Origin of the sequence: Streptomyces sp. NBC_00669 (assembly GCF_036226785.1) — a bacterium.
Taxonomy (GTDB): Bacteria; Actinomycetota; Actinomycetes; order Streptomycetales; family Streptomycetaceae; genus Actinacidiphila.
In genome coordinates this window covers 6,669,864-6,900,549 of the sequence record NZ_CP109018.1, presented here as the reverse complement: position 1 = coordinate 6,900,549, position 230,686 = coordinate 6,669,864, and the positions used below count along the sequence as shown (strand labels likewise).

161 protein-coding genes, 1 other RNA gene and 5 pseudogenes (1 of these 167 running past the window's edge) are annotated in these 230,686 nt (G+C 73.0%); 76 read left to right on the top strand and 91 right to left on the bottom strand.

Features of this window, described 5'->3' with window-relative positions; genetic code table 11:
* From gmd to OG896_RS29015, 5 genes are all read left to right on the top strand, one after another.
* On the top strand, positions 1-727 hold the 3' portion of the coding sequence (gene gmd, locus OG896_RS29035) for a GDP-mannose 4,6-dehydratase (RefSeq protein WP_329374351.1). Its footprint begins 287 nt before the window's first position; only the last 727 of its 1,014 coding nucleotides appear in the window; its start codon lies off the left edge, out of view; it ends in the stop codon at positions 725-727.
* A gap of 68 nt (positions 728-795) precedes the next feature.
* Complete coding sequence (locus tag OG896_RS29030; RefSeq protein ID WP_329370072.1) at positions 796-3,021, top strand: LamG-like jellyroll fold domain-containing protein; 2,226 nt, start codon at positions 796-798, stop codon at positions 3,019-3,021.
* On the top strand, positions 3,018-3,797 hold the full coding sequence (locus tag OG896_RS29025; protein ID WP_329370071.1) for a hypothetical protein: 780 nt from the start codon (positions 3,018-3,020) through the stop codon (positions 3,795-3,797). The genes OG896_RS29030 and OG896_RS29025 overlap by 4 nt, the downstream gene beginning before the upstream one ends.
* Entirely contained in the window at positions 3,794-4,618 is an 825-nt protein-coding gene (locus OG896_RS29020; RefSeq protein ID WP_329370070.1) for a glycosyltransferase family 2 protein, read from the top strand. The genes OG896_RS29025 and OG896_RS29020 overlap by 4 nt, the downstream gene beginning before the upstream one ends.
* Positions 4,619-4,718: 100 nt before the next feature.
* Positions 4,719-5,600: an NmrA family NAD(P)-binding protein gene (locus OG896_RS29015; protein WP_329370068.1), complete on the top strand. Its 882-nt coding sequence runs from the start codon at positions 4,719-4,721 to the stop codon at positions 5,598-5,600.
* Between the two features lie 18 nt (positions 5,601-5,618).
* On the opposite strand, the gene OG896_RS29010 is transcribed toward OG896_RS29015, so the two are convergent.
* The 6 genes from OG896_RS29010 to OG896_RS28985 form a co-directional block, all read right to left on the bottom strand.
* Positions 5,619-6,392 carry a glycosyltransferase family 2 protein gene (locus OG896_RS29010; protein ID WP_329370066.1) on the bottom strand — a complete coding sequence of 258 codons (774 nt, stop codon included), beginning with the start codon at positions 6,390-6,392 and terminating at the stop codon, positions 5,619-5,621.
* A 277-nt stretch (positions 6,393-6,669) separates the two neighbouring features.
* On the bottom strand, positions 6,670-8,709 hold the full coding sequence (locus OG896_RS29005; protein ID WP_329370064.1) for a LamG-like jellyroll fold domain-containing protein: 2,040 nt from the start codon (positions 8,707-8,709) through the stop codon (positions 6,670-6,672).
* Positions 8,710-8,873: 164 nt separating this feature from the next.
* Positions 8,874-9,182 carry an alpha-L-rhamnosidase C-terminal domain-containing protein gene (locus OG896_RS29000; RefSeq protein ID WP_329370063.1) on the bottom strand — a complete coding sequence of 103 codons (309 nt, stop codon included), beginning with the start codon at positions 9,180-9,182 and terminating at the stop codon, positions 8,874-8,876.
* 25 nt (positions 9,183-9,207) lie between these two features.
* On the bottom strand, positions 9,208-9,756 hold the full coding sequence (locus tag OG896_RS28995; RefSeq protein WP_329374349.1) for a cysteine hydrolase family protein: 549 nt from the start codon (positions 9,754-9,756) through the stop codon (positions 9,208-9,210).
* A gap of 11 nt (positions 9,757-9,767) precedes the next feature.
* Entirely contained in the window at positions 9,768-11,183 is a 1,416-nt protein-coding gene (locus tag OG896_RS28990; protein ID WP_329370062.1) for an MFS transporter, read from the bottom strand.
* Positions 11,176-11,622 carry a MarR family winged helix-turn-helix transcriptional regulator gene (locus OG896_RS28985; RefSeq protein ID WP_329370060.1) on the bottom strand — a complete coding sequence of 149 codons (447 nt, stop codon included), beginning with the start codon at positions 11,620-11,622 and terminating at the stop codon, positions 11,176-11,178. The genes OG896_RS28990 and OG896_RS28985 overlap by 8 nt, the downstream gene beginning before the upstream one ends.
* A gap of 243 nt (positions 11,623-11,865) precedes the next feature.
* On the opposite strand from OG896_RS28985, the gene OG896_RS28980 reads away from it, so the two are divergent.
* Entirely contained in the window at positions 11,866-13,320 is a 1,455-nt protein-coding gene (locus OG896_RS28980; RefSeq protein WP_329370059.1) for a hypothetical protein, read from the top strand.
* Between the two features lie 14 nt (positions 13,321-13,334).
* On the opposite strand, the gene OG896_RS28975 is transcribed toward OG896_RS28980, so the two are convergent.
* Positions 13,335-13,859 carry an NUDIX domain-containing protein gene (locus OG896_RS28975; RefSeq protein ID WP_329370058.1) on the bottom strand — a complete coding sequence of 175 codons (525 nt, stop codon included), beginning with the start codon at positions 13,857-13,859 and terminating at the stop codon, positions 13,335-13,337.
* A gap of 203 nt (positions 13,860-14,062) precedes the next feature.
* Between OG896_RS28975 and amcB the strand changes: the two genes are divergently transcribed.
* The 4 genes from amcB to OG896_RS28955 all read left to right on the top strand — a co-directional run bounded on the left by amcB (position 14,063) and on the right by OG896_RS28955 (position 17,447).
* Positions 14,063-15,214 (top strand): cyclophane-forming radical SAM peptide maturase AmcB, encoded by a 1,152-nt coding sequence (gene amcB / locus OG896_RS28970; RefSeq protein ID WP_329370056.1) that lies wholly within the window; start codon positions 14,063-14,065, stop codon positions 15,212-15,214.
* Complete coding sequence (gene amcA, locus OG896_RS28965) at positions 15,211-15,402, top strand: multiple cyclophane-containing RiPP AmcA (RefSeq protein WP_329370054.1); 192 nt, start codon at positions 15,211-15,213, stop codon at positions 15,400-15,402. The genes amcB and amcA overlap by 4 nt, the downstream gene beginning before the upstream one ends.
* 80 nt (positions 15,403-15,482) lie before the next feature.
* Positions 15,483-16,169: a pentapeptide repeat-containing protein gene (locus OG896_RS28960; protein WP_329370053.1), complete on the top strand. Its 687-nt coding sequence runs from the start codon at positions 15,483-15,485 to the stop codon at positions 16,167-16,169.
* A gap of 138 nt (positions 16,170-16,307) precedes the next feature.
* Positions 16,308-17,447, top strand: coding sequence for a nucleic acid/nucleotide deaminase domain-containing protein (locus OG896_RS28955; RefSeq protein ID WP_329370051.1), 1,140 nt, complete (start codon positions 16,308-16,310; stop codon positions 17,445-17,447).
* Between the two features lie 165 nt (positions 17,448-17,612).
* On the opposite strand, the gene OG896_RS28950 is transcribed toward OG896_RS28955, so the two are convergent.
* On the bottom strand, positions 17,613-18,380 hold the full coding sequence (locus OG896_RS28950; RefSeq protein ID WP_329370049.1) for a DUF899 family protein: 768 nt from the start codon (positions 18,378-18,380) through the stop codon (positions 17,613-17,615).
* Positions 18,381-18,607: 227 nt separating this feature from the next.
* On the opposite strand from OG896_RS28950, the gene OG896_RS28945 reads away from it, so the two are divergent.
* On the top strand, positions 18,608-19,162 hold the full coding sequence (locus OG896_RS28945) for a GNAT family N-acetyltransferase (RefSeq protein WP_329370047.1): 555 nt from the start codon (positions 18,608-18,610) through the stop codon (positions 19,160-19,162).
* A 342-nt stretch (positions 19,163-19,504) separates the two neighbouring features.
* Here the strand turns inward: OG896_RS28945 and OG896_RS28935 are convergent, their stop codons facing one another.
* From OG896_RS28935 to OG896_RS28920, 4 genes are all read right to left on the bottom strand, one after another.
* The gene (locus OG896_RS28935; protein WP_329370045.1) at positions 19,505-19,849 is read right to left on the bottom strand and encodes a VOC family protein; all 345 of its coding nucleotides are present in this window, start codon (positions 19,847-19,849) and stop codon (positions 19,505-19,507) included.
* Position 19,850: 1 nt separating this feature from the next.
* A complete protein-coding gene (locus OG896_RS28930) occupies positions 19,851-20,030 on the bottom strand; it encodes a CopG family transcriptional regulator (protein ID WP_328463365.1) in 180 nt (59 codons plus the stop codon).
* A 91-nt stretch (positions 20,031-20,121) separates the two neighbouring features.
* Positions 20,122-21,267: a DUF4185 domain-containing protein gene (locus OG896_RS28925; RefSeq protein WP_329370043.1), complete on the bottom strand. Its 1,146-nt coding sequence runs from the start codon at positions 21,265-21,267 to the stop codon at positions 20,122-20,124.
* Between the two features lie 124 nt (positions 21,268-21,391).
* A complete protein-coding gene (locus tag OG896_RS28920) occupies positions 21,392-22,546 on the bottom strand; it encodes a glycosyltransferase (RefSeq protein WP_329370041.1) in 1,155 nt (384 codons plus the stop codon).
* Between the two features lie 243 nt (positions 22,547-22,789).
* Between OG896_RS28920 and OG896_RS28915 the strand changes: the two genes are divergently transcribed.
* The 6 genes from OG896_RS28915 to OG896_RS28890 all read left to right on the top strand — a co-directional run bounded on the left by OG896_RS28915 (position 22,790) and on the right by OG896_RS28890 (position 31,569).
* Positions 22,790-24,121, top strand: a complete 1,332-nt coding sequence (locus OG896_RS28915) for an alpha/beta hydrolase (protein WP_329370039.1) — start codon at positions 22,790-22,792, stop codon at positions 24,119-24,121.
* 118 nt (positions 24,122-24,239) lie between these two features.
* Positions 24,240-24,647: a YciI family protein gene (locus OG896_RS28910; RefSeq protein ID WP_328463373.1), complete on the top strand. Its 408-nt coding sequence runs from the start codon at positions 24,240-24,242 to the stop codon at positions 24,645-24,647.
* 8 nt (positions 24,648-24,655) lie between these two features.
* On the top strand, positions 24,656-25,798 hold the full coding sequence (locus OG896_RS28905; protein ID WP_329374347.1) for an RNA polymerase sigma factor: 1,143 nt from the start codon (positions 24,656-24,658) through the stop codon (positions 25,796-25,798).
* Positions 25,799-25,892: 94 nt separating this feature from the next.
* Positions 25,893-29,180, top strand: coding sequence for a glycosyltransferase family 2 protein (locus OG896_RS28900; protein WP_329370037.1), 3,288 nt, complete (start codon positions 25,893-25,895; stop codon positions 29,178-29,180).
* A gap of 236 nt (positions 29,181-29,416) precedes the next feature.
* Entirely contained in the window at positions 29,417-29,899 is a 483-nt protein-coding gene (locus tag OG896_RS28895; protein ID WP_329370035.1) for a VOC family protein, read from the top strand.
* Positions 29,900-30,075: 176 nt separating this feature from the next.
* On the top strand, positions 30,076-31,569 hold the full coding sequence (locus tag OG896_RS28890) for a hypothetical protein (RefSeq protein WP_329370033.1): 1,494 nt from the start codon (positions 30,076-30,078) through the stop codon (positions 31,567-31,569).
* An 18-nt stretch (positions 31,570-31,587) separates the two neighbouring features.
* Here OG896_RS28890 and OG896_RS28885 read toward each other — a convergent pair whose 3' ends face one another.
* On the bottom strand, positions 31,588-32,178 hold the full coding sequence (locus OG896_RS28885; protein ID WP_329370031.1) for a TetR/AcrR family transcriptional regulator: 591 nt from the start codon (positions 32,176-32,178) through the stop codon (positions 31,588-31,590).
* A gap of 127 nt (positions 32,179-32,305) precedes the next feature.
* On the opposite strand from OG896_RS28885, the gene OG896_RS28880 reads away from it, so the two are divergent.
* Complete coding sequence (locus OG896_RS28880; protein WP_329370029.1) at positions 32,306-34,492, top strand: MMPL family transporter; 2,187 nt, start codon at positions 32,306-32,308, stop codon at positions 34,490-34,492.
* Positions 34,493-34,508: 16 nt separating this feature from the next.
* On the opposite strand, the gene OG896_RS28875 is transcribed toward OG896_RS28880, so the two are convergent.
* The 3 genes and pseudogenes from OG896_RS28875 to OG896_RS28865 all read right to left on the bottom strand — a co-directional run.
* A complete protein-coding gene (locus tag OG896_RS28875) occupies positions 34,509-35,783 on the bottom strand; it encodes a hypothetical protein (RefSeq protein ID WP_329374345.1) in 1,275 nt (424 codons plus the stop codon).
* A gap of 311 nt (positions 35,784-36,094) precedes the next feature.
* Positions 36,095-37,780, bottom strand: coding sequence for a lipopolysaccharide biosynthesis protein (locus OG896_RS28870; protein ID WP_329370027.1), 1,686 nt, complete (start codon positions 37,778-37,780; stop codon positions 36,095-36,097).
* 796 nt (positions 37,781-38,576) lie between these two features.
* Positions 38,577-39,770: pseudogene (locus OG896_RS28865) on the bottom strand (glycosyltransferase family 4 protein); the annotation flags it as partial.
* A 225-nt stretch (positions 39,771-39,995) separates the two neighbouring features.
* Between OG896_RS28865 and OG896_RS28860 the strand changes: the two are divergent.
* Positions 39,996-40,502 carry an adenylyltransferase/cytidyltransferase family protein gene (locus OG896_RS28860; protein WP_329370026.1) on the top strand — a complete coding sequence of 169 codons (507 nt, stop codon included), beginning with the start codon at positions 39,996-39,998 and terminating at the stop codon, positions 40,500-40,502.
* On the opposite strand, the gene OG896_RS28855 is transcribed toward OG896_RS28860, so the two are convergent.
* Both OG896_RS28855 and OG896_RS28850 read right to left on the bottom strand, forming a co-directional pair.
* The gene (locus OG896_RS28855; protein ID WP_329370024.1) at positions 40,474-41,205 is read right to left on the bottom strand and encodes a CDP-alcohol phosphatidyltransferase family protein; all 732 of its coding nucleotides are present in this window, start codon (positions 41,203-41,205) and stop codon (positions 40,474-40,476) included. The two genes, OG896_RS28860 and OG896_RS28855, sit on opposite strands and share 29 nt — an antisense overlap.
* A gap of 152 nt (positions 41,206-41,357) precedes the next feature.
* Positions 41,358-42,305, bottom strand: a complete 948-nt coding sequence (locus OG896_RS28850) for an aldo/keto reductase (RefSeq protein ID WP_329370023.1) — start codon at positions 42,303-42,305, stop codon at positions 41,358-41,360.
* A 91-nt stretch (positions 42,306-42,396) separates the two neighbouring features.
* On the opposite strand from OG896_RS28850, the gene OG896_RS28845 reads away from it, so the two are divergent.
* Complete coding sequence (locus tag OG896_RS28845) at positions 42,397-43,068, top strand: TetR/AcrR family transcriptional regulator (protein ID WP_329370021.1); 672 nt, start codon at positions 42,397-42,399, stop codon at positions 43,066-43,068.
* A 49-nt stretch (positions 43,069-43,117) separates the two neighbouring features.
* Here OG896_RS28845 and OG896_RS28840 read toward each other — a convergent pair whose 3' ends face one another.
* Genes OG896_RS28840 through OG896_RS28830 form a run of 3 tightly spaced genes read right to left on the bottom strand, consistent with a single transcriptional unit; the run spans position 43,118 to position 45,895 of the window.
* Entirely contained in the window at positions 43,118-44,359 is a 1,242-nt protein-coding gene (locus OG896_RS28840; protein WP_329370019.1) for a serine hydrolase domain-containing protein, read from the bottom strand.
* Positions 44,325-44,519: a hypothetical protein gene (locus OG896_RS28835; protein WP_328463400.1), complete on the bottom strand. Its 195-nt coding sequence runs from the start codon at positions 44,517-44,519 to the stop codon at positions 44,325-44,327. Before OG896_RS28835 ends, OG896_RS28840 begins: the two co-directional genes overlap by 35 nt.
* Before the next feature lie 17 nt (positions 44,520-44,536).
* Positions 44,537-45,895, bottom strand: a complete 1,359-nt coding sequence (locus OG896_RS28830; protein WP_329370016.1) for a multidrug effflux MFS transporter — start codon at positions 45,893-45,895, stop codon at positions 44,537-44,539.
* 107 nt (positions 45,896-46,002) lie between these two features.
* On the opposite strand from OG896_RS28830, the gene OG896_RS28825 reads away from it, so the two are divergent.
* Positions 46,003-47,019 (top strand): Gfo/Idh/MocA family protein, encoded by a 1,017-nt coding sequence (locus OG896_RS28825; protein ID WP_329370014.1) that lies wholly within the window; start codon positions 46,003-46,005, stop codon positions 47,017-47,019.
* Positions 47,020-47,154: 135 nt separating this feature from the next.
* On the opposite strand, the gene OG896_RS28820 is transcribed toward OG896_RS28825, so the two are convergent.
* The 4 genes and pseudogenes from OG896_RS28820 to OG896_RS28805 form a co-directional block, all read right to left on the bottom strand.
* Positions 47,155-47,667, bottom strand: a complete 513-nt coding sequence (locus OG896_RS28820; RefSeq protein ID WP_329370012.1) for a GNAT family N-acetyltransferase — start codon at positions 47,665-47,667, stop codon at positions 47,155-47,157.
* A 75-nt stretch (positions 47,668-47,742) separates the two neighbouring features.
* Positions 47,743-49,014: pseudogene (locus OG896_RS28815) on the bottom strand (glycoside hydrolase family 71/99-like protein); the annotation flags it as partial.
* A gap of 404 nt (positions 49,015-49,418) precedes the next feature.
* Positions 49,419-50,081 carry a hypothetical protein gene (locus OG896_RS28810; protein WP_329370011.1) on the bottom strand — a complete coding sequence of 221 codons (663 nt, stop codon included), beginning with the start codon at positions 50,079-50,081 and terminating at the stop codon, positions 49,419-49,421.
* Complete coding sequence (locus OG896_RS28805; protein WP_329370009.1) at positions 50,078-51,595, bottom strand: pyridoxal phosphate-dependent decarboxylase family protein; 1,518 nt, start codon at positions 51,593-51,595, stop codon at positions 50,078-50,080. Before OG896_RS28805 ends, OG896_RS28810 begins: the two co-directional genes overlap by 4 nt.
* A 730-nt stretch (positions 51,596-52,325) precedes the next feature.
* Here OG896_RS28805 and OG896_RS28800 point away from each other — a divergent pair.
* The 5 genes from OG896_RS28800 to OG896_RS28780 all read left to right on the top strand — a co-directional run bounded on the left by OG896_RS28800 (position 52,326) and on the right by OG896_RS28780 (position 61,206).
* Positions 52,326-56,522, top strand: a complete 4,197-nt coding sequence (locus OG896_RS28800) for a type I polyketide synthase (RefSeq protein ID WP_329370007.1) — start codon at positions 52,326-52,328, stop codon at positions 56,520-56,522.
* An 83-nt stretch (positions 56,523-56,605) separates the two neighbouring features.
* Positions 56,606-58,039 carry a coproporphyrinogen-III oxidase family protein gene (locus OG896_RS28795; protein WP_329370006.1) on the top strand — a complete coding sequence of 478 codons (1,434 nt, stop codon included), beginning with the start codon at positions 56,606-56,608 and terminating at the stop codon, positions 58,037-58,039.
* Positions 58,029-58,793: a 3-oxoacyl-ACP reductase FabG gene (gene fabG / locus OG896_RS28790; RefSeq protein ID WP_329370004.1), complete on the top strand. Its 765-nt coding sequence runs from the start codon at positions 58,029-58,031 to the stop codon at positions 58,791-58,793. The genes OG896_RS28795 and fabG overlap by 11 nt, the downstream gene beginning before the upstream one ends.
* Positions 58,794-58,910: 117 nt before the next feature.
* Complete coding sequence (locus OG896_RS28785; RefSeq protein ID WP_329370003.1) at positions 58,911-59,507, top strand: hypothetical protein; 597 nt, start codon at positions 58,911-58,913, stop codon at positions 59,505-59,507.
* Positions 59,508-59,700: 193 nt separating this feature from the next.
* Positions 59,701-61,206 carry an ABC1 kinase family protein gene (locus OG896_RS28780; RefSeq protein ID WP_329370001.1) on the top strand — a complete coding sequence of 502 codons (1,506 nt, stop codon included), beginning with the start codon at positions 59,701-59,703 and terminating at the stop codon, positions 61,204-61,206.
* 67 nt (positions 61,207-61,273) lie between these two features.
* Here OG896_RS28780 and OG896_RS28775 read toward each other — a convergent pair whose 3' ends face one another.
* On the bottom strand, positions 61,274-64,393 hold the full coding sequence (locus OG896_RS28775) for an AfsR/SARP family transcriptional regulator (RefSeq protein ID WP_329369999.1): 3,120 nt from the start codon (positions 64,391-64,393) through the stop codon (positions 61,274-61,276).
* Between the two features lie 317 nt (positions 64,394-64,710).
* Here OG896_RS28775 and OG896_RS28770 point away from each other — a divergent pair, with 317 nt between their 5' ends.
* A complete protein-coding gene (locus OG896_RS28770; RefSeq protein ID WP_329369997.1) occupies positions 64,711-67,050 on the top strand; it encodes a tetratricopeptide repeat protein in 2,340 nt (779 codons plus the stop codon).
* 372 nt (positions 67,051-67,422) lie between these two features.
* On the opposite strand, the gene OG896_RS28765 is transcribed toward OG896_RS28770, so the two are convergent.
* Together OG896_RS28765 and OG896_RS28760 are read right to left on the bottom strand one after the other, a co-directional pair.
* Complete coding sequence (locus OG896_RS28765; protein ID WP_329369994.1) at positions 67,423-68,034, bottom strand: hypothetical protein; 612 nt, start codon at positions 68,032-68,034, stop codon at positions 67,423-67,425.
* Positions 68,031-69,125: a hypothetical protein gene (locus OG896_RS28760; RefSeq protein ID WP_329369992.1), complete on the bottom strand. Its 1,095-nt coding sequence runs from the start codon at positions 69,123-69,125 to the stop codon at positions 68,031-68,033. Before OG896_RS28760 ends, OG896_RS28765 begins: the two co-directional genes overlap by 4 nt.
* Before the next feature lie 680 nt (positions 69,126-69,805).
* Here OG896_RS28760 and OG896_RS28755 point away from each other — a divergent pair.
* The gene (locus OG896_RS28755) at positions 69,806-69,979 is read left to right on the top strand and encodes a hypothetical protein (RefSeq protein ID WP_329369990.1); all 174 of its coding nucleotides are present in this window, start codon (positions 69,806-69,808) and stop codon (positions 69,977-69,979) included.
* A gap of 47 nt (positions 69,980-70,026) precedes the next feature.
* Here OG896_RS28755 and OG896_RS28750 read toward each other — a convergent pair whose 3' ends face one another.
* From OG896_RS28750 to OG896_RS28730, 5 genes are all read right to left on the bottom strand, one after another.
* Positions 70,027-73,224: a family 78 glycoside hydrolase catalytic domain gene (locus OG896_RS28750; protein ID WP_329369988.1), complete on the bottom strand. Its 3,198-nt coding sequence runs from the start codon at positions 73,222-73,224 to the stop codon at positions 70,027-70,029.
* 525 nt (positions 73,225-73,749) lie between these two features.
* A complete protein-coding gene (locus OG896_RS28745; protein ID WP_329369986.1) occupies positions 73,750-74,181 on the bottom strand; it encodes a TIGR03668 family PPOX class F420-dependent oxidoreductase in 432 nt (143 codons plus the stop codon).
* Entirely contained in the window at positions 74,181-75,005 is an 825-nt protein-coding gene (locus OG896_RS28740; protein WP_329369985.1) for an LLM class F420-dependent oxidoreductase, read from the bottom strand. Before OG896_RS28740 ends, OG896_RS28745 begins: the two co-directional genes overlap by 1 nt.
* Before the next feature lie 525 nt (positions 75,006-75,530).
* A complete protein-coding gene (locus tag OG896_RS28735) occupies positions 75,531-76,571 on the bottom strand; it encodes a serine hydrolase domain-containing protein (RefSeq protein WP_329369983.1) in 1,041 nt (346 codons plus the stop codon).
* 290 nt (positions 76,572-76,861) lie between these two features.
* Positions 76,862-77,782, bottom strand: coding sequence for an NADP-dependent oxidoreductase (locus OG896_RS28730; protein ID WP_329369982.1), 921 nt, complete (start codon positions 77,780-77,782; stop codon positions 76,862-76,864).
* Positions 77,783-77,857: 75 nt separating this feature from the next.
* On the opposite strand from OG896_RS28730, the gene OG896_RS28725 reads away from it, so the two are divergent.
* A complete protein-coding gene (locus tag OG896_RS28725; RefSeq protein ID WP_329369980.1) occupies positions 77,858-78,283 on the top strand; it encodes a winged helix-turn-helix transcriptional regulator in 426 nt (141 codons plus the stop codon).
* A gap of 97 nt (positions 78,284-78,380) precedes the next feature.
* Here OG896_RS28725 and OG896_RS28720 read toward each other — a convergent pair whose 3' ends face one another.
* The 8 genes from OG896_RS28720 to OG896_RS28685 form a co-directional block, all read right to left on the bottom strand.
* Positions 78,381-79,040, bottom strand: a complete 660-nt coding sequence (locus tag OG896_RS28720) for an MSMEG_1061 family FMN-dependent PPOX-type flavoprotein (protein WP_329369979.1) — start codon at positions 79,038-79,040, stop codon at positions 78,381-78,383.
* 187 nt (positions 79,041-79,227) lie between these two features.
* On the bottom strand, positions 79,228-80,277 hold the full coding sequence (locus tag OG896_RS28715; RefSeq protein WP_329369978.1) for an HD domain-containing protein: 1,050 nt from the start codon (positions 80,275-80,277) through the stop codon (positions 79,228-79,230).
* A 99-nt stretch (positions 80,278-80,376) separates the two neighbouring features.
* The gene (locus tag OG896_RS28710; RefSeq protein ID WP_329374343.1) at positions 80,377-81,168 is read right to left on the bottom strand and encodes an ECF transporter S component; all 792 of its coding nucleotides are present in this window, start codon (positions 81,166-81,168) and stop codon (positions 80,377-80,379) included.
* 92 nt (positions 81,169-81,260) lie between these two features.
* A complete protein-coding gene (locus OG896_RS28705) occupies positions 81,261-83,012 on the bottom strand; it encodes an ABC transporter ATP-binding protein (protein WP_329369976.1) in 1,752 nt (583 codons plus the stop codon).
* A complete protein-coding gene (locus OG896_RS28700; protein ID WP_329374341.1) occupies positions 83,009-84,253 on the bottom strand; it encodes a CbiQ family ECF transporter T component in 1,245 nt (414 codons plus the stop codon). The genes OG896_RS28705 and OG896_RS28700 overlap by 4 nt, the downstream gene beginning before the upstream one ends.
* A 116-nt stretch (positions 84,254-84,369) precedes the next feature.
* The gene (locus OG896_RS28695; RefSeq protein WP_329369973.1) at positions 84,370-85,494 is read right to left on the bottom strand and encodes a hypothetical protein; all 1,125 of its coding nucleotides are present in this window, start codon (positions 85,492-85,494) and stop codon (positions 84,370-84,372) included.
* Positions 85,491-89,180 carry a prenyltransferase/squalene oxidase repeat-containing protein gene (locus tag OG896_RS28690; RefSeq protein ID WP_329369972.1) on the bottom strand — a complete coding sequence of 1,230 codons (3,690 nt, stop codon included), beginning with the start codon at positions 89,178-89,180 and terminating at the stop codon, positions 85,491-85,493. Before OG896_RS28690 ends, OG896_RS28695 begins: the two co-directional genes overlap by 4 nt.
* A gap of 244 nt (positions 89,181-89,424) precedes the next feature.
* On the bottom strand, positions 89,425-90,024 hold the full coding sequence (locus OG896_RS28685) for a GNAT family N-acetyltransferase (RefSeq protein WP_329369971.1): 600 nt from the start codon (positions 90,022-90,024) through the stop codon (positions 89,425-89,427).
* A gap of 332 nt (positions 90,025-90,356) precedes the next feature.
* Here OG896_RS28685 and OG896_RS28680 point away from each other — a divergent pair, with 332 nt between their 5' ends.
* The 16 genes from OG896_RS28680 (at position 90,357) to OG896_RS28605 (ending at position 109,042) form a co-directional block, all read left to right on the top strand.
* Positions 90,357-91,160 (top strand): ABC transporter ATP-binding protein, encoded by an 804-nt coding sequence (locus OG896_RS28680; RefSeq protein ID WP_329369969.1) that lies wholly within the window; start codon positions 90,357-90,359, stop codon positions 91,158-91,160.
* 9 nt (positions 91,161-91,169) lie between these two features.
* Complete coding sequence (locus OG896_RS28675; protein WP_329369967.1) at positions 91,170-91,937, top strand: SRPBCC domain-containing protein; 768 nt, start codon at positions 91,170-91,172, stop codon at positions 91,935-91,937.
* Complete coding sequence (locus OG896_RS28670; protein WP_329369965.1) at positions 91,915-92,775, top strand: HpcH/HpaI aldolase family protein; 861 nt, start codon at positions 91,915-91,917, stop codon at positions 92,773-92,775. The genes OG896_RS28675 and OG896_RS28670 overlap by 23 nt, the downstream gene beginning before the upstream one ends.
* Positions 92,776-92,986: 211 nt before the next feature.
* Positions 92,987-94,066, top strand: coding sequence for an amidohydrolase family protein (locus OG896_RS28665; protein ID WP_329369963.1), 1,080 nt, complete (start codon positions 92,987-92,989; stop codon positions 94,064-94,066).
* Complete coding sequence (locus OG896_RS28660) at positions 94,063-95,715, top strand: thiamine pyrophosphate-binding protein (protein ID WP_329369961.1); 1,653 nt, start codon at positions 94,063-94,065, stop codon at positions 95,713-95,715. The genes OG896_RS28665 and OG896_RS28660 overlap by 4 nt, the downstream gene beginning before the upstream one ends.
* Complete coding sequence (locus OG896_RS28655; RefSeq protein ID WP_329369959.1) at positions 95,715-96,713, top strand: hypothetical protein; 999 nt, start codon at positions 95,715-95,717, stop codon at positions 96,711-96,713. The genes OG896_RS28660 and OG896_RS28655 overlap by 1 nt, the downstream gene beginning before the upstream one ends.
* Entirely contained in the window at positions 96,710-97,882 is a 1,173-nt protein-coding gene (locus OG896_RS28650; protein WP_329369958.1) for a DUF3500 domain-containing protein, read from the top strand. The genes OG896_RS28655 and OG896_RS28650 overlap by 4 nt, the downstream gene beginning before the upstream one ends.
* A 17-nt stretch (positions 97,883-97,899) precedes the next feature.
* Complete coding sequence (locus OG896_RS28645) at positions 97,900-98,766, top strand: hypothetical protein (RefSeq protein ID WP_329369957.1); 867 nt, start codon at positions 97,900-97,902, stop codon at positions 98,764-98,766.
* A 78-nt stretch (positions 98,767-98,844) separates the two neighbouring features.
* Complete coding sequence (locus OG896_RS28640) at positions 98,845-99,864, top strand: ABC transporter substrate-binding protein (RefSeq protein ID WP_329369955.1); 1,020 nt, start codon at positions 98,845-98,847, stop codon at positions 99,862-99,864.
* Between the two features lie 114 nt (positions 99,865-99,978).
* The gene (locus OG896_RS28635) at positions 99,979-100,839 is read left to right on the top strand and encodes an amidohydrolase family protein (protein WP_329369952.1); all 861 of its coding nucleotides are present in this window, start codon (positions 99,979-99,981) and stop codon (positions 100,837-100,839) included.
* Between the two features lie 90 nt (positions 100,840-100,929).
* Positions 100,930-101,601: a GntR family transcriptional regulator gene (locus OG896_RS28630; RefSeq protein ID WP_329369950.1), complete on the top strand. Its 672-nt coding sequence runs from the start codon at positions 100,930-100,932 to the stop codon at positions 101,599-101,601.
* 143 nt (positions 101,602-101,744) lie between these two features.
* Positions 101,745-103,328 carry a carboxylesterase/lipase family protein gene (locus OG896_RS28625; protein ID WP_329369948.1) on the top strand — a complete coding sequence of 528 codons (1,584 nt, stop codon included), beginning with the start codon at positions 101,745-101,747 and terminating at the stop codon, positions 103,326-103,328.
* Between the two features lie 11 nt (positions 103,329-103,339).
* Positions 103,340-104,464, top strand: coding sequence for an ABC transporter substrate-binding protein (locus tag OG896_RS28620; protein WP_329369946.1), 1,125 nt, complete (start codon positions 103,340-103,342; stop codon positions 104,462-104,464).
* A gap of 41 nt (positions 104,465-104,505) precedes the next feature.
* On the top strand, positions 104,506-105,366 hold the full coding sequence (locus tag OG896_RS28615; protein ID WP_329369944.1) for an ABC transporter permease: 861 nt from the start codon (positions 104,506-104,508) through the stop codon (positions 105,364-105,366).
* A 277-nt stretch (positions 105,367-105,643) separates the two neighbouring features.
* Complete coding sequence (locus tag OG896_RS28610) at positions 105,644-106,921, top strand: lactonase family protein (RefSeq protein WP_329369942.1); 1,278 nt, start codon at positions 105,644-105,646, stop codon at positions 106,919-106,921.
* A gap of 171 nt (positions 106,922-107,092) precedes the next feature.
* Positions 107,093-109,042: a hypothetical protein gene (locus tag OG896_RS28605; RefSeq protein ID WP_329369939.1), complete on the top strand. Its 1,950-nt coding sequence runs from the start codon at positions 107,093-107,095 to the stop codon at positions 109,040-109,042.
* A 63-nt stretch (positions 109,043-109,105) separates the two neighbouring features.
* Here the strand turns inward: OG896_RS28605 and OG896_RS28600 are convergent, their stop codons facing one another.
* The 4 genes from OG896_RS28600 to OG896_RS28585 all read right to left on the bottom strand — a co-directional run bounded on the left by OG896_RS28600 (position 109,106) and on the right by OG896_RS28585 (position 113,180).
* A complete protein-coding gene (locus OG896_RS28600; RefSeq protein ID WP_329369938.1) occupies positions 109,106-110,503 on the bottom strand; it encodes an RICIN domain-containing protein in 1,398 nt (465 codons plus the stop codon).
* 124 nt (positions 110,504-110,627) lie between these two features.
* On the bottom strand, positions 110,628-111,257 hold the full coding sequence (locus OG896_RS28595; protein WP_329369937.1) for an AAA family ATPase: 630 nt from the start codon (positions 111,255-111,257) through the stop codon (positions 110,628-110,630).
* A gap of 175 nt (positions 111,258-111,432) precedes the next feature.
* The gene (locus tag OG896_RS28590) at positions 111,433-112,260 is read right to left on the bottom strand and encodes a collagen-like triple helix repeat-containing protein (RefSeq protein ID WP_329369935.1); all 828 of its coding nucleotides are present in this window, start codon (positions 112,258-112,260) and stop codon (positions 111,433-111,435) included.
* Positions 112,257-113,180 (bottom strand): hypothetical protein, encoded by a 924-nt coding sequence (locus tag OG896_RS28585; protein WP_329369933.1) that lies wholly within the window; start codon positions 113,178-113,180, stop codon positions 112,257-112,259. The genes OG896_RS28590 and OG896_RS28585 overlap by 4 nt, the downstream gene beginning before the upstream one ends.
* A 646-nt stretch (positions 113,181-113,826) precedes the next feature.
* Here OG896_RS28585 and OG896_RS28580 point away from each other — a divergent pair.
* The gene (locus tag OG896_RS28580; protein WP_329369931.1) at positions 113,827-115,185 is read left to right on the top strand and encodes a dicarboxylate/amino acid:cation symporter; all 1,359 of its coding nucleotides are present in this window, start codon (positions 113,827-113,829) and stop codon (positions 115,183-115,185) included.
* Between the two features lie 85 nt (positions 115,186-115,270).
* On the opposite strand, the gene OG896_RS28575 is transcribed toward OG896_RS28580, so the two are convergent.
* Together OG896_RS28575 and OG896_RS28570 are read right to left on the bottom strand one after the other, a co-directional pair.
* Positions 115,271-116,080 carry an ABC transporter ATP-binding protein gene (locus tag OG896_RS28575; RefSeq protein WP_328463468.1) on the bottom strand — a complete coding sequence of 270 codons (810 nt, stop codon included), beginning with the start codon at positions 116,078-116,080 and terminating at the stop codon, positions 115,271-115,273.
* On the bottom strand, positions 116,067-116,972 hold the full coding sequence (locus OG896_RS28570) for an ABC transporter permease (RefSeq protein WP_328463470.1): 906 nt from the start codon (positions 116,970-116,972) through the stop codon (positions 116,067-116,069). Before OG896_RS28570 ends, OG896_RS28575 begins: the two co-directional genes overlap by 14 nt.
* 199 nt (positions 116,973-117,171) lie before the next feature.
* On the opposite strand from OG896_RS28570, the gene OG896_RS28565 reads away from it, so the two are divergent.
* Positions 117,172-117,780: a TetR/AcrR family transcriptional regulator gene (locus tag OG896_RS28565; protein ID WP_329369928.1), complete on the top strand. Its 609-nt coding sequence runs from the start codon at positions 117,172-117,174 to the stop codon at positions 117,778-117,780.
* A 356-nt stretch (positions 117,781-118,136) separates the two neighbouring features.
* On the top strand, positions 118,137-118,733 hold the full coding sequence (locus OG896_RS28560) for a hypothetical protein (RefSeq protein ID WP_329369926.1): 597 nt from the start codon (positions 118,137-118,139) through the stop codon (positions 118,731-118,733).
* A 79-nt stretch (positions 118,734-118,812) separates the two neighbouring features.
* On the opposite strand, the gene OG896_RS28555 is transcribed toward OG896_RS28560, so the two are convergent.
* The 5 genes from OG896_RS28555 to OG896_RS28535 all read right to left on the bottom strand — a co-directional run bounded on the left by OG896_RS28555 (position 118,813) and on the right by OG896_RS28535 (position 123,063).
* The gene (locus tag OG896_RS28555; RefSeq protein ID WP_329369924.1) at positions 118,813-119,766 is read right to left on the bottom strand and encodes a carbohydrate kinase family protein; all 954 of its coding nucleotides are present in this window, start codon (positions 119,764-119,766) and stop codon (positions 118,813-118,815) included.
* On the bottom strand, positions 119,763-119,909 hold the full coding sequence (locus OG896_RS28550) for a hypothetical protein (protein ID WP_329369923.1): 147 nt from the start codon (positions 119,907-119,909) through the stop codon (positions 119,763-119,765). The genes OG896_RS28555 and OG896_RS28550 overlap by 4 nt, the downstream gene beginning before the upstream one ends.
* Positions 119,910-120,166: 257 nt before the next feature.
* Entirely contained in the window at positions 120,167-120,835 is a 669-nt protein-coding gene (locus OG896_RS28545; RefSeq protein WP_329369921.1) for a sugar O-acetyltransferase, read from the bottom strand.
* Between the two features lie 61 nt (positions 120,836-120,896).
* The gene (locus tag OG896_RS28540; RefSeq protein ID WP_443057273.1) at positions 120,897-121,271 is read right to left on the bottom strand and encodes a PaaI family thioesterase; all 375 of its coding nucleotides are present in this window, start codon (positions 121,269-121,271) and stop codon (positions 120,897-120,899) included.
* A gap of 175 nt (positions 121,272-121,446) precedes the next feature.
* Positions 121,447-123,063, bottom strand: coding sequence for a hypothetical protein (locus OG896_RS28535; protein ID WP_329369917.1), 1,617 nt, complete (start codon positions 123,061-123,063; stop codon positions 121,447-121,449).
* 330 nt (positions 123,064-123,393) lie between these two features.
* On the opposite strand from OG896_RS28535, the gene OG896_RS28530 reads away from it, so the two are divergent.
* From OG896_RS28530 to OG896_RS28520, 3 genes are all read left to right on the top strand, one after another.
* On the top strand, positions 123,394-126,312 hold the full coding sequence (locus OG896_RS28530) for an ATP-binding protein (RefSeq protein WP_329369915.1): 2,919 nt from the start codon (positions 123,394-123,396) through the stop codon (positions 126,310-126,312).
* Positions 126,313-126,865: 553 nt separating this feature from the next.
* Positions 126,866-128,851 carry a hypothetical protein gene (locus OG896_RS28525; protein ID WP_329369914.1) on the top strand — a complete coding sequence of 662 codons (1,986 nt, stop codon included), beginning with the start codon at positions 126,866-126,868 and terminating at the stop codon, positions 128,849-128,851.
* A gap of 32 nt (positions 128,852-128,883) precedes the next feature.
* A complete protein-coding gene (locus tag OG896_RS28520) occupies positions 128,884-130,215 on the top strand; it encodes a S53 family peptidase (protein ID WP_329369912.1) in 1,332 nt (443 codons plus the stop codon).
* 146 nt (positions 130,216-130,361) lie between these two features.
* On the opposite strand, the gene OG896_RS28515 is transcribed toward OG896_RS28520, so the two are convergent.
* The 9 genes and pseudogenes from OG896_RS28515 to OG896_RS28475 form a co-directional block, all read right to left on the bottom strand.
* Entirely contained in the window at positions 130,362-131,885 is a 1,524-nt protein-coding gene (locus tag OG896_RS28515; protein ID WP_329369910.1) for a long-chain-fatty-acid--CoA ligase, read from the bottom strand.
* Positions 131,886-132,096: 211 nt separating this feature from the next.
* The gene (locus OG896_RS28510; RefSeq protein WP_328463495.1) at positions 132,097-132,384 is read right to left on the bottom strand and encodes a hypothetical protein; all 288 of its coding nucleotides are present in this window, start codon (positions 132,382-132,384) and stop codon (positions 132,097-132,099) included.
* Between the two features lie 189 nt (positions 132,385-132,573).
* Positions 132,574-156,861, bottom strand: a pseudogene (locus OG896_RS28505) (SDR family NAD(P)-dependent oxidoreductase); the annotation flags it as partial.
* 57 nt (positions 156,862-156,918) lie between these two features.
* Positions 156,919-166,479, bottom strand: a complete 9,561-nt coding sequence (locus tag OG896_RS28500) for a type I polyketide synthase (RefSeq protein ID WP_329369906.1) — start codon at positions 166,477-166,479, stop codon at positions 156,919-156,921.
* 145 nt (positions 166,480-166,624) lie between these two features.
* Positions 166,625-167,842 (bottom strand): cytochrome P450, encoded by a 1,218-nt coding sequence (locus OG896_RS28495; protein ID WP_329369904.1) that lies wholly within the window; start codon positions 167,840-167,842, stop codon positions 166,625-166,627.
* Positions 167,843-167,941: 99 nt separating this feature from the next.
* Positions 167,942-168,493 (bottom strand): ferritin-like domain-containing protein, encoded by a 552-nt coding sequence (locus OG896_RS28490; RefSeq protein ID WP_328463503.1) that lies wholly within the window; start codon positions 168,491-168,493, stop codon positions 167,942-167,944.
* Positions 168,490-169,533, bottom strand: a complete 1,044-nt coding sequence (locus OG896_RS28485) for an SDR family oxidoreductase (protein WP_329369902.1) — start codon at positions 169,531-169,533, stop codon at positions 168,490-168,492. The genes OG896_RS28490 and OG896_RS28485 overlap by 4 nt, the downstream gene beginning before the upstream one ends.
* Before the next feature lie 106 nt (positions 169,534-169,639).
* A complete protein-coding gene (locus tag OG896_RS28480; protein ID WP_329369900.1) occupies positions 169,640-170,599 on the bottom strand; it encodes a 3-oxoacyl-[acyl-carrier-protein] synthase III C-terminal domain-containing protein in 960 nt (319 codons plus the stop codon).
* A gap of 490 nt (positions 170,600-171,089) precedes the next feature.
* Positions 171,090-172,718, bottom strand: coding sequence for an AMP-binding protein (locus OG896_RS28475; protein ID WP_329369897.1), 1,629 nt, complete (start codon positions 172,716-172,718; stop codon positions 171,090-171,092).
* Positions 172,719-172,996: 278 nt separating this feature from the next.
* On the opposite strand from OG896_RS28475, the gene OG896_RS28470 reads away from it, so the two are divergent.
* The 7 genes from OG896_RS28470 (at position 172,997) to OG896_RS28440 (ending at position 178,609) form a co-directional block, all read left to right on the top strand.
* A complete protein-coding gene (locus OG896_RS28470) occupies positions 172,997-173,869 on the top strand; it encodes a diiron oxygenase (protein WP_328463511.1) in 873 nt (290 codons plus the stop codon).
* The gene (locus OG896_RS28465; protein ID WP_329369895.1) at positions 173,859-174,098 is read left to right on the top strand and encodes a hypothetical protein; all 240 of its coding nucleotides are present in this window, start codon (positions 173,859-173,861) and stop codon (positions 174,096-174,098) included. Before OG896_RS28470 ends, OG896_RS28465 begins: the two co-directional genes overlap by 11 nt.
* Complete coding sequence (locus tag OG896_RS28460) at positions 174,098-174,940, top strand: aminoacyl--tRNA ligase-related protein (RefSeq protein ID WP_329374339.1); 843 nt, start codon at positions 174,098-174,100, stop codon at positions 174,938-174,940. Before OG896_RS28465 ends, OG896_RS28460 begins: the two co-directional genes overlap by 1 nt.
* A gap of 49 nt (positions 174,941-174,989) precedes the next feature.
* Complete coding sequence (locus OG896_RS28455; RefSeq protein WP_328463503.1) at positions 174,990-175,541, top strand: ferritin-like domain-containing protein; 552 nt, start codon at positions 174,990-174,992, stop codon at positions 175,539-175,541.
* Positions 175,538-176,218: a phosphopantetheine-binding protein gene (locus OG896_RS28450; protein WP_329369892.1), complete on the top strand. Its 681-nt coding sequence runs from the start codon at positions 175,538-175,540 to the stop codon at positions 176,216-176,218. The genes OG896_RS28455 and OG896_RS28450 overlap by 4 nt, the downstream gene beginning before the upstream one ends.
* A gap of 64 nt (positions 176,219-176,282) precedes the next feature.
* Positions 176,283-176,837 carry a methyltransferase family protein gene (locus OG896_RS28445; protein ID WP_329369890.1) on the top strand — a complete coding sequence of 185 codons (555 nt, stop codon included), beginning with the start codon at positions 176,283-176,285 and terminating at the stop codon, positions 176,835-176,837.
* A 299-nt stretch (positions 176,838-177,136) separates the two neighbouring features.
* Positions 177,137-178,609 carry an MFS transporter gene (locus OG896_RS28440; RefSeq protein WP_329369888.1) on the top strand — a complete coding sequence of 491 codons (1,473 nt, stop codon included), beginning with the start codon at positions 177,137-177,139 and terminating at the stop codon, positions 178,607-178,609.
* 19 nt (positions 178,610-178,628) lie between these two features.
* Here the strand turns inward: OG896_RS28440 and OG896_RS28435 are convergent, their stop codons facing one another.
* The 3 genes from OG896_RS28435 to OG896_RS28425 all read right to left on the bottom strand — a co-directional run bounded on the left by OG896_RS28435 (position 178,629) and on the right by OG896_RS28425 (position 182,007).
* Positions 178,629-179,279 (bottom strand): PAS domain S-box protein, encoded by a 651-nt coding sequence (locus OG896_RS28435; protein WP_329369886.1) that lies wholly within the window; start codon positions 179,277-179,279, stop codon positions 178,629-178,631.
* Between the two features lie 837 nt (positions 179,280-180,116).
* On the bottom strand, positions 180,117-180,800 hold the full coding sequence (locus tag OG896_RS28430; RefSeq protein ID WP_329369884.1) for a LuxR C-terminal-related transcriptional regulator: 684 nt from the start codon (positions 180,798-180,800) through the stop codon (positions 180,117-180,119).
* Between the two features lie 652 nt (positions 180,801-181,452).
* Complete coding sequence (locus OG896_RS28425; protein WP_328463525.1) at positions 181,453-182,007, bottom strand: TetR/AcrR family transcriptional regulator; 555 nt, start codon at positions 182,005-182,007, stop codon at positions 181,453-181,455.
* Between the two features lie 190 nt (positions 182,008-182,197).
* Between OG896_RS28425 and OG896_RS28420 the strand changes: the two genes are divergently transcribed.
* Complete coding sequence (locus OG896_RS28420; RefSeq protein WP_329369882.1) at positions 182,198-183,148, top strand: zinc-binding dehydrogenase; 951 nt, start codon at positions 182,198-182,200, stop codon at positions 183,146-183,148.
* A 202-nt stretch (positions 183,149-183,350) separates the two neighbouring features.
* Here OG896_RS28420 and rnpB read toward each other — a convergent pair.
* An RNA gene (gene rnpB / locus OG896_RS28415) (RNase P RNA component class A) lies at positions 183,351-183,753 on the bottom strand.
* Positions 183,754-183,870: 117 nt separating this feature from the next.
* On the opposite strand from rnpB, the gene yaaA reads away from it, so the two are divergent.
* Both yaaA and eda read left to right on the top strand, forming a co-directional pair.
* Positions 183,871-184,656, top strand: a complete 786-nt coding sequence (gene yaaA, locus OG896_RS28410; RefSeq protein ID WP_329369880.1) for a peroxide stress protein YaaA — start codon at positions 183,871-183,873, stop codon at positions 184,654-184,656.
* A 162-nt stretch (positions 184,657-184,818) separates the two neighbouring features.
* Positions 184,819-185,436 (top strand): bifunctional 4-hydroxy-2-oxoglutarate aldolase/2-dehydro-3-deoxy-phosphogluconate aldolase, encoded by a 618-nt coding sequence (gene eda / locus OG896_RS28405; protein ID WP_329369878.1) that lies wholly within the window; start codon positions 184,819-184,821, stop codon positions 185,434-185,436.
* A gap of 57 nt (positions 185,437-185,493) precedes the next feature.
* On the opposite strand, the pseudogene OG896_RS28400 reads toward eda, so the two are convergent.
* The 3 genes and pseudogenes from OG896_RS28400 to OG896_RS28390 all read right to left on the bottom strand — a co-directional run.
* A pseudogene (locus tag OG896_RS28400) lies at positions 185,494-186,339 on the bottom strand (histidine phosphatase family protein); the annotation flags it as partial.
* Positions 186,269-187,012: a zinc ribbon domain-containing protein gene (locus OG896_RS28395; RefSeq protein WP_328474038.1), complete on the bottom strand. Its 744-nt coding sequence runs from the start codon at positions 187,010-187,012 to the stop codon at positions 186,269-186,271. The gene OG896_RS28395 and the pseudogene OG896_RS28400, both read right to left, overlap by 71 nt.
* Positions 187,009-187,962 (bottom strand): Nif3-like dinuclear metal center hexameric protein, encoded by a 954-nt coding sequence (locus OG896_RS28390; protein WP_329369876.1) that lies wholly within the window; start codon positions 187,960-187,962, stop codon positions 187,009-187,011. The genes OG896_RS28395 and OG896_RS28390 overlap by 4 nt, the downstream gene beginning before the upstream one ends.
* Positions 187,963-188,142: 180 nt before the next feature.
* Here OG896_RS28390 and OG896_RS28385 point away from each other — a divergent pair, with 180 nt between their 5' ends.
* From OG896_RS28385 to OG896_RS28360, 6 genes are all read left to right on the top strand, one after another.
* Entirely contained in the window at positions 188,143-189,582 is a 1,440-nt protein-coding gene (locus OG896_RS28385; RefSeq protein WP_329369874.1) for a hypothetical protein, read from the top strand.
* A 57-nt stretch (positions 189,583-189,639) separates the two neighbouring features.
* Complete coding sequence (locus tag OG896_RS28380) at positions 189,640-189,819, top strand: hypothetical protein (protein WP_329369871.1); 180 nt, start codon at positions 189,640-189,642, stop codon at positions 189,817-189,819.
* Between the two features lie 158 nt (positions 189,820-189,977).
* Positions 189,978-190,388, top strand: coding sequence for a hypothetical protein (locus OG896_RS28375; protein ID WP_329369869.1), 411 nt, complete (start codon positions 189,978-189,980; stop codon positions 190,386-190,388).
* Between the two features lie 93 nt (positions 190,389-190,481).
* Positions 190,482-191,510 carry an ABC transporter ATP-binding protein gene (locus tag OG896_RS28370; RefSeq protein ID WP_329369867.1) on the top strand — a complete coding sequence of 343 codons (1,029 nt, stop codon included), beginning with the start codon at positions 190,482-190,484 and terminating at the stop codon, positions 191,508-191,510.
* 152 nt (positions 191,511-191,662) lie between these two features.
* Positions 191,663-192,394 carry an ABC transporter permease gene (locus tag OG896_RS28365; RefSeq protein ID WP_329374338.1) on the top strand — a complete coding sequence of 244 codons (732 nt, stop codon included), beginning with the start codon at positions 191,663-191,665 and terminating at the stop codon, positions 192,392-192,394.
* On the top strand, positions 192,391-193,785 hold the full coding sequence (locus tag OG896_RS28360) for a sensor histidine kinase (RefSeq protein ID WP_329369865.1): 1,395 nt from the start codon (positions 192,391-192,393) through the stop codon (positions 193,783-193,785). The genes OG896_RS28365 and OG896_RS28360 overlap by 4 nt, the downstream gene beginning before the upstream one ends.
* Positions 193,786-193,808: 23 nt before the next feature.
* Here OG896_RS28360 and OG896_RS28355 read toward each other — a convergent pair whose 3' ends face one another.
* Positions 193,809-194,096 carry a hypothetical protein gene (locus tag OG896_RS28355; RefSeq protein WP_329369864.1) on the bottom strand — a complete coding sequence of 96 codons (288 nt, stop codon included), beginning with the start codon at positions 194,094-194,096 and terminating at the stop codon, positions 193,809-193,811.
* 88 nt (positions 194,097-194,184) lie between these two features.
* A complete protein-coding gene (locus OG896_RS28350) occupies positions 194,185-195,633 on the bottom strand; it encodes a hypothetical protein (RefSeq protein ID WP_329369862.1) in 1,449 nt (482 codons plus the stop codon).
* A 288-nt stretch (positions 195,634-195,921) separates the two neighbouring features.
* On the opposite strand from OG896_RS28350, the gene OG896_RS28345 reads away from it, so the two are divergent.
* Complete coding sequence (locus OG896_RS28345; RefSeq protein ID WP_329369860.1) at positions 195,922-196,476, top strand: hypothetical protein; 555 nt, start codon at positions 195,922-195,924, stop codon at positions 196,474-196,476.
* A 188-nt stretch (positions 196,477-196,664) separates the two neighbouring features.
* On the opposite strand, the gene OG896_RS28340 is transcribed toward OG896_RS28345, so the two are convergent.
* From OG896_RS28340 to OG896_RS28330, 3 genes are all read right to left on the bottom strand, one after another.
* Positions 196,665-197,528, bottom strand: a complete 864-nt coding sequence (locus OG896_RS28340) for a hypothetical protein (RefSeq protein WP_328463549.1) — start codon at positions 197,526-197,528, stop codon at positions 196,665-196,667.
* 144 nt (positions 197,529-197,672) lie between these two features.
* Positions 197,673-198,353, bottom strand: a complete 681-nt coding sequence (locus OG896_RS28335; protein ID WP_443057166.1) for an N-acetylmuramoyl-L-alanine amidase — start codon at positions 198,351-198,353, stop codon at positions 197,673-197,675.
* A 310-nt stretch (positions 198,354-198,663) separates the two neighbouring features.
* A complete protein-coding gene (locus OG896_RS28330) occupies positions 198,664-199,332 on the bottom strand; it encodes a class I SAM-dependent methyltransferase (protein WP_329369858.1) in 669 nt (222 codons plus the stop codon).
* 160 nt (positions 199,333-199,492) lie between these two features.
* Between OG896_RS28330 and OG896_RS28325 the strand changes: the two genes are divergently transcribed.
* Complete coding sequence (locus OG896_RS28325) at positions 199,493-200,707, top strand: cytochrome P450 (RefSeq protein WP_329369856.1); 1,215 nt, start codon at positions 199,493-199,495, stop codon at positions 200,705-200,707.
* 111 nt (positions 200,708-200,818) lie between these two features.
* On the opposite strand, the gene OG896_RS28320 is transcribed toward OG896_RS28325, so the two are convergent.
* The 5 genes from OG896_RS28320 to OG896_RS28300 form a co-directional block, all read right to left on the bottom strand.
* Positions 200,819-202,087: a cytochrome P450 gene (locus tag OG896_RS28320; protein ID WP_329369855.1), complete on the bottom strand. Its 1,269-nt coding sequence runs from the start codon at positions 202,085-202,087 to the stop codon at positions 200,819-200,821.
* The gene (locus tag OG896_RS28315) at positions 202,084-202,692 is read right to left on the bottom strand and encodes a GTP-binding protein (RefSeq protein WP_328463554.1); all 609 of its coding nucleotides are present in this window, start codon (positions 202,690-202,692) and stop codon (positions 202,084-202,086) included. The genes OG896_RS28320 and OG896_RS28315 overlap by 4 nt, the downstream gene beginning before the upstream one ends.
* The gene (locus tag OG896_RS28310) at positions 202,673-203,029 is read right to left on the bottom strand and encodes a DUF742 domain-containing protein (protein ID WP_328463555.1); all 357 of its coding nucleotides are present in this window, start codon (positions 203,027-203,029) and stop codon (positions 202,673-202,675) included. The genes OG896_RS28315 and OG896_RS28310 overlap by 20 nt, the downstream gene beginning before the upstream one ends.
* On the bottom strand, positions 203,026-203,439 hold the full coding sequence (locus OG896_RS28305) for a roadblock/LC7 domain-containing protein (RefSeq protein ID WP_329369852.1): 414 nt from the start codon (positions 203,437-203,439) through the stop codon (positions 203,026-203,028). Before OG896_RS28305 ends, OG896_RS28310 begins: the two co-directional genes overlap by 4 nt.
* A 93-nt stretch (positions 203,440-203,532) precedes the next feature.
* Positions 203,533-205,485, bottom strand: a complete 1,953-nt coding sequence (locus OG896_RS28300; RefSeq protein ID WP_329369850.1) for an ATP-binding protein — start codon at positions 205,483-205,485, stop codon at positions 203,533-203,535.
* Between the two features lie 656 nt (positions 205,486-206,141).
* Here OG896_RS28300 and OG896_RS28295 point away from each other — a divergent pair.
* Positions 206,142-207,584 carry an MFS transporter gene (locus tag OG896_RS28295; protein WP_329369849.1) on the top strand — a complete coding sequence of 481 codons (1,443 nt, stop codon included), beginning with the start codon at positions 206,142-206,144 and terminating at the stop codon, positions 207,582-207,584.
* Between the two features lie 784 nt (positions 207,585-208,368).
* On the opposite strand, the gene OG896_RS28290 is transcribed toward OG896_RS28295, so the two are convergent.
* Genes OG896_RS28290 through OG896_RS28275 form a run of 4 tightly spaced genes read right to left on the bottom strand, consistent with a single transcriptional unit; the run spans position 208,369 to position 212,468 of the window.
* Complete coding sequence (locus tag OG896_RS28290) at positions 208,369-209,016, bottom strand: response regulator transcription factor (RefSeq protein WP_329369847.1); 648 nt, start codon at positions 209,014-209,016, stop codon at positions 208,369-208,371.
* A 34-nt stretch (positions 209,017-209,050) separates the two neighbouring features.
* Positions 209,051-210,136 carry a prenyltransferase gene (locus OG896_RS28285; RefSeq protein WP_443057165.1) on the bottom strand — a complete coding sequence of 362 codons (1,086 nt, stop codon included), beginning with the start codon at positions 210,134-210,136 and terminating at the stop codon, positions 209,051-209,053.
* Positions 210,133-210,999, bottom strand: a complete 867-nt coding sequence (locus OG896_RS28280; RefSeq protein WP_329369846.1) for a class I SAM-dependent methyltransferase — start codon at positions 210,997-210,999, stop codon at positions 210,133-210,135. The genes OG896_RS28285 and OG896_RS28280 overlap by 4 nt, the downstream gene beginning before the upstream one ends.
* The gene (locus OG896_RS28275; RefSeq protein WP_329369845.1) at positions 210,999-212,468 is read right to left on the bottom strand and encodes a glycosyltransferase family 4 protein; all 1,470 of its coding nucleotides are present in this window, start codon (positions 212,466-212,468) and stop codon (positions 210,999-211,001) included. Before OG896_RS28275 ends, OG896_RS28280 begins: the two co-directional genes overlap by 1 nt.
* Before the next feature lie 258 nt (positions 212,469-212,726).
* On the opposite strand from OG896_RS28275, the gene OG896_RS28270 reads away from it, so the two are divergent.
* Positions 212,727-213,434, top strand: coding sequence for a TetR family transcriptional regulator (locus tag OG896_RS28270; RefSeq protein WP_329369844.1), 708 nt, complete (start codon positions 212,727-212,729; stop codon positions 213,432-213,434).
* A 394-nt stretch (positions 213,435-213,828) separates the two neighbouring features.
* Positions 213,829-214,749 (top strand): helix-turn-helix transcriptional regulator, encoded by a 921-nt coding sequence (locus OG896_RS28265; RefSeq protein WP_329369842.1) that lies wholly within the window; start codon positions 213,829-213,831, stop codon positions 214,747-214,749.
* A 390-nt stretch (positions 214,750-215,139) separates the two neighbouring features.
* Here OG896_RS28265 and OG896_RS28260 read toward each other — a convergent pair.
* The 4 genes and pseudogenes from OG896_RS28260 to lanKC form a co-directional block, all read right to left on the bottom strand.
* Positions 215,140-216,555, bottom strand: a pseudogene (locus OG896_RS28260) (ATP-binding cassette domain-containing protein); the annotation flags it as partial.
* Between the two features lie 20 nt (positions 216,556-216,575).
* On the bottom strand, positions 216,576-218,315 hold the full coding sequence (locus tag OG896_RS28255) for an ABC transporter ATP-binding protein (protein ID WP_329369840.1): 1,740 nt from the start codon (positions 218,313-218,315) through the stop codon (positions 216,576-216,578).
* Positions 218,316-218,481: 166 nt separating this feature from the next.
* Positions 218,482-218,601: a SapB/AmfS family lanthipeptide gene (locus OG896_RS28250; protein WP_328463576.1), complete on the bottom strand. Its 120-nt coding sequence runs from the start codon at positions 218,599-218,601 to the stop codon at positions 218,482-218,484.
* A 94-nt stretch (positions 218,602-218,695) separates the two neighbouring features.
* Entirely contained in the window at positions 218,696-221,713 is a 3,018-nt protein-coding gene (gene lanKC, locus OG896_RS28245; protein ID WP_329369837.1) for a class III lanthionine synthetase LanKC, read from the bottom strand.
* A 429-nt stretch (positions 221,714-222,142) separates the two neighbouring features.
* Here lanKC and OG896_RS28240 point away from each other — a divergent pair, with 429 nt between their 5' ends.
* Both OG896_RS28240 and OG896_RS28235 read left to right on the top strand, forming a co-directional pair.
* Positions 222,143-222,997 (top strand): helix-turn-helix domain-containing protein, encoded by an 855-nt coding sequence (locus OG896_RS28240; protein WP_329369835.1) that lies wholly within the window; start codon positions 222,143-222,145, stop codon positions 222,995-222,997.
* Positions 222,998-223,020: 23 nt separating this feature from the next.
* Positions 223,021-223,251: a DUF397 domain-containing protein gene (locus tag OG896_RS28235; RefSeq protein WP_329369833.1), complete on the top strand. Its 231-nt coding sequence runs from the start codon at positions 223,021-223,023 to the stop codon at positions 223,249-223,251.
* A gap of 94 nt (positions 223,252-223,345) precedes the next feature.
* Here OG896_RS28235 and OG896_RS28230 read toward each other — a convergent pair whose 3' ends face one another.
* From OG896_RS28230 to OG896_RS28220, 3 genes are all read right to left on the bottom strand, one after another.
* Complete coding sequence (locus OG896_RS28230) at positions 223,346-223,975, bottom strand: hypothetical protein (protein ID WP_329369831.1); 630 nt, start codon at positions 223,973-223,975, stop codon at positions 223,346-223,348.
* Positions 223,976-224,027: 52 nt separating this feature from the next.
* Positions 224,028-224,819 (bottom strand): hypothetical protein, encoded by a 792-nt coding sequence (locus tag OG896_RS28225; protein WP_329369830.1) that lies wholly within the window; start codon positions 224,817-224,819, stop codon positions 224,028-224,030.
* Between the two features lie 125 nt (positions 224,820-224,944).
* Entirely contained in the window at positions 224,945-226,999 is a 2,055-nt protein-coding gene (locus OG896_RS28220) for an MFS transporter (protein WP_329369828.1), read from the bottom strand.
* Positions 227,000-227,201: 202 nt separating this feature from the next.
* Between OG896_RS28220 and OG896_RS28215 the strand changes: the two genes are divergently transcribed.
* Positions 227,202-228,413, top strand: a complete 1,212-nt coding sequence (locus OG896_RS28215) for a peptidoglycan-binding domain-containing protein (protein ID WP_329369827.1) — start codon at positions 227,202-227,204, stop codon at positions 228,411-228,413.
* Positions 228,414-228,486: 73 nt separating this feature from the next.
* Here OG896_RS28215 and OG896_RS28210 read toward each other — a convergent pair whose 3' ends face one another.
* Positions 228,487-229,089 (bottom strand): hypothetical protein, encoded by a 603-nt coding sequence (locus tag OG896_RS28210; protein ID WP_329369826.1) that lies wholly within the window; start codon positions 229,087-229,089, stop codon positions 228,487-228,489.
* Between the two features lie 200 nt (positions 229,090-229,289).
* Here OG896_RS28210 and OG896_RS28205 point away from each other — a divergent pair, with 200 nt between their 5' ends.
* On the top strand, positions 229,290-229,961 hold the full coding sequence (locus OG896_RS28205) for an HAD-IA family hydrolase (RefSeq protein ID WP_329369824.1): 672 nt from the start codon (positions 229,290-229,292) through the stop codon (positions 229,959-229,961).
* 56 nt (positions 229,962-230,017) lie between these two features.
* Here the strand turns inward: OG896_RS28205 and OG896_RS28200 are convergent, their stop codons facing one another.
* The gene (locus tag OG896_RS28200; protein WP_329369823.1) at positions 230,018-230,674 is read right to left on the bottom strand and encodes a DUF2306 domain-containing protein; all 657 of its coding nucleotides are present in this window, start codon (positions 230,672-230,674) and stop codon (positions 230,018-230,020) included.
* Positions 230,675-230,686 lie beyond the last annotated feature (12 nt).

Here is a 230,686-nt window from a genome sequence, read left to right as displayed (position 1 = left end):
CGACGCCCCGATGTACACCGGCGACGTCACCGGCCTGGGCGCGCTGCGGCTGCTGGAGGCAGTCCGGGCCAGCGGTATCGGCGCCCGCGTCTACCAGGCCTCCTCCTCCGAGATGTTCGGCGCCACCCCGCCCCCGCAGCACGAGGGCACCCCCTTCCACCCGCGCAGCCCCTACGCCTGCGCGAAGGTCTTCGGTTACTGGGCGACGGTCAACTACCGTGAGGCGTACGGGATGTACGCGGTGAACGGCATCCTGTTCAACCACGAGTCACCGCGCCGCGGCGAGACCTTCGTGACCCGCAAGATCACCCGCGCAGTGGCCCGGATCAAGGCCGGCCTGCAACAGCGGCTCTACCTCGGCAACCTGGACGCGGTCCGCGACTGGGGCTACGCACCGGAGTACGTGGACGCGATGTGGCGGATGCTGCAACGGGACGAGCCCGAGGACTACGTGGTGGCCACCGGACGGGCCGCCACCGTACGGCAGTTCCTCGACACGGCGTTCGCGCACGCCGACCTCGACCCGGCCGAGCATGTGCGCTACGACCCCAAGTACGAGCGGCCCAGCGAAGTGGACGCGCTCATCGGCGACGCCTCCAAGGCCGGCGACCTGCTCGGCTGGCGACCACAGGTCAGGGTCGAGGAGCTGGCCCGGCTGATGGTGGACGCCGACATGCGGCAGGTGGCGGATCAGCTCGCGGGCGCGAGCGTCCGCATCGACCGGTAGCGCCGAGGCGAGAGCTTCGGCACCTTCCCGCACCACCCCGGGCACCATTCCGTAGAGGAGAGCAACGCATGCGCAGATGGCCGGTGTTGACGGCTGCCCTCGCCTTGGCAGCCGCGGCTTTGGGGATCGTGGGGCCGCCCCCGGCGACCGCACTGCAACCACCCGTCGGCATCACCGCCGGGAACCTGCCCACCTACCAGACCAACGGCATCGTCTGGGCGATGGCACAGTCCGGCGGCGACGTCTTCGCCGGCGGCACCTTCTCCACGATCCGCCCGCCGGGGGCCGCCGCCGGCACCAGCGAGACCGCGGCCGGGAACTTCGCGTCGTTCAACGCGGCCACCGGCCAACCGGCAGGCTGCCAGCCCGCGTTCACCGTGGGTTCGAACAACGCCACGGTACGGGCGCTGGCGGTCTCCCCCGACGGCAAGACGCTGTACGCGGGCGGCTTCTTCGGCTCGGCCGGCGGCACCGGCGTGAGCAGCCTGGCCGCGATCGACCTGGCCACCTGCGCCGTCAGCACCACCTTCCGGCCGGCGGTGAGCGGCACGGTGCGCACCATCGTGGCCACCGACGACGCGGTGTACTTCGGCGGCGACGTCACCTCCGTCGACGGCGCCACCCGGCACCGCTACGCGGCGGTCAGCGCCGCCAACGGCGCGCTGCTGCCGTGGGCGCCCGACGTCGACAACCCCGGCCGGGCGCTCGCGCTGACCCCGAACGGCAAGGACGCCATCCTCGGCGGTGACTTCAACACCGTCGACGGCGCCGACTCGCACTCCCTCGCGGTCGTCGACGCCACCACCGGCGGCACGCTGGTGAAGGCGTACCCGACCGGCTTCTTCGACGCGGCCTCCGTCACCAAGACCATCTACGTCGACCCGGCGAGCAACAGCTTCTACACCGGCAACGAGGGCACCGGCGGCGGTGTCTTCGACGGCCGGGCCCGCTTCAGCCTCACCGACTTCAGCCAGGTCTGGCGGGACAACTGCCTGGGGGCCACCCAGACGGTCGCGGTCTACCAGAGCGTGCTGTACAGCGGCAGCCACGCCCACGACTGCTCCAGCATGGGCGAGTACCCGAACTCGGTGCGCAAGCACCTGCTCGCCGAGCCGGTCGGCGACCCGCACCTGGTGTCGTGGTTCCCCGACACCAACGACGGGATCGGCGAGCAGATCGGCCCGCGGGTGATGTCGTTCTCCTCGGTCGGCTCCACCGAATACCTGTGGGTCGGCGGGGAGTTCACCACCGTCAACGGCACCGCGCAGCAGGGCCTGACCCGCTTCCCCAGCTCCCCGGACACCACTGCCCCGAGCCTGCCGCAGACCTCGGTGACCAGCATCAACCCGAAGTCGGTGAAGGTCAGTTGGCAGTCGAGCCTCGACCTCGACGACAGCCTGCTGACCTACCGGGTGTACCGCAACGGCTCGACCACGCCGATCTACACCACCACCGGCAGCTCGCTTCCGTGGGTGCGCCCGCAGATCACCTTCACCGACACCGACGTCACCCCGGGCGTGAAGTACACCTACCGGGTCTCGGCGAGCGACGGCACCAACACCACCGCGCTGTCGCCGAACGCGTCCGCGACGGTGCCGACTTCGGCCGAGGCGTACCCGACGAAGGTGCTCGCCGACGGCGCGACGCTGTACTGGCGGTACGACGCGGCGTCCGGCTCCTACACGGCGGACTCCTCGGCGTCCGACGACAGCGGGGTCAGCGTCGGCGGCCCGGTGCACGGCGTGACACCGGGCGCGGTGCCGGGCTCCAAGGCGTACACGTTCAACGGCACCTCGCAGTGGACGTACAGCGACCGGCAGCATCCGCAGCCGAAGCAGTACAGCGTCGAGGCGTGGTTCAAGACCACGACCACCAAGGGCGGGAAGATCATCGGCTTCGGCAACGACCCCACCCAGACCAGCGTCCACTACGACAAGCACATCTACATGCTCAACAGCGGGCAGTTGGTCTTCGGCATCAACTCCCCCAAGGTCCAGACGATCACCACCTCGGCGAAGTACAACAACGGCGTCTGGCACCACGTGGTCGCCACCGAGGGCACCGGCGGCTCGAAGCTCTACGTCGACGGCGTGCTCAAGGGGTCGAACACGGCCATGACCGGCAGCGAGGCGTACGCCGGCTACTGGCGGGTCGGCGGTGACAACCTCAACGGCTGGCCGACCCGGCCCACCAGCGACGACCTGGCCGGCTCGATCGACGAGGCCGCGGTCTACCCGACCGTGCTGACGGCCGCGCAGGTCGCGAGCCACTACGCGCTCAGGACCGCCGGGTGACCGGCGTCCGACGCCGCACCGCCGTCGCCGCCGTCCTCGTGACGGCGGCGGTGGCGCTGCTCGGCGGCTGCGGAAGCGGCGGGCACGGGGGCGGGGCCGATCACCGCCCGTCCGTGGCGGCCGGCGCCCCCACCGGCCCGGCCGCGAGCGGCGGTTCGAGCACCAGCGACTCCTCGGAGGCGCCCGGCTCCGCCGCCGACGGCCCCAAGGTGCCCGACGACCAGCTCACCCCACCCGGCGGCGGCTCCTTCAGCACGAAGGACAAGAAGTACCTGTCCGGGCGGGTGCCCAAGGGCGACGACCCGGTCGCCGTGCTCGAAGGCGGCCAGGAGGTGTGCGAACGGCTGACCCGTACCTCCGCGATCGACCCGGCCGCCTCCGCCAGCGCCATCGTCACCGGCGACATCAGCAGGTCCGGTGCCACCGCGGCCGTACGCACCCTGTGCCCCGACCAGCGCTACGTCCTCGACGCGGCCGCGCGCGGCTTCGCCGACGGCAGCTTCGCCGTCGCCGCCGCACCGGTCGCCGGCAGGTCCGTCGCCCCCGGCCGTTACCAGGCGCCGGCCGTCTCCCCCAGTTGCACCTGGCGGGTGACCGGCGCCCACGGCAAGACCCTCGCCTCGGGTTCGACCGGCACCGCGGCGAAGGCCGTGCTGACGGTGCCGGCCACGGCGGAGACGGTCACCTCCAGCGGCTGCTACGCCTGGCTGCCCCCGCTCGCCGCACCGGCCCGCTCCGCCACCGCATCCCCCACCCCCTCCGGAGGGACCTCGTGAACAAGCTCCCGCTGGTCGTGGTCATCCCCACCAAGAACGAGGCGGAGAACATCGCCCGTACGGTCTCCTCGGTCATCGACCACGTCGAGGCGGTGGTCGTGGTCGACTCGCACAGCACCGACGACACCTGCAAGATCGCGGCGCGGCTGGGCGCGCAGGTGGTCGACTACACCTGGGACGGCCGGTATCCGAAGAAGAAGCAGTGGTGCCTGGACCGGGTGCGCACCGAGATCCCGTGGCTGCTCTTCCTCGACGGCGACGAGACGCCCAGCCCCGAGTTGCTGGGCGAGCTGCGGACCGTGTTCGCGGCCGGACCGCCCTCGGTCGCCGCGTTCGACATCCCGCTGGGCTACTGGTTCGCCGGGCGGCGGCTGCGGCACGGCCACACCATCGTCAAGCGGGTCCTGCTGGACCGCACCCGCTGCCACTTCCCGGAACTCGGCGACCTCGACGCCCCCGGGATGGGCGAGCAGGAGGGCCACTACCAGCCGGTCGCGCCGTCCGCGGCCCGGTTGCGCGCCCCGATCGAGCACGAGGACCTCGACCCGGTGCGCACCTGGTTCGACCGGCACAACCGCTACTCCGACTGGGAGGCGTGGCTCGAACTCAACCCCTCGGTGAAGGAGGCCATCCGCAAGGTCAAGTCCCGCCAGGGGCAGCTCTTCCACCAGGCGCCGTTCAAACCGCTGGTCTCCTTCGCCTACGCCTACGTCTACCGGCGCGGCTTCCTCGACGGCCGCGCCGGCCTGGACTACGCGCTGGCGATGAGCTTCTACCGCTGGCAGATCGGCCTCAAGGCGCGGGAGAACCAGCGGGGTTGAGCGGATCTCCCGACGCGGCGGCGAGCGGGCCGCCGATCTTGCCCGGCGTCGAAGTAAACGGTACGGTAGAGTTTACTTCGAGCGAGCAGGAGGCCGCATCATGATCGTTGTCACCGCACCGACGGGGCACATCGGCAGCCGGGTCCTGGCGGACCTGCTGGAGCACGGCGAGGACGTCCGGGTCGTGGTCCGCGACCCGGACCGGCTGCCGGCCGGGATTCGGGGCCGGGTGGAGGTGGTGACCGGGTCGCACCGGGAGCGGGACGTGGTGGACCGCGCGCTGGACGGGGCGGACACCGTGTTCTGGCTGGTCCCGGCGGACGTGCGCGCGCCGAGCGTCTACGACGCCTACGTCACCTTCAGCATCCCCTTCGCCGACGCGGTCGTGCGGCACGGCGTGCAGCGCGTCGTCACCGTCTCGGCGCTCGGCCGGGGCACGCAGCTCTACGCGGGCCACGTCTCCGGGTCGCTGGCCATGGAGGACCTGATCCGCAGCACCGGCGTGCACTTCCGGGCGCTGGCCATGCCGACCTTCATGGACAACCTGACCCGGCAGGTGGACCTGATCAGGCAGCGCGGGGTGATCGCCGGCACGATCCCCGGCGACCTCAAGCTGCCCTTCACCGCCACCCGCGACATCGCCGACCGCGCCGCCCGCCTGCTGCGGGACCGCGGCTGGACCGGGCAGGACACCCTCGACCTCCTCGGCCCCGACGACCTGACCTTCGACGAGGTCGCCGCCCTCGCCTCCGAGGTGCTCGGCACCCCGGTCCGCTACGAGCGGGGCGACCGCGACCAGGACCGGAAGCAGTTCGTCGGCTACGGCTTCTCCGAGGCGATGGCCCAGAGCCTGATCGACATGGACATCGCCAAGGAGCGCGGCCTGGACCACGCGGTCGCCCGCACCCCGGAGAACACCGCACCCACGACCTACCGCCAGTGGATGCGGGACGTCCTCAAGCCCGCGGTCGAGGCGAGCTAGCGCCCCGACCGGAAAGGATCAGATCCGCGAGTTGCGCAGCGACTGCCACACCGCGCCGGTCAGCGCCCGCGTCGCCCGCGGGACCGACAGTCCTTCGTGCTCGCGGTACAGCTCCCAGTTGTACGGGACGAGCGACAGCTTGTTGGACGACAGCGAACCCGCCTGGTGGGCCCGGTACACGGCAAGCGGCTCGGCCAGGCCCCGGGCGTCGGCGCCGTCGCGCATGATCGACAGCCACAGGGCGTAGTCCTGCCGCTTGCGCATCTCCGGCATCAGCCTCGTGCCCAGCACGTTGCGGTCGTACATGGCGGTGAGGGCACCGATGTGGTCCTGGATCAGCATCGCGCGGTAGTCCACGTGCTCCCGCGCGCGGACGACGCGTCCGTTCGGGACGAAGTCGACGCTCTCGCCGTCGTGGTCGGCGTCCATCTTGAAGTACGAGGTGAACGTCAGCGGCGCGCTACCGGCCGCCGCGAAGGCGAGCTGCCGCTCCGTCTTCTCCGGCAGCCACATGTCGTCGCTGTCGAGGAAGGCGATGTAGTCCCCCTGGGCCCGCTCCATGGCGAGGTTGCGGGCCCGGCCGGCGCCGCCCCGCTCGGGTGCCGTCTGCGGCCGCACGCGCTCGTCCTGCCGGGCGAACTCCCTCAGCAGGTCCATGGAGTCGTCGGACGACTGGTCGTCGGTGGCCAGTAGCTCCAGATCGGTGTGGGTCTGCGTGAGCACCGACCGGACGGCCGCGCCGAGCGTGGCAGCCGAGTTGTACACGGGCATCACGACAGACACCAGAGGCACAGCGTTTCTCCTTGCTCAGCCGGAACGACGGTCCATTCAAGCACTGCGATCGACCAGGAGCAGCCCTGCATGGCGTTGTCGCTGGTCAGAGACGTATGGGGCTGCCGCCGGGGGCAGGTGCGGGGGCTACAGCCGGGGGCAGGCGCCGCTCCGGCGGCGGGGCGGGTTCGTCCGCGCCGCCGCCGGAGCGGCCGTCCGCGGGGAGGGCCGGGCGTCGAGGCTCGGGCGCTGAGGCTCGGGCGTCGAAGCTCAGGCGTCGAAGCTCAGGCGTCGAGGCTCAGGCGTTCATGAAGCTGCTCGGCGGCAGCGCCCGGTCCACGATGCGCACATCGCCGATCGAGCCGTGGAAGACCTGGTTGATCGCGCCGTCCCACTCGTAACCGCCCAGCAGGAAGGGCAGGTCGAGGGAGGTGAGACCGATGTTGGTGCTGTTGGGGTTGCGGCCCTCCTCGCACCCGTTGACGTAGAGCTTGGTGATCCGCCCGTCGTTGACGACCGCGACGTGCCACCACTCCTCCTGCTGGAGCAGGTGGCTCCAGTTGGTGGCCGCACCGGTCTGGTTGAGCGGGTAGACGTTCCACTGGAGTTCGATCCCGCTGGAGAGGCTGAGCGTCAGCACCGGCTCCTCGGCGGTCGCCGCGGGGCCGTTCTTGCCCGCCTTCCCGGCGCTGCCGCTGCGGCTGAGCATCGACGACCAGCCGTTGCGGCCGCCGTCCCAGTCGGCGGGCACCTTGAAGAACATCTCGAAGGTGTAGCCGCGGGCGAAGGTCCGGGCGTTGATCGGCGCGCCGTCGACGGTCCGGAAGTACGCCCCGGTGACCGGGTTGCCCTGACCGGCGAAGACCAGGCTGCCGTGGCCGGGCTGGTCGGGGTGGTGGTCTTCGGTCCAGGTCAGCGCGTGTGCGGCGGTGCCCGGAACGCTCCGCAGCTCCAGGTCGTTGCCGTGGCCCGCCTGGTCCTTGACCACGGTCCCGGCGGCCACGTCCTTGCCGGCCTTGCCGCCCTCGTCGAAGCGCCAGTACGCCAGCGTGCCGGGCACCAGCATCCGCCGCGCCGGGCGGGCGGCGCGCGACGGCACCGGCGCGAAGCCCGCGAACCGCTGCTCGAAGTCGATCGCGACGGAGAAGTAGTCGACCGGCGAGGTCAGTTCGATCTCCTTCGCGGCCAGTTCGTTCAGCTCGCCCTTGGCCGCGAGCTCGCGAATCCACGGCGAGAAGGTCGCGACGTCGATCACCCCGCGGTTCAGGTCGAAGCGGTAGGAGCGGATCATGCCCGCGCCGCCGTAGTACCGGTCCTGGTAGTTGGTGATGTGCAGGTGCACGTCGTTGCCGGCGCTGTTCTTCAGCACGGTGCTGCCGGGCGGCCAGAAGTGGCCGTTGAGGGTCAGGAAGATCTGGTCGTTGTCCTTGATCAGGCCGTCCCACAGCTGCTGCCCGTACTCGGACAGCGACGCCTCGCTGCTGTCGTCGGCGTTGACGATCTCGTGGGTGGTCACGATCACCGGGATCTTCGGGTTCGCCTTGATGACCGAGTTCGCCCAGGCGAAGCCCTGCTCCGACAGCCGCCAGTCCAGCGAGAGCAGCATCCAGGACCGGCCGCCGGCCTTGAAGATGTGGCAGGTGTTGTAGCCGTCGGGGCTGGAGGAGTGGTAGCTGGGCGACCGCTTGGCCCGCGCCGGGCTGAAGGTCTTCAGGTACGGGGTGGAGCCGCGCTGGTCGGTGTCGGAGACGTCGTGGTTGCCGGCGAGCACGCCGTACGACGCCCCGGCCCGGTCCAGCAGGTCGAAGACCTTGGTGGCCGCGGCGTACTCCTCGGTCAGGCCGTTCTGGGTGACGTCGCCGAGGTGCGCCAGGAAGACGATGTTCTCGTCGTTGCCGCCCGCGCGGCCGGCCGGGTCCAGGACGTAGCGGAACGACGCCTCGACCGGCACCGGGTGGATGCGGTCCTGGTCGAACATGTACTGGGTGTCGGGCATCACCACGACGGTGAACCGCGGGTCGTCCGGGTCCGGGCTCCACTTGCCGCGCGGCGCGGGCGTCATCGACGTCCGGCCGTAGGGGTCGTCGTCCTTGCCGCCGCCCTTCGCGGCGCCCTTCGCCTCGCCGGCGGCGTACGCGGGCGCCGCGCCGAGCAGTCCCGCCGCGGCCGCGCCCGCGCTGATCACACCGGCGCCGCGCAGGAAGGTGCGGCGGCTCGACGCGGCGAGACCGGTGCCGTCCAGGTCCGCGGTGCGCGGGCAGGAACACCCCTCGCCGTGGCCGTCCTGGCCGTCGTTCGTCTCGTGCGCCCCGGGCGCGTCGTCGGGTGAGCCGTGCATCTCTACTCCAAAGGTGAGGATTCGAACGGCGTCACGCTAGAGATCGTTCCCGCACCGCAGGACGGCCCTGCGGAGGCCACCGGCCGAACACTCCCCCAACAGCGGGCCCGCCCGGGGCGGCCTGGTCACGCGGTGCCACGGCCCGGTCGCGGACCCGCTACCGCTCAGCCGCGGACCCGGAAGGTGTAGTGGCCTGCTGCCACCGTGCAAGCGGCGTGGCCGTCGGCCCACTGGGCGGGACGGGCCCCCGCCGAGGCCGTGACCTGGTGCGCCGAGGTGGCGGGGACGTAGATCGTCGCGGTGCTGCTGCGGGGCACCGTGACCTGCATGACCAGGCCCTTCCCGGCGTCGCGCCAGCTGCTGCCGATCGTGCCGTGCGGCGAGCGCGGGGTCGCCTCGGCGTGGGTCGGCCCGCCGCCGGGCTGCGGCCGGATGCAGAAGCGCGCGTAGCCGGGGTGCGCCGGGTCGGGCATTCCGCGGCCGGCGCGCCCTCGGGCGTCACGCCAGGGTGGCTGCCCACTCCTCCGTGGTGAGGACGTCGCCGCGGCGGTTGAGGAGCTTGGTGAGCAGAACGTCGTGGAGCTCGGGGTCGGAGTCGGCGCAGGCGTCGGAGAGGACGGTGACCTGGTAGTCCAGGTCGATCGCCTGGAGGGCGGTGGACAGCACGATGCCGCTGGTGGCGATGCCGATCAGAACGAGGTGGTCGACGTCCTGCGCGTCGAGGATCTGCCGGAGGTCGTTGCCGGCGAAAGCGCTGATGCGGTTCTTGTGGACCACGATCTCGTCGCCGCGCGGGGCGATGTCCGGGTGGATGGCGACAGCGGGGTCGTCGGGGGTGAACCGGTCGGCCGGCAGGGCGCCGAAGAGCTTGTTGCGGGGGTGCACGTCCACGTGGCCGGGCCGCAGTCGCAGGGCGACGTGGACGACGAGCACCCCGGCGGCGCGGGCCGTCTCCAACGTCCTGACGACGCGCGGCAGATAGCCGTCGGGAGCGATACGGGCGGTGGCGACCTGGAGGTCCATGGCGAGCAGGGCGGTACGGGACACGGTGGTGCCTTTCATGACGGGTCGGAAGGGTCGACCGAGAGGCGTCGCAGGCTTCGGTCGAAGACGGTGATGAGCAGGTACAGCACCCCGGCGCCGAGCATGAGCCACGCCAGGTGGTGCATCCCGCCGGTGCTCGCGCGCTGCCCGAAGGACGCCGCGGTCGCGGACGACGCGACCATCGAGCCCAGGTACCCGAAGGTCCGCAGCAGGCCCGCCGAGGACCCGGTGCGCTGCGGATCGGCCTGGAAGTACACGGAGTTCTGCAGTGCCAGGCTGTTGGAGCCCTGCGGCACCCCGAAGACCACCGCGATCAGCAGCAGCATCCACACCGGGCTCGCCGCGGTCAGGCCCAGCATCAGCGCGCACGCGGCGATCTGCCCGGCGGCACCGAGCATCAGCTTGGCGAACACCCCGTTGCGCCGCCCGACGGTGACGGACACGGCTATCCCCACCAGGAACATCGGTATCTGCACCAGCCCGGCGTGGAAGGGCGACAGGCCGTAGCTCTCCTCCGTCCACTGCGTGAACCCGTAGAGGAAGGCGTACGACACGACGTAGGCGACCAGCGCCCTGCCGTAGGTGCCCAGCAGCGGCGCGTTGCCGCCGAGCACCCGCAGGTCGATGAAGGGTGTCGGCGCGCGCAACTCCCTTGACGCGAAGGCGGCTCCGGCGGCGACGGTGATCACCGGCAGGTACCAGTTGGCGGCGTGCAGGTTCATCAGGAACATCAGCAGCGAGAAGAGCATGGCCGCGAACAGGCCCATGCCCGGCAGGTCGATCATCGCGGCCAGCTCGCCGCGGTCCACCGTGCGGGTGCTCGGCTCCTTGGGCAGCCGCAGCGCGCCGAGGGCGACCGCGACCACGGCCAGCGGGATGTTGAGCGCGAAGGTCGCGCGCCAGCCGCCCAGACCGATCAGCGCGCCGCCCAGCAGCGGGCCGATCACGGCGATGGTCTGGTTGGCGACCGCCAGCATGGTCAGCACGCCCGCGGGGCTGTCGTGCCCGGTCCGCTTGGCCTCGCTGCGCAGCAGCGCCATGGCGGCGGGGTAGCCCGCGCAGGTGCCGAACCCGAGCACGACCCGCGCGCCGATCAGCACCCCGAGGTCGGGGGCGAGCGTGCCGACGACACCGGCGACGCCGACCAGGCTGGTGCTCAGCAGGAACAGCCGGCGCGGGCCGAACAGGTCGATCAGCCGCCCGACGATCGGCTGCCCCAGGGCGGTGGCCAGGTAGAGCGCCGAGACCAGCCAGGCGGTCTGCGACGGCGGCGCCCCGAACGCCTTGCCGATGGGCACGAGGGCGACCGCGACGATGGTCGAGTTGATCGGGTTCAGCACCGACCCCAGCATCATCGGGGGGATGAGCCGTCGGTCGAAGCCCTCCTTCGCGGTGTCGCCGGGAGCGGCGGCGGTGGTCTGGTCAGTCATGGACGAGCCGCTCCAGTACGGACATCGCCGCGATCACGGTCTGCCGCTCCTCCTCGGTGCACTTCTCCTCCAGTTCGGCGGCGAGCCACTCGCCGCGCGCCTGCCGGTCCCCCTCCGCCTGCCGGCGCCCCTCCGCGGTGAGCGCGATCAGCAGCCGGCGACCGTCGCCGGGGTCGCGGCGGCGCTCCACCATGCCCTGGTCGGCCAGCCCGGCGACGACGGTCGCCATCGACTGGTGCCGCATGCCCTCGATCGCGGCGAGGTCACTCGTGGTGAGCCCGTCGTTGTCGATGAGCCGGGCGAGCACCGACAGCTGGGTGAAGCTGACGCCGTCGGCACCCGAGGCCGCCCGGATACGGCGCCGCAGCCGCCCGATGACCGCCCGCACCTCCTGCGAGGCGCGAACGGCCGAGGACGAGGGTGCGTGATCTCCGTTCATGGGTTCCACCGTAGGATCATCAGCCCAGGTTGTCCAGTTTACCTGCGCAGGTAAACTGGATATGTGAATGCCCGCGACGAAACGGGGCGCCCGGCGGGAATCCGTTCGGGCCGGACGGACAGGACGACGCCCCCTCGTGCCCACCGGTCACAACTCAGCCACTCCTGTGCGAAGCGGCTTCTGTGGAAAGGGAGTTGGGTACGTCATGTCCGGAAGATCCGTGTGCGGCAGCGGAGGTCGGTCGTGAAGAAGGCGCGCGAGGGCTTCGGATCGTTCGACACGAAAGCCGGGCAAGCCGCGCGGACCCTGCTGCACAGCCAGGGCTACGACGGAGGGTGGGGGCTGACGCTCACATCCGTGTCCTCGATCGTCAACACCAGCGAGGTGTTGCAGGTACTCCGAGCCGTCGGGGTGGCCGGCCAACCGGTCCGTCAAGCACTCGGATTCCTGACCACCGCGGTCCCGGAACACTGTCGGCCTCGTCAGAAGGGCGGCCGGGGTGAGCACACCCGCTTCGTCGCCTTCGGCCTGACCGGTCTGTTGGCTCATCCACGGTTCTTTCACCATGACGGCGTGGCCGAGGCGGTGTCCTGGTGCGCGGACTGGCTTGAGGATCACCGGGTCGATCACGGCTGGCCGGAAGTGCTCGGCCTCGACGACACCTCACTGCACCAGACCGCACTCGCCCTTCGTGCCCTCGCCCGTCTTCGGGACACCCTTCACGAGTTCGGCCCCGGCCTCCCGGTCGCTCCCGGAGTGGACACCACCTCGTTGCTGAAGCGGACCGAGTCGATGATCTCGCACGGCGTACACGGCCTGCTCTACCACCGCCGCCCGAGCGGCGCATGGGGCTGGCGCACCTACGTGGACACCGAACCGAGCCCGAGCAAGACCGCGCTGTGCCTACTGGCGCTCTCCTCGGTCTGCTCCGGCACCGGTGCGGACAACACGCCCACCTACCCGGACGAGCCGCAGGAGTCCGGCGGGGTGCACGGGGAGGTCCGACTCAGGCGACTGCCGGAGGTGGTCACCGAGGCCCGGCAGTGGCTCCTGCGCAATCACCACCGCTGGGAGACCTTCGTCGAGGACGACAAGGACGTCCAGGGCACCGCGTGGGAACACATGGCATACGCGTTGGGGGCGGAGGCCGTCGTCCGAGCCGGCTCGAATCCGCGTGATCCCCGGTTGTCCAGGGCGTGGCGGTTGATGGACGAGTTGTGGGACGCCGAGGCCGGGATGTGGAACGAACCAGGGGCTTCCGGCAGGCGTGCCACCGTCCGCGCCGTGTACAGCACGGTCTGTGCCTACCGGGCCGCCATCGACCGTCTGGCGCGTATCGGACTGGACGCCCCCGGCGGCAGCGACAAGGTCATCACCGCGGAGATTCGGATCACGAGTGTCGTGCTGGGCGCCGGAGGCACGATCGTCCTCGGCGTACCCGACCGCGAGTCACCGGTGCGGTGCGAGCTCTCCCAGCGTCTCTTCGACCTGGTGAAGGTCCTGCACGACGGGCCCGCCGGAGGTCTTCCGACCCACCGGATCGCCGAGGCCCTGTTCGTCGCCCCGTCCTCGGTGCCCAAGTACGTCCAGCGCCTCAATCAGGCGGTGTCCACAGCGTTCGGCGACACCCCGATACGTTTGTGCGCGGCAACGTCCGCGGACGGGATCGGGAAGGGATACCGGCTCGCCGGACGGTAGCCACGCCCCTACGGTCACGTGCGTCCGGCGGCGTCCGGGTGGTTCAGCAGCGCGAAACGAGCCAGAGAGCGCACCTGATCGAACGTCCGCAACATGTCGATGTCGTCCAGGCCGAACCAGGCCGCACTGTGCACTTCGTCGAGTTGCGCCTCCACGACCTGCTCATCCGATCCGGCTTGACGGCGCACGAAGAAGAACTGGACAAGGGCGGGAGCGGCGAAGCCCTCGCGCTCGATGTCCGCGTAGAACGGCACCGGCTCTGGAGTGGCGTTGGCGTCGGCGGCATGGATCGCCGGCTGGCTGGAGATGGCCTCCACGAGAAGACCGGTCTCCTCTTTGAACTCGCGTACCGCCGTTCCGGCGAATGACTCGCCGGGCTCGATGTGGCCACCGGGCGGAACCCACTTGTCGAATCGGTTGTGGTGGACGAGCAGCACCTTGCCGTGCTCGACGAGATAGCCCGAGCAGATGTAGACGAATCCGGTGTCGCGGATCGTCTGGCCGTCCTGGATCAGAATCGAGCGAGGCACGTTCGCCACGATAGCCCACCCCATCCGGCCGAACTCATCTGTCAGGCAACCGGCTTGGGCACGCTGTCAGCGATGGCCGATGACACGTCATGGTCGGTGACATCGCGATGTCACCGGGTCGACGTCATGGACCGCCGGATGCTTGACCCCTGCCCGTCCCGATGCGCCTCGGGACAGGGCGAGGTCTCCGTCACCGCAGGGGAAGGACCGCGATGCGTACCGACACATCCGTCTGGCGTTCCCGCTACAACCAGTGGTTCGCAGCCCCGCAGACCGTGGTGGTTCAGCCCACCACCTGGTGCAACCTCGACTGCGCGTACTGCTACCTGCCCTTCCGCAAGCTCCACCGCACGATGACCCCGGAGGTCGCCCGGACCCTGGCGGAGTCGGTCGCACCGCTGGCCTCCGGCGGCCCGCCCCTGGGGATCGTCTGGCATGGCGGCGAACCGCTGGCCGTGGGGCCGAAGACGTTCACCACGCTGCTCAGTCCCTTCGAGGACATGCGCCGTGCCGGCCGTGTCCGCCACTACGTGCAGACCAACGCCACCCTGGTCACCGACACATGGTGTGATCTGATCAGTGCCCACGACATTCGGGTGGGGGTGAGCATCGACGGCCCGGCCGCGGCGAACGCCGGGCGTGTCGACCTCCGCGGACGGCCGGCTTTCGACCGCATCCTTCGAGGCATCAACCGGCTGCGCGAGCGATGCGTCCCGTTCTCCGTGATCTCGGTGGTCGGCGCCGAGAACACAGCGACGCCGGAGGAACTACTGGAGTTCCTGGCGGGCCTGGGGTGTGAATCGGCGGGCGTCAACTTCGAGGAGATCGAGGGCGTCAACGCCGAGCGACGTTCACCCACCCCGCAACAGGCCGAAGAGTTCTGGCGTCGCACCCTCATCTGGACGCGGCATCACGGCGGCCGGCTGAAAGTACGGGAGCTCGAAAGGCTCTCCGAATACCTCCGGTTGATACGCGCCGGACAGCACGCCGAGTGGGACCGTCGCCGGCTCGACCCCATCCCGACCGTATCCGCCGCGGGAGACGTGGTGCTGCTCTCTCCGGAACTCGGAGACACTCCCGACCCCGCTTACGGCGGCTTCCTGGCCGGCAGCATCCTGGAACAGCCGCTGACCGAGATCCTCCGCGGCGCGCACCGGCTGCACTACGTCCAGGAGTTCCTCACCGGCCTGGACCGCTGCCGATCCGGCTGCGAATTCTTCGACTTCTGCCGAGGCGCTCAAGCTGCCAACCGGTATTTCGAGAACGGCAGCCTCGCAACCACCGCGACCAACTACTGCCGGGTCTCCCGGCAGGCGCTGGTCACGGCCCTGTCCGTCCTCGCAGCGGAGGAAGATGCAGCATGACCCTCCTGGAACGACTGGCCGCGTCCGACACGTCCGCCGTGATGGACCTGATCTCCGCTCATGAGGTCTCCGCACCCGCGATCGTGGAGGCATCGTGGGACAACCGACCCACCTGGGACAACTGGGCGAAGAGCCCAGCGCCCTTCGACAACAGGCCCACCTGGGACAACTGGAGCAAGAGGAGCTGACCTGCCGTTGCCGGCGGATTCGCTGCCGGGTGGGCCGCCGTCGACGGCACGAGTACGGCTTCTCAGGGGAAGGCAGCGTGATGGACACCCGTACGATCCGCCGCACGAAGGTCGCTCTCCCGTCGCTGGACGAGCCCGGACTCGCCCTGTCCGACGTGACGTCGCTGGAAGACATGCACGGGCGGGTCACCGGGTTCCGCTACGCCGACGCGAAGGTGCGCGAACTCGATCTGGCCGGTGCGCAGTTGGTGGAGGGGCGAGTGAGCGGGTGCACTGCCGAGCGCACGCGACTGGACGCGGTGAGGGCGGACTCGGTCGAGTTCAGCTGCTGCGAACTGCCGGCCCTGAGCTGGACCGGCAGCAAGCTCTCCCGGATCGTCTTCCGAGAGTGCCGGCTGATGGGCGCAGCCCTGGAGGGGCTGGCCCTCGACAACGTCCTCTTCGAGAAGTGCAAGCTCGACTACGCCACCTTCGCCCGCGTACGTGCCCTGGGTCCCGTGATCTTCTCCGGGTGCTCGCTCCGCGAGGCCGCGTTCATCGGGAGCGATCTGCGCGCCGCCCTGTTCGACGACTGCGATCTGCGGCTGACCGAGTTCGGCGACGGAACCTACCGCGGCCTGGACCTACGGGGCAACGACCTCTCCGCGGTGCGCGGCGTCTCGGCGCTCAAACGGGTGATCATCGACCGCGTGCAGATGCCTCAGCTGGCCGACGCGCTCGCCGGTGAGTTGGACGTCACCTTCGGAGCGGACCTGGACGACGTGTAGCAGGCGCGGCTCCCCGTACGGCGGGGTCGCGCCGGGAAGGCCTGCCCGTACAGCCATCGGCTTCTGCCCCTGCATACCTGGACGGCGTGGCGTCGTACGCCTAGTAAGGAGGGGAGGTGCTTCACGAGGGGATCACGCATGCGCGACCACGCCGACATGGCGACCGAAGAACGCCGGGGCGTCAGCCGCTCACCCGCGGGCGGGACGCGGCGGCCGCGGCATGCGCTGCTCGCCCTGCAACCCGCCGCCGGCAACGCCGCCGTCGTGCAGATGCTGCGCGAGGCCGGGCACCCCTGGGCGGAAGACGCGGACCAGAAGGACCGGCAGGACCGGTACGGCGGGCGGGCGGACGGGGCCGCGGTGCAGCGGGCTGCCGGGCCGGCCACCGGGGAACGGCAGAAGCGGCCGAGCCCGGGACAGGTGACGGCGCCGGACCTCGACCTGGCGGCCGGGCAGGAGGTCCACTCGGAGCTGGACGTCCCCACCCGCATGCTCAACCGGGTGGCCCGGGTCATGATGGGGGCGCACTACGCGGACGACGGGGGCCTGCCCCTGGGCCGGGCCGGAACCCCCCACCTGGCGCTGACCGTCATCGACGGGAAGGTGCACATCGCGGGCAACACCGGCATGTCCCAAGGGAAACGGGATGCCGCGCTGGGCCGCCTGACGGAGGCGCTGGCAGGCCCGGGCGGTCACGACGAGAAGAAGCTCGCGGCCCTGCTCAGCGGCGGATACGGCAAGCGGCACACCGAAACCGGCGACACGACGGCGCACGCGCATCTCGACGCCATCAAGAAGGCCGTGGCGGACCCCGAGAGCCTGACGTGGCACAACACCGTGAAGGCCCCCGGACCCAAGCAAGCGAAGGTCCACGGCGAGATGGCGCTGCTGGACGCGGTCGCCAGGTCCATGCGGGAACGGCCGAACCCGCGCCCCGGGGAGCTTCAGGACTGGCCCATCGGCGGCCGGAAGCGGGACTGCATCGCCTGCCACTGGGCGCACGCCGTCTTCAACACCCACATCGCCAACGCGCTCGGGTACCGGATCGTGACGTCGGGCAGCCACGGCGGCTTCTTCCCGAACTGGAGGATGCCGGCGTGGATGGTCGACAACGCGGAGGCGAAGGCCGCGATGAAGCAGAAGGTGGAGAGCAGCGGTCACCAGGTCGAGGACGACGTCCTCCTCGGCATCACCGAGAAGGGCAGCACCCACCGGCTGAACCCTCCGCACCGCGGCGACGAGCCCTACCTGTCCGACTCCTCGGAGGACGAAGCGTGAACGCCTGACGGCACGTCACGACCCGGCACGGCCCGGCACGGCCCGGCAACACGCGGCACAGCAACACGCGGCACGGCACGTCACGGCCCCGGTGCGGATACGAGCGTCGTCCTGGGAGCGGTGAGCCGGACCGGCCGCACCGCTCCCTCCCGGACAGCGCGCGCGTCAGTGGTGCTGCCCCTCGCGGCCGAGGCTCTCCTCGGGGGTCGCGCCGGGCCGGGTCCACTGCGGGGTGGGGCGGCCGGTCGGGCCCCAGGTGGCGTTCCCGTCGACATCCGTGCGCCAGTACCAGCAGGGCCCGTGGCCTTCGGGCCGGCCCTCCGGGTTGTCCTGCCACGCCTCGCCGCGGCCGTAGGGGGTCATGTCGAGCAGGTCGAAGGACCCGCTCGCGGCCTCGGTGCCGCGGCCGGTCGTGGAGTAGGTGAGGAACGTGCGGTCGCCGTCGCGCAGATAGGCGGTGAGGTGGCCCATCGCCCCGCCGATCGGTTCGGCCACGTCGCGCACCGAGTACCAGGGCTGGGTGTAGCCCATGAACTCGACGAAGGGGGCCACCTCGTCCCACCGGCCCGGCGTCAGGATGGCGAACGAGACACCGCGGGCGTTCAGATAGACGGCGTCCTTCAGGTGCCAGGCGGAGACGGTGCAGCCCTCGCACTGGCCCTGGTGCGGCGCGCCGTCCCACCACATGTGCTTGTAGACCAGCAGCTCGTCGCGGCCCTGGAACAGGTCGAGGAAGGGGACCGGGCCGTCGGGGCCGACGACCTTGACGGTCCCGTCGAACTCCACCATCGGCAGCCGGCGGCGGGCCGCGGCGATCGCGTCGCCCTCGCGGGTGTGGGCCTTCTCGCGGACCAGCAGCGCGTCGCGGGCGGTCTGCCAGGTGTCCATGTCCACGATGGGCGGGCGGGTCGGGTCGTCGGGCGAGGTCGTCATGGTGTCCTCCAGGGGTGTCCGGTGCCGGGCGGCGCCGTACGGCATGCGTCGGCGTGCGCCGGCGGTCACCAGAAGGGACTCGCGCGCCGGGCGAAACTCATCGCGGTGACGGCAGAAGGGGCACCGGGAGCGGCACCAGGAACGGCTTTACCGCGGCCGCGGCCACGGGAGGGGCCCGCCCGCCCGGTCCGTTGCGGCGGGCCGTCCCACGAACGATCATGGTCGGCATGGCACGACCGAGGCAGATCATCGAGTGCGGGGACTTCGTCCTGCGACGCTGGCAGGGGCAGAGCGACTACGCCTCGGCGTTCACCTTGATCGAGGAATCCGTGGAGCACCTGCTGCCCTGGGAGCCGTGGGTCGCCCGCCACGGCGAGGCCGCCACCCGGGACTTCCTCGCGAAGGCCGGGACGAACTGGGCGAGCGGCGACGTGTACAACTACGCGATCGAGGCGGACGGCGGCGCGCTCCTCGGCATGTGCCAGTCCTACCGGTACGCCGACCCTCGGGGCCGGCGCCTGGGGTACTGGCTGCACCCCGCCGCCACCGGCCGCGGCATCGCGACGAGGGCGACGGCGGCCCTGGTCGCCGAGATGTTCACGCTGCCGGAGGTGGAGTACCTGGAGATCGAGCACGACGTCGCCAACACCGCGAGCGCCGCGGTGCCGCGCCGGCTGGGCTTCACCGAACTCCGCCACGAGCAGGGCACGCCGCCCACGGCCGCCGCCGGCAGCGGGACCTTCGCGATCTGGCGCCTGGACCGCCCGAGCGGCGTGAGCTGACCCCGACCCTGGCCCCGGCCCCGGCCCGAAGAACGGACCCGCCCCCGAAAGGCGGACCCGGCCCGTGCCCTCGACGCCGGGCGGTGACCACCAGCAGGTCCTCGCCGCTCGACGGGCGGAGTCCGCCGGTCCGACCGCTGAATGAACGTCATCGCGAACATCGAGCCGGGGGCGAGCCCGGCGAGCCGGCGCGGGGTGGCCGCCAGCCGCAGGCCGATCCCGTCCTCGGTCCCGTGGGGCGGCGCGTCGACCCGCACGTGCGACGCCCGCCAGAGGGCGGTCCGCACCCCGGAGCTGTCCGGCGCCCCGATACGGCCCGGCGCCCCGGGCTTCTCGTCGCCGTCAGCCCTTGGCGGGAGCCTGGAGGCTCCACAGCCGGCCGTCGGGGTCCCGGACGGTCATCTCCCTGGTCCCGAAGTGGGTCTCCTCGAACGGCGAGACCACCTCGACGGCGGGATCGGCCCGGAAGGCGTCCGCGTCCGGCACCTTCAGCACGATCCGCGTCTCGGGCTCACGGTCCTCGGGGACCTCGGCGACGAAGACGTAGGGACCGTCGCCGTTGCGGAGCTGACCGGAGTCGTGGTCGGTCGAGAACTCCAGCTCATAGCCCAGCGCCTGGAAGAACTTCGCCGTCCTGCCCCAGTTGTGGGTCGTCAGGAACACGGCCTCGATGCCCTCGGTCGTCATGTCAGCTCTCCTTCTCGGACGTCTTCCGCTGCTGCCCGTCGGTGTCGTCGAGGTAGGCACGCAGCGCGTCCGCGACCAGCGCGGAGAGGGACGAGCCCGACTCGATGGCGTGGTACTTGACCTGCTTGATCAGCCCGACCGGCAGGTACACGTTGAACTGCTTGACCTCTTCGCCACTCACAGGGCGATGCTAGCACTCTAGCCCACTAGCAAGCTAGCATCGCTCCATCACGCCATCACGCCAAGAGGCGCAGAACGGCCCCGCGCTCCCCCTACGCGTTGATGCCGTCGAACTGGCGTACCCAGTAAGGCGCCTGGCCCACCGTGCCGTTCCACTGCGACACGACGAGGGTGAGGGACGTCGCGGCGGGGCTGCCCGGGTGGATGTAGCCGCCGTACAGGTTGGGGACGGTCAGCGCGGTGATCTGGGGGACGGGGGTGCTCCACACCGCGTCCGGGCGGGGCGCGGTCCGGGTGCAGATCGCCCCCAGCACCACGTCGAAGTAGCTCATGCAGTAAGTGCCGTTGATGAGCTTCACGGAGAACTCGCCGGTGTTGTTGCCGGACAGGATGACCGACGGCGGCGCGGAGGTGGTCCACTGCCAGGAGCCGTCGAGGTAGGCCCAGTTCTGCTGGGCGCCGAAGTCGCCGTTGTGGAAGTCGCCCGGCTGGATGCGGAAGAGCTGGATCGCCCCGCCGTCGGCGGTGTTGTTGTGGGTGCCGTTCCAGCGCTTGGAGAAGATGTAGAGCCAGCCGTCGGGGTCGATGCCCGCGAACGACCACATGCCGTACATCGACTGGTTGACGCCCCGCACGTCACCGTCCCAGTGGTAGGGGAAGTCGGTCCAGGTCGCGCCGTAGTCGTCGGAGTAGGCGACACCGGACATCAGCGAGCCGTCGTACCCGGCGGGCGGGCCCCAGGTGGCCACGGAGGTGTACTGGATGTACGTGCGGCCGCCGAACTCGATGCAGTCGTTGGGGATTCGGCTGACCTCGGTGCCGTACCCGTTGTCCGCGTTGTGGGTGTAGTCGAACAACTGGGCTGCCCTGCCGCCCGGTTCGGCCCAGGTGAACGAGATCGGCGTCGCGCCGGAGGGGTCGAAGCCCGCCTGGTTCAGCATCACCGGTGAGCCGAGGTAGGTGCCGTCCGCCTGCTGCATTCCCGCCCACGAGTCGCCGAAGACGTAGCCCCAACTGCCGTCGTGCTCGCGGTGGTACGGGATGCCGAGATCCCCGGAGCCCAGGCCCACCGCGCTCGCGGAGTCGCCGGGCTGGTCGCACAGCGGGGTGCCGGCCTGGGCCGCGGCGGCCGGAGCCGCACCGTACAGACCGGCGCTCAGCGCACCGGCGCCGGCCAGGGCGAACCCCGTACCGGCTTTGAGAACGGATCGGCGGCTCGGTCGTCCTGTGTGGGGCATGGGGCGGTCCTCCAACCGTGTCGGCTCCCGGTGCCCGCCGGCGCAGCCCGCCCCGGCGCACACGTCTTCTGGTCGAACGGTAGAGGGGGACGGACGGCGGCGCGGCGAAACGGCGGGTCCCGCGCTACGGCTGCCGGGCGCCGACGCGGGCGTAGACGGTGAGGAGGTCGTCGACGACGGCGTCGAGGGAGAAGCGCTCCTCGACGAGTTGCCAGGCCGCGCGGGACGCGCGGGCGTTGGCGTCGGGTTCGAGGAGTTCGAGGATGGCGGCGGCGACGAGGGGGCCGTTGTCGGCGTCGGGGCGGCTGGGGGTGATGACGCCGGCGCCGGCCGCCTCGATGTCCGGCGAGAGCCCGCCGGTCGCGGCGGCGACGACGGGCACGCCGACGGACATCGCCTCGAGCAGGGAGACGGCGAACGGCTCGACCACGGACGGCAGGACGTAGACGTCGGCGTCGCGCAGGCGGCGCAGCACGTCGTCGTGGCCGAGCGGGCCGGGGGTCTCCAGGGCGTGCCCGACGCCGAGTTCGGCGGCGAGGGCGCGCAGCGGTTCGGTGAGCGCGCCGGTGTCGGGTCCGGCCAGCACGAAGCGGGCGTCGGGGTGGATGGCGAGCACCGCGGGCATCGCGGCGACGAAGTCCTCGGGCCGTTTCCGCTTCTGCACGCGCGCGAGGTAGAGGACCGTCGGCGGGCGGTCGCCGGTGCGCGGCGGGCGGCGGTCCTGCCGGACGACGCCGTTGACCAGGCGGTGGAAGGTGGTCAGCGGGGTGTCGGGGACGACCGCCTGGACGCCGTCGCGCTCCATGGCGGTGAGGTGCAGGATCGCGTCGGCCCGGCGCAGCACCCGTTTCATGCCGAGCAGGTCGACGGCCTTGGCGAAGACCTTCTCGGTGGGGTCGATCATGCCGTGCGTCTGGACCACCAGCGGCACCCCGGCCTCCAGGGCGATCAGCGCGAACGGCAGCGTGATCAGGTCCCGCATCAGGTGGACGTGCACCACGTCCGCGCCCTTGACCATCCGGCGCGCCTTCGCCAGCAGCCCCGGCGAGGTGATCCCGCTCACCTCGAACGCGGGCAGGAGGTGCCGGGCCTGGTGGACGAAGGACGGCACGCCTTCGAGTTCGGTCGGCAGCGGGCCGGTGAAGCCGTCGCCGAGCGTGGCGATCCGGGCGTCGACGCCCTTGGCCCGCAGCCCCCGCGACAGGTTCAGCGCGACCCTGGTCGGACCGCCGAAGTCGTTGGTGGGCGTGTGCAGGGTGACCACATGCAGGACTCTCACGTACGTGACGCCTCCCCCTGTGCTGCTTCCCCTGGTACGGCGCCCGCGACCGCCCCCGGGCACCGTTGGGCGCCCCCGGGCACCGTCCGGACAGCCTAGCCGCGGGGGCCGTCCGGGGTAGGGCATCCCGGTGATCGGGGGGCGCTCGGGGACGGTTGGGACATCGTCACACTCTTCGCACGGAACGCACCGGCCCCCTCAGCCCTCTAGCACTGTGGAAACGGAAAGAGAAGGGGGAGCGACATGAACCTCACCAGTTGGACGACGGCGTACGTACTGGCCGGGCTGGCCGCCGCGTGCGTGGTGCTCACGGTGTGGACGTGGCCGCGCCTCGCACGCACCGGGTGGGCGTGGGTCACGGCCCGGTTCGCCGTGATCGGCGTGACCCAGCTCGTGACGATCACCGCGCTGCTCGCGGCCGTCAACGCCGACTACCAGTTCTACGGCTCGTGGAGCGACCTGTTCGGCACCGGCAAGACCGCCCCGGTCGCGCTCAGCCCGAACGCCTCCGGTACCTCCGTGGTCAGCCGGACCCCCCTGATCGAGCCCGGTGACACCTCGCTGCTCAAGGGCGTCAGCGGCATCCCGAGCGCGCCGGCCTCGGCGAACGGCCGGGTCGAGTCGGTACGGGTGATCGGGCGGCGCACCGGCGTGATCGACCCGGCGTTCGTCTACCTGCCGCCGCAGTACTTCCAGAAGGCGTACGCCCGCCAGCGCTTCCCGGTCATCCTGGCGATGAGCGGCTACCCGGGCAGCATCTACAACCTCGCGCAGGGGCTGCGGGTCTGGCAGACCTCCCAGCAGCTGATGAAGCAGGGCAAGATGCAGCCGACGATCATCGTGGAGATCCGGCCGACGATCGCGCCGCCGCGCGACACCGAGTGCGTCAACGTGCCCGGCGGGCCGCAGACGGAGACGTTCCTGGCGAAGGACCTGCCGGACGCGCTCCGGGCCACCTACCGGGTGGGCCACAGCGCCACCGCCTGGGGCGCGCTCGGCTACTCCTCCGGCGGCACCTGCGCGCTCCAGCTCACCATGCGCGACCCGAACGTGTTCACCTCGGCGGCGGCGCTCTCCCCCGACTTCGTCATCAAGCAGGACATCACCACCGGCAACCTGTTCGGCAGCGGGATCTCCCGGCAGAAGCGGATCGACTCCCACGACCTGTTCTGGCGGCTGAAGCACCTGCCGATCCCGCAGGTGTCGGTGCTGGTCGCCGCGAGCAAGCACGGGGACGAGCACATCTACCCGAAGGCGCAGGAGTTCCTGCGGATGGCGAAGCCGCCGATGCGGACGGCGTCGATCTTCCCCGACCACGGCGTGCACAACTTCAGCACCTGGACGAGCGAGATGCCGGCGGCACTGACCTGGCAGAGCCAGCAGTTGATCTTCCCGCAGGACGTGGTGCCGTCGCACGCGGCCAAGGGCAAGGGCAAGGGCAAGCACAAGAAGACGGAGCTGCGGGCGGGCGGGAAGCCGCTGTCGTCCACCACCGGACGGGGCAAGAAGCACTCGACGGACCAGAACCCGCCCGCCCCCGGCGTGACGCCCACCCGGGACGAGCGGCGCCCGTAGGCGGTGTTGGGGACGTCCAGAAAAGAATTTCCGGCGGTCGTGTCGAGAACCCGCGGCGTGCTCCGTCCCCGGGGTGAGCGCGGCCAGAATGGGCCGCCCCGCACCAAGGAGAACCACCATGGCCAAATACCTGCTGCTCAAGCACTACCGCGGCGCCCCGGCCGCAGTGAACGACGTACCCATGGACCAGTGGACGCCGCAGGAGATCTCCGACCACATCGGGTACATGAACGACTTCGCGGCCCGGCTGGAGAAGACCGGCGAGTTCGTCGACGGCCAGGCGCTCGCCCCGGAGGGGACCTTCGTCCGGTACGACGGCGAGGGCCGGCCGCCGGTCACCGACGGCCCCTTCGCCGAGACGAAGGACCTGATCGCCGGCTGGATGGTGATCGACGTCGACAGCTACGCGCGCGCGGTCGAGCTGGCCGGGGAGCTGTCGGCCGCGCCCGGCGCCGGCGGGAAGCCGATCCACGAGTGGCTGGAGCTGCGCCCGTTCCTGACCGAGCCGCCCACCATCACCGAGTGACCGCCGACATGGACGAGGCCCTGCTCCGGAGCCTCACCCCGGGCGTGCTCGGCATCCTCGTCCGCCGCGGAGCGGACTTCGCGGCGGCCGAGGACGCCGTCCAGGACGCGCTGGTCGAGGCGGTCCGGGTCTGGCCGGCCGATCCCCCGCGGGACCCGAAGGGCTGGCTGGTCACGGTGGCCTGGCGGCGGTTCCTCGACGCGACCCGGGCGGACTCCGCCCGGCGCCGGCGCGAGGACCGCGTCGACGAGGAGCCGCCGCCCGGGCCCGCGTCCGCGGTGGACGACACGCTCCGGCTGTACTTCCTGTGCGCCCACCCGTCGCTGACCCCGTCCTCCGCGGTGGCGCTCACGCTGCGCGCCGTCGGCGGGCTGACCACCCGGCAGATCGCCGCCGCGTACCTGGTGCCGGAGCCGACGATGGCGCAGCGGATCAGCCGGGCCAAGCGGACCGTCTCCGGCGTACGGTTCGACCGGCCCGGCGACGTGGCCACGGTGCTGCGGGTCCTCTACCTGGTCTTCAACGAGGGCTACTCCGGCGACGTCGACCTCGCCGCCGAGGCGATCCGGCTCACCCGGCAGCTCTCGGCCGCGATCGACCACCCCGAAGTGGCGGGGCTGCTCGCGCTCATGCTGCTGCACCACGCCCGCCGCGCGGCCCGGACCACGCCCGACGGCAGCCTGGTGCCGCTGGCCGAGCAGGACCGTGGCAAGTGGGACACCCGGGCGATCGCCGAGGGCGTGCAGATCCTCCAGGCGGCCCTCGGCCGCGACCGGCTGGGCGAGTTCCAGGCCCAGGCCGCCATCGCGGCGCTGCACGCAGACGCGGCCGTCGCGGAGGAGACCGACTGGGTGCAGATCGTCGAGTGGTACGACGAGTTGGTGCGGCTGACCGACAGCCCGGTGGTCCGGCTCAACCGCGCCGTCGCCGTCGGCGAGGCCGACGGCCCCCGGGCCGGCCTGGCCGCGCTCGCCGACCTGGACGACTCCCTCCCCCGCCACACCGCCGTCGCCGCCTACCTGCACGAACGCGACGGCGACCGCTCCACCGCGGCCCGCCTCTACGCCGAAGCCGCCCGCCAGGCCCCCACCCTCGCCGAACGCAACCACCTCACCCGCCAGGCCGCCCGCCTCAACACCGGTGGCCGCTGATGCCGGCGGGCCGGCGCGGCCGAAAGGAGACCAAAGCGCACATACAGGACGGTCATTCGATAGCGAGTTTCTGCACCATTTCCTGGAGAACAGCGTGTCATTGCAGGTCACCGTCATCGTGCCCACCTACAACACGGGCGCACTGATCGAACCACTCATCGCCGCACTGAAGAGCCAGACCATGGCACGCGCCGACTTCGAGGTGCTGTTCGTCGACGACGGCTCGACCGACTCCACCCCCGACCGCCTGGAGGAACTGGCCGCCGCCGACCCGCTCTTCCGCGTGGTGCGGCTGGAGAACACCGGCTGGCCGGGACACCCGCGCAACGTGGCCGTCGACATGGCGCGCGGCGAGTACGTCCAGTTCGTCGACCACGACGACAGCCTGGGACCGGAAGCCCTGGAGCGGATGTACGCGGTGGGCCGCCGCAACGGCTCGGACATCGTGATCGGCAAGGTCACCATCACCCACCGGCTGCGCGGGGCCCCGCAGGCGCTGATGAGCCGGAACCGGGAGTCGGTGACCTACCGGACCGCCCCGCTCCACGACAGCCTCACCGTGCACAAGATGTACCGCACGGCCTTCCTGCGCGAGCAGGGCATCCGCTTCCCGGTGGGCCACTACGTCGGCGAGGACCTGCTGTTCATGGTGCCGGCGGTGCTGCGCGCCGCGTCCGTGTCGATCGTCGGCGACTACCCCTGCTACTACTACCTCGAACGCGAGGACGGCGGGCACGCGACACCCGACCGGCTCGACCCGGACTCCTACGCCGGCAACCTCCGCGAGATCTTCGACGCGCTGCTCGCCGAGACCGAGCCGGGCCCGGTACGCGACACGTGGCTGCGCCGGTTCTGGCGGGCCGACATGGTCAAGTACCTCAGCGAGCCGATCTTCCCCGCCTACCCCGACGGCGACTACCGCGACCGGCTGGTGGAGGCGCTGCGCTCGGTCGCGGCCGACTACCTGACGCCGGCGGTCCACGACGGGCTCGTCGGGCTGGAACGCGTACGCGACGACCTGGTGCGGGCCGCCCGCACCGCCGATCTGCTCACCCTGGCCCGCCGCGCCGACACCCTGCGCGCCGACGCGACACTGACCGGCGCCTCCTTCCACCGCGAGCGGCTGCGCCTGGAGTTCGAGGCGTCGTTCGGCTACGGAGACGAGGGCACCGCGCTGACGGTGGAGCGGCGCGACGGCAGGTACCTGCTCGACCCACGACTGACCGAGGGCCTGGGCCTGGGCCTGGAGCCGGGCCTGGAACCGGTGGACCTCACCGACCACCTCACCCGCTTCCGCGTGGACGTGCTGCTGCGCCACCGGGGCACCGCCGTGAAGTGGATGCTCCCGCGGGACGTGGAAGTGGTGTGGGAGGAACTGCCGCCGCGCGCCGACGGGGTGGAGCGGCTGCGCCCGGTGATACGGGCGACGGCGACGGTGGACCCGCGCCGCGCGGCCGGCGGCAGCCCGCCGGACGCGGGGGCCTGGGAGGTCCAGGTGCGCGTGCTGGGACCGGGGCTGGACCGCACCACGGACCTGACGGCGCCGGCCTGCGGGCCGGCTGTGCCGACCGCGGCGGTGGGCGGGCTGCGCGTCGGCGCCGCCCCCGAGGAATCCGCTGCGCGGGGCGCGGCGGGGGCGCCCGGGGGTGGCGGCGCCGCCGATGGTGGCGGTACGGCTGCCGCGGTCGTGCTGCTGGTGGAGCCGGGCCACGAACCCGCGCTGCCGGCCGGCCCCCGGGTCAGCGTCATCGTGCGGGCGGGCGACGACGCCGGGCAGGTGGCGGCGAGCCTCGCGTCGGTGGCCGCGCAGGACTGGGCGGAGGGCGCCGTCGAAACCCTCGTCGCGGCCCGCCCCACCGACGCCGTACCGGAACCGCCGCCCGCGGGCGTACGCGTCGTACGGACCGGGGCGGACCCGCGCGACACGGCGGCGGCCGAGGCCCGCGGCGCGTACCTGCTCTTCCTCCGCGCGGGCGACCGGCTCGCCCCCGAGGCGCTGCGCCGCCTGTACGCGTACGGCCTGGAGCACGACGCCGACGTGGTGGCGGGCCGGCTGGCGGGCGCGAAGGGGCGGCCGGTCCCGCAGGAGCTGTACGCGCGCGACCGGCCGGACGCCAAGCTCAGCCGGGACCCGCTGGGCGACAGCCTCACCACGGACAAGCTCTTCGACACCGCCATGGTGCGCCGGCACGGCCTGCGGTTCGGCTCCTCCGCCGCGCCCTTCGACGATCAGGCGTTCACCGTGGCCGCGCTGCTGCGCGCCCGCCGCACCGCCGTCCTCGGGTCGTACGTCTGCTGCTCCTACGCGCCCGCGCGGAAGCCGGCCGGTGCGGCGCCCGCCACGCCCGCCACGCCCGCCATGCCGACCACTCCGGCCGCGTATTACGCGGGGCTGCGCGAGGTGATGGCGGCGGCCGACGCGCTCACCGCGCCGGGCGCGGCCCGCGACCGGCTGCACCGCCGTTGGCTGCGGGTGGAGGTGCTGGACCGGATCGGCGGCGCCCGGCTGCTCGACGCGGACGAGGCGGAGCGGGCGGCGCTGCTCGCCGAGATCAGGCGGACCCTGGAGGAGAGTGCGTCCGCCACGGCCGCCGAGGGGCTGCCGGCCCACCAGCGGCTGACGCTGGCGCTGGTGCGCGCCGGGCGGACCGATGATCTGGTCGAACTCGTCCGCTGGGAAAGGTCGTTGGCCTGCCTGCCGACGCTGCTCGACGTCGCCTGGCGGGCGGACGGCACGCTGGCGGTGTCGTTCACCGCGACCCTGGTGGCCGACGGTCGGCCGGTCGAACTCGTCCCGGGACAGGAGCGGTTGGCGCCCTCCGGGATGTCGCCCGAGCTGCACCGGGCTTTCGGTGAACGGGAGTTGACGGGCGCGGCCTGCGCCGAGCGGGCGCGGGCGACGCTGGTGCTGCGGGAACGGGAGACCGGGGCGCGGTATCCGCTGGAGACCGACTGCACGGTGGAACGCGTTTCCACGGGAGCCGGCGGGGACGGTGGGGACGTCGGGAACGGTGGGGACGGTGGGGACGTCGGCGTCGAGACCGCGACGGTGTCCGGCACCGCCGTCCTCGACCCGGCGAGCGTCGTGTCAGGACGGCCGCTCGCCGACGGGGCATGGGACTTCCATGTCCGGCTGGCCGCCCTCGGCTGGACGAAGACGGCCCGGCTCGGCGGGCGGCGGGCGCCGGAACTGGTCTCGCCCCCGGCGGCCCGGCCGCACCCGGCGGGCGGCGAGCGGACCGTACAGCCGTACTGGACCAAGGGCGGGGAGGACCTGTCCCTGCGCGTGGGGCGCGGCGCGCCGCCCTCGGCCGGCCCGGCGAGCAGCGGCCGCACCCCGCTGGGCGGGCTCGTCCGCAGGCTCCGCGGCAGGAAGGGCTGACGATGCGGGCGGCGCACCACGGCGCCGTCTTCCGCGCGGCCGAGCGCCGTCTTCCGCGCGGCCGAGCGCCGTCTTCCGCGCGGCCGAGCGCCGTCTTCCGCGCGGCCGGGCGCCGTCTTCCGCGCGGCCGATGAGTTTCGCGGCGCCGGACCGTCCTAAGGGGTGCAAGGACGCGACGGGACGACGGCGCGGCGGCATCCGCTGCCCGCCACCCGCGTACGACCACGGAGGAAGCGATGACCAGCGGAAAGCTCACCACGTGTCTGTGGTTCGACGGCCAGGCGGAAGAGGCGGCGGACTTCTACCTGTCGGTGTTCAAGGACTCCTCGCGCGGCTCGGTCGCCCGCTACACGGAGTCCGGGCCCGGTGAGACGGGCGCGGTGATCACCGTGGAGTTCACGCTCAACGGGCAGCAGTTCCTGGGGCTCAACGGCGGGCCGCAGTTCACCTTCAGCGAGGCGATCTCGTTCCAGATCGACTGCGCCGACCAGGCCGAGGTCGACTACTACTGGTCCCGGCTGACCGAGGGCGGCGGCCAGGAGGGACCGTGCGGCTGGGTCAAGGACCGGTTCGGGGTGTCCTGGCAGGTCGTGCCCAGCGTCATGAGCGCGCTGCTCGGCGACCAGGACCGGGAGAAGGCCGACCGCGCGATGGCGGCGATGATGAAGATGGGCAAGCTCGACATCGCCGCGCTCCAGGCGGCGTTCGACGGTTCCTGACCGGGGCGGGGAGTGCGGCGCCGGGACTTGGACGGGACAGGTCCGCGAACGGTGCGGGTCCTCAACGCGACCGGGCCCTGAACGGTGCCGGGCCCTGAACGGTGCCGGGCCGACCCTCGCGTACCCGCCCCCTCCCCCACCCGCGCGGCCTAGACTCGCGCAGGGGAAGGGGGGCCATGGCGCTCGACGTGTCGCGGGAGGCGCGGGCCACGCAGGACCCGCGGGCCGCGCCACGGGTCGTGCTGTCGCGAGCCGTGCTGTCGCGGGCGCTGGCCGTACCCCTGGTGATCTCCGTCGTCGTGCTGCTGCCCGGCTACGTCCTGACGCAACCGGGCCCCGGCCTGCGCGACACCGGGTTCTGGCTGCAACTGGCGCTGACCTGTTACGCGGGCGGGCGGCTGTGCGCGATGGTGCTGAGCCGGCGGCGGCGCCTGGTGCAGGGCGCGTTCTGGCTGTTCGGCTACGTGGCGATGGGGGTGGCGCCGCTCGCCCAGGAGGTGATCGGGCAGGTGCCGACCCCGGTGGTCGGTACGCGTTCCGACACGGTGCTGGCGATCTCGCTCACCCTGGTCGGCTGCGTCGCCTACGACGTGGGCGCGCTGGCGGCCCGCTTCCAGCCGCCCGACCGGTTACGGCGGCCCCGCCCGCAGGCGCAGGTGGCCCGGCAGCGGCTGTGGCTGCTGATCCTCCTCGCGTACGCCGGCAGCGCGCTGTGCATCGTCGAACTCGGCGGCCCCGCGGTGTTCTTCACCAGCCGCCAGAACATCAGCGAGACCGTACAGGCCAGCGGGTTGACCGGGGCCGGCGGTGACAGCCACGTCGGCTCGGCGTTCATCCGCGGGTTCGGCACGGTGCCCGCGCTGCTGGCGCTGCTGATCCTGCTCCGCTGGATGACGACCTCCCGCCGGGCCCGCCGCAACCTGCCCGCGCTGGTCGCGCTCGGCGGCCTGGTCGTCATCAACGTCATCGTCAACAACCCCGTCTCCAACCCGCGTTACTGGTTCCTGACGGTGGTCTTCTCGATCCTGTTCACCGCGTTCCCGCGCAGCCCCGCGGTCTATCGCACCGCGCTGGTCGGCGGGGTCGTCGCGGCGCTGCTGCTCTTCCCGTTCCTGGACCGGTTCCGCTACGACTCGGGCGGCTACCACCCGGTGCAGTCCACCTCGGTGCTCGACCCGCTGACCATCAAGGACTACGACCAGGTCGGCATGTTCGCCAACACCCTCACCTACGTGGAGTCCGGCACCGGGCACACGCACGGGCGCCAACTCGCCGCCGACGTCTTCTTCTTCGTGCCGCGCTCGGTGTGGCACGGCAAGCCGCTCGACTCCGGGGTGCTGGTCGGCCGCTGGATGGGCATGACCAACACCAACCTCTCGTCCCCGCTGTGGGCCGAACTATGGCTGGACTTCGGCCCGTTGGGCATGACCGGCGGTTTCCTTCTGCTCGGGTACGCCTGCTCGCGGATCGACATCCGCTACGCGCGCCGCACCTCCGAGGGTAGCCGCCCGGGCACGCTCGCGGCCGTCGTGGTGCCGATGGCCGCGGGCTACTCCTTCATCCTCCTGCGCGGCCCCCTCCTCCAGGCCGCGGGCCGCATCGGCATCGCCCTGCTCTGCCTGGCACTGGTCGCCACGTTCACCAGGAACCCCCGCCGAACGCTGCGCTAGCCGCGTTGCCCTGTGAGGTCAGCCGTCCCGGGCGGCGCTGATCATCCTGCGCAGGTAGCGCATGAACCGCTGGTGGGGCTCGTGCGGGACGCCGTTCTTGAGGGCGGTGGTCACGTACTCGCCGATGGCGGAGCTGATGGCGGCGGTGACGACGGGGAGGAGGGGGTCGTCGGGGGCGAGGCCGAGTTCCGCGAGGAGGGCGGGTTCGCCGGATTGGCTGGCGGCGGCCGAGTGTGTGCCGGAGACGGCCTGCAGAGTCGGGTTGGCGTCGTACATGGCGGCCACCAGCTGCGCCAGTTCCGGATCGGTGGTGTCGGCTTCGGCGAGCATCCACCGGTCGATGGCCTCGCTGAACGACAGGTCGGGGTGCGCCTTGAACACCGCGGTCACGTGCGTGGCGATGTCGTCGGCGGCCGACGTCGCGATATCGATCTTGTTGGGGAAGTACATCCGCACGGTCCGGGGAGCGACTTCGGCCGCCTCGGCGATGTCGGCGATGGTGGCGCCCTCGTAGCCGCGCTCGGTGAACAGGCGCAGCGCGGCCCGCTGGATGGCGGCCCGGCGCTTGGCCTTGGACCGTTCGCGGAGCGACGTCACTGCTTCAGCCATGGCGAGAGTATAGCAGGGGCGGCATATTTGCCACTCAAGATAAGTTTGCCTATGGTGGCAATCGAGGCGGTGGTGGGGGACGCGACCGCTGCGCCCCCCTTTCCTGAGACGAGCAAGGAGTCCCGCCTTGTCCACCTACCTGTACCGCCTTGCACGCTGGTGCTTCCGCAACCGCTGGAAGACGCTGGCGGCGTGGGTGGCGGTCGTCGTCGCGGCGATCGTGATCGCCGGCGCGAGCGGCGGCAAGACCACGGACACGGTCACCATCCCCGGTACCGAGGCGCAGCAGACCCTCACCCTGCTCAAGGAGAAGCTGCCCGCCGCCTCCGGGGCCTCCACGCAGGTGGTGTTCGCGGTCAAGGACGGGAACATCACCAGCGCCAGGAACCAGGCCGCGATCGACCGAGCGGTCACCGCGCTCGGCAAGGTCAGCCAGGTCACCAGCGCCTCCAACCCCTTCCAGGCCAGGACCGTCTCACCCGACAAGCGGATCGCGCTGGGCACCGTCACCTACGACGCGCAGGCCGCGGAGGTGAAGACCGGCACCCTGGACCAGCTGGACCCGGCCGTCTCAGCCGCCCGCGACGCAGGAGTGCAGGTGGAGTTCGGCGGCTCGGTCTATCCCAAGGCCGCCGCCGGAGCCAGCTCCGAGGCCGTCGGCATCGGAGTCGCGCTGGTCATCCTGTGCCTGACGTTCGGCTCGCTGGTCGCGGCCGGCCTGCCGATCGTCACCGCCGTGTTCGGACTGGTCACCACGATGATGGGGATCACCGCGCTGTCCGCGGTCACGGACATCGCCGCCGCATCGACCTCGGTGGCCACCATGCTCGGCCTGTCCTGCGGCATCGACTACGCCGTGTTCATCCTGGCCCGCTACCGCACCTTCCTCCTGGAGGGCCGCGACCCCGAGGAAGCCGCCGGCCGCGCGGCCGGCACCGCGGGAAGCTCGGTGGTCTTCGCCGCGCTGAGCGTCATCATCGCCCTGTGCGGACTCGCGGTCGTCGGCATCCCCTTCCTGACCACGATGGGCCTGGCCGCAGCCGCCACCGTCGCCCTGGCCCTGCTGGTGGCCCTGACCCTGGTACCCGCCGTCTTCGGCATCCTCGGCAGGCGCGGAGCGGCCCGCTTCAGCCGCCTGCCGCTGCTGCGGCGCGCCCAGCCGGCCGCCCGCACCGCCGCCACCGACCCCGACAAGCTGGCCGGCACCCGCTGGGCCCGCTGGGTCGTCCGCCGCCGCGTCCCGGTCCTGGCCATCGGCGTCATAGCCCTGGGCGGGCTGGCCATCCCGGCGGCGAGCATGGACCTCGGCCTGCCCGGCAGCAGCGCCCTGCCCACCAGCGACACCTCCCGCCGCGCCTACGACCTGACCACCGAGCACTTCGGTCCCGGCTACAACGGCACCCTGACCGTCGTGGCCGACGACGTGGCCACCACCGGCCAGGCCCAGCAGATCAGTGCCGCGATCAGCAAGGTACCCGGCGTCGCCTCGTCCTCGGTCGCCGTCACGACGCACGACATGGCCCTGATCAACGTCATCCCGACCACCGGCCCCAACGACGCCGCCACCACCGACCTCGTCCACCACATCCGCGACCAGCGCACCACCCTGGAGGCCGGCACCGGCGCCCACCTCCTGGTCGGCGGTGTCACCGCCACCAACATCGACGTGTCCGCCAAACTCGCCGACGCCCTGCCGACCTTCCTGGTCACCGTCGTCGCCCTGGCGTTCGTGCTGCTCACGTTCGCCTTCCGCACCATCATCGTGCCGATCAAGTCCATCCTCGGCTTCCTGCTCTCGGCGGGCGCGGCGTTCGGCGCCCAGGTCGCCGTCTTCCAGTGGGGATGGTGCAAGAGCCTGCTGGGCATCGAGCCAACCCAGACCCTCAGCTTCCTGCCCGTCATCCTGCTGGCGATCATGTTCGGGCTGTCCAGCGACTACGAGGTCTTCGTCGTCTCGCGGATCAAGGAGCAGTTCAGCAGGACCGGCGACGCCCGCCGCGCGGCGGTCCTGGGCACCGGACTGTCCGCCCGCGTGGTCAGCGCGGCCGCGCTGATCATGGCGTCGATCTTCGTGGCGTTCATCTTCGCTCCCGATCCGACCACCAAGGAGATCGGCTTCAGCTTCGCCGTCGGAGTCCTCGTCGACGCCTTCGTGGTCCGCCTCACCCTGGTCCCCGCCGCCATGGCGATCCTCGGCGCCAGGGCCTGGCACCACCCGCGCTGGTTCGCCCGCTACGTCCCGGACCCCGACATCGAGGGCGAGCGGCTCGACGACAAACTGGACGACAGCAAGCAGCACCTCGCCGGCGTCTGACCGCAGCCGCCCGGCTTCAGGCAGAACCGGCCGACAGGTCTTCCGGAGCCGCGGACCCGCCCGGGAGGGGGTCGGAAGTGACCCTCCTCCCGGGCCCGCGGCGCTCGGCGGTGATGCGCAGCCACAGCGCGATCGCCTTGAGCGCGGAGCCGAGGGCGAGGCCCCAGGCGGCGCCGAGCACGCCGTCGAGGCGGTAGCCGCCGAGCATGAAGAGCACCGAGGCGAGGGAGAAGACCACTTGGATGGGGAGGGTCGCGCGCGGCCGCAGCACGCGGAGGGTCAGCAGGGCGCTGGTGCCGAGCGCGATGCACGCGTACTGGCTGCCGGAGGCGGGCAGCAGCCCGGAGGACGCGGCCCAGGTGTCGCCGAGCAGCGCCCGGCCGGCGTGGACGGGCAGCAGCATGAGCACGGCCGTCCACGCGGTGGCGACCGCGGCGAGCGCGACGGCGAGCACGGCGGTGGCGCGCACCTTCCGCGTGGTGCCGCGCACGCGGTTCAGCAGCGGCGGCCCGAACGCGGTGGCCGAGTTGAACAGCACGTTCATCGGCCCGAACAGGGTGGTCGCGCCGCGCAGGGCGCCCACCGCGAGCGGCGCCGCGAACAGGCCGAGGCCGACCACGGCGAGCTGGCTGGTGGCGTTGCCGACGCCGAACTCGACCACGAACCGCTGCCCGAGGTGGCCGCGCCGGACGTACGGCCTGATGTCCACCGGCGGCCGTACCTCGCCGGGCGCGGCCCGCAGCCGGCTCCGCAGCAGCGCGGCGCCCACCAGCAGCGCGGGCACCCCGGACACCCCCCACACGGCCACCAGCCGTACCGCGCCCGCGCCGTGCGGCTGCACGGCCAGCGCGGGCACCGCGACCAGCAGCCGTACGGTGTCGGCGGCCAGCGCGAGGTGCGGCAGCCGCAGCGCGGAGAAGCAGTACCGCATGCCGTCCTGGGTGAGCACCACCGGCAGCACCAGGCCGAGTACGGCCAGCCCGCGCGCGGTGGAGCCGGGGACGAGGAGCAGCCCGGCGGCCATGCCCCAGCCGAGGACGGCGGACGCGGTCGCGGTGAACGCCACGGCGGACCGGCAGGCGGCCCGTACCCGGCGCGAGCCGCGCTCCAGCACGAGGGCCTGGCCGACGTAGGAGACGTTCACGCCGAGCAGCACCGTGAAGACCATGTAGACCATCGAGAACACCGCGAAGCCGGCCGCCGTGGAGAGCCGGGCGGCGACCACCAGCACGATGATGTTGGTGAAGGCGGCGACGCCCTGGTCGGCGACGGAGCTGACGACGGCGGCCAACCCGCGGCGCCTGCCGCGCGGCCCGTCCGGGTCCGTGCCGGCGTCCGTGTCGCTGTCGGTGCCGCTGTCGGTGCTGACGTCGGTGCCGAAGTCGGCATCGACGGCCAAGTGGGCTTGCCGGTACGGGACTTCGACCAGGTCCGGGGTCTCGGCGAGGCCTTCGTACGGGGCTTCGCGCGGATCGCCGTACAGGTCGTCGTAGGGAGCGTCGTACGGACTGCCGGACGCGTTGCCGTAGGAGGCGCCGTACGGGGCAGCGCGCTGCGGGGGTTCGGCCCCGGGGGCCGCGGCGGGCCGCGGTGCGGGGCCGGTCAAGGGACCGGGTGGCGCTCCGGGGCGGCGGGGAAGGGCTCGGTGGGCGCGGCGTCACGGGCGGAGGCGGGCGCGGCGGCGCGGCGGCCCGAGCGCGGGCGGCGCGGCAGGAACCGGGAGCGGCCGGGCGCGGCCGGGGCGCGGTGCAGCACCGCACCGAGTACGGCGCCGCCGGCCCCCGCGACCAACTCCCTGACCCGGGCCAGGTCTTCGCGGCGCACCTCGGCCGGGTCGCAGACCACGACCACGCCCTCCACCCGGTCGGCGAGCGCGAGCGCGTCGGCGTAGGACAGCACGGGCGGGGCGAGGACGACCACGACGGTGCCGGGGTCGTCGGCCTCGGCGAAGAGCCGGCCGGCCTGGCCGGAGGTCAGGGCGCGGGCCACGTTGGGTACACGGCGGCCGGGCACGAGGTCGAAGGAGCCGTACTCGCCGGTGTCCACCGGCAGTTGGAGCCCGGCGGGCCAACCCCCTTCGGCCAGGCCCGGGGTGCGGGCCCAGCCGGGGCGGCCGGGGTCGGCCGAGCGCAGCCGCCCGGACAGCGACGGGGTGCGCAGGTCGGCCTCGACGAGCAGCACCTCCTTGCCCATCTCGGCGAAGGACGCGGAGAGGTTGACGGCGACCGCGGCCGCGGTGTCACTGCTGCCGCGCGGCTCCACCACCAGCAGCCTGCGGCGTGCGGCGAACCGCCGGTCGTGGCTGAGCCGGAACGCGATCGCCCGGTACTCCTCGGCGAGCCGGCCGGTGGACTGGCCCTCGGCGAGCAGCGGTTGAGGGCCCGCCGGGCCCTGCCGGCCGCGGCGTCCGCGGCGGCCGCGCCCGCCGGGCAGGGTGCCGAGCACCGGTGCGTCCATCACGCGGGTGACCTCGCCCGCGGAGCGCGGTCGCGGGTCGAAGACCAGCCGCAGCCACGCGGCGAGCAGGCCGAGCGCGAGTCCGACGGCGGCGCCGAGGCCCAGCATCAGCGTCGTCCCGGGGCCGGTCGGCGCGTCCGGCACCGCGCCGGGCTTGATCACCACGCCCGGGGTGGTGTCGAGCGCCCGTAACCCGCTGATGTCGCCGTTGAGTTCGGTGATCCGGCTGAGCAGGTTGGTCTGCACGGACACGAGGGTGCCGATGACCTGGCTGTCGGTGGTGGCGTCTATCTGGTCGAGCAGGTCCTTGCGCTGCTTGACCAGCGGGTCGAGCTGGTCCTGGTAGCCCTTCACCATCTTCTTGATGGTGGCCTTGGTCGCCGACTCCCGGTCGTTCAGGTAGGACTTGGTGAACGCGTTGACCCACGCGGCCGCGTCCTCGCCGTCGGGGGCGGCGCAAGTGAAGCGCAGGACGAGCGTGTTGGGCGGGTTCGTCACCTGGAGGCAGTGCTGGAGCTTCTTGACCGGCTGCTTCACCGCCTTCGCGGCGGCCTCGGCGACGGTCGTGCTCATCGCGGACTGGCGCTCGGTGCCGATGTCGATGCCCTTGTCGGGCGTAGCGCCCGCGGCGAACGGGTCCGCGGTCGCCGCCCGCACCATCACGGAACTGCTCGCGGCGTACGTGTTCGCGCCGCCCAGGGCGAGGAAGGCGCCGCCGGCCAGGCCCACCACCAGGCCGGCCGCGATCAGGCCCTTGTACCGGACGATCTGCCGTACCTGGTCGCGGACGAGGTCCACGTCCTCGCCGTCGTCCCGCAGTTCACCGCTCACGGCCGGCCCCGCCTTCCCCCGCGGGCGCCCCCGCGGGCACCTCCGGCTCCTCGCTCCCGGCGACGGCTTCGGGGTTCGCCTCGCCCGTTTCCGTTTCCGTCTCCGGGCCCGGGTCGGAGTCCGCCTCTCCCGGTCCCGCGACGGGGTCGGCGCCGACCGCTGCCGGGTCCGGGTCCGGCTCGGCGTCCGCGTCCGCAGCCAGGCCGGCGTCGGTACCGGTCGGCTCCGGGTCGGGCCCCGCCTCCGGCGGCTCCGCACCGGCCTGGGGCGGAGCGGAGGGGCGCGGCGGGGCGGAAGGGCGAGGCGGCGCGGCCGGCGGTGGCGGAGCCACGGGCCGCGGCGGCGCGACCGCTCCTGTCGACGGCGGCGCGCCTTCCGCGCCCGGGGCCTCGTCGGGCACCGCCGGCACGTGCGCGGGCCTCGCGGGCACCGCCCGGCCGTCCGGCTCCGCCACAGCAGGCGGAACAGCGGGCGGAGCGGCGGGCGGAACGGGAGGGGCAACGGCGGGCGGAACAGCGGGCGGAACGGCAGGCGCCGGGCCCGGCTCCGTACGCCCCTGAACGCCGCTCTCGGCCCCAACGTCCTTACGGGGGGCGGAATCCGATGCACCGTCAGAGACGACCGGCGCGGCCTCGACCGGCTGCCCGGAGGCGGCCTCGTCTCCCCGGCCGGCCCCGACCGCAGGCTCCGCCGGGACTCCGGGCGCGTCGGGCTGCTCGGCAACTTCCGCCTCCGCCACGGCAGTAGGCACCGGGCCCGGCGCGGGAGCGGCGGACTCGGCTGCCGCGGGGGCGCGTTCGGCCAGCGCCTCGGAGAGCAACGCGTCGATACGGCCGAGCCCGGCATCGCGGGAGAGGTGCGCGTCGACGTAGACCGGGCCGGCCGCGGCGAGGACAGCGGTGCGGGTGGGGTCAAGGGTGAGCGCCTGGACCGCGGCGAGCAACTCCCCCGGGGACTCGGGCGCGACGACGACGCCGGCGCCGGAGCGCAGCACCTCCTGGGCGGTGCCGCTGTCCGCGGAGACCGAGGCGATCACGGGGCGCCCGGCCGCGAAGTAGGAGGTGAGCTTGGACGGCAGGCTCATGTCGCGGACCGAGGCCCGCTGCGTGACCAGGAGGAAGTCGGCGGCGGCCAGCACCTCGGGGAACTCGTCGTCGGTGGCCGGGGCGAGGAAGTCCAGGTTGGGCAGGCTGCCCGCGAGCGAGCGCAGGTGCTCGCGCTGGTTGCCCTCGCCCATCAGGACGATCCGGGTCTCGGGGGCCGAACGCGCCGTCTCGACCAGGACGTCGAGGCCCTGCTTGAGCCCCATGTTCCCGGAGTGCAGCAGCACGGTCTGCCCGGGCCGCCACCCCAGCCGGGCCCGCATCTCCGCGCGGGGCCGCGAAGGGCGCTGTACGTGCGACCAGTTCGGCACCACCCGTATCCGCTCGGGCGGCACCCCCATCGCGGCCACCTTCGCCGTGAACGACTCGTGGATCACCCCGACGAGCGCGGCCCGCCGCAGCGCGTACTTCTCGACGAGCCCGGCGGCCAGTGCGGCGGGCCCGCCGCCGCGTATCCCGCTCTGCGCGGCCGCGGCGCCCATCAGGTCCTGCACGATCGGCACGAAGGGCACCTGGTGGCGCTCGGCCAGCCGCGCCCCGAGCACGCCGCCGGCCAGGCTCGGCATCTGCGCGAACACCACGTCGGGCCGCCCCATCCCGGCCGGTTCGTCGCGCCCGCCGCGCAGCACGCTCACCTCGAACGTGGCCCGGCGCAGCGCGGTCTGCCGCGCGGGCACCGCGTGTCCGCGCCGGTGCACCCGTACCCCGGCCCGGTCCTCCTCGACCCGCCGCACCCCGTCGTACGCGGGGTCGAGCTTCCACGCCGGGTAGTGCGGCATGCCGGTGAGCACGTGCACCTCCGCGCCGCCGGCCGCCCAGTGCTCGGCGATCTGCGTGGCGTACGGCCCTATCCCGGCGTGCTCCGGCGCGTAGTTGGTGGAGACCAGCAGCAGCCGGCGGCGCAGACCCGACGAACCCACGAAGTGTTCCTTCCCCCCGGGACGTGCCCCCGATCCAGACAAGTGCACACCTTAGTCGTTCACGCGCTCCCCACACCTGGGCTTGCCAAGCGTTGAAGTTCGGAATTCCGCGAATCCCCCTTTGACCGCGATACGTCCGGCTATCGTCTGAGACTCGGCAGCGCTGGGGAGCGTTGTACGGCTGGGGGTCGAATGATGCTGCACCGGGTCGGCTACGCGCCGGGGGTCTACGACCTCTTCCACGTGGGCCATCTGAACATCCTGCGGCACGCGCGCAGCCAGTGCGACTACCTGGTGGCGGGGGTGGTCTCCGACGAGATGGCCCGGCTCGCCAAGGGGCGAACCCCGGTGGTGCCGCTGGTGGAGCGGCTGGAGATCGTGCGCAGCGTGCGGTTCGTGGACGCCGCGTTCGTGGAGACCGTGCCGGACAAGCTGGAGACCTGGCGCCAGGTGCGCTTCGACGTGCTGTTCAAGGGCGACGACTGGCGCGGCACCGACAAGGGGCGGCGGCTGGAGGAGAGGTTCGCGACGGTCGGCGTGGAGATCGTCTACTTCCCCTACACGGTGCACACCTCCAGCACCCAGTTACGCCGCGCCCTCGACCTCCTCACCGGTCCGGCCGGCGGCGCCGGGAGCGGCGCGAGCGCGGTGGCGGCCGGGGCGCCGCCGGTCAACCCGCCTGGCGCTGAAGCGCGGTGAGCTCGCGGAACCACTTGGTGAGGAAGGCCGCGAGGAACAGCGCGTGCACCGCGAACAGCGCGGTATAGCCGTAGCGGAAGGCCCGTTCGCTGCCGAGCAGCAGGAACACCGCGCACATCACGCCGTAGTCGACCGGCAGCAGCGCGACCGCGCGCAGCCGTGACGGCGCGGCCGCCGGGCCCGAACTCCCCTTAGGTTTCAGCTTGTCCGTCAGCAGACCGCCGAAGAAGACCAGGACGGCGGCGAGTTGGAAGCCGAGGGGGACCAGCAGCCAGCCGTCGCCCGGCAGTCGGAAGTGCCGGTAGAAGGTGATCAGCACGGCGGCGTGCAGCGCGGTGATCTTCGCGCAGTCCACCACGTGGTCCAGCCACTCCCCCGCCGGGCCGCCCTTGCCCAGCAGCCGGGCGAGTTGGCCGTCGGCGGAGTCGAAGGCGAAGCCGACGGCGAGGGCGGCGTACACGGCCACGGCGAGCGGCCAGGACGGCCGCGCCACCGCCACCGCGGCCACCCCGAAGGCGCTGCACGCGGCACTGACCAGGGTGACCTGGTTCGGGCTCAGCCCCGCCCGGTACGCCCCGGCCGCCAGCACCCGCCCCACCGGCCGGTTCACGTACCGCGAGTAGAGCGAGACGCCCTTCGCGCTCTTCTGCGCGTCCCGCAGCCGGCGCAGCGCCTCGCCGTATCCGAGCGGCCTCCCACCCATACGGTCCCCCCTCGCTCCCCCCACATCCTGCCGGAGCGGCCCCCGCCCCGTGCCCCGTTCAGCCCCCGACTCCCGCGCCGGCCGGCGGAACGGACGCACCACCCACGCCATTGCCGCTCCCGAGCCCCTTCGGCTCCGGGCAGGACGGGGGATCAGAGTTCGAAGTCGCCGGTGCGGGACTTGACCGCGTCCAGTGCGGCCAGTGTCGCCGGGTCCAGGCGGATCGCGCCCGCGGCGACGTTGGCCGCCAGGTGGGCCGGGTCCGCGGTGCCCGGGATGAGCACGGTGTTCGGGGTGTGGTGCAGCAGCCAGGCGAGGCCGATCTGCGCGGGCGTGACACCGAGCGCCTCGGCCGCCGCGTGCACCTCCGGGGCGTCGGTCACCTTGGGCAGGCCGGGGAACGCGCCGCCCAGCGGGAAGAACGGCACCCAGGCGATGTTCTCGGCGACGCAGAGTGCGAGCAGCTCCTCGTCCTCGCGCGTGACCAGGCTGTAGGAGTTCTGGACGCAGACGACGCCGGCCGGGAGCGCGCGGCGCAGGGTGTCGAGCGAGACGGCGCTCAGGCCGATCGCGCCGATCTTGCCCTCGTCGCGCAGCGCGGTCATCACCGCGAGCTGGTCGTCGAGGTCGACCACCTGGTCGCCTTCGGCGCGCAGCCCGGGGCCGGAGTCCGCGCGGCGGAGGTTCACCACCGGGATGCGGTCGAGGCCGAGGCTCTTGAGGTTGTCCTCGACGCTCGCGCGCAGCTCGTCGGGGCGCTGGGCGAGGCGCAGCGGGACACGGCCGCCCGTGTCCGGGGTGGCGCCGACCTTGCTGACGACGATGACGCCGGAGCCGTCGGCGCTGTCGGACCCGCCGGACCCGCCGGTCGCGTCGCGGTAGGCGTCGCGGATCACCCCGTTGACGAAGCCGTCGCCGTAGAACTGCGCGGTGTCCACGTGGTTCACGCCCAGTTCCACGGCGCGGTGCAGGAGGGCGATCGCCGCGTCGCGGTCGCCGTGGAGGCGTTCGAGCTGCATCGCGCCGAAGCCGATGCGGGAGACGGCGAGGCCGCCGAGGTCGGCGGTGCCGCCCGCGTGCGGGGCGGGGATTTCAGCCATGGAAGGGTATGTCCTCACTCATGAGACGATGAGGTAAGCGGAGGAGCCTCCGCATTTCCACTGTAGCAGCCTTACCGGAGGTCCCTCCGCTTTGTCCGGCGCCGATTCCGCACCCGACCCCGCGCACGCGCCCGAACCCGGGTCCGTCCCCCCGTCCGCACCCGAGCCGGGGCCCGCACCCGCGGCACGCAAGCGCGCCTCCCGCGCCGACGCCCTGCGCAACCGGGACAAGCTCGTCGACGCCGCCCGCGTCGCCTTCACCGCCACCGGCGAGACCGCCGCGCTCGAAGGCATCGCCCGTGCCGCGGGCGTGGGCATCGGCACCCTCTACCGGCACTTCCCGACCCGCGAGGCGCTGGTGGAAGCGGTGTACGCGGCGGAGCTGGACGCCGTCACCGGCAGCGTCCCGCGCCTGCTGGAGGAACTGGCGCCCGCCGACGCGCTGCGCGCGTGGATGCGGCGCTACGCCGCCTTCGTCGCCACCAAGCGCGGCATGGCCGGGGTCCTGCGCGCCGGGTGGGCCTCCGGCGCGATCGCCACCCCCGACACGCGCCGGCGGATCGGCGCGGCCATCGGCGCCCTCCTCGCCCGCGGCGCGGAGGACGGCACGATCCGCGGCGACGTCGCGGCGGACGACGTCACGATGATGCTCCTCGGGATCTTCATGACCGCGGCCACCTCGGACAGCCCGGAGCAGGCCGACCGCCTGATCGAGCTCGTCATGGACGCGCTGCGGCCGCGGCCGGCCGGGCCCTCACGCTGAACCACCGCCGAACCGCCGCCGAACCGCCGCGCGGAGCACCCGCGCCGAACTACCGCACCGCGCGCGCCAACCGGGTCGCCGCCTCGGCCCGCGGCCTGCTGCCGTCCCGCCAACTGCGCACCGGGTGGACGGAGTTGGTGAGCAGCACCAGGAAGGAGTCGGTCGCCGGGTCCAGCACCAGGCTGGTTCCGGTGAACCCGCAGTGCCCGATGGCGCCGCGCCCGGCCAACTCCCCCATGAACCACGGCTGATCGCGCTCGAAGCCGAGCGCCGCGCCACGGCCACCGTCAGAGCCGCCACGGTCGGAGCTGTCACCGTCGGCGCCGCCCTCACCGTCGGAGCCATCGCCCTCGGCGTCACCGCCGAGCAGCAGTCGCACCCCCGCGGCCGACAGCAGCGTGTCCGACGTGCCCGCGGCGGCGTCGAGGATCGCGCGGCAGAACAGCGCCAGGTCCCACCCCGTGGAGAAGAGCCCGGCGTGCCCGGCGACCCCGCCCATCGCGTAGGCGTTCTCGTCGTGGACGGTGCCGTGCACCATGCCCCGGTCGAGCTTGCCCCACGGCCTGCGCTGGTCCTCGGTGGCGGCGATCCGGGGCAGCCAGGAGGCGGGCGGGTTGTAGCGGGTGTCGGCCATCCCCAGCGGCATGGTGACGTGGTCGGCGATCAGCCGGTCCACGGTGCGGCCGGTGGCGCGTTCGAGCACGGTCTGGAGCAGCAGCAGGTTCAGGTCGGAGTAGGTGCGGCCGCTGCCCGGCGGTGCGAGCGGGAGTTCGGCGGCGAGCCGGGCGGCGCGGGCGGCCGCGTCTGGCTCGTCGTAGAGCGGCAGTTCCGGCCGCAGCCCGGAAGTGTGGGTGAGCAGGTGCCGCAGCGTGATGCCGTGCGCGGCGGCGGCCGTCAGCTCGGGCGCGTACGAGGCGACCGGCGCGTCCAGGCGCAGCGTGCCGCGCGCGATCTGCTGGACGGCGACGACGGCCGTGAACAGCTTGGTGACCGACGCGAGGTCGAAGACGGTGTCGGGCCGGGCGGGCACCCACTGCTCGCGCGGCAGCTCCACCCCGCGGTCGGCGTGCTCGTCGTACGCCGCGTAGCGGACCGCCCAGCCGACCGCCTCGTGCAGCGCCACGGTGCGGCCGCGCCCGGCCACGACGACGGCGCCCGCGCACCAGGGGTGCGGGCGGTCGGCGTCGGGGCCGGGCTCCAGCCAGGAGGTCAGCTCGGGGACGATCCGGTGCAACTCGTCGGTGTCGAGGTCGGCCTCACGGCAGGAACCTCTCGACAGCGGCGGGGCCATGTTCCTCCAGTGCCTTGCGGGCCTGCTCGATCAGTTCCGGGGTGCAGTCCCGGCCGGAGGCCATCACCAGGTCCTCCGGGTCCACGGAGTGCTCCGACCCCGTGTGCAGTGAGCTGTCGGCTGTCTTGAACGCCCAGGTCTTCTCCGGATCGTCGGACATCGCAACCTCCCGAGGGTCTACGGTCCCTCCACCGTACGCCGACCGCGCAGGCAGAGCCCGACGAAGCAGGCCACGGCGACCAGCACGCAGCCGAGCTGCGTGACGGCCATCGGGACCGCGGTGCCGTCGCCCGCCACGCCCGACAGCGGGGACAGGACGGCGCCCACCAGGAAGGAGGAGGTGCCGAGCAGCGCGGAGGCGGCGCCCGCGTGCCGGCGGGTGCGCAGCAGCGCGCTGGTGTTCGCGGTGGGCATCACCAGGCCCATCGACGCCATCAGCACGAACAGCGCGGCCGCGATCTCGGGCAGCGTGGCCCGGCCGAGGACGCCGGTGGTCAGCAGCACGAGCGCGGTGGAGGCGAGCGTGATCAGGGCGAGCCCGACGCCGAGCACCTTGTTCATCTCCACCCGGCCCATCAGCACCTTGCCGTTGAACTGGCCGACGGCCACCAGGCCGACGGAGTTGAGGCCGAAGAGCAGCCCGTAGGTCTGCGGGGACGCGCCGTAGATGTCCTGGACGACGAACGACGACGCGGACACGTAGGTGAACAGCGCCGCGAAGGCGAAGCTGGCCGCGAGGACGTAGCCGGTGAAGACCCGGTCCGCGACCAGCCCGCGGATCGAGCCGAAGGTGGAGGTCAGCCCGCCGGCGTGGCGGCCCTCGGGCGGCAGCGACTCCTGCAGGCGGCGCCAGCACACCAGGGTGAGCAGGGTGCCGACCACCGCGCAGAGCACGAAGATGCCGCGCCAGTCGGTCAGCCGCAGGACCTGGCCGCCGATCGCCGGGGCGATGATCGGGGCCACCCCGGAGATGAGCTGGAGGTTGGAGAAGAACCTGGCCATCGCCAGGCCGTCGTACATGTCGCGGACCACCGCGCGGGATATCACGATGCCCGCGGAGCCGGCCAGCCCCTGGATCAGCCGGAAGGCGATCAGCAGCGCGACCGTGGGGGCGAACGCGCAGGCCACGGTGGCCAGCACGTAGATGACCATGCCGGTCAGCAGCGGGGCGCGCCGGCCCCAGCGGTCGCTGAGCGGGCCGACCACGAGCTGCCCGAGCGCCATGCCGGCCAGGCACGCGGTCACCGAGATCTGCGCGGTCGCGGACGACGCGTGCAGGGCCTGCGAGACCCGCGGCAGCGCGGGCAGGTACATGTCCATCGACAGCGGCGGCAGCGCGGTGAGGCCGCCGAGGGCGAGGGTGACGACGAAGCCGGCGCGGGCCTGCGCCGGGCGGGGACCGCGAGGGCCGCCGCTATGGGGAGCGGGGATCGGGGTCGAGGTCGGGGAAGGGGCGGGGGTGGGGGTGGGGGCGGGGGTTGCGGTGAACTGGGCGGGGGTATCCGGCCCGGCGTCCTGCACGGCGGCACTCTCCATCGGAAGTCGTTGAAGCGTTGCCTATCCTTTCAGTCTGCGGGGAGCACGGAGCACGAATATCCGGGGACCGAGATGTGAGGTCCGCAACGAGCGAGGGCGTACGGACGATGAGCGAGCACACGACCGGCAGGATTCGCTGGGGCATCCTGGCCACCGGCGGGATAGCCGCCAGCTTCACGAAGGCCCTGCTGTCGCTGCCGGAGGACGCCGAGGTGGTCGCGGTCGGCTCGCGCAGCACCGAGAGCGCGAAGGCGTTCGCGGAGCGGTACGGCATCCCGCGCGCGTACGGCACCTGGGCCGAACTCGCCGCGGACGAGGAGGTGGACGTGGTGTACGTGGCCACGCCGCACTCCGCGCACCGGGCCGCCGCCGGGCTGTGTCTGGAGGCCGGGAAGGCGGTGCTGTGCGAGAAGGCGTTCACCATCAACTCCCGCGAGGCACGGGAGCTGGTGGGGATCGCCCGCGAGCGCGACCTGTTCCTGATGGAAGCGATGTGGACGTACTGCAACCCGCTGATCCTGCATCTGCTGGCGCTGGTGCAGGAGGGTGTGATCGGCGAAGTGCGGCACATCAGCGCGCACTTCGGGTTCTTCAACGACTTCCCGCCCGAGCACCGGATGCGCGATCCCGAGCTGGGCGGGGGCGCGCTGCTCGATCTGGGGGTCTATCCGGTGTCCTTCGCGCAGCTCTTCCTCGGGGAACCCGACACGGTCGAGGCGTGGGCGCAGTTGACGCCCGAGCGGGTGGACGCGGCGACCGGGATCGTGCTCGGCTGGAACGGTGGGGCCGTCGCCACGTTGAGCTGCGGGTTCACCGCGGACATCGGGGCGCCGGCGGCGATCGCCGGGACCGGGGGGCGGATCGAGATTCCCGACGGGTTCTTCAACGCGGATCGGTTTACCGTGCATCGGGAGGGGGTCGCGCCGCAGACGGTGCGGCTGGCCGACATCAGCGATGACCATGACCGCGGGAGCATGCGGCACGAGGCCGCGGAGGTCATGAGGGCGCTGCGCGCCGGCGAGACCGAGTCGCCCCTCGTCCCGCTCGACGGCTCCCTCTCGATCATGGGGACGCTGGACCGCATCCGCGAGCGCATCGATGTCCGCTACCCGGGGGTGGACTGACCCGCCCGGCCGCCCCGTCCGGTCGGCTGAGGGGCCACCTCCCGGTGGGGGTCACGCCGCGGTTTTCCCCCCCCCAGAGCTTCGCCTGGGTGGGGGTGGCCCTGAGATAGGTCCTCCGCGGCGGGAGGGTCTCCCTCAGCCGTCGCGGCGGTCCTCCGCATCGGGGGCCGGGGGGAGGTCCAGGTCGAGGCGGACCGCGCGGGTGGTGAAGCCCTGGCGTTCGTAGAAGCGGCGGCCCGCCTCGTTGGCGGCGTACGCGTTGACCTCGGCGCGGACGGCGCCGCGCCGGCGGGCCCAGCCGAAGAAGTCCGCGGTGAGCCGGGCGCCGGTGCCGCCGCCGCGGTGCTCGGGCGCGACGTAGAGCGCGCGCAGCGTAGCGCTGCGGATCGGCAGCACCCCGACCGGCTCCGCGAGAACCCCGAGCAGGTAGCCGACGACGGCGCCGGCCCCGTCGTCGGCCACCAGCAGCAGGCAGGACGGGTCCGCGAGGGTCGCCGCGAACGACTCCTTGCCGTGCCGCAGCGTCCACAGCGGCTCCACCCGGGGGTCGCGGACCGCGGCGTCCTCCGTCAGCAGCGCCACGCTGCACGTGACAATGCCCTCGATGTCCTCTGAAGTGGCGGTACGCACGTGTACGGAGTCGTTCATACCGCAGAGGCTACGGTGTCCCGCGCCGAGCGGCCGTACCGTGCGTACCGCGCGTCAGACCGGTGGGCGTCAGGCGACCGGCGGGGTGGGCCGGGTCGCGGTCACGCCGATCTGGCCCTTGAGCATGCGGCCGCCGTCACCGGTCAGCCGCAGGTAGTAGTCCGAGGAGCAGGCCGTGCCGTCCTCGTCGAGGGCCCACAGACCGGACCCGGAGGGCACCATGGACGCGTTCTCGGCGGTCTTCGCGATCTGGTTGCCCTCGCCGTACTCGTCGAACATCGAGATGTAGATGCCCTGCACCCCCGCCCGGCACATGTTGTAGAACTGCCGCCACATGAAGTCGCCGTGCGCGCGCTGCCGCGCCGAGACGTCGCCGGGCAGCACGCACGGCTGGTAGTCGACGCCGTTCGCGTTGCAGTCCGCCTGGTCGGGCACCGTGTAGGTGGTGTACGCGTTGTCCGAGTCACCCGCGTTGCCGATCGCGCCGACCATCCAGGGCGAGATCATGTTGAGCGCGTGGTAGACGCCGGAGTACCCGGCCCGCGAGCCGCCGGTGCCGGTGCGCCACTCGCGCGGCACCCCGCCGATGACGTAACAGCCCTGACCCTTGAACCAGTTGATGACGTCCAGGCAGGCGTCGGCGCTGAACGGGTGGTTGTCGTCGTTGAAGCCGAAGCCCCAGATGCACACCACCGGCTTGCCGTTCTGCCGGGCGTACGCCGAACTCGCGGTGTGCGCCTTCATCTTGTTGGTCCAGTCGTCCTTGATCTCCGACTGCATGTTCGTCCAGCCGGAGACGTCGTACATGACGTAGAACTTGACGCCCTTGGACTCGGCGGAGTTGCGCACCTTCTGCGCCATCGCGTCGCGGGTCGGGCCCTCGCTGCTGTTGGGGTTGAAGCGCTGGAGGGCGGCGGCGTCGCAGCCGTAGGTCTTCATCCACGCGAAGTGGGTGTCGACGGTCTGCTGGTCGTAGGAGGAGAAGAGGGTGGCGGCCCCGCCTCCGTTGAGGTTCGCGTACCCGGTCTGGTACCCCTTGGCGTACTCGCGCATGTCCGGCCACGCCTTGATGGCGTTGTTGGACGTGGAGGGCGCCTGGCCCCAGTTCTGGCTCCAGTGCCACCAGCCGTTGATCGGCGCGCCGTCCCCGGCGCACGCGAACCAGCCCTGGTAGCCCACGGTGATCTTGCCGACGACGTCGCCGGCGCCGCTGGCCGCGGGCCGTACGGCCGCCGGCTCGGTCGTGGCCGCACCCGCGGTCCCCGCGCCCAGCCCGACGGCCGCGATCCCCGCGGCGGCCGAACCGCCGGCGACGGTGGTGAGGAACGTACGACGTGACACACCCATGTCGATGACTCCGATGTTCAGTGGTTGAACTCAGGCCCCATGGCAGGACATACCGTGTGTGTCGCGGCTCGCCGGTGTGTTTCCGCGAGGTTTGCGCATGCTTGCGGTGGGGGTTGGCGTGCAGTCTCGCCACTCACGCCACGCTGAGCACTGTTGGGTAATGCGGTTGCCCGAACACCGGGGATTCAACTGCTGAACCAAACATCCCGTCAAGGGTCCAGACCAGATCCGGAGTTCCGTGCCCTTTGCCCGAATCGACGGGGATTCATGGGGTGTTGAGCGCTCCCTCCGGAGATGAAAGATCGGATGACCGGGTTCGGAGTCCGACGGCCGGCCGCGCCCGGCCGGCCTCCCGGTCACGCGGTCACGCGGTCACGCGGTCACGCGGTCACGCGGTCACGCGGTCACGCGGTCAACGGCTGATGGTCGCCGAGCAGCACCGGCAGCGCCGGGTGCCGGGTGATGTCCTCGATGCTCATGTACAGCGGGGTCAGCGCGATGTCGGTGCCCGGCAGCAGGATCGGCGGCCGGATCGGCAGCGACCCGAACCGCTGCCACAGCGCCGAGCTGGACTCGGAGGACGCCTCGCAGTACACCCCGAGCCCGTTCCGGTACAGGTGCAGCATCATCGCCCCGGCCAGCCGGACGAAGGCGCCCGGGCTGCTGCTGCCGGGGCGCACCGCGGCGAGCGCGCCGTGGACGTGCGGCGGCAGGTCGGTCGGGTAGTGCGCGTCGAGCAGGTCGATCAGCTGCCGGCAGCGGCCGGCCGCGGGACCGGTCACCGCGGTGATCGCCGCCTCGAACGCCTCCTGGTCCGCGGCAGTGATGGGCTCGCGCTCGGAGGGCTCCCAGACCAGAGTGGCGTCGCGGCCGGGCGACATCAGCGCGGTGCCCTCGTGGTCGAGCATGAAGCGGACCCAGGCGTGCATGAACCCTTTCACGTACACGTCCCGCCCGGGCAGCTCGTGCGGGACCATCCAACCGATCACCGGGTCCTCGTGGAACGCCGAGGTGAGGATGTCGGCCACCTCGTCGACGTCCTCGGTTGGCTCCAACTCGAATGTCACGGTGTCGTCTCCTGTCGTTCGTCGGGGGAAGCGCCGGGCGTACGGGAAGTGCCGGGCGAACGGGGGATGCCGTCGTCGGAGCCGGAGCCGCGGTGGGCGGCGAGGAAGGCGGCCACCGCGGGTCCGGTCGCCTCCTCGTCGGTGCGCCAGCTGCACACCGACAGCCGTACGGCGCCGCGCCCCTTCCACTGGGTGGGCGTCACCCAGCAGGTGCCCTCGGAGTTGAGCCGCTCCACCACCCGGTTGGTGTGCGCGTCGTCGCCGATCCGCAGCAGCACCTGGTTGAGCCGGACCGGCGCCAGGAGGTCGATGCCGGGTTCCGCGGCGAGCCGGACGGCGAGGCGGCACGCGGCGGCGCAGTTGCGGTCGACCAGGTCCGCGATGCCCTGCCGGCCGAGGTGGTGCAGCACCGCCCACAGCGTCAGCGAACGGGCCCGCTGGGACATCTCCACCCGGTAGTTCATCGGGTCGCGGCCGGTGCGTTCGGTGCTGTGGATGTAGTCGGCGTGGATGCCGACGGCCTGGTGGAAGGGCTCGGGCCGGGCGCAGAACGCCAGCCCGCTGTCGTAGGGGGTGTTGAGCCACTTGTGGCCGTCGCAGGACCAGGAGTCGGCCAGGTCGGCGCCGTCCAGCAGCCGCCGGCGGCGCGGCGTGGCCGCGGCCCACAGCCCGAACGCGCCGTCGAGGTGCAGCCAGCCGCCGTACGCGTGGGTGACCTCGGCGACGGCCCGCAGCGGGTCGACCGAGCCGCAGTTGATCGACCCGACCTGGCCGCACACGATCAGCCCGCCGGGCGCCGCCGCGGCCAGCTCGCGCAGGTGGGGCACCGCCATCCGCCCCTCGTCGTCGGCCTCCACGTAGCGGATCGCGCCGCCCAGGCCCAGCAGCCGCAGGCACCGCAGCACCGAGATGTGGGTCTCCTTGCCGACCAGTACGGTCAGCGGCGGCGCGGCGGACATGCCCTGCTCGTTGACCGTCCAGCCGGCCCGCCGGAGTTGGTGCTCGCGGGCCGCGGCCAGGCAGACCAGGTTGGCGGTGGTGCAGCCGGAGGTCAGCCCCATCACGGTGCCGGCCGGCAGCCCGAGCAGCTCCACCAGCCAGCGCTCGCAGACCTCTTCGGCGACCGCGGACAGGGGGCTGAGGTCGTGGAAGACGTCGCACTGGTCCCACACGCTGGTCAGCCAGTCCGCGGCGACGCCGACCGGCAGCGCGCCGCCGACCGCGTAGCCGAAGCTGCGGGCCGCGCCGGAGGCCAGCGCCCCCGCCTCCCCGGCCGCGATCAGCCGCTGCACGGTGGCCTGTTCGGAGTGGCCGGCGATCGGCAGCGGGCCGCCGAGCAGGTCGGCCAGCCGGCCGGGGTCGTGGGCGCGCACCGGGCGGTCGGCGGACAGATACGTCTCCGCGTAGCCGGCGACTTCGGCGAGCACACCGCGGGGCTCCTGGCCGGGCTCGTGGCCGGACGGGTTCCTCGGCCTGGCGAACGGGTGGGCCGTCACCGCCTGCTGTCCCCTCACGTCTTACGCCCTCTCTGCCGTCTCGCGTACTGCGCCCTGAACAGTAAGGCGGCTGTTTCCGACCCGCCCACCAGGGAAGTGTCTTTCATTCCAACGAGGTACAGCGTGTGCCGATCCGGTGATAACCCGGTGGAGTCCGGCGCCGTGCCCGTATGCGGAACGGTGGGAATATCCGGGCCGCAACAATGCACCCGTAGGGGCAATTATGCGGTGCCGCATAATTGCCCCGAACGCCGGTCCGATGTCACGGGAGCGCCCAATCCGCGGACGAATCCAGGCAGTTGGACCCGTTCGGGTGATGTCGCCGCGACGGGTTGCGCAGGTGGTGCGGTTGGCTGCTTCACTTGGTGGCATCCGGTCGGTTCCGAGCAGAAACAGCACCGGTTCTTCCGAGCACGCATTCGACCACCGAGCCACGCCGAGCAGTGCCGATCACCGCCAGATTCCGTTACCGGTCCGGGTGAATACCGTTCACCGGACGCCGACAAAGTCGATCCGCCGACCGAATTCCGCTCCGCCGGCCCGAATTCCCGTACCCGCGGAGCCACTTCCGTCCGATCCGTCGGCGACAACGCCGGCACCGGTCGGCACCTCTGTCGAGAAATCGCGTCGCGGGCGCTTCGCCACGCCGCCGGGCGCGCGAATCCTCCGGCCGCCGGGCCGTCGACAACGCGGCGCGGATCACCGGAAATCCGCGCCGTTTCCCCGTCTTCGAAGGAGAGCACTCCAGTTGGAAACAGAACCCATCGCCGTCGTCGGCGTCGGCTGCACCCTGCCCGGAAGCGTGCACACCCTGGAGGAGGCCCGGGCGGTCTTCGAGGAGGGCCGCGACTGCGTCCGCGAGGTCCCGCCGGAACGCTGGGACGTCGATGCGCTCTACGACGCGGACCCGCTCAGCCCCGGCCACACATACGTCCGGCACGGCGGCTTCGTCGACGACATCGACCGGTTCGACGCCGCCTTCTTCGGCATCTCCGACGTGGAGGCCGTGCACATGGACCCGCAGCAGCGGATGCTGCTGCAGACCGTGTGGCACGCCCTGGAGAACGCCGGGCAGAACCCCGACGAGCTCTCCGGCAGCAACACCGGCGTCTTCATGGCGCTGATGTCCTACGACTACTCCACGATGAAGAACCGCGGCGGCCTGGAGACCATCAGCGCCTACGAGGCGATGGACACCGACAGCATCTCCGCGGGCCGGGTCGCGCACTTCCTCGGCCTGCGCGGCCCGTGCCTGACCGTGGACACCGCCTGTTCCGGCTCGCTGGTCGCGCTGCACCTGGCCCGGCAGTCCATCCTCACCGGCGAGTGCGACTCCGCGATCGTGGCCGGCGCCAACGCGATCCTCGCGCCCAACGTGCACATCTCCTTCTCCAAGCTCGGCCTGTTCTCCCGGGCCGGCCAGTGCCGCACCTTCGACGCCGACGCCGACGGGTACGTCCGCAGCGAGGGCTGCGTGGCGGTGCTGCTCAAGCGGCAGTCGCTCGCCGAGGAGCACGGCGACCCGATCCTGGCCAGCGTGGTGGGCACCGCGCTCAACCACACCGGCCGCACCCGCACCCTCACCACCCCCGACGGCAGCAGCCAGCAGCGGGTGATCCGGGCCGCGCTGACCGGGGCCGGCGTGCAGCCCACCCAGGTGGACTACGTGGAGGCACACGGCACAGGTACTCCGGTCGGCGACCCCATCGAGATGGACGCCATCCTGCGCACCTACGGCGCCGCCCGCCCCGCCGACCAGCCGCTCTACGTCAGCTCAGGCAAGAGCAACGTCGGGCACATCGAGGCCGGCGCCGGCCTGCTCGGGGTGGTCAGGGCCGCGCTGTCGCTGGACCGCGAGACGATCTACCCGAGCCTGCACCTGAACCGGCTGCACCCGAAGATCGACCTGGCCGGCAGCCCCGTGCAGATCCCCGCCGAGCCGGTGAGCTGGCCGCGCCGCGACACCCCCCGGATGGCCGCGGTCAACTCCTTCGGCTACAGCGGCACCAACGCCCACGCGCTGCTGCGCGAGGCGCCCCGGCCCCGGCCGGCCGATCCGCAGCCGCCGGCCGCCGCGCCGTCGCGTACCGACGAACTGCTGGTGCTCTCGGCGAAGTCGGCCGACAGCTTGCAGGAACTCGCCGGTCGCTGGGCGGACTTCCTGTCCCGCACCAAGCAACAGGATCTTCCCGCAGCGGTGTTCACCGCCGCCGCCGGACGAGCCGCGCTGCGGCACCGGATCGCGGTGACCGGCCGCGGCGGCAGCCAGCTCGCCAACAGCCTGCGCCAGTGGCAGACCGGCCGCGCCTCGGCCGCCGTCTCCAGCGGACACCCGCGCGGCACCGCCGAGGTCGCCTTCGTCTTCTCCGGCCAGGGCACCCAGTACCCCGGGATGGCCCGCGAACTGTACGAGCGGGAGCCGGCGTTCGCCGACGCGATCGACCGCTGCGCCGCGGCGATGGACGGCACCCTCGAAGTGCCCCTGCGCGACGTGCTGTTCGGCGACGCGGGTGAGGGCGCGGAGGGGGCCAAGGCGGCCGCGGGAGCGAAGAGCACCGCGGGAGCGAAGGGCACCGCGAAGGCCGAGGGCGTCGCCCCCGACATCCACGACACCCGCTTCGCCCAGCCCGCGCTGTTCGCCGTCGAGTACGCCCTCGCCGAACTGCTGCGCTCCTGGGGCGTGCGCCCCTCCGCGGTGACCGGGCACAGCATCGGCGAGCTGGTCGCGGCCTGCGTCGGCGGCCTGCTGACGCTGGAGGACGCGGCCCGCTTCAGCGTGCAGCGCGGCCGGGTGATGGCCGAACTGCCCCGCGAGGGACGGATGCTGGCGGTCAGCGCCGATCCGGACACGGTCGCCGGCTGGCTCGCCGGGCGGGAGGAGCGGGTCGCGCTCGCCGCGGTCAACGGACCGCGCAGCGTGGTCGTCTCCGGCGCGGCCGACGCCGTCGAGGAGGTCGCCGAACTCGCCGCGAAGGCCCGGGTGGACACCGCGTGGCTGCACACCTCGCACGCCTTCCACTCCCCGCTGATGGACCCCGCGCTGCCCGAACTGCACAAGCACGCGGCCGAGTTGCGGCCGAACCGGCCCGAGTGCGCGGTGATCTCCGGTGCCACCGGCCGCCCGCTCACCGGCGAGGAGGGCCCGGAGTACTGGACCACCCAGGCCCGCGAGACCGTGCGCTGCCACGACGCGGTGCGCACCGCCGTCGACTCCGGCTGCACCCTCGTGGTGGAGATCGGGCCGCACGCCGCGCTGGCCTCGCACATCGCCGAGGCGTTCGCCGACCGCGGGGTGACCGTCATCCCGACCCTCGACCGCGACCGGCAGGACGTACGGCGCGTACTGACCGCCGCCGGCGCCCTGTTCACCGCGGGCGCCGACCTCGCCGTGTCCCGGCTCTACCGCGGTGACCGCTACCGGCGCACCTCGGCCGCGCCGCAGTACCCCTTCCGCAAGGACCGCTACTGGTGGGGCGACCCGTCCGCGCCGACCGAGAACGCCGCCGGTGCGGCCGCCACCATCGCCCCGGCCCCGCCGGTGACCGTGAGCGCACCGGCCCCGACCGCCGCCGCGACCACCCCGACCACCGCGACCACCGCCGCGCCGGCGCCCGCCACCGCGATCCCCGCGCAGCGCCCCGAAGCGAGCATCCACGACCACCGCCTCACCGCCGCCGCGCCCTGGTCCGACCACCGGGTGCACGGCGCGACCGTCTTCCCCGCCACCGGCTACCTCGACCTGGCCGTCCGCGCGCTCACCGAGGCGGGTGGCGCGGCCAACGGACAGGGTCGCGGCCGACTCGCCCTCAGCGACGTGGAGTTCAACCGCCCGCTGGTGCTCCCACCGGGCGTGCCGACCACCGCCCGGGTCACCCTGACCGCGCCGGAGCCGGGCGGTGAGCGCCGCTTCACCGTCACCGGCAGCAGCTCGGGCAGCAACTGGTCCGAGCACTGCCACGGCACCATCGCACCGGCCCCGCACTCCGAGCGGGCCGGACGGCTGCCGGACGCGCTGCGCGCCGAGGCACCCCACGAGCTGCGCCCCGCCCAGCTCTACGGCACGCTGCGCGACGGCGGTCTCGAACACGGCTTCCACTTCGCCACCGTGCGCGAGCTGCGGCTGGCCGACCCCGGCCGCGAGGAGGCCCTCGGCCGGATCACCTCCGCGCCCGACGGCGCGCCCGCCGAGCCGCACCCGTACCGGCTCGCCACCGTGCTCGACGGCGCGCTCCAGCTCGCCGCCGCGCTCTTCCTCACCCCCGCGGGAGCGTCCGCCCCGACCGCGGGAGACGGCGCGGAGACCGGCGACACGCAGACCGGCGGCACGCAGACCGGCACCACGGAGCCCGCCAACTCCCTGCTGGCGGGCGGCTACATCCCGGTCGCGCTGCGCCGGCTCACCCTGGCCGGGCCGCTGCCGGGCGAGGTCTGGGCGCATGTGCGGCGCCGCCCGCACGACGCGCGGACCGGCTTCGTGGTCGACCTGCGGCTGACCGACGCCGAGGGCCGGATCGTCGCCGACCTCGAAGGTGTCGAGTTCCGGCACGCCGGCGCGCTGGCCGGCGACGACCTGCCCGACCCCGGCGAGAGCGCCGGCAACGGCCCGGGCCGCAACCGCCGGGAACTCCTGGAGGCGCTCGCACCGCTCGGCCCCGAGGACCGCAAGCAGACGGTGATCGAGTGGCTCGCCGAGGAGGTCAGGGAGACGCTGGGCAAGGCGTCCGCCGAGATGGACTCGGTCGCCGACGGCATCGACCCGTCCCTCGCGCTGCTGGAGATCGGCCTGGACTCCCTCCGGGTCACCGCGCTCCAGCGCCGTATCCAGGAGAAGTTGGAGTTCCGCTACAAGGCGATGGAAGCCCTCGACTACCAGACCATCGACGGGCTCGCGGACTTCCTCCTCGACCGGGTGCTGGCCCTGGAACCGGCCGCCGCGCCCGCCTGATCCCCCGTGCCCGTACGCAGCCGTACCCGGCGCGCCCCAGCGCCCCGAACCCGCGAAAACCTCCCGGAGGAATGAGCCGGACCATGCTGGATTCCACGTACGTCACGGACTACATCGACAGCCACCTCGAACAACGCCAGGTCAACAAGATCCAGCACGGCTTCCCGTCGCCGCGCTACTGGACCGAACCCACCATCGCCGCCGACGAGATCAGCGAGGACCGCCGCAAGCTGCGGGAGGCCGGCCAGGCGCCCGACCTGTTCCTGTACATCGGCGTGCCGTACTGCATCAAGACCGACCCGGGGAAGTGCGGCTACTGCCTTTTCCCGGTCGAGGAGTTCAAGGGCAACGACGCCCTGGAGGACTACTACGGCTACGTCGAGCGGGAAGCGGAGCTGTACCGGGACCGGTTGGCCGGCGCCCGGCTCGGCTCCGCGTACTTCGGCGGCGGCACATCCAACCTGTACCGCCCGGCGCACTACCTGAAGATCATGGAGCTGGTGAACCGGCTCGTCCCGGACATCGCCGAGGGCGCCGACCTCACCCTCGAAGGCATCCCGCAGCTCTTCACCCGCGACAAGATGCAGGCCATCCGCGACTCCGGGATGAACCGGATCAGCATGGGCGTCCAGCAGGTCAACGAGCGGCTGAACAGCCTCAGCGGCCGCAAGCAGACCACCCGGCATGTCGTCCAGAGCCTGGACTGGGCAAGGGAGTTCGGCCTCGCCGCCAATGTCGACGTGATCTTCGGCTGGCCGCAGCAGACCGTCGAGACCATGCTGGAGGACCTCAAGACCCTCGTCTCCTGGGACGTCTACGACATCACCCACTACGAGCTGAACGTCGGCGGCCCCACGGACTTCGCGCTCAACCGCTTCCACGAACTGCCCAGCACCCTCAGCAACCTGGAGATGTACCGGGTCGGCCGGGACTACCTGCTCGACCAGGGCTACGAGCAGCACGGCGCGTACAGCTTCCGCAAGCCCGGCGACCCGACCAGCCGGGACTTCCGCGAGGGCTACCGGCCCCAACTCCACGACGTCGCCGACGCGGTAGGCCTCGGCTACGCGGCCATCTCGTTCTTCGGCGCCGCCACCCTCGGCCCAGGCCGCTCCTGGTCGTACATCAACCAGCGCAACCTGTCGCTGTACAAGGCCGCGGTCGACGAGGGCCGGTTGCCGGTGGAACGCGCCTTCCGCTACCAGTCCGACGACTGGGTGCTGGCCACCGTCTTCCGGCACCTGCTCGGCATGGAACTGGACCGGATCGGGCTGCGCGCCGCGATGGGCGTCGACGTGTACGAGGAGTTCGCCACCGTCTGGGACGGGCTCGCCTCGCGCGGCCTGGCCGAGATCACCCCGGAGAAGATCACCCTGGTCGGCGACGGCCCGTTCTACACCCCGATGGTCTCCACGCTGCTCGCCGAGGAGCGGTACCGCGCGCTGCGCGAGCGGGAGGTCGACAACAAGAAGGCGAAGCTCGTGATGGCCGGGGAGGGGGCCGGCAGTGGCCGATGACCTGCCGCTGAGCGGGCGCAAGTGCGTGATCACCGGCGGCGCGCGAGGGATCGGAGCCGCGGTGGTCCGGCTCGCGCTCGCGCAGGGCGCCCACGTGGTCTTCGGCTACCACTCCAGCGCCGCTGCCGCCGCCGAACTGTCCGACGAGATGAGCGCCGCCTACCCCGACCAGCAGTGCACCGCGCTGCCGGGCCGGGTCGGCGACACCGCGGACGCGAGCCGGTTCGCCGCGGACGCGCTGCGCGCGCTCGACGGGGAGGTGGACGTCCTCGTCAACAACGCGGGCGTCACCCACGACGTCAGCTTCGCCCGGATGCGCCGCGAGCAGTGGGACGAGGTGGTGGAGACCAACCTCGGCAGCATGTTCAACGTGACCCGGCCGCTGGTGATGCCGCTGGTACGGCGCCGGCGCGGCACCGTCGTCAACGTCACCTCCGCCTCCGGTATCCACGGCGCGCCGGGCCAGACCGCGTACTCCGCCTCCAAGTCCGGGGTGATCGGCTTCACCAAGGCGCTGGCGAAGGAGGTCGGCGGCCTCGGGGTGACGGTGAACGCGGTCGCGCCCGGCTTCATCGCCACCGACATGACGGCCGCGATGCCCGAGCCGCAGCTCGAACGCGTCAAGAGCCTCATCCCGACACGGGAGTTCGGCTCGGCGGAGGACGTCGCCGCGCTGGTGTGCTTCCTCGCGTCGGACCGGGCGCGCTACATCACCGGGCAGGTCATCGAGATGTCCGGCGGCCTCACCCTCTGATCCGCTCCCGGTGGCCTTCCCCGCCCGCCTGGGCCTCCCGCTCCCCCTGCACCTCGTTTCCCCCGCCTTCCCCTCCCACTTCCCCGCCCCTACGACCCACCTCCGAGGAGAGAACCCATGGCCTCCACGTTCGACACCTTCAAAGACCTCATCGGCGACGTCACGGACGACTACAAGAAAGCCGTCGACGAGTTCCTCGACCGGGACGACGACGATGACGATGACGACCGCGGCAACCGGAAGTCCAGGAACAAGCGGAAGAGCGGCGGTGCCGATCTGTCGGCCCTGGCGAAGCTGCCCGGGCTGGCCGGGCTCCCGCTGGGAACCGTGCAGGCCCTGGTGGATGCCGGCCCCGCCGCCCCGGCCCTGGCCGGCCTGATCTCGGGCGCCGCCAACCCGCTGGCCGCGCTCGGCGGAGGAGCGGGAGCCGCCAACCCGCTCGCCGCACTCGCCGGAGGAGCTGGGGCCGCCAACCCGCTCGCCGCACTCGCCGGGGGCGCGGGCGCCGCCAACCCGCTGGCCGCACTGGCGGGTGGCGGGCTGCCGGGTCTGGACGCCCTCGGCAGCATCGCCGGGGCCGCCGGCAGCACCGCGAACCTCGCGGAGACCCTGCTGTCGCTCCCGGGCCAGATCGCCAAACTCACCGAGGCGGTCACCAAGTTGCTGGACGTGCTCCCGGGCGCGGCCACGGTCACCGGTGCCCGTAAGGGCTGACGTCCCACCCGACCCCCACCGGGCGCCCGATCAGGCTCCCGACAGGGCCCCGACCAGTCGGGTTGCCCCCGTGCGACTCCCCCGCGCCCCTGCCCGTACGGCTCCTGCCGCCTCCTCCGCTTCCGCGCGAGGACGGCGACCGCCGAGGGGCGCGGGGAACCCCACCACCACCCGGAAGGCGAGGCGCGACCGTATGGCGGGTGCCATCCGCAACCGTCTTCGTACGGTGACAGGGGTGCTGGGCGCCCTGCTGGTGAACGAGACCCGCAAGGCGACCCGCGAGCACCCGGACGCCGAGCGGCGGCGGGCCGTGGCGGTGCGGGAGGCGCTGGAGCAACTCGGCCCGTTCTACATCAAGTTGGGCCAGATGATGGCCACCCGGCCCGATCTGGCGCGGCCGGCGCTGGCCGCCGAGTTGGAGCACCTGCACGACAAGGTGGAGGCGCTGCCGTTCTACCTGCTGGAGCCGGTGCTGGAGCAGGACCTCGGCCCGGACTGGAAGCTGCGCTTCGACGACCTCGACACCGTCACGCCGCTCGGCACCGCCTCGATCGCGCAGGTGCACCGGGCGACGCTGTCGGACGGGCGGCCCGCGGTGGTGAAGATCCAGCGCCCCGGCATCCGGGACTCGGTGGCCGCCGACATGGCGCTGATGCGCAGGGCCGCGCGGCTGCTCGGCCGGGCCGCGCCGCGGTTCAGCGCCGTGATGGACCTCGACGCGATGCTCGGCAGCCTCTTCGACGCGATGGAGCCCGAACTCGACTTCACCGGCGAGGCCGCGAACATGGACCGGGCCAGGGACGCGATCGGCTCGTACCGCACCTTGAGCGTGCCGGAGGTGCTGCACGCCACGCCCCGGGTGCTGGTGCAGTCGCTCGCCGACGGCGAATCGATCCGGCACGTCGACCGTGACGCGATCCCGGCCCGGCGGCGCGAGGAGATCTGCAAGGACCTGCTGCGGTTCATGTACCGGGGCTACTTCGTCGACCGCTTCTTCCACGCCGACCCGCACCCCGGCAACGTCTTCGTCTCCACGGACGGCCGGGCCACCCTGATCGACTGGGGCATGGTCGGCCGGATCGACAAGCGCACCAGCATGCACCTGGCGCTGGTGCTGATGGCCATGGCCCGCAACGACGGCTACAGCCTGGCGAACGCCTGGACCGCGATGGGCCACGCCACGCCGTGGGCCGATCTGACCGGCTTCGCCTCGGACATGGCCGCCCTCACCCCGCGGCTGTCCGGCGCCAGCCTCGACCAGCTGAACTTCGGCGGGGCGCTCACCTCCGTACTGGAGAAGGCGTCCCGGCGCGGCATCGCCTCCGCTCCCTCCACCTCGCTGCTCGGCAAGTCCTTCGGCAACCTCGAAGGCTCCGTCCGCCACCTCTACCCGGGCATCGTGGTGGGCGAGGTGTTCAAGACGGAGGTCAACGGCATCCTGCGGCACATGCTCGCTGAGTACGCCTCCCCGCAGCAACTGGCCGCCAACCTGACCGAGTTGCTGCTGGGCAGCACCGCCGCGCTCGAACAGTGGCGCGCGGTCGCCAACGACGGCGCCAACCGCGACCTCACCGTCCGCATGCACGGCACCCGCCTGCCCCGCGCCCGCGGCGGCGGGCGCTCCCCCTCCGCCCAGACCGTCGTCACCCTCACCGCCGCCGCCTACCTGCTGGGCCGCCGCCGTACCGGACCGCGCTGAACTCCCGCTGACCGCCTGTCGGATGCCGGATGCCGCCTGCCGCCTGCCGCCTGCCGCCTGCCGTGCCCTACGCCCTCGGCAGCCGGTGCTTCACCTGGAGCGCGCGGACCCGGGCGCGCAGAGCGTCGGCCTCCTCGGCCGCCCCCTGCTGGCGGCGCAGGTCGGCCAGCGCGGTGAGCGTCGCGGTCTCCTCGGCGGGTGCCTGGATGCGCTCGGCGATGGCGAGGCTGTCCTGAAGGTGCCGTCCGGCCTGCGCGAGCCGGCCGACCCGGTGTTCGGCGATGCCGAGGTCCCTGAGCGTCTCGGCCTCCTCGTGGACCGCGCCGATCTCGCGCGCGACGGCGAGCGCGGCCGTGTGGTGGCCGATCGACTCGTGGAACTGCCCGACCGCTTGCAGGGTCCGGCCGACTCCGTGCAGGGCGATGGCCTCGTTCCGCCGGTCGCCCACGCTGCGCAGCACGGGCAGCACCTCCTGGTACAGCGCGAGGGCCTCGTCCGGTTTCCCGGCGGTCAGCAGCGCGCCCGCCAGGTTCATCTGGAGCGTGGCGCAGTCCACCCGGCTGCCGACGTGGCGGGCGAGCCCGAGCGCCTGGCGGTAGGCGGTGTCGGCCTGTTCGAGGTCGCCGAGCTTGGCGTGGGTCTCCCCGAGGTTGTTCAGGGTGCGCCACTCGCCGCGCCGGTCGCGCACCTCCCGGAACTTCCCCAGCGTGTCGAGGAAGACCTCCAGCGCCCGCTCGGGGTCGCCCGTCACCAGTAACAGCGTGCCCAGCATGTTGAGGCTGCGGGCCTGTTGCAGCGCCGGGCCGTCCGCGCGCAGCACGAGGGCGGCGTGGTGGCAGTCGACGGCCTGCGCGTACTGCCCGCCGGCCCACAGGGCGATGCCGAGCTGGTGCAGGGCCTCCGCCTCGATCTCCGGGTCGGCGACCACCCGGGCCTCGTCGAGCGCGGTGCGCGCGGCGGCGCTCCCCTCGTCGTACTGGCCGCGGTGGATGGACACCGCGGCCAGGTCGAGCAGCGCGCACGCGTACCCGGTCCGGTCGTCGGTGTCCCGCCAGTACGCGACCGCCGCGCGCAGCACGGCGTCGGCGGTCGTCAGGTATCCCTCGGTGTCCAGGAAGCCGGCGAGGACGTGCGCGAGGAGGGCGGTGTCGCGGGCCGACCGGTGCGCGCCGGACCAGGCCAGCACGGCCAGCAGGTTGGGGCCTTCGGTGAGGAGCCAGCGGCTCGGGTCGCCCCGGGTGCCCCAGGGCGCGGGGGCGGGCAGCGAGGTGGCGACCTCGACACGGCAGCGGAACGGGTACACCTGGCGGTCGGCCAGGTCCGCCATGGCCAGGTAGAAGTCGACGAGCCGTTCGACGGCCGCCCGCGTCTCCTCGGGCCCGTCCTCGGCGGCGGCCAGGCCCTGGGCGTAGTCGCGCAGCAGGTCGTGCAACCGGTAGCGGTACGGAGTGGGTTCCTGGAGCAGGTGGCAGCCGAGCAGGCCCTCAAGGGCGCGGTCGGTGTCCTCGACGGACAGCCCGCTGAGGGCGGCGGCCGCGTGCGGGCCCACCTCGGGGCCCAGGTGCGTGCCCAGCCGCCGGAAGACCATCCGCTGCAGCGGCGTCAGCGGGCGGTAGGACACCTCGAACGCGCGGGCCAGTTCGCGGCGGCCGTCGCGGATCTGGGGGACGCGGCTGCCGGCGCGGGTCAGGGAGTCCACGAGTTCCGCCGCGCTCCAGGCCGGGCGGGACAGGAAGCGGCTCGCCACGAGTTCGATCGCCAGCGGCAGGAACCCGCACAGCCGGACGATCTGCGCGGTCGCTTCGGCGGTCGGCGCCCGCTCGGCCCCGACCCGGTGCCGGAACATGCTGACCGCGTCGCGCAGCGGCATGACGTCGAGGGTCACCGGCCGCACTCCGGGGATCTCGGTGAGCCGGCGCCGGCTGGTGAGGATGACCAGCGACGGCGACGCCCACGGCAGTAGCGGCCGTACCTGGTCGGCGTCGGCGACGTTGTCGAGGACCAGGATCAGCCGGCGGTTCGCCATCGCGGTGTGCCATGCCGACCTCAGCGCGTCGACGTGCTGCGGGATGCTCGCGACCGGGACGCCGGACAGGTGCAGCAGGTCGGTCAGCGCGTCCGCGACCGGCATCGCGCCGGCCTCCGCGCCGCCGCGCAGGTCCAGGAAGACGCAGCCGTCGGGGTAGCCGTCGCTCAACTGGTGGGCGACGTGGACCGCGAGGGAGGTCTTGCCGACGCCCGGCATGCCGTCCACCGCTTCGAGCGAGACCACCGCGGCCGTGCCGTGCGGGGTGTGGATGCCGGCGGACAGCCGGCTTATCTCGGCCGCGCGGCCGACCAGTTCGATGTCGTGGGGCAGGTTGTCGGTGCGGTCGGGTTCCGGCGCGGGGGGAGGTTCGGCCGGCGCTCCCGGCGCGGGTGGCAGCAGGTCGGCGACCGGGACCCTGCTGAGGATGCCCTGCTGCACGGCCTGTAACCGGGCGCCGGGCGCGGTGCCGAACTCCCTCACCAGCCGGCTCAGGAAGTGGTGCAGCGCGTCGGCCGCCTCGACCGCGCGGCCGGTGCCGTACAGGGCGACGGCGAGCAGTTCCACCAGCGTCTCGTTGGTCGGGTGCGCCTCGGCCAGGGACGCCAGGCGCGGGGCCAGGTCCTGGTAGTGGCCCAGCCGCAGGGCGACGCCCGCCTGGAGCGTGGCCGCGTCCACCTCCTTCCCGTCCATTGCGGCGCGGATGCCCGCCGCCCATGTGCCGGGCAGGCCCGCCAGGGGTTCGCCGCGCCTGAGCCCTTGGGCCTGCCGGAGCAGGTGCAGCGCCTCCTGTCCGTCACCGCGCCGGGCGACCGCGTGCGCCTGGTCGACCAGTCCCACGTACCGGTGCAGGTCGACGGCCGCCCGGTCGGCCTGGAGGACGTAGGTGTGGGTACGGCGCTCCAGCGCGGGAGCGGCCGGTCCCGCGACGTCGTGCAGCGCCCGGCGGATACGGGAGACGTAGGCGTACAGCGCGTCGCGGGGTTTGGCCGGGGGGTTGTCGTCCCAGACCCGGTCGACGAGCCGGTCCACGCTGACGGCGCTGCCCACGTCCCAGGCGAGGGCGGCCAGCACGGTCCGTTCCTTGGTCGACCCGAGGGCGGTCCAGCGTTCCCCGGCACGCAGTTCCACCGGCCCCAGTACGCGTATCTGGAACTCCATCAGTGTCTCCCACCGGACGGTTCCGCTGTACGGGCCGGCCCGCCGCCGACCGGGCCGGCGGACACCCGCACACCGCGACTCAAACGGGCTGTCCTGCCGGACCGAGAAGCCCCCATACCGCCATCGCAGGGTATTCCTTGAAGGGACACCGCGGAACGGGACGTCCGATGCGGGCGTCCCGCGGGCCGCGAGGGGCCGTTGTCGGCGAGGGGCGGGGAAGAATGCGGGACGAGGGTGTGGCCGAGGCTCTGTTATCGGCCAAGTTTTCCGATACCACCGGGCATGGCTCGGCCGCCTGGCAGGAACTCGCGCGACTGGTGGACGACGCGGCCGCGGACGACCCGGTCCTCGCCGCGGCATGGCACGACCTGCAAGCGGACCCCGTCGGCACCGGCGCCGCCGCCGTGTCGGCGACTCTACGCGGCCACGCCGCCGTTCTCGCCGCGTGCGCGGCGCGCAACGGCCCGCTGCTGGACCGGATTCGGCAGTGGATGGCGCGGTTTCCCGCGGCGGGCGGGGGCGTCGACATGGTCGCCAACACTTTGGGCGGCAACGCGCAAGTGCACGGCCCGGTCGTCCAGGCGCGGGACATCACCGGCGGAATCCACATCCACCAGATGCCGCAGCCCGCCGCGCCGGAACGTCCCATCCCGCGTCAACTCCTCCCCGTCCCCGCGCACTTCACCGACCGGCAGCGGGACCTGCGGGCACTGGACGAGCTGCGCGACGGACGGGAGCCGGGCGTGGCCCAGGTGATCGTGGTCAGCGGCCAGGCCGGCGTCGGCAAGACCGCGCTGGTCTCCCGGTGGCTCGGCTCCCGCACGGCGGAGTTCCCCGACGGCCAGCTCTACGTGGCGCTGCGCGACGGCTCGCCCGGTGACCCGGCGAGCGCGGCGGAGGTGCTCGGGTACCTGCTGCGCGCCTTCGGCGAGACGGTCGAGCCGACCGGCCTCGCCGAGCGCGCGGCCCTGTGGCGCTCGGTCACCGCGGCCCGCCGGTTCGCCGTCATGGTGGACAACGCGCTGACCGCCGCGGACGTGCGCGCCCTGCTGCCCAGCGCGCCCGGCAGCCTCGTCCTGGCCACCAGCCGGCACCGGCTGACCGGCCTGGCCGTGGACGGGGCGGGGTTCTGCCGGCTCGACGTGCTCGGCCCGCGGGCGGCGGAGGAGTTGTTCGCCCGGGGCGCCGGGCGCGCCCGCGCCGAGCGCGAGCCGACGGCGGTGCGGGAGGTCGTCGCGCTGTGCGCCGGGCTCCCGTTGGCGATACGGCTCGCGGCGGCAAGGCTGGCCGCGCGCCCGGACCAGCCGGTGGCGTCGCTGCGCGACGCGCTGACCGCGGGCGCGGGGCTGCTGGGCGAACTACGAGCGGAGGGCACCGACACCGTGCAGACCGTCCTGGACGCGTCCTACCGGGCGCTGCGAGCGGACGCCGCCCACCTCTACCGCTGCCTGGGCCTGCTGCCCGCCACCCGGTTCGATCCGGCGCTGGCGGCCGCCGCGGCAGGGCTCTCCGACGCCGAGGCCGAGCGGCTGATCGAGGTGCTGGTCGAGGCGAACCTGCTGGAACCGGCGGGGGCCGGCCTGTGCCACTTCCACTCCCTGGTGCGGCTGCACGCCGCCCAGCGCGCGGAGGCGGAGGAGACCGCGCCGGCCCGCGAGGACACGCTGCGCCGCTACGTCGACTGGTGCCTGGCCATGGCCACATCCGCCGAGGAGCTGCTCTCCCCCAGCCACCGCACCCTCCCGCGCGACTACCGCTTCCCGCCCCGGGCGGGTAGGGCGTTCGCCGACGAGAGCGCGGCCCTCGCCTGGCTGGAGACGCACCGCGAGGCCCTCACACCCGCGGTGCGGCTGGCGGCCCGCCACCAGTGGCACGCCGCCGCGTGGCAACTCGCCGACGCGCTGTGGCCGATGTTCCTGCGGCTGCGGCTGTACGACTCGTGGATATCCGCCCACGAGACCGGGCTCGACTCGGCGCGTCTGGACGGCGACACCGCGGGACAGGCGCGCATGCTCACCTCGGGAGGCATCGGGCTGCGCAGCGCCGGCCGTTACGACGAGGCGGCCCGGTGGTTCTCCCAGGCCCTCGACCTCGCCTGCGCCGAGGGCAACCTCCGCGACGAGGCGCAGGCCCTGAGCGGGCTCGGCAGCTCCTACCGGGGCGCGGGGCAACCGGACCGCGCCGCGGCGGCGTACGAACGGGCCCTCGAACTGCGGGAGTCGGTGGGCTACCGCCGCGGCGCCGCGCTGTCCCGGCTGCGCCTGGGCGAACTCGCCCTGGAGCAGGACGACTTCGAGGGCGCCGCCGAGCGCCTGGGCCGGGCCCATCGGGAGTTGGCGGCGGAACACGACCCCTACGACGCGGCCCGGGCCCGTGCGCTCTTCGGGTTCGCCCTGTCCCGAGCCGGCCGCCGCGAGGACGGCGACCGGGAACTGCGGCTCGCCCTCGCCGAGTTCGAGGCGACCGGGTCCGCCTACTGGCAGGCCAGAACCCTGGAGATGCTGGGGCGGCTCGCCGAGCAGGACGGTGACCTGGCCGCCGCGCGGCGGCAGTACGAGGACGCGCTGCGGATCTACGCCGCTGTCAGCCCGGTCGATTCCGAGCGCGCGGAAGGGCGCCTTCGGGATCTGCCGCCGCCCGAAGACGCCTCGTCCTGACGCGGGTTCGGTTTCGCGCAGGTAGGTGCGGTGGGATACGGATCGATGGAGTTCGGTGCGGGTCGGTGGGAGCGCCCGCCGGTTGGGGCGGCGCCGTGGGTGCGGGGCGGTGCGGGTCGGGTTAAGCGCCCGCCGATCGGGGCGGCGCCCGTGGGTGCGGGCCGGTGCGGGTCGGACTGAGCGCCCGCCAACCGAGACCGCCCCGTGAATACGGGGCGGTGCGGGTCGGGTTGAGCGCCGGCCGGTCGGGGCGGCGCCGTGGGTGTGGATCGGTGCCGTGGGTGCCGGCCGGAGCGGGTCGTGGCGTACGTGCGGGTCAGTGCTGCTGCGGGTGCCGGCCGATGCGGGAAGTACGCGTCGGCGCGGCCTCGTTCACGCCGGGAGGCGGTCGCCGGGTGGCGCGCCCGCCGGCGGGGCCGGGTGCGGCCTGAGCCGCACCTGACCGCCCTGCGGCGACCGCGGCCCGGCGGGCGCCGCGAGGCAGATCGCCCTCACGCCGGCCCAGGAACCGCCGAGCACGAGCTCGGCGTGCAGGCACGACACGGCCACGGCCAGTTCGTCGGCCGTCGGCGGGCGCTGCCCGGCCGCCGGGGCCACGGCCACGCACTGGCCGTCGCGGGCCGTCGCGACGCAGCCGCCGCCGCTCGTGGGAACCGCCGCCACCAGGCAGCCGGGGAACCGCGCCAGCATCTCGCCGGCCACCCGCACCGCCGTATCGGGCCGGTGCGCGCAGCCGAGCATGAGGATGTCCGCCCGCTCCGTCCACGGCGAGCCCGCCACCAGTTCCGCGTTCACGTGCTCGTCGACGACCTTGCCCGGTGCGGGCCGCCCGCCACCCGGCAACCGCCGGACGGTGACCCGCGGGCACGCGGACTCCCGCACGACGATCAGCCGGTCGGGGCGGCTCGCACCGCCTGCCTCCTGCCGCCGGTACACGGCCACGACGGCGCGGCGCGGCGCCGTACCCCTTCGCCGCGGCGTCATGCCGCCTCACCCCTCGCGTCCGCCGTCCACCGGTCCAGCGGCGCGGGCGCCGGAACCGGCTCGGGCGGCACCGGGTAGGCGGGCCGCCCGATGCCCAGCAGCCCGTAGACGAGCGCGCGGACGCGCTGGTTGAACCGGCCGGGTTCGGAGGAGAGCCGGGCGGCCACGGCCTCGTACTCCGAGCGCCGGTACTCCTCTGCCGCGTAACGCAGTTGGGTCTCCAGCGGGCGGGCCGTCACCAGCGCCGGGGCGATCCGGGCGAGGGCGGCGGCCGGTGAGGCGTGGTGGACCCGGCGGTGCGGGTAGCGGGCCAGCAGGATGGGTGCGGGTGTGACGGTGGCGTAGGAGGTGACCGAACCGTGGTCGCCCACGACCCAGTTCGCCGCGGCCACCAGCGCGCGCCAGTCGGCCTCCGGCGGCACCAGCGCGACGCCCCTGCGGCGGTAGTCGGCCAGCCACGCGTTCACCTGCCGCCAGCCGTGTCCCGCCCAGATGTTGGGGTGGGTGAGCACCGCCACACGGTAGCGGCGGCGCGGTAACTCGCTGAGCAGGCGCGGCAGTAACTCGTCCAGCGCCGAGAAGGACGCGCCCGGGCCCCATGTACTGCAGACCAGCACCAGTTCCTGCCCGGTGCGGAGCCCGAGCGCGGCCCGGTACTCCTCCCGGTGCGGCACGCTCGCCACGAGCCGGTCGTACACCGGGTCGCCCACCACCGTGGCCACGGGCACGCCCTCGGGGCAGTTACGGGCGAGCGTCGCCAGGTCGTCGCGGTGGGCCAGGGCCACCGCGGCGGGGATCACCCGCCCGTCCCGGGTGAGGTTGTCCCGGCTGAGCATGCCCGGCGGGCGCTCCTGGCCGGGCCGGCCGCGCCAGACCCGCTGGACCTTGATCTGGCCGGCGCCGTGTGATAAGAGCACGAGCGGCGCGCGGACCTGGTCGATGTGCTCCCAGCCCGCCGCGAGCGCCAGGTCGAACTCGCCCCGCACCGCCTGCTCCCACGGGATCACCGGGGCGCCGAGCCGGCGCAGGAACCGCGTCACGCCCTCGCTGAAGGCGTGCGGCGCCACGGTGAAGAAAAGCTGCACCCTCATGTCGGAATCGAACATCGGGATGATGTCCGAAAGCCGCTGAGCGTACGTCAGCGTCGTCGCGATCACCAGTACTTTCTTGCAGCCGCGAACCGTCATCCACTGCTCGCGTTCCCAATCCATCGGCCTTTCCGGGCCGATTTCGGCGTGCATAGAAACTCCCCCTCCGCCTGCCCGGACCCCGTGATCCGGGCGACTCGACCCCACCCGCGCCGACGGTTTCGGCGCACCTGATCGGGCCGTGTCGGGGAATTACCCGAGGGGTTCGGAGGATTCCTTGCAGGGAGCTTGCAGCGGCCTTGACGCCCGGGTGCGGGACCCCCACCCCACCCGGCCCGCGCGGGCCTGCGGGGCGCCCGAGGGCCCCGGAACCGCTGGCCAGTGGTTGTCCGGGCCGAGGGGTGCCGGAGCCGCCGTCAGCAGGTCCGCATCCTATCGCGCCCCTTGCGCCAACTGCCTCATGGGCCAAGGGCGTTAGGCGCCAGGTGATCCTTAGGCTAAGCTCCCCACGCAACAGCTGGAGCCGACGGACCGGCGCCCCCATGGGCATGCCTGGCCAAGCTTGCCCCGCCCGGAAGCCGCCTCCTCTGCAAGCAGCGTGCGATCACCGTGGCTTGCGCTCGATTGCGCTGCCTTGAAATCCACGCGTCAACTCAGATGAAGCTCTTTGGAGAACCACGTCCGTGAACAAGCCTGTCTTCTCGCCGCGTCTTCTGGCCGTTTCCGCCATTCTCGCCGGCGTGCTCTCCGTGGGGTTTCTCTCCACCACCGCGGAAGCCGCGACCCCGCCCGCGATGGCGAAGGCGATATCACCGAGCGTCTGCATGTCGTACCTCGTCGGCACGAACCAGGCGTAGTTCGACTCCGGCGGGTGAGGGCACGGCGCCCTCACCCGCCATCCTTGTCACCGCGTGAGCGTGAAGTGCCAGTGGCCCGAGGTGACGGCGTACCGGGCCGTGGTGGGGGTGAGGCGCGACAGGTGGGCGCCGGGGGTGGAGTGGAGGTGAGGGGCGGGGGAGCCGAGGAGGGGGACGGTGACCGTGGCGGTGGCGTTCGCGGGGATCGTGACGTCGAGTACGTAGGAGCGGGCGGTACGGGTCCAGGTCGAGGTGACCGGGCCGCGGACGGTCTGCACCGAGGCGGAGACGTGGGTGAGACCGGTGGGCACCTGGGGTGCGACCGCGAGGGTGCCGTAGCCCGCGCTCGTCGCGCTGATCCCGCCGAGCACGGAGGTGAAGGAGGCGTTGATGCCGCTGAACATCGCGTGGTCGTGGGACTCCATGCTGGAGTCGTAGGTCCACTCCTCCCAGTCGGTGGTGGCCCCCTGGGCGATCTCGTACCCGAAGCCGGGGTACGACTTCTGGTCCAGGACGCTCGTCGCGAGGTCGGTGCGGCCGATGGCGGTGAGCGCGTCCATCAGGTAGCGGGTGCCGAAGATGCCGGTGTCCAGGTGGCCCTGGTTGGTGACGGTGATGGTGTGGACGAGCTGGTCGCCGACGGCGGTGAGGTCGGCCGCGGGGACCATGCCGAAGGCGAGCGGCAGGATGCTGGTGGTCTGCCGGCCGTCGGCGTAGCCGTCGCGTGCGGAGTTGAGGAACGCCGCGTTGAACGCCTCCTTGATGTCCGAGGCGAGGCCGGTGAAGTGCGTGGCGCCGGCGGTGTCGGCGAGCGCCTGGGCGGCCAGCGCGGTGTCGGACGCCTGGAGGTAGGACAGCGCGGTGTTGACCAGTGAGACCTCGCTGGTGCAGGAGCCGACACCCGGGCTGCCGAGGCCGCCGTTGACGCCGGGGCCGTAGACCGGCGGGCACCAGTCGCCGAAGCCGTGGTCGGCCGGCCAGATGTGCCCGGGGACGTCGGTCGCGTTCTTGTCGACGAACGCCTTCATCGCCGGGTACATCGCGGCGAGCGTGGCCTTGTCGCCGTACTGCTGGTAGAGCGTCCAGGCCAGCGAGATCTGGTCGCCGCCCATGTCCGGGTTCTGCGCGTTGCCCGCGTCGTTGGGCAGCGCGGTGCCCGGCGGCATGTCGCGCAGGTAGCTCGCGTAGAAGCGGTCCATCGCGAACTCGCCGGTGGAGGCGTCGTGGTACGCCTGCACGTCCATGCCCGGGGGCGTGCGCTCGTCGCGGACCGGGTTGTCGGTGGGCAGGCTCATCGAGTTGTTGAGGATGGTGCGCTGGTTGTTCTGCCAGATCCGATCGAGCGTCGGGTCGGAGGAGTCGAAGGTGGCGGTGGACGCCACGTCCGCGTGCACGACCCGCCCCGAGATCGAGTCGAGGGTGGGCGTGCCCGGGTAGCCGGTGACCTCGATATAGCGGAAACCGTGGTAGGTGAAGCGGGGTTCGTACGTCTCGGTGCGGCCGGTGCCGGCCAGCGTGTAGCGGTCGGTGGCGGCGGCGCTGCGGTTGGTCCTGGTGTCGAGCATGCCGTCGGCGCCGACCTCCTCGGCGGTGCGCATCCGCACGGTGGCGCCGGCCGGGCCCTTCACCCGCAACTGCTCCCAGCCCGCGATGTCCTGGCCCAGGTCGTAGACGTAGACGCCCGGCTGGGGCTGCGTCATGCGCACCGGGCGCAGCGTCCGCGTGACCCGCACCGGCGGGACGTCGTCGGCGACGAGGCTGCCGCCGGGCGCGGCGACCGCCGTCACCGGGTGCTGGTCCGAGGCGGCGAACCCGGGGCTGTCCCAGCCCGGTTGGGCCTGGCGCGCGTCGTAGGTCTCGCCGCCGTACATGTCGTCTGCGGTGATCGGGCCGTTCGACCACGTCCAGCCGGAGCCGGTGGTGACCGCCTGGCGGGTGCCGTCGGTGTAGGTGACCTCCAGCAGCATCGTCGCCTGCTTCGGGCCCAGCCACCGGAAGCCGTACGGGCTGAACCGCGGCCCGTAGCCGTTGCCGAGCCAGATCCCGACCGCGTTGGCGCCGGAGCGCAGTTGAGAGGTCACGTCATAGGTCTGGTACAGGTCCCGCTGGTCGTACGGGGTGTCGGCGGGGCTGAGGACGTCGTCGCCGATCTTGTGGCCGTTGACGTGGAGTTCGTACAGGCCCAGGCCGTCCACGTAGGCGCGGGCACTGGCGATCTTCTTGCCGCCGAGCGTGAAGTCGTGGCGCAGCATGGGGGCGGCGGGGCTGGTGTCGAGCAGTTCGATGCCTGAGGTGGGCTCCAACTGGCCGTTGCTGACCTGCGCTTGCGGGAAGGACGGGTCGGGGTCGGCGGCGAAGTCGTCGGAGAAGAGGGAGTCGCCGTCGAGCCCGTGGACGGCGAGCGCGCCGTAGAGCGAGTCCTCGGTCGAGTCGCCGACGCGGAAGCCGATCGTGCCCTGGGTGAAGGTGTGGTCGGTGAGGGTGTTCACCAGGGTGCCGTCGATCCAGGTGCTGATCGTCGGGCCGTCCGCCTCGATCCTCAAGTGGTGCTTGTCGCCCACGTTCTGCTGCGTGATCACCTGGCTGACGTCGACGTCGGGCACGATGTGGCTGAAGGAGCCGCCCACTTCGGCGTGCGGGCGCAGCATGACCTTGCCCGGGTCGACCTCGGAGTTGATCTGCCACATCAGCAGGTTGCTCGCGTCCTGCGCGCGGAAGAGCACGCTCGCCGCGCCCTTGCGGATGGTGAAGTCCACGTCCAGGTCGAAGTCCGACCAGCTGCCCTGCCCGGCGGTGTCCGGGCTGATCCACTGCGCGCCCTGCCAGTCGGCCGCGTGCAGCAGCCCCGTCTCCCACCAGGTGGACGGCGCCCAGCCGGACCCGGCGCCCTGGCCGTCCCACACCTGGACCGTCCAGAAGTAGCGCTGCGAGGAGCGCAGCGCGGGACCTCCGTACGGCACGCCCACGGACGCGGCCGAGCCGACCTTCCCGCTGTCCCACACGTCGGCGCGCCCCGGCGTGAGCCGGTCCCGCGTGCTCGCCACGAGAATCCGGTACGCCGTCTGCCGCGCGCCGTTGACCGGCGAGCCCAACTGCCAGCTCAGGCTGGGGTGGGCGTCGTCGATACCCAAGGGGTGTGCCATGTAGTCCGCCTGAAGGTCCGTCACCTTCAGCCGTGGCGACGCCGCGTGGGCGCCCGCGGCCGGCAGGAACAGCGCCAGTACGGCGCAGAGCAGCGCGGCCACGGCGCCGCGGCTTCTCCCCCGGCCCCGGCCCGCCCCGGCCCGGCTCCCCCGGGTACGGCCCCGGGCCCCGGTCGGGACCACGGCCGAAGCCGTTTCCGGCTTCTGCGTTGACGGCGACACTGCGGCACCTCCGGGGCGGGCGGCGAGGCGAAACGATTGCTTGAATCGATTCAAGCCTCATGTACGTCGGCGACGTTACATCAGGCGGTTCGGCGCGTACAGAGGAAGCGCGGGCGGACCGTCGGCGGCCGTATGGGGAGAACCGGTGGCGCGGGGTGCCACGGGCGCGTGGGGATCGGGGCACGCGGCACCGTACGGAAGGGGGCGTGTGCAGGCGCGGGGTCGCGCCGCGCCGACCGTACGACCGGGTGCCGGGGCACGCGGGATCGATCCGCGCGGGACCGTACGATCGGGCGCCGCGGGCCCGTACGTTCGGGTCGCGCCGGCCCCGTACGATCGCGCGCCGCGGACTCGTACGATCCGGTCGCGCCGGACCGTACGATCAGGCCGCGCGGGCGCGGCGGATCAGGTCGCGCGCCAGCCGGTCCACGTGGTGACGACGACCTCCACGACCTCGCCGGACGGCGGCCGATCCGCGTAGTGGCGCGGGTACCTGGCCACGAGCAGGGCGGTCAGGCGCGCCGCTTCGGCTGACTGCGCGGCCGGGGGCAGCACCCGCGCCCGCCCGTCCGCGCGGGCCCACCACAGCCGGTTCCAGTCCTCGTGGTAGCCGTCGACGAGCAGCGAAACCGCCGCATTGGCACGGATGTTGGCGAGTCGTTTGAGCCGGGGCGAACGCTTGGGCTTGTGGTCCACCGCCATGGCCAGCCGGTCCCCGGCCACCGCGAAGACCGCCGGGACCAGGTGCGGGCGGCCGGCGGCGTCCACGGTCGCCAGCCGGGCGATCGGGGACGCCGCGAACCGTTCGCGAGCCTCGGTTCCGCTCAGCGCGGGCATCAGCTGAAGCGGCCCGCCAACTCGGCGCAGCGGTCGAGATGCGCGAGGGCGGCCGGTTCGGGGTCGGACGGCAGGTAGAACTGCACCCGCTCGACGCCGAGTTCCGCGTACGCCTCGATCGTCTCGGGCTCAACGGGCGCCGCGTAGACCGTGACCGGGACGTCGCGGCCGGCCAGGGCGCGCAGTTCCTCGATCCGCTCCTTCAGCACCTTCGGCGGCAGGCTGTTGGCGAGCCAGGCGTCACCGAGTTCGACGACCCGGGGGAAGGCGCCCTGGCCGCCGCCGACGTAGATCGGCGGGTGCGGCTGCTGGACCGGCTTCGGCCACGCGTAGACGGGGTCGAAGTCGACGAACTCGCCGTGGAACTCGGCTTGTTCCTTCGTCCACAGCTCGATCATCGCGCGCAGCCGCTCGTTGGCGAGCCGGCCCCGGACGGCGGGGTCGGTGCCGTGGTTCGCCATCTCCTCGCGGTTCCAGCCGACCCCGATGCCGAAGACGACCCGGCCCCCGGAGATCAGGTCGAGCGAGGCCACCTCCTTCGCCGTGTGGATCGGGTCGCGCTGGGCGACGAGCGCGATGCCCGTGCCCACCAGCAGCCGCTCGGTGACGGTCGCGACCGCGGCCAGCGCCACGAACGGGTCCAGGGTGCGGTAGTAGATCTCGGGCAGTTCGCCGCCGCCGGGGTAGGCCGAGCGGCGGTCCGCCGGGATGTGGCTGTGCTCGGCGATGAACAGCGAGTCGAACCCCCGCTCCTCCAGGGCCCGCCCCAGGGGCGCGGGGCGGATGCTGCGGTCGGTGATGAACGTGGAGATCCCGAACTTCATACGGCTGGCTCCTCATCGCTCTTTCGCGCGGAGCGCTACGCTCCGGCACTCCCCGTACAGGAATATCACCCGGAGGCCGTGGATCACGACGCCGACGTCCCGGAGGGGGCCGCGACGGTCGGGCCGTGACGGTCGGGCCGCACCGGGGGCGCCGTACCGGCGGGCAGGTCGACGCCGGAGTGGACCATCGGCGAGCACGTGCGTGCCGTCGGCATTGACGCGGCCCCACCCGGCGGCCACTGGACCCCGCCGGCATGCTGCTTTCGATCAGCGGGCTCGTGGCGTTGGCCTACGGGCTGATCCGGGCGGGGCAGGTGGCCGCGTGGAGTCGTACCGACCCGCTGCCGGCTGGAGGTCGTCGGGCTCGTCGGGGTCGTCGACGAGGTGGCCGCTGTACGTGCCGTGGGCGCAGGCGAAGGCGCGGCGTCGGGGAAGCCGAGCGGTTCGAGGGAGCCGCGCAGGGGGGTGGCCGTCCGTTGGACGCCGTCTGCGCATCGGCACTCATGGCCTACGGCGTCCGCGTTGTCAGAGGTCGCGGTAGAGCGCGTCGATGACACGCCGGTCACGACTGAGTCTGTCGGCGGCACCGGTGTTCCCGTTGAAATACAGGGAGACGGTGAGGCCGGCTTCGGGATCTGCGAAGACCAGGCACGCCGTTCCTCCCAACGCGCCAAAGGACGCAGGCGAGGCAGGTCCGAAGTTCTCAGCGGCGAGGACCATGCCCAGTCCCCAGCGCCGGGCGCGCCCGGCGGACTCGTCGATCAGCGTTGGCGGTCGCTGATCGGTGACCAAGGCGGCACAGGTCTCGGGCGAGAGGACACGTCGGCCGTGCCGTGTACCAACCTGCCGTACCATCTCGCAGATCTCGGCGGCATCACCGAACGGGCCCGCCATGCAGGCGCTGGGATACCCCATGCTGACGTCGAAACGCGCGACGCGGGAGGCCAGTTCGGCCGGGCCGAACCACGGCACGTCGACGACGTCGGCGCCGGGAGGAGCCCCCAGTCGAGAGGTCAACCGCAGGGGCGCAGCGACCTGTTGGTGCAGGAAGTCCGCGAACGGTCGCCCGCTGCCTCGTCGCACGATCTCGTCGAGGAGCAGATACCCGGCGTGGCCGAGGTAGGCCGCTCGGGTGCCAGGCGTCCAATCGGGGTCGGCGTCACCGCTCAGCACCAACTCCAGCAGGGCATGCCTGCCGTCGGCGAACCGTCGGCCGGTCTCACGGTCGACGGCCCGCAACGGCGCAGTGTGGGTCAGGAGATGCTCGATGCGAATGTCATCCTTGCCAGGTCCGGCGAACTCCGGAAGGTGCTGTACGACGCGATCGTTCGGGTGCAGCAGGCCCAGTTCCCACGCGCGGGCAACGGCCACGGTCGCCGCCAGCTTCGATGCCGAGAACCACGGCACGACAGTGTCCGCCGCCATCGCCTGAGTCGAAGTGGCGTCACCGACAGCGAGATCCAGGACCTCCTCGCCGTCATGCAGCACGCGCAGTGCGGCACCGAGGCAACGCCCCTGCGACACGACCTCGGCCAACGCTTCCTCGACCGCGTTAAATTGAGTCATCGTTGCATCATCCACGGGCCGGTGCGGGAGACGCAGCCCCTACGCGGGCGGCGAACATCGGCGAACATGTCCGGGGAAGGCCCCCGATGAACTGGGGCCCGAGGGTACGGGGCGGCTTCCGCGGACGTCCCGGCTCACCACGTCAGCCCACCACGTCGACGCACGGCAGCGGCTCACCACGTCGGCCCACCGCGTCGACGCACGGCAGCGGCTCACCACGTCGGCCCACCGCGTCGGCTCACCACGTCAACGCACGACATCAGCTCACCGCATCGGCCCACGACATCCGTTCACGGCACCAGCACCAGGCGGCCGCGCAGACCGCCCGCCGCCAACCTGCGGTGCGCCTCGCCGACTTCGTCCAGTGGCAGGACGTCGGCCACCCGGGGACGCAGGCCGGCGGCGGCCAACTCGGCGAGGCGGGAGCCGTCCGCGCGAATCCAGACGTTGCCCACCCGGATGCCGCGCAGCGGCGTCGGCGCGTTGCCCAGCACACCGACCAGCGAGCCCCCGCCGCGCACCGCGTCCAGCACGGGCATGCCCACGGACGCCGCGTCGACCGCGGCGTGCACGCCGCCCGGTACCAAGTCGCGTACCGCGGCGGGCAGATCCGCGGTGCGCGGCACGAAGAACTCCGCGCCGAGACCGCGCACCAACTCCTCGTCGCCGCCGCCCGCGACCGCGACCACCCGCACGCCGGCCAGCGCGGCGAGCCGCACCGTGTAGCCGCCCACCGACCCGGCCGCTCCGGTGACCAGCAGCGTGTCGCCGGGCTCGACGCGAGCGATGTCGAGCGCCTGAGCAGCGGTGAGCCCGCCCAGGGGCAGGGTCGCGGCAGCCACCAGGTCGGTGCCCGCCGGCACCGCGGCGACCGCGTCCGCGTCCAGCACCACGTACTCGGCCTGCGTCTTGAGCGGCAGCGCCAGCCGGTCGGACAACCCGATCACCGCGTCGCCGGGTCGGAAGCCGACAACCTCGGGCCCGAGCACGTCGACGGTGCCGGCGACATCCCAGCCGAGGCCGACGACCGCCCGCTCCGGGAGCAGGCCGCCCGCCGCGAGCGCGCCGGAACGGGTCTGGAGGTCCACCGGGTTGACTGCCGCGGCGGCGACCCGTATCCGGACCTGGCCGGCACCCGGTTCCGGCACGGCCACCTCCGCCACCTCAAGGACTTCCGGGCCGCCGAAGGAACGAACGATCACAGCTCTCATGACCACGAACCTAGGGAGTGTTACTCTCCATCGGGAAGTACGCACTTCGGAGTGCCTACCCGACCCGGGAGTGCCATGGCCACCCGCACCGCCGCCCAGCGCCGCGCCGACGAGCGCGCCGCCTACGACGCCTACCTCGCCACCTGCCCGGCCCGCCAACTGCTGGACCGGATCAGCGACAAGTGGGTGAGCCTGGTGCTGAACGCGCTGGCCGACGGGCCGCGGCGGTACAGCGACCTGAACCGGATCATCGCCGGGGTCAGCCAGAAGATGCTCACCCAGACGCTGCGGACGCTGGAACGCGACGGCCTGCTCACCCGTACGGTGACCCCGTCGGTGCCGGTCCGGGTGGACTACGGGCTCACCCCGCTCGGCCGCAGCCTGCTCCCGGTGATGACCGCGATCAAGGCATGGGCCGAGTGCCATATCGAGGAGGTCCAGAGCGCCCGCACGGACTACGACCAGGGCGTGGCAGCGGCGCCGCCCGTACCCGGTCCGTGAGCCGCGGGCCCGGGTCCCCGGGAATCACGGCATCCGGAGTCAGGGCCACCGGAATCAGAGCGACTCGTGAGGTGGGCGGCTCGCGCGGGTCCGGGCGTTACTCGTAGCGGTACTTCAGCGAGTCCGCCTCCGCCTGCTCGATGTCGGCGATCGTCAGTTCCGGCCTGCGCAGTTGGGCCAGCGTCACCTCGGCCGAGGCCGGCTGGGCGTCGGCCGGCAGCCACTCCTCCGGCTTCCAGGCCGCGCTGCGCATGAGCGACTTGGGGCAGTGCGGGTAGACCTCCTCGATCCCCAGCACCAGCGCGCTGGCCGGCGGCTTGCCGACGGCGGTCAGTTGGGAGAGCAGTTCCGGGCGGGTGGAGACGCAGGCCCGGCCGTTCACCCTGAGCGTCGTGGTGCGCCCCGGGATGATGAACAGCAGCCCGGCCCGGCCGGTGGCGATGACGTTCTGCAGGGTGTCCAGCCGCTTGTTGCCGGTCGCGTCGGGTATCGCCACCGTCCGTGCGTCCAGGACGGCGACGAACCCGGCGGGGCCGCCGCGCGGGGAGACGTCGCAGTTGCCGTCGGCGTCCGCGCTGGCGACCAGGACCAGCGAGGAGCAGCCGATCAACCGGCGTGTCTGCTCGGTGAGTTCGCTCATCTGCTTGCGCACGGCCGCGTCGCTGGGCGGCTGGTAGATCCGACGTAGCGCGTCCTGGTCGCGCACGGCGTCGAGACGGAGTGAGTCGAAGGCGCTGCCGGCAAGGGACGTCGTCATGCCATCGACCCTAACCGGCCGCCCCGCGCCCGCACTTGGCCGATGCACGTGGAGTCGTGGCAGACGTGGGGTCGTGCAGACGTGGAGTCGTGCAGACGTGGGGACGCGGAGACGTGGGGACGCGGAGACGTGGGGACGCGGAGACGTGGGGACCTGCGGACGTGGGGACGGCACCGCGAGCGGGCACTCAGCTCCACCGGACATGGAAGTCGGTGGCCAGCGAACCCAGCGCGTCCAACTCGGCGGCCAGCGCGGGCGCGGACACCTCGATCGGCTGCCCCTCCACCAGCGGCGCGGAACGGTAGATCTTGCGCAGCGAGAAGTCCCCGCCGCAGCCATCCCCGCGGGCATGCCCGACCGTCACCCGCAACCGGTGCGGCTCGTACCGGATCATGGCGCTCTCCGCGCGCGTGGCGGCGCAGGCGTCGAACGCGGACCACAGCTGCGGATCGGTCATCCGGGACAGCCGGTCGGGGGTGAGGGTGGTGTGGTCGAGCAGCCGGCCGGCCAGCCGCCGGACCACCGCGACCGGACCCACGTTGTCCCACGAGGTATGCAGCCGGGCCTCCGCGCAGACCAGACCGACCAGTGACGCGGCGCTCTCGCGGTCCGCCGACACCACGGCGTCCTTGAGGACGAGCCGGCCCAGCAGCACGGCGGGATCGGCATCGAGACGTCCGGCCGCGCGTCCGCTGCGCACGTAGGAGTCGAGATGGTCGAGGTTCAGCAGCCCGGAGCGGTTGGTGAGGGGCGAGGCGGGCTGCCCGCCGAGCGCGACGGCGACGTCCTCGGTACGGATCGCGTACTGCTCCAGCACGCCACGGATCGGGTCGGTCCGCAGCAACCGCAAGCCGATGGCGTGGTGGTCGAGGCCGCGGACGCCTTCGAAGGTGTGGCTCAACGGCAGGTGGCCGATGTCGTGCAACAGCGCGGCGACCCGCAGGAGTTCGTCCCGCGGACGGAAGTGCGTGACCAGCGCGAGGACACCGAGGGTGTGCTCCAGCCGGGAGTACGACTGCAAGGTGCTGATCGTCGAGGCCCCCGCGTGCGCGACGAAGTGCAGGCGCCGGAGCGGCTCGGTACGCAGCAGGTCGACTTCCACGGGGGTCAGGCGCACGGGTACTCGCCAGAGCGGGTCGGTGAACTCCGCGGCCAGGCCCACGACGTTGGTCGGGACGGGCCGGGCCCTCTCGGCCCCGGCGCCCTGCGACGCGCTCTGATCCTTCCGGCTGTCCACCCGGTCACTTTAGGCCGGACGGGCGGTGGGACGGAGGAACCTATGGGCGGATACGGGGATACCCGGACCCGCGGACGCCGTCCGCGCGTCGCCGACGCGTCACGGCGGCGGGGTCGTGGCCGGCGGCGGGAGCGGGTCCGTGAAGTGGATCGCGGGGGTGAAGTTGGCGCGGCGGGCCGCGCGGCGGAACGTGGTGAGGACGGCCGGGCCGGCGATGAGGACGCAGACGAAGTTGGTGACGGCGCGGCCGGTGTCCCAGCCGAGGGAGGTGGCCGCGTCGAAGGCGAGGTAGCGGTGCCACTGCTCGGTGAAGGGCAGGCCGGGCAGGTAGGCGAGGGAGCTGCCGGGGTCGAGCGAGAACGGCCAGAAGGAGAGGTTGAGCAGGAAGCCGAAGAGGTAGCCGGACGCGGAGCCGTAGACCGCCAGCATCAGCACTTCCCGTTTGCCGCGGGCGCGCGGGAGGAGGCCGGCGAGCATGCCGACGAAGGCGCAGCCGAACATCTGGTACGGCATCCAGGGGCCGACGCCGCCGGTGAGGAGGGCGGAGGCGAACAGCGAGGTGCAGCCGAGGGTGAAGCCGAAGCCGGGGCCGAAGACGCGGCCGGCCAGCACCAGGACGAAGAAGACGGTCTCCACGCCCGCGGTTCCGGCGCCGAGCGGGCGCAGGGCCGCGTTGACCGCGGAGAGCACCCCGAGCATGGCCAGCGCCTTCGCGTCGATGCCGCCGTCGGCGATCTCCGCGAAGACGACGGCGAGCACCAGGACGAGCAGCACCCCGAAGATCAGCGGCGGCGCGTAGGAGGCGCCGAACCGGCCGGGCGCGACGACGAACGGCCAGAAGAAGGCGACCGCCCCGATGAACGCGGCGAGCACCACGGTCACCGTGGCCATGGCGTGCAGCCGCACCGCGCTGGCACGGCGCTCCCCGGTCGTACGGTTCCCCGCGGCCGCGTGGTCGTCCGCGGGCCGGGCGGCGGGCGCGCTCATCGGGAAGCCTCCGCCGTGCCGAGGCCGTCCAGGTCGCCGAGGCCGTCGAGCGCGGCGGCGACCTGGGGGACGGTGAGGTACGGCAGCGGCGCGAGGATCTTGGCGGTCTGCGGGGCGAACGCGGGCGAGGCGACGATGATCTCCGCCGTCGGGCCGTCGGCGACGATCTCGCCCTCGGCCATGACGATCACCCGGTCGGCGCTGGAGGCGACGAACTCGACGTCGTGGGTGGCGATCACGACGCTGCGGCCCTCGGCGGAGAGCGTGTCGACGATCTGGATGAGGGCCCGCTTCGCCTGGTAGTCGAGCCCGCGGGTCGGCTCGTCGAGCAGGACGACCGTGGGCGCGGTGGTGAGCTGGATGGCCAGCACCAGGGAGAGCTTCTGGCCCTCGGACAGGTCGCGGGGGTGGGTGTCGTCGGCGATGCCGGGCGCGAGCCGGTCGAGGATCGCCCGGGCCACGGGCGCGCCCGCGGTGTCGGACTCCCGGTCGGCCTGGGCGAGTTCGGCGCCGACGGTCTCCAGGTAGAGCAGGTCGGTGGGGGTCTGCGGGACGAGGCCGATCGGGCCGCGCCGTTCGGCGGTACGCGCCCGGCGCCGGCCGAACCAGCCGCGCTGCGGGGGCTGTTCGGCGCCGACCGGGGCTGTCTCCTGCCCGCCCCCGACCCGTACGGTGCCGGCCTGGCGCGGGCCCGCGCCGTGCAGCGCCCACATCAGCGAGGACTTGCCGGAGCCGTTGCGGCCCATCAGCGCGGTGACCTGCCCGGCCCGCAGGTCGAGGTCCACCTCGCGGACGGCGATCACCTCGCCGTAGCGGACCACGACGCCCTTGGCGCTGAGCACCGGTACGGCCGGCTCCGCGGCGACGGGCTCGGCGGCGGCGCGGTCAACGGCCCCCGTCTCGGGCGCCGTTGGGCGCGGCGGCGGCACCGGCAGCGGTGTGAGCCGTTCGCGCAGCGGCGCGGCGGCGCGGCGGGCGTCACGTACGGACAGCGGGAGCGGGTCCCACCGTGCGAGGCGGCCCAGGTCCACCACCGGGGGCGCCACCGTGGACGTGCGGAATACGGTGCCGGGCGGGCCGTCGGTGACGGTGCCGTCGCCGGTGAGGTGGATGACGCGGTCGGCGTACTGCACGACGCGTTCCAGCCGGTGCTCGGCCAGCACCACGGTCACCCCGAGGTCGTGCACGAGGCGGGTGACGGCGGCGAGCACGTCCTCGGCGGCGGTCGGGTCGAGCGCGGAGGTGGGCTCGTCCAGGACGAGGACGCGGGGGTGGGCGGTGAGCACGGAGCCGATCGCGACCCGCTGCTGCTGGCCGCCGGAGAGTTCGCTGAGCGCGCGGTGCCGAAGGTCGGCCAGGCCCAGCAGGTCAAGGGTCTCCTCCACCCGCTTGCGCATCACGTCCGCGGGAATCGCCAACTGCTCCATGGCGTAGGCGAGTTCCTCCTCCACGGTGTCGGTGACGAAGCCGGCCGAGGGGTCCTGGCCGACCACGCCGACGACGTCGGCGAGTTCACGTGGCGGGTGGTGCGCGGTGTCGCGGCCGTCGACGGTGACCCGCCCGGCCAGGGTGCCGCCGGTGAAGTGCGGCACGAGGCCGTTGATCGTGCCGAGCAGCGTGGACTTGCCGGCGCCGGTGCGGCCCACCACCAGGCACAGTTCGCCCTCCTCGATCCGCAGGTCCACCGCCCGCAGCACGGGCGCGGCGGTGCCGTCGTAGCGGACGCTGACCTGGTCGAAACGGATCACAGCAGGGCCTCGCGGTGGTTGTCGTCGGTGTCCTGGGCGGAGGTGGGCGCGGGCGCGGAGTTCCCAGGCGCCGCGGATGTCCCGGCCTTGCCGGCCCTGCCGGATGTCCCGGTCCTGCCGGACTTCCCGGTCTTCCGGCCCGCCTGCTGGGAGGTGGCCGTCGCCCGGCCGGGAGTGCGCGCGGGCGGCGGCGCGGCGAAAGCGGCGACCCCCGCGAGCAGCACCGCGGCGGCGGGCAGCAGCGGCAGCGACGGCCAACGCAGCGGATACAGCGACGGGTTGAGGTCGCTCGCGCTGTACCCGACGGTGAGGAACAGCACGACGGCGGTGGCGCAGCCGAAGCCGGCCACCACCCACTCCGCGGCGCGCCACGGGTCGGGCCGGTAGCTGGTGCGGCGCACCCGGCGACCGCCGAGCGCGAGCCCGGCGCAGCACAGCAGCGAGCCGGCCAGCAGCGCGGGCAGGCCGAGCGCGCGCGGAGTGGTGCCGTCGAGCAGCCCGTAGACGCCGGTGCACAGGCCGAGCATGCCCACCAGCATCAGCGCGCCGGTCGCCCGGCGGGAGGCGCGGGTGGCGTTGCCGGCCCGGCCGTAGCCGCGCGAGTCCATCGCGGCGGCCAGGTACAGCGACCGCTCCAGCGCGTCCTCCAGCACCGGGATGACGATGCTGCGCAGCGCGCGCAGCCCCCTGGCCCGGTCCGCGCGCAGCCGGCGGGCGCGGGCCACCCGCTGCACGCTCTCGACGAGTTGGGGCGCGACGCTCATCGACACCGTGACGGCGACGCCGAGTTCGTACAGCGCGCCGGGCAGCACGCGCAGCGCGCGCTTGGGGTTGGCGAGGGTGTTGGCGGCGCCGATGCAGCACAGCAGGCAGGCCAGCCGCAGCCCGTCGACGGCCGCGGACAGGGTGGCCTCCAGCGAGACCGGGCCGCCGAGCTGGATTCCCGCGTACCAGTGGGGAGTCGGGATGTGCGGCAGCGAGAACATGATGTGGTCGGCGGGGGTGATACCGGAGGCGAAGACGCAGCGGAACGCCACCCGGATCACGATCACCGTCAGGGCGAGCCACAGGTAGTACTTGAATCCCTTCGCCCAGGGCGCGTCGGTACGGCGCTCGGTGACGACGTAGCCGAGCACGACCAGCACCAGGCCGAGCAGCAGCGGGTTGGTGGTGCGGCTGACCGCGGTGGCCAGGCCGATGCCCCAGATCCACCAGGCGATCGGGTGCAGGGTGCGCGGCAACCGCCGCCCGGAACCGGCCGGTTGAGCCGGTTGAGCCGGTCGAGCCGGCTTCGCTGGGTGCGCCGGTTCGGTCGGCGGCCCCTCGGCGCCGGGACGCACCACGCTGCGGGTCACGACTACTCCGTCCGACGGCGGCGCCGCACCTGGACGACGGTCGCGCCACCGATCCCGGCCACCAGCACGGACGTCACCGCGATGGGAACGAACGAGCCCGAGGAGTGGTGGACGGCGGCCGTCGGCGAGGCATCCACCACCGGCGGAGCGGAGGACGACCGGGTGCCCGCTCCCGCGTCCGCGCTGGGAGTGGCGGCAGGCGGGCAACTCGGGGTGGCCGTGGAGGCCGGCGTACGGGTCGGGCTCGGCGTGGCCGTGCGCGTCGGCGTCGCGGTGCGCGTGAGCGTGGGCGTATCGGTGGCCGGGCAGCTCGGGCTCGCCGTGGGGGTCGGGCCGGTGCCCGACGGATGGGGCGAGGCACTGGCCTTGCCGCCGGTCCCGCCCTTCGTGCCACCCGCCGCCGGATGCCCGCCGGACGCGGACGGCGAGTGCGTCGCGGGCGGTTTCCCCGCGCCGCCACCGGAGGTCGAACCCCCGCCGCCGGTCGAACCCCCGCCGCCGGTCGAACTCCCGCCCCCGGGCGAGGTGTTGTGCGCCCGCACGCTGTCCGGGGAGAACGTCGGCCGCCCCTGGGTGCCCGCGGTGTTCGTCGCGCCGAAGATCCACAAATCGACGCTGCCGGGCTTGGGGTGGTAGCTCATCGAGCCCAACTGGCTGTAGGACCAGCTGTTCTGGCCCGGGTCGGCGTGCCAGTACGACCAGTACGCGGTGGCCGGCGGCGTCAGCACGCACGCATCGTCCTTGCTGGTGGGGTACTGCTTGCCGCCCTGGTAACCGGCGTAGCCGATCCGGCAGATGAAGGCCGGGCCGTCGTGCTGGGTGCCCGTGGTCTGCCAACCGCCCTGGTTGAGCAGGGCGTAGCCGGTGGTGGGCGTGGTGCCGCACGAGCGCAGCAGCGGGCCGCCCCAGTGGCTGAAGTCCACCGCGAGCACCACGCCGGAGGTCGTCGTGCACGTGCTCATCGGCAGCGGGCTCGCCGCCGCGCTGCCAGCCCCGGGGCCGAGCCCGGTCAGCGCGGCCGCGCACAGCACCGCGAGCGCGGCCCCCACGCGGACGAACCGCTCCCGTACGCCGGGGCCCGAGCCGGGCGCCGCCGCCCGGCGCGTTCGGCTGGAGAACTTCCTCACTGGTGCCTCCCCTCGTCGGCCGACCTGCGGCGCAGGGCCGTCATCGCGGCGCCGGCGGCCAGCAGGATCGCGGCAGCGGCGGCCAGCGAGAGCACCGCCGTACCGGTCGCCGCAAGCGTGCCGCCGGAGGAGCCGCCGGAGCCCGAGCCGGAGTCGGAACCGCCCGACGAGCCGCCCGACGAGCCGCCGGACGCACCGCCGTCGTCACCGCCGCCGACCGCCGTGATCGGGCCGAGCGCGTGGGTGAGCGTGGTCAGCGGGGTGCCGGCGAGGGCCGGCACGGCCTGCGTGCTGGAGCGGACGTCGGAGTCGCCCGCGTCGGCGGTGATCCGGACGCCGCCGTCGGTGTTCTGCGCCGACACCAGGAACTCCTGCCCGCTGCGGGCCGGTTCGGGGCGGAGCCGGTCGGTGGCGAGCAGGCCCTGCACCGCCAGCGCGGTGGAGTTGGTGCTGACGCCGGCCGCGCCCTGGTAACCGCCGCTGCTCTGCTGCGCCTTGACGAGGTACGCCCGCGCGGCGGCGACCGCGTCGGCGTGCCCCGGCACCAGCGTGAGCGCCTGCACGGCGTACCCGGTGGTGTCCGTGTCGGACGTGCAGTCGGCGCCGGCCGCGATCAGCGTGGAGGAGAACCCGCCGTCCTTGCACTGGAGTTGGAGCAGCCGGTCGACCGCGGCTGGCGGTACGGTGACGCCGCCGCGGGCCAGCGCGAGCACGCCGAGGGCCTGCGAGACCGTGGAGTACGCCTGGGAGAAGTCACCCGGCGCGGTGCACGCGCCGTCGTCGGTGGCTCCGGTGCAGACGTGGCCGGTCAGCGTGGTGAGCAGGTCGAACCCGCCGAAGTGGTGCGGGTCCTGCCCCATCACCTCGGCGACCAGCGCCAGCTTGGCCGCCGAACCGCTGTACGGGCCGGGGTAGTCGGACCTGCCGTCCGGGTCGGCGTACTGCGCGACATGCCCGGCGAGGTAACCCGTCGTCTTGGTCAGCGCCTCGTCCTGGCCGCCGGTCGAGGCGAGCGCGAGCGAGAGGTCGGCGGTGAGGCCGTAGTCCGGGCCGTAGTCGTTGGCCAGGTGGTCGCCGCCGTCGAGTTGCTTGACGAGGTAGCCGGCACCGGCCGCGGCCGCCTTCTGGTCGCGCAGGTCCCGCAGCAGCGTGCCGAAGGAGGTGCCGGCCGCCCCGCCGAGCGCCTGCGTGGACGCGCGCAGGTCGGACGTGGTCTGGGCGGCGTCGGAGGCGACCCGGAAGCCGCCGTCCGGGTTCTGCTCGGCGGCCAGGAACGCGCGGGCCTTGGCGATCTGCCCGGTGTACGTGCCGCCGCCGGCGCCGTCCAGGCTGAGCCCCTGGATCGCGAGGGCCGCGGAGTTGACGGAGTCGCCGGCCGCGCCGTGGAACCCGCCGTTCGCCAGCTGCTTGCCCGCCAGCCACGCGCCGCCCTTCGCGACGGCCCGCGCCGCCGCGTCGCCGGGCACCAGGTCCAGCGCCATCATCGCCATCGCGGTGCTGTCCGTGTCCTGGTCGCCGCCGGACGGGATCAGGCTCGGCCAGGCGCCGTCGGCGTCCTGGAGGCTCTCCAGGTAGGCGATCGGCCCGGCCGCCCGGTCGGCCTCGCCGGCCCGGATCTGCGCGACGACGCCGAGGGACTGGGAGAACACCGAGGTCGCGTAGGCGTAGTCGTCCTTGGCCGCGCAGCCGCCCGAGGCGTCGGCCTTCGCGCAGACGGTGGCGTCGAGCGCGGCGATCAGGTCGTGGCCGCCGAAGGCGCGGGGGTCGGCGCCGAGCACCTCGGCCGCCACCGCCTCCTTGGCGAGCGAGCCGCCCTGGGCGTAGGAGGTGCCGATCAGCGTCCAGGCGTCGATACCGCGACCGCCGGCGTCCTTGCCGTGCTGGAGGAAGTCCGAGATCGACGCCAGGGTGTCGTCGGCGCCGCCGGTCGCGGCCAGGGCGAACAGGCCGTCGATGGTCATGCCGAAGTCGGCGAAGCCGGGCGAGGACTCGTAGGAGCGGCCGTCGACCAGGTTGTCGCCGTTCACCAGGTAGGCGACCCCCTTGGCCAGGTCCGGGCCGACCGCGGTCGGGGACTGCGAGGGCGGGGAGGTGTCCGACGGGGTGGTGGGCGCGGTCGCCGGCGGGGAGGTGGGCGGCGTGGTGTGCCGCGCGCCGAACGTCAGCGTGGCGAGGTCGGTGCCGGTGGCGGCGAGCAGCGCCGGGGTGGTGGCGTGGACGTCGGGGGCGCCGCCGGAGGTGTCCGCGGTGAATCCGCCGCCGTCGGACTGGCGGGCGACCGCCCAGTCGCGGGCCTTCACCGCCTGGTCGGTGTCGCCGAGCAGGCGCAGTGCCTGCGCGGCGGCCGCGGTGGTGGCGGTGTCCGCGGACGCGGCGCCGTACGGCACGAAGCCGCCGTCCGCGGCCTGCCGCCCGGTCAGGTAGTCGCCGGCCTTGCTCAACACATCCGCGGTACCCGGGAGTTGCTTGAGCGCGATGACCGCGTCGGCGGTGATCGCCGGGTCGGAGGAGCAGCGCTCGCTCGCGCCGAGCATCGAGGCGGAGAAGCCGCCGTCGGCGCACTGCATGCCGGTGAGCCGGGAGACCGCGGCGGGCGGCGGGGTGACGCCGCCGCGCTCCAGGGCGAGCAGCGCCAGCGCCTGGGTGTCCGGCGAGCCGACGTTGTGGAAGTCGCCGGCGGCGGTGCAGTTGCCCTGGCTGCCCACGGCCGTGCAGACGTGGTCGGTGAGGTCGGCCAGCAGGTCGCGGCCGCCGACCTTGGCGGGGTCGGCGCCGAGGATCTCGGTGAGCAGCGCCAGGTTCGCGGTGGCGGCCACGCTCGGCACCTGGACCGTCGGGTCGGGGAAGAGGTAGTCGGCGAGGTGCGCGGTCAGGTACGCGTCGATCCTGCGGACGGTGGCCTCGGACCCGCCGGCCGCGGCCAGTGCCACGGCGGTGGAGTCGGTGGCGCCGAGGTCGGTGGTGTCCCTGTCGCTGTCGTACACGTGGTCGCCGTCGGTGAGCCGCCCGGTCAGCCACTTCGCCGCACCGGCCAGGTCCGCGTCGGCCGCGGCCGGGGGGCCGGCCGGCGACGTCGGCGGCGTGGCCGGGGGCGTGGCCGGCGGGGTGGTGGCCGAGGTGTCCTGGGCCCGTACGGAGTCGGGGGTGAAGGACGGGCCGCCGGTGGTGCCGCCGGTGTCGGTCGGGCCGAAGACCCACGCCTCGACCTCGCCGTCCGCCGGGTGGTCGCTCAGCGCGCCCAGCGGGCTGTAGGTCCAGGTGTGCTGCCCGGCCGGCGCGATCCAGAACGACCAGTAGGCGTCGGCCGGCGGGGTGAGCACGCACGGCTCGTCGGCCGCCGTCGGGTACTCGGTGCCGCCGTCGTAGTCCGCGTCGCCGATCCGGCAGACGAAGCCGGGGCCGTCGTGCACCGTGCCGGTGGTGGTGAACCCGGCGTCGTGCAGCAGGTTCATGCCGGTGGTCGGGTTCGCGTCGCAGCCGCGGACGACCGGGCCGCCCCAGTGCGCGAAGTCCACCGCGACGACCGCGCCCTTGGTCGGCGTGCAGGCGCCGATCGGGTCGGCGTGCGCGGGCGCGGCGGCCGACACCAGGCCGGCCGCGACCGAGCCGAAGGTCAGCGCGGCCGCGGTGAGCAGCACGGCGGTGCGCGGCCGTCTGTGACGGCGACGCCTGGCGAGAACGAGCACGGGTGGCCCCCCGGTCCGGCCGGCGCGGAGCGCGGGCCACGGAGGGAAAGCCGGCACACGAACCGGCCTGTCGTCCGTGCCGTAGTCCTCGACGGCGAGCGTGACTTGCTGTTCAGCGCAGGTGGTCCGGCTCGCCCGCCTCGCGGTGGGCCTACGGTTGCGGGTCAGCGCCGGGTTTCGACCGGCTTCCCCTGGCTGCTGAATCGGAAATGCGTTTCATGGCACCACGCGGTGGCGCGTCCCGTCAACGTGACGGACCGTTGCCTTCACCACTCCCCCGCGGGCGCTGCCGCCGGCCCCCTCCACCGCCACGCGAGCCGAGCAATCCGCGCGAGCCGAGCACGCCGCGCGCGCTTGCCCCGCGACGGCACCCGCCCGCCGGTGCCCGCTGCCCCTGCTCCCCGACCGCGAACCGGTACACCGTCGACCGCCTCGCCGCGAACCCGAGCCGCTCGTAGAGCCGGTTCGCGGCGCCGCGTTCCGGGCGCGAGGTGAGGTCGACACTGCGCGCGCCGGCCTCCCGCGCGAGCCGCACCGCGTGCCCGGTCAGCAGCGCCGCGACCCGCTGGCCGCGCGCCGCGCCGTCCACCACGACGTCCCCCACCCGCCCGCGCGGGCCGGAGGCGAGCGGCAGCAGCACCAGGGTCAGGGTGCCGACGATCTCGCCGCCGGACCGGGCGACCAGCACGGTGCCGGTCTCGCAGCCCACGATCCGCTTGACCGTCTCGCGGTCCAACGGCCGTAGGGATGAGGGCAGTTGCGGCAGCAGGCGGCCGAACGCCGCCACCACCTCCGGGCTCGCGGACCGTACGACGTCGACTTCGACCCCGACCTCGACGCTCACGCAGCGGAACTTGTCGATGCCCCCGAGAGCGGCCAGATAGCTAACTTGTCCAACAATCTTGGATGTGACTCACGGCGCCCATCGGCTCACTGCGCGATTTTCGTGCAGAGTTCTTGTGGGCTTGATTCGGCGGTGTTACGGTCACTCGCAAGTTGTTGGACAATCCATCGCTCGACGCGAGGAACCCCACGCGTCGGGCGCCACGCGGAGACGAGCTGAGCCGCAGCCGCAGCCGCAGTCGTCGAAATCCATCGAGACCCATCGGCAAGGCCACTCGAACGTGTACACGCGAGTGCCGGATCGCCTCACCCGAGCCGGTCAAGGAGACAGAGTTGTCGACCAACCAGCGGGACCACAGCGCGGAGGCACTCCGCTTCGACCACGTCACCCTGGAATTCCCCGGGGGACACCAACCGGCCATCGAGGACGTCTCGTTCAGGGTCGCGCGGCGCAAGTTCGTCGCCGTGATCGGACCGAGCGGGTGCGGCAAGAGCACGATCCTCAACCTGGCCGCCGGCCTGCTCCGCCCGACCAGGGGCGAGGTCCACTTCAACGGCGAACCCGTCACCGGGGTCAACTCCGAAGCCGCGTACGTGACCCAGAAGGCCAACCTGCTGCCCTGGCTCAGCGTGAAGGCCAACATCGGCCTGGCGCTGAAGTTCCGCAGGGTCCCCAAGGCGGAGCGCGACGAGCGGATCGCGCACTGGATCAAGGTGGTCGGCCTCACCGGGTTCGAGGACCACTACCCGCGCGAGCTCTCCGGCGGCATGCAGAAACGCGTCGCCATCGCCCGCGCGCTGATCTACGACCCGTCCATCGTGCTGATGGACGAGCCGTTCGGCCCGCTGGACGCCATCACCCGGCTCAAGCTCCAGCAGGACCTGCTCAATCTGTGGGAGGAGCAGGAGGGCACGCTCGTCTTCGTCACCCACGACCTCAACGAGGCGATCTACCTCGCCGACGAGGTGATCGTGATGTCCAAGGGGCCCGGGACGGTGCACCGCACCCTCGAAGTCCCCTTCCCCCGGCCCCGATCCATCGGGTCGCTGGTCGAGTCGCACGAGTTCTCCGAGCTCTACAACGACCTGTGGAGCCTGTTCAAGTCGGAGATCGACCTGTCCGACGCCTCCGCGTAAGGAACCGCAGTGATAACGATCAAGGAAGAGATCGACGTCCCGAGCCCGCGCGGCCGGGTCTGGGAGGTCGTGTCGAGCCCCTCGGACGTCGTGTCCTGCATCAGTGGCGCCGAGTTGGGCGCCGCCCACGACGACGGGTCGTTCGACGGCGCCCTGGTAGTGAAGTTCGGCGCGATCCGGGTGAGGTTCGCCGCCCGCATCCGGCTGGAGCTGGACGAGCCCGAGTCCGAGGGCCGGCTCACCGCCCGCGGCGGCGACGGGCAGGGGGCCACCCGCTTCCGCGGTGACGCCACCTTCCGCGTGGTCGACGGCGCCGCGGCCGGCAGCGCGCGGGTGCTGATGAACGGCGAGGTGACCCTCACCGGCAAGCTCGCGTCGCTGGTCGAGTCGGGCGCCGGGGTCGTGATCTCCAGGATGACCAAGGACTTCTCGGCGAAGCTGGTCGCGAAGTGCGCCGAGCCGGCCACCGGCCAGGTGTCCGTACCGGTCGGCGCCGCGGCCTCCGGGCCGTCCGCCGAGCGGGCGGCAGCCGGCGCCGCCCCGCCCGTACCCGCCCCCGTGCCCGCGCCGGCCGCCGCCCCGCCCCGTACCGGCCCGCTGCGCCGCTGCCTCGCCTGGCTCGCCCGCGTCCTGGGCCGGCGGCGGAGCCCGGCGGCACCGGCGACCCCTACGGCCCCGGACCGAGCCGCCCCGCCCGCTTCTCTCCCGCACACCGCACACGCACCGCAGACGACGCAGACCGAGGAGGTCGGCAGTGGCAACGCCCCGGCTCAATAAGGTGATCGGCGCCCTCGAAGCGGGACAGCACGTCTTCGCGTCCTTCGCCGCGGCCGACCCGTCCGCCGCCCTGGAGTTCGGCACCACCGGCTACGACGCCCTGGTCTTCGAGACCGAGCACAAGCCCTGGGACGTGCCGGCGCTGCGCGACACCCTCCAGTACCTGCTGAACCGGCGGCAGATCTTCGGCGCCGACAGCGTGGCCCCCGCGCTCACCCCGCTGGTCCGGATACCGGTCAACGGCGCCGAGAAGGGGCAGTGGCAGGCCAAGCAGGCGCTCGACCTGGGCGCGTACGGCATCGTGTGGCCGCACATCTCCACGGTCGAGGAGGCGTACAACGCGGTCGCCGCCTGCCGCTACCCGCGGCTGCCCGACCGCCCCCGCCACGAACCCGCCGGCCTGCGCGGCGACAGCCCGGCCGCCGCGGCCCGCTACTGGGGCATCTCCAACGCGGAGTACTACGCGAAGGCCGACGTCTGGCCGCTGGACCCGGACGGCGAGATCCTGGTGGCCCTCATGATCGAGGACCAGCTCGCCATCGACAACCTGCCGGACATCCTCGACCAGGTGCCGGGCATCGGGCTGATCATCATCGGCGAGGGCGACATGAGCCAGGAACTGGGCATCCCGCGCCAGTACGACCACCCGCTGATGCGGGAGTGCAAGCGCCGCGTCCTCGACATCTGCGCCGCCCGCGGCGTCCCCGTCGGCCACCCCCACGTCACCGCCGACAACGTCAAGCAGGTGCTGGAGGACGGCTACCGGTTCCTGATGTCCATGCCGGTACGGACCTACCCCGGCCTGGAACTCGGCCGGACGCTGACCGGACGCGACTGACGGCTGCCGGTACCTTCCGGCACCTCCCACCGTCCCAAGCCGTCCCGCCTTCCCGCGCCCCCCACGTTTTCACGCCCCTTCCCCGCCCTTCCCCGCCCTCCCGCGCCCTCGCGCGCCCGAAAACCTCCCACCGCCGGCCCTCCATGCCCGCGGCGCCCACCATCCACCGGCCCGCCGCGCGCCACGCACCACGCGAATCTCGGAGACTTCCATGCTCATCGACTGTCACGGTCACTTCACCACGGCCCCGGCCGCACTGGGGAAGTGGCGTGAACGGCAGATCCAGGCGTTCGAGGAATCGGGCGCGCGGCTGTCGCCCGCCGAACTCCGCATCAGCGACGACGAGATCACCACCGCCATCGAGCAGGGACAGCTCAGACTCCAGCGGGAGCGCGGCGTCGATGTCGCCCTCTTCTCCCCCGGCGCGGGCAAGATGGCGCACCACTACGGCGACGAGCAGACCAGCCTGGCCTGGTCGCACGTCAGCAACGACCTGATCGCCCGGGTGTGCGGGCTCTTCCCCGGCCGGTTCGTCGGGGTGTGCCAGCTCCCGCAGTCCCCGGGCGAGCCGCTGGCGTCGTCGGTCCGCCGCAGCGCCACCGAACTGCGGCGCTGTGTCGAGGAGTTGGGCTTCGTCGGCTGCCTGCTCAACCCGGACCCGTCGGACGGCTACTGGCAGGCGCCGCCGCTGACCGACAAGGTCTACTACCCGCTCTACGAGACGATGGCGGAGCTGGACGTCCCCGCGATGGTCCATGTCGCGATGTCACGCAACCCCGCGCTCCAGGGCACCTGCGCGCACTACCTCAACGGCGACACCGCTGCCTTCATGCAGCTGTGCCAGTCGGACCTGTTCACCGACTTCCCGACGCTGAAGTTCATCCTGCCGCACGGCGGCGGCGCCGTCCCCTACCACTGGGGCCGCTACCGCGGGTTCATGCAGGACCAGGGGCGGCCGCCGCTGGAGGAGGCGGTGCTGCGGAACGTCTTCTTCGACACCTGCGTGTACCACCAGCGCGGCATGCAGCTGCTGGTGGACGTCGTCCCCGCGGAGAACATCCTCTTCGCCTCGGAGATGATCGGCGCCGTCCGCGGGGTGGACCCCGAGACCGGGCACCGGTTCGACGACACGAAGCACCTCCTGGACTCCATCGACACCTTGGCCGACTCCGACCGGCGGGCGGTGTACGGCGGCAACGCGCTGCGGGTGTTCGGACGGCTGGAAGGCGTGCTCTCCTCCCACGCCACCACGGCGGACCACGCCACGACCGCGAAGGAGAACGGCAAGTGAAGGTCTACGAGGCGCTCGCCGAGGCGTTCGTCAAAGAAGGCGCGACCGATGTCTTCGGCATGATGGGCGACGCCAACATGCACTGGATGAACGCCCTGCACGAGCGCGGGGTGAACCTGTACGAGGTGCGCCACGAGGGCTCGGGCCTGGGCATGGCCGACGGCTGGGCGCGCACCGCCGGCCGGCCAGGGGTGGTCACCACCACCAGCGGCCCCGGCACCGCCCAGCTCGCCACCTCGATGATCGTGGCCGCCCGCGCGCACACCCCGCTGGTCGCCTTCTGCGGCGAGACCCCGGTGGGCGACGAGTCAGCGGTGCAGTACCTCGACCAGCGCCGGTTCGCCGCCGCCATCGAGTGCGGCTTCGTCCACGTCTCCCGGCCCGACCTCGCCGAGGAGGCCGTGCAACGGGCCTTCTACCAGGCCAGGACCGAGTCCCGGCCGGTGATGCTCAGCGCCCCCGTCGACGTGCAGGTCAAGGAGTACGAGGAGGCGGGGCCGTACATCCCCTCCACCGAACTCATCGACACCGCGCGGCTGTTGCCCGACCCGGCCAGGATCGAACAGGCATCGGCGCTGGTGCGGGCGGCCAAGCGGGTGGTGATCATCGCGGGCCGTGGAGCGCGCTCCTCGGACGCCGGTGAGGAGGTGCTGCGGCTCCAGCGGCGGACCGGCGCGCTGCTGGCCACCACGCTCCAGGCGAAGAACTGGCTGTGCGACGCCACCGAGTTCCACGTCGGGATCTCCGGGCTGTACGGCAACAAGGCCGCGATGGAGCTGCTCCAGGAGGCCGACTGCGTGATCGCGGTCGGCGCCAGCCTGAACCACTACACCACCGAACACGGCCTGCTCTTCCCCGACGCCACCTACGTGCAGATCGACAACGCGCCGCACGTGGTGATGGGCAACGGCCGGGCCGCGGAGTGCTACGTACGGGCCGACGCGCGCACCGCGCTCGCCGAGCTGAACCGGGCCCTGGAGCAGCACCCGGCGCAGCCGGAGGGCTTCCACACCGACGACGTGCGACGCCGGCTGACCGAGCCGCTGAAGGCCCCGTCCGGCTACGAGGCCGAGCCGGGCCGGCTCGACCCGCGTGAGGCCATCCGCGTGCTGGACGCCGAACTCCCGGGCGAGATCGGGCTGGTGCTCGGCAGCGGCCACCAGACCGACTTCGGCACGATGCTCTTCCAGCGCTCCCGCGACGTGCTGTCGAACTACGGCATGTTCGGCGCGATCGGCCAGGCCCCGCTGCTGACCATCGGCGCCGTCGTGGCGAACGGCGGCCGGCCGACGTTCGTGGTGGAGGGGGACGCCAGCTTCCTGATGCACCTGGCGGAGTTCGAGACCGCCTGCCGTTACGGCCTGCCGGTGCTGGTGGTGGTGATGAACGACGAGGGGCTGGGCGCGGAGTTCCACAAGGCGAAGGCCAAGGGCCTGGACCCGCAGCTCGCGGTGATCCCCAACCCCGACCTCGGCCCGGTCGCGATCGCGCTCGGCGGGGCCGGCGCCACCGTCCGCAGCACCGGTGAACTGCGCGCCGCGCTCGCGGAGTTCGTCCGTGACCCGCGCCCGACCGTGGTCGACGTGCGGATCACCCGGAACGTGCTGAGCGTGCCCTACCGGCGGCTCCAGTACGGCGAGGACGTGTGATGACCGCGCTCTCGGTCCTGCTCGGGGACTACCCGCACACCCGGCCGCTGAAGGACGGCACGATCCCGGTGCCCGGTGTGGAGTGCCACTGGGCGCAGGCGTCCCCGCTGTACTCGGCCTTCGCCCGGATGGTGCGGGGCCTGGAGTACGACGTCTGCGAGATGGCGCTGGCGACGTACTTCCAGGCCAGGGAGGCCGGCGTGCCGATCACGCTGCTGCCGGTGGCGATGATCGGCGGCACCCACCACCAGTCGCTCACCCGGCTGCCGGACGGGCCGGCGCTCTCCCCGCGGCAGCTCGCGGGCAGCCGGGTCGGGGTGCGCTCCTACAGCCAGACCACCGGCCTGTGGGTGCGCGGGGTGCTGCGCGAGGACTACGGCGTGCAGCCCTCGGACGTCACCTGGGTCACCACCGAGGAGCCGCACGTCGCGCGGTACCGCGAGCCGGACAACGTCCGGCGGTCCCGGGCCGCGAAGGTCGCCGACCTGCTGCGCGACGGCGAGGTGGGCTCGGCGGTGCTCGGCCCGCGCGCCATCGGCACCCAGGGCGTCGAACTCGTCCCGGTCCTCCCGGACGCCCGGGCCGCCGCGCAGGCGTGGATCGACCGGCACGGCACCGTGCCGGTGAACCACATGGTCGTGGTGCGCGACGAGGTGCTGGAGTCCGCGCCGCAGGCGGTCGCCGCGCTGGTCGAAGCGCTGGCCGCCGCGATCGCGACCACCGCCGGCGAGCGCGACGGCTCTCCGGCCGGCCGGGTGGTCGCGGCCGGCTGGCGCCCGGAACTGGTCGCGGCCGTCGGGATCGGCGCCCGCTACGCCCTGGAACAGCAGGTCGTACGGTCCCCGATCGACGTCGAGCGGATCGCCGCGCACACCGCGCACCTCGGCGCCGCACCGGCGCCCGGGACTACCGGGACTACCAGGGCTGCCGGGACTGCCAGGACTGCCGAGACGCCCGGGACGCCCGACGAGCGGGACGCGGAGGTGAGCCGGCCGTGAGCGAACTGCGTGTCCGCGGGGACGCCCCCACCCGGCGCCCCGACGTATGGACCCCGGAGCTGCTGGAGAAGGTCGAGTGGCGAAGGCGCGCGGCGGACGAGCCGTTCCGCGGCGTCGCCGACCCGTCCGGCATACGCCCCGGCCTGTTCCCGCTCCGGACCACCGGCGTGGACGTCAGCGGTGTGCTCGGCGCCGCCGCGCGGTACCTGGCCGCGCTGGCACCGCGCGAACTGGCCGACGGGCGGCTGCCGATGGACGACGTGACGTGGCGGCACTGGGCCAACGGCGCCCGGTACTTCCTGCGGCACGGGCTGTGCCTGGAGGAACTCGACGACCGGACCAGGCAGTCGGCCCTGGAGATCGTCCGCGCCAGCCTGAGTGACGCGGGCTTCGCGCAGGTCCTCGACCTGATGCACCTGAACCTGACGGTCGGCGAGCTGCGCGGTGAGGAGCACCTGCTCAACGAGTGGCTGTACTGGTTCACCGTCTACGGCGACCCCGGAAGCGGCCCGTGGGGCTGGCAGCTCGACGGGCACCACGTCAACGTCAACTGCGCCTTCGTCGGCGACCAGATGGTGCTCACCCCGACATTCCTCGGCGCGGAGCCGGTGCACGCCACCTCGGGGAAGTACGCCGGCACGCACGTCTTCCGGCGCGAGGAGGCGGTCGGGCAGGAGCTGTTCGACGGCCTGACCGGGCGGCAGCGCGCCCGGGCGGTGATCGCCGACGAGCTGCCGCCCGACCTGTTCGTGGGCGCCTTCCGGGACAACTACGAACTCGCCTACCAGGGCATGCCGTTCACCGAGCTGACCGGCCACCAGTACGCGCTGGCCACCGAGTTGCTCGGCCTGTACACCGGCCGGGCCGGCGCCGGCCACGCCGCGGCACGGATGGACGAGGTACTCGCGCACCGGCAGGACACGTACTTCGCCTGGATCGGCGACGGCGGCCCGGACAGCGCCTTCTACTACCGCGTGCACAGCCCGGTGATCCTCGTCGAGTTCGAGCACCAGGCCGGCGTGATGTTCGCCAACGACGTGCCGACGCGGCGGCACATCCACACCGTGGTCCGCACCCCGAACGGCAACGACTACGGCGCCGATCTGCTGCGCCGGCACCACGAGCGGCACCACCGGCCGGCGACCGCGGACCCGGCACCCGAGGCATGAAGCAGGAGGAGTCCCAGATGAAGTTGGTTGTGGGCCGCGACGACCTCGCGGCGGCGGCGCTGGAGGCCGCCCGGACGGCGGGCACCGAGGTGGAACGCCTCGACGTGCGGCCGGTGCACAAGGCGTCGCGCGGCTTCGTGAACGACGCAGCCGTGGACGTGTGCGAGCTCGCGGTGGTGACGCTGCTCCAGGCCGCCGCCTACGACCGGCCGGTGGTGCTGCTGCCGGTGACCACGCTGGTCCGCGCTCAGCACCAGACCCTGGTCACCATGGGCAACCTGTCGGTGCGGGACCTGGCGGGCCGCAGCGTCGGCGTCCGCTCCTGGAGCCAGACCACCGGGGTGTGGCTGCGCGGCTTCCTCACCGAGCAGTACGGCGTGGACCTGCGCACGGTGGACTGGACGGTGTACGAGAACGGACACGTCGACTCCTACCAGGACCCGTCGTGGGTGCGGCGCGCGCCGGAAGGGGCCAAGCTGCAGGCGGACTTCCTCGACGGCCGCCTCGACTACGGGATCATGGGCAACGAGCTCCCGGCCGACGACCGCATCCGCACCGCCGTCCCGGACGCGCTCGACGCCGCCGCTCAGTGGTCGGCGCGCAAGGGCTTCACCCCCGTCAACCACGTGATCGGCGTGTCCGAGGCCGCCGCCCGCGAGAACTCCACGGCGATCTGCGCGATGTACGACGCGATCCGCGAGATGGCCGCCAAGGACGAGGGCGGGTCCGACCCGGTGGGCTTCGACGCGCTGCGCGGCCCGGTCGCGCAGGTCGCGGCCTACGCGCTGGAGCAGGACGTGCTGCCGCGCGCGGTGGACTTCGACGAGCTGGTGGCCCGGTCGTGCGCGGCCCTCGGGGTACCGCCGGCGCGGCTGGGCGGCTGACCCGCCGTGCCCCCGGCACCGGGACCGCACCCGGCACGGCATCCGCAAGCACCCGAACAAGACAGGACGAGGACACGCATGGGCAAGCTCACGGTCGCACTCGGCGCATACCCGCACGTGCAGGCACTGCTCGACGGCAGCGCGGCGGTGGACGGCTACGACATCGAGGAGGTGCGGGTCAGGCCGATCATCGGCGCCTACCGGCGGATGATCAGGGACCTGGAGTTCGACGTGTGCGAACTCGCCCCGGTCTCCTACCTGATGGCGCTCCAGGAAGGGGTGCCGCTCACCGCGGTGCCGGTCTTCCTCAACCGCCGCTTCCACCACGGCGACATCCAGTGCGCCGCAGGCTCCGGCATCCGCGTCCCGAAGGACCTGGAGGGGCGCCGGGTCGGGGTGCGCGCCTACACGGTGAGCACCGGCGTGTGGGTGCGCGGGGTGCTCCGCGACGAGTACGGCGTGGACGTGGAGAAGATCACCTGGGTGGTGGACGACGACGACCACATCGAGGGGCGGGCCCCGTCGAACGTCGAACGGGTCACCGACGGGCGCTCGCTGGGCGAGCTGCTGCGCGCCGGGGAGATCGACGCCGCGTTCACCGGCAACGCCGGCACCGGAAGGGCCGGCGCGCCCAAGGCCGGCTGGACGGCCGCGGCCGAAGCCACCCCCACCGCCGCCGCCACCGGCACCGGCACCGGTGACGACGCCGGCGACGACGGCCCGTACCCGCTCTTCGCCGACGCCGACGTGCTCGGTGCCGACTGGTACCTGCGCACGGGGATCTACCCGCTGCACTCGGTGGTCGCGCTCCGCTCCGAACTGGTGGCCCGCGACCCGGACCTGCCGACGGCGCTGTACGCGGCGCTGGCCGACAGCAAGCGGCGGCAGGTCGCCGCGGACCCGGAGTGGACCGAACTTCCGCGCTTCGCCCGGCAGGCGCGCCAGATCGGCGGCGACCCGGTGCCGTACGGCATCGGCGCCAACGAGGCGAGCCTGGCCGCGGCCGTCCGCTACTCCCGCGACCAGGGCCTGCTCGACGCGGGCTTCCCCGCCGACCCGCGACGGCTGTTCGCCGAGGGCGACCACCCGGACGCCTGACCCCCTGACCACCCGGGCGCCCGCACCCGCCGGGCGCCCGCACCGCCCACCAGCCGTCACCGCACGCGCGGTTCACGCAGGACAGACACGCAGCACAAGGAGCGAGGGAACACCGTGGACGTCGTCGACACACACTGCCACATCATCTCCGAGGACCTGGCGCGCTATCCGCGGGCGCCGATCGGCGGGAAGCAGTCGGAATGGGCCGCGTCCCGGCCGGTCACCGCGGACGGCATGGCCGCCCGCATGGACGAGGCGGGCATCGGCCAGGCCGTCCTGGTGCAGGCCACCACCGCCTACGGGTACGACAACTCCTACGTGCTGGACAGCCGCCGGCGCCGACCGGAGCGGTTCGTCGCCGTGGGCACCTTCGACCCGCTGCGGCCCGGCTCCGGCGCGCGGCTGCTGGACCTGGTCGGCGACAACGGCCTCGCCGGGGTGCGGCTGTTCACCAGCGGCAGCACCGTGCCCACGCAGGGCGAGTGGTTCGCGGCGCCGGAGACCCACGACTTCTGGCGGACCGCCGAGGAGGCCGGCATCACCGTCTGCCTCCAGATGCGGCTGGGGCCGGCCACCAGGCAACTGGTCGAGGTGCTGGAGCGGTTCCCCGGTGTCCGGGTGCTCCTGGACCACATGGGATACCCCGACATCGCCGCGTCGCCCGCGCGGGCCGGCCAGGAGGTGGCCGAACTCGCCGCGAACCCGGGCCTGTTCCTGAAACTCACGCACCGCAACCTCGAACGGCTGCGGGACGCCGGAAAGGAGGCGGCCGACTTTCTCGATCCGGTACTCGCCGCGTTCGGCGCGGAACGGATCACCTGGGGATCGAACTGCCCCGCCGCCGAGCAGTCGCTGCCGGAACTCCTCGCACTCGCGCGGAACGTCCTGACCGGACTGCCCGAGCCGGCACAGCAGAATATCTTCGCCGGCACCGCACGGCGCCTTTACCCCGGACTCGGCGCGGCCCGGAACTAGCCGCAGCACGGGGGCGCGTCCCGCCGCCGTGCCGAACGCCGAACCGGGTACGGGCTGCGCATTCCCTTCTAGGACACGTAGGCGATCACGATGGACCAGAGCAACAACGACGGCACCACCGGCGAGACCAGGACGTCCGGCACCCGCTACAGCCAGGCGTACGACGAACTGCGCTCGCTCCTGCTGTCGGGCAGCATCGAGCCGAACACCCGGCTCACCGAAGCCGACCTGACCAGGATGTTCAACGTCTCGCGCAGCACCATGCGCTCGGTCCTGGTCCGGCTGACGCAGGAGGGCTACGTCACCAGCGAGGTCAATCGCGGCGTGCGCACCAGGAGCTTCTCCCCGGAAGAGGCGAAGGACATTCTGGAAGCGCGCGAGACCCTCGAATCCGCGCTGGCCGGCAAGGCGGCGGAACGGGCCACGGAGGACGAGATCCGCGAATTGCGCCGCACGCTGGAGGAAATGGCCGACGCGCAGTCGCGCGACGACCAGGCGGCGTATTCGCAGGGCAACCGCCGATTCCACCAGCAGGTGAAGGCAGCCGCCCACCAGACGACGCTGGCCCGGGCGTACGACACCCTGCTGTACCCGCTGGTGATGCGCCAGTACCGGAACATCTCCGCGCACCACCCGCGGTCGGGGTCGTTCGACGAACACCAGGCCATCCTGCTCGCCATCGTCACCCGCAACCCCGAGGCGGCCACCGCCGCGATGCGGCACCACGTCGCCAGCGCCCGGCACGCGCTGGTCCTCGGATAGCGGGCCCGCCGCCGTGCGCCCCGCACCCTCTCGTCCGCCGCCCGCCGTCCGCCGTCCGCCGGGCCCGCGCACCGCGCCCCACCGGCGAAGCAACGGATGAATCGTCGGCTCCACCGACCGGAAGTGACTCCATGCAGCATCCAGTGGCAACCGAATCGGGCCTGGTAGAAGGCATATCGGGGCGGGACCGCACGGTCACCGTCTTCCGCGGTATCCCCTACGCCGCGCCTCCGGTCGGCGACCTGCGCTGGCGACCGCCCCAGCCGCCGGCCCCGTGGTCCGGCGTGCGCAGGGCCGGCCGCTTCGGCCCGATGTGCCCGCAGGCGCCGCACGACGCGGCCACCGCCGGCGTCGAACTGCCCATGAGCGAGGACTGCCTCCACCTCAACGTCTGGACGCAGGGCATGGCCGCCACCGGCACCCCGCGGCCGGTGCTGGTCTGGATCTACGGCGGCGGCTTCCGGGGCGGCACCGGGGCGAACGCCCGCTTCGACGGCGAGGCCCTGGCCCGGCTCGGCCTGGTCGTGGTGACCTTCAACTACCGGCTGGGCGCCTTCGGTTTCCTGGCCACCCCCGAACTGAGCGAGGAGTCCGGGCACGGCGCCTCCGGCAACTACGGGCTGCTCGACAGCATCGCGGTGCTGCGCTGGGTGCGTGCCAACATCGCCGGCTTCGGCGGGGACCCGGACCGGGTCACGGTCGCCGGCCAGTCGGCGGGCGCCGGGTCGGTGAACTTCCTGGCCATGTCGCCGCTCGCCGAGGGGCTGTTCCACCGGGCCATCGCGCAGAGCCACGCCCGCTACTCCCGGGACCCCGAACTGGGCTACCTGGCCACCTCCTACCGCGTGCTGGCCGACGCCGAGCAGGACGGCGTCCGCTTCGCCCGGGAGCACGGCGCGCGGTCGCCGGCCGAACTGCGCGCGCTGCCCTGGCAGAAGCTGATCGACGGGCGGCCGGCCTTCGACCGCGGTGTCGACACCGCCGGCCCGGCCAAGCCGCCGCTGTTCCGCCCGGTGCTCGACGGGTGGGTGCTCCCGTACGGCTACGAGGACACCTACGCCAAGGGCCGGCAGAACGACGTCTGCTACCTGGCCGGGAACAACCTGGACGAGGGCGGGGCGGTCCCCGAGTCCACGTTCGCCGAGCACCGGGCGCGGGGGACGGCGGCGGTACGGCCGGGCGCGCCGCCGGTGCACGTCACGCTCGACGGGTATCTCGCCCACGCCGGGCGGAAGTTCGGCCCGCTCGCCGAGGAGTTCCTGCGGCTGTACCCGGCCGGCACCGACGACGAGGCCGCGCGCGCCGCCAACGCCGCGGTACGCGACAACTCCCGCGTCTCCACGTACCTGTGGGGCACCCAGTGGACCGAACACGCCACCCGCCCCGCGTACACGTACTTCTGGACGCACCCCTCCCCCGCGCAGGGGCAGTCGCCCCGGCGCGCCTCGCACGGCGCCGAGATCGAGTTCGTCTTCGGCAACCTCGACCCCGGCGCCGCCCCCTGGACCGACGAGGACCGCGCCGTCTCGGCGACGGTCTCCGCGTACTGGGCCAACTTCGCCGCCACCGGCGATCCCAACGGCCCCGGCCTGCCGCACTGGCCGGTGTACGCGGCCGGCTCGCCGACCGTGATGGAGATCGGCGGCCGCTTCGGGCCGATCCCGGTGGCCGACCAGGTCCGGCTCGACTTCTGGAAGCGCTACTTCCAGACCCGACAGGCATGGTGACAGGAGATCTCATGGCACACCTCGACCAGCACGACGGCGCGACCGCTGCGGCCGGCACCGGCGCCCCGGCCACACCGGCCGGCACGTCCGGCGGGCGCGGCGGCAGACCACACGCCCCCGGGACCCGGACGTTCGCGGCGGTGACCGCGATAGCGCTCGGCTGCGTGGCGCTGACCGCGTGCGGAGGCGGCGGCACCTCCAAGAACGCCGACGGCACCACCACCGTCACCATCGGCATCGCCGGCAACATCTTCGACGTGCCGATCAAGCTCGCGGAGGCCAACGGCTACTTCAGCAAGCAGGGCATCAAGGTCAAGTACGTGACGCTGACCGCGTCCACCGGCGCCTCCGCGCTGGAGTCGGGCTCCGTGCAGTTCCTCAACGACAGCCCCACCGACTTCCTGTCCGCCGTCGGCAAGAAGATCCCGGAGACCGCGATCGCCGCGGACGGCGGCGGCAACCCGCTCGGCCTGATCGTCAGCACCAAGTTCGCCAAGGCGCACGGCCTGACCGCCGACACCCCCGCCGCCCAGGTCGCCAAGGCCCTGGACGGCTCCACCGGCGGCTCCAGTTCGGCCAACACCAAGGGCGAGGCGAGCGTCTACCTCAAGGCGTACGGCGTCGACGCCGGGAAGGTGAAGTGGGTGTCGCTGCCCAGCCCGGCCGCCGACAAGGCCGCCTTGAAGAGCAACCAGATCGACTGGTTCGTCACCTCCCAGCCGTCCCCGCTGGAGATCCAGGACTCCGGCGACGGCGTCGTGGTGGCCGACTCGATCAAGGTGCCGGCCTGGTCCTCCGCGCAGGCCGGCTACGGCCAGTTCGTGGTCGGCCGCAACAGCTACCTCTCCCAGCACGCCGACATCGCCGGGAAGGTCGCCACCGCGGTGCAGCAGGCGACGGCGTACATGAACGCCCACCTCGACTCGGCCACGGTGCAGACCGTGGCGCAGAAGGCCCTGCCCGGCGTGCCGGCGGCGGTGATCAAGACCGCCCTGCCGCAGGTCGAGTGGCCGAAGAGCGGCGAGATGACGGACGGCGAGTGGACCAAGACCCTGGCGTTCATCAACTCGCTGGGAGCGCTGACCAAGCAGGCCCAGGTCAGCTCCGACGACTGGACCAACAAGTACCTCAAGTGACCCGACCCGGCACCTGCTGAGAGAGGAAGGAGCAGACGGTGATGACGGCAACCGACAACATCGTGAAGAAGACCGAGGCCAAGGTCCCGGCGGCCCCCGCGAAGCACGGCAGCCGGTGGCGGGGCACCGCCCTGGTGGTGGTGCTGCGCCTCGCCGTGATCGCGCTCTGCCTGGTCCTGTGGCAGGTGATGAGCGGCCCGGTGATCCCGGAGTACGCGGTGAGCAAACCGACCGACGTGTGGACGGCCCTGCACCACCTGCTCGGCTCGGCGCAGGGGTGGACCGACATCAAGACGACCTCGTTCGAGGTGGTGGTCGGCTTCGGCATCGGAGTGGCGATCGGCACCGTGATGGGCCTGGTGCTGGGCTCCTTCCCGCTCGCCGGGCGGGTGATGGAGCCCCTGGTCGCGGCGGTCAACGGCGTCCCCAAGATCGCGCTGGCCCCGCTGTTCGTGCTGTTCTTCGGGATCGGTTCCTGGTCGAAGATCTACATCGCCGCCACCGGAGTGGCCTTCGTGGTCTTCTACAACCTCTACCTGGGCCTGCGGCTGCGCGAACGCGAACTCGTGGAGATCATCCAGGTGATGGGCGGCCGCAAGCACCACGTGCTCAGCTACGTCACCGTCCCCACGCTGGCCGCGCCCTTCTTCGCCGCGCTCAAGACCGGCGGTCCGCTGGCCATCCTCGGGGTCATCGGCGGGGAGTTCATCGCCTCCTCCGAAGGCGTCGGCCACGAGCTGTTCACCTCCGCGATGAACCTGGACGCGGCGACCGAGTTCGCCGGGCTGATCGTCCTGATGGCGATCACGCTGATCCTCAACGGCATCCTGACCCAGCTCGACAAGTACGCCCTCAAGCGGCTCGGCCTGGCCACCCGCCGCCCGTCGGGCCCGCGTCCGTAGGCGCCGCCCCGCTCCGTACCCCCGGCAGCACGCCGTTCCGGCCCACGCCCTCCGGCCCACGCGCACCACCCCCGCGCACCGCGGCCGACGCCCGCGAGGCCGCCCCGCGCGCCCCGCACTCCCCACACGCCCCGCACTCCCCCGTCCGGACCGCGTCCGTCGCCCCGGCCTGCCCGCTTCCGCTCCCCCCACCCCTCCCCGCCCCTCCCCGCCCCTCCTCACCCCGCGGCGTGGATCGCCGCCTCGTCCCTCCGAGATGCGAAGGAGCACTCTCGCCATGCCTGATTCCAGACCCACTCCGACCGGGCGCCCCCCGGACGCACCGGTCAGCGGCTCCCGCGGCGCTTCCGCCGGAGGCGCCCCGCACCCTTCCCGCCGGCTCCTCCTGGGCTCGATGGCGGCCACCGCCGCCGCGGCCGTACCGCTGCTCGGCGCCGCGCCCGCCACCGCCGCGGCACCGGCAAGGCGCACGGCGGCCCCGAGGAGCACCGCGCGGGAACTCGTGTACATCAACACCTGGAAGGGCACCCAGATCCACGGGGCCTGGTTCGACCCCGACCGCGGCGACCTGACGCCGATCGGGCCGGTGGGCGAGGCGAACGCCGACTGGGCGGTCACGCACCCGACGCTGCCGATCCTGTACGTCGCCACGATGGCGGTCGGCGGGGTCGTCGACACCTTCCGGATCGACCCGGCGACCGGCGCCCTGGCGAAGACCGGGGAGCTGCCCACGGGCGGCACCGGCCTGAACGGCGGCGGGGTGTCGTACATCGGCATCGACCAGCCGTCGAACACCCTGCTGGCCACGAACTTCGAGGACGGCTTCACCGCCGCCGTGCCGATCTCCCGGACCGGCGAGCTGGCCCCGCCCGCCTCGCTCGCACAGGACACCGGCTCCGGCCCCAACCCGCGGCAGGCAAGCCCGCACCCGCACCACGCGGAGGTCGATCCGAGCGGCAGGTTCGCCCTGGTCGCGGACTTCGGCGCCGACCGCGTCTTCGTCTACCGCTTCGACCGGGCGACCCGCACCCTGTCCGCCGGCGGCCCGGCCGGCCCGTACGCCTACCCGACGGCGCCCGGCTCCGGCCCGCGCCGGGTCGCCTTCCACCCCGACGGCCGCACCGTCTACCTGCTGAGCGAGCTCAGCTCGGACCTCCAGACCCTCCGATGGGACCCGCACGAAGGCGAATTGACGCACCGTCAGACGCTCGCGCTCGACGGACCCGAATTCACCGGCACCAAGAGCGCCTCGGACCTGGCGATCAGCGGTGACGGCCGCTTCGTCTACGCCGGCAACCGGGGCGAGAACTCCCTGACGGTCTTCGCCGTCGACCCGCGCACCGACCTGCTCAGCACCCTCCAGAGCGTCCCCTGCGGGGGCACCACGCCCTGGGGCTTCACCCTCCACCCGAGCGGGCGGTGGCTGCTGGTCGCCAACGAGGCAAGCAACACCGTCAACGTGTTCGGCGTCGACCGGCGCTCCGGGAAGCTCACGGACACCGGCACGTCCCTCGCGGTGCCCAACCCGGACTCCGTCACGTTCTTCCGCCGCTGACCGTCCGCACCTCGCGTGCGGATCGCGCGGACACACGGATCGCACGGACGCACGGACGCACGGATGCACACCGATCGCACCACCTGTCCTCGCCCGCCGAGGGTCAACGTCCACCATCCGATCGTTCAATCGATGAGAGCTGGGACTCAGATGGGATCTGGAAAGACGGGTATGGGGCGCCGAGCGTTCCTGGTGGCCGGCGCGGCCACCGCCGGCGCCGCACTGCTGCCCACCCCCTCCTTCGCCGTGGCCGCCGCCGCCGACGGCAAGAAGGGCGTGATGCTGATGAACCGCATCGCGCCGTCGAAGTCGACCCTGTACATCGCGAACGCCGACGGCTCCAACGAGCGCCGGCTGCTGTCGGCCACCGACGCGGCGTTCGATCGGCACGCCAACTACTCGCCCGACGGCAAGACGATCCACTTCACCTCGGAGCGGTCCGGGGACGGCAACGCGAACATCTACTCGGCGAGCCTCAACGGCTCGGGCCAGGGCGTCGGCGTCACCTCGGTGATCGGCGGTCCGGCGGTGTACGACAGCGCCACCCTGTCGCCGGACAAGCGCACCCTCGCCTTCTCCTCCACCCGCTCCGCGGACCACCTGTCGCAGATCTGGCTGATGGACACCAAGACCGGCGGGCTCACCAACCTCAGCGGAACCGCCGCGCTGGCCGGTGACCCCAGCAGCCCCGACGGGCACTTCCGCCCGGTCTGGTCGCCCGACGGCCAGTGGATCGCGTTCTCCAGCGACCGCAACACGCAGTGGACGGGCCACGACAACGGCAACGGCTGGGAGCACACCCAGGAACTGAGCATCTACGTCATCAAGCCCGACGGCACCGGCTTCCGGCAGCTCGCGACCAAGCCGGGATACTGCCTGGGCTCGCCCAAGTGGTCCCCGGACGGGCAGCGGATCGTCTACTACGAGATGACCGTGCAGAACACCTGGGACGCCCACCGCCCGGAGGACATCGGGATCGCCGAGTCGCAGATCGTCTCGGTCGACTTCGCCACCGGCACCGACCGCGTCGAGCACACCTCCGGCGCCAACCTGAAGGTCTCGCCGCAGTACGTCACCAACACCGAGATCGGCTACCTGCTCAAGAACGGTGCGGACGAGGGCCTGGTCTACGTCAACGGCTCGATCCCCGATCTCACCCGCGCCGGGGTGCGTTCGCCGTGCTGGTCGCCGGACGGCAAGTCGGTGGTCTACGAGAAGCAGGACTTCACCGTCCGGCCGCTCGACGCAGCCCTCTACAGCTGGGACGCGGACTGGGACTACCGCTTCTGCGACGTCTTCCCGGCCCTGTCGCTCCAGGGCAGGCTGGCGATCACCCAGAAGCAGCTCGGCGCGGCCATGTCCGACGTCGTCACCATGAACCCGGACGGCAGCGACCAGAAGGTGGTCTTCGACACCACCACCTCGGGCCTGGACCAGACGCTGGTCGCCGAGGGCCTGGCCGGCGCGTTCCGGCCGACCTGGTCACCGGACGGCGGGTGGATCGCGTTCGGCCTGGGCGGCTGGTTCCAGGAGCGCGCCGTCATGACGGCCGCGATCTGGCGGGTCCGCAGCGACGGCACGGGCGCGGAAGCCCTCACCGACAACTCCACCAACTCCGGCTTCCCGAGCTACTCGGCCGACGGGACCAGACTCGTCTACCGGGTGTGGGGCGCGCAGAACGGCCTGCGCGTCCTGGACCTCACCACCATGACGACCACCGTCCTCACCACCGGGTCCGACAACCTGCCCGACTGGTCCCCCGACGGCAGCCTCATCCTGTTCACCCGCAAGACCGCGCCGACCAACTTCGACGTCTGCACCGTCAAGCCCGACGGCACCGGCCTGAAAGTCCTCACCAGCAGCGGCGCCAACGACGGCCACGCGGTCTGGAACGCCGACGGACGCATCCTCTACAACACCGGGATGTACGGCTTCCGGGAGGAGGCCGCGCTGTACGACAACACCTTCCAGCCGTACGGCATGGTCATGGTCATGAACGCCGACGGCTCCGGCAAGACGATGCTGACCGACAGCCAGTGGGAGGACTCGATGCCGCTCTACCTCCCGCAGGCGGTTCTCACCGGCGGCGGCCACGCGCACCGCCCGGCCGGCCGCGGCTGACCCGGGACCGGCGAACGAACCGGTGAACCGGCGGCCAGGAGCGGGCCGGTCGCCGGACGCGGATCAGTCCGTGTTCGGGTGCACGACCTGCCACTCCTGGTCGTCGGTGTCGGTGCAGTTGAAGAGGGTCAGCTTGGTGTTGTCGCCGCCGGTGCTGTCGCCGGACACGTCCAGGCACTTGTTGTCGCTGGCGTAGTTGCGAATCCAGTACGCGCCGTCGGGCTGCTTGTCGATCCACCACAGCTGGTTGTCGGCGGTGGTGCCGTTGCAGGCGTACTCGGAGATGGGGGTGGTGATCGGCTCCGCACCGAGGTTCGGCAGGTCCATGCAGAGCCGGTCCTTGTCGTTGCGGATCTGGAACAGCTGGGTGCCGCCGGGGCCGAGCGTGGGGTACCGCACCTCCAGGTCCCACAGCTGGTTGTCCGTGTCGTCGCCGATGCAGGTGAACTCGTTGACCGGGCCGCCGGACTGGCCGTTGTCGGCGCCGGGGATGTCGGCGCACTTGTTGGTGGTGGTGTTCCGCAGCAGCACCCTGGTGGCCGGCACCGGACTCTTCGGCTTCTTCTTGGCCGGGGCGCCGCCGCCCCCGCCGCCGCCCGCGGGCGGGCTGGTCGTCGGGGCCTGGGAGGTGGGCGGCGTGGTGACCGGGGTGGTGGGCGCCGGCGGCGAGGGGGTCAGCGTGGCGAAGCCGGCCGGGTTGACCTTCGCCGTCGCGAGCGAGCCGACCGCGGGCTTGTGGGTCAGCCAGATCATCGTGAAGGCGACCGCGAGACCGAGCAGCGCGCAGAAGGCGGCGGCGATCCAGCGTGGCAGGAAGCCGCGCTGCACGTACCTCCCGTCGACGCTGAGCGGCGTCGCCCCGGACCTCGACACGTCCAGCGTGTACGGGCGTTGCTGGCTGGAGCCGAACCAGATCATCTGCCGCGGCCTGAGCGTCGCCTTCACGAACACCGCCCGCCCCGGCTCGATCTGGACGTTGGCCGGGTGGATGTCGTACGCGAGCTGGTCGCCGTTGTCGGTGCCCCTGATCGAGGCGGTGAGCTTGGTGTTGCCGATGTTGTCGACCGCGAGTTTGGGCCTGCCGCGGAAGCGGCCCTTCACGGTCGGCGGCACGATCTCGGCGCGGACCTCGGTGAACGGCGTGATGGTGAGGTTGCCTTCGGGAACCGTGGTGGCCTCGGGGCTCTCGGTGGGGACGACCCGGATCGCGTACGGGTTCGGGCCCGCCGTGGCGTCCGGGGTGCGCGGCGGCGTGAAGGTCAGCAGGATCGAGTCCGTGGTGCCCGGGTAGAGCCGCAGCACCTGCGGTTCCACCTGGACCCAGGGGGCGATGCTCCCGACGGGCTCGAAACGGTACTCGTCCACCACGTCGCCGGTGTTGCGCACCCGCAGTCGTACGGTGGTGCTCCCGCCGGGATCGACGGTCGCCGACGCGGGTTCCAAAGAGGTCCAAAGGCTCACTTGTCCACCCTAGGATCAGCCGGCCCCCTCGTCAGCGGCCCCATGGGCAGTAATCCGCAGTCGCGGGGGCGAAGACGTTGCCCTTCCGTCCGCCCGGCAACTCCCTCCGGCTCCACCGGCCTTGTCACGTGGGGGAACGCGGGGTGGAAGGCTCCCCGGAGCCCGGCCGGCGCGGGCCGCCCGCGAAGGCGACGATCTCGTCGAGCCCGGGCGCGTATCCGTCCGTGGTGTCCACCTCGATCCAGGGCACGTCCAGGGCGACCCGGTCGAACGCGTCGTGCCGGACCGCGTGCGCCGCCGGGTCCTGCGGCGGGCCGCTCTCGTGGGCGCGCCGTACCGGATTCGCCGCGAGCCGCAGGCGGGTGCGCTCCAGCGCCACGTCCGCGCGGACCGTGCAGTGGACCACGCGGACGTCGGCCGTCGTCAGCAGCGGCGTCAGGCCGGGCCGCCACAGACGGTCCTGGTACGCCGCCTCCGCGACGGTCGTCACCCCGGCCCGCAGCAGCAGTTCGAGCACGCCGAAGAACGCCGGCAGCGTGCGCGTGTTCAACTCGTCCGCCGGGCCGGGCACATGACCGGGGGTGGCGTGCACCATGCCTTCCTTGATCTCGTCGCGGCAGACGGCCGGGCACCCCACCGCGCGGGCGATCGCGTGCGCGAGCGTGGTCTTGCCGGCTCCGGGCGGACCGCTGACGACGATCAGCGTCGGGAGGGCGGCGGGAGGCGGCGCGGGGGCAGGGGGCGGCGCGGGCACGGGAGGCGTGGGAGGTGTGGGAGGTGTGGGCACCCGCTCAGGGATAGCAGACGGGGCGGGCGGGCCGGACCGAAACGGGCCGGGCCGGCTCGGATCGGGCGGGCCGGATCGGATCGGATCGGATCGGATCGGGTGGATCGGATCGGGCGGGGTCCGCTCAGGTCGCGGGGTCCGCTCAGGTCAGCAGGCTGACGAGGCGGTCGCGGATCTCGTCCTTGCCCGACACCGGCTTCGGCTCCAGCTTGTCGTCGTGCGCCGGGTCCCGGGTCAGGAGGTGCAGCCGGCCGCCCTTGCGGGCGAGCACCAGGTCGGTGCTGGCGCCCGCGATCTCGGCGGACCCCTCGGCGGTGTACTCCACGAGCGTGAGCAGCGCGGCCCGCTCCGCCCCGGCGAGCAGGTCGTCGGCGCCGAGGTCCGGATCGGGCTCGGCCGACTGCCCGCGGGGCAGCCAGTCCACGAGGATGCGCACCGCCTCTTCGAGCTTGTAGAGCCCGATCTGGTGCACGCCGAGCGCGTCGATCCGCACCATCAGGCAGATCCGCTCGGGCTGCGGGAGCAGCAGGATGCGCCACGGCTCCCCCGCGACGGTGCCGGTCGTACGGGCGTCGAGCACCCGGCGGGCCCGCTGCTGGAACGCCACCGCGATGCCCAGGTCCCCGCGGACCTGGACCCGCTCGCCGTCACCGGCCAGCAGCAGTTCGCGCGCGGCCAGGGAGCGGACAGCCTCGGCCAGTTCGTCGTCCGAGGGCCGGGCCTCCAGGAAGTCCACGACCGCGTCCACGGCGGTCAGTTCGGCGATCGTGTACGCACCGAGCAGCACCGGCCCGGTGTTCACCAGGCTCACCACGGCCGACACCAGGCCGGACGGGACGGACGCCTCGCCGGGTCCGGGCGAGGCCGGGGCGCTCGGGTCTCCGGGGGCGCCCGGGTCGCCGACCGGGTCCGGTTCCCCGGCCGGGTTCGGGGGGCCGGTGGGCGGGAGGTCGTCGCGGTCGTCGCTCATGAGGGCCCTCCTGTCCGCCACGTGCTCCGCGCGGGCGGCTCGTGCGTCTCGCGGAGCACCCGGGCCGCGTCCCGCGACGGCGCCTGGGTGACCCACACCTCGGAGTTGCCGAACAGCCCGCGCCCGCCCCGGCCGGTCAGCGCCTGGCCCAGCTCGCCGCTGAGGTCCGGCCGGTCCGGCGGCGGGAAGTGGGCCGCCAGCTCCTTCGACACGGCGGTGACGTCGTCGCTCTGCTCGATCCTGCGCAGCGTCCGCGTGAGCGTCCGCGCGACCGGCGGGGTGAGCGTGGTGGGCACGGCCACCACCGGCGAGAGGTACATCGGGTGCCGCTCGGTCATCCGCGACAGGCCCCAGGGGCCGACGTTGCTGCCCGTGAAGCGGTACTGGACGTAGTCCATCAGGTGCCGCAGGTCGTCCAGGCTGGGCTTCTTGCTGCCGCCGAACGCGGCCGGGGTCTTCTCCAGCTGCACCCAGGTGCCGTTCACGGTACGGCCGTGCAGCTTCTCCCGGACGACGTGGCCGCGCATCCCGAAGTCGGGGTAGACCTTCTTGTCGATGTCGCGGTGGTGGCTGGACAGCCGCGCGTGGTTGCCCTTGCCGGCCCGCCACTTCTCGTACAGTTCCGGGTCGTCGACCAGCACGTGGCCGCCGCGCAGCACGTCGCGCAGCTGCGGCACCTGGAGGCCGTGCTGCTCCAGGTCGTCGAGGATCACCGCCTCCTCGGGGCTGAGCCGGCCGGCCGCCTTCACCAGGCCCCTGCGGTACTCGCCCGCCCGCGCGGTGATCTCGATCATGAGCCGGACCCTGCGGCGCATCTGTTCGACCAGCGCGTCGGCGGCGGCGCCCCCGGCGGGGGCGTCCGCGGTACCGGCGGCCCGTCCTCCGTGCGCGGTGAAGGCCTGCCTGAGCTTGCGCTTCATCTGGCCAGTACAGCACGACAACCCGCACCTCGCAGAGGTTGCGGGCGGGGCCGCCGGCGCTATGCTGCGGCGCTCGCCACCACCCGGCGGCAGCCGTGATTACCCTGGGTAACCCCGATGTCACCACGGTCGGCCCGCGCCGATGCCCGTCGCCGCCCGCCGCAACGCCGCCCGCGACGCCCGCGCCGCCCGCGCCTCCCATTCCGCCGGCGACGCCCGCGCCGCTCGCCGCCGGCGCCCTGGCGTGATCCAGCTCACAGCACCCGGCCGCCCTCGCACCCAACTACCGCGAGGCGCAAGGGCGTTGCCGCGCACCGTCAAGCGGACCCCAAGAACTGCTTTGAATGTCCCAAAGCCACCGTGTTAACTGTCGGGCGTGAAGATATCCGTGCACCCTGAACATGGCATGAGCACTCCGCTCGTGTCGCGTCTGCACGTCGATCTCTGCCGCTGCATGTCCGCGGTCTGTCGCCGCACCACCTGAACCTCCCCGGCGCCACACCCGCGCAGCAGCGCATCCCCTCGCCCTCCCCCGCCCCGGCCGCACCCGTGCGCGCCGGCCCGCGGTCCGGCGGGCACCCGCTCCCGCACGCGTGGCGGCCGGCCCCTTCCGTCCCCATCCCCACGCCATGTCAGGAGTGCGTTCGTGTCCGCGAACACCGCCGCCGGCAGCACCGGTCCGGCCGGACCCCGCAGCCGTTCCCTGCCCAAGGTCCCGTTCTGGGCCCAGATAGTCACCGGCCTCGTCCTCGGGGCCCTGCTCGGCTGGCTCGCCCGCGGCCAGGACATCAGCTGGCTCACCACCACGCTCGACAAGATCGGCAGCCTCTTCATCCAGCTGCTGAAGCTCGCGGTGGGACCGCTGGTCTTCTTCGCGATCCTGGTGTCGATCACCAACCTGCGCAAGGTCAACAACGCGGCCCGGCTGGCCGCCAGGACGCTGCTCTGGTTCATGATCATGTCGCTGATCGCGGTCGCCATCGGCATCGCGATCGGCCTGATCACCAACCCCGGCTCCGGCACCGGCCTCACCGCCAAGGACGGCAAGCTGCCGCAGCACTCGGGCTCCTGGATCGACTTCCTCACCGGCATCATCCCGACCGACGTCATCACGCCCTTCACCGAGCTGAACGTCCTGCAGATCGTGTTCATGGCGGTGATCGCCGGCATCGCGGTGCTGAAGGTCGGCGAGCGGGCCAAGCCCGTCCTGACCCTGAGCGAGGTCGTCCTCGAACTGCTGCAGACCGCCCTGTGGTGGGTCATCCGGCTCGCGCCCCTGGGCACCGTCGGCCTGATCGGCTACGCCATCGCCTCCTACGGCTGGGACCTGATCGGCAAGTACGCGACGTTCACCGCCGACGTGTACGTGGGCTGCGCGCTGGTCCTGTTCGGCGTCTACCCGCTGCTGCTCGCGACGGTCGCCAAGGTCAACCCGCTGCAGTTCTTCAAGGGCGCCTGGCCCGCGATCCAGCTGGCGTTCGTGTCCCGCTCCTCGGTGGGCACCCTGCCGGTGACGCAGAAGTCGGCGGAGCGGCTCGGCGTGCCGAAGACGTACACCTCCTTCGCGGTGCCGTTCGGCTCGACCACCAAGATGGACGGCTGCGCGTCGATCTACCCGGCGATCGCGTCGATCTTCGTGGCGCAGATCTTCGACGTGCACCTCGGCGTGCAGGACTACGTGCTGATCGCGTTCGTCTCGGTGGTCGGCTCCGCGGCGACGGCCGGCCTCACCGGCGCGACCATCATGCTGACGCTGACCCTCTCCACGCTCGGCCTGCCGCTGGAAGGCGTGGGCCTGCTGCTGGCGATCGACCCGATCCTGGACATGATGCGCACCGCCACGAACGTGGCGGGCCAGATCGTGGCGCCGATCATCGTCGCCGCGCAGGAGGGCATCCTCGACCGCGAGGCGTTCGACTCGGCCACCGCGTCCCCGGTCGACGACATCCGCCACGACCAGGACCAGGACCAGCCCCTGGACCGCGAACTGACCGCGGCCGTCTAGCAGCCGCGGCGGCGGATCTTCGCGGAACGCGGCGACGGGCCCGCTCTCCCGACAGGGGGAGAGCGGGCCCGTCGGCGTTGCGGCGCTACTTGCCGGTCTTGGCCTCGTAGGCGGTCAGCACGTCCTCGGTCGGACCGTCCATCAGCATCACCCCGTGCTCCAACCAGATCACCCGCTCACAGGTGTCCCGGATCGACGCGTTGCTGTGACTGACCAGGAAGACCGTGCCCGCCTCCTTCCGCAACTCCCGAATACGCGACTCCGACCGCTTCTGGAACGCCCGGTCACCCGTCGCCAGCGCCTCGTCGATCATCAGCACATCGTGATCCTTCGCCGCCGCGATCGAGAACCGCAACCGCGCCGCCATACCCGACGAATACGTCCGCATCGGCAACGAGATGAAATCACCCTTCTCGTTGATCCCCGAGAAGTCCACGATCCCCTTGTACCGCGACCGCACCTCATCCCGCGACATCCCCATCGCCAACCCGCCCAGGATCACATTCGTCCCCCCGGTCAGATCGTTCATCAACGCCGCGTTCACCCCCAGCAACGACGGCTGCCCATCCGTGTAGATCCGCCCCGACTCCGGCGGCAACAACCCCGCGATCGCCCGCAACAACGTCGACTTCCCCGAACCGTTCGACCCGATGATCCCGATCGCCTCACCGCGATACGCCGTGAAACTCACGTTCTTCACCGCATGCACCCGCCGCACGTTCGACGACCGCCGCTTCTTCGACAGCATCCGCCCCAACGCCGCCGAAGCACTCCCCTTGCCCGTCCCCGCCCCGTACACCGTGTAGACGATGTTCACGTCCTCCACGATCACCGTCGGCACCATCGGACGACTCACCTGCACCGGCGGCAGCGCCGGCTGCTCAGCCACGGCCATAGGACTCTTCCGCCTTCCAGAAGTAGATGTACCCGCCCACCCCGACGACCAGCGACCACACCACCGCCATCGCCCACACATGCCGCGGCATCTGCGCCGCCGTCACACTGTCGATCAACGCGAACCGCATCAGATCGATATAGATCGCCGCCGGATTCACATCCAGCAGAATCCGCAGAATATGCGGCGCCGTCGTCGTCAGCTTCGTGATGGAGTACATCACCCCCGACATGTACATCCACGTCCGCAACATGAACGGCATCAACTGCGACAAGTCCGTCATCTTGCTGCCCAACCGCGCCACGATCAACGCCAACCCGGTATTGAACACCCACTGGCACAACAACGCCGGGAACATCAGCAACCACGACATGTCCGGCACCTCGCCGGTCATCAACACGATCGCCAACAACACGAACATCGACATCATCAACTGCTGCAACTGCATCAACGTGAACGCGATCGGCATCGACGCCCGCGGAAAATGCAACGCCCGGATCAACCCCAGATTCCCCGAGATCGACTTCACCCCGCTCAACACCGACGACTGCGTGAACGTGAAGATGAAGACACCCGTCACCAGGAACGCGATGAAGTTGTCGATACCCCGATGCGTACCGATCAGGATGCCGAAGATCAGGTAGTACACCGCCGCATTCAGCAACGGCGTCATCACCTGCCACAGCTGACCCAACCGCGCCTGCGTGTACTGCGCCGCCGTCCGCGCCTTCGCGAACTCGTTGATGAAATGTCGACGACCCCACAACTGACGGGTGTAAGCCACCAGACCAGGCCGAGCACCACTGACCGACAAGCCGTACATCGCGGCGAGTTCGGAGGGGCTCATGGCGTGGGCCGGTGGTTCGTGCACGGGGGCGAGGCGCTGTGTCATGGAGGGCGCTTTCAACCGGAGGAGCGAATCGCCGGACCCCCGCCGACGTGTCGCGGGTGGTGTGGCGCACGCGGGACGGAACGAAGGGAAACCGAACGAAACGAGACACAACGGAACGGCACCGTTCCGTCGCACCACAGACTCTAGGCGACCGTCACAACGGAACGCAACCGTTCCGTCGTGACGCTATGCTCGGGGCATGGAACCCAAGCCCCGTCGTCAACCAGCCGGCGCCGCCGTGCTCCGCGAGGGGGTGACGGACGCCATCCGCGCCGCTGTCTTCGACGAGCTGGCCGCCGTGGGCTACGGGCGGATGTCGATCGAGCGGATCGCCCGCCGGGCCGGGGTCGGCAAGGCCGCGATCTACCGGCGCTGGCCCTCGAAGCTGCCGATCGTCCTCGACGTGGTGTCCGCCCTCGCGGTGCACGGCATGCCCGCGCCCGACACCGGGACGCTGCGGGGCGACGTACGGGAGCTGCTGGAGGTCACCGCGCGGCTGCTGGAGCACCCGCTCGCCGCCCAGATCGTCCCCGACCTGCTCGCGGAGGCCGCCCGCAACCCCGACATCGCGCACGCCGCGCACGCCGCCATGCGCGACACCCAGCGCGCGGTCGCGGCCGCCGTCGTCGGCAACGCGATCAAGCGCGGCGAACTCGCCCCCGACACGGACGTGGACCTCGCGCTCGACCTCGTCATCGGCCCGGTGTACTGGCGGCTGGTGATGGTCCGCACCGACCGCCCGGCCGGCTACCTCGACGCGCTCGCGGCCGCCGCCGCGGCGGGCCTGTCCGCCACCCGCCTCCCCTGACGGGGGCGGGGCCAGGCGGGACGGGCCGGCGGGCCGGCTCTGGCGGGCGGCGGGTCGGTGGACGGCGGGCCGGCTCTGGCGGGCGGCGGGCCGGCTCTGGCGGGTCGGTGGACGGCGGGTCGGTGGACGGCGTGCCGCAGGTCGGTCCCCGCGGCGCTGTTCCCCTCGGCGGCCGACGCCGCGACCGAACCGGAGAAGGTCAGCGCCCGGTCGCTCCTCCTCACCGGCGGCGACCAGCGGCTGCTGTCCGCCGCCGAGACCGAGGAGTTCACCGCAACGCCACGGCTCGCCCCGGACCCTCGACATGCCACCGGGCACCGGCCCCCGCGGTCGCGCTCGCTCGTAGGCTGGCGGTCGTGCGGGGACTGGTGACGAGCAGCGCGGACGAGATGATCGCCTGCTTCCTGAGCGGGGAGTTGTCCAGCCGGAGGTTCGGCCCGGACCTGCGGTCCCGCCTGGCGGCGGCCGGGCAGAGCGAGAGGCTGCTCACGCGTCCGGACCTCTCCGACGCCCGGGCGAACCTCGCGCGTCGCGATCTGCTCGCCGCGACACGCGGGTACGGCGAGAACCGCGGGCTGTTCGAGAACTTCCCCGTCGGCGTCACATGGACCAGGGCGGTCCTGTCCCCCGCCGAGGCAGCCGCGGTGCGCTACCTCGACTACTCCTACTGGGTCGAGCTGTCGGGCGGCAGCCGCCGGCCGGCCGACGCCGCCGCCCGCGTCACCGCGGGGCTGCGGGCGTTCGACGTGTCCAACGAGCCGTTCCTCGACGCGGCCCGCGCGCTCACGCGAGGCGCGTCGTTCCCTCCCGTCGTCCTGGTCGGCGTGCGGCAGGACGACCTGGTCTGCCTGGAGGGCCACCTGCGCCTGACCGCCCACGCCCTCGCCGGCTTCCCGTCCGACGTCGAGTGCCTGATCGGCACCGCGCCGGACATGGGCCGCTGGGCGCGGTAGTCCGCGCCGGCGGAAGCGCCGGGCCCAGCGCACCTCCCCCGTCGAAGGCACCGGGGGGAAGGGGCCGCGCGGCGACGCCCTACCGGAGGGCGGTCGCCTCGCGCAGCTCGTCCGCGGTCGGCGGCTGGGCGCCGGGGCGGGTCGTGGCGAGCGCGCCGGCCACCACGCATGCGCGCAGCACGCGTTCCAGCTCGCGCGGCCCGGACGGCAGCCGTACCCCGGTCGAACCGTCGGGGTGCGGGCCGAACAGGCCGGCCAGCAGGGCGGATTGGAAGGCGTCGCCGGCGCCGATGGTGTCGGCGACCGTCACCTCCGGCGCGGGCACGGAGACCTCGGCCGCAGGGGTGAACCCGGTGGCGCCCGCCGCGCCGCGGGTCAGCACCACCAGGCGCGGCCCGTGGCCGAGCAGCGCGCGGGCGGAGACCGCCGGGTCCTGGTCCGGCCACAGCCAGCCGAGGTCCTCGTCGCTGGCCTTGACCACGTCGGCGACCGCGGCGAGCCGCTCCACCGCCGTGCGGTAGGCGGCGCGGTCCGGCTGCACGGCGGGACGGACGTTGAGGTCCACCGCGACCGCGCGTCCCGGCCGGCCGTGCACGTCCCGGCAGGCGGCCAGCACCTGTTCCGCGCCGGGCTCGACCACGACGGCCAGCGAGCCGGTGTGCAGCAGCGCGGTGTCCTCCCCCACCGGGATGCTCTCCGGCGCCCAGGAGGCGAGGAAGTCGTACGTCGCCGACCCGCTCGCCGCGTCCACGTACGCCAGCGCGACCGTGGTGCGGCCGTCGGCGGCCGGCGCGCGGCGCACGTCCAGGCCGGTGCCGGTCAGGTACCGCGCCACCAGGACGCCAGGCGGGTCGTCGCCCCAGCAGGTGATCAGCGCGACCGGGCGGCCGAGCCGGTGCAGGCCGATGGCCACGTTGGCGGGGCTGCCGCCGGGCGCCGGGCGGACGGTGTCGGCCCCGGTCCGCCACACCAGGTCGACGAGGCTCTCGCCCACCACGATGATCCGGCCGTCGGTGGTCGTGTCGGTGGTCATGATGTCCTCCTGCTTCCGGCGCCGGTCTCCGTGATCCGCCGCGCGTCCAACTGCCGTACCCGGGTGTCGAAGGCGGCGCCGCCCTCTCCCGCCGTACGCGCCTGGAGCCGCCAGGGCCCCTCGCCCACAGGGTAGAAGCGCAAGGTGAGCGCCTCCCCGGTGGCCGGCAGGAACACCTCGCAGGGAATTCGGGGGCGCTGGGTGCCGCCGGACACGGAGGGGGGCCGGTGCCGGGGTCGTCGCCCGGCACCGGCCCGAAGGCACCCTGCCTCACCCGCCGGGGGTTCCCGGCGAACTCCGTTGCCGTTGATTCCCGTTGGCGCGGCGCGGTCGGGTTCCGGCCGCGCCAGCCTGGCCGGCCACCCGTGCCGGCGCCGCGCCGACAGGCCGGCGGCGGGGTCTAACGCTGCGCCAGATCCTTGTCCGTGATCGGCCGGACCGCCCGGCAGGGCGAGCCGAAGGCGACCACCATCGGCGGGACGTCGTGGGTCACGACGCTGCCGGCGCCGACCACGGAGCCGTGGCCGATCGTCACGCCGGGCAGCACCACGACGTTGCTGCCGATCCACACCTTGTCCTCGATCGTCACCGGCTTGGAGAACCGGTTGTAGTCGTGCCGCAGGTCGGGGTGGATCGGGTGGCCGGTGGTGGTGACGGTGACGTTCGGGGCGATCATGACGCCGTTGCCGATGCGGATCTCGACGTCATCGATGAGGGAGAGGTTGAAGTTGCCGTAGAAGTCGTCCCCGATGTGGACGTTGCTGCCGTATGCCGCCTGGAAGGTGGGGGCGATGAAGCTCCGCTCGCCGACCGATCCCAGAATCCGGCCGAGCAGTTCGGCCCGCCGCTCCGGCTCGGAGGGCGCGGTCAGGTTGTACTCGTACAACAGCTCCGTACGGCGCTGCCCTGCCATGAACATCGCGTCACTCTCGGTGTAGAGCAGGCCTTGCGCGATGCGCTTCCTGGCGTCGGTGTGTGCGTCCCCGCGGTCGGCGCCGCGGTCGGTCCCGTGGTCGGCCCCGTGGTCGGCCACCCGCTGTATCCCGCGCTCGTCCACGCGCTCCTCCATCTGCTGCTCCTCCTCGACTCCCGGGTGTACACCGATCCTCGCGCACCGGGGAGCCGCGGGCTCACTCTTCGGGCCGGTCGACACGGATGAGGGTCTGCTGCCCGTTCGCGACGAGCCTGCGGCCGCCGTCCTGGACGCCGAACACCTCCAACTGGCACACGGTGAGGGTGCGGCCGGACTTCAGGACCGTGCCCACCGCTTCGAGGTGGTCGCCGACGGCGGGCGCGAGGAGGTTGATCTTGTACTCGACCGTCAGCACGTCGGAGCTCGCCGGGAACAGCGTCAAGGCCGCGTAGCCCCCGGCGCTGTCCGCCACGGCGCTGGTCGCGCCGGCGTGGAAGTAGCCGTGCTGCTGGGTGAGTTCGGGGCGGCTCGGCAGCACGATGTGCACCCGGCCGGGGGCGATCCGGGTCATCCGCGCACCGAGGTGGTTCATCAGCCCCTGGCGTTCGAAGCTCTCCCGGACCCGCGCCCGCACCTCGGCGCTCGCCTCTTCTTCCGCCCGCACCCGGTCGTCCACGCGCCCTCCTCCGCCGCCGACTCGGCCACCCTCTCACGCCCCGCTCGGGCCGGAACGCCGCGAAACCGCCCGCGCGGGCCCGCCGGCGGGCTCAGGCGGAGGGGCCGGCGGAAGCGCTGGGGGCGGGTGCTGCCGAGGCGCGCCGCAGGACCTCCAGCGCGGGTCCGGCGACCGCGCTCATCCGGCGCTCGCGCAGGTCCAGGACGGGCCCCCGGTTCGACAGGCCGTGCGCGGCCAGCAGGTTCATCAGCGACCAGATCACGTCGGGCCGCCCGGCCAGGGGGAGTTCGCGGCCGTCGGGGGTGATGGCCGCGGCCGCGGTGGTGCCGGCGAGCAGGTTGGTACGGGCCCAGTCGACGTCGTACGAGGAGCCGGTCGGGGCGGCGCGGAGGACCACCTCCCTCGTACGGTGCAGGACCGCCAGGTAGTCCAGCGGCACGGTCAGCCGCCGGGTGACGTCGAACGGCGGTGCGCCGTCGGCGGGTTGGAGCCGCAGCACCGTGTGGAGGACCGGGCCGTGGTCCTGGAAGGTGTGCGTGGCCCGCATCTCCAGGAAGCGGCCCCGGACCAGCACGCCGCCGCGGCGCGACCACCGCCGGGGGACGGACCCGAACGCGGCCGGCGCGCCCGGGAGCCGGTCGACGATCCAGCGCGCCTCCTCGCCCGGTTCGGTCACCGGCGCCCGGTCCTCGGGGAAGGCGCGGTCCTGCTCGGCGACGGCGGCGTAGCGAGCCGCCGTGTGCGGGTCCAGGCGGCGCAGGTCGATGGTGTCACCGACCAGTTCGACTCCTCCCACCGACCGCGAGACGCGCATCTGCCGCAGTTGGCGGACGGGATGGCGGGTCACGTCGGTCACCCGGCCGTCGAGGTCGATCACGCGGCAGGTCCGGGTGCCGGCGAGCAGGGCGCTGCGCGGCCACAGGGGGACGACCGGGCCGTGCGCCCGCAGCTCGGACGGGTGGTCGGACGGGGTCGCGGAGGGGCTGCCTGACGAGTCGACGGGCACGGCCCCGGACCCGGACCCGCCCTCGGACTCGGCCCCGGACCCGCCGTCGGACCCGCCGTCGGACCCGCCCTCGCCGGCCGGTCCGACGAGGACTGCCAGCCGGCCCGCCGTGACCGCCGACAGGAACAGCGCGGGCACCCGCCACTCGCCCGTGATCTCGAACCCGGGGGCGGCGTCGCCCCGTTCGGCCCCTTCGCGTTCCCCGGCCGGCCCGGCCCCGACCGCGCCCTCTGCCCCGTGCACGCGCAGCCGCAGCCGGACCAGCGGCGTGAACTCGTCGGGGGTGTAGTCGCCGTAACACGTGGTGAAGGTCGCTTCGCCCTCGGGTGCGTACCGCACGAGCGACGCCTCCAGGACGTCCGCGCGGACCAGCCGTGCCCGCGGGTGGCCCGTCGGGGAGCGCGGGCCCCAGATCACGAAGGCGTCGTCGGCGCGAGGGGCTCCCGCACCCTTCCCCCGCTCCTTCACCTGGTCCTTCACCCGGTCCCCGCGCGTGATCCGGGGGAAGTCGCCGCGCGCGGCCTTCAGCGCCGCGAACGGGATGCACAGCGTGCAGACCAGCCCCACGACCAACGCGATCCAGGCCCAGCTCTCGCCCTCGTTCCAGGCGCTGTACGCCACGGCGAGCCCGATCGGTCCCGGGAGCAGGCAGAGCGTGGCGATGACCAGATTGCCGGCCACCACTCTGGCGTAACCGCGCACGGCCCCCACCCCACCTCGTCCTGGTACCCGCGGCACGGATCGTGGCCTGGGAACACCGCCGTCGCCCCCATGGTCCCCTCGCCCGCGCCCCGGCACCACCCGTCCGCCGGAACCGGTCCACCCGTCCGCCGGAACCGATCCGCCCGTTCGCCCGGACCGGTCCGCCCGCCGCCCGGCCATCGCGAAGCCCCCTCCTGACCGCGGCCCGCCAACGCCGTACCACCGGCGGGCCCGAAGGGTTCCCTGGTCCGGGGCGCGTTCGCGGGACACAATGGTCCGTCGCCGGACCCGTCCGGCGCGGGGTGGCGGTCCGTGAGGGAGGGCAAGACCTTGGCAGAGCAACCGGTGGCGCTCGACGACCTGCCCGCGATCCGCGGGCCCCGGATGGTCGGGCGGTCGGCGGAACTCGGCCGGGCCGTGAGCGGGCTGACCGCCGGCACCCCCGCGACCGTCTTCATCGAGGGCGAGGCGGGGATCGGCAAGACCCGGCTGCTCCAGGAGGTGCTGGCGACCCCCGCGCTCGACGGAGCGCTCATCGCGACCTGCCCGCCGTTCCGGGAGACGCTCACGCTCGCCCCGGTCGTGGACGCGGTGCGCCAGACCCGCACCGGGGTGGCCGCGATGGGCCTGTCCGCCCTGGCCGGGGCGCTGCGCCCGCTCTTCCCGGAGTGGGCCGACGCCCTGCCGCCCGCGCCCGAGCCGCTCGACGACGCCGGGGCCGCCCGGCACCGCCTCTTCCGCGCCCTGCGGGAACTCCTCGCCGGGTGCGGCACCGCCGTACTGGTCGTGGAGGACGCCCACTGGGCCGACGCGGCCACCCTGGACTTCCTGCTGTTCCTCGCCGCCCGGCCCGCCGCGGAACGGATCAGCCTGGTGCTGACCTACCGCCCGGAGGACGTACCGGCCGGCTCCCCACTGCTGCGCCTGGCCGCCAAACCAGCGCCCGGCACGGTCCACACCCGGATCGTGCTCACCCCGCTCAGCGTCGCCCAGACCGGGCAGTTCGTGTCCTCGATGCTGCACGACGAGCACGTCTCCGACGCGTTCGCGCTGTTCCTGCACACGCACACCTCGGGGCTCCCGCTCGCCCTGGAGGAGTCCGTGCGCCTGCTGGGCGACCGCGCCGACCTGATCCGGCGCGGCGGCGAGTGGCGGCGCAGGACCCTCACCCGGATCGAGGTCCCGCCGACGATCCGCGACGCCGTCCTGGAGCGTGCCGCCCGGCTCGCCCCCGACGACCGCCAGGTGCTGCGCGCCGCCGCCGTCCTCGCCGAACCCGTGCAGCCGGCGGTGCTGGTCACCGTGTCGGGGCTGCCGGACGCCCGCGCCCGTACCGCCCTGGCCGCGGCGGTCCGGGCCAGGGCGCTGGTCGAGGACCCCACCGGACGCGTCCACTTCCGCCATCTGCTGGCCGCCCGCGCGGTCTACGACGACATACCCGGCGGCGAGCGCCGGGCCCTGCACCTGCGCGCCGGCCGGGCCCTGGAGACCCTGTCCCCGGTCCCGATCGCCCGGCTGCCACGGCACTTCGGGGAAGCGGGCGACACCGGCGCCTGGCGGCTCTACACCGAGCGCGCCGCCGACCTCGCCCTCGCCTCGGGCGACCAGCCCGCCGCCGTCACGGCCCTGCACGCGCTGCTGTCGGCCGGCGACCTGCCGGCCGGAGATGTCGCTCGGCTGTGCCGGAAGTTCCCCGTCTTCGCCTTCTCCGGCTACCTCGGCAGCACCGAACTGCTCGGCGTGCTGGGCGCCCTGCTCGACGGCGGTGCGCTGTCCCGGTCCGAACGCGGCCAGGTGCGGGCCCAGTTGGGCCGGATGCTGATGCAGACCGGGCAGTACTCCGCGGGCGTGGCCGAACTGGAGCGCGCCATCGCCGACCTCGACGACCATCCCTACGAGGCCGCCACGGCGATGAGTTCGCTCAGCCGCCCGGCCGGCGCGGACTGGCCGGTCGCCGCCCACCGGCGCTGGCTCGACAAGTCGGTCGAGCTGGTCGAGGTCCGGGTCCCCGCGGACCGCCGGCTGACCTTCCGCGTCGACCGGGTGACCGCCCTGCTGCAGATGGGCGATCCCGACGGATGGGACGTCGCCGCCGGGCTCCCCCAGATCGCGGCCCGCCCGGACGACGAGCTGAGCGTCATCAGGGCCGACCTCAACATCGGTGACGCGGCGGTGCGTTGGGGGTTCTATCCGGAGGCGCGGCGCCGGCTGGACCGGGCCTCGGCGGCGGGCGCGAAGGGCGGGTACCTGCGGATGCGGGACATGGCCCAGGTGACCTCGGCCCACCTCGACTGGTACACCGGCCGCTGGCCGGGCCTGGCCGAACGCGCCGCCGCGCTCGCCGCCATCGAGGAGGAACCGCTGATCGCCCTCGACGGCCTGCTGATCACCGCGCTGCTCACCTCGGCCGCCGCCACCGAGGCCGGCGAACTCGCCGCGGCGGGCGAGCGGTTCGAGCACGTCCTGACCGAGGTGACGCGCCGCGGCATCGTCGACATGGCGCTGGAGCCCGCGGCCGCTCTCGCGGCGCTGCGGCTCGCCGAGGGCCGCGTCGCCGACAGCCTCGCCCTCACCGACGAGGGCATGCGGGTCGTCACCCGCAAGGGGGTCTGGCTGTGGGCCACCGAGATCGCCCCGGTCCGGGTCCAGGCCGTTCTCGCTGCCGGCCGCGCCGACGAGGCCGGCGAACTCGTCACCCGGTACGCCCGAGGGCTGCGCGGCAGCACGTCGCTCACCGCCGAGGCGTCGCTGGCGGCGTGCCGGGCGTGGCTCGCCGAAGCGGGCGAACCCGCCGACCGGGCGGCCGCGCACTGGGAGGCGGTCGCCGCCGCGTGGGACCGGCTGCCGCGGCCCCACGCGGCGCTGCTCGCCCGGGAGCGGCGGGCCGTCGCGCTGGCCGCGGCGGGCCGTGACGGCGAGGCGGCCGACCTGCTCGCCGGCGTCGAGGCCGGGCTGCGGGCCCTGGGCGCCGAGCGCGACGCCCGACGGGTGGCCGCCAGGGAGCGGCAGCCGGCCCGCGGCGGCAGGCGCGGCTACGGCGACCGGCTCTCGCCACGGGAGCTGGAGGTGGTGCGGCTGATGCTGACCGGGCTGTCCACCCCGGACATCGCCAGGTCGCTGTCGCGTTCGCCGCGGACGGTCGCGGCGCAGCTCAACTCGGCGATGCGCAAGTACCAGGTGAAGTCCCGTACCGCCCTGGCGGTCGCCGCGCTCCAGGCCGGCGTCTCCCCCGCGCGGGCCTCCGGGTGAGCCCCGCCGCCCGGCCGGAGCGCTCCGTCCGGCGCGCCGGGCGCCCCTCCTGCCCCGCCCGGATCACCGCCCGGATCACCGCCCGGTAGACGGCGCCAGGGGGCACCTCGCGGGGATGCCCGGGAGCACCTCACGGTGGACGGCCGCGGGCGCCTCGCGGGCGCGGCTCCGGGCGGGCCGCACTCCCCCGCCGCCCCCTGACGTACCGCAGGGCGTCGCGAGAGTGACGCGCGGGGGCAACGCGGCGGAACTTTAGGTCACTTGACGCATCGTGCGGCGGTCACCGCCGTCGCGATACTCACCTGGCGCGCACCGCCCCTCCCGCAACAACCGACGGAGAACACCCCTGTGAGCCGCTCTGGTGAGGACGTCCCGCACGACGGGCACCCGGCCGGACCACACCCCTCGGACGGCGCGACACCGTCCGAGGAGGAGCAGACCGCAACCGCACCACCCCCGCCCCCCGCGGACTCGGACGACGACCCCTTCGGGGGCTACGAACCCCTGTGACCGGGCGACCCGAGATCCCGAACACCGAAAGGCGACCCCCGCGTTGAAACGACCCATACGCCTGACCGGGCACCGCACGAGCAGAGTGGCGGCCCTCGGACTCGCCGCGGCCTGCGGCCTGTTCGTCGTGCCCGCCTCCCACGCCGAGGGAACACCTCCGGCCTCCTTCGTCCGGACCTCCGCCGCCCGGGCCGCCTCGGCGAGTTGCCAGGTGACCCTGCCCGGCGGCCTCAAGGCGACCGTCACCCCCGACGGCGCCCGGCTCACCGACCCGGCCGCCGCCACCGGGCAGACGGTGCTCTCCTTCCGCAGCGGAGGCCACCAGTACCTCATGCCGGCAAGCGCCACCGCCCGGTCCGCGACGAAGGGCCTGGCCGGGTACGACACCACCGCGCTCGCCCAACGCGCCTGCGGTACCGACGCGTTCGCGCCGCCGACCGCTCAGCCGTCGTCGGCCCGCCACGGCTCGTACACCATGGGCCGGCTCACCGCGCACCTGATCGACACGGACGGCAAGCCCACCAACGGCGGTACGCTCCTCCTCGTCAGCGCCGACCGGACCGCCGACACGAACACGTTCTTCGCCGCCTACCGGGGCACGTTGAAGGTCAGCGTGCCCACCGGCCGCTACGAAGCCGTGTACGTGCAGGACAGGCACGTCACCATCGCGCCCGAGGTGACGATCGGCGACGGGACCAGCATCACCCTGGACGCGCGCACCTCGACCCACGAGATCAAGGCGCCGTCCACGCCTCGCCCGACCACGCTCGCCGACAGCGAGTTCGCCCTCTACCGCGGTGACGGCACGCCGGAGGGCGACGCCGACAGCCTGGTCCTCCAGTTCCTCAGCCTGGGCTCCGACCCGCTCGGCGTCACGGTCAACACCACCGCGCCGGTGCGACACGGCCGGTTCGCGGCGGTGGCCACGGCCGATCTCGAAGGGCCCGCCGACGCACCGCGGCCGTACGTGTACCACGTCGCCGACTCCTACGACCACCTGCCGAGTTCGTACCCGACCACGATCGACCCGAAGTCGCTGTCCACGGTCACCCAGACCTTCTCCGCGCCCACCGGGCCGACCGGAACCGACCTGCTGGTCCAGAACGTGACACCCGTATGGGCCGCCACCGCCGGAGTGCGCAGCGCCACCGGGTTCGACTACGTCACGCCCGGCACCACCCTCACCGACTACGTGAGCACGTCCGCCGGCCTCGACTGGCGCACCCAGGTGCAGGACGAGCAGACCAGCCTCCTGCTCACCGGCAAGGACACCGTCCCCCGTGCCGGTTCCCACACCTCCGTGACGTGGGAGGCCGACGCCCCGCGGCCGGGCGTGCAGGTCGACACCGGCAGCAGCGCCGTCTACTGCGGCGCGTGCGCGAACGCGGACACCATGGTCTTCGGCATCGGCGAGGACGGCGACAGCACGCCCGGCACCATGGGCGTGGGCCTCGACGACTCCGGCACCATCACCCTGACCCGGAACGGCACGGTCCAGGCCACCGGCACCGGCAGCCTGTTCGGGACCGCGGTCGATGTCCCGGCCGGCCGGGCCACCTACCGGCTGCGGCAGCAGACCACACGCGTCCACGGCGACCTGTCGCCCAGCACCGACACGACGTGGACCTTCACCGCGGACCCGGGCAAGGGCCGGGCCCTGCCGTCCCGGGTGCCCTGCACCGGACTGACCGGCCCCTGCGCCGCGCTGCCCCTGCTGTTCGCGTCCACCTCCACCGACGCGGACCTCCAGCACCGGCTCACCACCGGCCGGCACAGCGTCGCCCTCGACGTGACGCGTGAGCAGTACTCCTCCAGCGCGCCGGTGACCGGCGCCACCCTCCAGGTGTCGTACGACGGCGGCACGACCTGGCAGGGCCTGCACGTCACCGGTGCCCACGGCGCCTACCGGGCCGCCTACACCGTCCCCGCTTCCGCTTCCGGCGGCACCGTGTCCTTCAAGCTCTCCGCGTGGGACGGCCAGGGCAACCGCATCGACCAGGTCCTGCCGCGCGCCTACCAGGTGCGGTGACCGTGACCACTCCCGCTTCCCAGGAGCCCACTGTGACGAAATCACGCCTCTTCCGGCCGCTGGCCGGCTCGGTCGCGGTCGCCGCGACCGTCCTCGGCCTGCTCGCGGTCGTCTCGCCGTCCTCCTTCGGCGACGACAGCGCCGCCACCTCCGCGGCCGCCACCACCCCGGTGTCCGTCTGTTCCGCCCCGCCGCCCGGCCAACTCGCCTGCCAGGCCGAGGTCATGCCGGACCCGTCGGCCGCGGGGGCGCGGTCGTTCAGCGCCAAGGACGCCACGCTGCCCTCGGGCTACGGCCCGGCCGACATCCAGTCCGCGTACGCCATCGGCTCCGACGTGGCGGCGCACGCCGGCAAGGGCCGCACCGTGGCCGTCGTCGACGCCTACGACGCGCCCACGGTCGAGGCCGACCTCGCCGTCTACCGCGCCACCTACGGGCTGCCGGCCTGCACCACGGCCAACGGCTGCTTCCGCAAGGTCAACCAGCGGGGCGAGGCCGCCCCGCTGCCCGCGGTCAACGCCAGTTGGGCGGTGGAGATCAGCCTGGACGTGGAGGCCGTCTCCGCGGCCTGCCCCGACTGCCGCATCCTGCTGGTCGAGGCCGACATTCCCGGCGGCAGCTACCTCGGCGACGGCGTCGACACGGCGGTGCGGCTGGGCGCCGACGCGGTCTCCAACAGCTACAGCGCGACGGAGACCGACTCCTGGGACAACCTGGCCGCCGCGAAGGACGGCACGCCCGTCGGCGCCTCCTCCTACGTCCACCCCGGCGTGCCGATCCTCGCCGCCTCGGGCGACTCCGGCTACCAACTGGACGCGCCCTACCCGGCGGACCTCACCTCGGTCATCGCGGTCGGCGGCACCTCGCTGAACCGCAGTGACACCGCTCGGGGCTGGACCGAGACCGCGTGGGGGCCGGGCCAGGCCCAGTCGGGGGCCGGCGCGGCCTGCTCGGCCCACGTCGACAAGCCGGCCTGGCAGCACGACACCGCCTGCCCGGGCCGGACCGTCGCCGACATCTCCGCCGTCGCCGACCCGTACACCGGGCTGGCGATCTACGACAGCACCCCGGACCCCGGCGACCAGCTGCCCGGCGGCTGGCTGCACGCCGGCGGCACCAGCGCGGCCACCCCGCTCGTCGCGGCCATGTACGTGATGGCCGGTGCCACGGCGACGGTCGACGACGCCTCGGGCCTGTACGCGCACCCCGGGCGGCTGAACGACGTCGCCGGCGGACGGAACGTCAGCATCCCCGGCAGCGGCCACGAGTGCCCCACCACCAGCTACCTGTGCACGTCCCTCCCGGGCTACGACGCCCCGACCGGCGTCGGCTCGCCCGACGGCCTGGCGTCGCTGCGGTCCTGAGACCCGGCGCGGGCATACGCCGGAGGTGAGGGCTCCGGACGCACCCGGCCCCGGCCACGAAGTCCGTGGCCGGGGCCGGGTCGTGCCCGTCCTCGTGCTCGCGCCCGGAGCCCGTCACGACGTCACGGCGTCACGGCGTCACGGCGTCACGCTGCTCCGGAAGCGGCGCGCAGTTCCCGCTTGAGGACCTTCCCTGCCGCCGACATCGGGAACTGCGCCACGCTCTCCACGCTGCGCGGGCACTTGTAGCCGGCGATCTCCTGCTTGCAGAACTCCTGCAGTTCCTCCGCCGTGAGCGTGGCGCCGGGCACCAGGACGACCATGGCGTGCACCCGCTCCCCCCACTTGGCGTCGGGCAGGCCGATCACCGCGACCTGGGCGACCGCCGGATGCTTCGCGACCACGTTCTCGACCTCGGTCGAGTACACGTTCTCGCCGCCGCTGACGATCATGTCCTTGAGGCGGTCGACTATGTACACGTAGCCGCGTTCGTCCATGTAGCCGACGTCACCGGTGTGCATCCAGCCGTCCCGGACCGCCTCCTGGGTCTCGGCCGGCTTCTTCCAGTACCCCAGCATGACGTGGTCCCCGGCGGCGACGATCTCGCCGATCGTGCCGGGCGGCACCTCCGTGCCCTTCTCGTCCACGATCCGCACCCGGGCGTACGGGGCGGCCCGGCCGACCGACCGGCGCAGCACCGGGTCGTCGTGGTCCTCGTCCAGCAGCAGCGTGGTGGACGGGGACAGTTCGGTCATGCCGTACACCTGGAGGAACTGCGCGGACGGGAAGGCCGCGCGGGCGCGGGTCAGCAGCGTCTCGGAGATCGGGGACGCCCCGTAGGCCAGCAGTTCCAGGCTGCTCAGGTCGTAGGAACCCGCGTCGGGGTGGCTGACGATCGCGTCGATCATCGCCGGCACCAGCAGGGTCTGCTTGGCGCGGTGCTCCTCGATGGTGCGCAGCACCCCGGCCGGGTCGAACATGGCGACCGGCACCGTCGTCATGTCCGCCATCATGCCGACGATCCAGAAGGCGAACCCGGCCAGGTGGAAGGCCGGCGCGGCCAGGATGGACGTGCCGCCGCGCGGGAGGCGGGTGTGCAGCAGGGTGCCCAGGGCGGTGACGAAGAGCTGGCGGTGCCCCAGCATGACGCCCTTCGACACGCCGGTGGTGCCGCCGGTGTAGAAGACGCCGGCCATCGCGTCGCCCTGCCGGTGCACGTCCTCGACCGGTTCGGCGGCCAGCAGTTCGGCCAGCGGCACCAGGCCCTCGGGCGTGGGCTGGTCACCGCAGTGCACGATCGTGCGCAGGCCCGGGGTCCGCTCCCGCAGGGCCGACGCCATCGGCAGGAACGCGTCGTCGAGGAACAGGACGGACACGTCGGCGTCGTCCAGCGCGTACGCGTGCTCCGCCACGCTCCACCGGGTGTTGAGCGGGACGATGGCCGCGTCCGCCCACGCGGTGGCGAGCGCGGCCTGGCAGAACCGGTCGGTGTTCAGCGACAGCAGGCCCACCCGGTCGTCCTTGCGCACACCGAGCCCGATCAGCCCGCCCGCGATACGGCTGACCGCGTCGTAGGTCTCCCGGGCCGTGTACGTGCGCGCGCGGTACGCGGTGAACGGTATGTCGGGCGACTGCCGCACGGCTCGGTGCAACGATTGGGTGAGGTACATGGGTTGCCCTTCGTGACGTCGTTCTCGGTGGCTCGCGGGTTCCGGTCTCCGGCCGCCGTCGAGGGAGTCGAGGGAGTCGAGGGAGAGGTCGGAACCGCCGTGTGATGGCCGCCGGGCAGCGGCGGGCACCCTGGTGCGAGGAGCGGCCTGACGCGACGACCCGGTGAGCCCGCTCCTCGCATCAGGCGCCTGCCGCGCTCGCACCAGGTCGTTACTCCGCCTTGCGCTTCCCGGAGAACTTGAACGTCATGAACGCCGCCTTGACCTTGCCGCTCATGGTGTCGCCGTCCACGGTCCCGGTGGTCTTGACCTTGATCTTGGCCGGGGAGGTGAGTTTGGCGGTGTAGCTGAACTCCGTGCCGTGGATCTCGCCGTCGTCGATCGGGGTGCCGTCGAAGGTCCCGGTCATGGTCGTGCCGTCGGTGCTGAGCACCAGGTCGGCCTGCTTGTCACCGGTAGGACCCTGATACGTGATCGCCCAGGTGCCGTCGACCGTCATGTCATTCCTCCTGCTGATCGCTGATCGCTGCTCGTTACTCGCTGGTCGTTGCTCGCTGCTCGTACCGGACGGTCTGCCCGGCCGCTTCCCTGCTGCTGCCCTCCTGCTGTCATCTCCCTCCGGGCCGGCCGGTCTTCCGGCCGGTCAGTCTTCCTCCGCCGACCGGTCCGCCGTGAGCCACTTCTCGGTCGCTTCCGCGGTCGCCGCGGACGACGCCTCGATCAGGGAGAAGTGGTCGGCGGCGATCTCCACCTGGTCGTCGCAGACGTCCCACGCGGGCCAGTCGGAGACGTCGGCGTGCTCGCCCAGCGGCCGGCCCGCGCGGATCAGCAGGCTCGGGGCGCTGATCTCCTCCGGGCCGCGCTCGCCCAGCAGCCGTACGTAGCTGCCCATGGCGAGCCAGCTGGCGTCGTCGATCACGGCGGCCTCCTGCTCGCGGTCGAGGATCTCCGTCATCACCAGGGAGAAGACACCGAGGATCTCCTTCTCGTCCGTCGGCGTGGGGGTGTCGAGCATGACGACGCCGACCGGACCGGCGTCCTCCTCCTCCAGGCGGGCGGCGATCGAGTGCGCCATGACGCCTCCGATCGAGTAGCCGACCAGGACGAAGGGGTCGTCGCCGACCGCCCGGCGGACCGCTGCGACCAGGGCCGCGATCGCGGCGTGCCAGGAGCCCGGCGCCGAGTCCGTGCCCTGGAATCCCGGCAGGGTGCAGGCGAAGACGTCCCGCGTCCCCTCGAACCGGTCGGCGAACCGCATGAACTGGTGCGGGCCGGAGCCGGGCATGAAGGACGGCACGCACACCAGCTTCGGCAGGCCGCTGCCCGAGGCGAGCCGGACCACGTGCCCGCCGCCGTCCGGCAGCCCGGACGACGCGAAGGTGGGTCGGAACCTCGATGCCGCGGTGAGCAGCGGCAGCGCTTCGGCGATGGACTGCGTCGTGTGGGCGTGGTGCATCAGCGCGCTGAACGTGCCGTTGCCGGCCTGGCCCCCGGACGAGGCACGGGCGGCGTTCCCGCCCGCCGAGCGCGCTCCGCCCGAGCCGCCCGAACCACCCGTGCCGGCCCCGGCGGCCGACTCGGCCGCGGCCTCCGTCGCGGCCTCGCTGAGCAGGAGCCGGGCGACGGCGGCGGGTTCGGGGTGGTCGAAGACCAGCGTGGTGGGCAGGCGCAGGCCGGTGGCCTGGGTGAGCCGGTTGCGCAACTCGACCGCGGCCAGCGAGTCGAAGCCGAGGTCCCGGAACCCCCGGTCCGGGTCGACCGCTTCGGGCGAGGGGTGGCCGAGCACCGCGGCGACGTGCGTGCGGACCAGTTCGAGGGCGACCTGTGCGCGTTCGCTCTCGGGCACGGCGGTCAGCCGCCGGGTGAGTGGCCCGCCGGTCGCCGGGGTGCGGCGGGCCGGGGCGCTGACCAGGCCGGCCAGCAGCGGCGGCAGCAGGCCGCCGCCGGCCTGGGCGCGCAGCGCGACCGTGTCGAACCGGGCCGGGACCACCAGGGCCCGGTCGTGCCGGCTGCCCTGGTCGAACAGTTCCAGGCCCAGTGCGGCGGGCATGGGCTGGACGCCTTGGCGGGCCAGCCGGGCCAGCGCCGCCTCGTCGAGGCCGCCGGCCATCCCGGTCTCCTCGGCCCACAGGCCCCAGGCCAGCGACACGGCCGGGCGGCCCTGCGCGCGCCGCCGGGCGGCGAGCGCGTCCAGGACGGCGTTGGCGGCCGCGTAGTTGCCCTGTCCCGGGCTGCCGATCAGCCCGGCGGCGGAGGAGAACAGCACGAACGACCGCAGGTCCAGCTCCGCGGTCAACTCGTCGAGCAGCAGGGCCGCGTCGACCTTGGGCCGCATCACCCGGTCCACCTGCTCCGCCGTCAGCGACGTCACCACGCCGTCGTCCAGGACGCCGGCCGCGTGCACCACCGCGGTGAGCGGCACCTCCAACGAGCCCAGCAGAGCGGCCAGTTGCTCGCGGTCCGTCACGTCGCACGCCGCGACCCGAACCCGGCAGCCGGTCGCTTCCAGGTCCGCGGCGAGCGCGTCGGCCCCCGGCGCGGCCGGGCCCCTCCTGGACACCAGCACCAGGTGCCGGACCCCGCCCGCGGTGGCCAGGTGCCGCGCGACCAGCGCGCCCAGGCCCCCGGTGCCACCGGTCACCAGCACCGTGCCGTCCACGTCGAGCGGCCCGGGCACGGTGAGCACCACCTTGCCGGTGTTGCGGCCCTCCCGCAGGAACCGGAACGCCTCCTGCCCGTCCCTCACGTCCCAGGTCCGCACCGGCGCGTGGGACAGCACGCCCCGGTCGAACAGGTCCAGCACCGCGGTCAGCATCTCCTGGATGTGTTCCGGTCCGGCCTCGAACGCGTCGAACGCCCGGTACCGCACGTCCGGATGGGCCTCGGCCACCGCCTGCGGGTCGCGGACGTCGGCCTTGCCCATCTCCAGGAACCGGCCGCCGCGCGGCAGCAACCCGAGGGAGGCGTCGATGAACTCGCCGGCCAGCGCGTTGAGGACCACGTCCACCCCCGCGCCGTCGGTGACGCGCGCGAACGTGTCCGCGAACTCCAGGTCCCGCGACGACGCGATCCGCTCGGCCGGCACACCCAGGGCGCGTACGGCGTCCCACTTGGCGGGGCTGGCGGTCGCGTAGACCTCCGCGCCCAGCCGCGTGGCGAGTTGCACCGCGGCCATCCCGACGCCGCCCGCCGCGGCGTGCACCAGCACCCGCTCCCCGGCCGTCAGTCCGGCCAGTTCCACGAGCCCGTAGTACGCCGTCAGGTAGACCACCGGCACCGCGGCGGCCCGCTCGTACGACCAGCCCTCGGGGATCGGCGCGACCATCCGCCGATCCGCGATCGCCGCCGTGCCGAATCCCTCGGGGATCAGGCCCATCACGCGGTCACCGGGCGCCAGGTCCGTGACCGCGGAGCCGGTCTCCAGGACGATGCCCGCCGCCTCACTGCCGAGCGGCGCGTCTCCCGGGTACAGGCCCAACGCGATCAGCACGTCGCGGAAGTTGAGCCCCGCGGCCCGTACCGCGACCCGTACCTCGCCCGCCGCCAGCGGGCGGTCGGCACCGGACGGGACGAGCGCCAGGCCCTCCAGCGATCCCTTCGCGACCGACGCCAGCGACCACGGCCCCTCGGCGGGCACCGCGGAGCCGGTCGACCGCGTCAGCCGCGGCGCCGTCACCCGCCCCTCGCGCACCGCGACCTGCGGTTCGTCGAGCGCGGCGAGCGCGGCCCAGTCCGGGCCCGTTCCCTCGCCGGCACCGCCGTCAACGGTGTCGCCGGTGTCGCCGGTGTCGCCGGCCGGGTCGAGGTCCACCAGGGCGAACCGTCCCGGGTGCTCGGACTGCGCGCTGCGCACCAGGCCCCACACCGGAGCCTGGCCGAGGTCGGGAGCCTCGTTGCCCACGCCGACGCCGCCGCGGGTCACCACCACGAGCCGTGTCCCGGCCAGCCGTTCGCTGTCCAGCCATCGCCGTATCAGCGCCAGCGCGTCCGCCGTGGCGGCACGCGCGGCGCCGGCCTCGTCACCGGCCGGTGCCGTGGTCCCGACCGAGGTCACGACCGCCTCGGGCACCGCAGCGCCCGCGGCCAGGGCCGCTTCGAGCGCACCCAGGTCCGCGTACCGCTCCCCGGCTCCCGCCTGCTCGCCGAGGATCGCGACCCGGGCCGCGGCGGCACCGGCCGTGACCGGTATCCAGTCGACGGTGAACAGCGATCCGTCACCCGGCCGCCCCGCTCCCGCCAGCTGCGCGGGATCGATCGGACGGGAGGTGAACTCCCGTACACAGGCGAGGGGTTGGCCGTTCTCGTCGGCGATGTCGATCCGGGTCGTGGACGGCCCGGCCGGGGTGATCCGGACCCGCGCCCGCGACACGCCGTGCTGGTCCAGGTGGACGCCGGACCAGGAGAACGGCAGCTCCACCGCCGCGCTCACGTCGTGTTCGAGCAGCCCGCCGTGCAGCGCGGCGTCCAGCAGTGCCGGGTGGATGCCGAACCCCTGGCCGGAACCGGCCTGTTCGTCCGGCAGGACCACCTCGGCGAAGATCTCCTCGCCGTCGCGCCAGGCCGCCCGCAGCCCCTGGAAGACCGGCCCGTACTCGTAACCGGCCGCCGCCAGCCGCTCGTACAGCCCCTCGACCGGCACCGCGACGGCGCCCTCCGGCGGCCAGTACGCGGGGAACGGCACCGCGGGAGCCTCGACCTCCGAGCCGAGCCTGCCACGGGCGTGGCAGGTCGCCTCGGGGCGCTCGCCGTGTCCGCTGCCTTGCGGGCGGGTGTAGACGGCGAGGGCACGGTGGCCGTTCTCGTCCGGTTCCGCCACGGTGACCTGTAGGTCGACGGCCTCGCCGACGGGCAGGGGCAGCGGTGCCTGGAGGATCAGCTCCTCGACCACGGGGGCGTCGACCTGCCGTCCGGCGGCCAGCGCCAGTTCGGTCAGGGCGGCGCCGGGCACGAGGACCGTGCCGAGCACGGCGTGGTCGGCGAGCCAGGGCTGGGTCTCCAGGGACAGGCGGCCGGTCAGCAGCCACTCGTCACGGTCGCCGACCTGAACGGCGGCGACCAGCAGCGGGTGGTCCAGCCGCGCCTGCCCGGCCGCGGCCGCGTCGCCTGCCGCGGCACGGGGCAACAGCCAGTAGCGCTCGTGCTGGAAGGCGTACGTCGGCAGGGATACGGTCCTGGCACCGGTGCCGGCGTAGTACGCGGCCCAGTCGACCACGACCCCGGCGGCATGAGCCTGGCCGAGGAACCCGGCGAACGCCTCCGGCTCACCCTGACGAGCCCGCAACGCGGGCACCAGCACCGCCTCGCTGTCGACCTCCTCCAAGACCTGACGGGCCAACGCGGTCAACGACCCGTCCGGCCCCAACTCCAGGAACCGCGTCACCCCAAGACCAGCCAACGCGGTGATCCCATCAGCGAAGCGGACCGCCTCCCGCGCATGCCGCACCCAATACGACGGGTCCGCCAACTCACCCGGCACCGTCACCGCACCCGTCAGGTTCGACACCACCGGAATGACCGGCTCAGCAAACCGCAAACGGCCCGCCACCTCCGCGAACTCCGCCAACATCGGCTCCATCAACGCCGAGTGGAACGCGTGGGACACCCGCAACCGGGTCGTCTTCACGCCCTCCCACACCGGGAGCCGCAGCCACTCCTCCAGGGCCTCCTGCTCGCCCGAGACGACCACCGCACGCGGTCCGTTGATCGCCGCGACCGACAACCGGTCCTCGAACCCGGCCAAGGAAGCGCGCACTTGCTCTTCATCGGCCTGCACCGCCGCCATCGCCCCGCCGGCCGGCAGCGCACCCATCAACCTGCCCCGAGCCGCCACCAACGCGCTCGCATCCGGCAGGGACAACACCCCGGCCACGTGCGCCGCCGCGATCTCCCCCACCGAGTGACCGACCAGGAAGTCCGGCCTCATGCCGAGCGACTCCGCCAGCCGGAACAGCGCCACCTCGACCGCGAACAACCCCGCCTGCGTGAACTGCGTCGCGTTCAGCAACCCGGCCTCCGCCGAGCCCTCTTCCGCCGCCAACACCTGCGACAACGGCCGCTCCAACAACGGATCAAGCTCCGCGCACACCTCCTCCAGCGCCCGCTTGAATACCGGGAACACCGACGCCAACCCCAAGCCCATCCGGGCCCGCTGCGCCCCCTGACCCGAGAACACGAACGCCGTCTTCCCCGACGCCGCCCGCCCTTGAACGATGCCCGCACCCGGCTCACCGACAGAGAGCGCCGCCAACCCCGCCAGCAACGACGCCCGATCAGCAGCAGTCACCGCCGCACGATGCTCCAGATGCGCCCGCGTCGTCGCCGCCGAGAACGCCGTATCCAACACACCCAGGTCCGACCGCGCCAGCAGATGCTCCCGCAACCGACCGGCCTGCGCCCGCAACGCCACTTCATCCTTCGCCGAGACCAACACCGGCACCACGGGCCGGACTTCCCGTTCCGCCAGGGCGGACGCCCGCGAGCCCGTACCCGTACCCGAGCCCGTGCCCGTGCCCGTACCCGCGCTCGATTCCGGCTCCGTGTCGCTCTGCGCGGGCGCCTCCTCCAGGATCAGGTGGGCATTCGTGCCCGAGACGCCGAAGGACGACACGCCCGCGCGGCGAGGCCGGCCGAGGTCGGTCCAGGGCCGGGCGTCGGTCAGCAGCTTGACCGCACCGGACTCCCAGTCCACGTGCCGGCTGGGCTCGTCGGCGTGCAGGGTGGCGGGAAGTTGCCGGTGCCGCAGCGCCTGCACCATCTTGATCACCCCGGCCACCCCGGAAGCAGCCGAGGAGTGGCCGATGTTCGACTTGACCGAGCCCAGCCACAGCGGCTGCTCGTCCGGGCGGTCCTGCCCGTATGTCGCCAGCAGCGCCTGCGCTTCGATCGGGTCACCGAGCCGGGTACCGGTCCCGTGCCCTTCCACCGCGTCGACGTCGGAGGGGCCGAGCCCGGCCGCGGCCAACGCCGCCCGGATCACCCGCTCCTGGGCCGGACCGCTCGGCGCCGTAAGCCCGTTGGACGCGCCGTCCTGGTTCACCGCGCTGCCCCGGATCACGGCCAGCACGTTGTGTCCCAGGCGCTGCGCGTCCGACAGGCGCTCCATCACGACCAGGCCGACACCGTCGGAGAAGCCGGTGCCGTCAGCGCCTTCCGCGTACGACTTGCACCGGCCGTCGGGTGACAGGCCGCGCTGCCGGGAGAACTCCACCAGCAGGAACGGCCCCGACATCACGGTCACGCCGCCGGCCAGCGCCATCGAGCACTCGCCGTTGCGCAGCGCCTGCGCGGCCAGGTGCATCGCCACCAGCGAGGAGGAGCACGCGGTGTCCACGGAGACCGCGGGGCCCTGGAGCCCGAAGGTGTAGCTCAGTCGTCCCGAGACGACGCTCGTCGTGGTCCCGGTCAGCCGGAATCCCTCCAGGTCCGGCGTCGCTCCACCGGCGTACTCCGACGCGACCGCGCCGCAGAACACGCCGGTGTCGCTGCCGCGGAGCGAGCCCGGGTCGATCCCGGCGTCCTCCAGCGCCTCCCAGGCACCTTCGAGCAGCAGCCGCTGCTGCGGGTCCATCGCCAGCGCCTCGCGCGGGCTGATCCCGAAGAACCCGGCATCGAAGTCCCCGGCCCCGTCGAGATATCCGCCGCCGCGCGTGTACACGGTGCCGGCCTGATCGGGGTCCGGGTCGTACAGCCGCTCCAGGTCCCAGCCACGGTCACCGGGCAGCTCCGATATCGCGTCCCGACCCGCAGCGACCAGGTCCCACAACTGCTCGGGCGATGCCGCGCCGCCCGGGTAGCGGCAGCTCATGCCCACGATCGCCAGCGGCTCGTCCGCATCCGCCCGCCGCCGGGCCGGAACCCGTACGGCAGGGGCGGCGACGGCACCGGATTCGGCGCCGGGCACCTGGGTCACCAGGAACCGCGCCACCGCGGCCGAGGTCGGGTGGTCGAACACCAAGGTGGCCGGCAGCTTGAGTCCGGTCGCCTGGGCCAGCCGGTTGCGCAGCTCGACCGCGGCCAGCGAGTCGAACCCCAGCTCCTTGAACGCGCGCTCCGCGTCGACCGCCGACGCCGACGCGTGCCCGAGCACCGCCGCCACCTGCGCGGTCACCAGCTCCAGGGCCACCTGCTCCCACTGCTCGCGCTCGACTCCCGCGAGCCGGGTCGCCAGCGACCCACCGCCGCCGCCCGCGCGGGCCGGGCGGCCCGGCGAACGCACCAGCCCGGCCAGCAACGGCACCGCCGTCCCGGCCCGGGCCTGCGCCCGCAACGCGGCCAGATCCAGTTGGACCGGCGCGACCAGCGCGGCATCCACCCGCTGCGCCGCGTCGAGCAGTTCGAGGCCGAACTCGGCCGCCATGGGCTGCACACCCATCCGGCTGAGCCTGGTCAGTTGCGCGGCGTCCAGTTCCCCGGTCATGCCGGTCTCCGCCGCCCACAGGCCCCACGCCAGCGACACCGCCGGACGACCCTGCGCCCGCCGCCACGCCGCCAACGCGTCCAACCCGGCATTCGCCGCAGCGTAGTTGCCCTGCCCCGCACTCCCGATCAAGGCGGCGACCGAAGAGAACAGCACGAACGACTGGAGGTCGGTACCGGCCGTCAACTCGTCGAGCAGCAGCGCCGCTTCCAGCTTCGGCCGCATCACCCGCTCAAGCTGCTCCGGCGTCATCGACTCCAGCAGCCCGTCGTCCAGGACACCGGCCGCATGCACCACGCCCGCCAGCGGAACCTCCAACGAGCCCAGCAGCGAGGTCAGTTGCTCCCGGTCCGCCACATCACACGCAGCGACCCGAACGTGGCACCCGGCCGCTTCCAACTCCGCGACCAACTCACCCGCACCCGGCGCCTCCAGACCCCGCCTCGACGCCAGCACCAGATGCCGCGCACCACCAACAGTGACCAAGTGCCGTGCCACCAGCGCACCCAGACCCCCCGTGCCACCCGTCACCAGCACCGCGTGACCCGGGTCCGCCGGCTGCGGAACCGTGAACACCACCTTGCCGGTGTTACGCCCCTCCCGCAGGAACCGGAACGCCTCCGCATACCGGCGGATATCCCAGGTACGGATGGGCGCGTGGGACAACACGCCCCCGTCGAGCATCTCCAGAATCTCGCCGAGCATCTGCCCCAGCCGCTCAGGACTGACCTCGAAAAGGTCGAACGCCCGGTACTCCACACCCGGATGAGCCTCGGCCACCGCCTGCGGGTCGCGAACATCCGCCTTCCCCATCTCCAGGAACCGCCCACCCCGCGGCAGCAACCCGAGCGAGGCGTCAACGAACTCACCCGCCAGCGCGTCCAGCACCACATCCACACCCGCGCCGCCGGTCTCCCGCGCGAACACCTCCGCGAACTCCAGGTCACGCGACGACGCGATCCGCTCGCTCGGCACACCCAGGGCGCGTACGGCATCCCACTTCGCCGGACTCGCCGTCGCGTAGACCTCCGCACCCAGATGAGCGGCGATCTGCACCGCCGCCATCCCGACGCCGCCAGCCGCGGAATGCACCAGGACGCGTTCCCCGGCTTCGAGTCCGGCCAGGTGCACCAGTCCGTAGTAGGCGGTCAGGTAGACCACCGGCACCGCGGCCGCCTGTTCGTACGACCAGCCCTCGGGGATCGGCGCGACCATCCGCCGATCCGCGATCACGACAGGTCCGAAGGTGTCGGCGGTCAGACCCATCACCCGGTCGCCGGGCGCCAGGTCCGTGACCCCGGGGCCGGTCTCCAGGACGGTCCCGGCGGCTTCGCTGCCGAGCGTGGCGTCGCCGGGGTAGAGGCCGAGCGTGATGAGCACGTCGCGGAAGTTGAGTCCCGCGGCCCGCACGGCGATCCGGACCTCGCCCGCGGCCAGCGGGCGGTCGGTGTCGGAGGGGACGAGCGCCAGGCCCTCCAGCGATCCCTTGGTGACCGCTTGCAGCAGCCACGGCCCTTCGGTGGGCGCCGCCGACGCGGTCGCCCGGGCCAGCCGGGGTGCCAGCACCCGCCCGCCGCGCACCGCGACCTGCGCGTCTCCCAGACCGGCGAGCGCGGCCCAGTCCGGCGCCGTTCCTTCGCCGGCACCGCTGCCCGCGTTGTCGGAGCTGTTGGCGGTGTCGCCGGTGTCGCCGGCCGGGTCGAGGTCCACCAGGGCGAACCGTCCCGGGTGCTCCGACTGCGCGCTGCGCACCAGACCCCACGCGGCAGCCGCCGCCACATCCGGCGCCTCCCCACCGGTCGAGACCGCACCCCGCGTCACCAGCACCAACCGCGCACCCGACAACGCATCCGCAGCCAGCCACCCCTGCACCAGCTCCAGCGTCCGCGCCGCCACCGCACGTACCGAACGCGCCACGTCCACCGCGCCGTCGTCCGCCGCGCCGCCTTCGGGCACCGTGCCGGACGGCACCACCGTCAGCACCGCGTCCGGCACCGTCGCACCGGCCGCGACCGCGCCGACCAGGGCGTCGAGGTCCGCGAAACGCTCGCCGGCCGCCGTACCCTCCTGCGCACCCGGTACCGCGACCTCACCGAGCACCGCGACGCTCGCCGGGGCAGCGCCGTCCGCGCCCGCGGCCTCGGTCCACTCCATCGTGAACAGCGAGCCGTCGGCCGCCCGCGCGGCACCCGCCAACTGCGCCTGGTCCACCGGCCGGGAGGCGAGTTCCCGTACGCAGGCGATCAGCCCGCCGTTCTCGTCGGCGATGTCGATCCGGCTCGCGGACCGTCCGGCCGGGGTGATCCGGACCCGCGCCCGCGACACCCCGCGCTGGTCCAGCCGGACGCCGGACCAGGAGAACGGCAGCTCCACCGCCGACGTCCCGTCCCGGTCGAGCAGCCCGCCGTGCAGCGCGGCGTCGAGCAGGGCCGGGTGAATCCCGAACTCCCGCGCGGACCCGGCTTCCTCGGGGAGGGCGATCTCGGCGTAGACGTCCTGGCCGTCGCGCCAGGCCGCCCGCAGCGCCTGGAACGCGGGGCCGTACTCGTACTCGGCGTCGGCCAGCCGCTCGTACAGTCCCTCGACCGGGACCGGTTCGGCGCCCGGCGGCGGCCACTCGGCCGGGAACGCCAGCGCGAGCAGGCCGGTCTCCTCGGCCAGCACACCTCGTGCGTGGCAGGTCATCACGTCGTCCGCCGGGGCCGGGCCGTCCTGCTCGGCGGCACGCGACCGGGTGTAGATCGCCACGTCGCGGCGGCCGTCCGGGCCCGGTTCGCCGACCATGACCTGCAACGGCACCGCCTCGTGGACGGGCACCGGCAGCGGGACCTGGAGGACGAGTTCGTCCACCACCGGGCAGCCCACCTGCCGGCCGGCCGCCAGGGCGAGTTCCACCAGTGCCGCGCCCGGTGCGATGACCGCGCCGAGGACGGCGTGGTCCGCGCTCCACGGCTGGACCTCCTGCGACAGCCGCCCGGCGAAGAGCCACTGGCCCTGGTCGCCGACCGGGACCGCGGCGGTGAGCAGCGGGTGGTCGAGCCTGCCCAGCCCGGATACGGCGGGGTCGCCCGCCCCGGTGAGCGAGGACAGCCAGTAGCGCTCGTGCTGGAAGGCGTACGTCGGCAGGGATACGGCCCTGGCACCGGTGCCGGCGTAGTACGCGGCCCAGTCGACCACGACCCCGGCCGCATGGGCCTGGCCGAGGAACCCGGCGAACGCCTCCGGCTCACCCTGACGGGCCCGCAACGCGGGCACCAGCACCGCCTCGCTGTCGACCTCCTCCAAAACCTGGCGGGCCAGCGCGGTCAACGATCCGTCCGGCCCCAACTCCAGGAACCACGTCACCCCGAGCCCGGCCAGCGCGGTGATCCCATCAGCGAAGCGGACCGCCTCCCGCGCATGCCGCACCCAATACGACGGGTCCGCCAGCTCACCCGGCAACGTCACCGCACCGGTCACGTTCGACACCACCGGAATGACGGGCTCGGCGAACCGCAACCCGCCCGCCACCTCCGCGAACTCCGCCAACATCGGCTCCATCAACGCCGAGTGGAACGCATGAGACACCCGCAACCGGGTCGTCTTCACCCCCTCCCACACCGGAAGCCGCAGCCACTCCTCCAGCGCCTCCTGCTCACCGGACACCACGACCGCCCGGGCACCGTTCACCGCGGCAATCGACAACCGGTCCTCGAACCCGGCCAACGACTCCCGCACCTGCTCCTCACCAGCCTGCACCGCCACCATCCCGCCGCCGGCCGGCAACGCACCCATCAACCGACCCCGAGCCGCCACCAACGCGCTCGCATCCGGCAGAGACAGCACCCCGGCCACATGCGCCGCCGCGATCTCCCCCACCGAATGCCCGACCAGGAAGTCCGGCCTCATCCCCAGCGACTCCGCCAACCGGAACAGCGCCACCTCGACCGCGAACAACCCCGCCTGAGTGAACTGCGTCGCGTTCAGCAACCCGGCCTCCACCGAGCCCTCTTCCGCCGCCAACACCTCCGACAACGGCCGCTCCAACAACGGATCAAGCTCCGCACACACCTCCTCCAGCGCCCGCGCGAACACCGGGAACACCGACGCCAACCCCAACCCCATCCGCGCCCGCTGCGCCCCCTGACCCGAGAACACGAACGCCGTCTTCCCCGACGCCGCGCGTCCTTGAACGATGCCCGCACCCGGCTCACCGACAGAGAGCGCCGCCAACCCCGCCAGCAACGACTCCCGATCAGCAGCAGTCACCGCCGCACGATGCTCCAGATGCGCCCGCGTCGTCGCCGCCGAGAACGCCGTGTCCAGCACACCCAGTTCCGGCCGCGCCAGCAGGTGCTCCCGCAACCGACCGGCCTGCGCCCGCAACGCCACTTCATCCTTCGCCGACACCACCACCGGCACCACGGGCAGCACCACCTCGGGCTGCTGCTCGGGCTCCTCGGCGAGCGCCGGGGCCTCTTCCACGATCACGTGCGCGTTGGTGCCGCTGACGCCGAAGGACGACACGCCCGCACGGCGCACCCGCTCCCCCGCCGGCCAGGGCCGGGCCTCGGTCAGCAGCCTGACCGCGCCCGACTCCCAGTCCACGTGCGGGGACGGCGCGTCCACGTGCAAGGTGGCGGGGAGTTGCTCGTGCCGCAGCGCCTGCACCATCTTGATGACGCCGGCCACGCCGGCCGCCGTCGAGGAGTGGCCGATGTTCGACTTGATCGAGCCCAGCCACAGGGGCTGCCCGGCGTCGCGGCGCTGGCCGTAGGTCGCCAGCAGCGCGTGCGCCTCGATCGGGTCTCCCAGCCGGGTACCCGTGCCGTGGCCCTCGACCGCGTCGACCTGGTCAGGGCGCAGGCCCGCCGAGGCCAACGCGGTCCGGATCACGCGTTCCTGGGCCGGGCCGCTCGGCGCGGTCAGCCCGTTGGACGCGCCGTCCTGGTTCACCGCGGTGCCTCGCAGCACCGCCAGCACGTTGTGCCCCAGACGGCGGGCGTCCGACAGGCGCTCCAGCACGATCAGGCCGAGGCCGTCGGAGAAGCCGGTCCCGTCAGCCCCGGCCGCGTACGACCGGCACCGGCCGTCGGGTGACAGGCCGCGCTGCCGGGAGAACTCCACCAGCAGGAACGGCCCGGACAGGACCGTCACGCCGCCGGCCAGCGCCATCGAGCACTCACCGGAACGCAGCGCCTGCGCGGCCAGGTGCATCGCCACCAGTGACGACGAGCACGCCGTGTCCACGGAGACCGCGGGACCTTCCAGGCCCAGGCTGTACGCCACCCGGCCCGAGACCACGCTCGTGGTTCCGCCGGTCATCCGGAACCCTTCGAGCTCCGGCCCGCCGCCTCCGGTCATCAGCCCCGAGACGTAGTCGGAGGGGCCGACGCCGCAGAAGACGCCGGTGTCGCTGCCGCGCAGCGAGGCCGGGTCGATCCCGGCGTCCTCCAGCGCCTCCCAGGCGCCTTCGAGCAGCAACCGCTGCTGCGGGTCCATCGCCAGCGCCTCGCGCGGGCTGATCCCGAAGAACCCCGCGTCGAAGTCCCCGGCCTCGTCGAGGAACCCGCCGCCGCGCGTGTACACGGTGCCGGCCTGGTCGGGGTCCGGGTCGTACAGCCGCTCCAAGTTCCAACCACGGTCACCGGGCAGCTCCGATATCGCGTCCCGACCCGCAGCGACCAGGTCCCACAACTGCTCGGGCGACGACGCGCCACCCGGATACCGGCAGCTCATGCCCACGATCGCCAGCGGCTCGTCCGCATCCGCCCGCCGCCGGGCCGGAACCCGCGCCGCCACCGCCTTCCCGGGGCTCACGCCCGACATCTGCGTCACCAGGAACTTCGCGACCGCCGTCGGCCTCGGGTGGTCGAATATCAGGGTGGCGGGGAGCTTGACTCCGGTCGCCTGGGCCAGCCGGTTGCGCAGTTCGACCGCGGAGAGCGAGTCGAAGCCCAACTCCTTGAAGGCCCGGCCCGCGTCGACCGCCGACGCCGACGCGTGCCCGAGCACCGCCGCCACCTGCGCGGTCACCACATCGAGCGCCACTTGTTCCCACTGTTCCCGGTCCACCCCGGCCAGCCGGGTCGCGAGGGACCCGCCGCCGCCCGCGCGGGCCGGGCGGCCCGGCGAACGCACCAGCCCGGCCAGCAACGGCACCGCCGTCCCGGCCCGGGCCTGCGCCCGCAGCGCGGCCAGATCCAGTTGCACCGGAGCGACCAGCGCGGCATCCACCCGCTGCGCGGTGCCCAGCAGTTCGAGGCCCAGCTCGGAGGAGAGCGGCTGTACGCCCAGCCGGTTCAGCCTGGTCAGTTGCGCGGCGTCCAGCTCCGCGGTCATCCCGGTCTCCGCCGCCCACAGACCCCACGCCAGCGATACGGCCGGGCGCCTCCGTGCCCGCCGTCGCGCCGCCAGCGCGTCCAACCCGGCGTTCGCCGCAGCGTAGTTGCCCTGCCCCGCGCTCCCGATCAAGGCGGCGACCGAAGAGAACAGCACGAACGACTGGAGGTCGGTACCGGCCGTCAACTCGTCGAGCAGCAGCGCCGCTTCGAGCTTCGGCCGCATCACCCGCTCAAGCTGCTCCGGCGTCATCGACTCCAGCAGCCCGTCGTCCAGGACACCGGCCGCGTGCACCACGCCCGCCAGCGGAACCTCCAACGAGCCCAGCAGCGCGGTCAGTTGCTCCCGGTCGGCCACATCACACGCAGCGACCCGAACGTGGCACCCGGCCGCTTCCAACTCCGCGACCAACTCACCCGCACCCGGAGCCTCCAGACCCCGCCTCGACGCCAGCACCAGATGCCGCGCACCACCAACGGTGACCAAGTGCCGTGCCACCAGCGCACCCAGACCCCCGGTCCCACCCGTCACCAGCACCGTGCTGTCCGCACCGGCGCCCAGCAGCGGCTCCGTCCCCAGCGCCGCGGGCACGACGGCCCGCGTCAGCCGCGGAGCGAGCACCTGCCCGCCGCGCACCGCCACCTGCGGCTCGTCGTACGCGGCGAGCGCGGTCCAGTCCGGCCCCGCCCCTCCGTCGCCGCCGGCCGGCTCCAGGTGCGGGTCCAGCTCCGGGTCGAGGTCCACCAGGGTGAACCGTCCCGGGTGCTCGGACTGCGCGCTGCGCACCAGACCCCACGCGGCAGCCGCCGCCACATCCGGCGCCTCCCCACCGGTCGAGACCGCACCCCGCGTCACCAGCACCAACCGCGCACCCGACAACGCATCCGCGGCCAGCCACCCCTGCACCAGACCCAGCGTCCGCGCCGCCACCGCACGTACCGAACGCGCCACGTCCACCGCGCCGTCGTCCGCCGCGCCGCCCTCGGGCACCGTGCCGGACGGCACCACCGTCACCACCGCGTCCGGCACCGTCGCACCGGCCGCGACCGCGCCGACCAGGGCCCCGAGATCCGCGAAGTGCTCGTCCGTACCGGTCGGTTCACCGATGCCGGCCACCCGCGGCCGGGCCGTGTCCGCGGCCTGGGCGACGGGGCTCCACTCCACCGTGTAGAGCGATCCGGCCTCCGGGCGCCGCGCGCCTTCCAGTTGCCCCTGGTCCACCGGCCGGAACGCGAGCTGCTCGGCGCTGAAGACCAGTTCGCCCTGCTCGTCGGCGATGTCGGCCCGCAGCGTGGAGTCGGCCGTCGAGGTGATACGGACCCGCACCCGGCCGGAGCCGGGCAGTCCGAGCCGCACGCCCGACCAGGAGAAGGGCAGTTGGGCGGCGTGGTCCTCACCCGTGTCGAGCCAGCCGAGTCCTCCGTGCAGCGAGGCGTCGAGGAGCCCGGGGTGGATGCCGTACTGGCGGGCACTCGCGATGTGGTCGTCGGGGAGGGCGACCTCCGCGTAGATGTACTCGTCCTGCTCCCAGGCGGTGTGCAGGCCCTTGAAGGAGGGGCCGTAGTCGTAGCCGAGGCCGGCGAGGCGGTCGTAGAGGTCGTGGACGGCGACGGGCCGGGCGTCCTGCGGCGGCCAGGTCTGCGCCCAGTCCGCGGGTGCGGGGACACCGGTGTCGGGTGTCAGGATGCCGCGGGCGTGGCAGGTGGGCTGGACACTCTCCTGCCCCTTGCTCTCGCTCGGCGCGGTGTAGATCGCGAGTTCACGGCGTCCGTCCTCGTCGGGCGCCGCCACCGTGACCTGGAGGTCGAGCTCGTCGCCCTCGGACAGCAGCAGCGGAACCTGGAGCACCAGTTCCTCGACGACCGGGCAGTCCACTTGGCCGCCTGCCGCCAGTGCCAGTTCCACCAGGGCGACGCCGGGAACGATCACCATGCCGAACACCGCGTGGTCGCGGACCCATGCCTGCGAGTCCAACGACACGCGCCCGGTGAACACCCACTCCCCCCGGTCGCCGACCCGCACCGCGGCCGACAGCATCGGGTGCCCGAACCGCGCCAGCCCGGCCCCTGCCAGGTCCCCACCCCCGGCGCCCACCGGCAGCCAATACCGCGACCGCTGGAACGCATACCCCGGCAGATCAACCCGCCGACCGCCACTCCCGGCAAAGAACGCGGACCAATCCACCTGTGCGCCGGCCACATGCGCCTCAGCGAGCGACATCGCGAACCGACCCGGACCACCCTCACCACGCCGCAACGACCCGATCACCCGAACCCGATCACCACCCTCCACCTCACCGGCCGTCTCCGACACCGCAGAAACCAACACCGGATGCGGCGACATCTCCACAAAGAACCCCGCACCCTCCGCCACCAACTCCCGCACCGCACCCTCAAAACCCACCTGCCCACGCAAATTCCTGAACCAATACCCCCCATCCAACATCTCCGTCCCCACAAACCCACCCACCGCCGTCGAATAGAACGGCACCCGCCCCGAAACCGGCACAAGAGGCGCCAACACCTCCAACAACGCCTCCTCCATCACCCCCACCTGAGCCGAATGCGACGCATAATCCACCGGCACCCGCCGCGCCCGCACCCCGTTCCGTTTCCACCCCTCCAACAACTCCTCCAACAACCCCGCCTCACCCGACACCACCACCGACCGCGGAGAATTCACCGCCGCCACCGACACCCGACCGCCATACTCCTCGACCACCTCAGCCACCTCATCAGCCGGCAACCCCACCGACACCATTCCCCCCAACCCCGCCAACAACTCCCCCACCAAACGCGACCGCAACACCACCACCCGCACCGCATCCACCAACGACAAACCCCCCGCCACATACGCCGCCGCAATCTCCCCCTGCGAATGCCCCACCACCACATCCGGCTCCACCCCACACGACCGCCACAACGCCGCCAACCCCACCATCACCGCAAACAACACCGGCTGCACCACATCCACCCGCTCCAACGACGGCGCACCCTCAACCCCCCGCAACACCTCCACCACACTCCAATCCACCAACCCACCCAACGCCTCATCACACGCCGCCACCTCCCCCGCAAACACCACAGAAGAATCCAACAACCCCACCGCCATGCCCACCCACTGCGCACCCTGACCAGGAAAAACAAACACCGTCTTCCCCGACACCGAACGATCCTGCACCACCCCCACACCCGGCTCACCGACAGAAAGCGCCGCCAGCCCCGCCAGCAAACCCTCACGATCAGCAGAAGTCACCGCGGCACGATGCTCCAAATGCGCCCGCGTCGTCGCCGCCGAGAACGCCGTATCCAACACACCAAGCTCCGCACGCGCCAGCAGATGCTCCCGCAACCGACCCGCCTGCGCCCGCAACCCCACCTCATCCCTCGCCGACACCACCACCGGCACCAACGGCAGGCTCTTCTCGGGCTGCTCCGCCGGCTCCTCGGCGGCCGCCGGAGCCTCCTCCAGGATCATGTGCGCGTTCGTGCCGGAGACGCCGAAGGACGACACGGCCGCGCGGCGGGGCCGGCCGGGGTCGGTCCAGGGGCGGGACTCGGTCAGCAGCCTGACGGCGCCCGACTCCCAGTCCACGTGCGAGGACGGCTCGTCCACGTGCAAGGTGGCGGGGAGTTGCCGGTGCCGGAGCGCCTGCACCATCTTGATCACCCCGGCCACGCCGGCCGCGGCCGAGGAGTGGCCGATGTTCGACTTGATCGAGCCGAGCCACAACGGCCGCTCGGCGTCGCGGCCTTGCCCGTACGTCGCCAGCAGCGCCTGAGCTTCGATCGGGTCACCGAGGCGCGTGCCCGTGCCGTGCCCCTCGACCGCGTCGACCTGGTCGGGACGCAGCCCGGCCGCGGCCAGCGCGTTCCGGATCACCCGCTCCTGGGCCGGACCGCTCGGCGCCGTAAGCCCGTTGGACGCGCCGTCCTGGTTCACCGCGCTGCCGCGAACCACCGCCAGCACCCGGTGACCCAGACGCTGAGCGTCCGACAACCGCTCCATCACGACCAGGCCGACACCGTCGGAGAAGCCGGTCCCGTCAGCCCCGGCCGCGTACGACCGGCACCGGCCGTCGGGTGACAGGCCGCGCTGCCGGGAGAACTCCACCAGCAGGAACGGCCCGGACATCACGGTCGCTCCGCCGGCCAGGGCCAGCGAGCACTCGCCGTTGCGCAGTGCCTGCGCGGCCAGGTGCATCGCCACCAAGGAGGAGGAGCACGCGGTGTCCACGGAGACCGCGGGGCCCTGGAGCCCGAAGGTGTAGCTCAGCCGTCCCGAGACGACGCTCGTCGTGGTGCCGGTCAGTTTGAAGCCTTCCAGCTCGGGCGTCGCGCCCCGGCCGTACTCGGAGGCGACCGCGCCGCAGAACACGCCGGTGTCGCTGCCGCGCAGCGAGCCCGGGTCGATCCCGGCGTCCTCCAGCGCTTCCCAGGCACCTTCGAGCAGCAGCCGCTGCTGCGGGTCCATCGCCAGCGCCTCGCGCGGGCTGATCCCGAAGAACCCCGCGTCGAACTCGCCGGCTCCGTCGAGATATCCGCCGCCGCGCGCGTACACCGTGCCGGCCCGCTCCGGGTCCGGGTCGTACAGCCGCTCCAGGTCCCAACCACGGTCCCCCGGCAGACCCGATATCGCGTCCCGACCCTCGGCGACCAGGTCCCACAGCCCCTCGGGCGACGACGCGCCACCCGGATACCGGCAGCTCATGCCCACGATCGCCAGCGGCTCGTCCACGTCGGCCCGCCGCCGGGCCGGAACCCGCGCCGCCACCGCCTTCCCGGCGCCCGCGTCGGCACCGGGTACCTGCGTCACCAGGAACTTCGCCACCGCGACCGCGGTCGGGTGGTCGAACACCAAGGTCGCGGGCAACTTGAGTCCGGTCGCCTGGACCAGGCGGTTGCGCAGTTCGACCGAGGAGAGCGAGTCGAAGCCCTGCTCCTTGAAGGCCCGTCCCGATTCCACCGTGGACGCCGACGCGTGCCCGAGCACCGCCGCCACCTGCGCGGTCACCAGCTCCAGCGTCACCCGTTCCCACTGCTCGCGCTCGACTCCCGCGAGCCGGGTCGCCAGCGACCCTCCGCCGCCCGCGCGCCCCGCACGGCCGGGCGAGCGGACCAGCCCGGCGAGCAACGGCACGGCTGTCCCGGCCCGGGCCTGCTCGCGCAGCGCGGCCAGGTCCAGTTGGACCGGAGCGACCAGCGCGGCATCCACCCGCTGTGCCGCGTCGAGCAGTTCGAGCCCCAGCTCGGAGGAGAGCGCCTGCACACCCATGCGCTCCAACCGGGCGAGTTGCGCGGCGTCCAGCTCCCCGGTCATCCCGGTCTCCGCCGCCCACAGGCCCCACGCCAGCGACACCGCCGGACGACCCTGCGCCCGCCGCCACGCCGCCAACGCGTCCAACCCGGCGTTCGCCGCAGCGTAGTTGCCCTGCCCCGCACTCCCGATCAACGCCGCCACCGAGGAGAACAGCACGAACGACCGCAGGTCCAGCTCCGCCGTCAACTCGTCCAGCAGCAAGGCCGCGTCCAGCTTCGGCCGCAACACGCGGTCCACCTGCTCCGGCGTCAGCGACGCCACCAGCCCGTCCTCCAGGACACCGGCCGCGTGTACGACACCGGTCAGTGGAACCTCCAACGAGCCCAGCAACGAGGTCAGTTGCTCGCGGTCCGCCACATCACACGCGGCAACCCGCACCTGGCATCCGGCGGCCTCCAACTCCGCGACCAACTCGCCCGCGCCCGGCGCCTCCAGACCCCGCCTCGACGCCAGCACCAGATGCCGCGCACCACCGGCAGTGACCAAGTGCCGTGCCACCAGCGCACCCAGACCCCCGGTCCCACCCGTCACCAGCACCGCGCCATCCGTGCCGGCGCCCAGCAGCGGCTCCGTCCCCAGTGCCGCGGGCACGACGGCCCGCGTCAGCCGCGGAGCGAGCACCTGCCCGCCGCGCACCGCCACCTGCGGCTCGTCGTACCCGACGAGCGCGGCAAGCCCCGGGCCCGTCGCGTCGCGGCCGGCCGGGTCCAGGTGCGGGTCCAGCTCCGGGTCGAGGTCCACCAGGACGAAGCGCCCCGGGTGCTCGGACTGCGCGCTGCGCACCAGGCCCCACGCGGCAGCCGCCGCCACATCCGGTGCCTCCGCGCCGACCGCGATCGCACCCCGGGTCACCAGCACCAACCGGGACTCCGCCAGGGCGTCCGCGGCCAGCCACTCCTGCACCAGTGCGAGCGTCCGCGCCGCTACCTCGTGCGCGGTCCCCGCCACGTCCACCGCGCCGCCGTCAAGCACCGCGCCGCCGTCGTCGAGCGCCGCGCCGGACGGCACCGCCGCCACCACCGCACCCGGCACCGCCGCACCGGCCGCCACCGCACCGACCAGCGCGTCGAGGTCCGCGAACCGCTCGCCGGCCTCCGTACCCTCCTGCGCACCCGGCACCGCGACCTCACCGAGCACCGCGACGCTCGCCGGGGCAGCGCCGCTCGCGCCCGCGGCCTCGGCCCACTCCACCGTGAACAGCGAACCGTCGGCCGCCCGCGCGGCCCCCGCCAACTGCGCCTGGTCCACCGGCCGGAGCACGAGGGACCGGACCGACACCACCGGGGCGCCGGAGTCGTCGACCGCGTCGAACCGCACCGTGGAGTCGCCGATGGCCCCGGCGCGGACCCGCAGCCGTGAGACGCCCTGGCGCCCGAGCCGGACACCGGTCCAGCTGAACGGCATCTTGTGCTGGCTGCCGCCGGTGAACAGGGGCACGCCGCCTTGCACCACCGCGTCGAAGAGCGCCGGGTGGATGCCGAACTCGCCGGCCGGACCCGCGTACTCGTCCGCCAGCGCGACCTCGACGTAGATGTCGTCCCCGTCGCGCCAGGCCGCCCGCATCCCCTGGAAGACCGGCCCGTAGTCGTACCCGAGGTCGGTGAGCTGGTCGTAGAGCCGCTCGGCCGGGACCGGTTCGGCGTCCGGCGGCGGCCACTGCGCCGCCCAGGCCGCGGCCGGCTCGGGCTCGGTCTCGGCGGCGAGTACGCCCCGCGCGTGGCAGATCGACCCGCCCCGCTCGCCGCCCTCGGGAGTGGTGTAGATCGCGACGGCACGGTGGCCGTTCTCGTCGGCCTCCGCGACGGTGACCTGGAGCTGCACCGAGGAATCCCCGGCGAGCAACAGGGGTGCGCCCAGGACTAGTTCCTCCACCACCGGGCAGCCCACGTGGCCGCCCGCCGTCAGCGCGAGCTCCACCAGCGTGACGCCGGGCACGACGACCGTGCCGAAGAGCATGTGCTCGGTGACCCAGGAGTCCGTGTCCGTGCCCAACCGCCCGGTGAACAGCCACTGGTCCTGGTCGCCGATCCGCACGCCCGCGGTCAGCAAGGGGTGATCGACACGCTCGGCCCCGGCCGCGACCGAGCCCTGGGCCCCGGCCCCCGACAACTGCCAGTAGCGTTCCCGCTGGAAGGCGTACGTCGGCAGGGATACGGTCCTGGCACCGGTGCCGGCGTAGAACGCGGCCCAGTCCACGGGAACTCCGGCCGCGTGCACGGCCGCGGCGAACCCGGCGAACGCGGCCGGCTCCTCCTGCCGGGCCCGCAGCGCCGCCACGAACACCGCCTGCCCGGCGGCCTCGTCGCCGCTCGCGGCCTCCACCGCCTGGCGGGCCAGCGCGGTCAACGACCCGTCCGGCCCCAACTCCAGGAACCGCGTCACCCCAAGACCAGCCAACGCGCTGATCCCATCAGCGAAGCGGACCGCCTCCCGCGCATGCCGCACCCAATACGACGGGTCCGCCAACTCACCCGGCACCGTCACCGCACCCGTCACGTTCGACACCACCGGAATGACCGGCTCAGCGAACCGCAAACGGCCCGCCACCTCCGCGAACTCCGCCAACATCGGCTCCATCAACGCCGAGTGGAACGCATGAGACACCCGCAACCGGGTCGTCTTCACCCCCTCCCACACCGGAAGCCGCAGCCACTCCTCCAGCGCCTCCTGCTCGCCCGAGACGACCACCGCACGCGGTCCGTTGATCGCCGCGACCGACAACCGATCGGTGAACCCGGCCAAGGAAGCGCGCACTTGCTCTTCATCGGCCTGCACCGCCACCATCCCGCCACCGGCCGGCAACGCACCCATCAACCGACCCCGAGCCGCCACCAACGCGCTCGCATCCGGCAGAGACAGCACCCCGGCAACGTGAGCCGCCGCGATCTCCCCCACCGAGTGACCGACCAGGAAGTCCGGCCTCATGCCGAGCGACTCCGCCAGCCGGAACAGCGCCACCTCGACCGCGAACAGACCTGCCTGCGTGAACTGCGTCGCGTTCAGCAACCCGGCCTCCGCCGAGCCCTCTTCCGCCGCCAGCACCTGCGACAACGGTTGCTCCAACAGCGGGTCAAGCTCCGCACACACCTCGTCCAGCGCCCGCTTGAACACCGGGAACACCGATGCCAACCCCAAGCCCATCCGGGCCCGCTGCGCCCCCTGACCCGAGAACACGAACGCCGTCTTCCCCGGCACCGCCCGCCCCTGCACCACACCCGCACCCGGCTCGCCCAGCGACAGCGCCGCCAGCCCCGCCAGCAACGACTCCCGGTCACCGGCCACCACCGCGGCCCGCTCCTCCAGGTGGGATCGCGTGGTCGCGGCCGAGAACGCCGTGTCCAGCACACCGAGCTCCGGCCGCGCCAGCAGGTGCTCCCGCAACCGCCGGGCCTGCGCCCGCAACGCCACTTCATCCTTCGCCGAGACCAACACCGGTACCACCGGCCGGACTTCCCGTTCCGCTTGAGCGGAAGCCCGCGAGCCCGTGCCAGTGCCCGAGCCCGATTCCGGCTCCGTGTCGCTCTGCGATGGCGCCTCCTCCAGGATCAGGTGGGCGTTCGTGCCCGAGATCCCGAAGGACGACACGCCCGCGCGGCGGGGACGTTCACCGGCCAGCCAGGGCTGGGCGTCGGTCAGCAGCCTGACGGCGCCCGACTCCCAGTCCACCTGCGAGGACGGCGCGTCCACGTGCAGCGTCGCCGGGAGCCGCTCGTGGCGCATCGCCTGCACCATCTTGATGACACCGGCCACCCCGGCCGCCATCGAGGAGTGGCCGATGTTCGACTTGATCGAGCCCAACCACAGCGGGTCGCCGGCCTCGCGGTCCTGCCCGTACGTCGCGAGCAGCGCGTGCGCCTCTATGGGGTCACCGAGCCGCGTGCCCGTGCCGTGCCCCTCGACCGCGTCGACCTCGTCGGGACGCAGGCCGGCCGCGGACAGTGCCGCGCGGATCACCCGCTCCTGCGACGGGCCGCTCGGCGCCGTAAGCCCGTTGGACGCACCGTCCTGGTTCACCGCGCTGCCCCGGACCACCGCCAGCACCCGGTGTCCGCGGCGCCGGGCGTCCGACAGCCGCTCCATCACGACCAGGCCGACACCGTCGGAGAAGCCGGTGCCGTCAGCGCCCTCCGCGTACGACTTGCACCGGCCGTCCGCGGCCAGCCCGCGCTGCCGGGAGAACTCCACCAGCAGGAACGGCGTGGACAGCACCGTGACGCCGCCGGCCAGCGCCAGCGAGCACTCACCGGAACGCAGCGCCTGCGCGGCCAGGTGCATCGCCACCAGCGACGACGAGCACGCCGTGTCCACCGACACCGCGGGACCCTCCAGGCCCAGGCTGTACGCCACCCGGCCGGACACCACGCTCGTCGTTCCGCCGGTCAGCCGGAAACCCTCCAGGTCCGACCGGCCGCCCGGCGCCGACCCCGACCCCGGGTAGTCCGAGATGCCGACGCCGCAGAACACGCCGGTGTCGCTGCCGCGCAGCGAGGCCGGGTCGATCCCGGCGTCCTCCAGCGCCTCCCACGACCCCTCCAGCAACAGCCGCTGCTGCGGGTCCATCGCCAGCGCCTCGCGCGGGCTGATCCCGAAGAACCCCGCGTCGAAGTCGCCCACCCCGTCGGCGAATCCGCCGCGCTGGGCGTAGAACGTCCCGACCTTGTCCGGGTCCGGGTCGTGCAGCCGCTCCAGGTCCCAGCCACGGTCCTCGGGCAGCCCCGCCATCGCGTCCCGGCCGGTCGCCACCAGGTCCCACAACTGCTCGGGCGACGACGCGCCACCCGGGTACCGGCAACTCATCCCCACGATCGCCAGCGGCTCGGTGGACTGCGCCATGAGTCGCCGGTTCTGCTGCCGAAGTCGCTCGGCTTCCTTGACCGACCGCCTCAGGGCTTCGACGAGCTCGTTCTGGTCGCCAGCCATGCTTGTTCCTCCAGGTTCAGGCGCAAAGCGGGGGTAAGTCGGTTGGCACGCTTGTGCTTAAACTGCGGTCTCTTCGGTCATCCGGATGAGGGCCGCGGCGTCCATGTCGTCGATCGACTCGGTGCTGTCCTCCGCCGACGAGCCGTCGTCCGAGGCGCTGTTCACCAGTTCCAGGAGCGCGTCGAGCAGTCCCGACGCCCGCAGGCGGTTGATCGGGATCGATGTCAGCACGTCCCGGATCTCGTCCTCTTCCGACGAGCGGCGGCCGTTCGGCACGGTGCCGGGCATGGCGACCGGGATCATGTACTGGGTGACGGCGATCGCGGTGGGATGGTCGAAGACGAGCGTGGTCGGCAGCTTGAGGCCGGTCGCCTGGGTCAGGCGGTTGCGCAGTTCGACCGCGGAGAGCGAGTCGAAGCCCAGCTCCTTGAAGGCCCGGCCCGGGTCCACCGCCGATCCCGACGCGTGCCCGAGCACCGCCGCGACCTGCGCGGTCACCAGGTCCAGCGTCACCTGCTCCCAGTCCTCCCGTCCCACCTGGGCCAGCCGGGAGGCCAGCGACCCGTTCCCGCTCGCGGCCCGGGCCTGCCGGACCTGGACCCGTACGAGTCCGGCGAGCAAGGGCGGCGCCATCCCCTGCCGGGCCTGCGCCCGGATCGAGGCGAGGTCCAGTTGGACCGGGGCGACCAGCGCGGCGTCCACCCGCTGTGCCGCGTCGAGCAGTTCGAGCCCCAGCTCCGTGGGCAGCGGCTGGAGACCCAGCCGGTTCAGCCTGGTCAGGTCGGCGTCGTCCAGCTCACCGGTCATCCCGGTGCGGGTCTCCCACAGGCCCCAGGCCAGCGATACGGCCGGACGGCCCTGCGCCCGGCGCCGCGCGGCGACCGCGTCCAGTACGGCGTTGGCGGCGGCGTAGTTGCCCTGCCCGGGATTGCCGATCAACGCGGCCACCGAGGAGAACAGCACGAACGACTGGAGGTCGGTGCCGGCCGTCAACTCGTCGAGCAGCAGCGCCGCGTCGACCTTCGGCCGCATCACCCGGTCCAACTGCTCGGGGCTCAGCGACGCCACCACTCCGTCGTCCAGGACGCCGGCCGCGTGCACCACGCCCGCCAGCGGAACCTCCAACGAACCGAGGAGAGCGGACAGTTGCTCCCGGTCCGCCACATCACACGCAGCGACCCGCACCCGGCACCCGGCCGCTTCCAACTCCGCGACCAACTCACCCGCGCCCGGCGCCTCCAGACCCCGCCTCGACGCCAGCACCAGATGCCGCGCACCACCGGCAGTGACCAAGTGCCGTGCCACCAGCGCACCCAGACCCCCGGTGCCACCCGTCACCAGTACGGCGTGGCCCGGGTCCGCCGGCTGCGGAACCGTGAACACCACCTTGCCGGTGTTACGCCCCTCCCGCAGGAACCGGAACGCCTCCGCATACCGGCGGATATCCCAAGTACGGATGGGCGCGTGCGACAACATGCCCCCGTCGAGCATCTCCAGAATCTCGCCGAGCATCTGCCCCAGCCGCTCAGGACTGACCTCGAACAAGTCGAACGCCCGGTACTCCACACCCGGATGAGCCTCGGCCACCGCCTGCGGGTCGCGAACATCCGCCTTCCCCATCTCCAGGAACCGCCCACCCCGCGGCAACAACCCGAGCGAGGCGTCAACGAACTCACCCGCCAACGCGTCCAGCACCACATCCACACCCGCACCGCCGGTCTCCCGCGCGAACACCTCCGCGAACTCCAGGTCACGCGACGACGCGATCCGCTCGCTCGGCACACCCAGGGCCCGTACGGCATCCCACTTCGCCGGACTCGCCGTCGCGTAGACCTCCGCACCCAGATGCGCGGCGATCTGCACCGCCGCCATCCCGACACCGCCAGCCGCGGAATGCACCAGCACCCGCTCCCCGGCCGCCAACCCGCCGAGGTCCACCAGCCCGTAATAGGCGGTCAGGTACACCACCGGCACCGCGGCCGCCTGCTCGAACGACCAGCCCTCGGGCATCGGCGCGACCATCCGCCGATCCGCGATCGCCGCCGTACCGAACGACTCGAGGATCAGGCCCATCACCCGGTCACCGGGCGCCAGGTCCGTGACCCCGGGACCGGTCTCCAGGACGATCCCCGCCGCCTCACTGCCGAGCGGCGCGTCACCCGGGTACACGCCCAACGCGATCAGCACGTCACGGAAGTTGAGCCCCGCGGCCCGCACCGCGACCCGGACCTCGCCCGCCGCCAGCGGACGATCGGCACCGGACGGAACCAGGGCCAGGCCCTCCAGCGATCCCTTCGCGACCGACGCCAACCGCCACGGCCCCTCGGCGGGCACGGTGGCCCGCGTCAGCCGGGGTGCCAGCACCCGTCCCTCACGCACGGCCACCTGCGGCTCGTCGAGCAGGGCCAGCGTGGCCCAGTCCGGCTCCGCCTTCCCGCCGACAGCCTCCAGGTCCGACTCCGGGTCCAGGGCCGGGGCCAGGGCCGGGTCGAGGTCCACCAGCACGAACCGCCCCGGGTGCTCGGACTGCGCGCTGCGCACCAGACCCCACGCGGCAGCAGCCGCCACATCCGGCGCCTCCCCACCGGTCGAGACCGCACCCCGCGTCACCAGCACCAACCGCGCACCCGACAACGCATCCGCGGCCAGCCACCCCTGCACCAGACCCAGCGTCCGCGCCGCCACCGCCCGTGCGGCGTCGGCTTCGTCGCCAGGACCTGACGTGGCACCGACCGTGGCGACCACCACGTCCGGCGCCGCCGCGCCCGCGGCCAGGGTCGACTCCAGGGCGTCCAGATCCGCGTAGCGCTCACCGGGGCCGGCCGGTCCGCCGAGCAGGGCCACCGGCACCAGGGCCGGCACCAACCCGGCGTCGTCCGCCGCCCGGACCGGGACCCACTCCACCGTGAAGAGGCTGTCCTGCCCGTTGCCCTGCGCGCGTTCGAGCTGCGCCTGGTCGACGGGACGGAAGGCGACGGCGTCCACCGCCGCGATCACGGCCCCCGAGTCGTCGGCCATGTCGATACGGAACGCGGAGTCGCCCGTGGGAGTGAGCATGACCCGGGCCCGCGGCCCGGACGCCGGCCCGGTCCTGATCCCCGACCACGCGAAGGGCAGGCCCACCGGGGAGCCGGCCTGCATCTCCAGCAGGCTGCCGTGCAACGCGGCGTCCAGCAGCGCCGGGTGGATGCCGAACCCCTGGCCGGAACCGGCGTGGTCGTCCGGCAGGACCACCTCGGCGTAGACCTGCTCGCCGTCGCGCCAGGCCGCCTGCAAGCCCTGGAACAGCGGCCCGTACTCGTAACCGGCCTCCGACAGCCGCTCGTACAGCCCCTCGACCGGCACCGCGACGGCGCCCTCCGGCGGCCAGTACGCGGGGAACGGCACCGCGGGAGCCTCGACCTCCGAGCCGAGCTTGCCGCGGGCGTGGCAGGTGGGCTGGGCGGCGGCCTCCTGCCCACCGCTCTCACCCGGCGCGGTGTAGATCGCGAGGTCACGGCGTCCGTCCTCGTCCGGCGCTCCGACGGTGACCTGGAGATCGAGCGCCGCGCCCTCGGCCAGCAGCAACGGAACCTGCAACACCAGTTCCTCGACGACCGGGCACCCCGCGCGCGCCCCCGCCGCCAGCGCCAACTCCACCAGCGCGGCCCCCGGCACGATCACCATGCCGAACACCGCGTGATCGCGCGTCCACGGCTGGGCCTCCTGCGATACCCGCCCGGTGAACACCCACTCGTCACGGTCGCCGACCCGCACCGCGGCCGACAGCATCGGATGCCCGAACCGCGCCAACCCAGCACCCGCCAGATCACCGCCCCCGGCCCCCACCGGCAGCCAATACCGCGACCGCTGGAACGCATACCCCGGCAGATCAACCCGCCGACCGCCACTCTCGGCAAAGAACGCGGACCAATCCACCCCCACACCCGCCACATGCGCCTCAGCAAGCGACATCGCGAACCGACCCGGACCACCCTCACCACGCCGCAACGACCCGATCACCCGAACCCGATCACCACCCTCCACCTCACCCACCGTCTCCGACACCGCAGAAACCAACACCGGATGCGGCGACATCTCCACAAAGAACCCCGCACCCTCCGCCACCAACTCCCGCACCGCACCCTCAAAACCCACCTGCCCACGCAAATTCCTGAACCAATACCCCCCATCCAACATCTCCGTCCCCACAAACCCACCCACCGCCGTCGAATAGAACGGCACCCGCCCCGAAACCGGCACAAGAGGCGCCAACACCTCCAACAACGCCTCCTCCATCACCCCCACCTGAGCCGAATGCGACGCATAATCCACCGGCACCCGCCGCGCCCGCACCCCCTCCCGCTTCCACCCCTCCAACAACTCCTCCAACAACCCCGCCTCACCCGACACCACCACCGACCGCGGAGAATTCACCGCCGCCACCGACACCCGACCCCCATACCCCGCAACCACCTCAGCCACCTCACCAGCCGGCAACCCCACCGACACCATCCCCCCCAACCCCGCCAACAACTCCCCCACCAAACGCGACCGCAACACCACCACCCGCACCGCATCCACCAACGACAAACCCCCCGCCACATACGCCGCCGCAATCTCCCCCTGCGAATGCCCCACCACCACATCCGGCTCCACCCCACACGACCGCCACAACGCCGCCAACCCCACCATCACCGCAAACAACACCGGCTGCACCACATCCACCCGCTCCAACGACGGCGCACCCTCAACCCCCCGCAACACCTCCACCACACTCCAATCCACCAACCCACCCAACGCCTCATCACACGCCGCCACCTCCCCCGCAAACACCACAGAAGAATCCAACAACCCCACCGCCATACCCACCCACTGCGCACCCTGACCAGGAAAAACAAACACCGTCTTCCCCGACACCGAACGATCCTGCACCACCCCCACACCCGGCTCACCCACCGACAACGCCACCAACCCCGCCAACAAACCCTCACGATCACCAGCAGACACCGCAGCACGATGCTCCAAATGCGCCCGCGTCGTCGCCGCCGAGAACGCCGTATCCAACACACCAAGCTCCGACCGCGCCAGCAGATGCTCCCGCAACCGACCCGCCTGCGCCCGCAACCCCACCTCATCCCTCGCCGACACCACCACCGGCACCAACGGCGGTTCGGTCCGGTCGCCGGCCCCGATCGGCCCCCCGGTCCCGGTGACCGCCTCGGGCTCCGGAGCCTCCTCGGCCGCTTCTTCGAGGATGACGTGGGCGTTGGTGCCGGATATCCCGAAGGAGGACACGCCCGCGCGGCGGACCCGCTCCCCGACCGGCCAGGGCCGCGCGCCGGTCAGCAGCCTGACCGCACCCGACTCCCAGTCCACGTGCGGAGACGGCGCGTCCACGTGCAGCGTCGCGGGCAGCACCTCGTGCCGGAGCGCCTGCACCATCTTGATCACCCCGGCCACCCCGGCGGCCGCCTGCGTGTGGCCGATGTTCGACTTCATCGAGCCGAGCCACAACGGCCGCTCGGCGTCGCGGCCTTGCCCGTACGTCGCCAGCAACGCCTCGGCCTCGATCGGGTCACCCAGCCGGGTGCCCGTGCCGTGTGCCTCCACCGCGTCGACGTCGGCGGGGCCGAGCCCGGCCGACGCCAGCGCCGCCCGGATCACCCGCTGCTGGGCCGGACCGCTCGGCGCCGTAAGCCCGTTGGACGCGCCGTCGTGGTTGACGGCCGAGCCGCGCAGCAGCGCCAGGACCCGGTGGCCGTTCCGCTTGGCGTCGCTCAGCCGCTCGACCGCGAGGACCCCGGCGCCCTCCGCCCAGCCGGTGCCGTCGGCCGCCGCCGAGAACGCCTTGCAGCGGCCGTCGGTCGCGAGGCCGCTCTGCCGGCTGAACTCGGCGAATATCCCGGGGCTGGCCATGACGGTGGCCCCGCCGGCCAGCGCCAGCGTGCACTCGCCCGAGCGCAGCGCCTGCGCGGCGAGGTGCAGCGCCACCAGCGAGGAGGAGCACGCGGTGTCCACGGTGAACGTGGGGCCGTGCAGGCCGAGCGCGTAGGCGACGCGTCCGGAGGCGACGCTGGGGCTGTTGCCGGTCAGCAGGTAGCCGTCGTACCCGTCGGCCTGCTCGTGCAGCCGCGGGCCGTAGTCCTGGGCCATCACCCCGGTGAACACGCCGACCTGGCCGCCGCGCAGCGTGGCGGGGTCGATGCCGGCGTCCTCCAGCGCCTGCCAGGCCGTTTCGAGCAGCAGCCGCTGCTGCGGGTCCATGGCCGTCGCCTCGCGGGGGCTGATCCCGAAGAAGTCCGGGTCGAACTCGTCCGCGTCGTGCAGGAAGCCGCCGTTCCTGGTGTACGAGGTGCCCGAGCGGCCCCGGGTCGGGTCGTAGAGCGCCGCCAGGTCCCAGCCGCGGTTGTCGGGGAACTCCCCGATCGCGTCACGGCCGCCGGCGACGAGTTCCCACAGCGACTCGGGCGAGTTGGCGTCGCCGGGGTACCGGCAGGCCATCCCGACGATCGCCAGCGGTTCCGAGCTCGCCGCCGGCGGCCCGGCCGGCTGGTCGAGGTCCGTGCCGGCGGCCGTGTCCCCGGCCAGTTCCGCGCGCAGGTGACGGGCGAGCGCGGCCGGCGTCGGATGCGCGAACACCAGCGTGTCCGGCAGTTCGAGGCCGGTGGCTGCGGCGAGCCGGCCGCGCAGCTCGACCGCGGCCCCCGAGTCGAGCCCGAGGTCCTTGAACGTCCGGGTGACGTCGACGGCGCCCGGTGCCGCGTGCCCGAGGGTGATGGCGGTCGCCTTCTGGACGAGGCCCACCAGGTCCTCGGTGCGGCCCGCGGTGTCCGCGGCGGGCTCCCGGTCGGGCCGGGCCGGTTCGGCCGGCCGCGGCAGGACCTCCGCCGCCCCGCCCGGGCGGCCGTCGGACGCGTCCGGGACGGCGAACCAGTAGCGCTCGCGCTGGAAGGCGTACGTCGGCAGGGGGACGCGGCTGGCGGCGCCCGGCGCCGGTTCCCAGTCGAGGGCGCCGCCCTGCACGTAGTACTGGCCGACCGCGGTGAAGAACTGCCGGAGGCTGCCGTGGCCGCGGCGGAGTGTTCCGGTCGCGAGCGAGTCGGTGACCCCCGCGTCCCGCAGCGTCTCCCCGATGCTGCCGACCAGTCCCGGGTGCGGGCTGGTCTCGACGAAGGCACGGTGGTGGTCGGCGAGCGCGGCCCGGACGGCCGACTCGAACTCGACGGTCTGGCGGAGGTTGCGGAACCAGTAGGCGGCGGTCAGTTCGGTGGTGTCCAGCAGGCCACCGGTGACGGTCGAGTAGAAGGCCAGTTCCGCCCGCCGGGGCCGGATCGAGCCGAGCAGCCGCAGCAGGTCCTGCTCGATGGCGTCGACCTGCGGTGAGTGCGACGCGTAGTCGATCGGGACCTCGCGGACGCGGACGCCGTCGGCCCGGCACGCGGCCATCAACTCCACGAGCGCGGCGGGGTCACCGGAGACCACGGTGCTGCCGGGGCCGTTCACGGCGCCGACGCCGAGCAGGCCGGGGTAGCCGGCGATCCGGCCGCGGACCGCGTCGACCGGCTCGGCCACCGACACCATCCCGCCGAGGCCGGCCACGGCGTTGAGGGCCTGGCCGCGCAGCGCGACGACGGCGGCGGCGTCGGACAGGGACAGCGCGCCGGCGACATGCGCGGCGGCGATCTCGCCCTGGGAGTGCCCGATCACGGCGTCCGGGGTGACGCCCTGCGCCTGCCAGAGGCGGGCCAGGGCGACCATCACGGCGAACAGCACCGGCTGCACGACGTCGCCCCGGTCCAGCGACGGGGCCCCGGGCAGCTCGCGCACCACGTCGAGCACCGACCAGTCCTGGTACTCGGCGAGCGCTTGCGCGGCCGCGGTCAGGTGCTCGGCGAAGACGGGGGAGGTGTCCAGCAACTCCCGGGCCATGCCCGCCCACTGCGAGCCCTGCCCGGGGAAGACGAAGACGGTCCCGCCGACGGCGCGGGCGGTGCCCTCCACCACGTTCGCCGCCTGGTCGCCGGTCTCCAGGGCCTGGAGCCCGGCGCGGAACTCCGCGGGGCCGGCGCCGAGGACGACGGCGCGCTGCTCGAACGCCTGGCGCGTGGTGGCGAGGGACAGACCCGTGTCGGCGGTGGGCACGCCGGGCCGCGACTCGACGTGCGCGCGCAGCCGGCCCGCCTGTGCCCGCAGCGCGGGCGCGGTACGGCCGGACAGCGGCCAGCCGTGCGCGGCGACGTGGTCGGTGGGAACGGCCGGCCGGGTCCGCGTCTGCGGCTCGCCCGACAGCGGCTCGCCCGACGGGAGTTCAGCGGACGGCAGTTCAGCGGACGGGAGTTCAGCGGACGGCACTTCGGCCGACGGCGGCTCGGCCACGATGAGATGGCAGTTGGTGCCGCCCATGCCGAAGGAGCTGACCCCCGCTATCAGCCGGTGCTGCTCCTCCGGCCACGGCCCTTCCGCACGCTGCACGCTCAGACCGAGTTCGGCCAGCGGGATGGCGGGGTGGGGGTGCTCGAAGTTGAGGCTGGCCGGAACGCGGCGGCGCTCGATGCTGAGCAGCACCTTCAGCAGCCCGGCGACGCCGGCCGCGCCTTCCAGGTGCCCGATGTTGGTCTTCACCGAGCCGACGAGCAGCGGCGTGGCCGCCGGCCGGCCCGCGCCGAGCGTGGCGCCCAGCGCCGCCGCCTCGATCGGGTCGCCGACCTTGGTGCCGGTGCCGTGCAGTTCGACGTACTGGACGTCGTCCGGCCGGACGCCGGCCGCCTGGACCGCCAGCCGGATGACGTCGCGCTGCGCCTGCTCGCTGGGCACGGTGAGGCCGTCGGTGCGGCCGTCGTTGTTGACGGCGCTGCCCAGGATCAGGCCGTAGATGCGGTCGCCGTCGGCCTGTGCCCGCTCCGCGCTCTTGAGGACGACGACGGCGCCGCCCTCGCCCCGGACGAAGCCGTTGGCGCGGGCGTCGAAGGTGTAGCAACGCCCGTCCGGGGAGAGCGCGTTGAACTGCTCCGTCATGGCGGTGCTGCCCGGGTCCAGCATGAGGTTGACCCCGCCCGCCAGGGCCAGGTCCGTCTCGCCGCGCCGGATGCTCTCGGCGGCCAGGTGCACCGAGACCAGCGAGGAGGACTGCGCGGAGTCCACGGTCAGGCTCGGCCCGCGCAGGCCCAGGCTGTAGGAGACCCGGTTCGCGATGATCCCCCGGTTCAGGCCGGTCAGCGTGTAGCGGTTGACGTCCCCCTGCCGGCGGGCCAGCAAGGTGGCGTAGTCGCTGGAGATGCTGGCGAGGAACACGCCCGCGCGGCTCCCGGACAGGCCGGCCGGAACGATGCCCGCGTCCTCCAGCGCCTCCCAGCACAGCTCCAGGACGACGCGCTGCTGCGGGTCCATCGCCGCCGCCTCGTTCGGGGAGACGCCGAAGAACCCGGCGTCGAACGCGTCGATGTCGTCGACGAATCCGCCCGGCCAGTCGACGCCGGCCGGAATCGACGCCCGGTTCTTGTCGGACGCCATTCCCATGGCGTGCCGGCCGTCGCGAAGCATTTCCCAGAGACCGTCCGGGGTGGCGGCTCCTGGCAGCCGGCAGGAAATGCCGACTATCGCGATGCTCGCTCCGCTACCAGTGGGGGATTCAGTCATCGATTTCTCCACAGAGGTCCGACTGGCACCAGGACAGGAGCCGGGAATGATTCCGGTGTGTTCTCGGCCGGCCCGTCCCGTCGGCGGCCGCCGTGCACGTTTCACCGAACACGGCGGCCATGGCCGGACGCTGCCGCTTTCGACGTCAGCCGAGGGTCACGGGCAGGTTCTCGTACCCGCGAATCGTCAGGCGGTCCCGTCGGGTCGGCTCACCGGCCGGCGCGATGTGGGGGAACCGTTCGAGCAGCTCGGAGAAGGCCACCGCGCCCTCCAGCCGGGCCAGCGGCGCACCGAGGCAGTGGTGGATGCCCGCGCCCATGGACACCGGCTGGATGGCGGTGCGGGTCGGGTCGAAGCGGTCGGGGTCGGTGTAGCGCTTCGGGTCCCGGTTGCCGGCGCCGAGCGCGAGGAGCGCCCACTCGCCCATCGGGATCGTGGTGCCGGCGATCTCCGCGTCCTCCCGGGCGACCCGGGCGATGAGCTGGACCGGCGAGTCGAACCGCAGAACCTCCTCGACGAAGTTGTCCGCCGAGATCTCCTTCGCCCGCAGCCCGGCGGCGACCTCCGGGTGCTTGAAGAGCAGGTTGAGCCCGTTGCCGAAGATGTGCGTGGTCGTCTCGATCCCCGCGGCCAGCACCACGCCGAGGTTGCAGACCAGTTCCTCCGCGGTCAGCGGCGCGTTCTCCTGGTCGGTGATCTCCACGACGGCGCTCACCAGGTCGTCGCCCGGCTCGATCCTGCGCTTGGCCACCAGGTCCTGGAAGTACTTCTCGAACTCCGCGTAGGCCGTGTCGGCGATGGCGGTGTCTTCCTCGGTCGGCGTCACCTCGAAGACCAGCGTCCAGTCGTTGGCCAGCTGCTTGAACCGCGGCCAGTCCTCCTTCGGCATGCCGAAGAGCTCGCCGACCACGCCGACGGACAGGTTGAAGGCGAACCGGTCCATGAAGTCGACCGGGGAGCCGTCCGCCGCCTCCTCGGCCATCTCGTCGAGCAGGTCCCGGGCGATCTGCCGGATCATGGGTTCGAGCGCGGCGACCCGGCGGGCGCTGAACGCCCGGGCCATCACGTCGCGCATCCTCGTGTGGTCCGGCGGGTTGGTGTCCAGGATGCTGTTGGTCAGGGCGATCACCGACGGGTGCAGCTTCCATTCGGCGGCCGTGAACAGCCGGTTGTACCGGTCGTCCCAGGGACCGAACTCGCCGGCCCGCAGCGTCTCGTTGATCGCGTCGTAGCCGGGCACCATCCACAGCTTGTCGCCCAGCGGGGCGACGGACCCCAGCTCGTGCGCGGCGGCGTAGTGCGGATAGGGATCATCGCGGCCCTCAGGGGTGAGAAGCTCCCCCAGAATCTCGCTGGCGTCCATACGCTGACTCCTCAAGTTGCCTGTTTCACGGTGGCGGTGGGGCCGTGAGCGGTCGTGCGGCGGATTCCCGGAGCCGGCCGGACCGGCCTCGGGCCCGGATCACTGGTTGGCGAAGCGTTCTTCGAATTCGGCCATGGCCTTGCCGTAGATCTCGACGTCGGCGGCGGTGTAGCGGGCGAGGGTGTCCTCGATCTCCTGCTTGCCGTAGCGTTCTTCCATGCTCTGCAGGGCTTCGCGGACGTAGCGCACGTGCCAGCGTTCGTCGAGCATGATCTTCTCGATGGTGGCGCGGACGGGTGCGGGGGTGTTCTCCTCGCGCAGGTGCTGGTTGTAGTGGCCGATGGTGCGCTTCTCGAAGACCAGGGTGATCGCCATGACCTCCATGAGGCTGGCGGGTACGCCGACCGCGTCCATGTACCGGTCCTGGTAGGCGTCACGCATCGGGATGGCCCGCTGGTCGAGGCTGTCGATGCAGTCCGTCCAGTACGAGGCGTGGGCCGACTCGTCGGCGAAGTGGTGCGTCACGTCCTTCTGCAGCGGCCCGCGGATCGTCCGCGCCACCCGCCCGAAGAACATCGCCCCGCTCATCTCCGAGGAACGGTAGAAACTCGCTATCCACAACTCGTTCTCGGACAGTTGGATGTCACTCACGACGTCCTCCCCCATCGGGTGCGCACCAGGTACTCCGCGGTCTGCGACACCAGCGTGTCCGCGTCCGGCGCGCGGTAGTTGGGCCACGCCTTGTGCAGCCTGGTGTTGCCGAAGACCTTCGGCCGGAAGAGCTGCGAGGAGAACGGCGACACCGATTCCAGCGCGTCGAGCACCGGTCCGTGCGGCAGGGTGCGCAGCCCGTTGATCAGGTTGGCGAAGGCCGCCTCGTCGACCAGCAGGGGGCGCAGGATCTGGCGCCTGATGAAGTTGGTGTCCTGCTCGAACGCCGTGAACATCAGGTCCACGATCCGGCCGAGCCTCGGGGTCTGCTCCAGGTCCGGGCACACGTGGTAGTAGCCGGGCTCGGCGTCGAGCAGCGCCATCGTCGCGTTGACGGTGAACTCCCCGGTGCCCAGCGCCACCGGGACGTCGGCGAGGCCGGGCATCAGTGACAGCAGGCCGTAGTAGAGCAGCTTGAGCGTGTTGTGCACCGCGTTGTACTGGCTGACGTGCCCGCTGTCGTCGTCGGCGATGATCGTGGGCACCCGCGCGATCGTGGCGGGCAGCCCGCTGTCGAGGACCAGGCGCTCGGCCGCGTGCTTGGACCACTCGTAGTAGTTGGCGAAGTGGACGACGTCGGTGCTGTCGTCGTCCTCGCCGGCGGCCGCGCGGGGCTCCTCGACGGCGCCGGCGGGTTCCTCGGCGATGTCGCCGGTCGCGAGCCCGGCGGTGTACAGCGTCGAGAGCAGGACGATGCGCTCCAGGTCGGGGCAGCGCTCGGCCAGCCCGACGACCTGCTCGGTGCCGCCGATGTTGACTGCCTTCGCGGTGTCCCGGTCGACGGCGAACTTGGTCACCGCGGCGGCGTGCACGATGTGCGTGATGCCGGCGGTCGGGACGGAGTCCAGCACGCCGGGCACGGTGAGGTCCGCCTCGGCGCGGCCGTACGCGAGCACGTCGCCGTAGCCGCCGTGCTCCCGCAGTGCCTTGACGATCAGTCCGCCCACGTAGCCGGCGGCGCCTGTTACCAGGACGGTCATGAGTCGGTCACCTCCGCGAGGCGGACACGGCAGACCGCCTCGTGCCGGACGAGGCGGAACTTCCGCGGCGGGCGGGCGGGTTGCTCCAGGGGACGGCGCCGGGCGCTCACACCGCCTCCAGGATGGTGGACTGCCAGTTGAGGCCGAACCCGGCCATCGTCAGCAGCAGCCGGTCGCCGGACTTGATCCGCCCGGACTCGACGAGCGCCGTCAGGTTCAGCACGTTGTCGGCGGAGATCACGTGCCCGGCGTCGGGCAGCGTGACGCTCACCACCTTCTCGGTGTCGATCTTGAACAGGTGGGCGAGGACCGTCCAGGCCACGTCGTTGGTGTTCTGGGTGACCACCCAGTCCAGGTCGGTGGCCTTCAGCTGCGCCCGCTCCAGGGTCTGCGCGATCAGCCGGTGCATGTAGCTGAAGTAGCTGCCCACGGTCTCGTCGTCGCTCGCCATGCCCAGGCCGCCGTTGGTGATCTGGTGGCTGGCGAGGAGGCGGAACGCGCCTTCGGTCGGTTCCCTGCTGACGACGCAGGCGGCGGCACCGTCGGAGATCATGTTGTACGCCTGCTCGTAGACCGCGTTCTCGGGGAACCGGTCGGCGGTCACGCACAGGACGCGCTGCCACGTGGGTTCGCTGGCGAGCATGGCGGCCGCGATCCGCAACGAGCCGAGCATCGAGGTGCACGCCTGCTGGTTGAGGCCGATCGCGATCGCGCCGTCCAGCTTGAAGTCCGCCTGGAGCCTGCTCACCGGGAAGTCCATCAGGTGCTTGACGTCCCGGCTGGTGCGCCATTCCTCGTCGCTGCCCAGGTTGCCGTTGAGCGGCAGGCAGGTGGCGTACACGATGGCGTCGGCGCCGGCCGCCCGGTCCGCTATCGGGCGGACCGCGGCACAGGCCAGGTCATAAGCCGAGGTTCCCGGCTCACACATGTAGTGCCAGCGGAATCCTGCCGCCTTCATATCCTCGGCGGAGGAGAAAAGCCTGCCCGCCGCCGCGGAATCGTTGACGTGGCTTTTCCGTTCGCCGAGCGCGTACTTGAACGAATCGATGTAGAGAGATTCCAACATCGAGCTCCCGTCTTCGCGCCGGGCCGTTGTCTGGCTCCGCGAATTTGTGTGGTCGGAATCATCGATGGGACGAGCATATGTCCGGCGGTTCAAGCAAATCCCTAGTCAGTTTCGGGACCGTGCCGCGCCGAAGGGTGCTTCCCGGGTGTTTCCGCGCGGTGCCGGCGACTGCGCCGGACCCGTGATCGACGGCATTCGCCGATGACGGGCCGACCGGGTCCGGCAGAGGGTCCTGCCGAGTCCGGCCGAGTCCCGCGGCCGTCCTCACGACCGGCTACCGGCTGCGGACTTGGGGGCCGCGAGCCGCGGACCACGGCTGCGGGCCGCGGACTTGGGCGCCGCCGGTTGCCGACTACGCTTCCGGGCCGCGGACTTGCCGGATGCCGGTTGCCGACTGCCGACTGCCGTTCCGCGCCACGGACCTACGGCCGCGGGTCCCAGGTCCGGGGCGCCGACTGCTGCGTGGCGCCACCCGCGGGTGCCGGCGGTGTCACATGAGCCGGGTGCCGGGCAGCTTCCCGGCCGACCACAGCTGCCACATCGCCCGCCGCTGCGGCTTGCCGCTCGACGTGCGGCGGATCAGGCCGCGCTCGCCGGCGATGACGGCGATCTCGGGGTCGGGGCCGAGTTCGGTCCGCAGGGCCTGGGTGACCTTGTCGGCCCAGGGGCCCGGCGTGGACTCGGCGAACACGGCGATGCCGGGACGGCCGCCGTCGCTCATGGCCACCACGGCCAGCCGGTTGAGGCCGGCAGCCTCGCGGGCCTTGAGCTCCAGGTCCTCGACGTACACGGTGCGCGCCCGGACCTTGAGGCTGTCGCCCATGCGGCCCAGGACGTACAGGTCGCCGTCGTGCACGAAGCCGGCGTCGCCGGTGCGCAGCAGCCCGTCGAACGGCTCGTCACCGACGTAGCCGTCGGCGACCGACCGGCCGGTGATCACGATCTCGCCGAGCGAGCCCTCCGGCAGGGCCGTCCCCTCGGCGTCCGCGATCTCCACCCCGACCGCGTCGACCGGCAGCGGCCAGCCCTGCCCGGCCAGCCACCCGGCGCCGTCGGCGGCGTCGGGGGTCAGCGCGCCGGGCGGCGGCAGCAGGAGGCCGGTCTCCAGGACCCGGACCGGCTCGCCGAAGTGCATCTGCTCCCAGTCCGGCCGCAGCACCCGCCCGGGGCGGCCCACCGCGCCGGCGGTGCACGCGGAGGTGTTCTCCGCCAGCCCGTAGGCGGGGTGGATCGCGGCGGGGTCGAACCCGGAGGGGGCGGCCGCGGCCGCGAAGGCGCGCAGCGCGCCGGGGTCGGGCACCTCCCCGCCCACGATGGCGCTCTTCCACCCGGACAGGTCGAGTTCCGCCCACTGCTCCGGCCGCAGCCGGCGCGCGACGTAGCCGAAGCCGAACGACGGCGCCCCGGCGTGCGCGGCCTTGCCGGGGCCCAGGGAGGCCAGCCAGCGCTCGGGCCCGCGGATGAACTGGTCGGGCCGCATCAGCCACAGGTCGCCCTGCCGCGCGGCCGTCATCACGCAGGCCAGCAGGCCCATGTCGTGGTTGAACGGCAGCCAGGACGCCATCCCGTCGCCGTCCTTCCACTCCATCCAGCGCCACAGCACGGCGAAGTTCGCGACGATGTTGTCCCAGGTGACCTGGATGGCCCGCGGGCTGCGGGTGGTGCCGGAGGTGAACTGCAGCACCGCGACCCGGGCCGGCTCCTGCACGGTCCCCGCGCCGCTCGCGTCCCGCCGTACCTCGCTGACCTGCGCCACGCTCTCCAGCAGGGGCGCCGACTCGGCGTCGGCGAACGTCACGGCCGGGCGGGCCTGTTCGAGGATCGCGGCCGTGTGCGCGGTGTACTCCGCGCCCGCGCCGTAGCCCGGCACCGGGAGCATCGTCGCGACGCAGCCGGCCGCCCAGGCGCCGAAGAGCGCGGCGAGCCCGTCGCGGCTGCCCGGCAGGGCGATCGCGACGACGTCGCCGCGGCCCACGCCCCGCGCGGCCAGGTCCGCCGCGACCGCGCGGGCGTCCTCGGCCAGCTCCGCGTACTCGACCCGCTCCCAGCCGTCCCGTTCCCCGGCGAACCACACGCCGCGGCCGGGGGACGGCGCGCTCAGCCACCCAAGTATCGACATGTGCCCCATCCTGCACGACACGGCGCCGATATTGACTAGGGATTTGCCTGACTCACCCGGCCTACGCTCACCCTCGTCGATGATTCCGGCCACACAATTCGCGCTGCCAGGCAACAGGTCTGGTGCGAAGACGGGAGCTCGATGTTGAAACCTCTCGACATCGATTCGTTCGAGTGCCACGTGACGGTCAACGGCAATCCACGCCGTGACGACGACGCGATTTCCGCCCCAGGAGGCGACATGAGTGATCGACTGCATGGGCGCGCGGGGGACGGAACATGAGCCTCGCGGAATCCGTCGCGGTAGTGGCTCGGCGACTCAGTGAGGTCTCCCAGCATTCCTACCAGAACCCCTACACCGCCCTGGAGTGGCCGGAGACCGTCCAGCCGGAAGAGGACTGGTTCTCCACTCCTGAGCTGCTCAGCCTGGTCGGCACCCCGGAGTGGGACGCGCTGTCCGAGGCCGGCCGCAAACGGCTCGCGTTCTGTGAGGCGGTGAACTTCTACAGCCTCAACATCCATGGCGAGAAGGGGCTGATGGCCGGCCTCGCGGAGCGTCTCTACCGGAAGGAAATGATACAGGTAGCCGATTACCTGCACCACTTCCTCGACGAGGAGAACAAGCACAGCATTTTCTTCGGCGGATTCTGCACCAGGTATGCCCAGGTGTATCGCAGCCGGCAGTTCTCCGTCAACGAGGAGGAAGTGCCGAGGGATGTCGGCGACTTCCTCTTCTTCGCCAAGACCATGATCTTCGAGGAGATCGTGGACCACTACAACTGGATTCAGGCGCGCGACGAGCGGCTGCACACGGTGGCCAGGTACATCAACCGCAACCACCACGTGGAGGAGGCCAGGCACCTGATCTTCGGGCGCCAGCTGGTCACCGAGCTGTGGCGGACGCAGACGTGGGACCCGCAGACGGTGGAGGACGTGCGCGGCTACCTCGCGGCGTTCATCACCAGCAGTTGGCGGGAGTACTACAACCCCGACGTGTACGCGGACGCCGGCCTGGCCGACCCCTGGGACGTGGCCGAATCCGCCTGGCACTCGGCCCACCAGCGGGAACACCGTCGCGCGGTCACCGCCAAGTGCCTCGGATTCCTCGCCACCGAAAAGATCCTTCCCGAGGAGCCAGTCGATGCTTTCTGAGTCGGACTTCCGCGCCGAGCTGCGCGCGTGGGTCAGTGAGAAGTCGGGTGTCAAGGTCACGGACCACTCCCCGATCTTCGCCGACCGCACCCTGCGGTCCGTGCACATCCCGGAGCTCCTGCTGCTGATGGAACGGCTGCGGGGCACACCGATCGAGGTCGAGGACCTGCGCCCGACCGACTTCCGCGACATCGACACGCTCGTGACGCGCTTCGGGACCCGGTCGTGATGCACTGGCACGCCTCCGGGCAGGCGTCGCTCTCCGGCGACCTGCTGCGGCTGGCCGGGGAAGCGGACGCGGCGTTCGTCCAACTGGCGGGTGTGTGGGGGGCCGAGGCCGAGCGCCATCCGTCCACGCTGCCGGCCGCCGTGCTGCGCAAGACCGGCTACCTGCGCTCGTTCCCGCATCAGGCGACCTTCGCGGTGGGGCTCGACCCCGACGCCATCAGCGGGTTCGCCGGCGATCCGGACCAGGACCCCCGGCCCTTCCTCGGGCCGGCCACCGAGATCCTCACCCCGGCCGCGTGCTACCACCTCTACCCGGCGCACGAGGCCCAGACCCTCGCCGAGCCGCTGTACCTGACGACGGTGAACACCTGCTACCGGCGCGAGACGGTCTACGTGCCGCTGCGCCGGCAGTGGTCGTTCACCATGCGGGAGATCGTCTGCCTCGGCACCGCCGAGGAGACGGCGCTGTTCGCGCAGCGCACCACCGAGGCCGTCACCCGGATCTTCGAACTGGCCGGGCTCGACGTCTCGTGGGAGCACGCGACCGACCCGTTCTTCGAGCCGGAGCAGAACCCGGCCTTCCTGATGCAGAAGCTCAGCCCCGTCAAGCGCGAGGCGACCTACGGGGACCTGGCCATCTCGTCGGTGAACCTGCATCACGAGCACTTCGGCGAGGCGTTCGGCATCACCAGGGCAGGGCAGGACGCGCACTCGGCATGCGTCGCCTTCGGGCTGGAGCGCTGGCTGTTCGCGATCCTCGACACGCACGGCGACGACCCCCGGTCCTGGCCCGACCTGCCCGCGCTCGCCGCGGAGGTGGTCGCCAAGTGGCCGTCGTCGTAACCGACCCGGGGCGACACGCCCTCGGGCGCACCCGATGGGAGAGGACGTCGTGAGTGACATCCAACTGTCCGAGAACGAGTTGTGGATAGCGAGTTTCTACCGTTCCTCGGAGATGAGCGGGGCGATGTTCTTCGGGCGGGTGGCGCGGACGATCCGCGGGCCGCTGCAGAAGGACGTGACGCACCACTTCGCCGACGAGTCGGCCCACGCCTCGTACTGGACGGACTGCATCGACAGCCTCGACCAGCGGGCCATCCCGATGCGTGACGCCTACCAGGACCGGTACATGGACGCGGTCGGCGTACCCGCCAGCCTCATGGAGGTCATGGCGATCACCCTGGTCTTCGAAAAGCGCACCATCGGCCACTACAACCAGCACCTGCGCGAGGAGAACACCCCCGCACCCGTCCGCGCCACCATCGAGAAGATCATGCTCGACGAACGCTGGCACGTGCGCTACGTCCGCGAAGCCCTGCAGAGCATGGAAGAACGCTACGGCAAGCAGGAGATCGAGGACACCCTCGCCCGCTACACCGCCGCCGACGTCGAGATCTACGGCAAGGCCATGGCCGAATTCGAAGAACGCTTCGCCAACCAGTGATCCGGGTACTGGTCGCGACGGTGAACCGGCCCCGCGCCGGCCGGCAGGCGCTGCGGATCGCGGCGGCGGTGGCCGGCCTGCCCGGTGACCCGGCCGGCTACCGCTTCCCGCACCCGCGCGCCTCGGTCACGCACACCGATCGCGCCGGGGTGGCCGCGGTCCTCGTCGGCGGCTCGGCCGCCGGCGTCGGCGTCGACCTCGAACACGACCAGCCGGTCCGCCCGGCGACGGCGCGGTTCTACCTGCGGGACGACGAGCCCCACGACGACCTGCTGCGGCTGTGGACGGTCAAGGAGGCCATGTTCAAGGCCGACCCGGCCAACGCGACCCGGATGCTCCGCGACTACCGGGCAGACGACCCGGCTTACCACCACGTTTCGGCCCGACACCTCGGCGGCTGGCTCACAGTCGCCGCCAGCCTTTCGAGGGAGCCCATGCCCGCCAACACGATCAGCTTCGAGACCGTGGCCACCCGCGTCGCCGGGGTACTGCGCGTACCCGAGAGCGACCTCACCCCGCAGACCCTGATCAAGGACCTGGCAGCCGACAGCTTCATGCTGGTCGAGATGATCGTCGACCTCCAGGAGGAGTTCGACGCCGTCTTCACCCAGGCCCGCCTCCGCGAGATCGACAGCCTCGACGAACTCGTCAAGCTGCTTCAGGAATCCGCCGCATGACCACCCCACCCCGGCCGGCCGCCGCGCCGGCCGGTACCCGTTCGATCTCGGAGGCTGATAGTCAGTGAACGTTCCTGTCATGGTCCTGGTGCTCGCCGACTTCGTGGTCATCGGAGTGCTGCCCCGGATCTTCTTCAAGGGCGGCAGCTTCAACCTCGGTTGGTGGCTGACCGGGGCCCCCTTCTTCGTCGTCCCCCCGTTCCTGATAGCCGCGCGGCTGGCCCACTGGCACTCGTGGATCAGCATGGGCAAGGCGGTGACGACGCTCACCGCGATCGGCGCCGTGCTCGCCGGCGGCTCGATCGCGCTGATGTTCTTCACGCTCGGCACCCACCGCGTACCGCTCGCGTTGTGGCACCAGGAGGACGACGCGCCGGTGTCGATCGTGACGTACGGCGCGTACTCGAAGATCCGGCACCCCTTCTACTCGTCGTTCCTGCTCGGGTTCCTCGGCGCCTTCGCGATGTTCCCGCACCTCGGCACCCTGCTGCCGCTGCTCTACGCGATCGGCCGGCTGACCGCGACCGCGATGCGGGAGGAGAAGCGGCTGTCCGCCTCCGAGTTCGGTGGCGAGTACCGCGAGTACATCGCCCGTACCGGCCGCTTCCTGCCCATCTGACAAACGAAACAGCCGAGGTTATTCATCGAGGTCGAACCCCACGGGCTTGGAGAAGCCCGTGGGGTTCGGTGCTCTCATCCGGCGCCGGGCGCGAAGTCGTCCCGGCGGACGCGGTATCCGTGCTCTACACACTGTGACCGACCGGTCGGTCACATGGTATAGTCCGTGGGGCCGCCAAGGAGAAACGCGCCCAAGGATATCGGCCCGCCAGGGCCTTTGGGTCGCGATAAATACTCAAAAAATAAAAGACGAGAACAGCGCAAGAGCAGCGAAGACTCGACACAGAAGGGGCAGGCGCTGTGACATCAAGCATGGAGTCGGCAAGCGACCAGGTAGAAGACACTGGAGCACTCCAAGAACCCCCTGACCCGCTGCGCTGGTGGTCCTTGCTGGCGGTCAGCCTGGCGACGTTCATGACCTATCTGGACCTGAACGTCATCAACGTCGCGATTCCCACGATCCAGCGCAGCCTGCACCTGTCGGAAGCCGGCCTGGAGTGGATCGTGAGCAGCTACCTGCTCACCCTGGCCGGACTGCTGCTGGCCGGCGGCCGCCTCGCCGACGCCTTCGGCCGCCGCCGGCTGTACATGATCGGCCTGATCATCTTCACGCTCTCCTCGCTGTCGGCGGGCCTGGCCGGCAACGGCGGCGTCCTCATCGGGAGCCGGGCCGTACAGGGCGTCGGCGCGGCCCTGTTGACGCCGGCCACCCTGGCCATCATCACCTCCACCTTCACCGATCTGAAGGAGCGCACCAGCGCGATCGGCCTGTGGACCGTGAGCGCCGCCGTCGGCCTCGCCCTCGGCCCGGTGACCGGCGGCCTGATCACCCAGAACATCCGCTGGGGCTGGATCTTCCTGATCAACGTCCCGATCGGCGTGGTGACGCTCGCGATGAGCGTCAAGACGGTCCGCGAGTCCAGGGCGTCCGAGTCGAAACTGAGCCTGGACGTCGGTGGCCTGGTCACGTCCGCGATCGCCCTGTTCACCATCACCTACGCGCTGATCGAGGGCAACGACGCGGGCTGGAGCTCGGCGAAGATCGTCACCGCGTTCGTCGTCGCCGCGATCGCCACCGTGGTCTTCTTCGCGATCGAGGCGCGCGCCGTGGAACCCATGGTGAACCTGCGGCTGTTCCGCATCCGCCAGTTCACCGGCGGCATCAGCACCCAGATGATCTGGGCGTTCGGCGGCCTGGCCATCTACTTCTTCACCTCGATGTACCTGCAGAACGTCCTCGGCTTCTCCCCGTCGAAGGCGGGCCTGCTGTTCGTCCCGATGGCGTTCGCGCTGGCCGCGTTCGCCGGCTTCTCCACGCTGATGGAGGGCTGGATCGGCGGCTTCCGCACCGTCTCGCTCGGCATGGTGATGATGACGGTCGGCCTCATCATGCTCAACATGCACAACGAGCACGCGACCTTCGCCTCGCTGCTGCCCTGCCTCATCGTGCTCGGCGGCGGCATGGGCATCATGAACGTGCCCATGACCAACGCCGTGATGCAGAACACCCCGGAGGCACAAGCAGGCGTCGCCTCGGCACTGCTCAACGACGCCCGCGAGGTGGCCGGGCTGCTCGGCATCACGATCATCGGTGCGACACTGCGGTCCAAGCAGAACTCGGAGCTGCGGTCCGGCTCGTCCCCGTCGCACGCGTTCCTCAGCGGCTACCACATCGGCCTGTGGGTGGCGACCGCCCTCGTCGCGGTGGGCATCTTCTTCACCTACGTGATGCTGCGCCCGAGCAAGAACGCGATCCCGGCCCAACTGAGCTGACCCGGCCGTGAGCAGGCAGTCAGTCGAGGTAGACGCGGGGCGGCCAGCCCGGGCGGATCAGGCCCATGGCGTACGCCTTCGAGACCACCGCCGGCCGGTTCTTGACCTTGAGCTTACGCATCAGGTTGTCGATGTGGTATCCGATGCCGCCCCGGCTCAGATAGAGCATGGAGGCCAGGTTCACCGTCGACACACCGAGGGCCACACCCTCCAGGATGCGCGCCTCGATGTCGGTCAGCACCGGCCGGTGGCTCGCGGGCGACCGGGCCGTCCTGCTGCCTCCCTGGGGGCATACCAGGGCCATCAGGCCGTCGGTACGGCTGCTCTCGCTGCGGACGGCGAAGCCGGTCAACTCGGCGCTGAAGACGGTCGAGTCCTTCTGGTGGAACTCGATCGTCGGCTCGGTGAAACGGGACCCCTGGGCAGCGAGCAGCCTGGCGAACTGCTGGCTGACCTGGGTGCGGACGTCGGCGTGCAGCAGGTCGGAGAAGCTGCGCCCGCCGAGCTCCGCGGGCAGACAGCCGAACTGGCGGGAGAAGTCCGCGTTGACCTCCACTAACCGGAAGCCACTGTCTAACCTCGCCAGACACATGCCGGACCGCTCGAACAGCGACCTGAGAACCTCCCGTTGGCTCCCCGTGCCGACCCCGGAGACGACTGCCTCTCTCATTGCTTCTCCCCGTACTGGCTCAATGAACGAAGGTGACGCGATGACTGTCGTGGCGTTGCGGTGTCTCGTGACCTCTTCCGGGGTGCGCGAGATCCCGTCGGGGGGCTTTCCTCGCCGGCCCGGCCGCGACGTCGATCTCACCCGACATGTCCCTTTGGGTGACGTCTGGTGCATCGGTCCCGGTTCCCTCGTCACGGGAAATCGGTCGAGCCGGACTCCGCGCGTCCCCGGGCAGTCGGGGGCCGCACGCGGATTCGTCGAATTCCGGCCAGGCCGACCCGGCGAATGGGCCGGATCGGCGGGGTCCGCGCGGGAAAGAATGCCGAAAGCGAGCCGGGGGGCGCGCTTTTGATGGCCTCGTCCGCGTTCCTTCACGGTGTGCCGGGCCGGCTCGCGGCGCGCTCCCGTCCCGGCTCCACCTATCGGCCCGACATCGGAGCCTTCGAGGCTGTCCGTCGCGCCTTCGCCGGCACGCCGCGGACGCCGCCCCCGATCGGCACGGCCGGCCGGCCCGCAGGTTTCATACACCGTCATGGATCGGATGCATTCCTTCAGGATGATTACCCTCCAGCAGTTGTCCAGCCCGCCTGCGAAGAGAGTGGATCGGGTTCGCACCGGCCGCAAGTGGCACTGCCCGTGACGACGAACTCATCGTGCCCCAGCGTGATCACGGCGCCCGCTCGGCCCGAAGCCGTGCCCGTTCGCCCTCGCCGGACCGACCGCGGACGCCTGGCGCGATCCCGCTCTCGCCGCGCTCCGCTGCCACCGGCAAGTGGCCAGGCCACCGACCCTTTCAGGGAACGCGGGGCGACGGATTTCCGCCCTGGCCCGGAGGCGCTACTCGACGAAATCCAGGACTTGCGGCGGCCAACTGCCCGCACTGAACAGCCCGATCGAATAGGCTCGGGATACCAGTTCCGACCGATTGGCCGCTTCGAGGTTCTTCATCAGCGCGCTGACGTGATACTCGACTCCGCCCCGGCTCAGAAAAAGCTTCGAAGCGAGCTGCACAGTGGACATCCCGGCTGCCACGCCCTCCAGCACCTGGGCTTCCATTCTGGTCAGCGGCTTTCTCGCATCGGTCGGAGCGGGCTCGGCCGCGTCGGCCGCGGCCTCCGGCTCCAACTCCAGCAGGACGACCAGCGAGTCGATACGCCCCGCGTCGTCCGTCACCGCGATCCCGGTCAGCTCGGTGCAGGTCCGACCGGTGCTGGTCAAGGTCGCGATCCGGTCGCTGAACCGGCTCCGCTCGCCACGCGCCAGCGAGAGCAGTCGCCGCGTCAGGGTGTCCTTGACACGCGCGTGCACCAGGTCGACGAGGGGAACGCCCGGAAGCTCCTCGACCGACAGCCCGAACACGTCGGCGAAGCCGGCATTGCTCCCCATCAGACGCAGCTCAAGATCCAAGTGCGCAATGCGTGCGGACGAGTTGTCGAACAGCGACCAGAGCGTGTATGCGTCGTCAGCCTGCTCAAATGAGCAAGAACTCGTCTCAGTGAGCGCATCTTGTCTTGCCGACACGATTTCGCCTCCCCGCGCGCTGAGCTAAGGTTCCGTCGCTTATCGCCCCAGCCTCCCATACGAAAAGCGCGAAAACCAGCCCTGCCTCAAACCGACTTTCCGACGCCGGCGTAAGTCTAGGGTTTTTCCTGTTCACCCCGCCGGCGACCGTCGGCGAATATTTCTGTAACCGATGTGTAAACTAATGGACCCCCGCAGGTACTGGCATCGGCCAAGGTGGCATGCTTGCCACGCGCAGGCGGATTGGGCGCCATCCCTATCCTCGGTTACGTCGCAGGACACCCCGCCACCGACCTGGTCGCTTTACGGCATCCCGACCGATAGGAGACAGGCCGGACGGAAATCACCGTCCGTAGCATTCGCTACGCCATGTATCCAGACACCGGAGAGCAAGACCTTGAGCTTTCGTCCACTTTCGGCAGGTTCGGTGAGGCCGTCGTGATAGCGCGGGAAACCCCTCGTGATTGACCATTACTTTTCCCTTTTTCGCCCATTGCTATTCCGGAACTTTGCCTTCCGTTTTCCTGCCGAATTGTTGTTCGACAATAGTGGCGCGGAGGTGCACCGGCGGGGCGCGGGGGTGAACGCGAAGGCCCGGCAGGTCGGTTGCCCGCCCGGCCGGGTGCGGGCCGGTGCGAACGCCGGCCCGGTGTCAGATCCCGAGGAACCGTTTAAGCACGCGCCGCGACGCCGACAGCGGACGTCCGGCGTCGAACTCCAGCACCGAGATCTCCCGGGTCATCGCCGCGAGCAGTTGGGCCGCGGCTTCGGCGTCGTCCCAGCCCATGACCCTCAGGTCGGCCACTCCCGCCGCCGCCAGCCGCTCGCGGCGGGCCGCCATCGAACCCTGCACGTTGGGGTCCGAACGGGCTTCGAGCGCCAGGGCCTTGACACCCCGGTTCGCGAGCGAGACGTCGAGATACGCCTCGGTACTGCGGAAGATCCGCTCGGCGCCGGGCGCCAGCCCCGCGATCGCCTCGTCGACAGCGGCCTGCACCCGTGCGTGGAAACGTTCGTGCATGGCGTCGACGAACGACGAGCGGTCCTTGAAGTGCACGTAGAAGGTGCCCTTGGCCACCCCCGCCCGCGCGACCACCATGTTCACGCTGACGCCCGCCAGGCCGTGCTCCTCCGCCAGCGCCGCGCCGGCGTCGAGCAACGCCTCACGTGTCTGCAACGCTCCGGGCATCTGCACTCCTGCTGCCATAACCTCGGAGTATAAGCCCGCCGGTCACCAGGGGCCGTTTCCGGTCATATCAGTGACCGACCGGTCGGTCACGTGCTACGCTCCCGCTCATGCCCACGATCCCGAGATCTACTCAACTGATCGCGTATGACAACGGCAGCCGCAGTTTTGACACCCCTTACGTCGCCACCGCCGGGAAGGAGCTGCAGCGATGAAAGCGGCAGTAATTGACAAGGTCGGCGCCGCGCCGCATGCCACCTCCCTCGACGACCCGTCGCCGGCCACCGAGACGCAGGTGGTCGTCCAGGTCGAGGCGACGGCTCTGAACTCGATCGACCTGCACGTCGCGGAGGGGCACCACCGCGCCGGGCCGCCGAAGGTCCCCTACGTTCCCGGCTTCGAGGTGGTCGGCACGATCGTGGCCGGACCCGACCAGGGCCTTCGCGTGCACGCCACCGTTCCCGCCGGCCTCGCGCCGGGCGTCAACGGCGGTCTGGCCGAACTCCTGGTGACCGAGCGCGCGGCCTGCATCCCGGTCCCGGACGGGCTGGACAGCGTCCCCGCCGCGGCGATCGGCGCGGTGGGCGCCGGCGCGGATCTGTCGCTGCGCAAGGCGGACCTCCAGGCGGGCGAGAGCGTCCTGGTCCTGGGAGCGACCGGTCCCTTCGGGGCGTCCTTCGTCCAGCTCGCGAAGCTGGCCGGTGCCAAGCGCGTCATCGCGGCCGGCCGGAACCCCGAGCGCCTTGCCCAGGTCCGCGACGCCGACGGTGTGGTGGTCCTCGGCGACCAGCCGCTGTCCGAGCAGTTGGCCGCACTCGGCGGCCCGGTGGACCTGGTCGTCGACCCGCTGTGGGGTCCTTGGGGAGTGCCGGCACTGGCCTGCCTGCAACCGGGCGGGCGCTACCTGAACGTGGGCGCGGCGGCCGGTGACGAGACCGCCTTCCGCGTCGAGATGCTCCGCTCCGCGCAGTTGACCCTCATCGGCTTCAGCGGCACGACGGCGAAACCGGCCGACGCGTTCGCCGCCTACAACCGCGTCGCGGCCCTGGCCGCGGCCGGCTCGTTCGAGCTGCCGACCGCCACGTATCCGCTGGCGGAAGCCACCCAGGCGTGGGAGGCACAGGCGTCCTCGCCCGGCAAGAAGATCGTCGTGGTGCCCTGAGCCGCACCCGGAATCCTGCTCGGCCCTGGTGCGCCGGCAGGTAGGCACGACCGCTGAGCTTCCGCCGCGCGTCCGTTCGCGGCGGAAGCTCGGCGCGTTCGGGGCTCGGGTGCGCGGCGGCCCGTACGACGGCCGGCCGGCTCGACGCGCCCCCAGGCCGGGGCCGGGGCCGGGGCCGGGGCCTGAGCTGGAGGGGGAGCGGCAGACGAGTCGGGCTCTAGGCCGGGTTCTGTCGCCGGACAGCCTCGCGGCCGGCCGGGAGACGGCCATCCATCTAGGGCTGCCGTTGCCGACAGCCTCGTGCGGTCTACCCGCGAACTCGGGCGGGCAGCCCTCGAACGTCCGCGCGGGGCCATATTCCTATGGCGCCCTCTTGACCTTGCTCCAGGTGGGGTTTACCTAGCTGCCCAGGTCACCCTGGGCACTGGTGGTCTCTTACACCACCGTTTCACCCTTACCGGGGACCGAGATCCCCGGCGGTCTGTTTTCTGTGGCACTGTCCCGCGGGTCACCCCGGGTGGCCGTTAGCCACCACCTTGCCCTGTGGAGCCCGGACCTTCCTCGGCGGATCACAGGTGATCCGACGCGACCGTCCGCCCGGCTCGTCTGCCGTACGGCCCATCCTAGCCGCTCACCGGGGCCGTAGGCTGCTGCGGGTCGGCCGCCCGCGGCGGCCGGGCGAACATCACCGGGAACGTGTCGTGAACGTGTAGGGAGAAGCCGTGCTCGTCCTGCTGCCGCCGTCCGAGGGGAAGGCAACCGCCGTACGGGGGCGGCCACTCGCGCTCGACCGGCTGTCGCTGCCCGCGCTGACCGACGCGCGCGCGGCCGTGCTCGACGAGCTGGTGCGTCTGTGCGAGGGGGCCGGCGAGGACGGCGGCAAGGCGGCCGAGGTGCTCGGGCTCACTCCCGGGCTGCACGGCGAGATCGCCAAGAACGCACGGCTGCGCACCGCGCCCACGCTGCCCGCCGCCGACCTCTACACCGGGGTGCTGTACGACGCGCTCGGCCTGGCCACCCTCGATCCGGCGGCGCTGCGGCGGGCCCGGCGCTCGGTGCTGGTCTTCTCCGGGTTGTGGGGCGCCCTGCGGCTCACCGACCGCGTGCCCTCCTACCGCTGCTCCATGGGAGTACGGCTGCCGGGTACGGGCGGGCTCGCCGGGTACTGGCGGCCGCACCTCGACGACGTCCTGCCCGAGGTGGCGGGCCGCGGGCTCGTCCTCGACCTGCGCTCCTCCGCTTACGCGGCCGCCTGGAAGCCCCCGGCCGCCCTGGCGAGCCGTACGGCGACGGTCCGCGTGCTCCAGGTGACGGTCGTGGCCGGCGTGGAGAAGCGGTCCGTGGTCAGCCACTTCAACAAGGCGACCAAGGGCACCTTGCTGCGCGCCCTCCTCACGGAAGGGGCCGACCCGAAAACGCCCTCCGCCCTCGCGGCCGCACTCCGCGACCTCGGGTTCGAGGTCGAACACCCGGGCAACGGCCCCCAACTGGACGTCCTCCTCCGCTGACCCCTTACGGCGCCTCGCCGTTGGAGCCACGGTCCGCGCCCGCGTGCCGCGCCCTCGTGGTCCGGGAGCCGACGGCGCCGGGCCGCCCGGGCAGATGCGGCACCGTTGCAACGCGTGCAACGGCCGTTGCACGAGCTGGTCGCCCCGGTCCAGGATGACCGCATGGATACCGTTCTCGACCTCGCTCCCGTCATCCCCGTGGTCGTGCTGGAGGACGCACGGGACGCCGTGCCGCTCGCACGCGCGCTGGTGGCCGGGGGCCTGCGGGCGATCGAGGTGACCCTGCGCACCCCTGCCGCGCTGGACTCGATCGCCGCGATCGCCCACGAAGTCCCGGACGCGGTGGTCGGCGCGGGCACCCTGCGCGACCCGGACCAGGTCGCGGCCGCGGAAGCGGCGGGCGCGCGGTTCCTGGTCAGCCCGGGCTGGACCGAGCGGCTGGTGGACGCGATGCGCGACTCGGGCCTGCCCTACCTGCCCGGCGTCTCCACGGTCTCGGAGGTGCTGCGGCTGCTGGAGCGCGGGGTGACCGACATGAAGTTCTTCCCGGCGGAGGCGGCCGGCGGCGCACCGTATCTGAAGTCGCTGTGGTCGCCGCTGCCGCAGGCCCGTTTCTGCCCGACCGGCGGCATCGACGCCGACCGCGCACCGGACTACCTCGCGCTGCCCAACGTCGCCTGTGTCGGCGGCACGTGGATGCTGCCGAAGGAAGCGCTGCGGACGAAGGCGTGGGACGAGGTCACCGAGCTGGCCCGTAAGGCCGCGGCACTCGCCGGCTGAAGCACCCACGGGTGAAGCAGCCCCGGGTGAAGCAGCCCGGGTGAAGGCACAACCGGTTCACCCGGCGTCGAGGCCGCGCAGGTGCGCCGTCGCGTTGACGTACCGCACGGACGTGTTGCCGTCGGCGTAGTAGTCGATCGCGCACAGCGCCGCCGGGGACAGGTGCATACGGAAGAGCGCCTCGGGCGGCGCGCCGAGGGCGAGCCGGACCAGGGTCTTGATCGGTGTGACATGGCTGACCAGCAGGACGGTCCGGCCGCGGTGGGCGGCGAGCAGGGCGTCGCGGGCGGCCTCGACCCGGGCGGCGACCTGCTCGAAGCTCTCGCCGCCGGGCGGGGCGGCGGACGGGTCACCGAGCCACGCGGTCATCGCGCCGGGGTCGCGCTGCCGCGCCTCGGCGAAGGTCAGGCCGTCCCAGCCGCCGAAGTCCGTCTCGCACAGGCCGTCCTCGACGGTGACGTCCAGGCCGAGGCGTGCGGCGGCCGGGGCGGCGGTCTGCCGGCAGCGGAGCAGCGGCGAGCTGACCACGGCCCGCACGGCGCCGTGCTCATCCGCCCCGAACGCGCCCTGGCGGTCGGGTCCGTACGGCGCCGGCGGCTGCGGCGTCCCGGCCAACTCCTGTGCGGCCAGCTCGGCTTGCGCCCGCCCGCGTTCCGACAGCTGCGGGTCCCCTCCCCCGCTGCCGGAGAACCGCTGCTGCCCGGTCAGTGCCGTCTCGCCGTGCCGCAGCAGCACGAACGTGGTCGGGGCGCCCAGGTCCGGGGCGCCCCGATCCGGCCGGACCGGGCGCGCGGGCGCGGCCGAGGGGTCGGGCTCGGCCGCAACCACCGCTCTACAGACCGGAGTCGGCGGTGCGCACCAGAATCCGCCGGCAGTTCTCGCAGCGCACCACCGTGTCGGACGGAGCGGACCGCACTTCGTTGAGCTCGGTGATGTTCAGCTCCAACCGACAGCCCTCGCACCGCTTCTGGTAGAGCCGGGCGGCACCGATCCCGCCCTGCTGGGCGCGGAGCTTGTCGTAGAGCTTGAGCAGGTCGTCGGGGACGGCGGCGGCCAGCACCTCGCGCTCCTTGGCGACGGTGAAGCCCTCGGCGTCGATGCCCTCCAGCGCGGCGGTCTTGCGCTGCTCGGCCTCGGCGACCTTCACCTCCAACGACTCGACCCGGCCGGCGAGTTCGGTGCCGCGCTCCTGCGCGTTCTCGCGGCGCTCCATCACCTCCAGGACGACGTCCTCCAGGTCGGACTGGCGCTTGGCGAGCGAGGCGATCTCGCGCTGGAGGTTCTCCAGGTCCTTCGGGGAGGTGACCGCGCCGGAGTCGAGCCGCTGCTGGTCGCGGGCGGAGCGCTGCCGCACCTGGTCCACGTCCTGCTCCGCCTTGGTCTGCTCGCGGGCGGTGTCGCTCTCCTCGGTACGGGCGGCGACGAGCAGGTCGCGGAGTTGGGCGAGGTCGGCGCCGAGCCGGTCCAACTCGGCGTGCTCGGGCAGGTTGCGGCGCTTGTGGTCGAGCTGCGCGATACGCGCATCGAGGGCCTGGACTTCGAGAAGTCGGATCTGGTCGGCGGGCGCGGCGTTCAGCGGGGGGCTCCTGTGCTGCTGGAAGGGAAATTCGGGGACGGCGACGAGTTCGGCGGGCCGGCCGGACCCGGCGTACCGGAGGCATCCGGTACGCCCTGGTCGCTCAACGGGGCGGAGGGCGCGTGGATCGTCCACGGGTCGGTGACCGCCCGCGAGACGTGGGTGCGCAGGTTCCAGCCGTGCCGGTCGGAGATCTCGTCGAGCTGGCCGGCGGCCTGCTCGCACCAGGGCCACTCGGTGGCCCAGTGCGCGGCGTCCACCAGCGCGGGCGGTCCGGCCTGCCGGGCCTCGGAGGCCGGGTGGTGCCGCAGGTCGGCGGTGAGGAAGGCGTCGACGCCGGCCGCGCGGACCTCGGCGAACAGGCTGTCGCCCGAGCCGCCGCAGACCGCGACCGTACGGATGGTGCTGTCGGGGTCGCCGGCCACCCGCACGCCGGCGGCGGTGCCCGGCAGGTCGCGCGCGGCCCGCGCGGCGAACTCGGCGAGGGACAGCGGCGCGTCGAGTGCGCACAGCCGGCCCAGGCCGCGGCGGCCGGCCGGGTCGGTCGGATCGGGGACGAGCGGGCCGGTGACGCGCAGGTCCAGGGCGGCGGCGAGCGCGTCGGAGACCCCGGGATCGGCCCGGTCGGCGTTGGTGTGCGCCACCAGCAGCGCGATGCCGCCGCGGATCAGGTCGTGCACCACCCGGCCCTTGAAACCGGCCGGGCCGACCGGTGCGACGGTGGTGGTGCCGCGCAGGTACAGCGGGTGGTGGGTGACGATCAGGTCCGCGCCGAGCCGTACCGCCTCGTCGACGACCTCCTGGACGGGGTCGACGGCGAACAGCACGCGGGTGACCTCGACGGACGGATCTCCGCAGACCAGGCCGACGGCGTCCCACGACTCGGCCAGCTCCGGCGGCCAGAGGGCGTCGAGAGCGGCGAGGACGTCGGCGAGAGAGGGTGCGGGCACGTTACGAAGGTTACCCGCCGCGCCGGGCGGCCGGGATGCGAGCGGGCAGCGCAGCACAACGGCTCGGATGACGGCGCCGATTCGCGCGGAGCGACACCCTTACGTGTGAAACACCCTGAGCCACGTTGATCGTCATGAAGTACGAAAAGTACGGTCCTGAGCCGGAGGTGGAGAACCCACATGACCGTCGACACCACTGGCACACCGCAGGCCCCGGCCCTTCCGGTTGCGCCCGCCACGACCACTGCGGCACCGACCGCGCACGTGCCGCGCCGTACCGGCTTCACGATCAGCGCGGACGGGGCGTACGCGGCCTGCCTCGCGGAGGCGACCGTGCCGAGCGAGGAGGGCGAGGGCGGCGGCGGCTGGTACGTCGAACGCTGGTCGCTGGACGGGCCCGAGCCGTACGCGGTGGCGCTGCCCGCCACGCAGCCGGAGGAGCCGGGCACGCAGGTGCTGCCGCTGCCGGACGGCCGGGTGCTGGTGCGGCGCGAGGTCGGCGCCGCGAACGGGGGCGCGAACGGGGGCGGCAACGGAGCCTGGAACGGGGGCGGGATCGCCGGCAGGGCAGCGGTCGGAGCGGAATCCGGAGCGGGCGCCGAGGGAGGCGCCGAGGACCGCACCGGGAACGGCGTCGGGGGCAGCGGCGGGAACGGCGGCGCGGACGAAGAGCCGTCGGCGACCGGCGTCGGCCCGGACAGCGGCTCGGGCGCCGGCGTCGCCGCCGGGCCCGGCACCCCCGCCACCGTGTGCCACGACCTGTCCCTGCTCTACCCGTCCGGCACCGGCACCGGCGCCCAGCGGATCGGCGCGCTCGCCGGCAGCGACGTGCGCCTGCTCCCGCCGGCCCCGTTCGGCGCCTTCGCCACCTGCTACGACGCGGGCGGCGGGGTGACCTCGCTGTGGCAGCTGTGCGACGCGGGCGGCGGGAGCGGGGGCGGCCCGGTCCACCTCGTCACGGTGCCCGGCCGCTGCACCGGCGGCGCCTGGCTGGACCGCGCGGGGCGGCTGCTCGCGCTCGACCGCGAGATGGACGGGCGGACGAAGGCGGTCGTGGTCGACCTGCACGCCGGCCAGGTCAGCCCGTTGCTCCAGCTCACCGAGGACAGCGACGACCGGCTGCTGCTCGCCGAGCCGGACAGCGGGCTGATGATCGTACGCAGCGACGCCACCGGTGAGGCCCGGCTCGGCTGGGGCGTGCTCGGCAGCCGCCACCCGGTCCGCTTCCCCGACACCCTGCGGGTCGCCGGCGCCCTGCTCTCCCCGGTCGCCGCGCAGCCGGGGCAGATCCTCACCCCCGAGGCGTGCGTGGTCGCCTTCCGTTCGGCGGTCCCCGGCGGCGGCTCGTCGCTCGCGCTGTGGCGGCCGGGCGAGCGCCGCCTGCACTGGCGCCCGGCCCCCGCGGACTGGCTCGGCCCGGCCGCCCGCTGGCTGCCGCGCTCCCCGCTCCACCTGCCCACGCCCACCGCCCTGCACCCGTACGACCCGCCGCCGGTGGCCGCCCCGGCGCCGCTCGCGCTGCCCGCGCCGCGGGTGGTGCGGGCCCGCGCCCTTCCGCCGGCCCGCCGCCCGCTCGCGGTGCTGCCGCTGCAGAAGGCCCCGCTGACCCCGGTCGCGTGACGCTCGATAGAATCAGCCGGGTCACCCAGGGTGAGCATCCCGAGTGAGCACGTAGTCATGTGGGTATACGGGGAGAGCACGAAGATGTCGGACGCGACCAGGGCCGATCACGTGCGCAGCCAGGCGCACCAGAGCACGGACGAGGACACGTCGGGACGCCACCGTGGTGAGGCCTCGGCGGAGGACAGCGAGGCGGCGGCGCCGCACGGCAAGCACCGCCGCGAACAGTCGGACTGACGCCGCCCGCCCCCGTCGCCGTCTCGACGGGCGGCGCGGGGCGACGGCTCGTGCCGAAGGGCGGACCGGGCGGTCCGCACGGCCGCTCGGACCGGCGCGGCGCGGCATGGCACCGGCGGGCCCGTCGGGTGCCGCATTCCGGATTCCGGGGGGAAGCGATGGCGGAGCGCTGGGGCCTGATCGTCGAGGAATCGAGGATCAAGAGCTACCACAACATGCTGACCGAGCTGCTCACCACCGTGCTGGAGGTGTTCACCGGCAGCCGCGAGGAGGCCCTCGCCCGGCTGGAGAGCCACGCCACCAGCTACCAGCCCCGCCGGATGCGGTTCCCTCCCAGGACCCGGCTGTTCCGGACGGCGGACGGCTTCCTGCTGGTCTGCGGTGACGCACCGAGCGAGTACGACAACGGCTACTCCTTCGTCTGCCGCTTCACCGTCGCGGAGTTGCTGCGCGACAGCGAGGACACGCGGCGGGTGGCCGAAGCCGAGGCGCGGGCCCAGGCCGAGGTGAAGGCCCGGTTGAAGGCCGAGGAGCGGGCGGCGAAGCGCCGCGCGCGCCGCGGCTACTGATCCGGCGCGGGCCGCACCCAGGACATTTGTCCCGGCCACCCCACCACATTCGCGTCTGCCGGGCCGCCGCCGCCCCGCCGTAGCTTCATGGACATGGCGGATACCTCTTCACTCGCGCGGTCGGCGGGCCCCACGGCCGCGGCGCCCACCCCTCCCCCGGCGGTACGGTTCTCGGCCGTCCACAAGCACTTCGGCCCGGTGCACGCGATCGCCGGTGTCGACCTGGACATCGCCCGCGGCCAGACCCTGGCGCTGCTCGGCCGCAACGGCGCGGGGAAGTCCACCGCGATCTCGCTGATGCTCGGCCTCGACCAGCCGGACGGCGGCGAGGTGCGGCTGTTCGGCGGGGCGCCGCAGGACGCGGTCAGGGGCGGCCTGGTGGGCGCGATGCTCCAGGACGGCACCCCGATCCCGCGGGTGACCGTCCGCGAGTGGGTCGGCTTCGTCGCCGCCACCTACCCGCGGCCGATGCCGGTCGCCGAGGCCCTCGCGCTCGCCGGGATCGGGGAGTTGGCCGGGCGGCGGGTGGACAAGCTCTCCGGCGGGCAGGCGCAGCGGCTGCGGTTCGCGCTGGCCGTCGCGGGCAACCCGGCGCTGATCGTGCTGGACGAGCCGACCGCCGCGCTGGACGTGGAGGCGCGGCGCGGCTTCTGGCGCTCGATGCGCGGGTACGCGGCGCGCGGCAACACCGTGGTCTTCTCGACGCATTACCTGGAGGAGGCGGACGAGAACGCGGACCGGGTGCTGGTGATCGACCGGGGCCGTACCGTGGCCGACGGCAGCGGCGAGCAGATCAAGCGGGCGGTCGGCGGCACCCTGGTCTCCTTCGACCTGGCCGGGCAGGGCAGCGCGGGGCTGCGCGACCTGCCCGGGGTGACCTCGCTCGAAGTGCGCGGCGACCGCGCGGTGCTGCGCAGCGCCGACTCCGACGCGACGGTGCTCGCGCTCGCCGCGGCCGGCCGGGTACGGCGGTTGGAGGTGGCGGCGGCGAGCCTGGAGGAGGCGTTCCTCAGCCTGACCGCCCACCCGGACCCGGGCTCGGGCTCGGGCTCGGGCGCCGCCCCGGCCACGCCCAAGGACTCCGCCGCCGGCTCCGGGACCTCCCTGGCGGTGACCCGATGAGCGCCCCCGGCAAGGCCCTCGCGCCCGTACCCGGGGTGACCTCGCCCGAAGCTGCGGGGCGCGAGGAGGCGGGGCGCGAGCCTGCGGGGCCCGCGGCTGCGCCCGAGGTGTACGGTCCGCCCTTCCCCCGCCCCGCCTCCTACCTGCGGCCGCTGCTGGAGTACGTCCGGCTGGAGGTGCGCCGCACGCTGCGGGACGGCGGGTACGCCGTGATGGGCGTGGTGATGCCGGTGGCGATGTACCTGCTCTTCACCAACCTCGGGGTGGGCGGAGACGCCGACTTCAGGGGCGACTACGCGCAGTACTCGATGATCGGGATGGCCGCGTACGGGGCGCTGGGCGCGGCGCTCGCGGTGGGGTCGGGGGTCGCGGAGGACCGCGGGCGCGGCTGGCTGCGGCAGTTGCGGGTGACGCCGCTGCACCCGGTGCAGGTGGTCGCCGGTCGGGCGCTGACCGCGGGCGTCACGGTACTGCCGGCGATCACGGCGGTGCTGGCCGCGGGCGGCCTGGTCAACGGCGTGCGGCTGGCGGTGTGGCAGTGGCTCGCGGTCGGGGTGCTGCTGTGGCTGGGCACCATCCCCTTCACCCTGCTCGGCCTCGGCAACGGCTACGCGCTGACCGGGCAGGCCACCGGCGTGGTGAGCATGGCCTGCATGATGGGTCTCTCGGTGATCGGCGGGCTGTGGATTCCGGCCGGCGCCTTCCCGCCCTGGCTGCGCGCGATCTCCCGCTGGACGCCCACCGCCCGCTTCGGCGACCTGGGCTGGAGCGTCCTGGAGCACCATGGCCCCGGTTTGGGTACGGTGGCGGTGCTCGTCGGCTGGCTGCTGGTCTTCGCCGGTTACGCGGTGTTCGCCTACCGGCGCGGGGCGCGTACCGCATGACCACCACCACGCCGCACGTGCGGGCGCCGCGCGAACCCGACGCGGCGCGACACCGGACGGGGACGGGGATGGCGGTGGACGCGAGACAGGCGTCCGGCACGGCGGACGGCGCCGTGCCGGACCAGGACCAGGACCAGGACCAGCACCGGAAGCGGAGCCAGGCCGGCGGCCGGGCCATGACCACGGACCCGGACCCGGTCCGGGACACGGAGTGCCGCAGGAAGATGTGGTGGCGCCGGTCCGAGCGGTTCGAGGACGAGATCGACCAGCTCAGGAAGCCCGACGGCAAGGCGCTGATCCCGTGGCTGCTGATGGCGGTCGGCCCGGCCAGCGACCTGTTCAACGGCCGGGTCGGCAACCCCTGGCCGGCCGGCGCGGGGCTCGCCCTGTTCTGCGTGCTGTACGTGCTGACCGTGCGCTCCGCGTTCAGCCCGCGCCTGGGCTCCGGGCCGGTGCCGCTGCGCCTGCTGGCCTGCCTGGGCGCGACCACCCTGGCGCTCTCGATCGGCTACGGCGGCAACTTCGCGCTGCTGTTCGTGCTGGTGTCGCTGTGCGTGGGCAGCGTGGCGAGCAGCCGCCGCGTCCTGGGCCTGATGCTGATCCCGACGAGCGCCGCGGCCGGGATCGTCTCGGGCCTGCACCACGAGAGTTTCTGGTCGACCACCAGCCTGTCGTACGGGACGTTCCTGTCCGGGCTGGTGGTGTCGGTGATCATCACGCTCTTCCAGGCGGTGGACCAGCTTCGCTCCACCCGGCAGGAGTTGGCCCGGGCCGCGGTCGCGCAGGAACGGCTGCGGTTCTCCCGCGACCTGCACGACCTGCTGGGGCACACCCTGTCGGTGGTCGTGGTGAAGTCCGAGGCGGCCCGCCGGCTCGCCCCGCGCGACCTGGACGCGGCCCTCGCGCAGGTCGCCGACATCGAGGCGGTCGGCCGGCAGGCGCTCACCGAGATCCGCGAGGCGGTCACCGGCTACCGCGAGGGCAGCCTGTCCACCGAACTGGACCGGGCCCGCTCGGCGTTGACCGCCTCCGACATCGAGGTGGTGGTCCAGGAGTCGGGCCCGCCGCTGCCGCCGCAGACCGAGGCGCTGCTCGGCTGGGTGGTCCGCGAGGGCGTCACCAACGTCGTACGGCACAGCCGCGCCTCGCAGGCCACCATCGAACTGCGCACCGGCGGGGGCCACGCGCACCTCACCATCACCGACAACGGGATCGGCCCCGCCGCGGCCACCGCGCCCGACCCCCACCTGCCCACCGGTAGGGGCACCGGCCTGCGCGGCCTGACCGAGCGCCTCGCCGCGGCCGGCGGCTCCCTGGCCTCCGGTCCGGCCCACGGCGGCGGCTTCCGCGTCGCCGCGGTCCTCCCGGTGGAGGAGGAGGCCCCGTTGTAGACGACCGGCGCGCGGGTGCCGGGTCAGGCGCGGTTGACGCGGCCGGCTATCGCATGGGCGACGACCAGGTAGACGGCCGCGGGCAGGCCGTAGTTGAGGACAGTGCGCCACTTGGCGTTGTCGACGGTGAACAGGTCCTTCGACCAGGTCGCGAGCCAGTTCGCCGCGTGGTGGACCCAGTTGACGAGGTCGTTGGCGCGGTTCGCGTCCAGGACGAAGAAGATGATCCAGAGGATCAGGATGAGTGCAGCGATGTCTGCGGCGATGAGGATGATCACCGCGGCGGGGTTGCCGCCATACCGTCTGGCCATGGCTGTCGCATTGCCCGGTTGGGGTCGGTGAAACCTGGCACGGACGGCCGTGGTTGTGGTGGACCTGCCACCCGCGGCGGTCGGCGGATCAGGTCCGCCCGCCGTCGACCCGTACCGGTCCGCGCCGCTCGTAGACCGTCACCCGGCGGCCGCGGACCCGTACGTCCGCGACCGGGGTGAAGTACTCCCGGAGCACGGCGAGTTTCACCCGGTCCCGTGCACCGGGGGCCTGCCCCGCGGCCTGCGCCGCGTCCGTCACCAGCAGGATGCGCGGCCGGGCCAGCATCGCGGCCCTGATCCGCGCGGGGGTGGCCTCCCGGCCCTCCAACGTCCCGGACCGCGTGGGGCCTTCTTCCAGGGCGACGTCCCGCAGACCGGTGAAGTCGCCGGGGCAGACGTACGCCGAGTCGCGCCGCCAGGTGGGCACGAAGACCACCCCGTCCCCGGGCGACTTCATCCGTGCCACGTCCGCCGCGGCCGACACGACGTCGTCCACCCGGCTGGCCGGGGAGCGTTCGGCCAGCGACTGCGGGAGCAGTGCCAGCGTGGCCAGGGCGAGCGCGACCGGGACCAGCCGCGGCGCCGCCGTCGGGAAGCGCGGAGTGGCCGCGCGCACCGCCGCGGCCAGTCCCGCGCCGACCAGCAGCGCCAGGCCGAGCAGGCTGAAGACGACATACCGGTCGAGGTACAGCGGATGGGCCACGGACACGCCGACCAGGCCGAGTTGGGGTACCGCGAGCAGCGGGAGCCCGACCGCCGCCGCCGACAGCCGGCCCGCCCGCGGCCGGTCGACGGCGGCCCCGACGGCGCCGATCGCCACCAGCACCACCGGGCCGATCAGCATCTGCCAACTCAACGGCGGTATCCACGCCACCTGTTGGGCCTGGCGGCGGCTGAAGAGGATCAGCGGCAGCACCCCCGCCGTCGCGGCCACGGCCGCCGTCAGCCAGCGTGTCCACACCTCGCGCCCGGCCCGCGTCCACGCCAGGGTCGCCAGGTGCGCGGGCAGGATCAGCAGCGACAGCCAGTTCAGCAGCCCGCAGGCCAGGACCGCGGCGCCGTAGGCCGCCCAGCGCCGCCGGCGCGCCGCCCCGGGGGGCGCCTGCAGGAGGGTCACCAGCAGGAGCGTCGAGATCCCGGCGCCGGCCGTGACCATCGCGTACGGGCGGCCCTCCTGGAGGTAGAACTGCACGGCCGGGAGCAGCCCGAACACCATCCCCGCACCCCGGCCCGCCCAGACGCCGGCCAGCCGGTGCCCGACTTCGGCCACGCAGCCGGCCGCCACCGCCATGGCCAGCACCGACGGCAGCCGCAGGGTGGTGGTGCTCGCCCCGAAGCACACGAAGCACTCGTGCATCAGCAGGTAGTACAGGCCGTGCACGGCGTCGATGTTGCCCAGCATGTGCATGATGTCGGCGGGCGACCGCTGGGCCGCCTGCCAGGTCGCCGCCTCGTCCCGCCAGACGCTGTCCTGCCGGGAGATCCCCCACCACCCCAGCGCCAGCGTCCACAGCACCGGTAGCGGCCATACGGGCATGCGTCGCCCGGGAACGTCTGTACGAACTGTCACGGACTGTAGGACGCGGAAAATCCGCCACACGTTCTCTGAGCTGCACATTCCGCATGTAGAGGTCTGCCCGCGCGGAGGTCTCGACGGCCGGCGGCACACGGCGGGTGACGGTCCGCGCCCTCGGCCGGTGACGGACCGGCCGGCGCCCGCCGCGGCCCTCCGTACGGGTGTCCCCCGCTGGCGGCCCCGTGGCGGCCGGGTGATGCTGCGGGAGCGGGCGCACCGCCCGTACACCCCCACGCTCCGGAGGTACCCGTGCCGACCGGCTTCCCCGTGCGCCGGGCGCTGACCGCCCTGCTCCTGGCCGCCGCCCTTCTGGTACTGCCCGCGTGCGGCAGCGACACCGCCTCGACCGCCTCGCACGCGTCGAGCAGCAGCCCGAGCCCGACGACGAGCGCGCAGCGGCAGAAGCTCGCGAAGACCCGTTTCGTGGCGAACGCGGGGCTCGCCGCCGGGGCGACCTACCAGTGGATCGTGAAGCCGTACAAGGCCGGCAAGTTCAAGAAGGGCGCGCACGGGCGGACCGTCGCGCTGATCAAGGCGGGCCTGGCCGGCACCTTCGCCTACAACCGGCTCAAGGCGGCCTCGGTGAACGCCAAGGGCGACCCGACGCTCAACAGGCTGATGGCGCCGGTGACCGCGGGCATCACCGCGCTCAAGGACCTGCCGTCCAAGCTGCGCAAGGGCGAGAACCCGGACTCGACGGTGAACAGCTTCAACGACGTGATCAACGAGGTCAAGGACGCCGGGAAGAGCGCGGGCGCCGACGTGAAGGAGAAGGTGCCCTCGCTGTCCCAACTGGGAAGCTGACAGCGGCAGCGGCAGCGGCAGCGGCTCCGGGGCTGCGGCGCTCCGGCGCCCCTTGGACGCGCCGACGGCCGGCCGTCCCCCTCGTCGAAGGGGGACGGCCGGCCGTCGTGTGGTGCCAGGTACTGAAGACCGTGCCCGCCCGGCGAACCGGCCCGACACCGTAAGGCGCCCGCGTGGACGCCCGCGGGTCAGCCGCGCTGGATGCCGCTGCTGTCCTGGAGGACGCCGCGGCGCCCGTCCTGGGTCTGCGCGATGAGCGCCTGGCCGCGCTGGTCCACCGCGAGGTACCAGGTGCCCGGGGCCAGCTCGGCGATCTGCCCGCCGCTGCCGTCCTCGGCGAACAGCGGCCGCGGCACCGGCACCGCGAACCAGAACGCGGTGAAGTCCGCGGACGGGGTCGGGGCGGCGGTGGTCGGCTGCGAGTGCACGTTGGGGGCGGGGGCGCCGCCACCGTACGGCGGCTGCGGGGCCGGGGCGCCGCTGTAGGCCGGGTCGACCGACTGGGCGCCGCCCGGGTAGCCGTAGCCGGCCTGCGGCGGGGTCATGCCGTAGGGCTGCTGCGGGGCGCCGACGCCGTACGGCTGCGGCTGGCGCGGGGCGCCGGCCAGCGGGGCCTTCAGCGCGGGCAGCCGGCTGTTGAGCACCGCGGCCACGGCGATCACGATGCCGAAGATGAGGGTCAGCCAGGCGCCGACCTTCTTGTCGACGCTGTCCTGGTTGTTGAAGAGCGTCGACCACACCGCGGTCCAGCCGACGAACAGCGACAGCGCAATCGTCCACTGGTCCAGGGTCAGACCCAGCAGCTGCCGGCCCGCGAGCTGCCCCGACCGGGCGAAGAGCAGAGCGGCGGCGGCGATCACCGCGGCCAGCGTCACCGACGGCAGGATCGGGAAGGTGGCCGAGTGCCACAGGTTCTGCGAGCTGTGGGAGACGCCACCGGCCACGGAGTAGCCGCTGGGGTAGCTGTAGAACGGCAGGAAGGAGGCGATCAGCAGCAGCGCCGCTGAGCCGATCACCAGGCCGTCTCCTCGGGTCAGGGAGCGGATGTTCACGTCGGGTCCTGTCCTTTGCGATGCGAGATGCGGGAAACGGTTCGTCGGGGCGGGAAACGGTGCCCCATCGTACGGGTGTGATCTTTGGCCGGGTGTCAGGTATGGGTCTTGGTGCACGATCCATACCGGACTGCTACAGCCCTGTCACCTCTTCCCGTCGGCAGGCCCCGCGGGGGAACCCTCGAGAAAGGCGGTGAGGCCGTCGGCGATCCCCTGGGCGGCGCGCTGCCGCCAGGCGGGGCTCGTCAACGACGCGGCGTCCTGCTTGTCACGCATGTTGCCGCACTCGATGAACACCTTCGGCACGGTGGAGAGGTTGAGCCCGCCGAGGTCGTCGCGCACCATCAACCCCTTGCCGCCGCCGAGGTAGTTGGCGAAGGGCTCCCCGGTCGCCGCCTTGAAGTGCGCGCGCAGCGTGGTGGCCAGCCGCAGCGACGGCGCGGCGATCGCACGCGTGTCGGCGGTGCCCGCGTGCAGCGACTTGGGCGCGATCACATGGAAGCCGTGCGCGCCGGCGGGCGCGCCGTCCGCGTGGATGGACAGCGCGGCGTCGGCGTGCGCGGCGTTGCCGATCCGGGCCCGCTCGTCGACGCAGGGTCCGTACGGGCGGTCGCCGTTCTGGGTCAGGAGGACCTTCGCGCCGCGCGCGGCCAGGATCGTCCGCACCCGCCGGGAGACGTCCAGGGTGTAGGACGCCTCCGGGTAGCCGGCGTTGGTCTCGGTGCCCGTGGTGTCGCATTCCTTGCGGTTCGTCCCGATGTTCACCAGCCGGTTGATCTCTTTGGTGTGCTGGTAGTTGGTCGGGTTGTGCCCGGGGTCGAGCACGACGACCCTCCCGGCCAGGGGAAGCGTTTCAGCAGACGGCGTCGCCGGGGAGGGAGCGGAGGCTGTGCTGCCGGGCGCGGCCGTGCCGGCGCCGGCGTTCCTCCCGTCGGCGGCTCGCGCGCTGCCGGTGCTGTGCGTGCCGCCGGAACCGGAGCCCGAGCCCGCCGCTGATCCGCAGCCGCTCAGAAGCACCGCCGCCGCCACCACGGCCGCTGCGACGATTCCGCCGCCACGACCGCCCCCGTGTGACCCGTTGCTGAACACGCCCGCGACTCTATAGGCCCGAGCTGTCACCTTGCACCCTGCGTTACTATTTGCGGCCGTCCGCGACTCCGGCAGGCCCGTCGAGGCTCCCGCTCCCCCGCCGCAGCACCCGCAGCGTGCGGGTCACCGACACCTCGGCGAACGCCCCGGAGGCCAGCGCCCGCCGGTAGACGCGGTAGGGCGCCTGGCCGCCGTCGGCCGGATCGGGGAAGACGTCGTGGATCACCAGCAGGCCGCCCTCGGCGAGCAGCGGCGCCCAGCCCTCGTAGTCGCCGTTCGCGTGCTCGTCGGTGTGACCGCCGTCGATGAAGACCAGGCCGAGCGGCTGCCGCCACACCTTCGCGACCTGCGGCGAGCGGCCGACCACCGCGATCACGTGGTCCTCCAGGCCGGCCGCGTACAGGGTGCGGCGGAAGTGCGGGAGGGTGTCCATCCGCCCGAGTACGGGGTCCACCAGCTCCGGGTCGTGGTACTCCCAGCCCGGCTGCTGCTCCTCGCTGCCGCGGTGGTGGTCGACGGTCACCACGACGGTGCCGGCCGCGGCGGCGGCCTCCGCGAGCAGGAGCGTGGAGCGGCCGCAGTAGGTGCCGACCTCCAGCAGGGGCAGCCCGAGACCGGCCGCGGCCTCCTTCGCGGCGGCGTGCAGGGCCATGCCCTCGTCGAGCGGCATGAAGCCCTTGGCGGCCTCGAAGGCGGCGAGTACGTCCTTGTGCATGCCGCCAGCGTAGGCGCTCCGGCGCCCCGCGGCCGCTCCGCGCATCCGGCCGTGACCAGCAGTGACAGGTCAACTCGTATGGCCTGGAGGGAAGTTCGTGCCTACCCTGGCCGGGTACGTTCCGGCAGGTTCCGCAGGTTCACCAAGCCCGAGGAGTCTCATGTCCGCACCTGGTCAGGCCCATGACATCCTGTCGCCGGAGTTCGCCGAGGACCCCTACGCCAGCTACCGGGTGATGCGGCGGGAGACGCCGCTCGTCTGGCACGAGGCCATGCAGAGCTACATCGTGTCGCGCTACGAGGACGTCGAACGCGCCTTCAAGGACAGCACCTTCACCACCGACAACTACGGGTGGCAGATCGAGCCCGTGCACGGGCGGACCATCCTCCAGATGAGCGGCCGCGAGCACTCGGTGCGCCGCGCGCTGGTCGCGCCCGCCTTCCGCGGCCGGGAACTCCAGGAGAAGTTCCTGCCGGTGATCGAGCGCAACTCCCGCCGGCTCATCGACGGCTTCCGCGGGTCGGGCTCGGCCGAGCTGGTCGGGCAGTACGCCACCCGCTTCCCGGTGAACGTGATCGCCGACATGCTCGGCCTGGACCAGGCCGACCACGACAAGTTCCACGGCTGGTACACCTCGGTGATCGCCTTCCTCGGCAACCTCGCCCAGGACCCGGAGGTCACCGCGACCGGCGAGCGGACCCGGGTGGAGTTCGCCGCCTACCTGCTGCCGGTGATCCGGCACCGCAGGGAGCACCTCGGCGACGACCTGCTCTCCGCGCTGTGCCGCGCCGAGGTCGACGGCACCGCGATGGACGACGAGGACATCAAGGCGTTCTGCAGCCTGCTGCTGGCGGCCGGCGGCGAGACCACCGACAAGGCGATCGCGAGCGTCTTCGCCAACCTGCTGCGCCACCCGGACCAGTTGGCGGCGGTGCGGGAGGACCGCAGCCTGATCCCCCGCGCGTTCGCCGAGACGCTGCGCTACACGCCCCCGGTGCACATGATCATGCGGCAGGCCGCCGAGGACGTGCCGGTGGCAGGCGGCGTCATCCGCAAGGGCAGCACCGTCACCTGCCTGATCGGCTCGGCCAACCGCGACGAGCAGCGGTACGCCGACCCGGACACGTTCGACATCTTCCGGGCCGACCTGAACAGCACCAACGCGTTCTCAGCCGCCGCCGACCACCTGGCGTTCGCGCTGGGCCGGCACTTCTGCGTCGGCGCGCTGCTGGCGAAGACGGAAGTGGAGGTGGGGGTGGACCAGTTGCTCGACGCCATGCCGGGGGTCAGGCTCGCGCCGGGTGAAGTCCCGGTCGAGCGGGGCGTGTTCACCCGCGGCCCGGCGTCGGTCCGGGTGGAGTTCGACCCGGCGTGACCTCCGGCCGGCACCGGCGGCCCGTCCGACATAGGCCGCTCAGCCGGCACCGGCCGCCCTGGCGACATCAGCGGCTCAGCCGACATCAGCGGCTCGTCCGGCGTGCGCCGCTCAACCGACGTACGCCGAGGTGAAGTGGACGGGCAGCACGTCCAGGCCGCGCATCCAGATCGACGGCCGCCAGGCCAGCTCCTCCGGCCGCACCGACAACTCCACGTCGGGCAGCCGGTCGAGCAGCACCTCCACCGCGGTGCCGGCGATCGCCTCGGCCAACTCCGGTGCCGGGTAGGGGCAGCGGTGCTCGCCGTGGCTGAAGGAGACGTGCGCGCTGTTGCCGCCGGTGCCGGCGTGCCCGTCGGGCCGCACCTCGGGGTCGGTGTTGGCCGCGGCCAGCCCGAGCACCACGCAGTCGCCCTGCCGGATCTGCCGGCCGCCCAACTGCGTGTCCCGGGTGGCCCACCGGCCGATGAAGTTCTGCGTCGGGGTGTCCTCCCACAGCACCTCGTTGAGCGCCTGGCCGGCGCTGCCGCGGCCGCCGGACAGGGTGACGGCGAACCGGTCGTCGATGAGCATCAGCCGCAGGGTGTTGCCGATCCAGTTCGCGGTCGGCTGCTGGGCGGCGGCGATCACGGAGATCAGGTCCTGGACGATCTCCATGTCCGCGAGCCCGGCCGGGTGGGCGAGCATCCGGGAGGTCACGTCCGGCCCCGGCACCACGCGCCTGCTGTCCAGCAGGGCCTGGACCCGCTGCTGGACCCGCAGGTAGGCCGCCACCGGGTCCTCGCCCTCGGCCGCGTCCAGCGACAGGGTCAGGTCGCGCACCATGTCGGCGGTCTGGGACTCGGGCAGCCCGCACATCCAGATCGCCGCCAGCAGCGGCAGCCGGTGGGCGTAGTCGGCCATCAGGTCCGCGCGGCCGCGGCCGGCGAAGCCGTTGATCAGCCGGTCGGCGACCTCCTCGCAGTGGCGTTTCAGCTCGAACTGGTCCACTTCGGCGAGCGCGTCGCTGATCACCCCGGACCGCCGCCGGTGCTCGGCGCCCTCGGCGAAGAGCACGGACGGCTGGTAGCCCACGTAGGGCAGCAGCGGCCAGTCCGCCGGGATGGCCTCCCACTGGTTCCAGCGGCGCGAGTCGCGGGCGAACAGCTCGTCGTTGGTGGTGACGTAGTGCAGTTCGCGGTAGCCGAGCACCAGCCAGGCGGGCACGCCGCCGTCGAGCAGCACGGGCGCCACCGGGCCGTGCGCGCGGCGCAGTTGCAGGTAGAGCTGGGCCGGGGTCTGCTGGAACTCCAGGCCGCCCAGCGCCACCGCGCCGGGTCGGGCCGGGCAGTGCGCGGGCGGTGCGGACAGCACGGGACCCGCAGGGGCGTGGTCGGTCACAGGGCCATCTCCTGGGCACGGGACAGGGCGTAGAGGTGGTCGACGAGCGTGATCAGGACGGTCTTGCCGGACTCCCGGTCGCGCGCGTCGCAGTCGATCAGCGGGACGGCGTCGTCGAGGGTGAGGGCGTCCCGTATCTGGTCCAGGGTGTGCAGCGGCGGCCCGAAGTTGTTGCGGGCCACCACGAACGGCAGGCCGTGGTGCTCCAACCGGTCGATGGCGTACCAGGAGTCGGCGACCCGGCGCGGGTCCACCAGCACCACGGCGCCTAGCGTGCCGGAGAAGAGCCGGTCCCACAGGAACCAGAACCGCTCCTGGCCGGGGGCGCCGAACAGGTACAGCACCATCCGCTCGTTGAGGCTGATCCGGCCGAAGTCGAAGGCGACCGTGGTGGTGACCTTGCCGTCCACACCGGTGGTCTCGTCGATGCCGACGCCGGCCTGGGTCATCGTCTCCTCGGTGTTCAGCGGGCGGATCTCGCTGACCGAGCGGACCATGGTGGTCTTCCCGACGCCGAACCCGCCCACGATGACGATCTTCAGTCCGTCGTCCGCGGTGTCGGCCAGCGGCGCACGCGCGAACGGTTCAGAGCCTGCGGAGTCCAACGAGCACCTCCTTCAGGAGTGCGGAGTCGGGCAGCTTGGCGCCCGCCGACGTGCGGGGGTGGCGGGCGGTGACCTTGCCGGCGTCGAGGAGGTCGGCCAGCAGGATGCGCACCACGCTCACCGGCAGCCGCAGGTCGGCCGAGAGCTCCACGACCGCCGTCGGCGTGCGGCAGATCCGCAGGATGGCGACGTGCTCGGACTGCATGCCGGCCGACGGCTGCGACTCGCTGACGATGAGGGCGACCAGGTCCAGCCGCGCGTCGTCGGCACGGCTGCGGCCCCCGGTGACGGTGTAGAGCCGGTCCGGGTTCTCGCCTGCGACGGACCCGCGCGTCATACGGAGTCCTCACCGGGCCTTCGCGGCGGCGCGGTCAGGTAGTCGCCCAACTGCTCCACCAGTTCGCTGGTGTTGTGGCCGATCATCCCGGCGTCGGCGTCCTGCGCGGCCACCACGGCGAGGTGCGCGCCCTCGCCGGCCTCCACGATCACCAGCAGTCCGCCGTGGAACTCGGTCATCGACTGGCGCACGCCGCCACTGCCGTCCCCGAACTCCACGGACGCGCCGTGCGACAGGCTCTGGATGCCCGACGCGATGGCGGCGAGCTGGTCGGCCTGGTCGACGTTCAGGCTCGCGGAGCGGCTCATCTTGAGGCCGTCCCGGGAGAGCACGAGGGCGTACCGGCTACCGGGGGTGCGCTCCAAGAGGCTGTCCAGCAACCAGTCCAGGTTGCGATCGGTGGTCTGCATCGCGGTGGGGGTCCGCCCGGCACTGCTCCGGGTCGCGGGCCCCTTCCTCCAATCTGTCGTCCTGACGGGGGTTCGGGCGTGGCTGCCACGTCTTTACGGCGAAGGGGCGTCGTCCTGCGGCGTGTCCCGCCGCGCGTCACGCGAGCCGGGTCGCGGCGCCTGCGGCCGTACGTCCTCGGGCGCGGCGGCGCGGCCACGGGCGGCCTGCTCGCGCTGGCGTTTGCCCGCAGCGACGAACGCGCCGAAGCGGGCGCCCATGTCGCCGGTGGCGGGCCGGGGTTCGGCCGACGGCGCCTGCGCGGGCATGGGGTGGTCGGCGTCGGCGAGGGTACGGCCGCGGACCCGCTTGGGCAGGACGAACAGGTCGTCGCCGGTGCCGTCGGCGGGGGGCGGGGTGTCGGGGGCGGGGGGCGGGGTGTCGGGGGCGGGTTCGCGCGCGGACTCGGGGTCGGGGGCCGACGCGGGCCTCGACTCGTACGCGGGCGCGGGATCGTACGTGGGCGTGGGCGCGGGCGCGGGATCGTACGCGGGCGAGACCGTGGGTGCGGGCCTGGCCGTGGAAACGGTCGCCGTGGCGCCGGGCGGCGGGGCGGACCAGGCGCTCCCCTCGGCGGGCGCGGCCGGCGCGGGCACGGTCCGTGTGCCGCGGGCGGCCTGCCCTGCCTGCCGCATCGGCAGCCCGCCGGGCCCGATCACGGGTTCGCCGGACGCGGCAGGACCGCTCCCGGCGGGCGCGCCCGTCCGCGGCTCGCCCGACTGCCGGGGCGCCGCGGACCCTTCCGGGTCTTCCCGCGGCCGCGTGATCAGGTGCTGCGGGATGAGCAGCAGCACGCCGGTGCCGCCCCGCGAGGAGGGCCGGAAGTTGACGGTCAGCCCGTACTTCCCGGCCACACCGCCGACCACCGCGAGGCCGAGCCGGGTGCCGGACAGGGTGCCGAGCCGCAGCGGGTCGTGCGAGACGGCGTGCTGCGCGCGGCGCAGCGCCGGCGGGCTCATCACCAGGCCCGCGTCCTCGACGGTGATCACGACGCCGGTGGTCAGTTCCTCGACGTAGATGTGCACGGTCTCGGTCGGGGGCGAGAACCGGGTGGCGTTGTCGAAGAGTTCGGCGAGCGCGTGCATGACGCCCTCGGCCGCGTGGCCGACGACCGCGGCCTTGCTCGTCGAGTGCAGCCGGACCCGCTGGTAGGCGCTGATCCGGCCGATCGCGCCGCGCAGGATGCTCTCCATCACGATCGGCTTCGTCCAGCGCCGCCCGGACCGGCCGCCGGTGAGCACCGCGATGCTGTCGGCCAGCCGTCCGGTCTGGGCGGTGGCGTGGTCCAGCTTGAGCAGATCGCCGAGAACCTCCTGGTCGTAACGGTTCTCCATCTCGCGCAGGTCGGCCATCATCGTCGTGGTCAGCGCCTGGACCCGGCTCGCGGCGTTGGCGCACGCCGCGAGGGTGGCCGCGCGCAGCCGTGAGCCGTTGGCGAGTTCGCCGGTGAAGACCTCCAGGACCCGGCGGTGCCGCGGGTCGGCGAGTGCGGGCGCGCCGGCCAGCGCGGTGCCCGCGGAGGCGCCCGCGCCGAGCCGGCCGACCATCTCCGGGATCGCCTGCTCCACCAACACGGCCGCGTCGGCGCCCAGTTCCTCCAGGCGGCCCCGCAGCCGCTCCGACTCCGCCCGCGCCGCGATCAGTTCGGCGCCCACCGCGTCCGCCTCGGCGGCCATCTGCGCCACCCGCCGCTGGTGCCCGTCGATGTACGCGTCCGACTGGGCGATCCGGCGGCGCAGTTCGGCGGTCCTGCTGTCGGCGTCGGCGAGCCGGGCGGCCGCGGCCCGGCCGCGGTGCGCCATGCTCCCGGCCCACGTGACGGCCGCCACCAGCAGCACGCCGTAGCCGATCGCGACCGCCTGCACCCAGGTCCGCGCGTCCCGCGGGCCGCCCAGGGCGAGTCCGGCACAGGCCAGCCCGCAGACCACCACCGCCCCGAGGGCGAGGGCCGGGGTTCCGGGGAGCGAGCGCGTGCCGGCCGCCCGGCCGGCGGGTGAACGATCTGACATCTATCGGTCCTCGTGATCGGTTGGAGGCACGGCGAGGAGCCAGGGAAGCGGAATGCGCGGTGCGGACCGGTAAGCGGGCCGGTAATCCACCGGCACCGCGACCGGCCGAGGCGATCTGCGTACCGCCCGCGGGTTTTCGGGGGCGATATCAGTGGTCGGAGCGGGAAATCGGTGACGACGCCCACCCGTCGAAGCCCGTATTCGCATGAGGGTTCCCGGACGATCCATGCCATTGCTGATCCGTGGTCGACCCCGCGCCGGGCGCACCTTAACTTCGGCGTGGGCCAGCGTACATGATGGTCCGCCGGCCTCCGGTGACTGCCACTCCGGCCCGGAAGTCGCTCGTTCGGGCGACGTTTTCGGTGAAGCGGCTCCGGATATCAGCGGGGTGCGATAGGGCCGCGCGGGGTGACGGTTCCGATCGGATCTTGTGCCTTCCGGATTATCGCGGAGTGGTGATTATCGCGACCGGGCGGATTTCCGGGGCGGGAATTCCCGCGGCGGCCTTTGGGGGGTGGGGTGTTGGGGGCGACGGCGGGCGGATGCCGGAGGCGACGGCGACGGCGGAGGTCCGCCTCGGGGCCGACCGGGGGCGTAGGTCCCGGGTAGGTCGAAATCCCGATGCCCGGCGGCGGGCCAACCGAGAGGATGGTCGTATGAGCGAACTCCTGGGGCGGCGCGCGCCCGCCTCCCGCACCCGCCGTACCGCGCCTCCCGCATGGGCGGTGCTCGCGGCGGTCTGCGCGGGCCAGTTCCTGGTCGTGCTCGACGTCTCGGTGGTCAACGTGGCCCTGCCGTCGATGCGTACGGCGCTGCGCCTCAGCGACAGCGGCCAGCAGTGGGTGGTGAACGCGTACGCCCTGACCTTCGCCGGTTTCCTGCTGCTGGGCGGCCGGGCCGCCGACCTCTTCGGCCGCAAGCGCACCTTCCTGGTCGGGCTGGGCCTGTTCACCGCGGCGAGCCTGGCCGGCGGCCTCGCGCAGGACAGCTGGATGCTGATCAGCGCCCGCGCGGTGCAGGGCCTCGGCGCGGCGGTGCTCGCCCCGACCACGCTGTCCATCCTCACCACGTCCTTCCCCGAGGGTTCCGAGCGCACCCGGGCGATCGGCACGTGGACGGCGGTCGGCGCCGGCGGCGGGGCGGCCGGCGGCCTGGTCGGCGGGCTGCTCACCGACTACCTGTCCTGGCGCTGGGTGCTGCTGGTCAACGTGCCGGTGGGCGCGCTGGTGCTGGTGGGCGCCGCGCTGTGCCTGACCGAGAGCCGCGCCGACCGGGCCCGCCGGCTCGACATCCCGGGCGCGGTCCTGGTCACCGCGGGCGTGGCCGGGCTGGCGTACGGCATCGCGCAGAGCGAGTCGCACGGCTGGACCTCGACGCGCTCGCTGCTGCCGCTGGTCGCCGGCGCCGTGCTGCTCGCGGCGTTCACGCTGGTCGAGGCGCGTACGGCGGCGCCGCTCATGCCGCTGCGGCTGTTCCGGGTGCGGTCGGTGTCCGCGGCGAACACCGTGCTGCTCGGGTGCGGCGCGGCGACCTTCGGGACCTGGTACTTCCTCTCCCTCTACATGCAGAACGTGCTGCACTACAGCCCGGTACGGGCCGGGGTGTCGTTCCTCCCGCACACCGTCGCCATCATCATCGGCTCCAAGCTCGCGCCTCGTCTGATGGGACGGGTCGACGCGCGACTGGTCGGCGCGGCCGGCGGCGCGCTCTCGGCGGTCGGTCTGGCCTGGCAGAGCACGCTCACCGTGCACGGCGGCTTCGCCGGGACCATCCTCGGGCCGGGCGTGGTCACGATGTTCGGGGCGGGGCTGCTGATGACGCCGATCGCCGCGGCGGCCACCTCCGGGGTCGCCATGAGCGAACAGGGCATCGTCTCCGGCCTGCTCAACACCTCACGGCAACTCGGCGGCGCGCTCGGGCTCACCATCCTCGCGACGGCCGCCGCCGACCGCGCGTCCACCCGCGGCGAGCACGGAGCGGACGCCGCGCACGCGCTCACCGCGGGGTACGGTCTCGCGTTCCTCATCGCCGCGGGGTTCCTCGCGGTCGGCACGGCCCTGATCGCCCTCCTCCCCAACCCGACCCCCAAACCGGCGTAGCTCCTGCGGAGTGCCCAGCCGCCCCGGGGTGCCCCCACGGCCCACGTTCCCCACCCCCGCGGACGCGGTCACCCCCACGGCCCACGTTCCCCACCCCCGCCAGCGCGGGCACCCTCACAGACCACGTTCACCACCCCCGCCAGCGCGGGCACCCTCACAGACCACGTTCACCACCCCCGCCAGCGCGGGCACCCTCACAGACCACGTTCACCACCCCCGCCGACGCGGGCACCCCCACGGAACACGTTCACCATCAGGGGCGCGGGGAACTGCGCGCGCAACCGGCCACCGGCCGGTGGTCCGGCAAACCCGCCGCAGGGGCAGGGCCGGCGGGCCCAGCACACCACCGCTGTGGCTGGCCGCGCAGTTCCCCGCGCCCCCAGGGGCACCCACCCCCGCCGACGCGGGCACCCCCACGGAACACGATCACCCCAGGGGCGCGGGGAACTGCGCGCGCAACCCACCACCAGCCGGTGGTCCGGCAAACCCGCCGCAGGGGCAGGGCCGGCGGGCCCAGCACACCAGCACTGTGGGTGCGATGCCCACCCCCGCCGACGCGGGCACCCCCACGGAACACGTTCACCATCAGGGGCGCGGGGAACTGCGCGCGCAACCCACCACCGGCCGGTGGTCCGGCGAACTCGCCGCGGGGGCAGGGCCGGCGGGCCCAGCGCACCACCGCTGTGGCTGGCCGCGCAGTTCCCCGCGCCCCTGGAAGGAACCGCCGCCCGCGAAGGGCCCCCGCTCCGGGGAGGGCGAGGGGCGACGCCCGGGGAGGGGCGAGCTAGAGCCAACCGTTCTGCCGAGCGCAGCGCACCGCTTCGATGCGGTTGCGGGTCCCCGTCTTGCCGATGGCCGCGGAGAGGTAATTCCGCACGGTGGACTCGGAGAGGAAGACGCGCTGGGCGATGTCCGCGACGGTCGCACCGTCGGCCGCGGCGTTGAGCACGTCCTGCTCGCGAGGGGTCAGCGGGCTGGGCCCCGCGCTGAGCGCGGCCGCCGCCAGCGCGGGGTCGATCACCCGCTCCCCGCGCAGCACCTTGCGGATCGCGTCGGCGAGCTGCTCGACCGGCCCGTCCTTCACGAGGAACCCGGCCGCACCCGCCTCCATCGCCCGCCGCAGGTAACCGGGGCGGCCGAACGTCGTGAGGATCAGCACCCGGCACGACGGCAGCTTCTCCCGCAACTCCGCGGCCGCGTCCAGCCCGCTGCGCCCGGGCAACTCGATGTCCAGCAGCGCGATGTCCGGCCGCGCGTCCAGCGCCTCGGCCACGATCCGGTCCCCCGCCTCCACCTGCGCGACGACCTCGATGTCGTCCTCCAGGTTCAGCAGCAGCGCCAGCGCCCCCCGCATCATCCCCTGGTCCTCGGCGAGAAGCACGCGTACGGGCTGCTCCCCCCGCTCCCCCCGCCCACCGCTCGCTTCACTCATCCGCCCAGCCTAGGGCGTGGCCGCCCGGAGGGGTTCAGCAGCAGGGGGACGGGAGGGTGGTCGGGAGGTCGTCGGTGGAGAACACGGCAGCGGTCGCGGTGTCGCCGCAGAGCGCGGCGACGGCGAGGAGGAGGGCCGCGGCGGTCCAGGTGGTGCGTTCGGCGGGCCAGACCGCGCGGTCGGCGAAGACGTAGCCGGTCCAGTAGAGGCCGTCGTCGGCGCGCAGGTGCTGGATGTCCGCGAGGACCCCGATCGCACGGTCGGACTGGCCGATCGCCCAGAGCGCGAGGGCGAGTTCGGCGGACTCGCCACCGGTGACCCACGGGTTGGGGTCGACGCAGCGGACACCGAGCCCGGGCACCACGAACCGGGACCAGCCGGCGTCGATACGGTCGAGGGCCGCGGGCCCGCGCAGGGTGCCGGTGAGGACCGGGTAGTACCAGTCCATGGAGTAGCGGGACTTGTCGAGGAACCGCTCGGGGTGCCGGCGCACCGCGTGGCCGAGCGTGCCCGCCGACAACTCCCAGTCCGGCTGCGGCTCTTCGCGGTGCTCGGCGATGGCCAGGGCGCAGCGCAGCGCCTGGTGGATCGAGGAACTCCCGGTGAGCAGCGCGTCCTTCACGGCGGTGCCGTCGGCGTCGCGCTTCCAGCCGATCTGGCCGCCGGGCCGCTGGAGCGCGAGGACGTACTCGACGGCCGCGTGCACGGTCGGCCAGATCCGGTCGATGAACGCGTCGTCGCCGGTGGCGAGGTAGTGGTGCCAGGCGCCGACGGCCACGTAGGCGCAGAAGTTGGACTCGCGGCCGAGGTCGGTGGGGTGGTCGGCGCTGCCGTCGTGGTAGGCGGCGTACCAGGAGCCGTCGGGGTTCTGGTGCCGGGCCAGCCAGTCGTAAGCGGCCTCCGCGCGGTCGTGTTCGCCGGCCGCGTCCAGGGCCATCGCCACCTCGGTGTGGTCCCACGGGTCGAGGTGATGGCCGCGGAACCACGGGATCGCCCCGTCCGCACGCTGCGCCGCGGCCATGGCGGCGACGGTCTGCTCGGCCTGCTCGGCGGTGAGGACTCCGGGCAGCACCAGGCGGTCGGTGCGGCGGCCCTGCCCCCCGAGGCTGGGCGAGGTCACTTGGCGCGGTCCGCGGCGAACCCGACCGTCTCGCCCGCGAGTTCGGCGGACCCACCGGACCCACCGGACCCACCGGACTCCCCGGACCCAGCGGACGCGTCTGACGCACCGGCCGCGCCCGACCGCGCCGGGCGCACCGCCTGCTCGGGCAGCCGCGGCTTCGTCGCGTAGGCCACGAAACTCTTGCCGACCACCGGGTTGAGCACCTGGTCCGCGAGCCGGGTGGCCAGCGGCTTCTTCATGATGTCCCACACCAGCAGCTTGTGGTACAGCTTCACCGGCAGCGCCTGGTCGTTGTCCACGCCGACCGCGCACTTGATCCACCAGTAGGGCGCGTGCAGCCCGTGCGCGTGATGGGTGCCGTACGGTTTCAGGCCCGCCTCCCGCATCCGGTCGAGGAGTTGGTCGCCCTTGTAGATGCGGATGTGGCCGCCCTCGACCTCGTGGTAGGCGTCGGACAGCGCCCAGCAGATCTTCTCCGGGCCGTAGCGCGGCACCGTGACGGCGATCCGGCCGCCGGGCCGCAGCACCCGGACCATCTCGGCGAGCACGCCCTTGTCGTCGGGGATGTGCTCCATCACCTCGGAGATGATCACAACGTCGAAGCTCTCGTCGGGGAACGGGAGTTGGAGCGCGTCGCCCTCCATCGCCAGCGCCGACGCGCCCGCCGGGGCCTCCCCGGCCTCCCGCATCGCCGCGAACCACTTGGCGACCTCGCGGATCTCCTCGCCGTTGCGGTCCAGCGCGACGACCTGCGCGCCGCGCCGGTAGCACTCGAAGGCGTGCCGCCCGGCCCCGCACCCGAGGTCGAGGACGCGGTCGCCCGCGGCGAGCGGGAAACGGGTGAAGTCGACGGTCAGCATCAGCGATTGCTCCCCACGGGGTTTCCCGGATGTGCGGTCTTGGGGTGGCCGTCCCCCGGTGTCTGGTCGGCTCCGGCGGGTGTGACGGCTTCAGGTTCTTCGGGGGCGTCGGGGTGTCCGGCGCCCGCGCCACCGCCGTGTCCGCCGGCACCCGCGGCCGCCAGGCCCGTACCGGCGCCGGCCGTACCCGGCGCGCGTACCCGTACCGGCCCGGGATGCGCCGCGATCGCCGCGCGGTACAGCTCGGCGGTGGCCTCGGCCGCCCGCGTCCAGGTGAACCGGGCGAGCACCCGCGCCCGCCCCGCCGCGCCGAGCCGCGCCCGCAACTCCGCGTCGCCCAGCAGCCGTTCGAGCGCGACGGCGAGCGCGCCCGGGTCGCCGGGCGGCACCGCGAGGCAGGTCTCGTTGTCCGGTCCGGCCACCTCCGGTATCGCGCCGCCGGTGGTGGCCACCAGCGGCGTGCCCGTGGCCATCGCTTCGGCGGCCGGCAGCGAGAAGCCCTCGTACAGCGACGGCACGCAGGCGACCTCGGCGCCGCGGATCAGGTCGACCAGCTCGGCGTCGCTGATCCCCTTGACGAACTCGACCGCGTCGGCGAGCCCGAAGTCGGCGATCGCGCGGGCCACCGGCCCCTGTTCGGGCCGTTTGCCGACCACCACGAGGTGCGCCTCGGGCCGCTGGGTGCGGACCTTCGCCAGCGCCTCGACGAGGAAGACCAGGCCCTTGAGCGGCACGTCCGCGCTGGAGGTGGTGACGATCCGCCCGGGCACCTCGGGCACCGACGGGTCGGGGGCGAACAGCCGGGCGTCCGCGCCGATCGGCACGGTGTGCACCCGGTCGGGCCGCACCCCGAGGTCGGCGACGATCTCCTGGCGCGAGGAGCCGGAGACGGTCAGCACGGACGGCAGCCGCCGGGCCACCCGCTTCTGCATGCGGGTGAAGCCGTACCAGCGGCGTACCGACAGCCGCTTGCGGCGGTCGGCCGCGGCCGCCAACTCCAGGCGGCGGTCGACGGTGATGGGGTGGTGGATGGTGGTGACCAGCGGCAGGCCGAGGCCGAGCAGGCCGTACCCGAGCGTCTGGTTGTCGTGCACCACGTCGAAGTCGGTCCGGCGGGCGGCGAGATGGCGCCGTGCCCGCAGGCTGAACGTCAGCGGCTCCGGGAAGCCGCCGGTCCACATCGTGCCGACCTCCAGCGCGTCGACCCAGTCGCGGTACTCCGCCAGGCGCGGGGTGCGGAACGGATCGGGCTGCCGGTACAGGTCCAGGCTGGGCAGCTCGGTGAGGGTGACGCCCTCGCCGAGCGCGTCCAGTACGGGATAGGGCTGCGCGCCGATCACCTCGACGCGGTGGCCGAGCGCGGCCAGTTCGCGGGACAGGTGCCGGACGTACACACCCTGGCCGCCGCAGAACGGATTGCCCTTGTAGCTCAGCAGCGCGATCCGCAGTGGCCCGGACTGAGAGGTCACTCCGGCTCCCTTCTCGCTGCGATTGGGCCGGAGCGTAACCGGTCGCGCTAATCTAGAACAAGTTTCAGACTGGATCGTACAGGGGGCGGGTTCGGCCCCTCGCACCCGGCTGCCATCATGCACACACCATGAGCCGGGGCGCGCGGCACGCGAACCGGCTCCCGCCCGGACCCGCGCCGGCAGGCCGACGGCACCCCCGCAGGCACCACCCCGAGGTACGGCACAGGTACGACACCGGCACGGCAGAGGACAGTACGGATGAGCGCACACCCCAGACCACCGGCCTCGGCTCTGACCGCGCGGCAGGAGGCCCGGCGCAACCGCATCCTCGCCGCCAGCACCGAGCTGGCCTGCGGCGGCGGCTTCGACGCGGTGCAGATGCGGGAGGTCGCCGAGCTGTCCGAGGTCGCCCTGGGCACCCTCTACCGCTACTTCCCGTCCAAGATCCACCTGTTGGTGGCGGTCATGGAGGACCAGCTCGGCCAGTTGCAGACGGCGCTGCGCACCCGCCCGCCGTCCGCGTCCGCTCCGGGCGACCGCGTCGCCGACACCCTGCTGCGGGCCTTCCGCGCGCTCCAGCGCGAGCCACTGATCGCCGACGCGATGTTCCGGGCGATGATCTTCGCCGACCGCTCGGTACGCGCCCAGGTCGACACGGTGTCCCGGCTGACCACCTCGATCATCGTGGAGGCGATGGGCCGACCGGGGACGCCGCAGCCGGGCGGGGACGGCACCGGGGAACCCGGCGCGGGCGGGGCGCACCCGGCGGCCGGGCTCCCGGCCGGGCTCCCGGCCGGACTTCCGGCCGAACTCCCGGCCGAGCTGCTCTCGGCCGTCCGGGTGATCGAGCACACCTGGCACGCGGCCCTGGTCGGCTGGATCTCGGGCCGTGCCTCGGTCGCCGAGGTGACGGAGGACATCCGCACGGCCTGCGGCCTCCTCGACATGGCGGCGACGCCGAACTGACGACACCGCGGCGCCCCGGATCGACCGCACGACGGCTTCCCGCACGGTCGGCAAGGCGGCGCCCCCGGGGCGGACGGCGGACGGCCGCCAACACCTCCGGGCCACCGCTCCGGGCCACCGCTCCACGCCCCCGCGCGCACCACTACCACGTTGCTACGTTCGGTATCAGCTCGACTACGGTGAATTACTCCGATGAGAGGGCGCGCGTCCGCGCACCGCGCGCTCCTGGCGCCTCCCACCACTCCATCTCTGCACCCGGCAGGAGGTGAAGTTCACCCGCACGGGGTGATCCGCCGGGTATGAATGGGTTCGCGTTCGTCCCGGGGGTCGCGGACATCACCCGCAGGGGGATCGAGGGCGGCGCACCGAAGCGACCACGCGAGGGGAATGCCCGGTGATACGTGTACTGGTGGCCCATGACACCTGCCTGCTGCGCTCCGCACTGGCGGCTCTGCTGGGCCGGGAGGCGGACTTCGAGGTGACGGACACGGCCTGGCCGCGCCTGGCCGAGTCCGCGCGGGACTTACGGCCGGACGTCTGCGTGGTCGACGCGGACTGTACGGGGTGGCGGCGGCACATCGGCGGAGCGGGCGGGCCGCTCAGCGGCGCGCTCGGCAGACCGGGCCGCGCCACCGCGGGCGCGAGCGCCGTCCACGGCAGGGGCGGTGCGCGAGGCGCGGGCTTCGGCACGGGCGCCGGAACGGGGGCGGGCCTCGGGTCCAGGTCCGGCGGCGGCTCGGGGGCGGGCGGCGTCGGCGGGTCGGGGGCGCGGGGAGGAGGCCGACCGGTGAACGGCGGTAGTTCGGGGGGCGGTTCGGGGAACATCGGCGCCGGGGGCACCAGTAGCGGGGGTAGCGGCCTGTCCGGCCCGGTCCACCCCACCACGCACGGCACGGCCACCGTCGGCCCCGGCAGCGGGCTCACCCGCGCCCGGTGCGCGCTGGTCGTGCTCACCGGGGCGGGCAAGCCGGGCGACCTGCGCCGGGCCCATGAGGCACACGCCCTGGGCTTCGTGAACAAGGACCGGTCGGCCGACCGGCTGCCCACCGCCGTCCGCCAGGCCGCCCAGGGGAAACGGTTCGTCGACGAGTCGCTCGCGGTGGAGTTCCTGCACGCGGCCGAGATGCCTTTGACCCGGCGGGAGTTGAGCGTGCTGTCACTGAGCGCCGAGGGCGCCCCGGTCACCGAGATCGCGCACCGGCTGCACCTGTCCGACGGCACCGTGCGCAACTACCTCGCCGCGATCACCCGGAAGACGGGGGCCCGCAACCGGGTGGACGCGATCCGCATCTCGCAGGTCGCCGGCTGGGTGTGAGGAGGCCGCGGCGGCCGCGCCCCGGGGATCGGCCGCCGCGGCGGCGTCGGACTCGACGTCAACGCCACGCTCGGGCTCGGCTTCGGTGTCGGCTTCGGCTTCGGCTTCGGCTTCGGCTTCGGACCAGCCGCCCACCAGGTCCCGGTAGAGCGCCGAGCGGGCCGGCAGGTCCTCGTGCGTACCGCACACCGCGTGCGTGCCGTCCAGCACGAGCACCCGGCCGGCCCGCCGGGCCGAACTGATCCGGTGCGCAATGACCACCAGGGTCCCGCCCGGCCGGCGGGCGAACGCCTCCTCGGCGACGGCCTCGGCGGCCGGGTCGAGATGGCAGGTCGCCTCGTCCAGCACCACAAGTCCCGCCGGGGACAGATACGTTCGGGCCAGCGCGATCAACTGCCGCTCGCCCGAGGACAGCCGGGCCGGGTCGAGCTCGGCGTCCAGCCCGCCCAGCGCGGCCACCAGCGGCCCGGCCCCCACCACGTCCGCGGCGGCGAGCAGTTCACCGTCCCCGGGCTCCCCCGGGGCATCCGGCTCCGCGGGGTCCCCCGACTCGCCCGGCCCGGGCCGCAGGTACGCCAGGTTCTCCCGCACCGTCCCGGTCAGGACGTACGCCTCCTGCGGCACGAGCGCGGGGCGGCCCGCGGTCCGCACGTCGCCGCGGTCGGGGCGCAGCAGGCCCGCCGCGAGGGCGGCCAGGGTGGACTTGCCGATGCCGCTCGGGCCGACCACGGCGAGGTGTTCGCCCGCCGCGACCGCCAACTCCAGTTCGTGCAGGACCGGTTCCGCGCCGGGCCCGTAGCCGAAGGTCACCTCGCGCAGGTGCAGCACGCAGCCGGGTGCGTCGGGGCGCTCCACCACCGGGTCCGTGGCGGGAAGCGGGTCCGCGTCGCCGCCGATCCGCCGCAGGACGACGCCGAGCCGGGTGCCTGCCGCGCCCAGCGTGTGCACGAGGTTCTGGAGGGCCGGTTGCAGGGACTGGGTGAGGTAGGTGAGCGCGCCCAGCAGGTCGCCCGGGGTGAGCCGGTGGGTGCGGATCAGCCAGGGAGCGGCCACCAGCAGGAGCAGCACGGGGAGTTGACCGCCGACGGCGAGTGCGGCGGCGCGCAGCACTCCCCAGCGGGCGAGCGCCCGGGCGGTGTCCAGCGCGGTCTCCGTGCGGGCGTCGGCGCGGGCGGACATCAGCGGTTCCGCGCCGCACGCGGTGATGTCGCGCAGGCCGCCGGCGAGGGCGCCGCACTCCTCGGCGAGCGCCTCGTCGGCGGCGAGGTAGGCGTGCTGGCGGCGAGCCAGCGGGCGCAGGCCCGCCGCGAACAGCGCGACCCCGACGGCCAGCGGCGGCAGCACGATCAGCAGCAGCACGGGGGCGAGCGCGCACATCCCGGCGAGCGCGCCGGCCGCGGTGAAGGCGAACGAGCGCAGCACCAGGACCAGGCCGCCGAACGTGTCCCTGGCGATCTCCACCTGGTGGGTCAGCCGGGAGACGACGGCGCCGTCTCCGGTGCCGCGCCCGCGCACCGCGGCCCGCAGCCCGCCGCGCACCACCCGCGTGACGAGGGTGTCCCGCAGCGGCTCGACCAGTCCGGCCAGCCCGCGGAAGACCCGCGCGGTGCCGTACGCGCCGATCGGCACCGCGACGGCCGCCAGCGCGAGCCACCACAGCCCGGCCGCGTCACGCCCACGCAGGAACCCGTCATCGAGCGCCTTCGCGACGGCGTAACCCACCACGAACGTCTGCACCGACTCCACCACCGACCAACCGGCCAGCACCCCCAGCCCCCACGCCCGCCGCCGCAGATACCCACGCATCCGCACCACCCCGTCCCCGCTCACAACTCCCCCTCCCCGCCAACCGCCACAGCGGCCACCGGCCCACCCGGGTCGTTGGACGGCACCGCGAACAGGGCGCGGTAGGCCGGGTCCTGCCAGAGGGTGCGGTGGGGGGCGAGGGCGCGCAGCCGGCCGGAGTCGAGCCAGGCGACGAGGTCGGCGCGGGCGGCGGTGGCGGCGCGGTGGGTGGTGAGCAGGCGGGTGCGGCCGAGCGGGTCGTGCAGCAGCGAGTGGGCGACGTGGAGTTCGGTGACGGTGTCGAGGCTCGACGTGGCGTCGTCGAGCACGAGGAGCCGGCCGCCGTGCGCGAACGCCCGTGCCAGGCCCAGGCGTTGGACCTCGCCGCCGGACAGGGGGGCCGCGGCGCGCGGGGTGGCGTAACCGTCGGGCAGCCGCCGCAGGAAGCCGTCGGCGCCGGCCGCGCGGGCAGCGCCGGTGACCGTCTCGGTCGTCAACTCCCTTGGCCCGAAGGCGATCGCGTCGGCGAGGGTGTCGCCGAGCAGGACCGGCCGCTCGAAGGCGTAGCCGACGGCGTCGCGCAGTTCGAGCCGGCTGAGGGTGGACAGCGGGCGGCCGTCGAGCAGGACGATGCCCTCGTCGGGGTCGGTGAGCCGTCCGGCGAGTGCGGCCAGCACGGACTTGCCCGCGCCGGACGGCCCGACGACGGCGACGCAACTGCCGCCGGGCACGGTGAGGTCGAGCCGGTCCAGGACGGTCTCCCCGCCGCGGGTGACGGTGACGCCCCGCACTTCGAGCGTGCCGGAGCCGTCCTGCGGCAGCCGGGCCGTGCCGTGGGCGGGCGCGGGCACCGCGAGCACGCCGGCGATCCGGCGGGCGGCGGCCCGGCCGCGTACGAGGGCGCCCAACTGCCCGACCACCGCGCCGATTCCGGTGGCGAGCAGCGCGTAGCGGGATGCGGCGAGCAGCCCTCCGACGGTCAACGCGCCCTGGGCCAGCCGCAGTCCGCCGACCGCGAGGACGAGGATCTGTAGCAGCGGTACGAGGACGGCCGCCTGCGCGGTGGCCCGGCCCTGGACCCGCCACATCCGGTGTCCCTGGGCGCTGAGTTCGGGCAGCGGCCGCAGCACCCGGGCGGCCTCGCGCTCCTCGGTGCGGGCGGCGGCGATGGTGCGGGCGCCGCCGATCGCCTCGACCAGGCGGGCGGCGATCCGGCCCTGGGCGTCCTGGTAGCGGGCGACGCTGTCGGAGGAGGCGCGGGCGAAGCGGTGGACGAGCAGCGCCATGGGCGGGGCGCCGAGCAGGAAGGCCGCGGCCAGCCACGGGTCGGTCAGGAAGAGGGCGACGATGCCGCCGAGCGGGGTGCCGATGGCGGCGGGCAGCGTCGCGACGGCGGCCGGCACGCCGCCTGCGTCGGCCGCGTTGCTGACCAGCCGGGTCACCAGGTCGCCGCCTCCGGTCACCCGGGCGGCCAGCACGTGGCGTACCGCCCGGCGCCGTACCGCCGCGGTGACCCGGGCACCGGAGACGGCCGCGAGCACGTCGCTCGCGGCGCCGACCAGCACCTGACCGGCGACGACCGCGGCGCACCCCCAGACCCAGCGCCCGCCACCCCGCCCGCGCAGCACCTGGTCCACGGCGTGCCCGAGCGCGGTGGGCAGCAGCAGGCCGAGCCCGACGGACAGCCCGGCGAGCACCGCGACCGCGCAGACGGCGGCCCGGCTGCCGCGGGTCGCGGGCCGCACCACGCGGGGCGGCGGCGTCGCGTCAGGGTCAGCCATGCGTTCCTCCTCCGGCGGGGGGCGGCGTGCGGGTGGGCGGGGGCCGAGGCGGGGGCGAAGACGGATGCCAAGGCGAAGGCGGGGACGGGCGCGGGGGCGGGCATGCCGGGGCCCCGCCCCCGGGTGCGGGGGGCGGGGCTTGGTCACCGGTCGAACCGCCGTGACGTCACAGGCAGATGAGGAAGCTCACCGTGCTGACGCAGCTCAGCAGGCTCAGCGAGCTGGCGTTCTCGCCGCCGTGTCCGTGCTCGGCGGGCTCCATGTCCTGAAGGTCGAGAAGGGCCATGTCAGGTGTTTCCTTTCCATTGGTGTCGCCGAGGAATTCGGCAGGGTGAGGCACGGCCCGGGTCGCTGCCCGGACCGGTTCGTGGGGCCCGCGTTCAGGACGCGGGCGGTGGGGGGAGGAACGGCAGCCGGGGCGTGGGGTGCTGGCCCGCGTTGGCGGCGCCGAGGGCGAGCAGGCAGCCCGCGGTGCCGGTGCCGAGGTCCATGGACAGCCGCATCATCTGGTTGCCGGGGAAGGCGAGTTCGCCGCGGTAGGCCATGCCGTACCAGCCGAGCGCGTCGATCTGCGCGGCGAGCGCGCCGTCGGGGACGCCCGGTGCGGTGGTGCGGGCCAGGTGCAGGATCATCCCGGCCCGGCCGACGAAGAGCCCGGGCTGCGCGTACAGCCGTGCGGTGGCCGCCCGGACGATGCCGGTCCTGGCCTGCTCGAAGCGCGCGGTGGCCGCCTCGTCGAGGTCATCGGAGCCGGCCAGGCCGAGCAGGTCGTCGAGGACCAGTCCGATGCCGGCGCTGCCGCCGCCGAGGTAGGGCATGGTGCGCCAGCCCTCGTCGACTTCGAGGCTTCCGCTCGCGGTGACCACGCAGGAGTCGAGGTCGAGGGCGAGCGCGCGGGCCGCGTGGCCGAGCAGCGCGGGCAGGCCGGTGCGCTCGTACAGCCGCAGGAAGAGCAGGGCGGGGCCGGTGGCGCCGCGCATCAGGCCGGCCCGGCGCGGGGGGCCGCCCCGCTGCGAGCCCTGCTGGGCCTGCGAGCCCTGCTGGGCCTGGTGCGGCAACAACCCGGACCCCTGCGCCTGTCGCGCCTGTTCGAGCTGCTCGGCTTCGGCGGCGATCCGTCCGGCGACGAGCCCGGCGGCCTCCAACGCCCGCTCGCCCAGGTCGGTTTCGCCGGTGGCATGGGCGAGGTGGTCGAGCACCAGGCCGATTCCGGCCAGGCCGCCGCTGAGGTCGGACGACAGGCGCTGCCAGTTCTCGCCGAGCAGGGAGCGGACCAGGGCGAGGGCGCGTTCGGTGTGGCCGAGCCGTTCGAGGACGTACGCGACGCCGGCGACGCCGTCGTACAGGCCCAGCGGGGTGCCGTTCGGCAGGTGCGCGGTGCGGGCCAGCAGCCACTGCTCGCCCTCGTCGTAGCGGGGCAGGCCGACCTGGTCGAAGGCGTGCAGCACGCCGGCGGCGCCGTGGGCGATGCCGAGGCCGCCGCCGTCGGAGAACTGCGCGATGTCGCCCGGGAAGAGGCGGTCCTCGCGGTCGGGGGTGGCGGAGCCGAGGATCGCCGCGGCCATGGAGTCGCGTGCGGTGATCCAGTCGCGCGGCTCGGCGGGCAGGTAGCGGCGCGGCGGTCCCGGGCGGGTGCCCGCGGGCAGGCCGCTTCCGCCGAGGTCGCCGGAGGCGCGCCGGGAGCCGGGGGCGCCGGACGGTTCCGCGCGGCCGGTGCCGGCGCCGCGCTCGGGCTCCCCCACCTGCACGTGCAGGTCGGGCGAGGGTGAACTCGCGCGGAGGTCGGTGCCGTTGACCGGCCGGGCGCCCACCGCTCCCCCGAGGCCGGCCGCTCCGCCGGGTCCCGCGCCGTCCACGGCGGCGCTCCGGGTGCCCGCCGCGTCGTCGGCGGTCCTCGTGATCTCGGCCACCGCCTCCTCCAGGTACCAGTCCGGCACCGGGAACTCGCGGCCGATCACCTCCGCCAGGTGCGCGGCCTTGCCGCGGTCGATGGCGAAGAGCGTGGTGACCGGGAGGAAGAGGGCCAACCGCAGGCAGGCGAGGGCGTAGTGGTCGACGGCGGTGCCGCGGCGGTCGGGTGGCGCGACGAAGCCGGGATGGGCCACGGCCTGGCGGCCGTTGTCGGTGGCGCGCGCGGCGGCCTCGAAGTCCAGCAGGGACACCGTCTCGTCGTCGGGCGCGACCATGATGTTGAACATGTGAAGGTCGTTGAAGACGACCCCGCGCGAGTGCACCGCGGCCACCGCCTCCTCGACGCCGGCGTGGATGCGCAGCGCCCAGCGGGTGAAGTCGGCGACGTCGGCCGGGTCGGGGTCGGGGCGCAGCAGCGGATGGCGGTGCGCGAAGTAGGAGTTGAGCGGCTTGCCCTCGACGAAGTCCATCACCAGGAAGCGGTGGTCGCCGACGGTGAACCAGTCGCGCATCTCGGGGGCGACGCCGAGTCCGGACAGCCGCCGCAGCGCGTCGCGTTCGCGGCGCAGCCGGGTGACGGCGTCGGCACCGTCGGAGGCCAGCCCGGCGTGCGGGCGGCCCTCCTTGAGCACGACCTTCTCGCCGGTGCGGGTGTCGGTGCCGGCGTAGACACCGCCGCCGTTGGAGAAGTGCAGGGCCTTCTCGATGCGGTACGGCAGGTCGCCGACGGTGGTGGCGTTGCGCGCGGCCAGCTCCGGGGCGAGGAAGTCCGGCAGGGTGATCCAGTCGGGCACGTGGAAGGCCGGCGACCGGTCGTCGGGCACCAGCCGCCCCTCGCCGTCCTCGACCGCCGGCACCAGCGTGCCGCGCCCGCCGACGCAGTACCGCTTGGCGAAGGCGCCGTAGCGGACGTAGAGCGGGCCCTGCCGCCAGCGCAGATCGGTAAGGATGTACGGTCCCGGTTCGCCGTCGAGCAGCGCGCCGAGCTCGTCGAGCACCACCCGCAGCGCTTCCTCGTCGGCCGGGTAGATCGTGACGAACTTCCCGGAGGTGTCGCGGCCGGCGTACTTGGAGTTGCGCAGGTGCAGCAGCTGCGGCCCGGGCACGAACTTGAACGGGATGTTCCGCGGCACGCAGTAGTCCCAGACCTTCGCGGCCACCTTGTCGGCGCACTCCAGGGTGGCCGAGGCGTGCACCTTCCAGCCCTGCGCGGGGTAGGCCCGCTCGCCGGCCGGCGGATCGAGGTGCAGCCAGTCGCCGTTGCGGAGGGTGTGCCAGCCGTCGGGGACGGGGCGCCGCGCGGTGTCGAAGAGCGGTACGCCGGCGGTGCCCGGGCCGGCGCCGTTCGCGGAACCGGACCCGTTCCCGGACTCGTTCCCGTTCGCGGCCCCGTTCCCGTTTCCGTTTCCGGTCGTCGCGGACAGCCGGTCCAGGCTCTCGTAGAAGTGCGGGTCGGTGAGGCAGAAGACCTCGTAGCGGTTGTCCATCGATCCCCCCTTTTCGCGGTGACGGGACCGAGATTGGCACGGGAGCGGAATCGGGAGAAGTCACCGTTGTCACCTCATCGCCATGCGGAACGCATATGTCGGACAGCCGGATCACATGACATACGGCCGCCACCGTGCGTTCCCTCACGGACGCCCTCGGTGTTCGCCCAGCGTGAACGCGCCTTCTCGTCCGACCCTTCCGCCGCATTGATCAGCCCCGCCACAGGGGCGTCAGGACCGCTCCCGTTACCGGCACACCCGCCCAACGCAGCACTTCAGCAAGGGAGTTGACTGTGCGGGAGCAACACCACCGAGGCATTATGGGGCAATAGTGCACCACTGCAACATTGTCGCCGAAATTTCCAGAAACGATCTGGACCCCGCGAGAGCGGAACGGCACACTCGGAACCAGCACCAAGAAGGGACACCATGCCGCTCAGAAGCACCGCGACCGCCCGTCAGGAGCGCCTAGGCGCGGAGCTGAGGAAGATGCGGGAAGCCGCGGGGATCACCGCCCGCGACACCGCGCGGCTGCTCGGCACCGACCCGGCGAAAGTCAGTCACATCGAGGCGGGTCGGCTCGGTGTCAGCGAGGAGCGGTTACGACGTCTCGCCGCGTTCTACGAATGCGGAGACGCCGCGCTGATCGACGCCCTCGTCGGCATGGCCAACGGCCATGGCCGCAAGGGCTGGTGGGAGGCGTACCGCGGGGTGGTGCCGGCCGGCATGCTCGACATCTCCGAGATGGAGCACTACGCCGTCCACCTGCGCCCGCTCCAGGTCAGCCACATCCCCGGACTGCTCCAGACCGAGGCGTACGCCAGGGCCGTGGTCGGCCACGCGGTCCCCCCGCTGCCCGCCAACGAGTTGGAGGCGTGGGTCGCCCACCGGATGGAACGCGCCAACGTCCTGCACCGCGAGGCCGCTCCGCCGTACGAAGCACTGGTCCACGAGGCGGCGCTGCGGATGCGGTTCGGCGGGGCGAATGTGGCGAAGGCCCAACTGGAACACATCCAGGAGCTGAGCCGGCTGCCGCAGATAAGCGTGCGGGTCATTCCGTTCGCCTCCGAGGGCCACGTCGGCTCCAGTCACGCGATGCTCTACGCGAGCGGGACCGTCCCCCAGCTGGACACCGTGCAGATCGACTCCGCACACGGGGTGATCCTGCTGCACGCGGCCACGCAACTCGCCAACTACCTCAACCGGTTCGAGATCCTCACGAAGGTGGCGCTGGACCGGGAAAAGTCACGCGACTTCATGCACTCCATCTCCCGAGACCTCTGAACCTCTGAAAGGGCCCTCATCCCATGACCGCGCCCCTGGCTTGGCAGAAGTCCACGTACTCGCAAGACAGCGGGGACTGTGTCGAGTTGACCGCCCACGGGGGCGCGGTCCTCCTCCGCGAGAGCGACAATCCGACCGTGGTGCTGACCACCACACGCAAGGACCTGGCACGGTTCCTGCGCTTCCTCAAAGCCGCGCCGACCTCGACGGCTTCGGTGGCCGGACCCGCCCGGGTGCAGCGTTCCGTGGGGTGAGGACCGCCTGCGGGCGCGATGCCGCCCGCGCGGTTTCCCCGCGCCCCTGACCGGGGTGCGGGGAAAGGGCCGCGCCGAGCGCGGGGCGGGGCGGCTACGCGAAGTCGAGCAACTTGCGGGTCATGTCGCGGTAGTGGGTGAGGGCGACCCGCAACTCCTCGGTGTCCGGCTCCGATCCGCCGTGCACGCTCGCCCGCAGCGACTCGCGGCGCTGCTCCAGCATGCGGGTGAGCCGCTGGGCCGCCTCGTCGAGCACGGTCTCGGCCTCGCGTACGGCGCCCCTCGGGTCGTCCACGAAGCCGCCCACGGCGTGCTCCATCCGCTCGCTCAGACCGCCGTCGCCGGCGGGAGTGGCGGGGGTATCGGGAGTGGCCGTGGTCGCGGTCGCGGGGTGCTTCGGCTCGGTCGGCCGGTCAGGCGCGGTCCGCCCGGTCCGCTCCGCCGACGGGCTCGCGGGGGGCGGCCCGGCCTCGTCGGGCACGGTCTCGCTCCGCTCTGCGCCCGTACCGGTGACGGTCCCGGTCGTGGTCGTGGTCCCGGTCGTGGTCCCGGTCGTCGTCCCGGTCCCGGTCGTGGTCCCGGTCCCGGTCGTGGTCCCGGCGTCGCGCTTCTCGTACTTCCCGGTCGCGTTCCTGCCCTCGCTCCCGCTCTTCGTCTCGTCCACGTCGTCGGTCCTGATCTCGGTCTCGGTCCCGGTACGGCCGTGCGGGGTGTTCGGCGTCATCGTCTTCGCCTCCAGGTGTGCGGAAAGGTCGTGGGTGCCGGCGGTCGCGGGGTCATGCCTCGCCGCGGCCGGGGTCGTCGCTCTTGCGGGTGCTGCCGGTGAGCGCGGCGAAGCGGCCCCCGAGCGTGTGGTGCCCGCGGTCGGCCTCGCGTACGTCGTCGTCGCCCGCGGCGGGCTCGACGGGCTCGGCGGACTCAGCGGTCCTGGCGGGGCCGGCGGTCGCCGCGGGTTCCCGGGGCTCCGCGGTCGGCTCGGGTGTGTCCGGCACCTGCGCGGGCCGCGCGACCGCGGACGTACCGCCGTCGGCTCCGGTCAGCTCGTCGAAGAGCTCCCGTGCGCCGATCAGCGACTGGCGCAGGTCCTCCGTGGCGCCCTCGCCGCCCGCACTGGCGTGCTCGGCCAGCGCGTGGGCGCGGCGGTAGCCCTGGAGCCGGGTGCCGTGGTGGACGGACAGCGCGTCGAAGTGCTCGGGCGAACCGGCCTCCGGGAAGCCCCGGTTCGCGGCGACCTGGCCGACGAGCCGGTCGGCCGCGCCCAGCGCCCCCGCGGGGTCCTCGACGAACTGTGCCTGCACGGCCTGCCAGCGCTGCGCGTACTGCGCGCGGTCGGCCTCGGACAGCGGCCGCCGGTCGAGGTCGCCGTACCGCTTCACGCGGTCCGCCAACTCCTTGTCGGTCGCCTTGGTGTCGCCCTCGTGCCGGGCGAGCACCCGGTCGTACTCGGGTCCGAACCGGTGCTTGAGACGGCCGGTGCCGGGTGTGCCGCCGTACATGCTCCATACGACGACGACAGCGATCACTACGAGGACTGCCACCACGATCGCGATGACGGCTCCTGTCGACATGTCGGGCCTCCCTTCCCTCGCGGGCTCGCCTTGCCCGCGTCACCACCCGCAAACCCGGACCGCCCGGCGGCGGGGAAGGAAGGAGGAAAGGACGGAGGAAGGGAAGGGGGCCGCGGGAAGGGGATTCAGAGCACCCGGTGCGCGTGCGCCGGCCGTTCGGGCCGCTCCGGCCGGTCATGGTCGCCGCCGCACAACTCCCCGCTCAACTTCGTCAGCAGCGCCGCGAGTTCGCTGTGCCGGGAGGGGTCCCAGTCGCCGAGCAGGTCGGCCAGGACGTTGCGGCGGGCCTCGCCGAGCCGCGCCGCCATGGCCTTCCCGGACTCGGTGAGCCGCAGGGGGTTGCCGTCGCGGACGGCGAACCCGCGGGTCTCGGCCTCGACCGCGGACCGTTCGATCATCGCGCTCGGCACTGTGGCGTGCTCGGCCAGCTCCACCGGGTCGGCCTCGCCCTGGTGGGCGATTCTCAGCAGCAGCCAGCTGGTGGCCGGATGGATGTCGGCGCCGGCCTTGTCGGTGACGCGGATGTACAGGTCCCGTTTGGTCTCCCGGTTGCCCAGCACTGACAGGCAGCGGGCGATCTCGTCGAGCGAGGAGCGCTCCACCGGATTGGTGCCGAACGTCTCGTTGGCGTCCGGCGCCGTGACCGACCCGCGCAGCGGCTGCTCTCTCAGCAGCCAGGCCAGCACGAAGCCGAGCAGCGCGACCGGCACCGCCCACAGGAAGACGGTGGTGATCGACTGCGAATAGGCGTGCAGCACCGGCGCCTTGATGGCACTCGGCAGTCCGGCGATGGCCGTCGGGTCGGCCTGGAGCCTGGCCGGATCGAAGCCGGCCGGCACCCGCACCCCGCGCAGCGCGGAACCCAGCTTGTCCGAGAGCTGGTTGGTGAAGACGGTGCCGAACACCGAGACGCCGAAGGACGCGCCGATGGAGCGGAAGAAGGTGGTGCCGGAGGTGGCGGAACCCAGGTCCTCGTAGCCGACCGCGTTCTGCACCGCGAGCACCAGCACCTGCATCACCAGGCCGAGGCCGAACCCGAAGACGAAGAAGTACAGGCTCATCACCCAGGTCGCGGTGAACTCGTCGAGCTGGTGCAGCAGGATCAGCCCGACCGCGGTGACGGCGGTGCCGAGGATCGGGAAGACCTTGTAGCGGCCGGTGCGGCTGATGATCTGGCCGGAGCCGGTGGAGGCGAGCAGCAGCCCGACCACCATCGGGATCATGTGGACGCCGGAGAGCGTCGGCGAGTAGCCGTGCACGACCTGGAGGAAGGTCGGCAGGTAGGTCATCGCGCCGAACATCGCGAAGCCGATGATGAAGGAGATGCCCGAGCAGATGACGAAGGTGCGCACCTTGAACAGCCCCGGCGGCAGCACCGGCTCCTGCGCGCGCCGCTCGATCATGACGAACACCGCGACCAGCGCGACCCCGACCACCGCCAGCACGATGATGCCGGGCGAGCTCCACGCCAGGGTGGTGCCGCCGAGCGAGGTGACCAGCACCAGGCAGGTCGCGGCCGCGGCCACCACCGCCATGCCGGCGTAGTCGATGCGGTGCGCGGTGCGGCGTACCGGGATGTGCAGCACCGCGGCGATCACGGCGAGCGCCACGATGCCGATCGGCAGGTTGATGTAGAACACCCAGCGCCAGGAGAGCTGTTCGGTGAACACCCCGCCCAGCAGCGGCCCGAGCACGCTCGCCGCGCCGAACACCCCGCCGAACACGCCCTGGTAGCGGCCGCGGTCGCGGGGCGGCACGATGTCGCCGACGATCGCCATGGACAGCGCGATCAACCCGCCGCCGCCCAGCCCCTGCAACGCCCGGAACGCGATCAACTCGCCCATGCTCTGCGAGATCCCGCACAGCGCCGAGCCGATCAGGAAGATCACGATCACGGACTGGAACAGCCGCTTGCGGCCGTACATGTCACCGAGCTTGCCCCACAGTGGAGTTGCCGCGGTGGACGCCAGCAGGTAGGCGGTCACGACCCATGACAGGTGGTCGATGCCGCCGAGGTCGCTGACGATCGTGGGCAGTGCGGTCGACACGATGGTCTGGTCGAGCGCGGCCAGCAGCAGCCCGAGGGCGAGCGCGCCGATCGCGATCCGTACCGCGCGCTTGTCCTGCTGCTCGCCCGGTGCCGCCGCCGGTGCCGCGGCGGTGCTGGTGTCCTGGGCCATGTGGCAGCTCCTCGCCTCGCTTCCCCGAGGGCCAGAAACTCATATTCCCACCCTTTGTACGGTTATGGCCTGCGGAACCGGTCACCACTACCGCCGGGCGCTGTGCCGGAGGCGTGTCGGATCGGCATAATCACCGGAGAATTCGCGCGCACCGTGTGAACGGATCGTGCGGACCCGGGTACGAACGGCGGGAGGGGACCCAGTGGCGCCGGAGCAGCCGAACGGACAGGACGGCCGGGACGACCGGCCGGACCCGTCGTACCGGCCGTACGCGTACGCCCAGGGCGACCGCGCCGCGAGGGGTGACGGCATGACCGAGGACCGTATCGGGGGCGGCGGCGCGGACGGCGTCCCGACCGCCGCCGACGGCACCGGGCCCACCAGCCCCGGCCCGGCCGCCGAGGACGACGCGGGCGGGATACGGGCCGCCGAGCGGTCCGCGCAGCGCGCGGCGGCCGTGGCGGCCGTGGAGGGCTTCCACCCGCTGCGGCTGCGCCCCTACGTCACCGATCCGCACGGCGACGCGGCCGGCGAGAGCACCGTACGGCGGCTGATCGACACCGACCCGCCCGGCCCGGTGGACGACGACGGGCCCGCCGTCGCCGACCTGGGCCTGTTCCCCGCTACGTACGCGGGTGTGGAGTACGCCGAGGCCCCGCACGACGGGGGGCACGACGCGGCCCGCGCGCACGCCGTGGCGGCCGCCCGGGGCCGGCACCGGCGGCGCAAGCGCGGCATCGTGGTGGCGGCGGCAGCGGTCGCCGCGTCCGCGCTGGCCGCGGGCGCCGTGGCGGTCAGCGGCCAGATCGGCCAGGAGCAGGGCAGCACCGACCGGGCGCTGCCCGACCAGTCCTCGTCGATGCCGGACGTGGTGCTGCCGACGGACGCCACGCAGTCCACCGCGTCGTCGGCCCCGGCCATGGCCGACCCCGGTGCCCCGCGCGCCACGACCACCACGACCCGCGCGGCGAGCCCGTCGGCCACCCCCTCGACGTCGGCCACCACGCCGCCGGCCACCGACAGCGCCACTCCGGCCGGCTCGGGAGGCACATCGGCCCACGTCGCCGGGTCCACCGCGGCCGCGCCGGGCACCCCCGCGGCGCCCTCGGACCCCGCCACCGGCTCGGGCACCGACACCTCCACGCCGCCCGCGAGCGACGCCTCGTCCGCCGCCACGCAGGTGCTCCAGCTCGGCGACTCCGGCCCGGCCGTCGCCGACCTCCAGCGCCGGCTGAGCGAGGTGTGGGTCTACGCGGGGCCGATCAACGGCGTCTTCAACAGCCAGACGCGGCTGGCGGTGGCCACCTTCCAGGTCTGGTACTGGGTCACCGACGCGGCCGACGGCAGCCATGACGGCGTGTACGGGCCCAAGACCCGCGCCGCCCTCGAACGCCAGACGCAGGGCGACTCGTAGGACGAGCCGAACGCAGGCCCGGGGCCCCGGACGAGGGCACCCGGCAGCCGGCGGGCCAGGCCGGCCTCCGGCGCTACGGCCGCCCCGGCGCGGTCCCCGCGGGCTCCACGTACTGGAGCAGGCCCCACGTGAAGTGCGCGATCACCCGGCCCCCGGTCAGCGGGTCGGTGAGCGCCAGCCGGGCCCGGGACGGCGCGTCGGGCGGCAGCGGCGCCGCCGGCGGGAAGGCGCGGGCCGCGTCGTCCACGGTGCACGACCACGGCGCCAGGTCCGCGACGGCCGCCGGGCGCGGCGGCTCCGCCCCGGGCGCGCGCACCAGCCACTCGTTGACGACCGCCCCGGCGCCGCCTCCCCCCGGGCCGGGCAGCGTGACCACCTCGAACCGCAGGTCGGGCCAGAGCGGCACGGGCCACAGCGCCGCCCGCAGCTCCAGATCCCCGGCCCGCTGCTCCCTGACGTCCTCCGGCGGCCCGAGCGCCGTACGGTAGCGGGCCTCGCCGCGCGGGAACGTGCGGCTGTGCAGCCGCGCCTGCCACCGGCGGTTCGCCTCGCGCAGATCGGTGTGGTTCACGCCCAGCGTGCGCAGCGCGTCGTCGACCAGGCCCGGCTGGTGGTCGGCCATCCGCCGCAGCAGCACGAGCTGGAACTGGAGCGGCCCGAAGGGTTCCGTGGGCATGCGGCGAGTCTAGGGCGGTCGGGGCGGGGACTGGCGCAGCGGCCACATCTTTTGTATCGTGATGGAACAAAGTGGTTCCGCCCGCTACCCCTGACCGGCGGGCGGGACCACGGAGTACGGAGTTACCGCCGGGGGCGGCCGCCGCGGCACCAGACGAGGCGGCCGCCCCCGCACCGTCTCGCACCCCAGGGAGCACTTCCATGACGCCGTCCGCCCCCTCCGCCGAGTTCCGCGCCCGCGCGCTGCTGCTGGACATGGACGGCACCCTGGTGAACTCCGACGCGGTCGTGGAGCGCTGCTGGCGGCGCTGGGCCGAGCGCAAGGGGCTCGACCCGGTCCACGTGCTCTCGGTCGTGCACGGCCGTCAGGGCCACGCCACGATGGCCGTGCTCCTCCCGGACCGGCCGGTGGCCGAGAACCTCGCCGAGAACGCGGAGTTGCTCGCCGAGGAGACCGCCGACACCGACGGCGTGGTGCCCGTCCCCGGCGCGCCCGCCTTCCTCGCCGCGCTCCAGGGGCACCCGCACGCCCTCGTCACCTCCGCGAGCATCGGCCTCGCGCAGACCCGCATGGACGCCGCCGGACTGCCGATGCCGGCGGTCCGGGTCACCGCGGAGTGCGTGAGCGCCAGCAAGCCCGACCCCGAGGGTTTCCTGAAGGGCGCCGCCGAACTCGGTTTCGCCCCCGAGGAGTGCCTCGTCTTCGAGGACGCCGAGGTCGGCATCGCGGCGGCCCGCGCGGCGGGGATGCGGGTCGTCGGCGTCGGCCCCCGCGCGGCCGCCCACCAGCCCAGCGCGCACGCCCCCTCCCTGGAGCACGTGAGCGTGCGGCCCGCGCCCGGCGGCGGCCTCCTGGTGACCGTCACCGCCTGACCGGCCGGCGCAGACGTCGGACTGACCTGGCGGTCAGGCGCGGGCGCGACCGGCGGTCACGTGTGGGCTGAGCGGGCGCGGCGGCGCCGGATCAGCACTTCGGCCACGGCGAGGTCGACGATCCAGCCGAGGGTCTGACCGACGGGGATGAGGTCGTGCGCCTCGTTGCCGAAGGAGGCGCGCTCGGCCGTTCCCCGGAAAGGGAGTTGGGCCAGCAGGAGCAGGGGCACGACCACGCGGGCGGTGACGGCGAGGAAGGTGAACGCGTAGTTGCGCGCCATCCAGGACCGGTGCGCCTCGAAGTCCCGCCGACGGGCGGCCCGGAGCGCGAGGTGGCCGGTGACCAGCCAGCCGGCCGCGGCCACGGTCAGCCCGACCTGGGTGAGCAGCCGCCCGGAGAGCAGCGCCACCGGGACCGCGGCCAGCGCGGCCGGCAGCACCCCGGCGAGGAGGTAGCCGCGGCCGATCGCGCGGTGCACCGGCCGGCGCGCCCGGATCGCCGGGATGAACTGCAACGGCCCGAGGACCAGCGCGACCAGGGCGGCGAAGATGTGCACGACCAGGACGTACCAGTGCAGGCGGCCGGTGATGTCGAGCCGTCCGCTGCCGACATGGAACGTCACGTAGGGGCTGACCAGGCCCGCGCCGGCGGCGGTCGCGACGACGAACAGGGCCCAGGCCCGGCGGTGGGAGGGCGCTTCGGTGGAGGCCATGGCCGGCGTTGC

Excerpts from the sequence above, each read along its gene's own strand:
- OG896_RS28375 (WP_329369869.1), top strand. The coding sequence starts at position 189,978 with ATGGCGGAGCGCTGGGGCCTGATCGTCGAGGAATCGAGGATCAAGAGC.
- OG896_RS28780 (WP_329370001.1), top strand. The coding sequence starts at position 59,701 with ATGGCGGGTGCCATCCGCAACCGTCTTCGTACGGTGACAGGGGTGCTG.
- OG896_RS28325 (WP_329369856.1), top strand. The coding sequence starts at position 199,493 with ATGTCCGCACCTGGTCAGGCCCATGACATCCTGTCGCCGGAGTTCGCC.
- OG896_RS28200 (WP_329369823.1), bottom strand. The coding sequence starts at position 230,674 with ATGGCCTCCACCGAAGCGCCCTCCCACCGCCGGGCCTGGGCCCTGTTC.
- OG896_RS28740 (WP_329369985.1), bottom strand. The coding sequence starts at position 75,005 with ATGAAGTTCGGGATCTCCACGTTCATCACCGACCGCAGCATCCGCCCC.
- OG896_RS28820 (WP_329370012.1), bottom strand. The coding sequence starts at position 47,667 with ATGAACGACTCCGTACACGTGCGTACCGCCACTTCAGAGGACATCGAG.
- OG896_RS28280 (WP_329369846.1), bottom strand. The coding sequence starts at position 210,999 with ATGCTGACCGTCGACTTCACCCGTTTCCCGCTCGCCGCGGGCGACCGC.
- OG896_RS28570 (WP_328463470.1), bottom strand. The coding sequence starts at position 116,972 with ATGACACAGCGCCTCGCCCCCGTGCACGAACCACCGGCCCACGCCATG.
- OG896_RS28655 (WP_329369959.1), top strand. The coding sequence starts at position 95,715 with ATGACCGCGCTCTCGGTCCTGCTCGGGGACTACCCGCACACCCGGCCG.
- OG896_RS28825 (WP_329370014.1), top strand. The coding sequence starts at position 46,003 with ATGAGCGAGCACACGACCGGCAGGATTCGCTGGGGCATCCTGGCCACC.
- OG896_RS28485 (WP_329369902.1), bottom strand. The coding sequence starts at position 169,533 with ATGACCGTCCTGGTAACAGGCGCCGCCGGCTACGTGGGCGGACTGATC.
- OG896_RS28645 (WP_329369957.1), top strand. The coding sequence starts at position 97,900 with ATGAAGTTGGTTGTGGGCCGCGACGACCTCGCGGCGGCGGCGCTGGAG.
- OG896_RS28735 (WP_329369983.1), bottom strand. The coding sequence starts at position 76,571 with ATGACTCAATTTAACGCGGTCGAGGAAGCGTTGGCCGAGGTCGTGTCG.
- OG896_RS28220 (WP_329369828.1), bottom strand. The coding sequence starts at position 226,999 with ATGGCCCAGGACACCAGCACCGCCGCGGCACCGGCGGCGGCACCGGGC.
- OG896_RS28300 (WP_329369850.1), bottom strand. The coding sequence starts at position 205,485 with ATGTCAGATCGTTCACCCGCCGGCCGGGCGGCCGGCACGCGCTCGCTC.
- OG896_RS28860 (WP_329370026.1), top strand. The coding sequence starts at position 39,996 with ATGATGCTGCACCGGGTCGGCTACGCGCCGGGGGTCTACGACCTCTTC.
- OG896_RS28330 (WP_329369858.1), bottom strand. The coding sequence starts at position 199,332 with ATGCACAAGGACGTACTCGCCGCCTTCGAGGCCGCCAAGGGCTTCATG.
- OG896_RS28775 (WP_329369999.1), bottom strand. The coding sequence starts at position 64,393 with ATGGAGTTCCAGATACGCGTACTGGGGCCGGTGGAACTGCGTGCCGGG.
- OG896_RS28295 (WP_329369849.1), top strand. The coding sequence starts at position 206,142 with ATGAGCGAACTCCTGGGGCGGCGCGCGCCCGCCTCCCGCACCCGCCGT.
- OG896_RS28540 (WP_443057273.1), bottom strand. The coding sequence starts at position 121,271 with ATGAACCACCTCGGTGCGCGGATGACCCGGATCGCCCCCGGCCGGGTG.
- OG896_RS28460 (WP_329374339.1), top strand. The coding sequence starts at position 174,098 with ATGCACTGGCACGCCTCCGGGCAGGCGTCGCTCTCCGGCGACCTGCTG.
- OG896_RS29015 (WP_329370068.1), top strand. The coding sequence starts at position 4,719 with ATGATCGTTGTCACCGCACCGACGGGGCACATCGGCAGCCGGGTCCTG.
- OG896_RS28890 (WP_329370033.1), top strand. The coding sequence starts at position 30,076 with ATGGCGCTCGACGTGTCGCGGGAGGCGCGGGCCACGCAGGACCCGCGG.
- OG896_RS28665 (WP_329369963.1), top strand. The coding sequence starts at position 92,987 with ATGCTCATCGACTGTCACGGTCACTTCACCACGGCCCCGGCCGCACTG.
- OG896_RS28725 (WP_329369980.1), top strand. The coding sequence starts at position 77,858 with ATGGCCACCCGCACCGCCGCCCAGCGCCGCGCCGACGAGCGCGCCGCC.
- OG896_RS28475 (WP_329369897.1), bottom strand. The coding sequence starts at position 172,718 with ATGTCGATACTTGGGTGGCTGAGCGCGCCGTCCCCCGGCCGCGGCGTG.
- OG896_RS28640 (WP_329369955.1), top strand. The coding sequence starts at position 98,845 with ATGGGCAAGCTCACGGTCGCACTCGGCGCATACCCGCACGTGCAGGCA.
- OG896_RS28545 (WP_329369921.1), bottom strand. The coding sequence starts at position 120,835 with ATGGAGGAGCGCGTGGACGAGCGCGGGATACAGCGGGTGGCCGACCAC.
- OG896_RS29005 (WP_329370064.1), bottom strand. The coding sequence starts at position 8,709 with ATGCACGGCTCACCCGACGACGCGCCCGGGGCGCACGAGACGAACGAC.
- OG896_RS28240 (WP_329369835.1), top strand. The coding sequence starts at position 222,143 with ATGCCGCTCAGAAGCACCGCGACCGCCCGTCAGGAGCGCCTAGGCGCG.
- OG896_RS28945 (WP_329370047.1), top strand. The coding sequence starts at position 18,608 with ATGGCACGACCGAGGCAGATCATCGAGTGCGGGGACTTCGTCCTGCGA.
- OG896_RS28495 (WP_329369904.1), bottom strand. The coding sequence starts at position 167,842 with ATGGACGCCAGCGAGATTCTGGGGGAGCTTCTCACCCCTGAGGGCCGC.
- OG896_RS28370 (WP_329369867.1), top strand. The coding sequence starts at position 190,482 with ATGGCGGATACCTCTTCACTCGCGCGGTCGGCGGGCCCCACGGCCGCG.
- OG896_RS28610 (WP_329369942.1), top strand. The coding sequence starts at position 105,644 with ATGCCTGATTCCAGACCCACTCCGACCGGGCGCCCCCCGGACGCACCG.
- OG896_RS28850 (WP_329370023.1), bottom strand. The coding sequence starts at position 42,305 with ATGGCTGAAATCCCCGCCCCGCACGCGGGCGGCACCGCCGACCTCGGC.
- OG896_RS28720 (WP_329369979.1), bottom strand. The coding sequence starts at position 79,040 with ATGACGACGTCCCTTGCCGGCAGCGCCTTCGACTCACTCCGTCTCGAC.
- OG896_RS28910 (WP_328463373.1), top strand. The coding sequence starts at position 24,240 with ATGGCCAAATACCTGCTGCTCAAGCACTACCGCGGCGCCCCGGCCGCA.
- OG896_RS28935 (WP_329370045.1), bottom strand. The coding sequence starts at position 19,849 with ATGACGACCGAGGGCATCGAGGCCGTGTTCCTGACGACCCACAACTGG.
- OG896_RS28350 (WP_329369862.1), bottom strand. The coding sequence starts at position 195,633 with ATGCCCGTATGGCCGCTACCGGTGCTGTGGACGCTGGCGCTGGGGTGG.
- OG896_RS28225 (WP_329369830.1), bottom strand. The coding sequence starts at position 224,819 with ATGTCGACAGGAGCCGTCATCGCGATCGTGGTGGCAGTCCTCGTAGTG.
- OG896_RS28955 (WP_329370051.1), top strand. The coding sequence starts at position 16,308 with ATGCGCGACCACGCCGACATGGCGACCGAAGAACGCCGGGGCGTCAGC.
- OG896_RS28210 (WP_329369826.1), bottom strand. The coding sequence starts at position 229,089 with ATGCCCACGGAACCCTTCGGGCCGCTCCAGTTCCAGCTCGTGCTGCTG.
- OG896_RS28950 (WP_329370049.1), bottom strand. The coding sequence starts at position 18,380 with ATGACGACCTCGCCCGACGACCCGACCCGCCCGCCCATCGTGGACATG.
- OG896_RS28420 (WP_329369882.1), top strand. The coding sequence starts at position 182,198 with ATGAAAGCGGCAGTAATTGACAAGGTCGGCGCCGCGCCGCATGCCACC.
- OG896_RS28380 (WP_329369871.1), top strand. The coding sequence starts at position 189,640 with ATGTGGGTATACGGGGAGAGCACGAAGATGTCGGACGCGACCAGGGCC.
- OG896_RS28465 (WP_329369895.1), top strand. The coding sequence starts at position 173,859 with ATGCTTTCTGAGTCGGACTTCCGCGCCGAGCTGCGCGCGTGGGTCAGT.
- OG896_RS28615 (WP_329369944.1), top strand. The coding sequence starts at position 104,506 with ATGACGGCAACCGACAACATCGTGAAGAAGACCGAGGCCAAGGTCCCG.
- amcA (WP_329370054.1), top strand. The coding sequence starts at position 15,211 with ATGACCCTCCTGGAACGACTGGCCGCGTCCGACACGTCCGCCGTGATG.
- OG896_RS28435 (WP_329369886.1), bottom strand. The coding sequence starts at position 179,279 with ATGAGAGAGGCAGTCGTCTCCGGGGTCGGCACGGGGAGCCAACGGGAG.
- OG896_RS28255 (WP_329369840.1), bottom strand. The coding sequence starts at position 218,315 with ATGGCTGACCCTGACGCGACGCCGCCGCCCCGCGTGGTGCGGCCCGCG.
- OG896_RS28855 (WP_329370024.1), bottom strand. The coding sequence starts at position 41,205 with ATGGGTGGGAGGCCGCTCGGATACGGCGAGGCGCTGCGCCGGCTGCGG.
- OG896_RS28990 (WP_329370062.1), bottom strand. The coding sequence starts at position 11,183 with ATGACTGACCAGACCACCGCCGCCGCTCCCGGCGACACCGCGAAGGAG.
- OG896_RS28605 (WP_329369939.1), top strand. The coding sequence starts at position 107,093 with ATGGGGCGCCGAGCGTTCCTGGTGGCCGGCGCGGCCACCGCCGGCGCC.
- OG896_RS28905 (WP_329374347.1), top strand. The coding sequence starts at position 24,656 with ATGGACGAGGCCCTGCTCCGGAGCCTCACCCCGGGCGTGCTCGGCATC.
- OG896_RS28355 (WP_329369864.1), bottom strand. The coding sequence starts at position 194,096 with ATGGCCAGACGGTATGGCGGCAACCCCGCCGCGGTGATCATCCTCATC.
- OG896_RS28250 (WP_328463576.1), bottom strand. The coding sequence starts at position 218,601 with ATGGCCCTTCTCGACCTTCAGGACATGGAGCCCGCCGAGCACGGACAC.
- OG896_RS28915 (WP_329370039.1), top strand. The coding sequence starts at position 22,790 with ATGAACCTCACCAGTTGGACGACGGCGTACGTACTGGCCGGGCTGGCC.
- OG896_RS28565 (WP_329369928.1), top strand. The coding sequence starts at position 117,172 with ATGGAACCCAAGCCCCGTCGTCAACCAGCCGGCGCCGCCGTGCTCCGC.
- OG896_RS28885 (WP_329370031.1), bottom strand. The coding sequence starts at position 32,178 with ATGGCTGAAGCAGTGACGTCGCTCCGCGAACGGTCCAAGGCCAAGCGC.
- OG896_RS28310 (WP_328463555.1), bottom strand. The coding sequence starts at position 203,029 with ATGACGCGCGGGTCCGTCGCAGGCGAGAACCCGGACCGGCTCTACACC.
- lanKC (WP_329369837.1), bottom strand. The coding sequence starts at position 221,713 with ATGGACAACCGCTACGAGGTCTTCTGCCTCACCGACCCGCACTTCTAC.
- OG896_RS28925 (WP_329370043.1), bottom strand. The coding sequence starts at position 21,267 with ATGCCCCACACAGGACGACCGAGCCGCCGATCCGTTCTCAAAGCCGGT.
- OG896_RS28585 (WP_329369933.1), bottom strand. The coding sequence starts at position 113,180 with ATGAAGCGCAAGCTCAGGCAGGCCTTCACCGCGCACGGAGGACGGGCC.
- OG896_RS28895 (WP_329370035.1), top strand. The coding sequence starts at position 29,417 with ATGACCAGCGGAAAGCTCACCACGTGTCTGTGGTTCGACGGCCAGGCG.
- OG896_RS28515 (WP_329369910.1), bottom strand. The coding sequence starts at position 131,885 with ATGTACCTCACCCAATCGTTGCACCGAGCCGTGCGGCAGTCGCCCGAC.
- OG896_RS28510 (WP_328463495.1), bottom strand. The coding sequence starts at position 132,384 with ATGACGGTCGACGGCACCTGGGCGATCACGTATCAGGGTCCTACCGGT.
- OG896_RS28960 (WP_329370053.1), top strand. The coding sequence starts at position 15,483 with ATGGACACCCGTACGATCCGCCGCACGAAGGTCGCTCTCCCGTCGCTG.
- OG896_RS28840 (WP_329370019.1), bottom strand. The coding sequence starts at position 44,359 with ATGGCCCCGCCGCTGTCGAGAGGTTCCTGCCGTGAGGCCGACCTCGAC.
- OG896_RS28590 (WP_329369935.1), bottom strand. The coding sequence starts at position 112,260 with ATGAGCGACGACCGCGACGACCTCCCGCCCACCGGCCCCCCGAACCCG.
- amcB (WP_329370056.1), top strand. The coding sequence starts at position 14,063 with ATGCGTACCGACACATCCGTCTGGCGTTCCCGCTACAACCAGTGGTTC.
- OG896_RS28470 (WP_328463511.1), top strand. The coding sequence starts at position 172,997 with ATGAGCCTCGCGGAATCCGTCGCGGTAGTGGCTCGGCGACTCAGTGAG.
- OG896_RS28985 (WP_329370060.1), bottom strand. The coding sequence starts at position 11,622 with ATGAACGGAGATCACGCACCCTCGTCCTCGGCCGTTCGCGCCTCGCAG.
- OG896_RS28480 (WP_329369900.1), bottom strand. The coding sequence starts at position 170,599 with ATGTTGGAATCTCTCTACATCGATTCGTTCAAGTACGCGCTCGGCGAA.
- OG896_RS28710 (WP_329374343.1), bottom strand. The coding sequence starts at position 81,168 with ATGGCCACGGTGACCGTGGTGCTCGCCGCGTTCATCGGGGCGGTCGCC.
- OG896_RS28785 (WP_329370003.1), top strand. The coding sequence starts at position 58,911 with ATGGCCTCCACGTTCGACACCTTCAAAGACCTCATCGGCGACGTCACG.
- OG896_RS28795 (WP_329370006.1), top strand. The coding sequence starts at position 56,606 with ATGCTGGATTCCACGTACGTCACGGACTACATCGACAGCCACCTCGAA.
- OG896_RS28205 (WP_329369824.1), top strand. The coding sequence starts at position 229,290 with ATGACGCCGTCCGCCCCCTCCGCCGAGTTCCGCGCCCGCGCGCTGCTG.
- OG896_RS28290 (WP_329369847.1), bottom strand. The coding sequence starts at position 209,016 with ATGAGTGAAGCGAGCGGTGGGCGGGGGGAGCGGGGGGAGCAGCCCGTA.
- OG896_RS29030 (WP_329370072.1), top strand. The coding sequence starts at position 796 with ATGCGCAGATGGCCGGTGTTGACGGCTGCCCTCGCCTTGGCAGCCGCG.
- OG896_RS28745 (WP_329369986.1), bottom strand. The coding sequence starts at position 74,181 with ATGCCCGCGCTGAGCGGAACCGAGGCTCGCGAACGGTTCGCGGCGTCC.
- OG896_RS28305 (WP_329369852.1), bottom strand. The coding sequence starts at position 203,439 with ATGCAGACCACCGATCGCAACCTGGACTGGTTGCTGGACAGCCTCTTG.
- OG896_RS28555 (WP_329369924.1), bottom strand. The coding sequence starts at position 119,766 with ATGACCACCGACACGACCACCGACGGCCGGATCATCGTGGTGGGCGAG.
- OG896_RS28230 (WP_329369831.1), bottom strand. The coding sequence starts at position 223,975 with ATGACGCCGAACACCCCGCACGGCCGTACCGGGACCGAGACCGAGATC.
- OG896_RS28500 (WP_329369906.1), bottom strand. The coding sequence starts at position 166,479 with ATGACTGAATCCCCCACTGGTAGCGGAGCGAGCATCGCGATAGTCGGC.
- OG896_RS28760 (WP_329369992.1), bottom strand. The coding sequence starts at position 69,125 with ATGAGGGTGCAGCTTTTCTTCACCGTGGCGCCGCACGCCTTCAGCGAG.
- OG896_RS28235 (WP_329369833.1), top strand. The coding sequence starts at position 223,021 with ATGACCGCGCCCCTGGCTTGGCAGAAGTCCACGTACTCGCAAGACAGC.
- eda (WP_329369878.1), top strand. The coding sequence starts at position 184,819 with ATGGATACCGTTCTCGACCTCGCTCCCGTCATCCCCGTGGTCGTGCTG.
- OG896_RS28835 (WP_328463400.1), bottom strand. The coding sequence starts at position 44,519 with ATGTCCGACGATCCGGAGAAGACCTGGGCGTTCAAGACAGCCGACAGC.
- OG896_RS28425 (WP_328463525.1), bottom strand. The coding sequence starts at position 182,007 with ATGGCAGCAGGAGTGCAGATGCCCGGAGCGTTGCAGACACGTGAGGCG.
- OG896_RS28360 (WP_329369865.1), top strand. The coding sequence starts at position 192,391 with ATGACCACCACCACGCCGCACGTGCGGGCGCCGCGCGAACCCGACGCG.
- OG896_RS28620 (WP_329369946.1), top strand. The coding sequence starts at position 103,340 with ATGGCACACCTCGACCAGCACGACGGCGCGACCGCTGCGGCCGGCACC.
- OG896_RS28575 (WP_328463468.1), bottom strand. The coding sequence starts at position 116,080 with ATGGCCGTGGCTGAGCAGCCGGCGCTGCCGCCGGTGCAGGTGAGTCGT.
- OG896_RS29000 (WP_329370063.1), bottom strand. The coding sequence starts at position 9,182 with ATGCCCGACCCGGCGCACCCCGGCTACGCGCGCTTCTGCATCCGGCCG.
- OG896_RS28630 (WP_329369950.1), top strand. The coding sequence starts at position 100,930 with ATGGACCAGAGCAACAACGACGGCACCACCGGCGAGACCAGGACGTCC.
- OG896_RS28765 (WP_329369994.1), bottom strand. The coding sequence starts at position 68,034 with ATGACGCCGCGGCGAAGGGGTACGGCGCCGCGCCGCGCCGTCGTGGCC.
- OG896_RS28830 (WP_329370016.1), bottom strand. The coding sequence starts at position 45,895 with ATGGAGAGTGCCGCCGTGCAGGACGCCGGGCCGGATACCCCCGCCCAG.
- OG896_RS28385 (WP_329369874.1), top strand. The coding sequence starts at position 188,143 with ATGACCGTCGACACCACTGGCACACCGCAGGCCCCGGCCCTTCCGGTT.
- OG896_RS28270 (WP_329369844.1), top strand. The coding sequence starts at position 212,727 with ATGAGCGCACACCCCAGACCACCGGCCTCGGCTCTGACCGCGCGGCAG.
- OG896_RS28730 (WP_329369982.1), bottom strand. The coding sequence starts at position 77,782 with ATGAGAGCTGTGATCGTTCGTTCCTTCGGCGGCCCGGAAGTCCTTGAG.